Raw genomic sequence first — 230,686 nt, 5'->3', positions numbered from 1 at the left:
CGTGGCAAGGGCAGTTTTATGCCAAACATCGGCGCGCACAATACGGCGGCATTAAATACATCGCTGTGATGTTTGAGATACAGCGTGCCAATGGCACTGCCCATCGAGTGTCCAAGCAGAAATAACTGCGAATGTGCTGCCGGTTTTACGACCTTATCAACGAACAGTCCTAGATGATCAACATAACGGCTGAAACGGTCGATATGACCTTTGTGTGGATTCACGGTTAATCGGCTCGAAAGTCCCTGGCCGATATGATCCAAGGCATAGACGCTATAACCTTGTTGGTAGAGATCATAAAGGGTTTCCTGGTATTTGAGATAGCTCTCCACCCTGCCGTTACTGACCACTATGGCTTTGTTCGATTGTGGATGACGGATAAAACAGTATGCAAGTGACAGATGGTCTTCAACCGGCAGTCGCGCTTGAGTCACCTGTTGCCAGAACGTGGGTAAATCATGTTTATCAGTAAAATGGTTCTGGTTCATGCGCTTGCAAACTTCCCTGAATTAGAACAGTTTTTCAGCTTTAGTTTATCAGAGCTGATGTGATTCGGGATATCTGCTGTTTGAGGTTTTACTGGCTGGCACTACTGCATGCTAGAATAGGCTGCACTTTACCTATACTCATAACAATAAGGCTGTGCATATGATTGACTATTCCATTCCCTTGGTGGATTTACACCGCCATCTTGACGGCAATATCCGCATCGAAACTATCTGGCAATTAGCCCAGCAGCATAGCATTCGTTTACCCGTAACCTCTGCGGCAGCCTTAAGGTCAGTTGTTCAGGTACAGGGAACGGAAGCAAATCTGCTGGCCTTTCTCAGCAAACTGGATTGGATGGTGGCGGTCTTGGCCGACTTGGATGCGGTTAAGCGTGTCGCGTTTGAAAACGTGGCGGATATCGCCGCTTCAGGACTGGATTACGCCGAGTTACGCTTCAGCCCTTATTACATGGCACAATCACATGGATTACCACTGCAGGGGGTGGTCGAGGCCGTGCTTGATGGTATTCGTGACGGGATAAAACAGTATCCAGTGGCGATTAAGCTGATTGGGATTATGTCGCGCTCTTATGGTGAGGCTTGTTGTTTGCAGGAGTTAAATGCATTACTTGCCTGTGCTGATGGCATAGTGGCCATTGATTTGGCTGGCGATGAGTTAGGATTTCCTGGGGAACTGTTTACTGGGCATTTTAAGCGAGTTCGGGATGCCGGATTACAGATTACCGTGCATGCAGGCGAAGCGGCTGGCCCGGAAAGCATCTGGCAGGCGATTAAGGAGCTTGGTGCCAAACGCATCGGTCATGGTGTCAAGGCAGTTTCAGATCCCACGCTAATGGCATATCTTGCTGAGAATCGAATCGGTATCGAGTCGTGCCCTACGAGCAATTTGCAGACATCGACAGTGGCATCTTATGCTGGACATCCAATACGTGCATTTATTGAGTCAGGGATCTGTGTGGGACTGAATACTGATGATCCGGGGGTAAGTGGCATCGATATTCAGCACGAATACCAAGTTGCCAGTACGGCAATAGGCTTGAGTCCTGAGCAGTTACGACAGATTCAGCTGAATGGCATCGAGATGGCATTCTTGTCTGATAGCGAACGTCGCGCGTTATATGAAAGTAAAAAAACAAAAGCCGGCTAATTGCCGGCTTTTGCAATAACGGGGGGTTAAATTACCCGAGAGAACTGCTGCTGACGTGCTTTTTCACGGAAATATACGTCAAAGCAGATACAGATGTTACGGATCAACAGGCGGCCAGTAGGGCTTACCTCAATTTTACGATCTTCGACTGTCACCAGTTTATCGTCGATAAAGGTCTGTAACAGCTTCAGGTCTTCGGCAAAGTACTCTTCAAACTGAATACCCAGCTGTTGTTCCATCTTTGCCATATCCAGTTCGAAATGGCAGATAAGCTGTTTGATCACCGCGCGGCGGATTTCGTCATCGTGGTTCAGTTTGCAACCTTTCCACAAGGCATGGCCAGTAGCTTCAATGGCTTCGTAGTAAGGGTGGATATCTTTTTGGTTCTGCGCATAGCAATCGCCAATCTGGCTGATTGACGATACCCCAAGACCTAACAAATCGCATTCCGGTTGGGTAGTGTAACCCTGGAAGTTACGGTGCAGGCGACCTTCACGCTGCAATTTTGCTAACTCATCGTCTGGTTTGGCAAAATGATCCATCCCGATGTACTGGTAACCTGCACCAGTTAATGTCTCGATGGTGTACTGCAGAATTTCCAACTTCTGTTGCGGTGTCGGCAGATTCTCTTCTTTGATTTTTCGTTGCGCGGCAAAACGCGCAGGCAGATGCGCATAGTTGAACACAGACAAACGATCAGGCGAAAGCTCCAGAATTTTGCTAATGGTCTGGGCGAACGTTTCTGGTGTTTGATAGGGCAAGCCGTAGATCAGATCCACGTTAGTAGAAACAAAGCCCATGGCTTTGGCCTTATTGATCAGGTCAAAGATAAACTGCTCGTCCTGCTCTCGGTTAACTGCTACCTGCACGTCTTTATTGAAGTCTTGCACCCCGATAGAGATACGGTTAAATCCCGCTTCTTTCAGTGTATCCAACATTGATAGTTCAATTTCACGTGGATCTACTTCGATCGAAAACTCACCTTCATCGGCAAAATCAAAGTTAGCTTTCAGCAGTGAAGTCAGACGCAGAATTTGCTCTGGTGACAGGAAAGTCGGGGTGCCGCCACCCCAATGCATTTGGGTGACTTTGTAGTGCTTGAACAGTGGCGCACGAGTAATGATCTCTTTTTCCAAGTACTCAATATACTGATCAGCCTTGTGCTGATGACGCGTCACTATCTTGTTACAACCACAGTAGTAGCAAAGTTTGGCGCAGAATGGGACGTGCACATACAGCGACAGATGTTCACCTTTGCTGTTGGCAATCGCCGACAGTAAATCGCCTTCAGTGAATGATTCATCAAACTCCAGCGCAGTGGGATAAGAAGTGTAACGTGGGCCGCTGTAGTTGTACTTCTCGATCATCGACTGATCCCAACTGATGTGTGTGGGCTGCTTCAAGGCGAGTCCTCCGACAGTAATTTAGCAATGGACGAAGTATGCGGCTTTATTGGTCTAATAACCTTGATCAAGGTTGAAAAAAAACAATCAGCCAACAGGAAAGTAGCGAATATCCATGAAAAAGACGGCCATGTCTGCCGCCTTTTCTAGGTTTTGTGCACCGACTCACGCCGCGCCATGACGGCTTTGGAAACTTTATCAATATTATTGGCTTGGCGCTATCAATGCGTCACGGGTTCAAATTGTGCCAGCCGCTTCGCCTCCAGCAGGATGGAGTCCTGTAATGCGGCTTCTGATTTCAGCCGTTGTAAGTCTAGGCGCATGCGCTCCTGTTTTTGTAACTGCGCTCTGGCATCTCGAATCGGATGGCTTTTTATCACTGCAAAGTGCTGATATAAAGCTGGAAACTCACCCTCTACTCGCGCCGTTAGCGAAAGCAATTCGAACAGTTTCGCTATGCGATAAACGCCCTCAGAGATTTCACAACGATCTTCTGTCATTGCGGCGGCAATATAACGAATATCGCCCAGCAGCTCTTGCCGCTTTTGTTCCAACGCCTGTTGCTGTGCATGTAACGCGGCTTTATTGGCGGCGGTCTGCTTTTTCAGGCGCAGCAATAACATGGTGGCGTACATACTCAAACCGGCGACAATCAACATGCCGATGACTATCAGCGTTATCTCCAAAACGGCTCCCGCTTACTCTTTCTGATACTGTTGTAGTTGTTCCAGCCCAGCGTCAAATTTTTCCAGTAGCGCATCATCGCTGTCACTGTGGTCAGTGACTGGTTCATCCAGATCTTCAATGCCCAATTTCTGCATCAAGGTTTCGATTTTTGCCAGTTGTTTGTCCAGCCACAGCTGATCCTCGGCAGACAGATCTCGACCTTCTTCCAACATGTCCAGCAGTTGATTCAATCGTGGATCTTCTTCCAGTTGCAGCAGTTTTTGCTCATCGGTTAATTTCACCTTGGCAGCTTTAGACTGAGCAGACTCTGACGCTATTTGGCCAAGAGCTACCGGCTTTTTACTGCCAATGCGGGGATCTTTAGCTGTTTTTGAGCCTCCGGCGCTGGCACTGCCTGCTGGATTTTGACGGCTACCGGCTTTGTTACCGGAATCCTGTTTCTTACGCGCAAGTACACGCTCGGACTTTTTGGTTCTGGGAGCATGTTTTGGGGCGGCGTCGCCGGCCTTACGCGATTTCTTCATTCGGGTCATATCGTTCTCGACGGTAAACTTAATGCTTTTAGCCGGGATGCACATTGACGCGGTTAGTCATGTGTCACCGGGGCGCGTGTTATAGCAAATTATGATGCTTTTTGCATCAGAACAAAGTCCCCTTGTGCAAATATTAATTGCAGACAGCTATGCTTGGCCAAATATGCAAATGTTTGCGGCTGATAAAAGCTGACGTGTGTCGGGTTGTTTTTGTAATGCCATTTGGAAAATACAGCTACTGACTGCAAAAGCGGTGTGGAGATCGCCAGCCAGCCGCCGGGCTTTAACGCCTGTACTATTATCTGCCATTCTTTGGCAGGCAGGTGAAAATGCTCAAATACGCGATAGCAACTGATAAAGTCATATTGCTGATGTAACAACTGATGTTCAGGTGCGAAAAAAGGGTCATATTGGTGTAACCGATGCCCGGCCAGCGCCAATGGTTGAAGCAGTTGCGGGGCTAATACTCGACCAAAATTCAACCCTTCTAAGCTATTTGATTGCAGAGATTGCAGTTGTAGTAATAAGGTTTCAATAAAATGCGCCAGCTGCTTCTGTTTACTCTCGTGGCGCGAGCTGCCATAGCGCTGTTTTTCGGCATTTGGTAACAAGTAACTACTCGGATTAGCAAACACCAGGGCACAAGTCTGACACAAAAAAAAGTGACGGCGGCGATCCTCAAAGACCGGAATGATATTGTCATGACGGCAAAGTGGGCAGTGCTGCATCAGATAAGTACGCTGAAGATAAGATGTTGAGATTATGCCATAAAAAAGCGGCAGTATGCCTGCCGCTCAATAATGGTGTCCAACACCTGATTCATTGATCAGCCATCCTTGCTGCATCAAACGACTCTCCCGGTCAAATTCCCTGCTTTTTATGCCGCTTCCTGCGTGTCATTGTTGGTGGTCAAAGACCTTTCTGGGGGTGAGGCGGTCGCCGCACTCATCTTTGCTGATGTGTGATTGCGGGCACATCAACAAAATCGTCAATCCATAACGCCAAGCCGACCATCCATGTCGAAAATACAGAACTAACCTCGCGCCAATATTGATTATTTTTTTAGGTTATCGGTCTGAGTGTTTGTATTCGCTGCACATTAAAGACAAATACGTGATCCCTGTCAAGCTGTTTATGTTTACGTAAACGTCAATTATGGTGTTTGTTGTTCAGATCATTAATGCGGCAGTTGCGCCATATATTGGGCAAGCGCTTGAATGTCGTCATCGGTGAGCTTACTGCAAGTATCCTGCATCATGCCTTGGTAGTCGTCTTTGCGTTTACCGCTGCGAAAGGCTTGTAACTGTGCACTCAGGTAGTCTTGGTGTTGCCCGGCGATAGCTGGAAATCCCGCAGCCGCCATACCTTTCCCATCAGCACCATGGCAAGCAGCGCAAGCCGCAATATCACGCGAGAGGTCGCCCCCTAGAAAAAGCTTTTTACCTTCGCGATTTACCTTAATCACCGCAGATACCGCACTCGGCTCCTGGCGCGCGTAATATTCAGATAGCTCATTAATTTCGGCGTCAGACAGTGTTGCGGCCATAGCACTCATTACTGGGTTTTGACGCCCGGTTTGATGATCATTGGTTGCTGCCGCTCGAAATGCTTGCAATTGCCGTTTTAGATATAAGGCTCGTTGACCTGCCAGGGATGGGTATTCACTGATAGTACTGTTACCCTCGGCACCATGACAGCTAGCACAAATTGCGGCTTTGGCTGGCATGGATGCCGCTGTAGCTGATGAAATGGAGGCTACCATTAAAACTGACGCATAAAAGCTAGGATGTATTTTCATAATAACCAAAAGTTAGTTACCACAGATTGACGGCAGTTAGCCGTTGACATGGTAATATGACACAACTAAGGGGTTATTTTACACAAATCTGATTATCGCACAGCACATGCAGTTGTTGCGGTAACTTTAATCAATGTTTATGGAGTTGCCAATTGACGACTACCCGTATCAATTTTCACAAAACGCGCTTTCTGATCAGTGCGCCGGATATTGCCCATTTAGAGCAACATCTGGCGGAAGTATCAGGTATTGAGATTGCCTTTGCCGGACGTTCTAATGCCGGGAAATCCAGCGCGTTAAATGCATTGACTGAGCAAAAAAGTCTGGCCAGAACCAGTAAAACACCTGGTAGAACGCAGTTAATTAACGTGTTTGCTGTAGACGAATGGCGTCGCCTGGTCGACTTACCTGGTTATGGTTTTGCTCAGGTACCTCAGGCGATGAAGATAAAATGGCAGCAAGCATTAGCTGAATACCTGCAGCACCGAGAATGTCTTGGTGGTGTGGTGGTGTTGATGGATATTCGCCATCCGCTAAAAGACCTGGATCGACAAATGGTCGAGTGGTCAGTTGCCAGTGAACTGCCAGTTTTAGTGTTGCTGACTAAGGCAGATAAGTTAACGCAGAGTGCGCGTATGAAAACCGTTAATGACGTGCGCAAAGCATTAGAGGAGTTGAAGGGCGAAGTGATTGTTGAGCCTTTCTCTGCTTTGAAAGGCACTGGCAAAGAGAAAGTCTTGTCTATTCTTGATAATTGGTGTCATCCGCAATGGCTGGTGGATGGCATTGCTGCTGCGCAACCGACTGAATAACCCCTCAGTATTTACCTCAAAAAAAAGCCGAGGATCATCAGGATCTTCGGCTCAATACCTTTAGCTCTTTTGGGGAGAAGCTAAATTTTCAACAAGACTCAAGTCCCATCAAATTTGGGGTCTGATGGCGACGTTTTGCAGAATAGCGCAGAATAGCTTCAAATTAAAGTAATTACTCTAATTTATCCATAAAAAAATGGCCCCGGCAATCGCTTGCCGGGGCGCCAGATTTGGCATCACTTAAATGTGAAATAAAGGTCTGAAAGATAGAACATCTTAACCTCTGTACCCTACGCGCTGAATACTATCTTATTAGACGTAAATTTGAAAACAGTTTTTTTAAAAACGTATAAATATTGCTTGATTGATCACATATGGTGCATTGATTTGCTTGTTTTGTTATATCTTATTGTTTTAAAACAAAATAGCTTTAATTGTTACGCGTTGTAAGACTGATTCGAGCTGAATTTTATGTCTAATTAACATAAAGTTATGCACTATATTGTGGCAAAAAAGATAAAAAAGCTGCCTGATGGCAGCTTTTTCGGTAGCAGATAGTAGAGAAGACGCTCCACTCAAACAATCAATGGGCCTGTTCCCAGCTATCACCAATACCTGCTTCAGCAAGCAGTGGTACGTGCAAATCTGCCGCTGCCGCCATCAGTTCACACACCTTAAGTTTGAGTGTTTCGGCTTTTGTTTCATCTACTTCAAAGACCAGTTCATCGTGAACTTGCATGATCATGGTGATATCGTCACTGGCTTCCCGTTCAATCCACTCAGCAATGCTGATCATCGCTTTCTTGATAATATCGGCGGCCGTGCCCTGCATCGGTGCGTTGATCGCGGCCCGTTCTGCCGCCTGGCGTCGCATGGCGTTACGATCACGAATCTCTGGCAGGTACAATCGACGGCCAAACAGGGTGGAGACATAACCTTGCTCAGCTGCCAGTGCTCGGGTTTGTTCCATATATTTCAGCACCCCTGGATAGCGCTTAAAGTAAATATCGATATAGCTTTGGGCTTCATTGCGCGGAATATCCAGTTGCCGAGATAGACCAAAGGCCGACATGCCGTAAATCAGACCAAAATTCACAGCCTTGGCACGGCGTCGTTGTTCGGATGTGACGGTTTCAAAGGCAACATCAAATACTTCTGCGGCTGTGGCCCGATGAATATCTTTGCCTTCGGCAAAGGCTTTCAGCAGCCCTGCATCCTCTGACAGATGTGCCATGATCCGCAGTTCAATTTGTGAGTAGTCGGCAGCGAGGATTTTGCGGCCAGTCGGCGCAATAAACGCCTGACGGATCTTGCGGCCTTCTTCGGTTCGCACCGGAATATTCTGCAAGTTAGGATCACTCGATGACAAGCGACCGGTAGCGGCATTAGCCTGATGGTAACTGGTGTGTACTCTGCCGGTTTTGCCATTCACCATTAACGGTAATTTATCAGTATAAGTACTCTTCAGTTTGGTCAGGCTGCGATGTTCCAGAATAATTTTGGGGAGCGGATAGTCAAGCGCGAGTTCCACCAACACTTCTTCCGCAGTCGAAGGCGCTCCTTTAGGCGTTTTTTTGATGACCGGGTAGCCCAGTTTTTCAAAAAATAACTCTTGTAGCTGCTTGGGGGAACCTAGGTTAAATTGCTCACCGGCAATCTCATACGCCTTCAGTTCTAATTGATCGATTTTGCGGGCGAGTTCATCACTTTGTTGTGACAGCAGCATGGTATCGATCAGTACGCCGTTACGTTCGATTTGTGACAACACTGGGATCAACGGCAGTTCGAGTTCGTTGAATACTTGCGGCAGACCTTGCTCTTTCTCCAGTCTCGGCCACAAATGCTGGTGCAGTCGCAGCGTAATATCTGCGTCTTCGGCAGCGTAAGGCGCGGCAATATCTAATGGAATCTGATTAAATGTCAGCTGTTTAGCGCCCTTACCGGCGATATCTTCAAAACTGATACACTTATAGCCGAGATATTTCAGTGCCAGGCCATCCATATCGTGACGGGAAGCGACAGAATTGAACACGTAGGATTCCAGCATGGTATCAAACTGAATGCCTTGCAGCTTGATACCGGCATTGGCCAGAATGCTCATGTCATATTTGAGATTCTGACCGACTTTGCGGATTTGAGGATTTTCCAGCAACGGCTTTAATTGGGATAACACATAATCTTTGGTGAGCTGTGTTGGTGCCCCGTCATAATCGTGGGCAACTGGCAGATAAGCTGCTTCCCCGGCATTGACGGCAAAAGAAAGACCGACTAGCTCGGCATCCATGTAATTAAGACTGGTGGTTTCGGTGTCTATGGCCATCAAAGGGGCCTGCGTGAGCTTTTCCAACCAGCGAGCCAATGCGGCTTCTGTGAGAATCGTTTCGTAGTTGGCTTCAATCTCTACGGGTTCTGGTGCCTGTGGCGCAACAGTGGCAGCCGCACCGATACTGGTGAGCTCTCGCTGTGGATGTGGCAAACGATTTTCCAGGACTTCCCCCAGCCAACGTTTGAATTCCATTTCTCCGTAGAGTTTTATCAGTGCATCGCGGTCGGGTGCTTCAATGTTCAGTTGCTGCCAGTCCAGCTCTAATTCACAGTCAGTTTTGATGGTGGCCAGTTGATAGGATAGCTCCAATATCGCCGCGTTTTCACTGATTTTGGCGGCCATGGACTTGGCACCACGAAACGCCATGGTAGTGACACACTCAGGTTCTGCCAGGAGGTGTGACACGCTGCCGGCTCCTTGCAGCATTGCCAGGGCGGTTTTTTCTCCCACACCAGGTAATCCCGGAATGTTATCGGCTTTGTCACCCATCAAGGCCAGCAAATCGATAATCTTGTCTGGGCCCACGCCAAATTTTTCGCAGACTTCGGCGGGGCCCATAATGGTGTCGGTCATGGTGTTGATAAGAGTAATATTGTCATCGACCAGCTGCGCCATATCCTTGTCGCCTGTACTGATCAGAATGGCGCGTCCAGCTTTACTCGCTCTTAATGCCAATGTCCCAATTACATCATCGGCTTCGACTCCTGATTCACATATCAGCGGCAAACCTAAGGCTTTAATAATCTGGTGCAGCGGTGCAATCTGACTGCGAAGATCATCCGGCATCGGTGGACGATGAGCTTTGTACTGTTCATACATTGCATTGCGGAATGTCGGTCCTTTGGCATCAAACACTACTGCCATTTGCTGCGGTTGGAATTTACTGAGCAGACTACGCAACATATTGACCACGCCATAGACGGCACCGGTGGCTTCACCCTTAGAATTGGTCAGATGTGGAGGTGCATAATAGGCTCGATAGAGATAAGAAGATCCATCCACAAGGATCAAGGGATTTTCAGCAATTTTTGGCATAGTGGCTTAGTATTGTCTGCATTGAAAAGGCTTTTTAGCATGCCACAACAGCGGATTTTCAGCCACGACAAATTGACTCGCATCCTGTGGATAAGTCTGTGAGTTAAAAAGTTGACAAAATAACTGCAAGATTTGGAGTGAACAGATCTCGTTATCTAATATTATGATTTTTAATGTTATTTTTAATTGTTGTGAACTGGATTCTGTTTTGTGTAAATCTTCCCGGTTGTGGATTTCTAAAATTCCCTTTCCAGATTTACGACGGAGACGGACGGTTGTCTGTACTCGCTGGAATAGAAGAAATAAATTAGCATGATTTTTGAGCGGATCAACATCTGTATAACCTTTTATTAAACATAAATGACATAAGAGGGAATTTTTAATGAAAAAAATCGCGGTACTGTTGAGTGGTTGTGGTGTATTTGATGGTAGTGAAATTCATGAGGCGGTACTGACGTTACTGGCGTTGTCAAAAGCCGGAGCCCAATACCAATGTTTTGCGCCGGATATTTCACAGCTGCACGTGGTGAATCACCTGACGGGGAATGTTGCTGCTGGTGAACAGCGTAATGTGTTGGTAGAGGCCGCTCGTATTGCCCGTGGTGATATATTGCCGACGACGGCATTGCAGGTATCAGAGTTTGATGGCTTGGTGATCCCAGGCGGCTTCGGCGCGGCTAAAAATTTATGCAATTTTGCGGTGGCTGGCGCTGCCACGGAAGTTGCGCCGGAAGTGAGCGACTTTATTCAACAATTTATCGCTGCAAATAAGGTGGTTGGGTTTATCTGTATTGCCCCGGTAATGATCCCTAAACTTTATGATAAAGGGGCTAAGGGCACCATTGGTAATGATGCTGCCACTGCCAGTGCTTTTTGTGCGATGGGCGGCGAGCATGTAAATACGCCGGTGACGGATATTGTTGTCGATAGTGCGCGCAAAATTGTCAGTACTCCCGCCTATATGCTGGCTGGATCAATCGCTGAAGCCAATTCAGGCATTGAAAAGCTGGTGGCGAAAGTGCTGGAGTTAGCATAACCCCTACATCGATAAAAAGCCGTTCCTACAGAACGGCTTTCCTTGGGCTTAGCCAATTCGCCTTAATTGGTTTTTGTTGCGGATTTCTTTTGCGTTTTCGCCTGGTCTTTCTTGGTCTGTTGCCACGCCTGATAAATCGCAAAATGCGGCTGATCTTTCAGGATGAACTGGTGCGGATCTGCTTGAATCCGTGTGGCGGAACCGACGTTAAGACTTCCCTGACCTCCTGGCATGGCAACGGTATAGAGTTTTCCGTCCACCGCGACTTCCACCGGCATCGGAAATGCTGATTTAGTGCGCAGCCATTGCAGTTGTAATTCGGCCCCGTGACGCGTCACGGCCAATGCCGGCAGTTGTGCCTGATAAAGATAATTATCAAAAAACCAGTGCATGTCACTACCACTGATCCGTGTGACGATATCAATGAATTCCCGGGTGCTGCTATAACGCGGCTTAAATTTTCCTGGCTGTGGTTCAGCGGTACCATAGACTAATTCACGAACCGCCTGGAAAAACTTGTCGTCTCCCAGATAGTGTCGCAGCGTGTGTAACACTAAAGCGCCTTTGTTGTAGATATCTTGTCCTGGGCCGCGTTCCGGATCGTAAACCGATTCTTCGGTTTGTGACTGACCCGATACGACCGGTGCCTTGTTGGTTATCTTGGCGCGGATCTGATACAACTGCGCATCATAGGCCATATCGCCCCACAGATATTGTGCATAAAGAGGTTGCATGTAGGTCCCAAAACCTTCATGGATCCAGAAGTCATCCCAATTTTTATTGGTGACCTGATTACCGAACCACTCATGGGCCAATTCATGCTGCAGTAGACCATCATAACCAAAAATGTTTTTGGCATAACCGTTACCATAAGCATTGATTGTTTGATGTTCCATGCCGAGATATGGCGTGTGCACCACGCCCATTTTTTCGTTACTAAAGGGATAAGGCCCTATCATCTGTTCGAAAAAGTCCAGCTGCTGCGGAAATTCTGCAAAGAGCTCTCGGGCTTGCTTTTCTTCACCTTTAAGATACCAAAAATCCATTGGATAACTGTTACCGAAGCGACTGTGATAGGTGGCTTCCAGCTTTTCATACGGGGCAATATTAAGGGCAATGGCATAAGTATTGGGTTGTGTAACCAGCCAATGATAAGTGCGCCAGCCGTCTGTTTCAGTCATGCCTTTGAATATGCCATTTGACGGCGCGACCAGCGGTGCTGGCACGGTGATAAATAACTCAGCCGTTTCGGGTTCGCCGGTAGGTTGATCAATACAAGGCCAGAACAGGTCACATCCTTCACCTTCAACTGCTGTGCCAATCCAAGGTTGACCATCAGCGGTTTTGGCCCAGACAAAACCGCCATCCCATGGCGCATGCTTGGCGACATGGGGTTTACCGGCGTAATCGATAGTGACGCTAAAGGTGCTTCCCTGCGTGACTGGCTGTGGCAACCGGATCTGCAGCCGCCCATCAGGGTTGTGCCATTCGCGGTTGGGGAGGGCTTGCTGATTAACTCGTATCTGGCTAATGGTGAGTTTGGGATCAAGGTCGACGGACATCGCGGATATTGCCGCTTTGGCTGTAAAGGTTAATACCGCATGACCACTAATCCGCTGGCTGTCGGGAAACACTTGCCAGTGTAATTCCGCTTTGGTGAAGTGTAATGCTTTCTGTCCAGCGGGCATGATGCCGCCAGATTCTTTAGTAATGGCACTAAGTGCGTTTTTAAGTGGCTTCTCAGCATGTTGGGCACAGCCCATGGTCAACAGCGCTAATAGGCAAATGAGATTTTTCATACGACTAATCGGTCAGAAACAAAGTCTTAACATTACCCAGTAATAGGTGGTTTACCAAGAGCATGATGCGCAGATGTTGACACTGGGATGCACAAACCCAGCAAAGATAAGGGGTTGTGTGACAACAAAATTTGTAAGTGAATACAACAGGCTGAGATGAGATTACTTACGACTGTCCAGCCAACCTTGCGCCATCCCGACGGCTAATCCAGCCAAATGGGCACCGTTGGCAATATTCAGACCAAACATTCCGGTAAAGCCAAATGCGAGCCATAACAGCATAAACCCAACCACTGCCGGTTGTACGGTGATCCCGGCAGCCGGTTTTAAGCGTCCCATCAACCAGCAATATCCCAAGAGTCCATAGACCACGCCGGAAAGTCCCCCAAAATCAGGGCCCGAAACAAAATATTGCACCAGGTTGGGTAATGTTCCGGCCACCAACAACAGTAATAATAACGGCGCACTGCCAATGCGCGTTTCAATGCGGCCCCCCAGCACCCACCACCACATCAGATTAAATACGATGTGCAAAGCTGAAAAATGTAACAGACTCGGGGTAAACAACCGCCAGACTTGTGCGGGGGTGGCATTAGCCGAACTGCCAAAAAAGCCGAGGGCATTGAATACTGTTTCATCTCCGCCGAGATTCATAATGGCGAAGATAACAATGCAGGAAAACATTACCAGCAGTGTTATGGGTCCTGCACCGGTAATAAATTGACTGAATAGCTGGAGTGAAGGCGCGCCGTAGTCCGGAGCCTGACGGTTGTCACCGTGTTCCCAGGAGGCTTGGCGATATTTATTATCACCGGGGTTGTGGATGAAATCGAAAAAGGCTTTGCGGGCGGCCTCGGCGTGTTGTGGTTGTTCAACACAGATGGCAACACCTCGTTCCAGATGAACTAACTGGCATTCAATGCCCTGTCCGCGCAGATAGTCAATCAGCGCCAATGCTGCGCGTTCATTTGGAAGTCGGCCAATTTCTATCATTAGTCGTACCAAGGCCAGGCAGCAAAACCACCTTCCAGACTATAAACATCATCAAAACCTTGCTGATGCAAATATTCGGCAGCACTTTGGCTGCTGATGCCGTGATAGCAAACGACAACCAAGGGCTTTTCCATATCGGCCTGTGCCATAAACGTTGCCAGATTGTCATTACCAAGCCGGATAGCACCGGGAATGTGGCCTTTTTCAAAACTGCCAGCATCGCGGATGTCGACGATTTGCACATCTGCCTGTTGCTGCATCTGTTTTAATTTGGTGGCAGAGATTATTTGGAAAGCACTCATGTACGACCTGAAGTTATAAGTGAGAGATATTCCACATTTTGCATCAGGGCACTGCTTCAGTACAGTGCCCTGTCAAAAGATTAGTCCCAGTTAAGGATCACTTTGCCAGACTGTCCTGAACGCATGGCATCAAACCCTTGTTGGAAGTCATCAATGGCAAAGCGGTGCGTGATCACTGGCGAAATGTCCAGACCCGATTGGATCAGACTGGCCATTTTATACCAGGTTTCAAACATTTCGCGACCGTAGATCCCTTTGATCACCAAGCCCTTGAAGATCACTTTGCTCCAGTCAATGGCCATCTGGCCGCCAGGAATACCGAGCATGGCGATTTTGCCGCCGTGGTTCATCGTGTCGAGCATGGCATGGAACGCTGATGGCACCCCGGACATCTCCAATCCCACGTCAAAGCCTTCCGTCATCTTCAGCTCTTGCATTACCTGCTTCAGATCCTGTTTGGCGACGTTTACCGCACGAGTTGCCCCCATTTTACGGGCCAGTTCCAGACGGTAGTCATTTACATCAGTGATAACCACATGACGAGCCCCTACGTGTTTACAGATAGCGACCGCCATAATGCCGATAGGACCGGCACCGGTGATCAGTACGTCTTCACCAACTAAATCAAATGACAGCGCGGTATGTACCGCATTACCAAAGGGGTCAAAAATAGATGCCAGCTCATCGCTGATATCATCCGGAATTCTGAAGGCGTTAAATGCTGGGATCACCAGATATTCGGCAAAGCAACCTTCTCGGTTGACGCCGACACCAAATGTATTACGGCACAGGTGGGTCCGACCGGCGCGACAATTGCGGCAGTGACCACAGGTGATGTGACCTTCGCCAGACACCCGGTCACCAATTTTAAAACCACGCACTTCGTCACCGACACCAACCACTTCACCGACATACTCATGACCGACTACCATGGGAACCGGAATGGTTTTTTGTGACCATTCATCCCAGTTGTAGATATGGACATCCGTGCCGCAGATGGCAGTTTTGCGGATTTTGATCAGCAGGTCGTTGGGCCCCATTGTCGGTTCCGCCACATCGACCATCCAGATACCCTGTTCGGGTTTGAGTTTACTGAGAGCTTTCATCATATTTTCCTGAAAATTATCAGATAACGCCCAGCTGTTTACCGATGCGGGTAAAGGCTTCAATGGCTTTATCCAGTTGTGCTTTGGTATGCGCGGCCGACATTTGGGTTCGGATGCGTGCCTGGTCCTTCGGAACTACCGGGAATGAGAAACCAATAACGTAAATATTTTCCTTAAGCAGGGCGTCAGCAAAATCGCTGGCCAGTTTAGCATCGCCTAACATCACTGGAATGATGGCGTGGTCAGCGCCTGCCAGCGTAAAGCCTGCGGCGGTCATTTTTTCACGGAAATAGCGACTGTTTTCCCAAACGGCGTTACGCAGATCATCGCCATTCTCTAGCAGTTCCAGCACCTTGATTGAGGCGCTAACGATTGCCGGGGCCAGAGAATTGGAAAACAGGTAAGGGCGTGAACGTTGGCGTAACCAGTCAATCACTTCTTTTTTGGCGGCAGTGTAGCCACCGGAGGCCCCGCCAAGTGCTTTGCCGAGTGTGCCAGTGATGATATCAACTCTGCCCATCACACCGCAGTATTCGTGAGTGCCGCGGCCATGCGCGCCAATAAAGCCGACGGCATGAGAGTCATCGACCATTACCAGTGCCCCGTACTTATCGGCTAAGTCACAGATGCCTTTCAGGTTGGCGATTACCCCGTCCATTGAGAACACACCGTCAGTGGCGATCAGAATATGGCGAGCATTGGCGGCTTTGGCGGCTTGAAGTTGCTGCTCCAGATCGGCCATATCATTGTTGGCGTAACGGAAGCGCATGGCTTTACACAGACGCACACCATCAATGATGGAGGCATGGTTCAACGCATCAGAGATAATTGCATCTTCAGCGCCTAACAGCGTTTCAAACAAACCGCCGTTCGCATCAAAGCAAGAAGAGTAAAGGATGGTATCTTCCATGCCCAGAAACGCGGAAATTTTGGCTTCCAACTGTTTATGAATGTCTTGGGTCCCGCAGATAAAACGCACGGAAGCCATGCCGAAGCCATGCTCTTCCATGCCTTGTTGGGCTGCTTTGATCAACTGAGGATGGTTGGCTAACCCCAGATAGTTGTTGGCGCAGAAGTTGATCACTTCGTGCTCACCAACGCGAATTGCGGTTTGCTGCGGGGAGACAATCACCCGCTCATTTTTGTACAGACCTTCGGCTTTAGTGTCAGCCAGTTGTTGCTGAATTTGGGCGTAGAAAGAGGAAGATGCCACCTGAAGTCTCCTTGATTTGGTTATTCTGACTCGTGGAGTGGCGGCATTTTAACCCTAAAGCAAACCGCTCTACAGTGATTTTTCGCTGTGCTGGCGTGGCATTAGCCATATTCAGTCAGACTCCTGATTTTCATCAAAAAATCTGAGGACGTTGTTATGCCCAGTCTCACGAGTATTCGCTGCAAGTGTAATGGGTTATTGCCAGTTTTGCAGTGTTACAGCGGTTTCTTGGCCAGCCCCGCATAGTGGTGTTCGAGACGGATAAATGTTTCTGTTGAGCTGGCAGTGGCATAACCACGAAAGATCATCAGTACGCGCAGAACACCTTCGTACAATGCCGCCTTGGTGATCCCGGTGCTGTCAGATTGTGTCAGCTGATAACTGATCCAGAAGCTCACTATCATACGGATTGTGTCCGCCAGTTTGGCGATTTTGTCCGCGTCGATACTCAGAAAGCCATCGTGACATAATTGGGTTAACAACTTGGTGGCGTGGGCTTGTACGCGGACTTGTACCTTCAGATACCGTTGCTTTAGCAGCTCATCCCGACCGAGGATATCCACCAGATTGGCGTACATAAACCGGAATTGCCACATGGTGTAGAAAATTGCATCGAAGTAACTTATCAGCAACTCCACATTGAGCTGCTGTTGATCATAAGGCTGAAAGGCTGATTCCAGGTGGGTTTCGTACAGGGTAAAAATGCTGCGAATGATGTCTTCTTTATTACGGAAGTGGTAATAGAGATTGCCTGGGCTCATGCCGAGGTGGGCGGCAATATGGTTAGTGGTAGTACTGCGCTCGCCATTTTCGTTGAATAACTGCAGGCTAGCCTGGATGATTCGGTCACGAGTTTTCATAGTGTTCCTTGGTAAACACACGTCCTGGTTATTGCAGCCCCAGCGACTATGTTAACATTCTCCTTATTGTGGTTGAACCTTTTGATAATTGCCTGATGAATCTGCGTTATTACTCTATATTGTTATACCTGCTCACGCCCTTGCTACTGCTATATCTGGTAGTCCGGGCCATAAAAAGCGCCGATTATCGGGGACGTTGGGGTGAGCGTTTTGGTCTGGGAAAAATTCGCCAGTGTGATGTGCTGATCCACAGCGTTTCTATGGGCGAGACGTTGGCGGCATTACCGCTGATCAGAGCGATACAACAACAACGACCTGATTTGACCCTCATGGTGACCACTACCAGTCCAACCGGTTCTCGGGAAGTATTGAAAGCCTTAGGCGACAGTGTGCAACATCAATATCTGCCATTTGATCTGCCGTGGTGTGTGCGGCGTTTTCTAAAGCATCTGCAACCACAACTGTTGATTATTATGGAAACCGAACTGTGGCCAAATCTATTGCAACAAGCCAAAAAGCAAGGTGCCAAACTGCTACTAGCCAATGCCCGCTTATCCGCTAAGTCAGCAGCGAACTACCATAAGTGGCGAAAACTCAGCGGGCCGATGTTGCAGTCGCTCGACAATATCGCGGTGCAAACGGCGGTGGAAGCACAACGCTTTGCGGACTTAGGGGTGGCGCTGAATAAACTGCATGTCTGCGGCAGCCTTAAATTTGATCTGCAATTGGATGAAAGCAAGCTCGCCAGTGCGCGGGCGCAACGCCAGCTATGGGGCCGACAGTCGTCACCGGTGTGGATTGCTGGCAGTGTGCACCCGGGAGAATTTGCGGCGATGCTGGCGTGTCATAAGTTGTTATTGCAACAATCGCCAGATGCTTTGCTGATCATGGTGCCGCGCCATCCCGAACAATTTGATAATGCCGCGGAAACGATCCAACGCAGTGGTTTACGTTTTGTGCGTCGCAGTGTCAGTCGCGACCTCGCGGCGGATACCCAAGTGCTGCTGGGCGATACCATGGGGGAATTATTGGCTTTGTACAGTTGTGCTGATATTGCGTTCATCGGCGGCACGCTGATCAATAATGGTGGTCATAATCCACTGGAGCCCGCCGCGTTAGGATTACCAGTATTTGAAGGGCCCAATCATTGGGATTTTAAAGAGATCAGTGAAATGCTGGTGGCCGCAGGCGCGATGCAGCTTGTCGAAAATGCATCACAACTGGCCGCCGCAATACAGCCGTTATGGGCGGAACCTGCTCGTTGGCAACATGCCAGCCGTGCCAGTTTATCTGTGGTCGCGGCTAACAAAGGCGCGTTGCAGCGTCAAACCTCATTGGTACTGCAACAGTTGGCGACAATCAAGCCAGCGGGTTAACGCGGTTATATCCTGCCATTAACCATTGCCAGCATTGCGCATTAAATGCCAGTGCTGGCTGCTTGCCTTGTTCTTTATTGAACGAGCGCAACAATCTGTCCAGATTCGCTTGCTGCCAGTTTTTCGAAGGAATTTTTTCACTGCCACGATCAAAATCAATCAGATAGAACTGGTTGCCACTTAGCAGAATATTCTTGGCGTTAAGATCGGCGTGGTATACACCGCAACGGTGAAATTCTGCAATCTGGGCACCAAGCTGTTGCCATTGCGAGTCAAGCATGGGGGCTTGAGCGAGTATTGCGACCAAATCCTGCGCTCCCGCAATGCGTTCAATCAGAATGTCGGCGCGATACCACAGACCAAAGCGTTCCACATTGGCCGCGACGGGTCTGGGTACCGGCAAACCCTGCAAATACAGCTTTTCTAGAAGCGCCAGCTCTGCCACTGCACGGGTGCGGTTGGAACCGGTAAACAGATAGGCATCTTTGCTGAATTTTTCCATTAGACCGCCACGCCAGTAATGGCGCAGCACCCACTGTTGCTGGTCATATTGCACAAACCAGGTGATGTAACGGCCGGTGGATGAGCCCGTGATCGCCTGGCGTTGCCGCCAGAACGTTTCGCGGAACCATTCCGGGGTGATATCCGAAGGCGTTGTCTTCGTGGTAGCGATACAACCGTTGGCGGTTTTTATCAGTTGCATGGGAAATCTAATGTGTAAGCATGGAACCTGTGGCCATTCTACATTAAGATCCGGGGCTTGCATCCCATTACCGGCATTTGTTCCGATGAGTTTTGATCCCCGCCAAATCCGTTCACTGTGTTTATTGCGTTTATCTGCGATTGGCGATGTTTGCCATGCGGTTGCCATGGTGCAGGCGATCCAGCGGCAATATCCGGCGCTAGCGATCACTTGGGTGATTGGTAAGGTGGAGTATCAGCTGCTTAAACATTTGCCGGGAATTGAGTTTGTCGTGTTTGATAAATCCCAAGGTTGGCGAAGTTATCGGGTACTCAAACATGCATTTCACGGCCGCCGTTTTGACGTACTGCTACATATGCAGGTGGCATTGCGCGCCACTATTGCCTCTTTGATGATCCCGGCCAAAGTGCGTATCGGTTTTGATCGAGCACGGGCTAAAGAAGGCCAGTGGTTAGTCACTAATGAACACGTGGCGCCATTGGCAACGCCGCATGTACTAGATGGCTTCATGGGATTTGCTGCCAAGTTAGGGGTAACAGATCTAGCGCCGCGCTGGCAGATCCCAGTGCCAGTTGTAGCTACTGAATTTGCCCAGCAACAGATGGGCACGCAGCGCTGGTTGGTGATCTGCCCGGCTGCCAGTAAAGCCGAACGCAATTGGCTACCAGAACGCTACGCGGCTCTGGCAGAACATGCCGCGGCAAAGGGGTTTAATATCATGTTGTGTGGTGGCCCTGCCGCCATGGAACAGCAACTGGCCGTTGATATCATCAACGCGTGTCAGTGTAAGATCAGCAACCTCGTTGGAAAAACCAGTTTGGTTCAGATGCTGGCAATCTTACGTCAGGCATCATTGGTGGTGGCTCCGGATACCGGGCCAACCCATATGGCGGTCACTCAGGGAACGCCGGTGATTGGCTTATATGCTCATTCTAATCCCGGCCGGACGGGGCCTTATTTATGGCGCCAATATGTGGTTAGCGTCTATGACCAAGTGATTGCGGAGCAACATCCGGATAAACCGGTACGTTGGGGAACTCGCGCCAAAGGTGAACACCTGATGGAACGCATATCGGTTGCGGCAGTACAGGAAGTTTTTGATCAGGTGATAGCAGAACAGCACCTGTAATTATCAATGGAAGCATATATGGCAGAGCCGTCCCGTCAGGACCTGAAATTTTTATTTATCCCGGTGTCTTCTGCTGAAGGCATCGGCGAGTATATGCGCTCACTGATATTAGCCGATGCCGTCGTTAGCCGTTGGCCTCAGGCGCAGATCCATTTTATTTTAAATCGTGATGCGCCTTATGCCGCGAATTGTCCTTATGCGGCTGACTTATTGGATGAGACACCAACCAAGCGCGTTGCTGCGGTTAATCGTATCATTTCAGATTATCGACCAGATGTGGCGATTTTCGACGCTTCTGGCCGCCGCACACAGTTGCAACATGCTCAGGATTGTGGCGCCAAAGTGGTGTTTATTAGTCAGCATCGCCGCAAACGCAGCCGTGGTCTGAAATGGAAGCGTATCTGCGCCACGGATAGTCATTTAGTGGTGCAACCACACTTCTTTATCGGTGATATCAGCTGGCTTGAGCGTTTCAAACTCTGGTTATTACACAAGTCGGAGCCGCTGGTGATCGGGCCGGTTTTTTGTCCACCTGATGAGGCCCGGCAAACCGCATTACTACAACAGTACCAACTGCAGTCGGACGCTTTTTGGCTGTTTAACGCCGGTTCCGGAGGTCATCGCGTTGATGGCATCTTGGTGGCTGATGCATTTGCCAAGGCGGCGGCGGCGATGTATCAGCAAACAGGTATGACCTGTATCGTCGTATATGGCCCCAATTACCCGCAGGCATTGCCTCAGTTACCAGGGGTTATCGGTATCGCGGCAATCAATAACACCGATTTCATCAGTCTACTGAGTGCCGCAAAGGGCGCGGTACTCGCAGGTGGCGACACCTTGTTGCAGGCGTTGGCGTTACATGTCCCGACATTGGCGGTATCGGTGTCGAAAGATCAGTTTGCCAGGGTGGATAGTTGTGTACGACAGCAGCTGTGTCTGAAGGCGGATTTTAATGCCGCCGCTTTGGTTGAGGCCTCGCGCCAGTTGCAGGAACCTGAGACGATTAACCGACTCAAACAGCAGATGGCGTCACAAGGGTTGAGTAACGGACTTGACGCCGCCATCGCCCAAATTGAAGCTTTACTCTGAATAGATATCGGGCAGCCATCCTGCACCAGAATCGAGAGGTGATATAACACAATGGCCGTAATCGACAAGGCATTACTACTGAAAGCCCAAAAACTGTTGGTCATGTCTCCCTTTGCGTTAGGCGACTTTCTGTATATCAAAACCTTTCTGGAAGCGGTAAAGCAACAATACCCGCATCTGCAACTCGATATCTGGTTGGATGATGATCGCAACGATAAGCAAGTGTGGCGGTTAGCGCGTAGCCACATTATGCAGCAATGGATTGAAGCTGAGCCTGCCTTCGGTAAAGCGTGGGGATGTTGTGCATCGGTGTCTGAACAACAACGACAGATCTACGCTGCAACTGAAGCGGCTTACGATATTGTTGTGACCATCCCCGGTTCTATTGGTAGACATTACATTGATATTGCGAGAAATATTGCTCCGGCTGCATATTTGGTTTGTGGTGTCAGTAAATCTCGTTGGGCCAAATGGTTTGGTTTCTGGTATTACCAGCAGGCAGATGCAGTGTTTGAACACGATATCAGCCAACTTGCCAGTGATCATCATATTACAGATCGTTACTATCAATGGGCGCATAGCATTTTTGGGATAGTGTTGGAAAAGCCACATTTCCTCCCGAAACTTACGCCCGACAAGCACTTTATTGAGGATGCTAAAACTTGGATTCGTGTGCATTTCATAGGTCAGCACGGACCACTTTTTTTTCTCAATCACCTATCGACTAATCATCGTCGCGATTGGCAGTTATCGCAGTTATTTGCATTAATAATACGTCTGGAGCAACGGCAACCTGGACGTTATATCATTAATATTACAAGTGAACATTTTGATTCAATGCAGCAGCAGATAGCGACCCTGCCCTCACAATTACAGCAGCGAATTGCGCTATTTACGGTAAAAGGGCATTTTTATGAATTACCTGCATTAATTGCTCAATGCCATCTGGTAATAACCGTAGAAACTGCGATCATGCATTTTGCCACGGAAGCCCATATCCCGTTGGTGGCAATGATGCGGCAGAAAAAGCCTTATTGGGCACCGTTGCAAAGTGCTACATCCCGAGTACTGTTCGCGAATCGAGGAAAAGGGTATGTTTGTGACATTACTGTCGATGAGGTATATGACAGTTGCGACAATGTGCTAAAACACTTGGATTCAGCCACACAATCTGGGACGTGATAACAATAACTAGCTAAGGGCTATAATGGTCTACTTTGATGTGCTTCATCCCTATTACTTACCTCAATACTTGCCGGTAATGGATGAATTAAAAAAACGCCAGCAAAACGTTGGTTTCGTATTCTATCGTAATACAGAGCAATTACTGGTCGCGGAATCTCTAGTGGAGCGCTATCAGCTAGCTGTCACCTGGGTCAATGATCATAAACAGGCGCTGGCTTTCTACTTAACAGCCGGGGCTGACTGGATCATCTTCGGTAACTCCTGTGATTATCTATCGCAATTAAAGGGTGTAAGTCAAACTGCATTGATGCAACATGGGATTGGCCCCAAAGCTTGCTATTATGAGGTCTCTGATTCTGATTTTGATGTGCGATTTGTGGAAGGTCAGCACAGATTACAACGATTACAGGCGCTCTATCCTCAGAAAAAGTTCGTTGATACTGGTTACGCCAAATTGGATCCTATTATTCAGCGCCGGGAGTCAGGAATTGATCTGGCAGCGGTAGGCTTGGATCCTAGAAAGCCAACTCTGTTGTACTCACCAACATTTTATCCCAGCACCATTGAAAATATGGCGCGAGACTGGCCAAAAGATTTTAGTGAATACAATATCCTGTTAAAACCGCACTATTTTTCGCTGACTAAACCCAATTATCAAAAGCAAAAAAAGCTACTCGAATATTGGTCCGGTTTTAATAACGTTTACCTGGCACCAGTGGCGCAGACAAATCTATTGCCATTTATGGTATCAGCCGATGTGTTAGTGAGTGATGCTTCATCTGCCTTATTTGAATTTGCTGCATTGGATAAGCCTGTCGTTTGGTGTGACTTCTACCATTTGCGCTGGACCTATCGAGGTGTATTTAAATTCCGTTTTAATCGCAGGATGGACTCGGATCTGTACCGTTATGCTGATATCGCTGCACATGCGAAAAACTATTCAACACTGAAAGCCGTCGTTGATCAACAATTGCAGAACCCACGTTCATATGCTGTGGCTCGATCACGTTATACTGAAGAGCTCGCCGGCAAAGTAGATGGCAGATGTAGCCAACGAATTGTTGATTATCTTTATCCTCGGGATCTGTGATGCGAATTATTACTTTCGGTACTTTTGATATGTTTCATATCGGCCATCTAAATATTATTGAGCGGGCCCGCGCTTTGGGTGACTATCTGATTGTTGGGGTTTCAGCTGATCAGCTGAATTTTAAGAAGAAAAACCGATTTCCGATCTGTCGTCAAGAAGACAGATTAAAGATCATCCGCGCGTTGAAGGCTGTCGACGAAGTGTTTATTGAGGAGTCTTTGGAACAAAAAGCTGATTATATTAAACAATTTAGGGCAGATTGTTTGGTGATGGGAGATGACTGGCGCGGACGATTCGATCATTTTCAGGATATTTGTGACGTGATTTATTTACCGCGGACCCCCTCTATTTCGACTACAGAACTGATTGAAGTGGTTCGTAGCCAACAATTCTGATCGGAAAATAAAAGAATTGATTGCAAGAGCAATTTCGCACAAACGCATCGCTATTGTGATTGATTCGCTTTCCGGCGGCGGTGCCGAAAAGGTGATGCTGACCTTGGCAAAGGGACTGCAAGCCCGGGGACATGAACCACATCTGCTGGTGTTGGAACCTGCGGTTGAACATGAAGTCCCGGTGGATATTCCGTTGCACTTTTGCTTCGGTGCCAATGAACACAATCTGGACAGTTTTTGGCGCCTCAACGGCACCGTGGCCAAGCTTAAAAATTTCCTGACACAATTACAGCAGAACATTGGACGTTTTGATCTGTTTCTGTCCAACCTGCATCAGACCAATTTGTTGATGACACGTACAGGCGTATCGCCCTTGTACTGTGTGGTGCATAACTCAATGGACGAGGAGTTGAAACGTCAGCGTAAACTCGGGCCTATCGCCTGGTTGGAGATGTGGCGGGCACAGAAAGCACTGAATGGTCAGCATCTTATCGCCGTGTCTGAAGGTGTCGCTGACGAGTTACGCCAGTCAACACGGATCATGCCGGCTTCAGTGACCACCATTTATAATCCGTTTGCGCTGGCGGAGATCCGCGCGCAAGCTGAGCTTATTCCCGAAGATTTGCCCAAAGGTGATTATCTGATCCACGTTGGGCGTTTTGCGCGGCAGAAACGTCACGATGTACTGTTTGCCGCGTTAAAGCAGATGCAACATAACCTTCCGTTAATCTTGTTGTGCAGTAATCGTAAAAAAGCGCAGAAAGCCATAACTAAACTTGGATTGCAGCAGCGAGTGATTGTCGCGGGCTTCCAACAAAATCCGTTTCCGTGGATCAAGCATGCCCGCGCTTTGGTTCTGAGTTCTGATTATGAAGGATTTGGCAATGTACTGCTGGAAGCCCTTGCCTTGGGAACTCCGGCCATTAGCACTGCCTGTCCTCACGGACCAACAGAGATTTTGACGGGCAATCTGGCACAATGGCTGGTACCCCGGCGAGATCCGGTGGCATTAGCGAAAAAACTGGATCAACTGCTTGATAGCAAGCCAGATGTGACCGATGCGGAGATCCTCTCCAAGGTGAATTTGGACACCATAGTACAGCAGTATCTGGCGCTCACTGCGGACGAATAACTGTTAACCATCCTACAGCGGATGGTTGTGCATGAGACTAACAGTTGTGGCAGAATAGCGCACCAAAGAGCGGATAAACCAACAGCGATACAGAACGTTATCGCGAGATTTATCTTCGGTGCAGTGGAGGAGCAATGCATACCAGAGCCATCTATCCCGGAACGTTTGATCCCGTCACCAATGGTCATACCGATCTGATCGAGCGCGCGGCAGCGTTGTTCCCGTCACTCGTCATTGCGGTGGCCGCTAATCCCTCGAAACAGCCACGATTTTCGCTGCAACAACGCGTTGATATGTTGCAAACCGTGACGGCGCATCTGCCCAACGTTGAAGTGGTGGGATTTAGTGGATTGCTGGTGGATTTTGCCAAACAGCAACAGGCGAGCGTGTTGGTGCGCGGGTTACGGGCAGTGTCTGACTTTGAATATGAGTTTCAGCTGGCCAGCATGAATCGACGCCTTTTCCCGGGATTGGAGAGTGTGTTTCTAACACCATCCGAAGAAAACTCTTTTATCTCATCGACATTGGTGAAAGAGGTGGCGCTACATGGCGGCGATATCAGCCAGTTTGTCCATCCTGAAGTCGCGAAAGCACTGGTGCAAGTATTTAAAAAACAAGGAAGTAATTGATGCAACATAAGTGGTTTAAATCGATATTGGGCGTTTGCGCGTTACTGTGCAGCGCCTTGGTGAGCGCCGCGCCTTGGGTCGACACCAGTGATGTTTACCTGCGTGCCGACGTTCAGTCGCTGGCTGATGCCGGGGTGATTACCGTGCCGGTGAATACCTATCCGCTGATGTGGGCTGGTATTGGGGCTGATTTGGCCAAAGTTGAACCCGAGAAACTCACCGCTGCGCAGCAACAGGCGTATGCGCGCGTTAATTATTATTACCAGCAGGCCATCAGTAATGAAGGCAACAGCAAAATCAAAGCTTCGCTGGCAACTGATAGTGCTCGTTTTCAGCATTTCGGCTCTGACTACCGGGAAAAAGGCGAACTTACTGCATCGCATGATTATGTCGGTCAGCGGTTTGCCTACAAGTTGTCAGTTACCGGTGCGTTGGATCCGGAAGATGATAAAGCGTTACGCCTGGATGATTCCTATTTTGCCGCCATTCTGGGCAACTGGGTGGTAACGATGGGGAGTGTACCGCAGTGGTGGGGGCCTGGATTTGACACCGATCTCATCAAAAGTACCAATGCCAGACCTATGCCATCACTGATGCTGAGTCGCAATGATGCCCATGGTTTCGAAACGCCCTGGTTGTCCTGGATCGGTCCCTGGACTCTGACTACTGGCTTCAGCTGGGAAAATGATGACCGCGCCGTTGAGGACACTGCGTTATGGAATTTCCGCGGTACGTTGAGACCGCTGCGTCAATTAGAGATCGGCTTCTCCTGGACCACGCAGATCTGTGGACAGGGACAGGACTGCGGTCTTGGCACCTTCTGGGATACGATTTCGGGCAATACCGTTTGTTCTGATGGTTCTACGACTTGTGACCCATCGCTGGAGAGCAAGATAGGGAACCAGATGGCCGGTTACGATATCCGCTACGCTGACAACTGGTTCGGTGTGCCGGTGGGGCTGTATTTGGAGAAAACTTGCGAAGATTCCAGTGGCCCTTCCCCTTGGCAGTTAGCAGACTGTGCCAAGTTATATGGTGCTGATACCCGCTTTAACTTCAATCAGCAGCAGTACAAACTGTTTCTGGAATACTCGAACACTTTGGTGGCCTGTGGTACCGACCCCAATGCGTTTAACTGTTTTTATGAACACGGCACCTATCTCAGCGGTTCCCGCTACTATCGCCGTAGTTTAGGTTCTACTTACGATAGTGATGCGAAAGTGTATGTGCTTGGGTTAATTGGCCAATATACCAATAGCCGTGGTATCCAGGCATATTTGCGTTATGCCAAGCTGAATGATGATGGTAAGAACCGAGATAACGGTTGGGTACCGATGTCCCCCAAAGAAGATTTACTGATGTTAGAACTCAGTTATCGTATGCCTGCTTTCAATGGCATGGTAACCCTCGGAGGCACAGCTGCACGTTCGCAGTTTGAAACGCGTAGCAATGACACCAATAGCAGCCTGTTTGGTAGCTACGAGTATCGTTTCTAACGCCATTATTTCGTGATAAAAAACGCCAGCGTATGCTGGCGTTTTTGTGTGCTCACAGACCGAAGATCACTTTTTCACTGCGTAGCATGCGCGTCAGTGCCAGCGCCAGTATTGTCGCTATCAACAGTGTTAGCCCTGAAGCGGCACCCAGTTCCAACCAGGGAATGGCTTTGCCCTTTATGACTTCCATTAATGCTTGTTGCTGCCCGGAAACGGGTAACCATTTCAATACTTCCGGGGCAATGTTGTAGCTGGCGCTCATGGCCAGTGCCAAGGGAATGAACATTACCATGGTCAGGTAAGACTGGGCTTCCTTGAAGGTTTTTGCCATAAAGGATACAAACAGTTGCAAACTGGCGGCTAACATGGCCACCGGCAAACCGACCACCAGCATCAATGCCATAAACGATGGACTGATAGTGATACTAAATCCCAATTCCGGCCACGGCACCATCGGGTAAGCGAAATGCGAAATCAACAGAATAAGCACAAGTCCCAGCATCGCGAAAACTGTCACCGCTAATAGTTTGGACAGCACCAGTTGTCCGGTGGTGATCGGATGACTCAGTAACAGTCCGAGTGAGTTGCGCTCACGCTCCCCGGCGCTGGTATCGATTGCCAGATTCATGCCGGAAATAAATACCGAATACAGCATCGTAAACAGTGCTATTCCCAGGATCATGCCGCCTTTTGAATCTGGCGTGGCCTGGTCATGCAGCTCAACTGTCAACGGTTGCAGCACCCGCGGGTCAATCCCGCGTGCAATCAGCCGCAGACTGCCCATCTCTGCCGAATACGCCTGCAGCGCTTTTTGTAAGCGCCGGATAGATTCCTGCATTTTTTCATCAGAATTGTCGGCGATAACGGTAACCTCAGCGCTTTGGCCCCGGGCCATGTTAGCCGGGTAGTCCTCACTGATTTCCAGCACTAATTTGTCGGCTTTTTTACCAGTTTCGTTATTGATGCCTTGTTGTCCCAAATAACGCACCAAGTCCGGCGCTTTGTCGGCATTGATCATTTTTACCGGGAGATCATCCGGACTAGACAGCTGGTTGATCAACACGATAAACAGGCCACACATCAATAATGGCGTGCCAATCGCATAGTAAAGTCCGGCTAACACCGAGCGTTTGTCGCGACTGGCATCTATCAGCTCTTTTCGCAGTAACGTAATGACCTTAGCAATCATGCCGCAATCCCCTCATCTGTGCCTATCAGTTGAATAAAGGCTTCTTCTAGTGAAGATTGCCCCGTCTGCTCACACAGTTGCTGCGGACTGCCGATGGCAGCCACTCTGCCGTTCGCCATAACAATAACCCGGTCACATAAGGCTGCGACTTCCTGCATCACATGACTGGAAAACAGTACACAGTGACCTTGCCGCTTCAACTCCAGCAACAGTTCCCGTAACACCCGGGTGCTCATGACGTCCAGTCCGCGGGTCGGTTCGTCAAGGATGATATTGGTCGGCTGGTGGACGATGGCTTGTGCCAGCGCGGTTTTCATTCGTTGCCCTTGCGAGAAGCCTTTGCAGCGACGATCGGCAATATCTTCCATTCGCAGTTTACTCAGCACCTGGGCGGTGGCTGCGCTCGCCGCGCGTTTGTTCATGCCGCTGAGTCGGGCGAAATAGCTGATATATTCCCTTGGTGTCAGCCGCTCATATAAGCCAAAAGGATCGGGAAACAACCCTAATTGTTGCTTGGCGGCAACGGGTTGCTTCGCAACATCAATACCGTCGATTTCGGCAAAGCCTGCATCGGGTTTTAGTAGGCCGAAAATTGTGCGCAAACAGGTAGTTTTCCCTGCACCATTAGGACCGAGCAGCCCGGTAATCATGCCGTTCTCCGCCTGGAAGCTCAGTTGGTCCAGCGCCTGTACGTTGCCGATACGTTTGCTGATATTACTGACATTGATCATTGCAAGCCCTCCGGCATCGCTTCAACCGTGCTGGCATTTAGGTAGAAACTGCGGCGCACATCTTTTTTCAGACACTTGCCATCAATCTGGTTTATCGAACCGGTTTCCACCAGTTTGGCGATTAGGTCGCCGGCACAGGATTGTGCCGCCACATTATGAGTTGCATAGGGCGAGACCAAATGTTTGGCTTGAGTGAGCTTTGTCATCGCCATTTCCGCCCACGCCGGTGGTGTTGCCGGGTCCTTCTCGCCGGAAAGTAACAGTGTTGGAATATTGCTAGCGATAGGGGTGCCAAACTCTTTTGGCGCCGGCGGGATCTGCCAGATGGGGCAGCTCTTATCAATGCTTTGCAGCATCACTTTACCGACAACGCTCTGCTCGGCTTGTTGGCGTTGTGCTGTGGTCAGGCGTGGCCAGTCTTCGCCACAGACCACCGCTGCATGCATCCCCATGGCTAAATCGATTGCACCACTTTGCAATGATAATAATCCCAACAGGGGTTGGTAATTTTTGCGATAGGCTTGATGGATGGCAAACGGAATTAACGCTCTGATGGACGGTGAATAAAGCGCCAATCGTAGCGCCCCCAACAATTTATCGCGGGTCAGAGTCAACAACGCTGTTTCTCCCGTCACCGGATGGTGGATCTTTTCCATCACCGGATATTGGTGCAGCGACTCACTGAGTTCCTGCAACTCCTGGCGCAGTTTGGGGAACGTCTTGCCGCACAAGGCATCTTGTTCACAATCACTAATGACAAGTGTTTGTGCTCTGGCAATGGCACTGCCGATGGCTAACACGCTTTGCTGCATCGGCACAACACCGTCTAGTGTGACGGTACTGAGCGCCTGCGGATAGTCGCGCATATATAGCTGTGCCATGCGAGTGCCATACGACACCCCATAGAGGTGCAATTTCTGATACCCCAAATGATGGCGTACCGTCTCAAAATCTTGCAGTGCCTGTTCGCTGCCGTACTGGGTAATATCGGCGTGGCTTTGCAGTTGCTGTTTACATTTACGGGTTTCAGCCGCAATATCCACCGCTTCATCATCATGTGCCAGCATCTCGGTCAGATTGTCACTGTCACAGGCCAGCGGGTTAGATTGGCCTGTGCCACGCTGATCAATCAGCAGAATATCGCGATGCTGGTGGACTTTGCTGAGCATACGCTCAAATCCTGCGGCATTATCAATCGCCGATTGCCCTGGGCCACCGGCAATCCCTAAAACTGCTTCCTGTGGTGCCAGATTTTTTATCGCCGGGATCACCACATAATGAATGGCAATTTTACGGCCATCGGGCTTGTTGGGATTTTCGGCTACTTCAACGCTGCCACAGCGCAAGCGGTCAGATAAGCCGTTGACATAACAGCTGTCTGACGATGGTTTTGGTACCTTATCCGTGGCGGTTTGCGCTGATACCGTGCCGCTATAGACCATCGTCAGGCCCCATAGCGGTACGAGCCAGCGAGCATAACTCAGTTTCATGCTGATTTCCTTTTAGCCATTGGTGGCGATGTCTATCGGTTGGGCCAACACATTTCAACCAAACGAATGTCGGTCATGATAACAGTGCCACAGATTTTGGAACAACAGTGCTTACCTTTGATTATCAAAGGTAAATTTTATGTTAACTAACGCCTTTGCAGTCACTGCTGCGGGTGCTACTGTGGTAACAAATCCGGTGCATATCCGCGCCACGGTACGTGTATTAAGCTGCCACCTAGCGGTGTTATAGCAAGCTGTTGCACGACGTTTGAATGGCGAACTCAGATCTTGCCCCGTTTCTTCTGGCATAAAATCTGCTATTTCTTATAGTTATCCAGACTATATATCAACGCAATTATGCTATTTAGTTGATTATAAAAAGGAAGATTTAATTAGCGTCAGCACCATTTTAAAGCATTGATAAACCGCACCGTCTAAACTAATGCACCATAATGATGCGGTGTTCGGTAATAATTACGAGGGGCGATTTTGTTATGGATAGACTTATAAAAAATTATGATTCCGGTGGCTTTTTTGACGAGCTTATCGATCAAACCGGAACCCCGCGCCCTCCCGCCAAACAGTTACTAAAGTACCTAGATTCCCTTTCCGCGGATGAATTGGAAAAACGACGAGTTACCGCGGAAGCTACCATCCAGGAGATGGGCATCAGTTTTACCGTCTATACCGAGGAAGGTAATATTGACCGCGCCTGGCCGTTCGACATTATCCCGCGCACGATTGAAGCCAAAGATTGGGCGGTTACCGAAGCCGGCTTGAAACAGCGACTTACCGCCCTTAACCGCTTCATTGATGATCTGTACCACGATCAAAACTGTATCAAAGACGGCATCATTCCCGAACATATCATTACGGAATCAAAAAACTTCCGGCCGGAATGTGTCGGAGTCTCGCCGGCGTATGGGGTCTGGGCGCACATTTGTGGTACTGATTTGGTGCGTGATGCTGACGGCAAATTTTATGTTTTGGAAGATAACCTGCGGGTGCCGTCCGGGGTTTCGTATATGCTGGAAAACCGCGCTATCACCAAGCGGGTGTTACCAGAACTGTTCGAAAACGATGATATCCAACCGATAGGTTCCTATCCTTCACAGCTGTTCGATACCTTGGCAGCGCTGTCGCCTCGTAAGGTCGCACGACCAGAAATCGTAGTGTTGACGCCAGGCATTTATAACTCCGCCTATTTCGAACATGCGTTTCTGGCTCAGCAGATGGGCGTCGAGCTGGTGGAAGGCTCCGATCTGTTTGTCGACCGCGATGATTGTGTCTACATGAAAACTATCTATGGGCCGGAACGGGTCGATGTAATTTACCGGCGCATTGATGATCTGTTTATTGATCCAGAAGCCTTTAATCCCGAGTCCGTTTTGGGCGTGCCCGGGCTGATGCGTGCGTGGAAAGCCGGACATGTGGCGTTGGCCAATGCGCCAGGTGCCGGGGTGGCGGACGACAAAGTGGTCTATGCCTATGTGCCTGAATTGATCCGTTATTACCTCAACGAGGAGCCAATTCTGCCCAATGTGGAAACCTTCCTGTGTGAGCGTGATGATGAACGCGAATATGTACTGGCAAACCTGGACAAGTTGGTGGTGAAACCCGCCAACGAATCGGGTGGCTATGGCATGCTAGTGGGCCCGCATTCCACTAAAAAAGAGCAACAAACCTTTGCGGAACTGATCAAAGCCAATCCGCGTAACTATATCGCACAGCCGACACTCAAACTGTCAACGGCACCGACGTTAATCGGCAAAGATGTGCTGGAGCCGCGCCACTTGGATCTGCGGCCATTTATTCTGCAAAGCAAAGACACCTATGTCACTACCGGCGGTTTAACGCGGGTAGCGATGCGCAAAGGTTCACTGGTCGTCAATTCCTCTCAGGGCGGCGGCAGTAAAGACACTTGGATTGTTGAGACAAAAGGAGACTGAGCATGTTGTCACGGGTTGCCGAGCGCCTTTACTGGAGTGCGCGTTATCTGGAGCGAGTGGAAAATATTGCCCGATTGGTCAGTGTCTATGATGACCTCATGTATGACTTGCCGCGAGACATTGCCGTGTCTTGGTACAATCTGGTGGAAATTAATGGCGGGGTGGAGCAGTTTGAACAGCGCTACAAAGTGAAGGATGAGCACAATGTTGTGAAATTCATGCTGGCAGATGACACCAATCCTGGCTCATTGCTGTCGTCGCTGAAAATGGTGCGGGAAAATATCCGTACCACCCGCGATGTGGTACCCGGGGAGATGTGGGAGCTGATCAATGAGCTTGACCTATACGCGCACCACGACATCAAGCAAGGGATCAACCGTTCCGAGCGTCACGCCTATCTCAACACCATTATTGAAGGTTGTCAGAAGATTATCGGTCTGCTGACCGGAACCATGGACCGTCATGCTGGCTGGCATTTCATTATGATGGGGCGCTTTCTGGAACGGGCCGATATGAATACTCGAATTCTGGATGCGGCTAACTTTCAGATGCTGCATTCGCAGGAAGAGGAAGAAGTACGGTTGGGACAAGTGGTCTGGTCCAAAGTCCTCAAATCACAAAGTGCTTATCTGAGTTTTCGTCGCACCATGCGCTGCTCGATTACCGGGGCGTCAGTGGTAACCTTCATGCTGACCGATCCCTGTTTCCCACGGTCACAGCGTTATTGTCTGGAGCAAATTAAAATTGCCGCGGCAGCGTTACCCCGTTTCGGCATCATTGCGGCTAATGTCGACAAGTTGCTGCAAAATACTCAAGGGGTGGAACAATCCGAGGCGCTCAACCAGCAGTTCAGTGAATATCTCAATGAGGTGCAGTTGGGGATGATCGCCTTGCATCACCAGATCACTGAGAACTGGTTCCACTTTCGCCAAGAGGATGCCGCATGACCATTCGCATTGCCATCCAACATACCACCACTTATGAGTTCGATCAGGACATCAATGTGTCGCCGCACTTGTTGCGGCTGCGGCCTGCGCCCCATTCACGTACCCATATTCACGGCTACTCGCTGAAAGTTACCCCTGAACAGCACTTCATCAACTGGCAACAGGATCCATTTGGCAACTGGCAGGCGCGCTTGGTGTTCCCGGAAAAGATGCGCAAACTGGAATTTGCCGTGGAAGTGATTGCCGACATGACGGTCATCAATCCCTTCGACTTCTTTATTGAAGAGTACGCCGAGACCTATCCGTTTACTTACGATCCGCTGCTACGGGAAGAGCTGGCACCATACCTAAAAACCGTTGAAGATTGTCCGGAACTGGATGCCTGGATGGCAACCATTGATGGCAAGGACAAGCCTATCGTCGGTTTTCTGGTAGAGCTTAATAGCCGCTTATCGCAGCACATTGGCTATGGCATTCGCCTCGAAGCGGGTATCCAGACGTGTCAGGAAACGCTGACCCTGAAAAAGGGCTCTTGTCGTGACACCGCCTGGCTACTAGTACAAATTCTACGGCGATTGGGATTAGCGGCGCGCTTTGCTTCTGGTTATCTGGTGCAACTGGTCGCTGACGTGAAAGCTTTGGATGGTCCTTCCGGCACCGATCATGACTTTACCGACCTGCATGCCTGGTGCGAAGTGTATCTGCCCGGCGCCGGTTGGGTTGGACTCGATCCCACCAGTGGTTTGTTAGCCGGTGAAGGTCATATTCCGCTGGCCTGTACAGCGGAGCCAATTTCTGCGGCCCCTATTACCGGCTATACCGACAAGTGTGAAGTGAAGTTCAGTTATACCAATGTGGTGACCCGTATTCACGAAGATCCGCGAGTCACCAAGCCCTATTCTGATGATGTTTGGGAAAACATTAAGGCATTGGGGCGGGCGGTGGATGATGAACTACAGCAAGGGGATGTTCGCCTGACCATGGGGGGGGAGCCGACCTTTGTTTCCATCGACGATATGGATTCAGCGCAATGGAACACCGCGGCGCTGGGGGCTGATAAATTGCGCCTTGCCAAAGACCTACTGCTGCGGATGAAAGCCAAATTTGGTGCAAACGGGCTGCTGCATTATGGTCAGGGGAAGTGGTATCCCGGTGAAGAACTCCCGCGTTGGGCACTCGGTTGTTTTTGGCGTACCGACGGTGAAGCGTTGTGGCACGATCCACAATGGCTGGCGCGGGTTGATAAAAATTATGGTTTTGGCGAAGCCGAGGCCCGACGTTTTGGCAAAGCCTTATGTACTGAATTGGGGCTTTCCGCGAAATATCTGCAACCAGCATTTGAAGACACCCTTTACTATCTTTGGCTGGAGCGTAATCTGCCAGACGAAGTCAACCCGCGTAAGGCCAATCTGAAAGATGATTTGGAGCGACGGCGCTTAGCAAAGCTGTTGACACGTGGTCTGGAAAATCCTACCGGTTTTGTGCTGCCTGTAATGTTTGACGGTTATCAGTGGCAGAGCAGCCATTGGCCGTTGCGAGCGGAGGTGATTACCTTGATCCCTGGCGATAGCCCCCTGGGGTTCCGCTTGCCGCTCAGTTCACTGCCACCGATGACCGAAGAGGAACTGGACACCGAACGCGACCCGTTTGAGCCACGTGATCCCTTGCCTAATTATGATGTTGGTGTCGACAGTCCAAGCATCGCCGCACAACAGACCGGCCAACCGCCACAACCGCCGCTGAAAATTGTTAAACCCGTGGTGCGCACCGCCATTTGTCTGGAAGTGCGTGACGGACGATTGCATCTGTTTCTGCCACCGCAGAACTATCTCGAACACTATGTGGCATTGATCAATGCCATCGAAGCTGTGGCGACCCAGTTGAAGTTACCTGTGGTCATCGAAGGTTATGAACCACCGAAAGACTACCGGTTGCAGAAGTTTCTGATCACCCCTGATCCGGGCGTGATTGAGGTCAATATCCACCCGGCCACCAGTTGGGATGCGTTGGTACATAATACTGAAACCCTGTACGAGCAGGCGTATCTGTCCCGTTTAGGCACCGAAAAATTTATGTTGGATGGGCGTCATACCGGGACGGGGGGCGGTAATCACGTCACCTTAGGTGGGCTGACACCGGCAGACAGTCCAATGTTACGTCGGCCAGATCTACTGCGCAGCCTGGTAACCTACTGGCAGCACCATCCGGGATTGTCCTATCTGTTTTCCGGCATGTTTATCGGCCCTACCAGTCAGGCTCCCAGGGTTGATGAAGGCCGTGAAGAATCGCTGTACGAGCTGGAAATTGCTTTTGCCAACATGCCGGACGGTTTTGTCGCGCAGCCATGGCTGGTTGACCGCCTGATGCGCAACCTGCTGGTGGATATTACCGGCAATACCCATCGCTCCGAATTCTGCATCGATAAGCTGTATGCTGCGGGTTCGGCGAGTGGTCGCCAGGGATTATTGGAATTCCGTGGGTTTGAGATGCCACCGCATGCACGAATGTCACTGGTGCAGATGTTGTTACTGCGCTGCCTGGTGGCACGTTTCTGGAAGAAACCCTACAAGAAGCCGTTGATCCGCTGGGGCACCGAGCTGCATGACCGGTTTATGATGCCGTACTACGTATGGCAGGACATCAAATCGGTGGTCGATGATCTGCAATGCCACGGCTATCCATTCAAATTGGAATGGCTGGCACCGTTCGAAGAGTTCCGTTTTCCCCATTATGGTCGTCAGCAACTGGATGATATTCAGTTGGAGCTGCGTTGGGCGATTGAACCCTGGCACGTACTTGGCGAAGAGGTAACACACTCCGGCACTGCCCGTTATGTGGATTCGTCCGTTGAGCGGTTACAGGTGCGACTGAGCGGTATGACCGATGGACGACATATTCTTACGTGTAATGGTCGTCGGGTGCCACTGAGTCCTACCGGTACCAAAGGCGAAATGCTAGGTGCGGTACGTTATCGCGCCTGGTCACCACCATCAGCATTGCATCCCACTTTGGGCGTCGATGCCCCGTTAGTATTTGATTTGATTGACAGTTGGAATGGCATGTCGATTGGCGGCTGCACCTATTACGTCAGTCATCCGGGCGGTCGTAACTTCGAAACCGTACCGGTCAACAGTAACGAAGCGGAAGCTCGTCGCGTTAACCGCTTCCAGGAACAGGGCTTTACTCAGGGACCGTTGATGCCGCCGCCTGAATTTAATGCGATGCGTCATTTTTATGTGAATGAACAGGTACCTAGGCCGATGGCTCCCCCCGTGGAGGAAATCAGTCATGAATACCCCCATACATTAGATCTCAGAAAGAAAGTATACTATGCGCCAATTTTGCCGGAGTAACCTGTTAACAAATGAGTTCGCCCTTAGCCAACCCTTCGGCACCGGAACATCCACCGGTGCCGAATGTGCCTTATACCAAGCCCGATGGCGCTTTTGATGAAGCCTTTGATGAAGGGCGGGCGCCCCGTGCCCATTGGCAACAGCTGTTGGAGCACATTGGCCGTCTAGGTGCCGATGGCATGGATGATCGTTATCGGCGAGCACAGCGCATCCTGCGGGATGACGGTGCAACCTACGATCTGAACAATGACCCGCTGTCACCGAGTGTTTGGTCGCTGGACATCATCCCCAATGTGATCGCCAGTGATGAATGGGCGGCGATAGAACAAGGTTTAGCACAGCGCTCCGAACTTTTTGAACTGATCTACCGCGATTTATATGGCGAGCAACGTTTGCTGAAGCAGGGCATTGTGCCGTCAGAAATCGTGTTTGCTGATCCCGGGTTCCTGCGGCAGTGTCATGGTATGCGGCTTCCAGGCGTGAAAGCGCTAATACTGCATGCGGTGGATTTGGTGCGCGGCGCTAATGGTCAGTTTGTGGCGATTGGCGATCGTACCCAATCCCCGAGCGGCAGTGGCTACGCGCTTGAAAATCGTACGGTGGTGTCGCGGGTGATGCCGGGATTATTCCGCGATAGTAATGTGTTGCGCCTGTCGGCGTTCTTTCAAACGCTGCGGCAGACGCTGGCAGATTTAGTTAGTCACAAAACTGATACGCCACGCATTGTGGTGCTGACACCGGGTGCCTATAGCAGCACCTACTTTGAACATGCCTATCTTGCCAATTATCTTGGGTATCCGTTGGTGCAAGGAGGCGACCTTACGGTTCGTAACGGCAAGGTATGGATGAAATCACTTAACGGCCTGTCGCCGGTAGATGTTATTTTGCGGCGGCTGGATGATTCTTTCTGCGATCAGGCAGAGTTACGTGCTGATTCTATGCTCGGTGTTCCCGGGCTGCTGGAAGTGGCGCGTAATGGCAATGTGGTATTAGCCAACCCGTTGGGCAGTGGTGTGCTCGAAGCGCCAGGCTTGCTGGCCTTTTTGCCGGATATTTGCCAGTTCCTGATGGGACAGCCATTACAACTGCCTTCTGTGCGTACCTGGTGGTGCGGTAATCCGCAGGATTATGACTACGTCATCAATCATCTTGATCAACTGATCATCAAGCCGACCTATCGTAGTTTTGGTAGTAAAAGTATTTATGGCCATAGTCTGAATGCTAAAGCCAGAGCCGAAACGCTGAAAATGCTGGCAAAAAATCCGGCGGGCTATGTCGCGCAGTGTTATATCCCCGGCTCACAAGCGCCAATCTGGCACGGCCAACAACTGGATGGCCGACCAGGGATTTTGCGCACCTTTACCGTCGCCGGAAAAGATGGCTATAGCGTGATGCCGGGTGGTCTTAGCCGGGTGGCTGAGTCTACTTCAGAAGTGATTGTGACGAAGCTGTCAGGCTCTCGCAGCAAGGATACCTGGATCCTCAGTGACCGTCCCGAAAGTGTTGAACAGTCCACTGTGGCGGCTTTTCCTCGTGATGAAGCACAGGTCACCAATCTCCCTAGTCGCGTTATTGAAAACCTGTTCTGGTTTGGCCGTTATGCCGAGCGCGCCGAGATTAGCCTGCGCTTGATGCGCACCATCTTTAAACAGTTAAATGGCGTCGAGCCTCTACCGTCTGAAACCCGTGATCTTCTGTTGCAGGCGATGTCGCAAGTCACGGGTTGTTTGCCTGGCTTTACCGACAGCGAAGAGTTACTGGAAAATCCGAATGATGAACTGGCAGCCTTGGTGATCGATCATGAGCGTACCGGCTCAATCAAAGCCAACCTGCAAGCGATGCTGGCCTGCGGTGAACAGGTCAAAGAGATGTTATCGGCCGATACCCGGATTATTCTCAACGAGCTGCGTGACCACATTCATGAAGTCGACCGCACCTATAAACACGGTTTGCCATCGGTGCCGGAAGAATCGCTCGACAGCCTGGTAACGACCCTGCTGGCGCTTTCGGGGTTAAATAACGAAAGCATGTTGCGCGGTATGGACTGGATGTTTCAGGAAATCGGCCGGCGTACTGAGCGGGCACTATTAACAGCAACATTGCTGAAAGCGACGTTGGGCAAACCTTTGCCCACTATCCAACAGCAGTTGATCTTGGAATCGCTGTTGTTGAGTGTCGAGGCGCTGATCTCGTTCCGTCGGCGTTATCGTACGGGTACCCGCATTGAATTCGGGCTGGATCTGTTAATGATAGATCTGACTAACCCGCGCTCGTTGGTATATCAGGTCAATCAGTTACGTAAATATCTCAATGAGTTGCCGCGCAGCGAAAGTCTGACATCGGCATTGTCGCCGGAAAATCGATTGATCATAAAATCGATGAACGATATTCAGTTGGCGGATTTAACCCAACTGGCGCATGTGGATCGCCGCACTCGCAGTCGGCACAATCTGGAACAGTTGATGAGTCAAATCATTCAACAATTAGAACAGTTTACGTCATTACTTAGCGATAAATATTTTGATCATACGGCGGGACCACAACAGCTGATCAAAGCGAAATGGAAGGTGGGATTATGAGATATCAAGTCCGGCATCTAACCGAGTACCATTACGCTGCGCCCGTTACGCTCTGCTACAACATGACCCATCTGTTGCCGCGTGATACCCAAAAGCAACACTGCCTGAGTCGGCGAATTAAGGTGACGCCAACGCCGATATACCAAAGCGCGGGTGAAGATTATTTTGGTAATGAAACTTTTTATTTCTCGATTCAGGAAGCCCATAAAAAACTCCTTATCGAAGTGGAGAGTGTGTTTGATATCGATGAACAGGATTTGCCTAATCAGCTGAGCCTGCAGGTGCCGACCTGCGGTGAACTCAGACAGATGTTGGCGCAGGCCGATACTCCGGAATTACGGATGGTGAAGGAGTATCTGCTGGATTCCACTCATATTCATCGTTCTGCCAAACTGGCAGCGTATGCGGCGGATACCTTTGCCGACAGTGTCTCGGTATTGCAGGCAGCGCTGGATTTCACCCATAAAATTTTCCAGGAATTTACCTTTGATGCCACCGCGACCAGTATCAGTACCCCAGCAGAACAGGTACTGAAAGAACGCCGCGGTGTGTGCCAGGATTTTGCACATTTCGCCATTTCCTGTATTCGCTCAGTGGGCTTACCGGCGCGTTATATCAGCGGTTATCTGGAAACCTTGCCACCACCTGGCCAGGAAAAGTTGGTCGGTGCCGATGCTTCTCATGCCTGGTTTGCCATCTTTGTGCCGGAATTGGGGTGGGTGGAGTTTGACCCCACCAATGACCTGATGCCCAATGGTCAACACATCATTACTGCCTGGGGCCGTGATTACGCCGATGTATCGCCGTTACAGGGAGTGATCTTTGATGGCGGCGACAGTCAGACGCTGAAAGTCTCGGTTGACGTACAGCGGCTGTAATCTGCTTTTCTTGACTGTAATGCAAAGCTGCCATGGGACGATAGTCTGATATTGCAGCAAAAGTGTTTATGCTTATCTTGCGCTTGAGTTAAAATGGCAAAAGCGAAACAGCTGTAAGCTAAAAGGTAAGTTACAACATGTCTCTTGAGCAGTATCAGATTATCAAGTTGCTTGACCAGCAGGTACAGGAGCAACAGGATAAGATCGCCTTGGAAGGCTTTGAAACAGCAGCCCCATGGGATAAAGTCAGTTGGAATCAATTCAAAAATATCACTGATCAACTGGCGGCAGCACTGATTGACAGCGGTCTGGAAGTGCAAGACCGTGTGGCTATTTTGTCTAACAACTGTCCACAGTGGACCTGTATCGATATCGCCACCATCAAAGCGCGTGGGGTATTGGTACCCATTTATCCCACCTCTACCTTAGAACAAGCGGCTTATATTATTCGCGACGCCGGGGCCAAGGTTTTGTGTGTGGCCGACGATGAGCAATATCACCTCGCCTGCAAGTTGCAGCAGCTGTGTCCTACCTTGCAACAGCTGATTGTGTTCAACAACGACGTTGAGCTGAAGTCCTTCAGTCATTTCCATCTGGACAAGATGATCAGCGAAGAAGCTGGTCAACCACATCCTGAGTTGGAACAGCGCTTGGCCCAGAGTCAGCTGGATGATTTGATGACGCTGATCTACACCTCGGGGACGACCGGCGATCCCAAAGGCGTAATGCTGGATCAGCGTAATATTGCCTCGGCAATGCGTCAGCACCACCAGCGGGTGCCGTTTAATCGTGGTGATGTGTCACTGGTATTTTTGCCATTAAGCCATGTCTATGAGCGCGGTTGGAGCTTTTATGTGATGAGCCGCGGTGGGCGCAATGTCTATCTGTCCGATACACATCGCGTTAAAGAAGCATTGACCGCCGTCAAGCCGCATACCGTTTGTGTGGTGCCAAGATTCCTTGAAAAAGTTTACAGCGCGGTACAGGACAAACTTTCTAAGGCGCCAGCATCAAAACGGCAATTATTTGCGTGGGCGATGGCGGTGGGTCAGCGCCAGTTTGAGGCTTCTCAAGGGCGAGCTAAAGGCAGTTTATGGTTGAAACTGCAGTGGTTACTGGCGAGCCGCTTGGTATATGGCAAACTGCATCAGGCATTGGGTGGCAATATTAAATATATGCCGTGTGGTGGCGCAGCGCTGGATCCGCATGTCAGTGCCTTCTTTGCGGCCATTAATGTTCCGTTGCTCGTGGGCTACGGCATGACCGAAACCACGGCTACTGTTGCTTGCTGTAGTCCGGATAACCGGGTCCCTGGCGCCAATGGTAAGCCGCTGGATGAAGTGGAAGTGCGGTTGGGCGATGACAACGAAATCCTGGTGCGTGGTGATACCGTGATGCGCGGGTATTTCAATCGGCCACAGGAAACCGCTGAAGTACTGAAAGACGGCTGGCTGAAAACCGGCGATGTCGGGCAATTGGATGCTAATGGTAATCTGTTTATTACCGATCGTCTTAAAGAGCTGATGAAGACCTCTAACGGCAAATATATTGCGCCGCAGCGGGTCGAGGGCAAAGTCGGCTGTTGTCCTTTCATTGAACAGGTGGCGATTGTTGCCGATGCCCGTAATTACGTAACAGCGTTGATTGTCCCGGCGTTTGAAGCGCTGGAAGCCTGGGCTAAACAGAAAGGACTCAGCTATGAGTCTCCCGTGGAATTGATCCGTCATTCCCAGGTATTGGCGCACTTTGATGAGCGCCTGAAACAGTTGCAGCAAGGGCTGGCTGGATTTGAGCAGATTAAAAAGTTCACTCTGTTACCAGAGGCCTTTTCTATGGAAGCCGGGCTGATTACGCCAACCCTGAAACTGCGGCGTAAAATGATCTACCATAAATATGCTAATGAGATTAATGCCATGTATGGCCATTAATTACTGATTTAATTTAAAAAAGGCTGCTTTGCAGCCTTTTTTACTAGGCCATTTTTAGGGCGCAATACCATCCCGCTCTGTTCGACGTAATCTAAGTACGAAGTAGTCGCAGCGGCTAAAGCGTATCGCCGTGATCTCTATGGTGCTATGAATTACAGGGTTGCGGTGTACGTTTCGGCAGTTTTAGACGCGGCAACAGCAAGCCGGCAATTACCACGGCAATCCCCAAGAGCTGCAGTTGTGTCACCGGTTGCCCCATCAAAAAGGCGGTGAGCACAGCAAAGACCGGCACAAAGTTGAAAAATAGCGATGCTGTGGCTGAGCCTAAATGGCGTACCCCATTAATCCACAACAGATAGCCAGCAACCGTGCCAAAAATAGCCACATAGAGAACTTCACTGATCACTACGGTTGAGGCTCGGGTAAGCTCAGTTAGGGGCTTAACCTCGGGGTTGAACATGATCATGGTGCCAATCACCAGCGCGCCACAGATCATCCCAATGAGTGTATAAGGGATGACGGCTAGCCAACGGCTGATACCTTGGCTGAAATAGGTGTATAGGCTCCAGGCTAACATGCCACAGAAAATCATCTGGTCACCCTGGTTCAGGTGCGTGTGCGCAAGGCTGGCCAAGTTGCCGTTAGTGATCACCAGCAGGACGCCAGTGAGACAGATTAGTAAACTCATTACCTGAGCAAACGTCGGCAAACGCCGCAGGGCGATACAGGTAATTAGCGACGTGGTTAACGGGCTTAATGCCATAATCAATGAACCATTAGTGGCGTTGGTAAGGGTTAATCCGGTAAATAAGCCAATATTAAGGCCGCCAATACCGATAGCGCTGACAATAACCACCCAGCTCCATTGCATGACAGTCAAGTTGGGTTTACTGCTGCGGCTAAATTGCAGGTAAATGGCCAGACAAATTGCCGCTAATATAAAACGCCATAGCACTAGCGTCAGCGCATGCACCTCATTCAATGCATGCTTGCCGATGGGAAAACAGCTTCCCCAAAAGAACGCACATAAAATCAAGAGCGCAACCGCCTTGAATACTGAGTCTGACCTCATCGCCTACTCCAAATGACTTGTGAAAACCGTCAGGCTAGTGTATTGATTTCATTAATTGGATAAATAGGCAAAATTAAGACTTAAAATTCCAAAAATGAAATCTAACTATTCACTGGATGATTTACGTTGTTTTTGCACTGTCGCGCGTCTGGGCAGTTTTACGGCGGCTGCCGAGCAACTTTCCATACCGTTATCCACGCTCAGTCGCCGTATTCGTCAGCTCGAAACCGACTTGCAACTGCGACTGCTTAACCGAGATGCTCATCGCGTGGTACTGACCAGCACTGGAGCACAGTATTATCAACGCTGCAGTGCTTTATTCGAGGAGTTGCTGGATATTGACGAAGATCTGCATCGGGATAAACATCGTCCCAGCGGCAAGATTCGGGTATCGGCACCTATCAATTCTGGCTCTTACTTTTTACGCGGCATTTTTTATGATTTTCTGCAGCGTTATCCCGAGATCCAGCTGGATCTTCACTTCTCCAACTCGCTGATTGATATTGAAGCTGAAGGCATGGATGTGGTGTTTCGTGTTGGCAGCCCCATAGTCGAAAATTGGATTGCCAGACCGCTGAAACATCTACGTTTTATCTTATGTGCGCCAATTTCTTACGATATCAGCACTATTACCACGCCAGAGAAACTCTGTGGTCACCCGATCATTTTGTGTCGACCGATGATCCCGTGGCACCTGCAACATCAAACCACTGGGCAAGAATTTGATTACCATCCGCAAAAGCTGGTGCGTTTAGAGGTTGATGAAGTTGGCCTATTAACTTATGCCGTGAAAACCGGACTAGGTATTGGCTATATCCCCGATTACTTTGCCATGCCAATGATTGCTGCAGGAGAGATACAACACGTTTTACCCGATTGGCATGGCAAGGTGCGCACACTGATGATGTTATATCGCGACCGTAATAATCTACCGCTGCGGGTCAGGATGTTTGTCGAATATGTGCTGCAGTGCTTTGCGACAATGGCGGATTGATCCCGTTCGCCCAAAGGGAGTTGGACGTTTGAGCGAAATCTATCTCTTATCGTAGTTACATGTGTTGAGTTTGCGGCAATAGACTGCATTGTGCGATGGCTTGCTGCGCCATTATGCCATTTTGCGCAGCATCATTAGCACCGATGAGTCGTCATGCTGGTCATTGGCTGGATTTCAGCAAGGCCTTTGGCAACAGCATAAACTGACCGCCGAAGCCACTACGACCTTGGTCCACTATGACTATAAAACAGAAAAGAGTCAGTATATTAGCGATCACCTACGTAAGATCCTCTGGGAATATGCAGTAGCTCCTTGAGTTTTTTGCTAAATCCAAAATTACTCTCTATTTTTTGTTAATAGCATTAGAAGAGTTGTTTACCAGTTGTTAAATAGTGCTAAGGTGGAGAGTCGGCAATTGCCGCAAATTGAACAAGGAACACCATAATGAAACTGATAAGAAAAATGGGCGTTATTGGGGCTATCGCTGCGGTGTGTGTCAGTTCTGCAGTCTGGGCAGCGCCCAAGTTCATCAATATTCTCACCGGTGGTACCAGTGGCGTTTATTATCCACTGGGGGTGGCTCTGTCACAGATCTATGGCAATCATATTGAGGGGTCGAAAACTTCCGTCCAGGCCACCAAGGCCTCCGTGGAAAACCTGAATCTGTTGCAAGCGGGCCGCGGTGAACTGGCGTTTTCCATCGGTGATTCGGTGGCCGCCGCCTGGAAAGGCGATGAAGAAGCGGGGTTTAAAAAGCCGCTGGATAAACTGCGTCTGTTAGCCGCGATTTATCCTAACTATATTCAGATCGTCGCTAATAAAGATGCTGGCATTAAGAGTCTGGCGGATCTGAAAGGTAAACGCGTGTCTGTGGGGGCTCCGAAGTCTGGTACCGAACTGAATGCGCGCGCCATTTTTGCCGCAGCAGGATTGACCTATGATGATTTAGGAAAAGTGGAATTCCTGCCTTACGCGGAATCGGTAGAGCTGATTAAAAATCGCCAATTGGATGCTACCTTGCAGTCCTCTGGATTAGGTATGGCCGCATTGCGTGATCTGGCGGCGACTATGCCCGTTAACTTTGTACCGATCCCAGCAGATGTTATTGCAAAAACCGGTAATGCTGCATTTCAGGCGGGTGTAATCCCTGCCGGCACTTATGATGGCCAGGATACTGATGTGCCAACTATTGCGATTCAAAACTTGTTGGTCACAACTTCTGCAGTATCTGATGATGTAGCTTATCAAATGGCCAAGTTGTTGTTTGAAAATCTTGAAAACCTGGGTAACGCTCATGCCGCGGCTAAGGCGATTACTCTGGATAAAGCGACTAACACTCCGATCCCGATTCATCCTGGTGCTGAACGCTATTACAAAGAAGTCGGCTTACTGAAATAGGCCGCAACACTCCCCGGTTTAACCGGGGAGTGTCTCACTGTAGTTTGAAGTAGCGAGGCACATAATATGACTGAATCCCATGAGGGTTTAGAAGCAGCCACCACAGAGTGGCCGAAAGCGTTATTTACGGTTGCGTTGCTGTTTTCAGCGTTTCAGCTGATCACGGCGGCGTTTCACCCAGTTTCTACCCAAGTTCTGCGTGCAGTACACGTAGGCTTTTTGCTGCTGATTGTTTACATCACTTACCCTACATTCAAAGGCCATAAGCTCTGGGCTCCATTAGGTTGGTTGCTGGGGCTGGCCGGTATGTCAACCGCCGCTTATCAATGGATTTTTGAAGCTGACCTGATCCAACGTTCGGGCGAGCTGACCCATATGGACATGTTCATGGGGCTGATGCTGATCGCGTTGGTATTTGATGCTGCCCGTCGCGTGATGGGACCGGCGTTGCCATTTATTTGTACCTTGTTTCTGGCCTATGGCTTGTTAGGTCAGTATCTGCCCGGTGAGTTCATGCACCGCGGTTATGGCCTGGACCAGATCGTTAACCAATTATCATTTGGTACGGAAGGGTTTTATGGTACTCCGACCTATGTATCGGCGACCTATATCTTCCTGTTTATTCTGTTCGGGGCTTTTCTTGAACAAGCGGGCATGATCCGTTTGTTTACCGATTTTGCGATGGGGCTGTTCGGTCACAAATTGGGTGGCCCAGCCAAAGTTTCGGTGGTGTCCTCCGCGTTGATGGGCACGATTACCGGTTCTGGTGTGGCTAACGTTGTGACCACCGGCCAGTTCACCATTCCATTGATGAAGCGTTTTGGCTATCGCAGCGCCTTTGCCGGTGGCGTAGAGGCAACCTCCAGTATGGGCAGCCAGATCATGCCGCCGATCATGGGCGCGGTGGCTTTCATTATGGCGGAGACGATTAACGTTCCCTTTATCGAGATCGCTAAAGCCGCGTTAGTTCCCGCAATACTATATTTCGGTTCCGTGTTCTGGATGGTGCATCTGGAAGCGAAACGCGCCGGTTTGCACGGCTTACCCAAAGAGGAATGTCCCAATCCCTGGAAGGCCGTCAGCCAACGTTGGTATCTGCTGTTCCCGCTAGCAGTGCTGATTTATCTGCTATTCGCTGGGCGCACACCGCTGTTTTCTGGAACCGTCGGCTTATCGTTGACTGCAATCGTCATTCTCGGATCTGCGATAGCCATGCAGGTATCATCCAAATGGCTGCGCGTTGCATTCTGGGTGGCACTAGGGCTGATGTGTGCCGGTTTCTTCCGCATGGGTATTGGCGTGGTGTTTGGCGTTATCGGTGCGCTGGTGGTGGTCTGCTGGTTTGTCAAAGGTGGCCGCGACACGCTGCGTATTTGTGTGCATGCACTGGTTGATGGCGCGCGCCACGCGGTACCGGTGGGGATCGCCTGTGTGCTGGTTGGGGTAATTATCGGTATCGTGTCATTGACCGGTGTCGCTTCAACGGTTGCCGGATACATTCTCGCGGTAGGACAAAGTAATCTGTTCTTGTCACTGGTACTGACCATGATTACCTGTCTGGTGTTGGGAATGGGGATCCCATCGATTCCAAACTACATCATTACCAGTTCGATTGCCGCGCCCGCACTCCTCGATTTGGGGGTGCCGCTAATCGTTTCCCACATGTTTGTGTTTTACTTCGGCATTATGTCGGATCTAACGCCGCCAGTTGCGTTGGCATGTTTTGCCGCCGCGCCAATTGCCAAAGAAAAAGGGCTGAAGATCAGTTTGTGGGCTATCCGTATTGCCATTGCTGGTTTCATCATCCCTTATATGTCAGTGTATTCACCGGCATTGATGCTCCAAAGTGACAGTATTACTGCCATTATTTATGTCGTGTTCAAGGCCATGTTAGCGATTGGGTTATGGGGCGCGGTGTTTACCGGTTATCTGTTGCGCCCATTGAAATGGTGGGAGCGGCTGTGGGGCTTTATTGCTGGCGGTAGCTTGATCCTGGCAACGCCGATGAGTGATGAACTTGGCTTTGCGCTGGTGGCATTGTTCTTATTGCAACACTGGTGGTTTAGTCGCCGTGCGGCCTTGAGGAGTGCCAGCTGATGTTGGGATTGTGTCTGGGGTTGGCAGGTCAGCTGTGGGCGACCGTGCCTCAGCCAACATTTACCCTTGGCTGGTGGCACACGGTGGAGAAGATCCGCTGGGAAGAAGACTATCAGCTGACCCCAGAAGGCTTATTGCTGACTGAAGCCCGCGTTAAAGGCACTGGTGCTGGCATGGAGATCCCTGCTGGTGCCGTGTTTCGCGATGACAGTTGGCATTACCATGAAAAGCGGCCAGCGATTCCCTTGTTAAAACTTGGGCGTGCGCCAGAAGGCGGCGATTATGACATCTGCTTTAATGGGCAATGTTTGCCGATGAGTCATTGGATTGGCAAACCAAACCATCAAACAGAGTCCGTCGAACTCTGGCCCTGTGATACCTCCACCAAGGCTAACCCTGACAAATAATCAGTGCTGGGCGGTGGTTTCTACACCATCGCTTGGTTCCTGGTTTTTCGCGGTTTGTTGCTGTTGCTGGGCCTCTTGCTTATACGCCAGGGCATCCGCGGGCACTTTACTGACTTTGCCGGTACTCAGCCAGGTCTTGAGCCGGTTAGCATCGGCAATATGAGTGTATTTGCCAAAGGCATCCAATACCACAAATGCGACCTGGCGTCCGGCCATTTCGGTCAGCATCACCAGACAATGGCCCGCTTCATCGGTATAGCCAGTTTTGGTCAGATGGATCTTCCAGCCTTTTTTATTCACTAACGGGTTGGTGTTGTAAAACGCCAGGCTGTAGCTGGGCTTGTGAAAAGTCACACTGCGATTTTTAGCACTGCTCAGTTGTCCCATGATGGGATAGGTTTGCGTTGCTTTGAGTAATTTGACCAGATCGCTGGCGCTTGAGACATTAAGACGTGAAAGACCGGTGGGTTCTACAAAATGGCTATGGCGCATACCAAGGGTTTTGGCCTTGTTATTCATCGCCTTGATAAACGCCGGAAAGCCGCCGGGATAATGATGTGCCAGTGTTGCTGCGGCGCGATTTTCTGAAGACATTAACGCTAATGCAATGGCTTCTTTGCGAAGCAGGGTGCTGCCAATACGCAAACGTGAGACCACATTATCCATGCTTGGTACATCGCTGACATTGACATCGATGCGTTCATTCAACGGCTGCTTCGCATCCAGGACGACTAACACGGTCAATAGCTTGCTGACCGAGGCGATAGGTCTGGCGACATCCTCATGTTCTGCGTAAAGCACTTCGCCACTCTTCATATCTACCAGCATGGCACTGGCAGATGCCAGCGGTTGATACGTCTTAGGAATCGCTTTGGCGACGGATAAGGCCGGTGTCAGCCACAGCAGGCAGCAGAGCAGCGTCAGAACTTTCGGACATTTGAGCATGGTTACAGGGCAATCAGATGAAAACGTTTGCCCAAGTGTAATTAAATGCCCATCAGTCGCAAGTACTGTGACCGATTATTGTTGCAGCCGCTGTAAAATTGCGCGCAAATCTGCTGGTATTGCGGTCTTTTGGCCTTGATTGAAATCGAACATTACCGCGACGGAACTGCCCGTGGTGGTAATGCACTGTTGTTGGGTGCTGAATACCTCGTAATGCAGAGTGAATCTGTCCTCACCAATATGACTGTTACTAATTCCGACCAATAACGTGTCGGGGTAAACCACCGGCTTTCGGTAATTGGCGTGATTTTCACTAATGACCGGTCCAATGCCGCATTTATACATCTCGGTCAGCGGGAATTCACGGTTGAAAAACTCGATTCTTGCGTCTTCAAAATAGCGAAAATAAGCCACGTTATTCACATGTTGCAGGGCGTCCATATCGCCCCAGGTGACTTTGATATAACAGGCATCAGGGTAACGCTGCTTGAAATTATCCATAATGAAACGCTCGTTTGAATTTTGGCTCAGCATAGCAATCGCTATCGTCTTGCTCAAGTATTAAACAGCGCTAAAAATAAAAACGGCGAAGCCTAGCTCCGCCGTTCCAGCAGAAAAGTATGTGTAGTTACTCGAGTGATAGTTCGTTAAAACTGTGGATCTGCCGGTAATCGCCCGTCTTCACCGCATCACTGCGCACCATTTGACAGATCTGCATGCCCGCAGCCGCAGCGGCTTTCAATTCACCTAACAGGTCTGAAACAAATAACACTTGCTTGGGCGCTAAACTGATGGTGTTAAGAATATTGCTGTAGGCCTGCTTATCGAGCTTACTGCCGGTGCGGGTGTCGAAATGCCCGTTGAAAAGTTCAGTCAGATCGCCGCCATCACTGTGGCTAAATAACAGCTTCTGCGCTTCTACTGAGGCAGAGGAAAAACTGTAAACGCGTAATCCTTGGGTGTGGTACTGCTGAATCGCTTCAATAAAGTCGGGGTAGATGTGACCGGTAAAATCATTCTGGGCATAACCCTCCTTCCAGATCAGCCCTTGTAGTGTCTTTAATGGTGTGGCTTTACGGTCTTCTTTGACCCAACTCTGCAATATTTGCGCAACGCGGGGAAGGTCCGCATCCGCCTCCAGGGCGATATCGCGAGTATCACTGACGCAGGCATCGACCAGAAAATTATCTTGGTGGTGTTCCAGAAATGTCGGCAGAGCCTTAACGGAATAGGGGAACAGCACATCCTGGATAAAATTAAGATCAGTGGTGGTGCCGGCCGTATCTACAATAATTGCTCTGATACCCATGAGATTATTACTCCCTGAAACTCCATGTTTGCAGTAGCAGATACTAATCTTTATTGTAAGTGCTGACCAGTCTGGAGGCTAACGGCCAGGGTTTATTCCACTTCGCTGTGCCAACAACTCAGTTTACGTTCAGCCTGAGCTGATAAAACCTTAAATGGGCTATTCGACATACCGTCACTAATATCTGTAACGCCTGTGGTATGCAGGCGCTCATCTATATCACACGCAGAGAGCTGCGTCTGAGCCTGCCACAGGAGGGCAAAGACAGTGAACTATCAACTGAAGATCAACGGTCAAATCATGCAGGCAGACGTGGCACAGGATACGCCACTGCTGTGGGTGCTACGCGATACGTTAAAGCTAAAAGGCACCAAGTTTGGTTGTGGAGTCGCGCAGTGTGGTGCCTGTACGGTGCATCTGGACGGCAAACCGGTTCGGAGCTGTGTCACGCCAATCTCGGCAGTGGCGGGCCGAGAAATCACGACCATAGAAGGCATCGCGGCCACCGATATCGGTCAGCGGGTACAGCAGGCCTGGAAAATCCTTGATGTGCCACAATGTGGTTATTGTCAGGCGGGGCAGATGATGTCGGCGGTATCACTCCTCAAACAATTTCCGCAACCAACAGCGATGCAGATTGCTCAAGGGATGAAGGGGAACCTGTGTCGCTGTGCCACTTATCATCGCATCCAGCAGGCAATTCAGCACGCTGCTGCAACCCCAACCAGGGAGAAAAGTTAATATGGCGATGCAGCATCATGACTTAGGGTTATCTCAAGCGGACGTTACCGGTGAATGGTCGCGGCGGGCATTTCTCAAAGCGAGCGCGGTTGCTGGTGGAGGCTTGTTACTGGGGTTATATCTGCCGAAAGCATTTGCCGTTAGCGGTAACGATGACAGCTGGACACTGAATGCCTATGTCCGTATCAGTGCTGATGGCAGTATTCGTATTATGTCGGTGGCACCGGAAATCGGCCAGGGCATCAAAACTTCATTGCCGATGGTGATTGCGGATGAACTGGATGTGGACTGGACGCAAGTACAAGTGGAGCAGGCGCCGGTGATGCCCGAAGTCTACGGGCGGCAGTCCGCGGGCGGCAGTCGCAGTACCCCGGTACATTTTGATGAGCATCGTCGCATTGGCGCTGCGACCCGACAGTTACTGTTAACCGCAGCCGCAGCGCAGTGGCAGGTTGCTGTAGCTGAATGCACTACGGCTCATGGTCAGGTCATTCATGCGAGCAGTGGACGGACTCTTGGCTATGGTGCTCTGGCTGCCGCTGCGGCTCAGTTGCCGGCGCCGACATTAGCCTCGGTTACCGTGAAAGCCGATGACCAGTTGCACCTTATCGGCCAGTTCACCAGCGGTGTGGATAACGAGGCCATTGTTCACGGTAAACCACTGTTTGGCATTGATATTGAAGTCCCGGGCATGTTGTATGCTGTGTATCAGAAGTGCCCGGTGTTTGGTGGCACCGTAAAAAAGGCCAACCTAGCGGAGATTGAAAAACTACCAGGTGTGCGTCAGGTTTTGGTGGTGCCCGGAAATCAAGACTTTTATGGTCTGGATGGTGGCGTTGCCATTGTTGCTGACAGCTGGTGGCAAGCGCAAAAAGCGCGACAGCAGCTGCAAGTTGAATGGCATGACAGTGAGGCGGCGGGACAAAGTAATCACGGATTTGATCAACAAGCTACAGTGTTGCAAGCACATCCCCCATTGCAAATTCTGCGGCAGGATGGCGATATTGACGCCGCATTTACCAGTGCGGCCAAAGTGCTGGAAGCGGCTTATTACTATCCTTTTGTCGCGCATGGTCAGTTGGAGCCGATGAACTGCACCGCACAGTGGCACAATGGCAAACTGACGCTGTTGGCTCCAACCCAAAACCCCGTCAGCGGTCAAAAGCAGGTGGCCAAAGTGCTGGGGTTAAAAGAACAGGACATTACTATCCATGTGGTTCGTTCCGGTGGCGGCTTTGGCCGACGTTTGTTCAATGACTATATGGCGGAAGTGGCCTGGATTTCCCGGGAAGCCAAGGCCCCGGTTAAACTGCTGTGGTCCAGAGAAGATGATTTCCAGCATGATTTCTACCGGCCGGCGGGATATCACAACTTCAAGCTGGCGCTAGATGGGCAAGGTAAACTGGTAGCGTTCAAGGATCATTTTCTGACCTTCGGTGAAAATGGTCAGCCCTTTTTGGCAGCCCAGATGAGTCGCGATATCTTTCCTGCCGGTTTCATCCCCAACTTACAATATGGCGCATCACTGATCCCGGCGCATATTCCAACCGGTTGGTTGCGAGCCCCTGGCAGTAATGCATTGGCCTGGGTGTTTCAGAGTATGCTGGATGAAGCGGCGCATGCGACTGGACAGGACCCGCTGGCGTTTCAGTTAGCACTGCTTGCCAATCCCCAGAGTAGCAGTGGCAGTTTCAATCCTCAGCGCATGACGGCGGTACTTAACGTTGTTGCTGAGCGCAGCGGTTGGGGTAACAAAGTCGCTGCAGGTCATGGTTTGGGGATTGCCTGTTATTACAGTCACGCCGGTTATTTTGCTGAGGTCGTCGAGGCCAGTGTCATTGATGGGAAATTACAGATCCATAAAGTCTGGGCAGTCGGTGATGTCGGCAAATATATCGTTAATCCCAGCGGTGCCATGCATCAGGTGCAGGGTTCAATTCTGGACGGATTATCACAAGCTTTGTACCAGGAAGTGCCCATTGATAACGGCGCCAAACTGGTGAACTATCACCAGCACCAAATGCTGACCATGGCGGAAGTACCTGAGGTCGATGTCGAATTTTTGAAAACCGATTACCCAACCACCGGCCTGGGCGAACCAGCATTACCCCCGGTGATCCCGGCACTGTGTAATGCGATTTTTGCTGCCAGCGGCAAACGCATCCGGCGGTTACCGATCAAAGATCAGTTACTCAGTTGATAGTGATAATTGTAGAGAAGAAGCCTCCTTTCGGGGGCCTCTTCATGTTGACCAGCTCATGGCTAAGATTTTTGAGGGTTATTATTAATCAACTTTTGCCATTATTTCGCCAGCGACGGTACTATAACGTATTGCGCAAGAGGCCTTGGATAATCAGATGACCCACTCGATATCGGCTAGTCAAAAGCAAAAGGGCTTTACCGGTACACAGGTGTTGCTAATGATGCTCGCTGCGGTAGTGATCACTGCAGGCGTGAGCTTTCTAGTGATTCGCACCTATATTTTCCCTCAGCCGTTTAGCCCCGTCACATTGAACGACAAAGAAACGCAAAAGCTGGATAAAAAGCTGCAGCAACTGGGCTGGCAGAGCGATTCCGGTGCACGTAGACAAGCGAGTTCAGCGAATGACTTAACGCCGGAGCCCTATCGTGAGTCTGACGCTAATCGACAGGTCACCTTGAGTGAAAAGGAAGTGAATTCTATCATTGCGCGCAGCCCAGATTTTGCGCAACGGGTGGCAATAGATTTTTCAGATAATCTCGCCAGTGCCAAGATCCTGATACCCATTCCTCGGGATTTTCCGATCATGGCCGGTGAAATCTTACGGGTAAATGCGGGACTGGATATCCATCTGGATAAAAACCGTCGACCAGTCGTGGCGTTGGTTGGGGTCAGTTTAATGGGGGTTCCGATCCCCAATGCTTGGCTGGGAAATATGAAAAATGTCAATTTGGTCAGTGAATTTGGCGACCGTGGTTTCTGGAATACTTTTGCTGATGGTGTGGATGATATTCAGATCCACGATGGAGAGTTGTATATCAAACTGCGTAAATAGCCAAAGACGCTTGTCAGGCCAACAAAAACGCCAGCGCTAAATGTCTGGCATTTTTTGGTTATTGGCGATGTTACTTTTTCGGCCGGAATGGCTTTATCACCGCTTCATCACATTCCAGGTACGGACCTTCCATCAGGTCAATGCAGTAGGGGATTGCTGGAAACACAGCATCCAGACACTCACGGATGGATTTAGGTTTGCCCGGTAAATTCACAATCAGGGTATCAGCTCTTAAGCCCGCTGTTTGGCGTGACAGAATTGCTGTGGGTACATATTGCAATGACACCTGACGCATCAGTTCACCAAAACCTGGCATCATGCGATCACATACGGCTTCGGTGGCTTCCGGTGTGACATCACGTTTTGCCGGGCCTGTACCGCCAGTGGTCACAATCAGACTACAGTTATCTTCGTCAGCCAAGCGTATCAGCGTTGCTTCAATCAGGTCCTGTTCATCAGGGATCACTTCGTAAACAGGTTCCCATTCACTGATCAGATATTGATTGAGGGTATCGATAATGGCTTTGCCGGAAAGATCTTCATAGATACCGGCGCTAGCACGATCACTCACGGTGACAATGCCGATTTTGGCTTTTCCCATGTAAAAACTCCCTAAAGAAACATGGCGACATGGACAGTGCCTGTCAACGGTCTAACCATACCATATCAGGGCACTAAACGTCTGGCTTGCCAGTAGTGGCGGTGCCAATACTCATTATTAATCGAAGAAATGGTAACGCCTTGACTGGTAGAGGCATGCATAAATTCGCCATTTCCGAGATAGATCCCTACATGGCGTCGAAGGCGGCCGGTCTTAAAAAACAGCAGATCGCCGCTGCGCAGCTGGGCTCGGGTAACGGCAAATCCCAACTCTGCTTGTTCTTCAACCGTGCGCGGTAACGACATGTCGAGTAATTGCTGGTAGGTCACACTGACAAACCCTGAGCAATCAATGCCTTTGTGACTGTCACCGCCCAGTCGGTAAGGCACACCTTGCCATTGTTGCAACACCGTTTTGAAGTCACTTGGTGTCAGCGATTTAGGTGCTGGCACCGCTGCAGGTTGACTAGGTTGTGAAGGCGCAGAGCTACAACCGCTTAATATCAGCAGCAGCCATAATAGCAGTGTTCCGGTAAGTGCCTTCATATGTTCCCCAGCAAGGTATTAGCGGCATTCTGCCGAAGAGCTATCGGGCTTGCAACCTCAGATGCTCGCGGACGTAAAAAAGGCAGCGATTGCTGCCTTTTGGATACTCTTCATTCACAACTCGTTATCTCATTGTAACGAATTCTTCAGCGCCGGTGGGATGAATGGCGACCACCGCATCAAAATCGGCTTTGGTAGCCCCCATTTTAATGGCCACACCGAAGCCTTGCAGTATTTCGTCCATACCAAAGCCGATACCATGTATGCCGACAACTTTTTCCTCAGGGCCAACGCAGACCAGTTTCATCTTGCATGGCTGACGATGAGATGTCACTGCGGTATACATGGAGGTAAAGCTGGAGGTATAAACCTTGACCTTATCTTCACCAAAGCGTGCTTTGGCTTCCGGCTCAGTTAATCCCATGGTGCCGATAGGTGGATGGCTGAACACAACGGTTGGGATATTGGCGTAATCCATCTTGGCTTGGGGCATGTTACCGAACAGGCGTTCAGCCAACAGTCTTCCGGCTTTGACAGCAACGGGTGTCAGTTCCACACCGCCAGCCATAATGTCGCCTACACAATAAACCCCTTTGGCGGTAGTATTCTGCCAGCCATCGGTAATGATGTAGCCATGCGCATCGCGCTCAACACCGGTGTGTTCCAGACCGATATTGCCGGTGTTTGGAAAACGACCTACCGCCCAGATTAAGCAGTCCACCTCATATTGTTCGCCGTTTTCTAACCGCAGCGTCAGGCTGCCATCGTCGTTTTTAGTGACCGCTTGCGGAATGCTGTCGGTATGTAAGGTGGGGCCGTCCGCCTGCATTGCTTCGATCAAGGTGTCAGATAACATCGGATCAAAGTTACGCAGCGGGGCGTGTTTGCGAACAAACAAATGGGTTTCACTGCCCAATGCATGCAGCACTCCGGCAATTTCAACGGCAATGTAGCCGGCACCTACCACCGCAACACGTTTTGGTTGCTGGCGCAGCGCGAAAAAGCCATCGGAATCTATGCCATATTCCGCCCCAGGGATCTGCGGTATGGTCGGTCGGCCACCGGTAGCGATCAGAATGTGATCAGCGCTGTACTGTTCGCCGTTAACTTCTAGCGTGTGGTTATCGATAAATTTGCCGTAACCTTGTACCAAGGTCACTTTATTGTTGGCCAGACCTCGTTCATAAGCGCCGTGAATACGCTCAATGTAAGCTTCACGACTGTTGACCAAGGTATTCCAGTCAAAGCGATTAATACTGACGTCAAAGCCATAGTCGGCGGCATAAAGTTTCATGGCTTCTGCAACATGGGCACCATACCACATCACCTTTTTGGGAACACAGCCCACATTGACACAGGTTCCGCCAAGGTGTTGCGCTTCAATCAGTAACACCTTCGCCCCGCGCATCGCCGCACGATTGGCTGAAGCGATGCCACCACTGCCAGCTCCGAGGCAGATATAGTCAAAATGTTGGGCCATGTGGATACTCCCGTGTAATGGCAGATTCAGAGACAAACAGCCGCTATGGTTGCCTGCCGATCAGACCGCCATTGTAGGGAGATTTATGGGGACTGACCAGCGCTGTACAACCGGGTTAAGGTCGACATCGGGAAAGATCGGCACTGGAAGGGCCGCCACTGTCACACTTTAGACAGGACCACTGCCGACGATAATCGTTAAGCTCAGCCTGCAAATAACTGTCGATGTGACTCCCTTTTTGCAATCGGCTGTTGAGATCGGCCATGCGACTAGCCAACCAGCGGCAACTGGCATCGTTAGCAATCGCGCGTTGCTTACTGCGCGGTTGTTTGCTTGACGTTTGACTGTCACTGATGTTGAGCACCTGTGTGACGGCTTCGCTGGCGTGATATTCCAGCGCTGCCTGGAAATGCTCAGGTATAGAAAGGGGCTTGCCGTCTGCACCCACTGCGCGGTTTTCAGGGAGCTTGGTCTGGTTGTTGAGCTTGGTAGCACCCGCGGTTGGCATGGTAGAAAACGCAAAGATGACACTCAATACAATGGCAGGACGAAACATTTCCTTATCCTCATCTGCTGTCGTTCCTTCGACAGCCAAAGTGTAGCGGTGATAAGGCATTGTCGCCAATGCAAGTCATTAGAAGCGGTAACTGAGTTGGATCCCGGCAAAGGTCTGGTTGAGCTCATCAATGCAATCTTCTTCCTGCTCCTGCCGTTCAATATCACCCTGACCAATACTGTGACTGATTTGCAGTGCTAGGTTAACCTGGGACGACAGATCGTATGCTGCTTCAACCCCAAACTGAAAGTTGTTGCGACCATCATGATGTAGTGACGCGAATCCTAAATCCCAGCCTTGCAGGATATAAGGAGAGATGGTCAGGTCGGTGAAAGGTTGCCAATGACCGGTGAGACTGAACTCGACAAAAGCTCCATGTGCCTCGGTAGCATAGGTGTAGGCCAGATTAGGTGTGAGCCACGCTATCGCATTGTAAGAAAGTTCAGCCGCAAGCTCGTTATCACTGCAACGGTCATCGCCAAAAAATTCCAAACGTTTATAACCGGTGGCTAAGGAGAAATCATTGGGTAATTCGAACTGGTACATAAAACCCATATTCAGTTCGATAAAGTTAGTGCTATCACCGATGCCTTGTCGTTCATACCACAACCAGGCACCATCAGTATGATCAATACCGCTCCAGAAGACGCCACCTTGTGGCAGATTGTTGCGTCCTTCCGAGACGTAATGGCTATCCCAATCCATGTAAACCGTCGTATCGCTGGCGTCACTGGCAAACACATGGCAAGTTGTCAGTAGCGTTAAAGCAGCTATCAGGCGTTTCATCGTCGAGACCTTCTTCTATTAACGAGTGTCTGTTTTTTTTGCCTCATTCTACAAATACAATTATTACTGTAAATGATAACTAGTCGTATTTATGATCGTAAACGCATTAATGCGATTGGATGGTCAATAATGCAACAGATTGTGATATGGCTCAGCGACGTTAGCGTTGTTCCCTGTTAAGTGGTCAGGTAATTAAGTGAATTTGGCTTGATAAAGCACAGCAGAGGCCTTATCTATAGAGGCATTGCTTTGTGTAATTTTCACTAAGGACTGATAATGACCAACCCTTTACTGCAAGCTAATGAATTACCGCCGTTTTCCAGTATCAAGCCGGAACATATTCAGCCAGCGGTAGAACACGCTATCGCTAAGTGCCGCAGTAAAATTGACGAGGTGCTGGCCAGTAGTGGTCCTTATACTTGGGACAATCTTGTTGCACCGTTAGAGCAAGTGGATGATGAACTGAGCCAGATATGGTCACCGATTTCCCACATGAATGCGGTGGTCAGCAACGAAACTTGGCGTGCGGCGCATGATGCCTGTCTGCCACTGTTGTCAGAATATGGCACTTATGTTGGTCAGCATCAGGGACTCTATGAAGCCTATAAATCGCTACATGAGGCCGATGCATTTGAGACACTAACGCAAGCACAGAAAACGGTAATTGAACATAGTCTGCGCGACTTTGAATTATCTGGTATTGGTTTGGAAGCTGAGCAAAAGGCGCGTTATGGCGAGATTGTAAAGCGCATGTCAGAGCTCACCAGTAAGTTTTCCAACCAGTTGCTGGATGCCACCCATGCCTGGCATAAATTGATCACCGATGAAGCTGAACTTGCAGGATTGCCCGAGTCGGCCAAAGATGCTGCCAAAGCCATGGCGGAAGCCAAAGAGCAACAGGGCTGGTTGTTTACATTGGATTATCCGTCCTATCTGCCGGTGATGATGTACAGCGACAATCGCGCGTTACCGGAAGAATGTTATCGTGCTTTTGTTACCCGCGCCTCTGACCAGGGGCCCAACGCCGGTAAGTTTGATAATGGTCCGTTGATGAACGAAATTCTGGGACTGCGTTATGAACTGGCGCAGTTGTTGGGTTTTGATACCTTTGCCGAAAAATCGCTGGCGACCAAAATGGCCGAATCACCGGCTCAGGTGATTGAGTTTTTGAACGAGCTGGCACTGCGCTCTAAACCGCAGGCCAAGGCCGAACTGGCAGAGTTGCAGGAGTTTGCCAAAACGCACTACGGCGTCACTGAACTGGCAGCTTGGGATCTCAGCTACTATGCCGAGAAACTGAAACAACATAAATACGAAATATCGCAAGAACAGCTGCGTCCTTATTTCCCGGAAGATCGGGTATTACATGGACTGTTTTATACTGTCAAACGTTTGTATGGCATGGATGTACAGGAGCAAACGGGTTTTGACAGCTGGCATAAGGATGTACGCTTTTTCAAGTTGATTGATGAAACGGGCGAGCATCGTGGCAGCTTTTACCTCGACTTGTATGCCCGTGAAGGTAAACGCGGTGGTGCCTGGATGGATGACTGCCGAGGCCGTCGCATGACCAGTCATGGGCTGCAACGACCCGTGGCTTACCTTACCTGTAATTTTAACCGTCCGGTGGGAGATAAACCGGCGTTGTTTACACATGATGAAGTGACCACCCTGTTCCACGAATTTGGCCACGGTATTCATCATATGCTCACGAAGGTTGATGTTGGTGGGGTGGCCGGGATCAATGGCGTGCCTTGGGATGCCGTGGAGTTACCAAGCCAGTTTATGGAAAACTGGTGCTGGTCAGCAGAAGCGTTGGGCGAGATCTCGGGTCATTACCAAACCGGTGAACCACTGCCCAAAGCGATGCTGGACAAGATGCTGGCCGCCAAGAATTTCCAGTCCGGCATGATGATGATGCGGCAGTTGGAGTTTGCGCTGTTCGATTTCCGTTTGCATCATGAATATGATCCGGCCAAGGGCGCTCATATTCAGGAAATGCTCGATGAAGTGCGGCGTCAGGTTGCCGTGATGATCCCGCCAGAATTTAACCGTTTCCAGCATGGCTTTTCCCATATATTTGCTGGTGGTTATGCAGCCGGATATTACAGCTATAAATGGGCCGAAGTGCTATCAGCCGACGCGTTTTCCCGTTTTGAAGAGGACGGGGTGTTCAACGAACAGACTGGGCGCGATTTTCTGCACAACATTCTGGAAAAAGGCGGTTCAGAAGACCCTATGGCACTGTTCGTGCGTTTCCGCGGTCGCGAACCTACGATTGATGCATTGTTGCGTCATTCCGGAATCGCTGCCTAAGTAACGCCAGGCGTTTACTCAATGGAAGGCGCCTGATGGCGCCTTTCGTGTTTTAGTTAATGCTTGTTGACTGGTATGACCTCTGCTAGCCTGAGAGCAATCGAGTTGATAGAGCCAAGTTGATGAATCTGTATTTCCGGATGTTCTGGCTATTGTTCTGGCGCATGCGCCGTGCGCGTACGATTGATTTTCTGGATGTCTCCCGCCTGGAGTTTCGGGCGTGGCCCACTGATTGTGATATTAACCTGCACCTCACTAATGCGCGGTATCCCGCGCTAATGGATTTAGCTCGTACCTACATGCTTAGCGAAATGGGTTTATTAAAGCCGTTTTTACAACGGAAATGGTTGCCAGTTGTCAACGCATCAGAATTCACATTTATTCGTGATATCAAACCATTACATAAATTTAATATCGATACCCGGTTGCTTGGCTGGGACGACAAGTATTTTTATATTGAACAGCGGTTTGTCAGCCAGCGAGGATTACATGCGATAGCCAACGTCAGAGGCTTATTCGTTTGCAAAGGCCGTAAAATTACCACCGCAGAATTGTTACAAGCTGCGGCATTTCAGGGCGAAGCACCAGCGTTAGCAGCAGATGTGCTGGCCTGGAAGCAACTGCTTCAGGCTAAAAAGCAGCAGAACCAGTAACAATATCGGCTTAGCTGGTACGCTGACCAGTTTGCGCTTGCTGTAACGTTTGCTCCACTTCATCTTGCACCAGCATCCACGAGCCGCGTAATTGCGCGTGTAACCAGTAACTGCCTAAGGCAGGAAAATCCAGCAAATTAAAGCGGTCGGGTAACGCCGCCAGACTGGGGATCAGTGCGCAATCGGCCAAAGTAAGACTGTCACTACATAACCAGTGATGTTGTTCTAACTGTTGTTCTATTTTTGTCAGCATCAGCTGAATACGATTTTCCAGCTGGCGTTGTAGGAGGGGTTGTTGCAGCTCTTTGGGTAACCGCCGTTGTTGTTCTAATTGATACAAGGGATAGCTCAAATAGTTATCGATGAGGCGGTCGTAAAGTCGACACTGCAATTGCTGCGCGGGTTCTTCCGGCAATAACCTGGTACCGCCATGAGCCAGTTGATCCAGGTATTCAATGATGATGCTAGATTCGGGTAATGCGGTGCCATCGGCACAGATCAGTAATGGCAGTCGGCAAAGCGGATACTGTTCCGAAAACATGCGACGCTGCAACGGATCATGTAAGTCGGTCACCCGTGGCAAGAAATTAAGCTGTTTTTCAAACATGGCCAGCAGTACTTTTTGCGAGTGGCGTAACAGGGGATAGTAGAAAAGCTCCATGGCGCGACTCCGAAAATTGCGTCACTTTAACTGTAGCGGGTATGAGCTATTTGCCTAGTGAGGCGCGTAAAAAACCTTTAACGTCCGTTCAAACACCGGGATATTCGGTGCGATGACAAATCGCTTTTAGCTGGTGAATCGATCGTTCGCATTTGCGGGTTTATTTGGTAGCCGCTTTTTGCCTAATAGTTGCAGATGATCACGTTCATTAATGGCGATAAATTTGCTTGGTTTGCCAGGATAAACAAAACTATAAGTGAAGCATAATCAGATAATACGACTAGGTTGCGCAGAGCGTTTAGCGCACAGAATTTGTTGTTTACGTAGGGACGCAAGCCATGAATAAACCTGAAGCGTTTGAAGAGATATACGCCCGAGCCAGTGAACGCAAGGGGGGAAATGAACGGCTGGAGAGTCTGCTTCCGGAAGTGCTGAGTCAGGACGAGTTAATGCAGTATTCCGATGCTGAACTGTTGTCAGCCATGAGTAAACAAGTATTCCAGAGTGGGTTTGTCTGGAAAGTGGTGGAGCAAAAATGGCCACAATACCAGAAGGCCTTTTTTGAGTTTGACCCATTGAAAGTATTGATGTTGTCGCCAGAGCAGATCCAGCAGCGTGCTGAAGATCCGGCCCTTATCCGTCATCTGAAAAAAACACAGGCTATCTATGAAAATGCGCTGATGACCCGCGAAATTGCCCAAGAGCACGGCAGTCTGGCGCGCTACATTGCGTTATGGCCGGTGGAGGAGATTACCGGTTTATGGCAGCAGTTAAAGCAGCGGGGTGCCAGACTCGGGGGAAATACCGGTCCCTATTTTTTACGCAGTATCGGCAAGGATACCTTCCTGTTAACGGAAGATGTGAAAGGCTACCTGAAAGCGCACCAGTTGGTGGATGCCAGTTTTACCTCACAAAGCGGGTTGAATGAGGTGCAGGCGGTATTTAACCATTGGCAACAGAGCAGTGGTCGTAGCATGGCGCAGATAAGCCGCATTCTTGCTTGCAGCGTCGGCGACAACCGGCTCTGAGAAAAAAGCAGGAAAGTATCAAAAAATAGTTGCAAATCTAAATGAGAATTATTACTATTAATGTGCGTTCCAAAACTCACCCTTAATGATAAGTTTTGTGGTAATGGCTTTGCATTATGGCGTTCCTGAGTTTGACAGCACGACATTGCTCACACACTCTTTGTGGCCGGGTTAATTACCCGGTCTTTTTTTGCCTTTTTGTCAGGCGCTAGGTGAGATATCGTCCTTTTGGTCAAAGAGCAAGTCAACATTTGGCGGGTTGAAGGGTTCCTTGGCTCGTGCATACAGGCTAATCGTAAAGATGGTGCCTTTGTTTACTGTTGAGCTGACATTGATGGTGCCACCGAGGCGGTTAATAATGCCATAACTCAGCGATAAGCCCAGTCCTGTACCATCTTTACGGGTGGTGTAGAACGGGTCGAAGATACGGCCAATTTGATCGGCAGGAATGCCTCGGCCTTCATCTTCAATCTCTATTTTGGCACCGATGGTCTCGTCCTGAACCACCCAATCATAGGTACGCAGCCAAATCCGTCCTTTGCCGTCCATTGCATGTGCGGCATTCATCACCATATTGATCAATACCTGCAACAGTTGTGGACGATTCACCTCTACCGATTGTGACGCATTTAACTCTGGTAGCAACACCACTTCTTGCTTACCTAGCGAGTGGCGCACCAGCAACTGCATCTCTTCAATAATGGGGGTGAGCTGCTGGATCTCCAATGGGGCGTTGAATTCTCCAGGACGACTGTACTGTAACAGACTGCGTATGATGGTGCTGATCCGACCGACTTGCTGGATAATCAGATCGATTTCTTCTTGCACTGCTGTGGCATTGTCACCCAGTTCATAGCGTAACAATTCCATGTTTCCCAGGATCACTGCCGTTGGGTTGTTAATTTCATGAGCGATGCCCGCAGTTAATTCACCCAACGCCGTCAGTTTTTCGTTAGTGACCAATTGATGGCGGGTTTCATTGAGCAGTTTGACGTTCTGTTGCAGTTCTTCGGTTTTTTCCTGCAGACTGCGCGTACGTTCTTCTACCTTCATCTCCAACTGTTCGGCGGCGGCTTGAATTTGTGCATTGCGATGTTGTAGCAGATCCAGCATGCGATCAAACTGTTCTGCCAGATTCGCCAGCTCGTTGTCTCGATCCAGCCCAAGGGCCCCAATGCGCAGATTACGACCGGATTGTACCGCATTCACCACATGATGAATTCGTTCGATAGGCAGCAATAAACTGTAGGCGCCACGATATACCAGCATGCCGGAGATCAGCAGTACCAGCATCAGAATGGTGCCAAGCTCAATGATATTTAGCAGATAGTTATGGATAAATGGGGCTTCGGAAAAACCACTGTAAATCATTCCAATCCGTTGGCCGCGAATATCCTCCAGCGGTGCATAAGCGGAGATAAACCAGTCGTTATACACAAATGCGCGGTCAATCCACAGCTTACCTTGATCTAAAACCTTCTCTTTAACTTCCTCTGAGACCAAGGTGCCCAGTGCCCGTCCCTCATATTTGTCGCGTCCAGGGCCAATGCTCAAGGGTACGTTAGTGCTGATGCGAATATTGTCGAGGAAGATAGTTACTGTGCCAATCGAGTGTTCCGGTAAGGTCCCTTTGTCATAAACCAGATCCCGGATGTGGTCGACAATGCGGGTATCACCGTTGATCAGGGTGCCACCATCCAGATACCAACTGACATGACCCCGCGCATCTGGCACTGGTAGTAGGCTGCGGCTCAATAATCCATGCGTTTCTTCGGCTTCTTTGGGCGGTTGTGCTCTAGGGGTGGCGATGACCGATATCCGTGCCCGTTGTGCTAATTGGCTATCAATACGGGTAAGATCAGAAACGCCTAGTACCATCAGTCCCGAATAGGCCTGATGGCCGATTATTCTGGGCAACATCTGTCGCAGTTGTGGATCTCCGGCGACATTGTCAATCGTCACCAATCGCAGAAAATCCAGATTGAGCAGCTTTTGTTGCTGTAGCAAAAATTCCCGAATGTTTTGCAGTTGCTGTTCATCCCCGGCTTCTAAGGCTCGAAATCCATTCTGGAATTCATAGGAATGCATCACTCTTTCTAGCTGCTTTTCCTGATGGTCCTGCACTGAAGATAGGGTATTTATTGCAACGGTAAGATCAGCCTTCACCTTCATAAAGAGCTGCTTGCCGGTGTAGCTGATATTCCAGTAGATAGTAATAAATACCAGGCTTACCAGCGTCAGCAGGATAGGCAGCAGCGTCAGGATCAGGATGCGATAACGCACCTTGGCCTGCATTTGACGCCAGGTTACACCAAAGATGCGTTGAAACAGGGACACTTAATCCTCCGCCTCGGGATCGGTATCGAACCATTCTTTATATTTACGGTCGAGCGTCTTACGGGATACACCCAGGACGCGAGCGGCGGCTGATTTATTGCCGTCGTTAGCATCTACCACCGCGGTAACATGGTCACGTTCTACGTCTTTTAAGGTCCAATCTAACGGGTAACCCGTTTGTACCGGCTGCTCCAATTTGGGCAATTCCTTCCAGTATTCTGCTGGTGGCTTCCCTAACAATAAGCAACGTTCAATCATATTGCGTAATTCACGAATATTTCCTGGCCAGGCATATTGTTGCAACTTGAGCAAATCTTCGTGACTCCACACCACTTCGCGCACTCCCAGCTCAGTGCCTAACTGGCGGGTGAAGTGGTGGGTTAACTCCACGACGTCTTCCGGACGATCACGCAATGGTGGGATCACAATATTCAACACGTTGAGCCGGTAAAACAGATCTCGCCGAAACTCGCCAGCTTCAACCTCTTCAGCCAGTTTACGGTTTGTGGCCGCGATCACTCGCACATCAATCGCCACTTCCTTTTCACTGCCAACGGGTCGAATCGATTTCTGTTCGAGTACTCGTAGCAGTGACGTTTGCATTTTGAGTGGCATTTCGCCAATTTCGTCAAGGAAGATGGTGCCGCCGGAGGCAAAACTAAACAGCCCTTCGCGGTTGCCTTTGGCACCGGTAAACGACCCCGCAGTATGGCCAAATAGCTCACTTTCTAGCAACTCTGGCGCAATCGCGCCACAGTTAACTGGCACGAAAGGGCCTTGGCGACCACTAAGCATATGCAATTGTCTGGCGACCAGCTCTTTACCCGTGCCGGATTCGCCCTCAATTAGGATGACCGAGTTAGTGGGGGCAACGCGTTCAATGATGCGCTTCACCTCTTTCATGGCATTGCTATTGCCGATAATTGAGGAGGAATAACCGATGGATACCTCACGCCGTAGCATCAGGTTTTCCCGTTTCAACAAGCGTCGCTCTATACAGCGATCCACCGACTTCATCATCTGATCCAGATGGAATGGCTTAAGGATAAAATCGGAGGCACCTGCCCGCAGTGCCTGAATGGCAACATCCATATCGGCATAGCCAGTCATAAAGATGATGTCAGAACGGCGATCCTGATCATCCAAGGCTTCGCGCCACTCAATACCCGAGCGTCCCGGCAGGCGAATGTCCACAATCAGCAGATCGAAATGGCAGCGACTGCGCAAATTTTCAGCATCTTCAATGCTGGCAGCGGTCTCGACCAACGCGAATTTTTTGGTTAACGCCTTGCTCAGGAAACTGCGCATGCCGGGTTCATCGTCGACAATCAGTACCGATACGGCGGATGGCAGTGGTTTTAATGGTGGATCAATTTGGCTCATAGAATTATTCGGCAAGACATTTTGACTCAGAAGCGTAACATTCTAGCATTGATGTTGCATAAATAGGTCAGTATGGGCCATATAAAAGCCTGTGTGTGACAAATTGTCTGGCTGGTTTTTAATAAGCATGTGATAAAGTTCACATTGCTTGCACAGTTCCGATTGAAAATTGCACAAAGTTGGTGCTGGCATTCTTATTGCTTCAACCGGCAGAAATAAAAATAGAAGGGTTTTTCTCTCAGGATGTGGAGACCTAGTCACTAATGTTCAAGGAGCAATTATGTTGAAACTGAAGCAACTGATGGGGTTTGTTGCTGCTGCAGGGATGCTGTTAAACGTCACTGCGTACGCCCAGGATACAAAAGTTATCAAACTGGCGACCACTACTAGTACCGAAAACTCAGGTTTGCTGGGTTATCTGCTGCCAAAGTTTGAAGCAGACACCGGTTATCAAGTGCAGGTTATTGCAACTGGTACGGGTAAAGCATTGAAACTGGGAACCCAGGGTGATGTGGATCTGGTGATGACCCACGCTCCTAAGGCCGAAGCAAAATTTGTTGAAGATGGTTTCGGTGTAGAGCCACGTGGCATTATGGAAAATGATTTCGTAGTGTTAGGGCCAAAAAATGACCCTGCCAAGATCCTCGCCAGCAAGACCGCTGAAGAAGCCTTCACCAAGATTGCCAAATCCGGCATTCCTTTCATTTCTCGTGGTGATGATTCCGGTACCAACAAAAAAGAAATTCTGATCTGGAAAGCGGCTAACGTGACTCCAGATTTTGCCGGTTACAAGTCTATTGGCCAAGGCATGGGCAAAACTTTGTTGATGGCCAACGAAATGCAGGCTTATACACTGTCTGACCGTGGTACCTATATCGCGTATAAAGGTAAACTGGATCTGCAAGTGGATTTTGATGGCGGCAAGACCTTAGCCAACCCTTACCAGGTTATCCTGATCAATCCTAAGAAATATCCAGATCTGAACCACAAAGGTGCGCGTGCGTTCAGTGACTGGCTGATCAGCGACAAAGGTCAACAGTTGATCAATGGTTTTGAAGTGCAAGGACAGCAGCTGTTTAAAGCCACTTATCACAAATGACAGAAGGCTGGCTAGCCCTGATACAGCAGGCGTTTCGCCTGCTGTTTACGCTGGACCCGGAAGTCTGGTCCATTATTTCTGTTTCCTTCTCCGTGTCGTTCGCGGCACTTCTCATCACGCTGATCCCGTCGCTTGTCCTGGGCTTTACCTTGGCATTTAGCCGCTTTCGTGGCCATTGGATAGTGATCAACTTAGTGCAGACGCTACAGTCAATACCCACTGTGGTCATAGGTTTGTTGGTCTATCTGCTGCTGACCCGCAATGGCACGCTGGGTGATCTGCGCTGGTTATTTACTCAAAAAGGGATGATCTTGGGCCAGATGATGATCTGTGCGCCAGTGCTGATTGCTATGAGTCATGCAGCGTTCACCAGTGTCGATAAGCGCGCCTGGGAAACTTGTCGTACCTTGGGTGCCAGTTGGTTAGGCGCCGTATGGATTATCTGCCGGGAATTGCGAGTACCATTACTGATGGCGATAATCGCGGCATTTTCGCGGATTGTCACTGAAGTGGGCTGTTCGATGATGGTCGGTGGTAACATTGATCACGTTACCCGCAATATTCCCACCGCCATTGCTCTGGAAACCAGTAAAGGTGATTTTGCTCAGGCAATAGCGTTAGGGTTGGTGTTGCTGATCCTGGCTCTGATCCTGAATTTTATGTTGGGTATATTGCGCGGGGCTGCCCAGCCTCGAAGTCATTAGGATGTAATATGTGCAGAATTATCGCCAGTGACATAGCGGTGTACTTTGGTGAACGGTTACTGTTTACCGCGCCGCAATTGTGTTTCAGCAAGCAAGATGTGATCTTTCTGCAAGGGGACAATGGTTCCGGCAAAACCACGCTGATGAAACTGCTCGCCGGATTAATGCCACCCACTCAAGGGCAAATCCGTGCTGAAGACTTTGGCGAAATTTCACGCTGGCGTAAAGATTCTTTGCTGGGCAAAGCGTTGTATTTGCACCAGCATCCCTACCTGTTTGAGGGCAATGTCAGCTACAATCTGAAATTGGCTCAACGCTATAGCGTGTTGTCTGCTGCAGAACAACGGCAACGGATGTCGTCGGCAATTGAACTGGCGCAGTTAGGTGACTTGTTAAAAGCGAATGCAGCGACTCTTTCCGGAGGGGAACGGCAACGACTGGCGTTAGCTCGTGCATGGTTATTAAAACCGGTATTGCTGATGCTCGATGAACCCATTTCCAATATGGATAAGGTGTCACAGCAACTGGTCTTCAGCATGATTGAAGAGCTGAAAAATCAGGGTACCGGACTGTTGCTCAGCAGTCATCAGGACTCTGAGTTAATTCGGTTATGCAATGAGCGCTGGCTGATTGAGTCACAAACAATTACAACTTCCCAATTATTTATTCCGGGTACCCCCGTGGAGTTGAACAGACATCATGTCGCAGCAGATTGAAGCAATAATCCTTGCTGGTGGACTGGCAAGGCGAATGGGTGGTGAAGACAAGGGATTGATTGAGTTATTGGGCAAACCCATGATTGCTCATGTTATTGGCCGACTTAAAGATCAAGTAAATAAGATACGGATCAACGCCAATAAAAATCAGGACAGGTATGCTGAGCTCGGTTTGGACGTCTTTGCCGATCAGCTGGAAGGTTTTCTCGGCCCGTTGGCGGGGATCTACAGTGGTCTGGCTGAATGCCAATCATCGCTGATGCTGGTGGTGCCATGCGATTGTCCGCTGTTACCCTTGGATTTAGTATCCCGCATGCAACAGCAGTTACTGGCCGCAAATGCTGATTTGGCGGTCGCCACTGATGGCGAACGCGATCATTCGGTGGTGATGCTGTTAAAGCCCGAATTACAGCAATCGCTAAAGACGTATCTGGAAACTGGCCAGCGCCGAGTTGAGAGCTGGTATGACGAATTTAACGTGGCCAGAGTATCGTTTGCTGATCAGCCCAACGCCTTTGTCAATGTCAACACGCATGAACAGAAACAGCAGTTGGCTGAGGTGATATCAAAAGCTTAAGAGGTTTATATGAGCACCGTTTTTCATAACCCGCTTCCCATTCCTGTTTTGGGGTTTTGTGCATACAGCGGCACCGGCAAAACCACTTTGCTGAAGCAGCTGATACCCGTACTTAACCAACGTGGACTGCGCTTGGCGGTGCTCAAACATGCCCATCATAATTTCGATGTGGATATTCCTGGCAAAGACAGCTACGAGATGCGCAAAGCCGGTGCCCGGCAGATGCTGGTGGCATCACATGTGCGTTGGGCCTTGATGACAGAAGATCCGCAGGAGTCTGACCCTGACTTAGTGCATCTGCTGCAACAGTTGGAAGCCGATAAAGCTGATCTGGTGTTAGTGGAAGGCTTTAAAAAACTGGCACTGCCCAAAATTGAATTGCATCGCGCAGCATTAGGTAAGCCGTTTATCTATACCGAGGATCCTAACATTCTGGCGGTTGCCTGCTGTGCCGATACCGAGTTGCCAGCACAAATCCCGCGACTGGATATTAACAATATCGCGCAGATTGCGGATTTCGTCTTGCAGTATGCCGCCGAATGGCAGCCCGAAATACCCAAAAGCAAATCGTTGCCTCTGGACGCCTGTGAAACCGGTGATGGTGACAATCTGTCAGTACGTCAGGGGATTGATAACATCCTGGCACAAGTGCAGCCGATTACGGCTGTCGAACCGCTGGCGCTGGATGATAGTGATAACCGTATTCTCGCGCGGGATGCCATCTCCCCGGTTAACGTGCCGCAACAGACCAATTCCGCGATGGATGGCTATGCCTTTGTCTATCAGGAGCCGCTGCCTGAGCGTTTTGTCGTGAAGGGTGAGGTATTAGCCGGTCACAGTTATGACGCTGAGCTACAGCCAGGCGAAGCGGTTCGTATCATGACGGGTGCGCCGCTACCGCGAGGCGCTAATGCGGTGCAGCCGCGGGAACTGGCCGATGAGACCGCTGGTTATGTGAGTTTTTCCGGCAAAATGAAATTGGGTCAGAACGTGCGGCTGGCCGGTGAAGATATCGCCGAAGGCGCAGTTGCCCTGCCCGCGGGCAGTCGGCTCGGAGCTGCAGAACAGGGGCTATTGGCTTCGCTCGGGTTTGCTGAAATTACTGCGGTGCGTCGTCCAGTGGTTGCCGTGTTTTCTTCTGGCGATGAGGTGTGTCAGCCGGGGAGCGAACTGAAACCAAACTGTATTTATGACTCCAACCGCTACACCATTAAGGCAATGGCGAAGCGATTAGGATGCGATGTTATTGATCTGGGCATTATTGAAGATTCTGAAGCCGCGCTTACGGCTGCTCTTGCCGGGGCTGCAGCTAAAGCCGATATGGTGATTAGCTCTGGCGGTGTATCAGTGGGCAACGCCGATTACATCAAAAAAGTGCTGGCGGCGATTGGTGAAATTCACTTCTGGCGTATCAATATGCGCCCGGGGCGCCCATTGGCATTTGGCAAAGTGAACGATGCCCTGTTCTTTGGCTTACCCGGTAATCCGGTGGCGACCATGGTGGTGTTCCTGATGTTTGTGCAACCAGCATTGCGTAAGCTTGCCGGCGAGCAGCATTGGCAGCCGCAATTATTGCCAGCGATTGCAGATGAAACCTTTAAAAGCCGTCAGGGCCGCACTGAATTCAGTCGGGCAATCGCTACCCTGGGTAATGATGGTCAGCTGCATGTGCGGGCTACCGGTTCCCAGGGATCTGGCATGCTCAGTTCAATGGTTAAAGGTAATTGCCTGGCTATCATTGGCGATCAGGATGAGCGAGTTGATGCCGGTCAGCCGCTTTATATTTTGCCGTTTGGCGCGCTGCTGTGAGGTATTGTTATGGGCCTCAGCGATGGTTTTTCTCGTAAAGTTGAATACCTGCGATTATCCGTAACTGACAGATGCGATTTTCGCTGTGTTTATTGCATGGGCGATAATCCCAGATTCTTGCCCAAGCAGCAGGTGTTGTCGCTGGAAGAGATGGCCCATGTCTGTCAGGCTTTTACCGAAATGGGTGTGACCAAAATCCGCTTGACCGGTGGCGAACCGCTGATGCGCCGTGATGTCACGCAGCTGGTTGAACGCTTAAATCAGTTACCTGGATTACGTGAGCTGTCGATGACAACCAACGGCTCGCATCTCACCAAACTGGCGCCCGCATTAAAAGCAGCAGGACTCTCTCGCCTTAACATCAGCCTCGATACGCTTAACCCGGAACGTTTTCAGGAACTGACGCGGATTGGTAAGCTGGAGCGCGTTATCGCTGGAATCGATGCCGCTTTAGATGCCGGGTTTGAGCGGATCAAGGTCAATGCAGTGATCCTCAAACAACGCAATGAAGATGAGATCCTGGCGCTGGTGGAGTTCTGCCGTGGTCGCGGTCTGGACATCGCGTTTATTGAAGAGATGCCGTTGGGCGAAATGGCAGAGCGGCAATCGCCACGTTATATGTCCAGTGATGATGTACAGCAGGCGATTGAGCAACATTATCCATTGACGCTGTCGAATCGGCGCACCGGTGGCCCTTGTCGTTATTTTCAGATGCCTGATAGCGATATCCATATCGGTTTTATCTCCCCTCATAGCCACAATTTCTGTAATGAATGTAACCGGGTACGGTTAACGGCGGATGGGCGGCTGTTATTGTGCCTAGGTAACGAAAACTCGGTGGATTTAAGGCAAGTGGTGCGTGAACATCCGGATGACCTCGAGTTGTTGCAGCAAACCATCGCCGAGTCATTGCAACGCAAGCCGCGTTCCCATCAGTTTGATCAGCCTGACGCGCCGCAAATTTTGCGTTTTATGAACGCCACTGGTGGCTAAGGTATTGTCAGTGCTACACTGACGCCAGGTTTCTCCGGGGTAGCAAATATGGCGTTGTCGCGCAGACAGTGGAATAACATCCTGATCATTGCATCAATCGTAATGGTCGGATTGCTAACACTGTTGGACAAACATACCCGCGATACCCCCAAGGAAACCGTACCGCTGTTTGATGCACAGGCGCAATTGGCGCAGTTACAGTTATCCGGGATGTGGATGGCGCGCAATGCCCGTGGTGAATGGCAATGCGACCCACAGGTGTTGAATTGCCAGCAATGGGTCGATAGCTGGTTACATATTCGCGTATCGCCACTATTAGCCGCGCCAGCACCTGATAATAAGGCCAAGCCACAAGAACTGTTGTTGCAGTTGTCTGACCGCGAAGCCCAGATCTGGCTGTTATTTCCTGAGACGGGCTTGCTGAAATCTGCTGCGGGTAATTGGTATCAGATCCCGCCAAGTTTACGCCCCGCACTGTTACCATTGCTCAATGCTCAGCCCCAATCGCATTAACTCCAAGAGATTGTCTATCTATGCCTGAATTACCTGAAGTTGAGGTTACTCGTCGTGGTATTGAACCCTGGTTAGTGGGGCAGACAGTACGTCGATTAGTGGTTCGTAATGGCAGTTTGCGCTGGCCGGTACCAGAGTTGGCCCAGCAAATTGCGGGTCAAACGATCTGTGCCGTGCGTCGCCGCGCTAAGTACCTGTTACTTGACACTGAAGCGGGAACGGCAATTGTACATTTGGGCATGTCTGGCAGTTTACGCATTCTTACCCGCGCGACGCCACCAGCAAAACACGACCATATCGACCTGGAGCTGGAGAACGGCCGAGTGCTCAGGTTTAATGACCCGCGTCGTTTTGGTGCCTGGCTATGGTGTCAGTTGCCGGAGCAAGCGCATCCGCTGCTGTCTCATCTGGGGCCAGAGCCGCTGACCGATGCCTTCAGCCCTGCTTATCTGCAACAGGCGCTTCGTGGGAAAACGAAAGCCATTAAACAGTGTTTGATGGATAACGCCGTTGTGGTGGGCGTGGGAAATATCTACGCCAATGAAGCCCTGTTCGCTGCGGGTATTCACCCGCAACTGCCTGCGGCAGCCGTTAAACCCGAGCAGTTACTGCTGCTGGTCACCGAGATCAAAGCGATTTTGGCACGAGCCATTGAACAGGGCGGTACCACTCTTAAGGATTTCGTCAACGCTGATGGTAAACCGGGTTATTTTGCACAGAAGTTGCTGGTTTACGGTCGCGGTGGTCAGCCGTGTTTGCATTGTGGTAAGGAATTATCTGAAATTCGTCTCGGTCAACGCAGTACCGTATTTTGCCCTGTGTGTCAGCCCACGGCTCGTAAAACAAATACATCCCTAAAAGCAAGCAAGTCCCTAAAAACTGGTCGCTGAAATCGGTATGGGATATCGCAGCAGCATTAGTGAAGCGACTGTGACGGAGTGTCATTATTATTGTTATATAAGAGATAATGCTAGACATTTCATAGCATTATGTATAGTTACCAGACCAATAAAAGCCGTTAGCCTGAGCGACTCTCCCTGCTGTTATAAGGATGAAGGGTGGCGACCTATTTCAGAGCGTTTGCCCGTCAATAGTATCTATTGTGGTATTACGGCGATTTTGGCGTTATTGGCGGGATACTTGGGGTTTCATGTCACCGGACTGGCGGATACCGTAGCTGCCAAGGCGTTTTGTGAGGTGTTACCGTTACAAATCACCGAGTCCCCACTGCAACAATGGCGTGCTGAAGTCAGTTATTCGAATTGCAACACCGGGCATCCGCATCAGTGGTACAGCTATTTAACATTAATCGACAAAATTTCTGGTAAGCGATATTCGGCGCTGATGGTGGTGAAGGGGCACCACGAACCACTGGCTGTCGACTGGCTGGCTGATGGTCAGCTGCATGTAAGCGGTGTTCCGGCTAATGAGCGGGTACATTTTGAGCAACCGATCATCCGTGAGATTTCATTGGTCTTATCACCACAATAATTTTTTAGATCTGCCATTCAACAACTGTTAAACCAACAAGTTAAACGGTATGTTACGCTAGCATCTGCCGACGGGGGTCGGCACAGTTAGCGGTGTGGAGATTGCAGCTTTGGAAAAAGATATTCGTGTTGTGTTGTCGGACTGGTTGGCGCGGCTAGGTGTTAACAGTGAACCTTCGGGTTGGCTGGCAACATCAATTCTGATCCTGAGCAGTCTGTTGGTCGCGGCTATCGTTTATATCATCATCCGTCGCGGGGTGGTACAAGCGATGAATCTGATGATTGTGCACTCCAAAGCCACCTGGGATGATATCTTTTTGAAGCACCGGGTGTTGGAGAAGTTGTCATTGCTCGCTCCGGCAATAGTGCTCAATTCTTTAGTGCCGCTGGTGCTGACAGAACATCGGTTGGCCAGCGGTCTCATCGACAAGCTGTTGAGTATCTGGCTGGTGGTGGTGATGGTCCGGGCGTTGTATGCGGCGATGGATGCCATCAATGAAGTCGCAGATGTCAAACTGATCAGTCGGCGCCTGCCTATCAAAAGCTTTGTGCAGTTGTTTAAACTGTTCCTGTTTTTCGTCGCGTTGATTGTCAGTATTTCGGTGCTGGCAGATCAGTCACCTATTTATTTCCTCAGCGGCTTGGGTGTCGCCACCGGTTTAGTGATGTTGGTATTCAAGGATACCATCTTAGGGTTTGTGGCGGGGATCCAGCTGGCGGCTAACCGAATGGTCAGTCCGGGGGACTGGATCCAGATGGATAAGTATGGCGCAGATGGTGCTGTAGAAGAGGTATCGCTCATCACCGTTAAAGTGCGTAACTGGGATAAAACCATCACCATGATCCCGGCTTATGCATTGGTTTCGGATGCGTTTCGTAACTGGCGTGGCATGTCGGAATCGGGTGGCCGACGCATCAAACGTGCGTTGAATATTGATATCAATTCCATCCGCTTTCTGACGGAGGCAGACCGCAAGCAACTGGCGAAAATCAACTATCTGAAAGAATACTTGCCGAAAAAAATCAGTGAGCTCGGGCAATCCAACGCCAAGGTATCGGATATGGATATGCCGGTTAATGGCCGCCGGCTGACCAATGTCGGCACTTTTCGCGCCTATCTGGTGGAGTATCTGAAACACCATGACAAGGTGCATCAGGATATGACCCTGATGGTGCGGCAGTTGGCACCAACGACAGAAGGATTACCGCTGGAACTCTATATCTTCACTAATGATACCCGCTGGGTAAATTATGAAGAGATCCAATCCGATATCTTTGACCATATCTTTGCCATTTTACCGCAATTTGATCTGCGGGCATTTCAGGCGCCAACCGGGAATGATATCCGCAGTCTGCGGGGTGTGCCGCTGGCAGACAAATAAGCGTTGGGTAAGCTGTCATGCGCCAGTTAACTGATAGTAGCTTGTTGATTATCTTGAAAAGAGTTACAAGCAACTATGGATAAGGATGGCGCATGACAATTTGGCGAACCTCGTTACTAGGCTGTGGCATTTTATGCCGTTGCATGGCGACAGCGGTGCCTACTGATGACATTATGGCGTTGCTGCCACTTCAAGATGACTTGGAATCTGGGCGATATCAAGGCCCATACGCAGGGATACTGGCCCAATGACAAGGGGCGTTTTGTCTCAGGTAAACGCTGTGTCAGCGGTTGGACGGCGATACTTAGCACCTATCAGCAAAATTACCTCGATAAGAAAACCATGGGATAACTTTGCTTGCAGGTGGGCGCTGTCCACATGCTCAGTCATTATGCGGCGTTAGTTGTCGGACAATAGCCATTGCAACAGCCCAATGCGGCGCCGTCAGGCAAAACCATAATGAACAACGGGTTATTGTCTATGACCACACATCATTACTGCTGAACATCAACGCGAAATGGCAAAGTGGAAACTCTCCTGCCCCAGCACTTTGCCATCGCTGTTATACCGCACCTCATGGAAATGGATCTCCCCCGCATGATTCTGTAATAGTAAGCTGGTGCTGCGAGTCCCATATTGCGGGTGCCGAATAAAAATCGCTGATAATTTCTGTTCCCATTCACTATCAATGCCGGTGTCCGGTAATTGTGCGCTTTCTGCTTCGGTATCATCCTGCATAATGTCTAGCAATGTGGCGTAATCCAAAGGCGCAGCACCGGCAATTTTTTGCTGCAATGCCTGCGTTCCTCGCGCCATCTTCGGCCAGATGTCATCAAGGGCGCCATTGCTGATCGCATGAAAGCCGGGTGTCAGTGGCTGCAGATTCTCACCAAGACTGTTATAGCAATACAAATGGTCAGCATCGCCGTAAAGCAGATTGAAGGGGTTATAGTCTTGTTGGTGCTGCTGTAACCACTGGGGACTGACAGACTGGCTGAGCGCCCGAATGACCAGTTCACCACGGCTACGGCAATTATCGCGGAGCAAATGAGGTGCGCGGATATTGGTGATCGCCGCCAGGGTGCCTTGCCTATTTACGCCTAACCAACTGCCTCCAGCGCTCAGGTCTTTACCCGCCAGTAGTTGCTGCTGTGGCGGCCAGAAATGTGCCGCCTGCGAAGGCCGATGATGGTATTCATCCCGATTAGCACACAGGATTAGTGGATAATCTGGGTGTTGCTGCAATGCGACAAACAGAATACACATCATCAATCTCCATCAACTTATGGTCGCAGCATAGCCTGCCTGACCCCAAAAGCCCTAACTCAGTGATGATGTTCCGCGTGACTGTGGTGGTGTGCAGCGGTATTAGAAAGCTGTAACTGCGGTTTTAGTGCCCGTAAAAATCGTCTCGGTCCCTGGCGTAATAAGCTAATAGCAAACAGGATCGCCAGTAACATTAACGAGATAGTGCTGATCGTTGTTTGCTGAGGTAGCAGCAACTGCCACTGTGGCTGCCAGTAAGTTGCTAATCCTAATATGACAGCTAATACTGCTAACGCCAGCGACTTTTGAAGCAATGACAACACTCGCAGTTGACTGATGCTGAGCAACTGAGCACCACAAAGGCACATCACCAATGCCGGTGAATTCCAACCGCTATAGGCGAGGGTAGCAGCCATGACGGTGCTGCCAAGCGGGCTGAACTGCAATGGAATGAAAACTAGCGCGAGTACAGCAACTTGTACCCAATTGTTGTCTAATGGTACCGAAGGATGGCCGATTAAATTGGCCAATAACAGACTGAGCAGAATCCATGGCGCGCTGCGATCAACACCATAGCTGAAGCCAAATGCCAAAGCGCTGGTGTGTGGCCGCGGCAGTACATCTACTGGCGTTGCTTTAAGCACAGTCAGCAACCCGCCCACTAATAACAGTGACAGCAACTGTAGTCCTGCAAAGGCGGGTCCCAGTAATAGCAGCGTCAATAACAGAACTTCGGGGGCGGCCAGTCGTTGCAGCCATTGCAACAGTGGATTTTGGCTATCAGGTTTCAGATTACATGCATAACGCAGCGCCGCGGCAACGTGGGCCAGTATCAAGGCAGGAGCCAGCATTAATAACCAGTCGACAAGTTGCACAGATTCATGGGCGTGTTCGTGGGCATGTTCACCTGAATCCATCAGCATCAGTACGGTCAGTAACCCTAAACCCAACAAACTTCCGAATCCGGCATACAGTTCGTAATGGCCGTTGCTGTCATTGTCATTACCATGTGGTTGATGCAGCACCACATGCAGAATAGAGCCAGTGACAAAGGCTTGTAGGTAGACGGTATTGTCCAGGCTGAGATGTTGCAGGAGTTGCTCCCCGGCGACATAGCCAACACTGGTTAATAACATCATCAGTACCAGCACGGCCCATGCCCAACGTGCACCGGCATGAGGTTTTAACAACCACCAGATGGCCAATCCTACAGGTAATCGATGCAGGATCACACCAAGTGCCAACAGACTGTAATTGCTGTCCTGCTGTGCCAGCACAATGGCGCCACCATCAGTGACGGTGTGCAGCAACAAACCGGTGATCCCTAAAATCAGCGTAACGTTGTGAGTGAGGTCCGAATAGCGATGGAACAACTTTTCGCTGGCAGAGGGTCCCCAGAGTCCGAGTACCACAAATACCAGTGCCAGCAAACCACCATGCTCCAGCAGTTCTGGCAGAATATGCACCAGTACCAGGCCACCTAAGGAAACGAAGATGAAGCCATCCAGTCCTTTATGCAGGCCGCTACCTGATGATAACCAACGATAAAAGATCGGACCGAGCAAAAGGGCCACGCAGCTGGCAACAAGGTATAACATGGGTACCGTTAATGAAATTGAAAAGCGTTGTAGTATAGCAAGTGTGCTGATAATGAGCAGCAGGTAATTTACTTGCCGCCAGAGAAAAATATCCTGCCAAGAATGCCGAAATTCCGTTAGAAAACCTATACAATATGCCACCTTGTTGAAATCTGCCGGGCTGACAAACCATGGATATTCTGTCTGCTGCCGTGATGTTATTCCTGATTATGGATCCGCTGGGTAACTTGCCAGTTTTTGCTTCGATATTACGGCATATTGATCCGAAAAAGCGCCGCCACGTGCTGGTCCGCGAACTGGTGTTCGCGCTGGTCATCATGTTGATGTTTCTCTATGCGGGTGAGGCTATTCTTAACTTCCTGAATCTACGTTCTGAAAGCGTCAGTATTGCAGGTGGTATTATCTTGTTCCTGATCGCTATTCGCATGATTTTCCCTCAGCCAGGCGGCATTGTTGGCTTGGCGGCTGGTGAAGAGCCGTTTATTGTGCCGATGGCCATTCCGCTGATGGCCGGCCCGTCAATCCTCGCTGCTTTGATCCTGCTGGCGCATACCGACAGCAGTAAGATGCTGGAATGGACCGTGGCTTTGGTCTCTGCTTGGGCAGTTAGTGCATTTATTTTGTTGTTTTATAAAGTATTCAATAAAATACTTGGCGATAAAGGTCTAACCGCCGTTGAGCGTTTGATGGGCATGGTGCTGGTGATGATTTCCGTACAGATGTTCCTTGATGGTATCGCGCGGTATCTCTCTTCAGTCCAATAACCTTGCGAATTTGCCGCGCTGAGCTGGGCCTCGTTAGCCCGGCTTAACTGCCGCTGAACAATTACCCTTTTTTACATCTGAACTGCTTGTCTTCTATTGTTGTCTACAGTTAATGTGATGTTCCTGAGTTGTTATGGGGGTGTTCAGTGATCAGTCGCTATTCTATTCTCGGGCTGCCTGTAGCATTTATGCTGATGGGGGCCAGTGCCTGCCAGTCTTCGCCTCAAGCTGAAAATTCCACGACACCTGCGCCAACGGTCGCGCCAGTGCCATTGACGCCCTGTGGGAGTGGTGCCCCGCACCTTGATCGCGAGAAAATCAAACAGTTGTTATTGGAGCAAGGTGTGCTGACTCCAGAGATGACGCAAGAACAGCAGCAACAGATCCTCAGTGACTATATTCGCAAACGCCAACAAGCTTACAGCAAATGTAAAAAGGAGCCCAAAGCATGAACCGTAGAGATTTGCTCTCCTTTATTAGTGGTATCAGTTTGCTGTTTGCTGGCGGTATCAGCGCTGCTCCAGCCCCACGAGATCCGGCGATTGCCAATCAACAACAGATCCTCTACTGGCTGCAAAAAAGAGGGGAATTGGCGGTTGATGCCTCAGACTTAGCGAAACAACAGGCGCTGGCGTCATACATGGCGGCCGGCAAGTTGACAAAAGAGCAGTTAACCGTTGTCAGCCAGCAACAGCAATTAATGAAAACGGCATTGCTGCGCAGTCAGAGTAGTGGCCTTAGCAGTAAATTGCAGCGGGTATCCGCGGCTGATGCGAGTGTAACTAAAACAGTGAAAGTGTTAGCGGTGTTGATCGATTTTCCTGACTTGCCGTATGACAACAATCGGTTAACGTCTGCCGATACTGACATGTACTACAGCAGTTATCCGGCGTCACACTACAATGATTTGTTGTTCTCAGACGCTGGCTTTAGCGGCCCCTCAGGGCAGAATCTGGAGTCGGCTTACCAATATTACCAAGCCGTGTCCGGCAGCACGTTCTATTTTAGTGGTGCGGTTAAAGGCTGGTTTACCGCTAGCCATGATGCGGCATATTACGGTGCGAATGATCCGGATAATAACGACAGCGACATCCGTGCCACGGATTTAGTGGAAGAGGCCGTGGCCAAGGCCGCCGCGACTATGTCAGCCGATGAGCTGGCACAATATGATGTTGAAGACCCTTACGACCTTGATGGTGATGGTGTCCTCGATGAGCCCGATGGCATTATCGACCACGTGATGGTGTTCCACTCCAGTATTGGTGAGGAGTCTGGTGGCGGGGTGTTAGGCTCTGACGCCATTTGGTCGCACCGCTTCTATGTGCCATCGTCTGGTGGCTATGGTCAGCTGATCCCGGGAACGTCAAAACGCGTGTTTGGCTACACGATTCAGCCAATTGATTCCTCCGTTGGCGTATGTGTGCATGAATTTGGTCATGACCTGGGGTTGCCAGATGAGTATGACACCGGTGCTGTTGAGGATGGCGAGCCGGTAGCCCTGTGGTCCTTGATGTCGAGCGGCAGTTGGACTGGGTCTCCTGGTGGCTCAGCGCCTTCTGGGTTTAGCCCTTATGCCCGTGACTTTTTACAGCAGCGTTATAAAGGTCTGTGGCTGAATCAACAGACTATTGACTACTCAGCGTTGACCGCAGATGGTACCGATGTTGTGCTGAATCAGGCAACAGATGCAAATAATATCAACCAATTGGCGATAACCTTACCGGTTGGCACTGTGGCTATAACCGCACCCTACGCTGGCGCATATCAGTATTATTCAGGTGAGGGAAATAACCTGAATAACGCCATGTCCTTTGATGTGCAGTTGCCAAGCAGTAGCAGTTTGACCCTGACAATGAAAGCTCGCTGGGATACCGAGAAATATTATGATTACGCTCAGGTACTGGTCGACGGTGTGGCAATTGCCGGTAATTACACGCTCAGTAGCAATAGTATCAACAATGCAGCCAACATCATTACGGGCGACTCCTCCACGTTATCGGCGGCTGATAATAATGGCTGGGTAACGCTCTCTTATGATCTGAGTGCCTATGCGGGACTGAACAAGCAGATCAGCCTGGTTTATAAAACCGATGAATCGCTCGGTGGTGAAGGTTTCCAGATAGATAATCTGTTGATTAATAGTGGGTCTAGCAGCGTGTTTTCCGACAACGCGGAGCAGGATAATGCGGCGGTCACTTTAGGTGGCTTTATCCGCACTGGTGACACCCGTCCAGGCAAAGGTCGCAGTTATCTGGTGCAGTTACGTAGTTACAATGGTGTGGACAGCGGCTTGCAGTTGGCAGCTTATGATCCTGGCGTGTTGGTGTGGCTGCGTGATGATGAAGTCAGTGATAACAATGTTTCCGAGCATCCCGGCAAAGTATTCATTGGGGTCGTGGATGCTGACCAACACGTGATAGGCACAGAATCAACGTTAGTGCAGGTTCATGACGCAGCTTTCAGTCTCTACAACCAGAGTTATTACCCTAATGACAGTTATCGGTTAGCAAATAGCTTTTTTGATGACCGGGAGGATTACAGCGGTTCAACAATGCCGCAGGCTGGCATTATCCTACCAGCCCTGGGTGTCACCATTGAAGTGGTGTCGCAGGAACAGGACTCCAGTCAGGCCACCGTTCGTGTCGCGTTGGCTGGAACTAGCCAGTCATCGGCTCTGGCTGCTGGTATCAGTGTTTCTGCACAAAATACCACGGTGAGTTTCAGCGGTAGTGCTAGTGGTGGCACGGCGCCATATAGTTATCTATGGAGTTTTGGAGACGGAAATAACAGTAGTGAACAGAATCCAACGCATACTTACACCTCAGCCGGGACATACACTGTGGCGCTTACGGTGACAGATGCTGCCGCTCAAACGACCACGATTACCAAACAGATCACGCTCAGTTCCACACTAACGGCTGCCTTTAGTAGTAGTACCAGTGGCTTGACCGTGCAGTTTACCAATCAGAGTAGCGGTGGCAGTGGCTCCCTTAGCTACAGCTGGAGTTTTGGTGATGGGAGCAGCAGTACCCTGATGTCTCCGACGCATACCTATAGTGCAGCGGGGAGTTACACGGTCACATTAACCGTTAGCGATAGTAATAATGCCAGCAGCAATGCCAGTACCAGCGTCACCGTTACGGCTCCAGCTTCCAGTACTAGTAGTTCTGGTGGTGGTAGTATGGGTCTCTGGTGTTTGCTAGGATTAGCGTTGACTGCCTTTGGACGGCGTAAGTCATTACTCAGAACAGTGGTGGCAAACGCTTAACCGCTTCCGGTAAAAAGAATTCCGCCACCACTAATGGCTGCTGCCGATAACTAAAGTGTCGGCGGCGGCCCCAGATTTCGGTTACCCCTTCGACTTGCCCGAGGGCACGAGCCAGCTGTTGGATATTACCGGTTGCTGGGGCTAATCCCCATTCCATCATGCCCGCATGACATTGCGAGTTACTGAACAACAACTCACCTAATGGACGGTTACCAAGATGCTGCAATTGCTGTTGAGATAACGTCAGCGGTGCCAGCGTGCGGGCAAATATCCAAGGTCGACCGTCAAGGCATAGTAGCACCTCACGGATCCAAAGTTGCTGGGTGATATCCGGCCATTCTCCCGGTAACGGTGTGAGTTCACGTTCTCCGAGCAATTGCACTTCAAATTGTTCACAGCACTGCTTTAACCGCTGCGTCAGACTACCATCAGCGATGAGCCAGTCTTTCAGTGGGGAAACAGGAAAAGATACTTGGTGATCAACAACCCATTGGATAATATCACCAAAAGGAAAGCTTGAACTGGTCAGATTCATCAGTTAGCCGATACAATAGGTAGACTGACGGAGTCTAGCACGACTGGTGCTCAGGCTAAACCGGGGAACTTGCAGTCGCCAACAGGAGTGATGCCATCCCATGAAAAAATTACTGTTACTCGCATTATTGACGATGATGGGTGCGTGGCTACCAGTGCATGCCGCAGAGACTGAAAAAGAGCAACCTGCAGCGACTGAGGACAACTATGCTTACTACGGTTTCGAGCCGGAAATCGTCACGAACTACATCTCTAACCGCAAGAAATTAGGATTTGTGCGCATCAGTGTTGAGTTGATGGTGAAAAATCCCGATGACCTGTTGGAGATCCAGCATCATGATCCTTTGTTAAGGTCGGCAATTGTCGAAATTCTCGGGAATCAGACTGAGGATAAGGTGAAATCCCTCACCGGCCGCGAAGAGATCCGTAAAGAATGTTTTGACACCGTCAACCGCTTGCTGCAGCAAGAAACCGGCAAGGAGTTGGTGGTCAACCTGTTGTTTACCAGCTATCTCTACGACTGATCGCCGTTAATGATACCAACGAAATCGCCAGTATTGCGGCGGGATAAGGGATTGCATCCGCGCAATCGTCATCGGCAAGGATATGATTTTGTCGCGCTGGCTAAGCAATACCCGCCGTTGAAATCACACTTGCTGACTACTGCTTACGGCCAGCTATCGATCAATTTCAGCCAACCTCAGGCGGTTAAAGCACTGAATGCCGCCTTGCTCAAACAACATTATGGCATTGTTGGCTGGGATATTCCGGCCGGTTATTTGTGTCCGCCGGTGCCTGGTCGCGAAGACTATTTGCATCATTTGGCCGATCTGTTAGCCGATGGCCACAAAATTCCCCAAGGGCAACAGACCGTAGGGTTGGATATTGGCACAGGGGCTAACGGTATTTACCCGTTACTCGGCAGCGCCATTTATGGCTGGCAATTTGTTGGCAGCGATATTGATGCGCAGGCGCTACAACATCTGCAACACATCATCGACCGTAATTCCCAAGCGGCCAAGTTGATAAGGTTGCGTCATCAGCCGCAGTCGCAGCATATTTTCGACGCGGTCATTCAGTCAGAAGACCACTTTGATTTCACCATGTGTAACCCGCCTTTTCACCGCTCGGCGGCGGAGGCTAGACAAGGTAGCCAACGCAAGCTCCACAACCTTGCTACCAATCGTGGTGAAAAAGTGCCGCATAAGGTGTCGCTGAATTTTGGTGGTCAAGCAAACGAATTGTGGTGTGACGGTGGTGAAGCCGGATTTTTACGGCGGATGATTGCCGAAAGTCAGCACTATGCTGCACAGGTCTTGTGGTTTACCTCGTTGATTTCCAAGTCTGAAAATTTGCCATTATGCTATAAATTGCTTGAGCAACAGCAGGTGGCAACTGTGAAAACATTGCCGATGACGCAAGGTAATAAGCAGACACGCATACTGGCCTGGAGCTACCTGAACGATAAAGCCCGTCAGCAGTGGCGACGGAGCAAACCCCGTCCTGACTGATAAAAAAGCCCGCGGTTGCGGGCTTTTTTAATCTGATCAGTGTTACTGCGGACTCCACAATAACTGACCACAGTCGGTCAGATCATAGCCGCCCAGCATCGCTGCCATCTGCCTGGCCGCTGCGCCAGACAACGACTTGAATAGCTGCTGTAATTGACGGCGGAAATAGATGCCCTGTGGCATCACGAAATCAAAGGATTCGGTTACCAGTGGCACAAAGCCTAAACCACTTTCCATTGCGACCGCCTGACAACCAAAACCGATGTCGGCATCCCCACGTGCCAGATAGCCTGCTAATTCGCGTTCGCTATAGGCCGTCAGCACTATGTTCAAATCCTTGATACTGCCGCCGCGTTTCAATAGCCAGTGTTCAAGATGTTGTTGGCTGCCAGCTCCACCCTGACGATTAACCCAGCGCCACGGCAGGTCAATGACTTTATCCTCTTCCTGACACAGATGATGCAGTTCCGGGCGGACGATCAGCCCCTGTTGCCGGTTATAGCCGTGCACCATAATCCACTGCTGATGATTCGGATAGCCTTTCAACAAGGCGGTATGGCGCACATTCCGTTCTTCAGCGCTGCCCCAATGCAGGGTACAAACATCTGCATAGCCTTTAGATAAAAGCTCCAGTCCCAACCGCGAACCCGTAGCGCTGTAACTGATCAGCTCCCGACTGCCGACTTCTGCCATCAACCGGGCCACTTGCATTGATAACAGTGGATCGTCGCTGCCGGTGATCAGCAGTCGGTCAGATAACATGCCGCTATGGCAGGAATCCATCAGCCAGCGGTCGATCAGGATTTTGGGGAATAGCCATTTGCCAGTGATTTTGGTGGCTGGCAGCATCCGGTCATTGGCCATGGCGTAGACTTTTTTCTCATTGAGATCGAGATATTCAGCTACCTGCTTGGCACTCATGTATACCAGTTCACTGGGTTCGGTCATTGCTACTCCTGCGAAACCTTAAGGTTAACGGCTTGGGGTTCATCAAAGTCGATATTGTCAGCGCCATGATATACCAAAAAATGCCGTCCCTTGGCACGTGCAATCATAGTGATCCCAAGCTTTTGTGCTAACTCTAACCCCATTTGGGTTACGCCACTGCGGGACAGCAATACTGGAATGCCCATTTTGGCGACTTTAATAACCATTTCTGAGGTCAATCGGCCAGTGGTATAGAAAATCATATTGCCACCACCTTGTTGTTGCAGCCACATCTCGCCTGCCAAGGTATCGACTGCATTATGACGGCCGACATCTTCCACGAAGGAGTTAATGACATCACCTTCACACAAGCCACAACCGTGCACTGCGCCGGCATTTTTGTAGGTGTCGTTATACTGGCTGATATTGCGTAACAGGCTATAGATCATGCTTTGCTTTAAGTGGGGTTGCGGCAAGCTGATATCGTCCAGCCCCTCCATAAATCCACCAAACACCGTCCCTTGACCACACCCGGTTGTGACCGTCTTTTCAGCCAGCTTGGCATCCAGATCTGTGGTTTGCTCTTGCGTAATGACCGCGGCAGAGTTGACATCCCAATCGACGATGACAGATTCCAGTTGCTTGATATCTTTGATGAATCCCTGATTTTTCAGGTAACCCAATGCCAATGACTCTGGTCGGGCACCCAAGGTCATCAGCGTGACAATCGGTCGCCAGTTAAGATACACAGTAAGTGGGCGCTCACAAGCCACCGATTTCTGTTGTATTGTGCCAGTTTCATCGACGGCGGTGACATTGATTGTCAGCGGTACTTCGGCGGCGGTTTTTATCAAATGCAATTTGGCTTGGGTCATGATCGGACTCATGCAAAAAATTAAGACTCAGATGATAGCAATAATCATACCCGCTCAGAACCGAACGTATAAATGCGTGATCCACGCCAATGCTCCGTGACTCGGGAGCGTATATTGTGCAAAGTGTCATTCGAGGTGCGACATATTGTCCGTTACCCTGGCCAGAATACTTGACCGCTATCAAAAAATATTTCGATTATGCGTTTGGTTTATTTTTTGCATGAGCCTATCGTTAACCCTGTAACCCGAAAATAATGACTCGGGAGGAAGAATCCTTATGCAGCATACTCAAAGCGTATGGCCCATGTACGTTTCACTGAAAAAGGTGGAAAAGCAAATTGGGCGCTGGTTGTCGGAAAGCTGGGAACTTGATCAAGTGGTGCCCGGTACTCACGAAGCCCCCGCCGGAGCCACCCTGGTGTTACTGGAACTGTTTCTTGATGAACGCGCCAGCTATCGACTGAATCTCGATATGGATAATCCCATGCTCTATGTGGTGTGCGATGAGTTGGAAGATGGCACCTGGGTACCCGCCGCGATTTCAGCAGATCAGAATGTGGCTGCAGGTTGTCTTGAAGGTGATACCCCAGTGCTGAATCTGCCGATGCCCGAAGCGATCGCGTGCTGGATTGAGGCATTTATCTCTGAGCATGGAGAAGTGGAAATCTCTGCTCATCGTCGTAAACATGTGAATCGCCGTAAGGAAGTGGCCGAAGAACAGCGGAGGCATTGATGGCGGAAGAGCGCAGTTTTCTCAGCCGATGGGCCCAGCGCAAACAGCAGGCCCAGCAAGGTACGGATATTCCCGATGAGCCAGAAATTGTGGTGGACGACGAGGTTATTGCATCTTCGGTCACTGCGGAAACCGAGACAGCGATATCGGTGGCAGCACAAAATGTGCCAGCGAGTGCTACCGACACTGACTCGCTGCTGACTGCGGACGATTTACCCGATCCGGATAGCATTGAAATCGGCGGCAGTTTTGCCAGCTTTATGGCAAATAATGTTGATCCCGATGTGAAGAAAAATGCATTGCGTGCATTATGGAAACAGCCGCATTTCAGCGAAATTGATGGCATGATGGAATATGCGCTGGATTACAGTTGTCAGCCGACGCTGAGTGCTGAAGTATCCAGCCAGTTGGCCAAAAAGGTCTTTCGTCATTTGCTTGAAAAGACTGAGGATGCGGTAAAGGATACAGTCACCGAACTAGCCGATGCGCCAGCAGTTAACAGTGAAGTATTAACACAACCGCCAGCAGAAGAGCACTTGGCGGACAATTTGGACGAGCGCTTGACGGCAGATAGCCAAAATGCCGCATCTGTAGTGCAAACCTCGGACAAAAGAGTTGTTTGACGTCAGTTTAGCAGTATCCAAATACCATAATTATGGTATGTGAATTGCTGATAGTTTCAATAAATCAGGTTGTGGAAAAGTTTATAAATCAATAAGAAAAGCATAGAGATACTAACAATCACCACAGCCAAATACCTGTTCAGGAACGCAAAGTGAGCAATAGTGTGAGCAACAGCCCCGCCCAGCAAGCGCTGCGGCAGGTGCGTAATGAGGTAAAACAGCAGACTCGTATTCTGCAAAACCTAATCCCGCCCACCGTCAGTTACACCACAGAGGGGAGTGTGTTGGTGATTGGGCCTGAGGATCTTGCCAGACTGGCCGCGGACAAATTGTCCGGTATGGCTGGCAGGGTCATTTTAGCCAATGAGCCGATCACCAGTCAGGATGAAGCCCATCTGGAAAAAGTGATGGCGGCCGCCGAAGATGTAGAAACCTATTACAACAAAATCATGTCTGTAAAAGGGTTTTTGGGGCAGTTTCAGGTCACTGTTGAACATAACGAGGGTGTCGCTGAGTTAAGCAAAATTGCCCTACGCAAGGCGCATTTTGATCTGATTCTCGATTTAAGCCAGACACCACTCATTCAGTTGGAAATGCTGCCCCCTGGCTATTTTTATGTCGGTCAGGATCCCGAAAAACTCGCGCAGGCGTTAGAAGAATTGCCACAGATGGTGGGACAGTTTGATAAGCCGCGTTATGTGAAAATCAATGCGGATATCTGCGCCCATTACCGCAACGGCATCAATGGCTGTAATCGTTGTCTGAATTTCTGTCCTGCGGACGCGATTAAAAGTGTTGACCAGCAGATAGCCGTAGACCCGTACCTGTGTCACGGTGCTGGCAGTTGTAGTAATGCTTGTCCTACCGGGGCACTGACTTACGACCTGCCAACCCCACAAGCCCTGCATTCCTACCTGAATAAGCTGATCAATCGTTTTATCGAGAAATCGGGTACCGCACCGGTGATTCTGTTTCATGATGCAGCGCAAGGTGCAGCATTAATCACCGATGAGCTGCCTGGTGATGTATTGGCGGTAGAGCTTGAGGAAATCACCGTTGCTGGTATGGACCACTGGTTCGCGGCGCTGGCCTGGGGGGCGCGTCAGGTACTGATTTTCAATACCACCGCCACGGCTCCCAGTCTAACCCAGATGTTGCAAGGCGAGCTGCAACTTGCCAATACGCTGTTGCAAGAAATTGGTCAGCCGCAACGTATCTCTTTGATTGGTGAGCAGGATCTTGCAGATCTGTGGCCTATACTTGATAGCAGCTTGAGCTGGCCGGTTATGGTGCCAGCGACATTCGCCGCTGACAGTAAGCGCGCGACATTATTCGCGGCTCTGGATTACCTGAATGACCATGGTAAACAGGCAAAGCAGTTGCTACCTATGAGCAACGTGCCTTATGGCCGGGTTAAGGTGAAGACGGATGACTGTACCTTGTGTATGTCATGTGTTGCGACCTGTCCGACCCAAGCGTTACAGGATGGTGGTGATAAACCGGCACTGTATTTTGTCGAACAGGATTGCGTGCAATGTGGTTTGTGTGAAGCCGCTTGTCCAGAAAAAGTGATCAGTCTGGAACCTGCGATTAACCTAGATAAGGTGAATCGCCAGCAGCGTCAGACATTGAAAGAAGAAGCGCCGTTCGAATGTATTCGTTGCGGCGCGCCATTTGCGACCCAGTCTATGGTGCATCGGATGCTGGAGATGGTCGGAACCCACAGTGCGTTTAGTGCCAATATTGAACGCCTGAAGATGTGTGGTGATTGCCGGGTGAAGGATATGTTTGAAGAGATCCTCAACGACCCAGAAAAGCAACTGAGATAAGAGAGCCGTTATGACCGAAACAACAAAGCAAATATCCGAAAACGATCAACTCAGGGCCGACATTTATCAGCTGCTGGCGGCGTTGCTTAGACGCGAGCCCACTCAGGAGTTGTTGCAGTTTCTTGCTAATTTGGAAGTGGATGCCAACGAAGACAATGATATGACCCGCGCCTGGCTGGCATTAAAACTGGCGGCGGCACAGTTCAAACCAGAACAACTACAGGATGAATATTTCAACCTGTTTATTGGCGTCGGCGCTGGTGAAATTCTGCCTTATGGCAGCTGGTTTATGACCGGCTCGCTGATGGATAAACCGCTGGCATTGTTGCGTCAAGACCTGATGCAACTGGGGTTTGAACGCCAGGAAGATGTAAAAGAGCCGGAAGACCACGTAGCGGCACTGTTTGAAGTGATGAGTGTGTTAATCCTTGAAGCACCATCACATCAGCAACTGGGGTTTTACCGCCGTCACATTGGCAGTTGGATTGTGCGCTTCTTTGACACACTTTCACGTTGTCAGAGTGCTGCTTTTTATGCCGTGGTTGCGCAATTGGGTCGCGCATTTTTTGAAACCGAAATCGCTGAATTTGAACGGCTGGTGTTAAGTACCCCTGTGGTCGATACCTCAGACGTTCAGATCCAGCCTAAAGCCAGTGAAATGGCTTGATTGACAGGTCTGTGATCTAACAGATCATGCGATGTGGGAGTTCGCTCCCACTTACATTAAAACAAGGAGACGCTATGAAGAAGCAAGCTTCCGATATGAGTCGCCGTCAACTGCTGAAAGCATTAGCTATCGGCAGTGCCGCCGGAGCTGTAGCCACTGTGAGTGGTCAAGCAATGGCAGCTGCGCCAGAGGCTTCAACTGAGCCAAAGCCGCAAGACGGGTACCGTGAAACCGAGCATATCCGCAGTTATTACGACACTTTGCGTAGTAAATGATAAAAAGGAGTGTGTGAGATGCGATTAAACCGTACATCCGAACAGGTACCTGTGGCTGAAAAGCCATCGTTGGGCCTGAATCGCCGTCAGTTTCTTAAGTCTGCGGGCTTAGCCACTGGTGGTATTGCCGCTGCGTCCATGCTTGGGGCTGGAATGATGCGCAGGGCTGAGGCAACTGAAGTGCCTCATGATGCACCTACTGAAGTTAAACGTACCATCTGCTCCCACTGTGCTGTAGGTTGTGGTCTTTATGCCGAAGTACAGAATGGCGTGTGGACTGGCCAAGAGCCCGCATTTGACCATCCATTCAACCGTGGCGGTCACTGTGCGAAAGGGGCTTCATTGCGTGAAGTGGCTCATGGCGACAAGCGCAACAAATATCCAATGAAGCTGGAAGGCGGTAAGTGGAAACGTTTGAGCTGGGAACAGGCCATCAACGAGATTGGTGACCAGATGCTAAAAATCCGTGAAGAATCCGGTCCAGATTCCGTATATTTCATGGGTAGCGCTAAGTTCTCTAACGAGCAGTCTTATCTGTACCGCAAACTGGCGGCTATGTGGGGCACTAACAACGTCGACCACTCAGCCCGTATTTGTCACTCTACCACTGTAGCCGGTGTGGCCAACACCTGGGGTTACGGTGCGCAAACCAACTCTTTCAACGACATGCATCACTCCAAGCTGATCCTGTTCGTTGGTTCAAACCCAAGTGAAGCTCACCCGGTTGCTATGCAGCACGTATTGGAAGGGAAAGAGCGCGGCGCCAAAGTTATTGTGGTTGATCCACGTTTCACCCGTACTGCAGCCAAGTCTGATGAGTACGTGCATATCCGTCCCGGCACCGACATTCCTTTCATCTATGGTCTGCTGTATCACATCTTCGAGAATGGCTGGGAAGATAAAGACTTCATTAAATCACGTGTTTACGGTATGGAACGTATCCGTGCAGAAGCCGCCAAGTACACCCCTGAAGAAGTGCAGAATGTTGCTGGCGTTAGCAAAGAGCAGATGTTCCGCGTCGCAAAGATGTTGGCTGAACACAAGCCTGGCACCATCGTTTGGTGTATGGGTGGTACACAGCATCACATCGGTAATGCGAACACCCGTGCTTACTGTATCCTGCAGTTAGCCTTGGGTAACATGGGCATCGTCGGTGGCGGTACCAACATTTTCCGTGGTCACGATAACGTGCAGGGTGCAACTGACTTTGGTCTGCTGTTCGACAACTTGCCAGGTTATTACGGCTTGAGCACTGGTGCCTGGGGACATTGGTCCCGCGTGTGGGACCTGCCAGCTGACTGGGTTGCCAGCCGCTTTGACCAAGGTGAATATCTGGGCCAGAAGCCACAAACTTCTGCCGGTATTCCATGTTCACGTTGGCACGACGGTGTACTGGAAGACAAAACCAAGATTGCACAGAAGGACAATATCCGTCTGGCATTCTTCTGGGGTCAGTCTGTTAACACCGAAACCCGTGGTCGTGAAGTGCGTGAAGCATTGAACAAGATGGATACCGTGGTAGTGGTTGATCCACATCCAACTATGGCCTCTGTTATGCCTGAACGTAAGGATGGCGTGTATATTCTGCCAGCCTGTACTCAGTTTGAGACCTACGGTTCCGTCACTGCTTCCAACCGTTCACTGCAGTGGCGTGACAAAGTGATTGAGCCGCATTTCGAATCGCTGCCTGATCACACCATCATGTATAAACTGGCGAAGAAATGGGGTGTTGAGAAAGAATTCTGTAAACACATCCAGGTCAACAATGACGAGCCGTTGGTTGAAGATGTTACCCGCGAATTTAACCGCGGTATGTGGACCATCGGTTACACAGGTCAGAGTCCAGAACGTCTGAAAGAACATCAGAAAAACTGGGGTACTTTCGACTTTGATTCACTGGAAGCTCCCGGTGGCCCATGTAAAGGCGAAACCTACGGTTTGCCTTGGCCTTGTTGGGGTACTCCAGAGATGAAACATCCTGGTACTCAAATCCTCTATCGTACCGATCGTGAAGTCCGCTTCGGTGGTGGTAACTTCCGTGCCCGTTATGGGGTGGAACACGATGGTGTGAATATCCTGGCTGAAGGTACCTACTCAAAAGGTAGCGAAATCCAGGATGGTTATCCTGAGTTCAGTGACAAGATGCTGAAGCAACTTGGCTGGTGGGATGATCTGACTGCCGAAGAAAAGACTGCGGCTGAAGGCAAAAACTGGAAAACTGACCTGTCTGGTGGTATCCAGCGTGTTGCCATCAAGCATGGTTGTATCCCATTCGGTAACGCCAAGGCCCGTTGTATCGTGTGGAACTTCCCGGATGATATCCCGCTGCACCGCGAACCGCTGTATACACCGCGTCGCGACCTGGTAGCGAAATATCCGACTTATGAAGACCGCATGGTGGCGCGTCTGCCTACCTTGTACAAGTCAATTCAGGAGAAGGATTTCTCTAAAGATTTCCCAATGATCCTGACTTCCGGTCGTCTGGTGGAATACGAAGGCGGCGGTGAAGAAACCCGTTCTAACCCATGGCTGGCTGAATTGCAGCAGGAGATGTTCATTGAAATGAACCCTGGTGATGCTGCTGACCGTGGCGTGCGCAGTGAAGACGATGTTTGGGTACATAGTCCTGAAGGCGCACAGATCAAAGTGAAAGTGATGGTAACTCCTAGGGTACAACCTGGTGAGTGCTTCATGCCTTATCACTTTGCGGGGATCTTCGAAGGTAAGAGTTTGGTAGATAAATATCCTGAAGGCACAGTGCCTTATGTTCAGGGTGAGTCTGCTAACACCGTATTGACTTACGGCTACGACGTGGTGACACAGATGCAGGAAACCAAAACCAGCCTGTGTCAGATCACCAAAGCCTGACCGTACTTGATGAGGAGATAAGCCACTATGGCAGTCATGAAATTCTTATGTGACACCAAGCGCTGCATCGAGTGTAACGGTTGCGTCACAGCCTGTAAAAACGAAAACGACTCCGCTCTCGAGTGGGGTATCCAGCGTCGCCGCGTGGTAACCATCAATGATGGTCAGCCCGGCGAAGCCTCCATCTCAGTTGCTTGTATGCACTGTACCGATGCGCCTTGTATGGCAGTTTGCCCGGCAGACTGTTTCTACCGTACCGAGGAAGGCATTGTACTGCATAACAAAAACACCTGTATCGGTTGCGGCTACTGCTTCTATGCTTGTCCTTTCGGGGCGCCTCAGTTCCCGAAAAAGACCGCATTTGGCAGTCGCGGTAAAATGGACAAATGTACTTTCTGTGCGGGCGGTCCGGAAGAGAACTTCTCCGAGCGTGAACACAAATTGTACGGTGCCAACCGTATTGCAGAAGGCAAGTTGCCTATGTGTGCCGAGCTTTGTTCAACCAAAGCGTTGCTCGCCGGTGATGCCCAAGTGGTATCCGGTATTTACCGTGAGCGTATGGCCCGCCGTGGCGCCAGCCCTGATGTGATCTGGGGATATAACCCCAAGACTGGTGTGATCAACTAAGAGTGAACCGGGACGGAGAAATCCGTCCTGGCGAGGAGTGACTATGGTAATCAAATCACTGCGTAGCCTGTTCGCTCTGATGTTGTTGGTCTGTGGTATGGGGCTGTCAGCGACAGCTTTTGCCGCCGATGAACAGTCCAGTCAGCAGCAGGCAACTGCGCAAACCAGCGAAGCCGATCTTTGGCGTGCGGTGCGAGCCGGTGATACCGGAACCACCACTGCCAAAGGGGTGGAGCGGGGCGTGTTGATTAATGTGACCGGGGAGCAGGGACGGGAGATCCGCAATAAATACGTGACACCCGTAATGGGTTTTGCTGTTGTTGGCGTATTTGGTGCGTTTCTGCTGTTTTACTTTGTGAACGGTCCAGCGCGGTTGAATGATGGCTTTTCCGGCAAGATGGTATTTCGCTGGAGTAAAGCGGATCTCATTCTCCACTGGTGTGTGGCAATTAGCTGTCTGACCCTGATTTTCACTGGTCTCAATATTATGCTGGGTAAGCATGTGTTGCAGCCAATGGTTGGGGAAGGCAGCGGTATCTGGGCATCACTGATCTACGGCTCTAAAACTATCCATGATTGGGTGGGACCATTCTTTATCGTCTGTTGGGCGATATTGGTGGTGAAATGGATGCCACATCAAATGCTCAAGGGCTACGATTTCAAGTGGTTCCTGACCGTTGGTGGTTATTTCAACGTCGGCCCGCTCAAGGGCAAGCATGCCGATTCCGGTTTTGCTAACGCCGGTGAAAAAGCCTGGTTCTGGACGCTGGCAATCTTCGGGTTGTTCATCGCCATTTCCGGGGTAATGATGGTATTGCCTGGCTTGGATCTGCCACGTGAAGCCTCTATGGCAGCGTTGCTGGTTCACGGTATCAGCGCAATCCTGATCATTGCCTTCACCATCGTGCATATCTGGATGGCTACTGTCCTCAGTGAGGGTGGTATGGAATGTATGGTTTCTGGTTATTGTGATGAAAACTGGGCTATGCAGCACCACAACCTGTGGTATGACGAAATCAAAGCTAATGGCACGCTGAAATATCGCGAATAATTGCAATTTGCTATATAAAACACCCCGGCTTGCCGGGGTGTTTTTTTTCATCTGCTGGGCTGTAGTTAAGCTACAACTGATTAACAAATTGCAGGTGTAATCCCTTAAAAATGTAAGGATTTAAATCTGCATAAAACATGATGTAGTTAACGCTTTTTGTGACCCTAAGCGCCACGGTCACAGCAATACTGCGCCAGATCAATATCTGTATTTCTTTGTTCTCTTATATTCCCCGAGCCTAATGATAATCCCCTATTCAATTGATTGAATTTTGGTCAAATTTGGTCGGCTTTGTGAATGATTCGTTAATTCTCAAATGCCGCATTTCCCTCGTATCTCGCATGGATGAACCAACCCAGGAGTAACAAAGTGAAAGAGCAGAAGCCCGATCTGCAACGCAGATCCCTGCTGAAAGCCCTGACCATAGGCACAGCTGCCGGCGTAGCCGTTGCTGCCTCCCAGGTCTCTGTGGCACAGGCAAATGAAAGCACTGATAACGCTACCACCCATCAGGATGGCTATCGTGAAACAGCGCATATCCGTAATTATTACAATAGCCTGCGTTAACCCAGGAGAAATTAAGCGATGAAGTTAACTCGCACTTCCACCGTCGCCGCTAAGGCCGACACACCAACACTGGGGATTAGTCGTCGTCAGTTTATGAAAAGCGCTGGTATCGCCACCGGCGGTATTGCAGCTGCGTCATTCCTTGGTACCGGCATGATGCGCCGCGCAGAAGCCAAAGAAGTTCCACATGATGCGCCTATTGAAGTAAAACGCACCATCTGTAGCGCTTGCGCCGTAGGTTGTGGTTTATACGCTGAAGTACAAAACGGTGTATGGACTGGTCAGGAACCCGCATTCGATCACCCATTTAACCAAGGCGGCCACTGCGCTAAAGGTGCAGCACTGCGTGAGCACGGTCATGGGGAAAAACGCGTTAAATATCCAATGAAGCTGGTAGACGGCAAGTGGAAACGTATCTCTTGGGAAACCGCCATTGAAGAAGTCGGCGACCAGATGCTGAAGATCCGCAACGAGTCAGGTCCAGATTCTTTGTATTTCATGGGGAGCGCCAAGTTCTCTAACGAAGGCTGCTACATGTACCGTAAATTTGCGGCCATGTGGGGGACTAACAACGTCGATCATTCAGCCCGTATTTGTCACTCTACCACTGTAGCCGGTGTTGCTAACACTTGGGGTTACGGTGCGCAAACCAACTCATTCAACGACATCCAGAATACCAAAGCGATTTTCTTCATCGGTTCAAACCCGGCTGAAGCACATCCTGTGGCAATGCAACATATTCTGCTGGCGAAAGAACGTAACAACGCCAAGATCATCGTGATTGATCCTCGTTTCTCTCGTACTGCAGCACACGCAGATCTGCATGTGAATATTCGTCCAGGTACTGATATTCCATTCATCTACGGCATGTTGTGGCACATTTTTGAAAACGGCTGGGAAGATAAAACCTTCATCGAACAGCGCGTATTCGCCATGGATGAAATCCGTAAAGAAGCCAAGAAGTTCCCACCTGCTGAAGTGGCTAACATCTGTGGTATCAGCGAAGACTCGCTGTATAAAACAGCCAAACTGTTTGCTGATAACCGTCCAGGTACTGTGGTCTGGTGTATGGGGGGGACTCAACACCACATCGGTAACGCCAACACCCGCGCATACTGCATCCTGCAGTTAGCACTTGGTAACATGGGTAAACAAGGTGGCGGTACTAACATTTTCCGTGGCCACGATAACGTGCAGGGTGCGACTGACCTTGGTCTGCTGTTCGATACCTTACCGGGTTACTATGGTCTGACTACCGGCGCCTGGAAACACTGGTCTCACGTATGGGATCTGGATTTCGACTGGGTTAAAGGCCGCTTCGATAACGGTGAATACCTTGATCGCGTCCCCATGAACACTCCGGGGATCCCATGTTCTCGTTGGCATGATGGTGTGCTGGAAGGCAAAGCTAAACTGGCACAACGCGACAACATCCGTATGGCATTCTTCTGGGGACAATCCGTCAACACTGAAACTCGTCAACGTGATGTGCGTGATGCATTAGACAAGATGGATACCATCGTCGTCGTTGACCCAACACCAACCATGGCCGGTGTTATGCACCGCCGTAAAAACGGTGTTTACCTGTTACCAGCTTGTACCCAATTTGAATCTCGTGGTTCGCTGTCTAACTCAGGCCGTTCAATACAATGGCGTGAACAGGTCATTGAACCGCTGTTTGAATCCAAAAATGACTTGGAAATCATGTACCTGTTGTCTAAGAAATTAGGCTTTGACAAAGAGTACACCAAGCGTATGCAACTGGATGAAAAAGGCATTCCATTAGTGGAAGACGTGACCCGCGAAATTAACCGCGGCATGTGGACCATTGGTATGAGTGGCCAAAGCCCAGAGCGTATCAAAGCGCACACCCAGAACTGGGGCACTTTCAGCACTAAGACCCTTGAAGCCGAAGGCGGCCCATGCAAAGGCGAAACTTACGGTTTGCCTTGGCCATGTTGGGGCGCACCAGAGCAGAAACATCCTGGTACGCAAATTCTGTACAACACAAGCAAACATGTGTTGCAGGGTGGTGGTAACTTCCGTGCCCGTTACGGCGTGGAATACCAGGGCCACAACATTCTGGCCGAAGGTTCTTACTCCTTGGGTTCAGAAATTCAGGATGGTTACCCTGAATTCTCCGACAAGCTGCTGAAGCAACTTGGCTGGTGGGATGATCTGACTGCTGAAGAAAAAGCCGAAGCCGAAGGCAAAAACTGGAAGACTGACTTGTCTGGCGGTATCCAGCGTGTGGCGATGAAACATGGTTGTATCCCATTTGGTAACGCGAAGGCCCGTTGTATTGTGTGGACCTTCCCTGACCAAGTGCCAGTACACCGCGAACCGCTGTACACACCACGTCGTGATCTGGTTGCAAAATACCCAACTTATGACGACATGCAGGTACATCGCCTACCCACACTGTACAAGTCAATCCAGCAACAGGATATGACTGGCAAATACCCACTGGCACTGACTTCTGGTCGTTTGGTGGAATACGAAGGTGGTGGTGAAGAATCCCGTGGTAACCCATGGTTGGCTGAACTGCAACAGCAGATGTACGTGGAAATTAACCCTGCTGACGCTGCTGATCGTAGCATTCGCAACGGTGACAAAGTATGGCTGGAAGGCGCTGAAGGCGGCCGTGTGCTGGTACAGGCCATGGTTACTCCGCGTGTTAAACAGGGGGTTACCTGGATGCCATACCATTTTGCCGGTGTCATGCATGGTGAAAGTCTGGAAGCGAACTATCCGGAAGGTACTGCACCGTATGTGCTGGGCGAATCTGCCAACACTGCGCTGACCTACGGTTATGACCCTGTGACCCAGATGCAGGAGACCAAAGCGTCCCTGTGCCAAATCGTCAAAGCTTGATTGCAGCGTAAGTGAGGAGAATTGCCACTATGGCTACCATGAAATTTTTGTGTGATACCAAACGCTGCATCGAATGTAACGGCTGTGTCACCGCTTGTAAAAACGAAAACGACTCCGCGCTTGAGTGGGGTATTCAACGTCGCCGTGTAGTGACTCTGCACGATGGTCAACCCGGCGAAGCTTCTATCTCTGTTGCCTGTATGCATTGTTCTGATGCGCCATGCATGGCTGTGTGCCCGGCAGATTGCTTCTATCGCACCGAAAATGGTGTGGTGCTGCATAACAAAGACAAGTGTATTGGTTGTGGTTACTGCTTGTACGCTTGTCCGTTCGGTGCGCCACAGTTCCCGAAAAAAGGCGCATTTGCTGCTCGTGGCAAAATGGATAAATGTACTTTCTGCTCTGGCGGCCCAGAAGAGAACTTCTCTGAAGCTGAACGTCAGAAGTACGGTTCTAACCGTATTGCAGAAGGCAAGCTGCCAATGTGTGCTGAATTGTGTGCGACCAAGGCGCTGCTCGCCGGTGATGCCGAAGTGGTTTCCGGTATCTACCGTGAGCGTGTGGCCTATCGTGGCGCTGACAACTCAGCCTGGAAGTAAGCCGTCCGTACAGAGATAACCGACCTACTCCTTGTGGGTCGGTGAGAGAGGTTTTTAATGAACAAATGGTTCAAACAACTGGGTTTAGCCGCTGCGCTGCTGTTTAGCACAGTGAGCTTTGCCGCTGAGACCCCGGCCCCTGCAGCACAACCAGAAGCGGTAGTGGCTGCGGTGCAGGCTCAGCAATCGGAGTATTCACAGCTGTGGACCGAACTTAAAAACGGCGCTACCGGGTATACCACCTCCCAGAGCCAGTTTCATAACCAGCCGATCAATAGCTATGATCTGCGGGTACTGGAATTGCGCAGTGGCTGGTTGGCTCCAGGTCTGATGCTGGCACTGTTCGGCATGATCATCATTTTTGCCCTGTTTATCATGGTTAACGGTATTTCCAAACTGCACCATGGTTTCTCCGGCAAGATGGTCCATCGCTGGTCAAAACTGGATATCTCTATCCACTGGTTAGGGGCGATTCCTTGCCTGACCTTGATCCTCACAGGCTTAACTCTGCTGGCAGGTCGTTTTTTCCTGCAGCCGGTGGTGAGTGAAGGATTCTGGGCTGGCGTGGTGTATTTTGCCAAGCAAGTACACAACGTTATGGCGATCCCGTTCATGTTCGGCTGGTTGCTGATGACCCTGATGTGGGCGAAAAACCAGATGCCGAAGATGTATGACCTGAAATGGTTCCTAGTGGTGGGTGGTTACATCAACTTCGGACCCTTCAAAGGTAAACATCCGGATTCTGGCTTTGCTAACGCCGGTGAAAAGATGTGGTTCTGGACCTTCGCCTTGTTTGGTCTGGTGATCTCTGCTTCTGGTATGTTGCTGCTGTTCCCGAACCTGTTCGAGCCCAGCCGCACCCTGAGCCTGATCTCCCTGATCCTGCACGCGATCAGCGCTATCATCATTTGCGCGTTCTCTATCGTGCACATCTTCATGGCGACTGTGATGTCAGAAGGTGGTATGGAATGTATGATTTCCGGCTACTGCGATGAGAACTGGGCGACCCAGCATCACAACCTGTGGTTCGATGAAATCAAGGCTAACGGCTCATTGAAATACCGCGAATCCTGATTTTCAATCTGAATTAAGCCGCGTATCACACGCGGCTTTTTTTATGCCACACACCTAGCAGATTTGACCTTAATGGTTGACATTTATTCGTAATAGCTAAAACATGACAACCTTAACAAAACCGGGCGACCATAGCTGATAGGTGATGCTAACTTCTAGCCAGTTCACGTTTTGCAAAAGACTTAGGATGTACCCTGCAAACTCGAAACGCTGCCTTGGATAGTCACTAACTAGTTGTGGTATTTAAGGATTATGTAACCCAGACAGGAACCGTTATGTCATCTGTTATCCAAACTCTCGATCAACAACTGGTATCAAGCTACCAATCCAATATCACAGTACCTAACTGGATGCTGCGGGCGATGGAAGGGGTGATGCACTACTACGTTGATAAGAATCTGAGACTGGATACTATCTCCGCCGATATCATGCCGGCGCCGGTAGAGGGCAAAAAGTACATGCTGTACGCCCATGTGCCGTTCTGTCATACCCTGTGCTCATACTGCACTTTCCACCGTTTCCTGTTTAAGGAAGACAAAGCCCGTCGCTATTTTGTGGCGTTGCGTAAAGAGATGGAAATGGTCAAAGCCTTGGGTTATGACTTTGAGTCCATGTATATCGGTGGCGGTACCACCACGGTGCTGGAAGATGAACTGGCGCGCACCATTGAGCACGCCAAGACGCTGTTCCCGTCCATTAAGGAAGTTTCCTGCGAATCCGATCCACAACATCTGGATAGCCCTGGTTTCAAACAGTTGAAAGGGCTGGTGGACCGCATGTCCATCGGCGTACAGAGTTTTAATGACGATATTCTGCGGATGACCGAACGTCTGGAAAAATTCGGTTCAGGTCAGGAAACTTTCGATAAGATCATGGCCGCCAAAGAGCTGTTCCCGATCATCAACGTTGACCTGATCTTTGGCTTCCGCGGGCAGACTGATGAAGTGATCCAGCATGATCTGGATATGGCGTCCCGTCTTGACCCACGGCAGATCACCACTTATCCGCTGATGGTCACTCACCAGACGCGCAAGAGTGTAAAAGCCACGCTGGCTGCTCCGCATGCCGACATGGCGAACCAGTACCGGATGATCCTCAATACCCTGGTCGGTCAATATAATCAGCTCTCAGCCTGGGCCTTCGGTAAAGCCAACAACGAAGGCTTTGACGAATACGTGATTGATTATGATGAATATCTTGGCGTGGGTTCCGGTTCCTTCAGTTTCCTCAATGACACCCTGTACGTGAATACCTTCTCGCTGCGTAATTACGAAGAACGGATCAAGAACGGCAAAATGGGTGTTGAGCAGCAAAAGAATTACAGCCAAAAAGATGTGATGCAGTATCGCTTCCTGTTGGGGATGTTTTCTGGCCGTCTGTCGCGTAAATACTTCCGTGACACCTTTGGCGTTAACCTGGATACCGCGCTGCTGAAAGAGATGACCTCAATGAAATTGATTGGTGCGTTGAAGAATGATCCCGAAAATCCAGAAGAGCTGATCGTCACCGACAACGGCAAGATGATGGGGCTGTTGATGATGAAAGAATTCTACTCTGGCATGGATAACGTACGGGCACAGCTGCGTAAACCACTGAAACCTTGTGATATGTAACGATTTTTAAGACGCCGTCTGGCGTTGGGGGCGTAAGCCGGAAGGAGGGAGTAAAGCGTTGCTTTGCTCCCTTTTTTGTGGGTTGCAGATTGTATTGGGCAATCTGTAATTGTGGGCAGCTATACCAAGCCGCCGCTTGGTTAGTTCGGTACCGCTGCGCGATGGCAACCTGCGGTTGCTAGAGCTGAGGCTAACGCCTTGCAAACTTCGTTTGCAAAAGATGTATGGCTGCGCCATACCAAGCTGCGCTTGACAACGTCGTGAGCTTTCGTGCTCACACTGCGAGCCTAGACTAGGCTGGCGCTTTGCAAGCTATCGCTTGCCAACGTCGTGGAACTACTCGTTCCACACCTGAGCCAAGGGGCGATGCTCGTCCCTCGCCCCTTGGAACCCCGACGACGCCCCACGTCGCGAAACGCTTCGGCGCTTTTGGTTTGTCATTTTCGCAAATCGCCGCCAACTCGGAATCCATTCCTCGGCCCGGCTTCTTCGACATCCTGTCTCGATTGCTCAATGCCGGCCCAACGCACCTACGCTGCGCCGAAGGGGAATTGGTGTTGTCTGAGTGTTGCAAGCCAATTTTGGGACAGAAGCTTGTTAGAATCTTCGCTCTAATTAGTACTTTTTGGGATAAAAAATTCTATTGATTAACGCTCAAGCTGTGGGGCCTTCGCGAAGCGAAGCGGAGGTCCCACACGAGCGCCTTGTTATACCTATATTTGCTTGAGGTCATTTCTCATTTGCTCTCTGAGCTCAGCTGCTTTTGCCTTGGCAATCTCACCAAACTGCTGGAGTTGTGCCATGTTGCTATTAGCCAAATCTTGGTCGTTGGTTATGGTGATTTTGACTAAATCAGACATCATTTTCCCGGATGCCTCGAACAAGGCCGAGTATATTCCTTTGATTTCATCAAGTAGCGTTGCTACTTGATCACTTGCTGTGAGCCTAAGACTGTTTGTTTCTGATTCGATAACGCCAAGCTCTTGCATTCCATCTCTGGTGATTTTTGAAATTTTCTCGGAGAACTCAATAGTAGCTACTGTCGCCGCTGCCTCATCACCTCTTGACGAGGCCTCTAAATACGATGACATGAACTCATTCATGATGGGCATAAAGACATCGTGATAATCTGTTTGATGGCGATTATGAATAGCATCAATATGCCGAAAGTACGCCTCATATTGGGAGGCCTTCATTTCAAATACTTTCTTTCTTCGCTCCAGATCTAGGTCGAAGGACTGCTTCATGCCTATAAGCTCTTTTTCATGGCGTTTTTTATTGAAGTAAACGAAACCCAACCATAACGCATTAACCAAGCCAAATGCCCATGCAAAGTATTCTGGTTTTTCTGATATTACTTTGAAGATTTCTTCCATGCTCTGAATCTCGGTTTAGGTATAACGCCTTTGTAATGGGTACGTGTTGTTTGCGCGTCCCAGCCAACAACTTGTTGGGCGAACTTAACAAACTTGTTACATGCTTTCACCGTAACTTAGCTCCACATTTCCCACAATAATGGGGCGATATTTGGACTCCTGGTCGTCCTAATGCTCTTGGAACAGCATTGCACTTAGGACACCTATACCATTTGTAGAATCCCGTAATACAAATAGCCAATCCAACGAAAAATGGAATCGCTGGATTGATATAAGTATCTGCAAAGTAATTGATTGCGATAACCCCACCGAAGATAACAAAAGCAACCAACACAGCTATGGTCACCTTTCTTTCTCTATTAGCAAACTCGTTTATTATTCTTAAATCTTCCATGGTCAACTAGGCATATAATGCCCCGCTAAACAGTGAGCGTTAGCGAGTCCGGTGGAGGCCACGCTTTTGGGGGGGCGCAACGAATTTGAGTGGCTTGTTAGAAGTGGACTTACGCACGGGACACCAGTTCTATTTTTTCGTTTTCTAAAGAGATTTGTTCGTAATGAACTAGGCCACCAATATCGGTATCAATCATTACCCCCGTCTGAAGGCAACCCCATCGCTCTCTTGGATAATCAGCGGAGTATCTATCTCCATCAATATCCGCTACAACTAGTCCCTTGTACATCCCACTAATCAGGACGTTGTCACCGACTTCTATCTGCGTTCCATCCATGTATTTCATAGTAACTTCTAACGCCATTACTAATGGGCGCATAAACGCTTGGCTGAATCGCCACAGTTAATCTAACCACTTTGCTGCATTACTAAAATTTGGTCAATGCCCTGATGCTAGAGTTGTGCAAACGTCAGGCCGATAAAACGTTTTGGCAAAAGGTTGTTATTCCGAAAATGCAGACAATGCCATTTCCCCTTCGGTGTTGCTGAGGATGTTGCTGAAAAATGGTGTGGGTGAGGCTTGGATGCCGAAGCTCGAAGGTTGAGCAGGATGCGAATCCTGAGTGTAGCCATTTTCAGCATAAAGCCGAAGAGTTGTCAGCGACGTTGGGCGTCCTCGGGGGTTATAAGGGCAAATACTCATCTGCGATGAGTGAGCTTATGAGCGTGAGCCAAGGATGGCGAGCAGGTCGTTAGACAAGGATGTCGTTCGAAGGACGAGCATTGCCCCCTTGGCCACAGTGTGAGCGCGTTAGCTCACAACGTTAATGCATCCATGCAAACCCCCACCGCAGGTGCTGCCGACTGGCGAGATAAACTTGAATCTGATCGTAATCGCCCATACTGAGATAAGTACGCCGCATTCGTAAAATCACATGTTGAGTGATTGATAAAATTAGCACCATTCAGGAGATCTGCATGTCGAGTCAGTTTCACTTTTATCAGCCCAAGCAAGATCATGGCTTGGCGTATAATCCGCTGAAATCGATTGTTGCGCCGCGGCCGATTGGCTGGATCTCCAGTTGTAATGCTGATGGTGTGGCGAACCTGGCGCCTTATAGTTTTTTCAATATGTTTGCGGATGTGCCACCGATTATTGGCTTTTGTAGTTCGGGTTGGAAAGACAGTGTGGCCAATATTGAGCAAACCGGTGAGTTTTGCTGGAATCTCGCCACTAAGCCGTTGGCGGCGCAGATGAATATCAGTTGTGCTGGCGTTGCTAGCGAGGTGGATGAGTTTCAATTAGCGGGCTTGGTAAAGGCGCCGTCGCAGTTGGTGAAGGTGCCGCGGGTGGCGGCAAGTCCGGCATCGTTTGAATGTAGGCTGACACAATTGATCCGGCTGCAAACGGCGGCGAAACAGCCGATGGACAATTGGCTAGTGCTGGGTGAAGTCGTGGGTGTACATATCGATAAGCGTTTTATCAAAGATGGCATTTATCAAACCATTGCGGCTGAGCCGATCTTGCGTGCGGGTGGTCCGGCGAGCTATTTTGGTATTAGTGCCGCGACCGAATTTGAGATGGCGCGGCCGTCAGTTACTGAGTAGAAAAGCGGAGGTCATTGTGGCATCAGGTTGGGCACAAGATGGGGCTGAGCAACAACAGATCGACAGCACTGTTGAAGATGCGCTCGCCCGGGTGCGCGGTGAGCTTCCCAAGGGCGAAAGTCTGACTGAATGCGAAGAGTGCGGCGACACGATCCCAGAGGCGCGACGTGTGGCGATTCCGGGTGTGCGCTTGTGCGTGAATTGTCAGGCAGCGCAAGACAAACAACGTCAGGCCTTTGCGGGGTATAATCGTCGGGGTTCCAAAGACAGTCAGTTACGCTGAAGTTGTTCTCGTAAATAAGCCGGACAAATGCCCGGCTTTTTACATCTGCTCTGTTACTTGTTCAGTTTTACTGGCCCATTAATATCGTCAAAGTGCACATCGCCAGAGCCCGCGCTCTCGATATTCAGCCCCAGAGTGTGGCGCACATCAATGTCGCCGGAACCATCATCAATGGTGACAGTGCCTTGGACATTTTTAACGGTCATACCACCAGAGCCATCATCAATCCGAATATCGCCAGCGACATTACGGATGTTGATGTCACCAGAACCATCATCCAGGCGAATTTTACCGCTGATGTTTGCCAGCAACACACTGCCTGAGCCGTCCTCGATATCGAGGTTATGGCCGCCGCGAATGGTGAGATCGCCGGAACCATCAACGACTGTTACATCGGCGGTCATATCGCGGATCTCCAATTGTCCGGAACCATCGGTGATATCAAGCGCGATAGCGGCCGGGACGGTAACCCGCAAGTTAATATGGGGCGAGTTACGATGGATGCTGAAGTGACTATCGAACTTGGCGACTAACACGGCTTGCGTGCCATGCTGTTCGAGTGTCAGTTTGGCGTGGTTATCCGGATACTCATAAACATCGGCATCCACGGTAATCTGTTGTTGTCCGGCAACACCGACAATCACCAGATCCCCGGCACCCGTATCGGCTTTTAACTGCTGAATATCGGTAGCGTTGAGTTGCAACGTCCGGTGACCGAAATTCAACGGTTCACTTGGTGCGCCATTAACATAAAACACGCAGCCGGTAAGTGGCAGCATGCAGGCTATTGCCAGCAGTGTTGAGCGGATAAACATATCAGTCAGTCCTTGTTATCGGGCGGAATAACCATAGACGTTACCCCGCGATGAAATTCTCGGTTCAGACATAGCAGATGTTGTGCCAAAATTATTTACGATTAAAATCATATAGATAATACTAAGTGTGGGTAGGCATCAAGAACTGCTTAGCGGTTTTAACCGATGAACGGTGAAATTGACTAACTGGTGCTACAGCATAAAAAGCATGACAGCGCTTATTCATATGGCTGCATCTAGCTTGGTGAAAAATTGTGCTCTATGATGATGCTGAAACTACACTCATTACTGATAACGCCGTAGCTACACCATCGGAAAATTACGTGTCGGGCATACTGTTAACAAGGAGCGTCTACAGCATGAAAAGGCCAGTGTATAAGAATCTTCAACTTCTGCGGTTGCATTGGCGACGCGGCACACTGACCTATCTACTGGCATTGCTGATTATTGGGGTCTTAGCACTGTTGTCGCATTATTTAGTGCAAAGCATCGTCAACCAGCAGGAAGCCAGCGCCAGAGTGGTAAACCTAGCGGGGCGGCAGCGCATGTTATCGCAACGTATTACGCTGTTCGCCGGGCAGTTATTAGCGGAAAAACGTAATCAATCCATCACGCTCTATCCGGGAGAATATCTCGACGCTATTGCCACCATGAAAAAAGTCCATCAGGGCTTGATGCATGGGTCTCTGTCGCTGGAAATTCCCGCGCCGGAATCCGCCGCCATACATAAAATCTTTACCAGCCCGCCGATTAATCTCGACCAACGACTACAGGCTTTTTTTCAGTTAGCTGACAGTATCGTCGACGAATCATTGCCGCTGACTGCGCGGCAGCAAGCCTATCAGGCGTTAAGCACAATGGCGCGTTATGACATTCTTAACGCGTTGGATGCGCTGGTACTGCAATTTCAGAAAGACAGTGAAGCGGCCATTGCCAAATTACAGCAGTACAACCGACTTTCGTTAATGGGTATGTTGTTAACGCTGTTACTGGAGGCGTTGTTTATCTTTCGCCCGCTGCTGTTGTCACTCTATCGTCGCGAAAAGCAGTACCTGCTGCTGCTTAGAAAGATGGATGCTGAAATTGCCCATCGGGTCAGTTTTCAAACCTTTAATGATCCCTTGACTGGCTTACCCAATCGCATCTCCATGCTCGAAAAAATTCAGACCTGTATAATGTTGGCGCAGCAGAATGGCAGCTCACTGGTTGTGATTTCGGTGGGTTTAGACCGCTTTAAAGACATCAATAATAGCCTGGGTCACGATAAGGGCGATGAGCTGCTGATCGGGATCGGCGAGCGATTGCAAGGATTGGTTCAGCAGTATCACGGGTTTCTCGGGCGCATAACCGGTGATGAATTTGCCATTGTCCTCGACCAACGCAAAGAAAATCTGGAGTTAGTGCAGCTGATGCGACAACTGCTGCAATCTATTGCGGAACCGTTTGAGGGGGAAAGCTTTTGCATACATGTGACCGCATCACTGGGATTGGCATGTTATGCAGATGATGGTGCCAATGCCCGTAGTTTACTGATGCATGCCAATCAGGCGATGCGGATTGCCAAAGATGAAGGCGGCAGTTGTTTCCGTTTCTTCCAGCCCATTATGACGTCGAAGATGACACGACGGATCAAGTTGGATCAGGAACTGCGCTTAGCGATGAGTGACTGTGCACAGCTGATGTTGTTTTATCAACCCAAAGTGGACTTACGCGATGGTCGCATTGCCGGCGTTGAAGCCCTATTGCGCTGGCACCACCCGCAACAGGGCATGATTTCTCCGGCAGAGTTTATTCCGATAGCGGAAGACTCGGGATTAATCGTGGAGTTAGGTGACTGGGTACTGGTGCGCGCATTTGAACAGATGTCATGGTGGCAACAACAAGGGTTTACGGTCGATGTTGCCATCAACATCTCGGCCAAGCAGTTGCTGCGACGTAATATCAGCGAACGAGTGCTGTCGTTAACGCAGCAGTTAGACGTCGATCCACGACATGTGCAGCTAGAAATTACCGAAAACAACCTCATGGACAATATGAGCCGTATTTTGCCGCAGCTTCAGGCTTTGCAGCAGCATGGGTTTACGCTGGCCATTGATGACTTTGGCACCGGGCATTCCAGCCTGTCGCGTTTACGCGATTTACCGGTGAAAGTACTGAAAATAGATCGCTCCTTCGTCATAAACGCGCTACGCGACCAAAAGGATGAACAACTGGTGGAGGCGATTATTGGGATTGGTCATACCCTCAATCGCACGATTATTGCCGAAGGGATTGAAACACCTGAACAGATGGCACTGCTGCAACAGCTCGGTTGCGAAGAGGGACAGGGCTTTTTATTTGCTAAACCGATGTCGGCTGAGCAGTTGGAAGCATTGCTGCATAAAGGAAGGATTGATCTGAGCAGTAAAGAGGAGATGGCCTGATGTTCGGGGGCTTAGCTCGCAGACATCCGCCAGTTAAGCAGATAAAAAGCCAACAAACTGAGCGCTACTGCACTCAACATGTGCCTGACAACGTAAGCAATCACTACGGCAATAATTGCTCCCCAAAGGTAAGGATTGTCTGGCAGCGGTCGCAAAGTACCATGATCTACCAAGATGACCGGGGCACAGATAGCGATAAGCAAACAGGGGGCAGAGTAAGATAACGCCTCACGCACCAGTTTCGGGATCCGCAGCGGCAGTTTGGGTTCCAGAAACAGATAGCGATTGAAAAAGACAATAACGGCCAGCGTCAGAAGTAACAGCCAACTCATACTGATTCCTCCGCGGGCTTAGGCAACCAATGGGCGACAGTGACGGCGAAGGCCATGCCACCGATACCGGCAATGACGATAGCGCCTTCAACTTGGGCTAGCGTTAATACCGCAGACAGCAGTAGCGAAAAAAGCCCCCCGGCCAATGTACTGAGGTTTTTGATCATGGGCACCACGATGGTGATAAAGGTTGCGATGATGGAGAAATCCAAATGATATTTCGCCAGATCGGGAACTGACGCCGCGAGCCAGATGCCGACACCACTCACCAGTACCCAAAACAGATAGAACGTCAGTCCCGCCCCAATCAGATAACTTACAGTCAGCGCTTGCTCGCGCACTTTCGGCACGCTGAGCGCAAACAGTTCATCGGTCAACAGAAAGCCGATGGGTAATCGGTATTTGAGTTTTAGTTGGGTGACAAACTCACGCAGCGTTAACCCATAAATGAAGTGCTGTGATGTCAGGAAAAAGATAGTGATAATAATGCTGAATACGTTGGCTCCGGAAATCAGCATACTCAAGGTGACCAGTTGCGCCGCCCCGGCAAAAATGATGGCTGACATTCCCAGGCTCTGCCACACGTCCAATCCTGATTGAATCGCCATCGAACCTGCCAGAATTCCCCATGGCAATACCGCCAGACACAGTGGAATGATATCAATAGCCCCCTTTATCAACTGCGCCCGCTGGCCTTTGAGGCTGTGTGCTGAAGGATGGTTGTTGTGACTACTGATGTTGTTCATGTGGTGTCGGCATGGATGGCAAACTGGGACTGTGGCAAGTCGTTAACATAGCTGAGCAGCGTTATAGCATGAACACGCCACATAGCGCAGCATTTTCAATAAGCTAGATAGCCGCGATGATGGGGATAACAAGGTCTTGATGGGGCTTGCCGGTGTCACATGAAATAATATATTGATGAAATATTTTGGATGAATATCGCTTATTTTGGTTCTGGCTAATTTAAATAATTAAATACATATCAATATGTTAATGTGTTTACTTATGTGCTGCGGTCAATTTTTTAATACAAAAAATATCGTGACACTGCTGCCGCCAAAAGCGGCCGATTGACACCGTTGATGCCGGTGGAATAATGCGCGCATTTTCACTCCTTGCCTCTCCGGTTTCCTCCGCATGTCCATCTATACCCGGCCTGTGCTGTTGCTGCTTAGTGGCTTATTGTTACTGACATTAGCGATTGCCGTGTTGAACACTCTGGTGCCGTTATGGCTGGCCCATGAAAGCTTACCGACCTGGCAAGTGGGTATGGTGAGTTCCTCCTATTTTGCCGGTAACTTGCTCGGCACATTGATTGCCGGACGATTTATCAGTCGTTACGGATTTAATCGCAGTTATTATGTGGCAACCCTGATGTTTGCGCTCGGCTGCGCCGGTCTCGGGTTAATGGTGGGTTTTTACAGCTGGTTTATCTGGCGATTTATTGCCGGTGTTGGCTGTGCCATGATCTGGGTTGTCGTCGAAAGCGCTTTGATGTGCAGTGGTACCTCAACTAGTCGGGGCCGTTTATTGGCGGCCTATATGATGGTGTACTATTTCGGCACGGTTGCCGGACAGTTACTGCTGACCAAATTACCAACGACACTGATGAGTGTGTTGCCGTGGGCGCTGGTGTTAGTGCTGAGTTCGGTACTACCTCTGTTGTTTACCCGCATTGTCAATGCCCAGGAGCCGAGTCAACCGGCGCCGAAAGTGTGGTCGATGCTGAAGTTACGTCAGGCACGACTGGGCGTTCACGGTTGTTTGATTTCCGGGGTGGTACTGGGGTCGCTCTATGGCTTGATGCCGTTATATCTCAATCATCAAGGGATGTCTGATGCCAGTGTCGGCTTCTGGATGGCGTTGCTGGTGAGCGCAGGGATTTTAGGTCAGTGGCCGGTGGGGCGACTGGCAGATCGCTATGGCCGGCTGATGTTGTTGCGAGTGCAGGTGTTCGTGGTGATTCTGGGGTCATTAGCCATGCTGGTACATGCAGCACTGACCCCCGCCCTGTTTATCCTCGGTGCGGCGGGTTTTACTTTGTACCCGGTAGCGATGGCCTGGGCCTGTGAAAAAGTGCCTCATCAACAGTTAGTCTCGATGAATCAGGCATTATTGCTGTCCTACACCACCGGCAGTCTTTTTGGGCCGTCATTGATCGCGCTGCTGATGCAGCAGTATTCCGATGGCTTATTGTTCCTGACCATGGCCGGGGTCTCGTTCCTCTACCTGTTAATGTTGCTGAGAAAGCCCGGGCAACATGCCAACCCAGTGGCTCATGCCTGATCTCGGCTGACCCCAACATGCCGCTGGTAACGATGCGGACGTGCGATGCACTTCTGTTTGTCAGCGGCTTTTATTCTGGCGCCATGTCAGCAGTATTTGCCTGAACGCCGTAGCCTGTTCAGATAGCGACCAGCCTGGAACGACCGGGCTGGGGCTATTGAGTGATACGCTCAAGGGGTATAGATTTGGTCGAGAATTTTGGCCAGACGCACGGCACCTTTTTCAATCTGCTGTTCAATCAATGGGCCGTATTGCTCAACATAAGGTTGCCCCAGGATCTCATGTGGCTGATACCCAGCATAGATCTCGCGGGTCAGCGCCAATGACTCATCGCCCCACTGTTCAGGCGTACCGCTGGCATCGTCCTTGTTGGCGAGTTTTGCCAAGTGATCGCCAAAGTCTTTCCAGTCATCGCCTACCATGTGTTCAATGATGCCAAAGTCAAAAACACCATGCAGATTTGCCGGTTCACCAAAGAAAGTGACTTGTGTTTTATTGCCACCCCAGTCGTCGGCATAGCTGACGTGTAGCGGCTGATGCAGATCCCCGACAAAATGGGCCAGGAAAAACAGTGCCTGCCAGTTTTGTGGATCTTGCTGCAGTTTTGCTTCCTGTTCGGCAATGGCACTGAGCACACACCCTTTATTGCAATCGGCATCGTGCAGGGTGGTTTCGCTGCGACTGACATTGATGTAATGCAGGTGTTTTGACCAGTCCCATTGGTGGTCTTTTTTGATGTCATCAGCCCAGGTGCAGGCTTCGGCAAAGGAATGGTAAGTCCCTTGTTTTGCCGCAATAGCATCCAATGCTTTTTGGGTGGTTGCTGAAGTCAGGTCGTAGGCCGCTTCACAAAAGGCTTTGTGACCGGTAAAGCCCCAGGCATGTACCTGACTGGACAGTACTAACAACAAAAAGCCGCAATAACGAGACATAAGTGGTGGTTCTCCTAAAGCGCGATTAGGCTGAATCGCAAAGGGTAAAGACGATGCCACGAACCCACAGTTACAACCTGGTGTTTAAGATCGGGCAGCTGTGATTTTGTAACTCTTCTGCTGAAGCGTTATTCGCCGCGAACCAGTTGGCCTTAATTGCCATCAGCACCAATTTGCCATTCGGCAGATTGGCAAGTGCCAGACCATAGTGACCCATATTGTCATTGGCATCCGGCAGTTCCCGAGCAAGCCGGATAAAGGCGCTTTCATCATGCAGTTGCTGGTCACTGAGTTCTCGTAACCAATAATCGTTGGGGCCCAGCTCGTGTTGTTGCCAATGGTCGTTGAGCGAGGGGGTTAACACGTCCAGCTGCTGTCTTACATCTTGCCGTAAGCAGGAAATATGGATATGCAGTTGATTCTGGGTACGACCATATTCGGAGTTAATCGCCAGCGACAGTGCGCTATCCGGCACCTGTTGATGGTGCTGCGCCATAATTGCTTTTGCTAACTGGCGTTGCTCCCAAGCGATGGCAAAAAAGTTAGGGGTATTGCGCTGTAGCAACTCTGGACTTTCAATACCGGAGATGTGCTCAACCGGCATCAACAGGTATTGCAGAATGCCGTTGCGATCTTTTAACGTGACATACCCGAGCGATTCATTGACTTCACTGCACGGGGCTGGCTTACCATGCTCTTCCATGTCTGGCACGCAGCGTTCACTGATCAGTTGCCATAACGCATTTGGGTTGTGAGCGGGAGTCTGCCAGAAATAAGCAGCAACGGCGGCAGCAACGACAATCAGTGCAGCAACTAACAGTAAAAGATTTCGGGCGCTTTTGGTCATTCAATAATACCGGTTAACAACAGTTTGAGGCGACAACTTGGCCGATTATTGTAACGGGCATTACTGAAAAGAAAACAGCTTATCTGCGGATATAGCCAAACAAAAAAAGGCTGCCATTACAGCAGCCTGATGATTATTGATGGTGCTTAACGGCCGAAGGCCAGTTCCGGATGGATCACCAGGGCCCGATAAGAGGCTTGTTGTGAGGTGGTCGCGGTCATATCCAGTTCCACTTCCACCTGCTGGCTGCCGTATTTGACTTCGACGAGTTTGGGTTCGGTCAGTTCCTGTTCCAGCAACTTACCGGTGGCAAAAAACACCATCATGGTGTCGGTATCCGGCTGATAGCGGATGATAGACGTTACCGGACTGTACCAGTCATAACCTTTGTCTTTACCGAACTCCCATTTTTGCTGCACGGTGAGTTTCTGTTCGTCGATCTTGTATTCGACCGCACGGCTATATTTCTGATTGGCAAATAGCGGTTGTTCAAGATGGCGGCCATCGCCATTATCAAACAGTGTTAATGTGCCTTTTTGTGGGACCAGATAAGCCGCGTGCTGCGCATAACCAAAGTCAAAATTGCTGTTGTCACACAAGCCGTTTTCGTCGCAGTCCAGCTGATGGCCTTTGGCATCCACCGGTGTCAGCAGTTTACTGGCCAGTTTTTCATTCCAACCTTTGCGGGGCGCCAGAATCCATTTCACCTGTTTATCGCGACCAATCTTGAATACGCCTTGATGCCGGAGTGAAATAATGATGGCGTCATCGTGCGGATCATATTCCACCGAGTTTACATGCGCCCAGTTGCGACCGGTTCCGACGCCCATATGATCGCCAAACGGCGCGTCCGGCTCCAACTTGGCATCCTTCGCTTTGAGGTCGACACTGAGACACACCGCCCGTGGATCTAACGCTGACATCAAGGCATCGCGTAGGGGATCGAGAATTTGGTTGAGATCCCAAACATCGACTAATCGGCCATCGGCATCGACTTCGAGGATCTGATCGCGCACCGTATCCACAACTTTCCCATCGGGACGATGATAATCTTTTTTGGCGGCTCTCAGCAGGAAATGACCATTAGGTAAGGCCTTCATGTCATGCGACATATCGATGTAGCCCCGAGGTAACCAGCGCTGAAAGACCATGCGTCCCATTAGGTCCATGCGGTAGTAACGTTGTCCTTGCAGAAAAACCACATCACCGTTGGCGAGCTGATGCACACCCATAAGAATGCCGCGCTTGGCAATGTCATTCTGATCGTGAATTTTGTAGGGATCTAGGTACCAGCGCACTTCACCTTGAGTATCGGTAATAAATTCAATAGGCCAGCGATCCCACTCTAGCGCACCGCCATTAGCCCAACGAATAGATTCTGAGTGCTGGTCGGCAATCAGGTGGTTGATCCAATACAGACGTTGTTTAAAGCCTTTGGCAACAGTAACGGGTTTTACGGTCGGATATGCTGACACCGCATTGTCAACACTGACCCCTAGCAAAGGCTGGGTGAAGATCCGGTAAGTTTCATCGACCTGTTTACCGTCCAAGGTGTAACGCAGTTCCACTTGGTTCTGGTAATTGGCATACAGACCGAAGACCGGCACCCCATCGTAAGTCAGCAGTTGGGTGTGGCCGACGTTGTAACTGATATCGACGCCCTCTTTGCCCTTACCCTTGACGGTCACCCGCACATCGGTGGGCATATGACCGGCGAGCCCAATAATAGCGGTCAGCGGTGCATAACCATAAGGATTAATGGTCACCAAGCCTAACTGCCCCTGTGATGGGCGGCTGATATTTAATACTGAGGCTGAAGCTTGGGGGACGATCCCAGGAACTGCCGTGATAGTCAGTGACAACATGAGAACGCTGAAAATTGAGCGGCGCATCCTTTCTCTCCATAGCGGTTGTGGAAAAGTCACCAGACTGCAGCCTGGTGAGCCGTTTGGGTAGCGAAAGGATCACAAAACGGAGATAGAAGTCTTTATTCGCGGTTTGATAGCCATGGATTTAGCTCAGACTCAGGCTGATAGTGGCTTTTAAGCCGTGGGCTTGATTAGCCGCTAACGTCAGGCTGCCACCATAAGCCGTTGCCAATGAGTGGGTGATTGCCAGACCCAGGCCGACATTGGAACCTTCGGTGTCTCGGGCCTCATTAAGCCGGGCAAAAGGTTTAACGACTTCCTGCAACTTATCGGCGGGAATACCAACACCATTATCGCTGACACAGATCGTAAGATTGTCAGCATCCCGCAGCGCAGACAGGGCGATTTGGGCATCGTTGCCAGCATACTGAATCGCATTGTTGAGGAGATTTTCAGTCATACGCCGCACGCTTAGTGGCGGAATGTTACCGGTTAGGCCATCTTGCGCCTGATAGTGGATTGCCACACCTTTTTCATCATATTCATCGACGATGGTCTGCAACAAGCTGTCAATGTTGGTCATCTGCCGCGCTTCTTTTTCCGCATCATTTTTGGCGAAGCGCATGGTCGCAGTCAGCATGCTGTCCATGGTGTTGATGGTGCGCAACAGCTGTTGTTTGTCTTCTCCCTCTTCAATAAATTCCACTCGCAACCGCAGGCTGGTGAGGGGAGTTCGTAAGTCGTGGGAAATCGCCGCCAGCAGTTTGGTTCGTTCGCTAATGTAATCAGTGACCTGATGTTGCATATCGTTGAATGCGTCGATGGTTGGCATTAGGTCACGGGGGCCGTCATTGCTGACTTCATGGACCTGCTTGTTGCGGGCAAAGGCTTGTGCCGCCTGACCCAGTTCGCTAATCGGTTTGAGTGCGCGGCGGACAATGAATAGTGATATCAACACCGTTAGCAACATGACACTGGCGAGCGCAATCAACACGCTGGTGGACCAATGGGTGATATCGTTTTCAATACCGGAAGAAAAGTTAAGCCACTTGCCGGAGCTCAGTTTCACTGAACCGTCAACAGTGGCGCTGTAATTCAGCCTTACACCCCGACCATAGCGTGGTTCGCGTCGGCTCTGGTTGCCGCCCATCATGCCATTCATCGTGGAATCGTTGTCCATCATCGAGCGATGCATGGCGTTCATGTCCCGCGATGACAGATCCATCAGCGGGCGTTCTGCTTGTGAGACCAGCGCAATATGTGCCTCCTGAATACCGGCGGCGTTAAGACGTTGCAGCAGTCGCTGTGCCATATCGCTGGAATTTTGCTGACTTTCTACCCGCGGTTTATCGGTAAGTGATAACTGCAGATCAGAACTGCTGCTGGCTTTTAAAATAGAGTCATGCAGAGCGTCTGAGGTTTGTTCAAGGGTATCAGCAATGGAAATGACGCGTTGTAACGCCCCCGATACCGACAGTTGGCTCAGGCGCTGTGATTTGTCATACGACAGCAGAAACAAGGTCAGGCAAAAACTCACGGCAAAGCCAATCAGGATCACCAAACCGATTTGGTGAATAAGCTTCTGCCGTTGATACCAGTTAACCATGTGTCACCTCGCAGCTAAATTGGTAGCCGCCGCCCCAGATGGTTTTAATTAATTTGGGTTGTTTCGGGTCTTGTTCAATTTTCTTGCGTAATCGGCTGATCAAGGTGTCTATCGCACGATCATACACATCCGCTCCACGTCCCTGCACCAGCTTCAACAAATCCTCGCGGCTTAAGACAACATTCGGGTGCGATAGAAATGCCAGCAGCATAGTGAATTCGGTGGAGGTCAGTGCCACTAGCGCATCCGCCGGATCTTTGAGTTCGCGAGTGGTGGTGTTGAGCTGCCAATGGTCAAAAATGTAGAGACTAGGGCTTGCGGTTGCCAGCTCTTCCACATTAGGAATCGCAAAATGGCGCCGCAACACCGATTTTATGCGGGCTAACAGTTCCCGAGGATTGAATGGTTTTGGCACGTAATCGTCAGCACCAACTTCGAGGCCGACAATCCGGTCAATTTCTTCACCTAATGCCGTCAGCATGATGATGGGGATATTACTCTCCGCGCGGATTTCCCGGCAAAGCGTGACGCCGTCTTTACCCGGTAACATCAGATCCAGAATGAGCAGGTCAAAACGTTGCGCTGACATCTGTTTGTACATATCAACACCATCGGCAGCCGTCACTACGCGCAAGCCATGTTGTTGCAGGAAACGCTGTAGTAAGTCACGGATATCTTTGTGATCATCAACCACTAGTATCTGATAAGCCCGTTCCATTTCAACCTCTTAGCTACCTCTTTCAGTCATTACTATATACAGATTATGGCGAAAAGTGTGGCAAAGTTTGTCAGTTCTCCGGATTGTCACCATTTGTCAGAAACGAAAGGATTTGCGACACACATTACTGGTGGGTTCTTGCTGTAATACAACCGTACACAGTAATAGGAGAATCAATATGAAAACCTTATTTAGCGCTGCTTTGATTGTAACTGCCCTGACCGTATCAGCTGGCGCTTATGCGCACTGGGGTAACATGGGCGATGGCAATATGGGATATGGCAACGGCATGATGAATGGCAACTACCAGACCATGCAAGGTATGCATCGCGATCCGCAGGCCATGCAGCAACGGCACCAAATGATGCGCAATAATCCACAGGCGCGTCAGCAGTGGATGCAGCAGATGCAGGCAAACGGTGGCCGAGGTCAACATTTCGCCATGCATGGAAATCATCGCCGAGGCGAAGGCTTTGCGATGCGCGGTAGTTGTGGCGGGAATCCAGGCGTAATGGGCAAAGGTATGGGATGGCACGCTCAGCCAGATAAAGCACCCGCTCCCGCCCCCAAAGCCGCAAAATAAGATACCGTGGTCCAACAAAAAAAGCAGGTGTTATCTCCTGCTTTTTTGTTGTGGCATCATTCAGCGAGTTACCAAGCCAATTCTAATATCTGCCGGCTAACTGCAGGGGTAATAGTCTGATGCTCGCCGAGCTTAGTCATGTGGTGGGCTTCCAGTGCTGCGATGATGTCGTTGATGTCCGCCTTGGCCGCATCATAGTCCCGTAACCGGGTTTTAATGCCAAGACTTTCAAAGAATTCGCGAGTTTTGCTAATCGCGGCGTCAATCCGTTCATCTTCGCTACCTTCCGTGATATGCCACACGCGCTCACCATATTGCAGCAGTTTGGTACGCTTTTGTTCGCGGCAGACTTGCCACAGGGATGGCATAACGATCGCCAGTGTTTGGGCATGGTCGATGCCGAAACGTGCGGTGAGTTCATGACCAATCATATGGGTTGCCCAGTCCTGAGGAACACCAGTGCCAATCAGCCCATTGAGGGCATTGGTCGCAGCCCATACCAGGTTGGCGCGGGCGTTATAATCTTCAGGGTTAGCAACAGTTACTGCGCCAACTTCGATTAATGTCTGCAAAATGCCTTCGGCAAAGCGGTCCTGAATGCGGGCGTCTGCAGCATAAGTGACATACTGTTCGCAGACATGCACAAATGCATCAACCACCCCATTGGCGACCTGGATTTTCGGCAAAGTGAAGGTAAGGCTTGGATCCAGTACCGAAAATTGTGGATAACACTGCGGATGATGCACGCCAAATTTACCTTTCGGGTGACTGACCACGGCAAAGGCATTCATTTCAGAACCGGTGGCAGGCAGGGTTGCGACGGTGGCTAATGGCAGGATTTTGCTGCTGTCGACCGCCGCTGTCCCGTTCCACAATAAGGTGGCAGTATCACCCTCAAAGTGAGTTGCTAAGGCAACAAATTTGGTGCCATCCATGACCGAGCCACCGCCAACCGCCAGCAGAAAGTCGATATGCTCGGCTTTGGCGATGACAGCGGCTTTCATCAGAGTTTCATAGCGTGGGTTGGCTTCAATCCCGCCAAATTCGACGACGTGACGATTGCCCAATGCCTTTGTTACTGCGTCAAGCGTGCCAAATTTTTTCACGCTGCCACCACCATATAACACCAGTACCCGTGCCTGCTGTGGTACCAGTTTATCGATTTCGGCAAGGCGATCTTTGCCGAAAACAATATGGGTTGGGTTGCGATAATCAAAATTGAACATGGAAAGTTCTCCATTTTGCAGATGCGAATTTTACAGGGGGCCATGGTAATCCTTTGTGTGAGAATCGCCATACCCATTGCTGGTCAATTTATGCCTATTCCTATCATGAGCTGTCATCTATGATGAATTTAGTGCTTAAATAATGCTTAATTCTGTCGCAGTTCTTCTGAGAAGGAAAATTGATGTCTGACATTGCACGACTAATGGCGGCGCTGGCACCTAAGGCGGGAACCTTCCCAACAGTGTTGCCTGGGATCCGTATCTTTCGCACTGATAGTTACCAAAGCCGTCGTCCGATGTGCTATTGGCAAGGAATAATGATCGTGGGACAGGGATGTAAGCGGTTATACCTTGAAGACAAAATTCTGGAGTATAACGCGCAGAAGCCGCTGGTGATGACCGTCCCGATGCCGGTGGAGTGTGAGACCTTTGCTTCCGCGGCAGAGCCCACGTTGGTGATGATAGTGGATATTGACCCGCAACTGTTGAGTCGGGTGATCCATCAGCTCAGCCAGTACCATAATCTACCGGTAACGTTGGAACTCAGCCGTCAGCCCGGACTGTTTTTGGCGCAAAACAATGAACTGCTGGAATGTTGTATCGAACGACTGTTGCACACCTTGCAATCGCCACTCGAGGCTTGTGTGTTAGGCGAAGGCATAGTGCAGGAGTTGTTATTCCGGATTTTACTGACAGAAGATGCGGCACCTTTATATGCGTTGGCGTCGGCACATAGCCGTTTAGCACGCATTGATAAAGCATTGCAGTTTATCCACCGACATTACAGTGACACGGTCGAGGTGGAACAGTTAGCGGCATTGGTGAATATGAGCAGCTCAGCGTTTCATCGCTGTTTTCGTGAAGTCACTTCCTCTTCACCAATCCAGTACCTGAAAAAGTTACGCTTAAACCGGGCGCGAGAGCTGCTGTTGCAAGGGGTTAAAGTGAAGCAGGCGGCAACTGGCGTGGGCTATGAGAGTGCTGCCCAGTTCAGTCGTGAGTTCAAACGTTACTTTAATCAGAGCCCCGGTAGCTGTGCTAAAACGTTGGAAGCATGGCAGTAGCAATCGCGTAGCATACGTGAATGCCGCTGGCGTTTTAGTGGCTCGGTTCAGAACGTTGAGGGTCACTATGGATAACGCAGCCGAACACAAACAGCTCCACCATCCCTCTTGAATTAACCTGGTTGTCAGATGTACGATAAATTTGCCAGTAACATAATGATAAATAACATTATTCAATGCTAAGTCTTCAGATTTAAACAACATCTCACTGCACTTGCTAAAAACCATGCCAAGACCTAAAAATCCTATACTATTAACCGTACTTTTTATCAGGTTAATATCCAAGAAATAGCTAATATTAATAGTAGGACAGTCGTTTGCTAGGGACGTGGTGGAGCGAATTATGGCAACAATTGTCAGTGATTAATGCGGAGGCGTTGTATGTGCGGCATCAGGTCGTTCAGCGTAGCAGCGTTGATGTTACTGGGGATCTTAGGTTCAGGATTAGCTCAATCTGAAATCGTACGTTGGAATGCCGTCGTCGGTGTACAGGCGGAAGAGGATTCTCCCAATCTGGTCGTCGGCGAGTTCTTTCCCAGCCCTAACTGGTTTTGGGTTGAAGACGGCAAAGTGATGTTTAATTTGGATAGCGGGGAGGTGGATATCCAGTTCAAATACTTGTCTTGGGCTTCTAATAATCCTTCAGCTCAAAGTCCGATAGGGGCGCCTTTAGGCACTTATCCTATCCTGCGTCGGGGCCGGTTTGTGTGCGATGCCCGCGGACAGTATGGTGAGCCGGTCACGGTATCTACAGAGACGTTTTCTCTGGATAACACCGGCTCTGCCAATTACCACGGTCAGGTTGAGGTACAACAGATTTGCCGAGACTACCCAGATCAAATCGCGTTTGTGGTTACCGGGGCCAACAGCTTCCGGTATTTTGCTTTTGGTGCAGGGCAGCTAGTGCTGGCCGCCCATTAAACAGCGGTTGATGTACGACTGCGTTATCGGTGACTCATTTAACTTGAAACCCCGTCTGAACTGTCGGGGTTTTTATGTGTTATTGCCTAGTGCCATCAATCTCATGGTTTAAAGGGTATTTTTCGACCCGTTTCCGACAGCTACCAAGGAACAGCCTCAGCAAGCTGAGGCATTAGAGGTTGTTGAATGAGCATTAGCTTTTGGCGCTATTGCCCAGATACTGTCTGCTGGCCCGTGGTAGGCGCGCTGGCAAGTGAGACGCGCACTATATGAACAGCCAAATGCAAATAACAAGGCCACTAACTCCACCATGAGGTTAGAGAGTGTCTGTGGTGCCCAGATCCCAAGGGTGGGAAAGCATGTGGCGGCAATAGCCGTCAGTGGCATGGCAACACAGGCGAGTGCTGTTAGTCTGAGCAGATGAATGGCGGCTCTCGCTGCTCCCCGCCAGAAGCTGTATATGACCGCAGCGAAGAAACACAGGTAGTAACTCCATAGATAAGCGTAATTACTGTTGTCTACCCAGGCATGGAGCCATTTTGCTGCCAACAGGGTCATGGCGACTGATGCCACCGAACCCAGACAGCAGCCGACAGTGGTTGCCGCCATCAAGCGTACTGTTCGTGGCTGTTGTGGGAGCGTTGTTCCTTTTTGTTGTTGGCGCCGTTTTTCCAACCATAGCAGATTGCCGCTGTAAAACAGCATGGCCCCGCTAAGCCCCATAAAAAAATACAACCAGCGTCCAGGCATACCGCCAAAGCTGCCAAAATGCAGACCAAAGCATACTGAGACTACCCGTCCCCAAAGTCCGGTTTCACCCGGCGTGAAGGTGCTGAATTGTGGCTGCAGTGAATAGGGTTGCAGCGACAAAAAGTCGGCGATGGGGCCACGCATCAGTGCGGCTTCGTTATACATTTCGATTCTCACGGCGGGCCGGGGCGAGTCGAGCCCCATAAACGTCAGTGATTGCGCTTGATAGCCGGGAGCATGACGATTGGCAGTCGCGATAATGTCACTGAGGAGGGGTAAATGTGAGATGTCTAATGGCTGCTTTAATGGCGCGACACGGTTGAACACCGGGCGTTCACCATAAACAAATTCGCCTAGCGCATCGTAAAACACATCATGAAATGCAAACACAACGACGGTGATGGCGATGACGATGTGAAAGGGTAAGGCGGTAATCCCCAGCAAATTATGTGTGTCCAGCCAGAAGCGACTGGCTCCTTTTTTCTGACGCAGCGCGAATAGATTTTTCACTAATGTCGGGAGCAAGAAAATCACGCCTGACACTAACGCCATAAAATACAGTATCGAGGCGATGCCCATCACCAGCACTCCAAGCTGTTCATGGCCAACATCACCTGGGATCCCTGCGGTACGATGTAATTGATCGATCAATGTCCCGAGCTGACTGGGCTGCACTTTTTGCGTCAGCAGCTTGCCCTGTTCATCCAACGTTGCTTGCCATTGTTGTGCATCTAAATTGAGTTCACGACCGCCACCAGATTGGTACCAGGTCAGTGGGGCATATTTGTCATCATCGAGATGCAGCGTAAAGCCTTTACCGATCTCTGGGTGTTGGGCTAGTGCTTTTTGTAGCAGGGTATCGACTTGTGTCACCGGAATCTGCGGCAAAATATCAGTGGGGGGTGAAGCCCAGGCTGATAATTGTGGTTTGAACATGGTTAACGCGCCGGCAAAGAAGCAGATGAACAGCAGTATGCCAGCGGTTATCCCGGTCCAGAGATGTACCTTCTGATAGATCCGGAGAACGTCACTGCGGATTTGCATGGTTTTTACCTCAGCAGAATTAGCAGGCCCCAGGCCAGCAGATTTACACTACCGAGCCAAAGCAATGCTCGACGCCATGAATGGAAAAAATACACAAAGCTGAGAATGCTCAGCCAGATGGGCGCTAGTAGCCACATATTGACCTGATATTTATCTTTGGCCGCAATGCCCCCAGGGCCAAACCAGGCGAATAATCCCACTAACGCTAAGGCGAATGTGAAGCCTAACAGCAATCCGCAGAGTGTTTTCCCGGTCCAATCGGGACGAATTTTGCCATGCTCATTCATTTCAGCGGACTCTCACGCAGTAAGCTGACAAACGGTGCCATACCTAAGCATGTCCCTAAGAGCATCAGCCACAGAAAGAAGGCAGCGGTTGTACTTAGCAAAAGATTCCAGCCGAGCAGCGTTGTCAGTAACAGCATATAGGCTAGGTAGCGATAAGGTGCCTTTGCCAACGGTTCGCTGAGTAATGCCTGTTGTTTACTGCTCAGGTAAAGCAATAGCGTTGCGAGCAGCATCATTAATATGAGCGCGCTAAACCCCATATAATTTCCTTAACTGGCACGCCTTGGTTGCCAGAAAATCATCACAATGCGCGCTAACGTAGCACATTAACTGTAGTTATTAAATGATATTTATTATCATTTTCATTAGTGGATGTAGAAGTGTGAAATCAAACGGATTTATCCACCAGAACACTGTGTTGGCGGGACAAAATGACTCGACGTCAGCGCATTGAATATTGCTAAAACAGCATAGCGTTTTTAGGACGGTAGATTACCAGCGACTATCATTTTCACAGGGGATGCCATCACCATCGCCATCCATTTTGACGTTGGGACAATTGTGGAGGAAAAATTCTGCTTCGGCGCGTGAGTGCATCTGCGAGCAATACTGGCGACCATCACATTTAAATTGGGTTGCTGCGGGAATGCGATCTCCATAAGCGGGCAATTTGCTGGCTTCGTCAATCACGGTTTGCTTCCATTGCGGCGATTGAGTGACAAACACTTTGTTGCCTTCAAACCGTTGCCATACCATCCAGCAGGCGTAGGCAAATACCACATAAAATAACAGTCGTTTCACCAATTCTCTCCCTGTAAAAGTGACGGTCGTTACAAACTACAGATTATCACCTATTGAAAAATAGCCAATGGATCTCACAAAAGGTTTTCCTGCGAAAAATCCTTGGGTATGCTGCACCCCTTATGACCAAGGAGAATCGTGATGATGCAAACCGCATTAGTACTGGAAGGCGGCGGCCTGCGGGCAATTTATACTGCCGGGGTGCTGGATACCTTTCTGGACGCGGGGTTGACATTTCCCTATCTGGTAGGGGTGTCTGCCGGGGCCATTTATCCGGCCTCATATGTGTCACGCCAGCTCGGTCGGAACTTGCAAATTCAACAAAGCTATTTGACGGACAAACGTTATATGGGGTTGCGGCACTGGCTGAAAACCGGCAATTACATCAATGTTGATTTTAGCTATCGGCAAATGGCTAACAAGCTAATCCCTTTTGATTTCAATACGTTTCTCAATAGTGGCGCTGAATTTCGCGTGGGGGCATTTAATTGTCTGACGGGCAATACCGACTTTTTTGGCATGGCCGATTTCTCGGACCATGAGCAGTTTCTGGATGTGCTGATTGCCTCTTCCAGTTTGCCGTTTGTGTCATCGCCAATGTGGATTAACGGGACACCGTATCTAGATGGTGGTATTGCTGCGCCCATTCCTATGGCGCAGGCGCGTAAAGATGGTTTCAGTAAGCAAGTCGTGATCCTGACTCAGGATGCTGCCTATCGCAAATCCGCCTTTAAACCGGCCTGGTTGGCGCGCAAAATTTATCGACGCTATCCGGCGGTGGTCGCTGCGTTGTTACAGCGGCATCAACGTTATAACCAGGCGTTGGATGCGTTACAACAACAGGTCATTGAGGGAAATGCTTTGGTGATCCAACCGCAGGCACCGTTGGGGTTGTCGCGTTTGGAGCGTAATGTCAGCAAAGTCAGTGCGGTGTATCAACTGGGAAGAAAAGACGGCACCGAGCAATTGGCAAGGGTACACGCATTCTTGCAATTATCGTCGCAGTAACTGTTAGCACAGGGGAACATTATGGCCAATATCTTGCTGGTGGCGAATCTGAATTGTGATCGTCTGCTGTTGCTTAACAAAGCGCTGCGAACCGGTGGTCGCTTTCATTATCAGGATGGTGGTCGCCGTTTGGGTGGTGGCGGCGCCAATACTGGTATCGGGCTGGAATGGGCGGGCCATAAAGTCGCACTGGTTAGCCAATTGGGCCGTGATGAATTAGGGGATTGGGTGCTGGCGGAAGCGGGCATGCAAGGCTTGGATTGCCGACGCGTACAGCGGCATGAAGGCAGTACCAGCGAGATCCTGCTAGTGATGACCCCGGATGGTGAACGCACCATCATTCGCCCAGAACGCCCGAGATTCCAACTGGCAGCACCGCCGCGCTGGTCAGAATGGGATGCGTTGTACCTCAATACCTCTGCCGAAGGTGCCGTAAGTTGGGCGCTGACCGCTTTACCGCAGACACTCGTGGTAGCTCAACTCGCTAAAGATGATCGGTCTCGGCCATGTCATGTGTTGTTGTCGTCGCACTCTGATATGCATGAACGCACAACGCTTCCTCCTTGGGAATTTGCACAGCAGATTGCCGGTGAGGCGCTTCGCTATTTTATTGTGACAGAAGGTGAACAGGGCGCGCGTTTATATCGTGTTGACGGTGAGTTACAGGTGCCCGCTGTCATGGCTAACGTTGTCGATACTACCGGTGCTGGCGATGTTTACGCAGCGGGGCTGATTCATGGTTTATTGTCAGGGTTGGCAATTGAACAGGCCATGCAGGAAGCGGCAATTTGGGGCGCTTATGCGGTGGCATCAGAAACTTCGGTGCCAGGGGTAGCATTACAACAGTACCTACAAGGGGCCATTTAGTTGATGTCATAAAAACACTATATAGGCGTCATGTCGTTGTCATGGTTAACCCCTAGCATTTACCACGAGTTAGATAAGGCAGTTTTCTGCAGACTCTCCCTTCCTTCTTCGATGTTTGTGGTTTTTGGCCCCGCTGTTAGCGGGGCTTTATTTTTGTCATTCGGCTGTCATCTGGATTTGACATGATGGTGTTACAACCTCGTGGTCAATTGCTGCGAACGCTTGCTCATTGGCTATTTACTCCTTCCGCCCTGTTCCCCAACGGGGCATTTTTTTAAGTAAGTCCTGTGCACTACACAATCAGTGACTCATCTGTTGCTTCTGTGATAAAACAATTACTTAGTTAAGGTCATTTTTCAAGGTTCTCTCATGTCTGCGTCTCTGTCTTTGCCATCACATCAATTGTGCGGTTTATATGCGAGTGACAATCTGCTGTTTCGTGAAGGTTTGCCTAGTGGCATCGACAGCAAACAGTCGCAGCCCTTGTTACAGGTCTCTTTCTTCGGGGTGTTGCACGACGCGCAAGCTGACGGCAAAAATCATGGCGGTGCTGAACGCGTGCTGCACCATTTTCCGTTGGAACATTATCAGGTTTACCAGCAACAGCAATTGATGGCGTCGAAGCGCACTGCGCCAGCGATGGGGGAAAATATTTCGTCTTTGGGGATCACTGAGCATCATCTGCATATCGGCGATATCGTGGCGTTAGGTGATGTGTTATTGCAGGTAACGCAACCCCGCGCGCCCTGTTTTAAGCTCAATGTGCAGTTTGGTCATCTTGGCTTTTCACTGGCCATGCAAGAAACCGCCATGTGCGGTTGGTTTTATCGGGTATTGCAAGAAGGGACGATCAAATTAGACGATCAGTTGATTTTGCGTGAACGGCACTCGGATATCAGCCTCGCGGAGTCGATGGCACTGTATTTTGCTCCACAATATGATGCTGCGGCCTATGAAAAGCTGTTAACCGCCACCGGCTTAGCGAGTGACTGGCAGCAAAATCTGCAACAGCGCTTGGCTAACGGTAAGATTGAAGACTGGCAAAAACGCCTACACGGCCCTGCACAATTTCAGGCTTTACAAGGAAGGTAATTATGTACAATTCACCATTACCAAAACAGGAACGGGACATGGGAATGCTAGTGCATTTAGCCACGTTTGCCGGGTACCTGATCCCCTTTGGTAATCTCCTTGGGCCGCTCATTGTGTGGTTGATGAAACGCGAAGATTCCGCATTTGTTGATGCCTGCGGGCGCAACACCCTCAACTTTCAAATCAGCATGTTGATTTATTACGCCATTGCCATCGTGCTGGCGTTTGTGCTGATAGGCTTTTTTCTGATCGGCTTGCTGGTTTTACTGAATGTGATTTTCACTATTGTTGCCGCCATTAAAGCCAGCGAAGGCAAGGTGTTTAAATATCCATTGGCGATTGGCTTTTTGTAAGCAGGGCGTTTATCGCTGATGTGGTGATTGCGCTTGCTGCTGCAACAACTTCTGCCGGTACTCCAACAATGCAAATACGCCAAAAATAAACGCTTTTACATAGTCGGCTTTGGCGAGTGGCAAGGCCTGATTGAACAGGGTGTAAAAGATCAGCGTTTGCAACCCATGCATCATGGTCGTCACTCCCAACAGAATGTTAAGGATGATGGCGATATTGCCGGCAAATGGGTGCAGCAGATTAAATACCATCAACAACCACGCTAGCGCGGTGATGCTTTTGCCAAACAGGATGGTAGCACGCATCAGTTAGCCTCCTGCTGGTAACAATACAGCCGATAACTGACCTGTCCGGCTTGCTTTTCTTTCAGCGGTTGCCATTGTGGTGGCAGTGGTAACCCGTGCAGCTCTGCTTCAACTTCGACATAAATCAATGCCCCATCATTAAGCCAGCCGTGCTGTTGCAGTAGCGCAATAGCCTGTGCTGCCAGACCTTTGCGAAATGGCGGGTCGATGAATACGATATCAAACCGCTTGTCTGCCGGACGATTCAATAGCTGTAGCGAATCGCCAATGATCACTTCGGCGTTATCGCATTTCAGTGTGGCTAAATTGGTCTGCAGCTGTTCGGCCGCACTGCGCTGTAGTTCGTGGATCCGGGCAAACGCTGCGTAACGCGACAGGGCTTCCAGCGACAATGCGCCGCTGCCAGCAAAACAGTCCAGCACATTAGCGCCGGTCAGGTAGCCACTCAACCAATTGAATAGCGTTTCTCTGACACGGTCGGTTGTGGGCCGTAAACCTTCCAGATCCTTAATCGGCAGTCTGCGAGAACGCCATTGTCCCGCGATAATTCTTACCTGACCGCTGCCCGGACGATTTTTGGTCATTGTGCCCCCGTGATGTTGCCGACAGAAATAAAGTGGTAAACTGTCCCGATTATTTAAATTCCCTTCATAATGCAGTGCGTTAACCGCCAATGAAGGCTTGGAAGGGAACTAAAAGCGTCGCTATTCTATAACAAAGTTATCGTTGAAGGCGAAAAGCCAATGCTGCGATAAGTCTGCGACCACTAAACAGTGGCCTAAGAGGCTCCTGAAACTTCCCACCCAAGAGATTGAGCACAGAATACTGATGGCAAAAAAAGGTTTATTTTCCTGGTTCCGTAAAGATGCACCTGTTGAGGACGCCACAGCGGAATCGCCTGCTACCGATGTTGAAAACATTGCAACCGGAGCCGAGTCTGCTGAAGAGGACGTCTCTGCTATTGAGACACCAGATCGCGCGGCAGCAAGCACTGAAAGTCTTGAGACAGATACCGTAGCACCCGAGAGCGAAGCGGCCGTCGCCGCGGACACTGCAGCTTCCGCTATTGCTGAAGCATTCCAGGGCGCTGCAGATGAGGTCGTGACTGAGGACGTTACACCATCAGCAGAGGAAGCTGTCGCAGAAAGCGTTAGCGTTGAAGTTCAGCCAGAGCCTCAGGAAAAGCCGCATAAAGAGGGGCTGTTTGCCCGCCTGAAACGCGGTCTGATGCGTACCAGTGAGAACATCGGTAGTGGTTTTATCGGTTTGTTCCGCGGTAAGAAAATTGATGATGAGTTGTTTGAAGAGCTAGAAGAACAACTGCTGATCGCTGATGTTGGCGTGGAAACTACCACCAAGCTCATCAATAGCCTGACTGAACATGCTAATCGCAAGCAACTCAAGGATGCAGAAGCGCTGTATGCCTTGATGCAACAGGAGATGCTGGCAACACTGGAACCGGTAAGTAAACCGTTAGTGCCGGAAAATGCCGCTGGCCCGTTTGTGATCTTGATGGTCGGCGTTAACGGGGTCGGTAAAACCACCACTATCGGTAAATTGGCCAAGCAATATCAGCGCGAGGGCAAATCGGTCATGCTGGCGGCAGGAGATACCTTCCGCGCGGCAGCGGTGGAGCAGCTCCAGGTATGGGGACAGCGTAATAATATTCCCGTCATTGCACAGCACACCGGAGCTGATAGCGCATCGGTATTATTTGATGCACTGCAAGCGGCTAAATCCCGTAAAGTGGATGTATTGATCGCCGATACTGCGGGGCGTTTGCAGAATAAGGCACACCTGATGGATGAGCTGAAAAAAGTGGTGCGGGTGATGAAAAAGCTCGATGAAGACGCTCCGCATGAAGTGATGCTAACCCTTGATGCCAGCACCGGCCAGAATGCGATCAGTCAGGCACAATTGTTCCATGAAGCCGTGGGGGTCTCCGGTATCACAATCAGCAAGCTGGACGGCACTGCTAAAGGCGGAGTGATCTTTGCTATCGCTGATAAATTTGGTATTCCTATCCGTTACATAGGTGTGGGTGAGCAGATTGATGATCTGCGGACTTTTAATGCCAAAGACTTTATCGATGCCCTGTTCAGTCAGGAGAAAGCGGATAGTTAAATATGATTCGATTTGAGCAGGTCAGTAAAATCTACCCTGGTGGCCAGAAAGCGCTGACGGAAGTGAATTTTCATCTGCAGCGGGGTGAAATGGCGTTTCTTACCGGCCATTCCGGTGCGGGTAAGAGTACCCTGCTCAAATTGATCACGGTGATTGAGCGCGCTAGTGCTGGTAAGGTCTATATCAACGGGCATGACATTGCCCACATCAAGCGTCAGCATGTGCCTTATTTACGTCGGCAAATCGGTATGATTTTCCAGAACCATCATCTCCTGATGGATCGCAGTGTATTCGATAATGTGGCACTGCCATTGGTGATTGAAGGTTTTACGTTGGGCGAAATCCGCAAGCGTGTGGCCGGGGCGCTGGATATGGTCGGACTTTATGGAAAGGATAAACATAATCCGATCATGCTCTCCGGCGGCGAACAACAGCGCGTGGGCATCGCTCGTGCGATTGTGAACAAGCCGGCGTTATTGTTGGCCGATGAACCCACCGGCAACCTAGATCCCAAACTGTCGATGGACATCCTGCGGTTATTCGAAACCTTTAACGATGCCGGTACCAGTGTGCTGATTGCGACGCACGACCTTGGGCTCATCGCGCGCATGAAATACCGTACCCTGACCTTGCGACAGGGGCGGATGATCGGTGGTGAAGCCGATATTGTCGAACCCTTGAGCTGATTAGGAGTTGCTATGTCCCCGTCGTCATTGACCCGCTCCAAATTACCGCTATCTGGTCGCATCGTGATGTTTTTTATTCGGCATATTCAGCATGCTACTGCCAGTATCGGCGAATTGTGGCGAACCCCCATGTCATCGTTAATGACCATGGCGGTTCTCGGGGTCAGCTTGAGCTTGCCCGCGGCCTTGCAGGTGTTAGTAAAGAATGCCGAGAATATTACGCATTCCTGGAATAGTGCAGCGCAGATTTCCCTGTTTATTGATGGTGCCCGTTCTGAGCAGAGTATTCAGAGTCTGATTGCTCGTATCAAGGTCTATCCCGAAATCAGTGATATTAAATATATTAGTCGCGAACAAGCTTTAGCCGAGTTTCAGCAACAATCTGGGTTTGGTGACGCCTTATCTTATCTTGATGAAAACCCGTTGCCTGCGGTGGTCACTGTCACGCCTACCAGTAAATACTCAACACCGGCGGGTGCCCGGGAATTACTGAATAAATTAGAGCAGGAGCCTGAAGTTAGCTTTGGCCGCTTAGATATTGAATGGCTGGAGAAACTGCAAGCGCTGGTAAAAGTGTTAGAGCGTACGGTAATCGGACTGGCGGCGTTATTGATCCTCGCCGTGGTGCTGGTTATCGGCAATACCATCCGTCTGGCGATCATGAACCGGCGCAGCGAGATCGAAGTGATGAAGCTGGTGGGGGCGACAGAAGCTTTTATTCAACGCCCTTTTTTATACACCGGGATATGGTACGGTGTCGTTGGCGGAGTTCTCGCCTGGCTTCTGATTAATCTATTGGTCTGGTTTCTATCGGGGGCCTTGAACACCTTTATGGGGCTGTATGGTAGTAATCTGCAGTTACAAAATCTTAGTTTTACTGAACTGTTGCAGATGGTGTTTGCCGCATCATTTTTGGGGTGGTTAGGCTCCTATTTATCGGTGCGACAGCACTTGCGCGCCATTGAACCCAGCTGATTCCAAGTGAACTAATTGGGGCTTGCATTGTCATATTTGTGGAGCAAAAATAACACTCCGCACAGTGTGAGTGTTGACATATAATGTCAATTAATCGATAGTGCATGAGTTCGACTGAAATTCCTCAATTGAACTAGTGGTAATAAACACGGGAGCGTGAATGACTGATCAAACGCAATCAATGGCACTGATGGTCCCTCAGGGCAGCAGTAGCCTCGAAGCCTATATTCATTCAGTAAACAGCATGTCAATGCTGGACGCTGAACAAGAGTATGCGCTGGCTAAGCGTTTGCAGGAAACAGGTGACCTGCAGGCGGCTAAGCAGCTTATTATGTCGCACCTGCGTTTTGTGGTGCATATTGCACGTGGTTATGCCGGCTATGGCCTGCCACAGGCAGATTTGATTCAGGAAGGCAACATTGGTCTGATGAAAGCGGTAAAACGCTTCGACCCCGACGTCGGTGTGCGTCTGGTTTCCTTTGCCGTGCACTGGATCAAAGCTGAAATTCACGAATATGTATTGAAAAACTGGCGTATCGTTAAAGTCGCCACCACCAAAGCTCAGCGTAAACTGTTCTTTAACCTGCGTAAGGCTAAGCAACGTCTTGGCTGGTTCAGTGATGAAGAAGTTTCTATGGTTGCTGATAGCTTGGGTGTCTCCAAAGCGGATGTCACTGAAATGGAATCACGCATGTCAGCGCAGGATGCTGCGTTTGATATGAGCAGTGATAGCGATGATGACCATGATTTTGCCCCAGCGTTATATCTGGAAGACCACTCTTCTGATGTCGCAGAACAGGTGGAAAATGATAACTGGGAAGCTCGTTCTCAGGCGCGACTGCTGGCAGCAATTAAAACGCTGGATGAACGTAGTCAGCATATTTTGAAAGCGCGCTGGTTGGATGACGATAAAACCACTCTGCAAGATTTGGCGGATCAGTATCAGGTCTCAGCAGAACGTATTCGTCAATTGGAAAAGAACGCCATGAACAAACTTAAGGCGTGTATGGAAGCTTAAAACGAATTGCCAAAAAAGCCTGCTTCAACAGCAGGCTTTTTTATGGTGATCGCGCTATCACTGAGCCGGGGTAGTCGTGACTTTGGCAATAATCTGGCGTCGCTGCACTTTAAGCCCCTGCTGCTCGTCAACCGGCCAAAGGTAATATTGTCTGGGACGTTTGAAGGCGGCGATATGCTGACTCAGAAAACGTTTTATCTCTTCCGCATCAGGTAACTGGCCGCTGCGAGTTTTGACCACCGCGGCAGGCAGTGAGCCAAACTTGGCATCGGTCATCGGAAATACCACCGCTTCTATGATATCTGAATGCAGTTTTAACGCAGTTTCCACTTCCTCAGGTTGAATATTTTCCCCGCCACAAATGAACATGTTATCGGCACGTCCCTGAATGTGCAGTAAACCAGTTGCATCCCAGTAGCCTAAATCTTTACTGCAAAACCAGCCGTCAGCATCAGTCGCTTTGTCGACAGTGCCATCGTCCTGCAGATAACCCAGAAACAGTGTCTCACCTTTCACCCAAATGACACCATCGCGGATCGTCAGTTCGCGTTTAGGTAATAGTTTGCCACTGCTGCCATCGCTACGCGCTGGACCGGTAGTAATTTGCGAGCCCATCTCTGTCATGCCGTAACTGGTCAGCACTTGCATATCCATCGACTGCATCCGATCTAACAACGACTGGCTGATAGCCCCGCCACCTAACAGTAAATATTTGATCAACACCAAGCTGGTCGGGGCTTCATCCAACAACTGTTGTAGTTGAGTGGCAACCAGTGACAGATGGCTGATGGGATCGCGTTTTAGTTGTTGCGCCAGGGTTAAGTCGTTATCGGGAATGATGACCGTTGCAGCAGCTAACGCACAGCGATTGATTATGGCAAGCCCGCCGATATGGAACATCGGTAACGATGCCAGCCAGCCATCACTGACCTGTAAGGTAATTAGACGCAGACTCCCCTCGGCGTTGGCGATGTGGCCTCTCAAGCTGTGCAGTGCTGCTTTAGGAACACCGCTTGACCCGGAGGTAAGGATAATATTCACCGGCATGTCTATGGAGATTTCTGGCACATTGTAGCTTTTGGCCAGAGTAAAATCGGGCTGCAACCTGTGTCGCTGTTGCCACAGTTGCTCACGTGTGTCGTCTGGGCACCAAAGATAATGGATAGCAAAACGCTGGAGTAACGCGGATAACTGACTGTCGGGAAATTTGGGTGACAATGGACAAAACACCCATCCATGATCGACACATACCCAGTAGAGTTTCAGCATTTCGGCACAATTGCTGGCAATACAGGCGAGCCTGTCTCCGGGCTGCATCCCTTGTTCCAATAGTTGCTCACCCAAGGCTAATACCTGTTGGCTCAGGCTTCGGTAACTGGTGCCTCTGCCTTTGGCTATCAGCGCAATCGCCGTTGGGCTTTGCAGGGCACTTTGATGCAAGGGGGATAACATAGTAATGATTACTTCCCGACCGTCAGCACAGGTGTCAGTGCTTCAAACTGCAGACAGTTTTTGTGTTGGTCACCAATGATGAGATCTTTGCTAAACGGTGACAGGGTGTCGGCACCGGGCGTCTCATTAGGGGTCAGTGCCGCGGCGACCCGACACAGATCGCGAATACCTAATGACGCTTCCAGAGATGAGCTGAGCACACACCGCACACCAAGGGCATTGGCTTCCTCAATCAGCGCTTGTAAGCGGCTCAGTGTACCCAACAACATGGGCTTAATTACTAACGCGCGTAGGCCGAATTCAAAGGCATCTGTTGCGACTTTAAAATCCGGCGTCTTCGCTAATGTTTCATCTAGCGCGAAAGGAATACCGGTACTGGCAAATAACGCCCGGTTATTCTGCCAGATGCGGCAAGGCTCTTCGAAATACTCAATGGCAGCCTTCGGCAGACAACTGCAGAAGTGTTCGGCTTCGTCCTTTTCAAATCCCTGATTGGCGTCGAGTCGTAGCTTTAACTCGGGCCGTAACTCTAACACCGCATAAATCAGTGCCAACTCTTCAGCTAACGATGTTTGCGCTACCTTAATCTTTACCCGTTGAATGTTGGCTGGTAGTGCAGCAATACGTTGTTTGGTAAGTGCGAGCGGCTCCCCTTCTTTGGGGACTAATAAGGGGATAGGTTGGAACTCCGGAAAATGTACCGGCAACTGTCCCTTTATTTTGGCATCCAGCAGACTGAGTCCCCATGCCAGCGAGGGTAAAGGCGTCAGTTCGCTCGCCTGAATAAGATCATGGCCACCTTCGACAACCGACTGTAACAACACCTGTGCATCGTTAATGACATCTTCAATCGATTCTCGGCTGAAGCCGTTAATCGGGCTGCCATCACGATCGATACCGCTCAATGGGGCAATTTCGACGAAATGCTGCTGATCGCCTACGGTTGCTTTGAGCACCAGGCCCTGACGCAGCTCGATACGCTGCTTACCGACAGGTAACGCAGCTTCCAATGGAATGTGGTAGCGGGCGAGCGCAAAGGAATCGGCAATCATGGTTTAACCTCCGCAGATATACCCAAGGCGGTTAACAGGGCCGCCAGAAATAGTTGTGGATTAGCCTGATGGCTATTGTGCCCCGCGGCCATTATTGCATGGCAATTCATCGCGACTTTACTGTGCCAGTTGTTGGCAAGTACAGCAAACTTGTGGTCCTGCTGCCCGTAGTAATAGTGTACCGGGCAAGTGAGCATTGCTGGCACTCGATGTAAATCCTGTTGCCAGGCTAACGAGGTGGCACGGTACATAGATAATAATCCGTTAGCTGCGTGGCGACTACGGCGTTGGATCAGCGCTTCTCTGGCAGCGTCAGACAGCTCTGCAAACACCGGTTGTTGATACCATAATGCCAGAAATTGTTGTATTGGAAGTTGGGCCAATCGTGATGCCCACTGTGCGTCGTTATAAGCGCGTTGTTGTTTTTCAGCAGTGGTTAGCAGTCCTGGATGACAGGACTCCAAATGCAGACTTAACAGGCGTTGTGGTGCGGCTTGCGCCACATGCAGTGCGATGCGGCCACCCAGAGAATAGCCCAACAGATGGAACTGATTAATCTCAAGGTGATCGAGGGTCTGTAGTAACAACGACACGGTTTCGTTAAAACCCGGTTCAGGTAGCAACTGCTCAGCGCTGCCCCCGTGCCCGGGTAAATCAATGGCAACACAATAAAAATGTTGGCTTAAGCGCGGCAGTAATGGTGCCCAGTCGTCACCCGTACCTAAAAAGCCGTGTAATAGCACCAGACAAGGCAAATGGCGCGCGCCTGAACTTTGATAAGCCAGCATCAACGTTGCCTCACCCATTGGGCCATTTGGGCTATCTGCTCGCTGGCCTGTGTCTGACTTACCCGCACTTCAATCACCGAAGCACCATCATATGCTAAGGCGTCTTGATAAGCTTCATTGAAGGATTGCAGGTCTTCGACCCGATTGTAGGGCAAGCCAAACATGGCACTGCCATAACCGAATTCCAAACCATGCTCCAGGCGATAATAGCGCTGGCGGATTTGTTGATCTGGTACCGGCAGAATATTGAAAATGCTGCCGCCATCGTTATTGATTATCACGATGACCAGCGGCCACCGAGCTTGGCGTGCCAGTGCCAGTGAGTTGAGATCATGTAACGCTGAGATGTCACCAATTATCAGGGTCGTTGGACGATGGCTATGGGCCGCGACGCCACAACAGGTTGCCAGCAATCCATCAATACCGGACGCACCACGATTGGTATACGTCAGCGCCGGCTCTGTGGTCACTGGAGCAAACATATCGTAGAGCCGTACCGGCAAACTATTTCCGATAAATAACTGCTGCTGACCCGGTTGGGTCTTGGCAATTGCTCTTACCACTTGTGCTTCACCAAACGGACCGTCATCAATCTGTTGCTGAAACAACTGATGCAGTTGGTCGTTGGCGGCAATCAGCTCAAGCGCCCAATTAGCCGCTGATGACCGCGGCCAATTAAGCGAGGCAAACTCACTTAGTGGTGCTAACCAGACTGCTTTGGCCTTATGACTAGGGTCCAGTCGCTGTTGTTGCGGTAACACTTGCCAGTAACTTTGCCAATCTTGTTGTTCCAGATAGGCAATTAACCGCTTTGACAGTAAACGCCCACCAAAAACTAAGACACGGTCGGCACGTTCCAGCAACGCCTTAGCTTTGGGATGGTGTAACAGTTGGTCAATGTTGCCGATTGCCGCAGGATGCTGTCGCAGTTGTGACTGAGCATCGGTCAGTAGCGGCCAGCCAAGTTTGGCAGCCAGTTCGACCAGCTTTGCCGGTTGTTCAGCGGGGTCGAGAGTCCCGGCAACAATAACGCCTTGTCCATGTACAAAACGGCTCAATGCATCATGGGGGGGCAGTTGTTTGGCGGCATTACTGCTGTAGCAGCTATAGGGATTGGCATGATGCTGCCAACGCTGCAGTGGCAACAGATAATGGGTAAGTTCTTGCGCCATCGGTGCTTGTAGCTCTTGCGGATACAAGGGCTCACGGAACATACAGTTAATATGTACAGGCCCCCGCTGATTGCTGATCGCTTCATCTAATAGGGTCAACAACACTTGCGGTGCTATTGATAAATCAGGTGTTGGCAGGTTCACCGGAATGGCATATTGCCCGTAAATTCCAGGCTGTTGAATAGCCTGGTTAGCACCACAAGCTATCAATTCGGGTGGCCGATCGCCTGAAAGCACCACTAACGGCACATTGGTCAACCAGGCTTCAACAATCGCCGGGAACAGGTTGGCAACAGCGGTGCCTGACGTGGTAATGATGGCAACAGGCGCGCGACTAGCCTTGGCCAATCCCATGGCATAAAAACCTAGGCCCCGTTCATCAAAATGCAGATGTTGCTGAAGCTTATGCTGTTTGGCAGCGGCAAGTGTTAATGGAGTAGAACGGGAGCCCGGAGCCATACACAGATGTTGCACTCCTAGTCTCGCCAGTTCTTCCAGAATGAGTTCGCCCCAAAGTAGATTCAGTTCGGCGTGTTGATTTTTTTGCATAAACAGACACCCATGCGTGGATGACTGCTAGTGTAACCTGTTTGTCTCACCCTATGTATGTGCAGATAGTTAAAAAACGTATCAACTCATTACACTAACGCCAAGGTCACTTCTCTGACCTTGTCTTTGAGCCACACTAAGTCGCTATCATCACTATCCAACGGTGTCACCATTTCGACAGTTTTGGGTAACGCCACACTCGCCATGCGCATGGTTTCCGATTCAGCAAGTTTACAGCCATGCAAACTTGGAATATCTGTCAACATATCGTAAATGGCTTTATAGGGGACTAAACATACGGCCTGACTTTCCTCCAGATAGTTGAACAGTGAAGACACACTGCTGATACTGATCTCAATGTCTAATGGCAGTTCATTACGGTGGCACCAGTCTTCAAATGGGCAGGTTGAATGGGGATTGCAACCTAAGTCAGTTTTAACAAACGGATATTTTGCAATTGTTTCGAGTGAGATCTCCTGTTGCAGTAACGGATGTTTACTGCTGCAGATCAGAAAAACTTCTTCAAGTTGTTTTACTGATTCAATCTCATATTCACCCTCAAGAAGTTTAATCGCGTCCTGATGATTACCACAGCATACGCCCATGGTAATTTCACCATCCTGTATGCCCTGCAAGGTGCTGCTGTTCCACGGCACGATATTGAGATGAAATTGTTTATCTTCATTTCTAATCGATTGCATTAACGCTTTGGGATACAGATAAGTCACTAATCCGGGAACGGCAACTTCAAACCAACGTTCACTATTTTTATGATCATCGGCGAGATTATTAAACCCATGCGCATTTTCTACGATTTCTTTTGCGATGGGATATATCCGCTTGGCATATTCATTTGGGATTAGCCCATATTTTTTTCTAAAAAATAATTCGTTGCCAAAAATAGTTCTGACGTTTCTTAAGCAACGGCTAATTTTTGATTGTGGAATATTAAGAATTTTTGAGACATGGGTGGCAGATTTATTTTCACATAATCCAACAATGATCATTAAACTCAGCATGTCGAGTTTTTCAAAATCAATGTGTTTCATTGTTAGTACTCCTTTTATGGAAATTCCTATTGCATTTAAGATTAATAAAAAAAATGAAAAATAGAAAATTTAAAAGACGCCTTGCGTCACATTTAAAAATGTATTTTACTTAGATTTTATAACTCGAGAATTTCAGCCTATTTTCATATTTCGTATTTTGCAATTTTCACATTGAGATATCTCTTTTATTGTAACTAAATTTACTATTATTCATTTCTGTAAAACCGTAATCAAATTAACCTCTTAAATATGGCATTTGCCAATTATTTGCATTTTTTAGTGTGATCGTCATCACGAATGTGCTTGGGTTTTCTGCCAATAATTTAATTGCGAAATAATCGTTAATTAAAATAAAACGTGATTGTTGGAGGTTAATATGAGCACCGCATCTGTCTATCTCAGTTATGCGTTTATCTACTTTGTATTGTTTATCGCAGTGCCTTTTATTGCGGTTACATTCGTGATGACTTGTATTAAGTTTTTCAAGTCAGAAGGTGCAGCACCAATACATGCCAAAATTAAAGACCGTCTGTTTGACAATGAAAGTCTCGGCTTTCTTAAGTCACTGAAGAGTTTAACTAAAGGTGAATATGAAATCTGTAGTCATGTTCCGTTGGAATCAGTGATTGAAGTGGCTGCAGACGAAGCTGAACCTCATGGATATCTGGACTATGTGCTGGTTGACCAGAATTCATCAGAAATCAAAATGGTGATTTCTGACTTCAGCGATAAGTCCAGTGCGGAAATTAAGCCACTGCTTCAGAAACTCAATATCAGATTGATCGATATGAAGCGTGATTGCCCAATGGATAAACAGCATCTGATGCAGGCCCTGGCTGCCTGAAGTGTACAGTCGATGTCGGTGGCAATCTCACCATGACGGATTGCCACCCTTTCTTCTAAAAAATAATAAATAATCAGGTAAAAATTATGTTCAGGAATACTTGGCGCACAGTGCTCGGTGTTGCCACATTGGTATGCCTGTTGGGTTACGGCACAGCCGGCACCGCCAATGCAGAAACATCTACCGCGCTGAAAATCAATGATGGCCCCTGCCTAAAATGCCACAAGCGCAATGGCACAATGCTGGGGGTTCACGGACAGGACAAAATGCATCTTAAATGCGAGACCTGTCATGGTGAACAGGGTGTCCACCCTCGCAAACCCAATGATATCCGGGTATTTACTCCGGATCCCGAGATCTCCCCTAAAGAGCAGAATAAAACCTGTCTCAGATGTCACCGGCCTGAAAAACTGGCTGCTGGCGAGTGGACTCACAACGTCCACGCCGACAAGGTCAGTTGTGCTGCTTGCCACAAACTGCACCCGGCGGAAGATCCAATGACCAAAATGACCGGCTCACAACACAGTCAGTTGTGCCGTCAATGTCATGCGAAGTAGGGGGTGCGTGATGGATAAGTCAAAAAGACAATTTTTACAGGGCAGCGGCGCTGTTATTGCCGGCATCTCCCTCTATGTGTTGACCAATGGCGAAGTTGCCGGTGAGCAAGCAAAGAGTGCCGTCAAATATGCCATGCTGCATGATGAAAACAAGTGCATCGGTTGTAATGCTTGTGCCGATAACTGCCGCAAGGTGAACAATGTTCCCGAAGGTGTCGCGCGCCTGGAGATTATCCGGACCGGCCCATTTGGGGAATATCCCAACCAGTACTACCACTTTACCCGTAAGTCCTGCGAACAATGTGATGACTCACCTTGTGTGCATGTATGCCCTACTGGCGCTGCCTTTAAGGATGAGAAAACTGGCATTGTCAGTGTGAACTCCTGGAAGTGTGTCGGCTGTCAGTATTGCTTGGCGGCCTGCCCCTACCATATTCGCTTTATCAATCCGGTGACCAAAGCCGCCGATAAATGTGATTTTTGCCGGGAAACTCAGCTGAAGGAAGGTAAGCAACCCGCATGTGTTGAAGCTTGCCCAACTAAAGCGCTGGTATTTGGCGATTTGAATGATCCTAATTCAGAAATCGTCAAGGCGCTGGAGGAAAATCCGGTTTATCGCAACAAGAGAGATTTGGGAACCCATCCCAAGTTGTTCCGTATTCAAGCTAAGCAGGGAGGGATAAATGTATGAGCCCTTTCCATTTTGAACACTTGATTTGGCATTGGCCAATCGCCTTTTATCTGTTTTTTGCCGGGGTATCAGGCGGCGCGATGTTTTTCGCCGTGCTGTTGAAAAACTTTACCTTACGCGGCGAGCCGGCATATAAGTCTGGATTTGTGCAAGCTGCCTGTATTGTGGCACCTGTCACGGTGATGGCGGGTTTGGGTATTCTGGTAACCGACCTGACCAAACCATTACATTTCTGGAAGATTATGGTGTTCTACAACCTGACATCAGTAATGTCCATTGGCGTAATTATCCTGTGTATCTACATGGTCTTCATGTTCCTGTGGATTGCACTGGTGTTCCGTCCGGTGATTGATGAATGGTGCCGTGTTCGCTTCCCTTGGGTGCTTAAACTCAGCGCACTGCTGGGGCGCAATGAACCTACCATCACCGGTTTACTGGTAATTCTGGCGCTGGCACTCGGAGCCTATACCGGCTTCCTGTTATCAGCCTTGCCAGGCTATCCGATGTTGAAAAACCCGGTGTTGCCAATTTTGTTCCTGTTGTCAGCGTTGTCTTCGGGTGCCGCAGCTTCTCTGCTCGGTGGCGTGTTGATGCGCGGCAACCCGGATGGTCGCGAAGTAAAACTGATCCATAAGATCGAAATACCCTTGATCATGGTAGAGATGGTGGCAATTTTCACCTTCTTTGTTGGGCTGGTATTGACCGGCGGTCAGAGCAAGGTTGCCGCGGCAAATGCGGTTGGCTTTGGCTTCTGGGGCGTGGTGTTCTGGGTGGGCATTTTGCTGGTCGGGTTATCCGTGCCGCTGGCAATGAACCTGTTCATGACCGCCACTGCAAAGCGTCGCTTCGCCTATGTGGCGGGTACCGCCACCTGTAGTTTGATTGGGGTGATTCTGTTACGTCACTTCATCCTGTATGCAGGCCAGATGACAATCGCTTAATGAAATTTGTGTGAGCTAAAACAATAACAAGTTAGGTAAAAGCTGCATCCAGGTTCAGGCAGTTATGTATGCCGTAAAACAGGGAGGTAATTGGGCAGGACGCCATTTTGCTATTTATCCACACATTACCCGAACCTCCACGGGTTTTGCCACCTGTTGAGCACGCAGGTGGCTTTTTGTTGCCTTGATTCCGTTATCGACATCGGAAATTTGACGATAGCAGGCGGGGACTACGCTTTGTTAGTGCTCCCCGTTTTTATATGTTGAGATGCCTGAACCCCGGGATGACGGATGCTATCAATAAGATTTTGCTGAATTTTTAGCAGCACCTTACGAAAGAGCTGGATCTCAGCATCATCAATATCGATCCATGCCGGCTCCCAGATCTCATTCACTACAGCACCGATAATCTTGAGCTTTTCAGTGGCGGCTGGGGTTACAAATAATCCATTTACCCGATGGTCGTTCTCAGGCTTACGCCGCTCCAATAACCCCATCTCTTCTAGTTGATCAACGATGCGACCTAGCTTGGCTGGCTGCATCATCATCCTATCTGCCAGCTCCACTTGTCTTATCCCTGGTAACAATTCCGTGTGTTTGAGGACATCGGCCTGAGTCAGACTAAGGCCCGCGATATTGTCATGAACTTGAAAGGCAATACTTAACATACTAAGTATATCCGTCATGATAAATCCGAATTTTTCTTGCATTATCAACACTCTTAACAGGGAAAATTCTACTTCTAATTTTACATTTGCTTACATAATTTGTCATTAATACAGCCATCACTTTTCTTCACGAAAACGACAATGTGTAGCGTTGGCGAATTAATTCTCAATTAGCGTGATATTTTTACCGATAATTTAAACAGGTATATTTATTATATCTTTATTAAATCCTAAATAGTTTAGCGTTAAATACATTTCCGTCATAACCTGATATTTCCAATAATAGTTTTAGTTGTGATGGATAAAACACCTATCACTATTACGCACTAGTACGGATGTAAATTGTTCATAAATACAAATAACACTCGAGTTAAATAGTCGTTATTTGTGCACATTCATAAATGCGTTGACTTAATAAAAATCCGATCTAATGCAATAAAGATATTCTAAAATTAGAAAAACATAATGTTTAAATATTAATTATTTTTTATGTCTTTATATGACTGTTTTTAATTGTTCCTTAAATGTGATTTTTATCGGAAATTTAATAATCATTTTTACAGTAACTTGACCATAACCTATTTTGATTAAACAATATCTAATGTAGATATGCACATAATCCATTGTTTTATAAATATTTATTATTTTTCAATTGGTCGATAAGTGTGAACATTGTCATGTTGTGTAGCTTATTAAAGCTTTAGTCACATTTTAAAGATACGTAAGTAATAATTTCAAATATAGATGTAGAATTTTATTGAGGCTGATTTATAGCTTCTGCATTTAAATCTTAAATAGTCCGCTTCATAACAAAAGGTGCTTTTAAATGTCCCGTATTGTTTATACAGCAATTCTGGGGGCGGGGGTCTTTTTATCCCTAATAAACCCAGTAAAAGCGACACCGTGGGATAATTTGAGTAGTGAGCAACTGGAACAGCAACTACAAGCGAAGTTTGCTGAAGGCAATTATTCCCCTAAGGGGGCTGATTCTTGTCTGATGTGCCATAAAAAGGACACGAAAGTCATGGCGCTGTTCGACTCAATTCACGGTCATCTCGATAATAGCCAATCGCCGATGGCGGGGCTGCAGTGTGAAGCCTGCCATGGTCCCCTCGGCCAACATAATCGCGGCGGCAAGGAGCCCATGATCGATTTTAGCCCGGACAGCAAACTGTCAGCTGACAGCCAGAACAGTGTGTGTCTCGGGTGCCACAAACAGGCCAAAACTCAGGAATGGCACAGCAGTGTCCATAATCTTGAAGGGGTCACCTGTGTCTCTTGCCATCAAATTCATACCGCCAGTGACCCGGTACTCGACCGTAAGCAGGTAAATGAAGTTTGTAGCAAGTGTCATAGCCAGGAAAAGGCGGATATGTCCAAGCGTTCTTCCCATCCGCTGAAGTGGAATGAGATGACCTGTGTCGACTGTCATAACCCGCATGGCTCCGCCAATGACAACGCGTTGAAGCAAGCCACTGTGAATGACACGTGCTACAGCTGTCATGCCGACAAGCGTGGGCCATTCCTGTGGGAACATGCCCCAGTAACGGAAGATTGCACCAGTTGCCACAATCCTCACGGCAGTGTTAACGACAATCTGTTGAAACAGAAAGCCCCGCAACTGTGTCAGCAGTGTCACGTGGATGACGGACATGCCAGTCGTGTTGTCAGCCAGCCCGGCGTGGATGCGTTTGGTGGGGGGCGTAGCTGTCTGAACTGCCACAGTCAAATCCATGGTTCTAATCACCCCGCCGGCAGCAATTTCAGCCGCTAACAAGGAGATAGGTTATGACAATGAAATTTAATCTTATCACCCTTGGTCTGATGGCGGCGGCAGGACAGGTAGCTGCGGCAGATTTTGGGGTCATGAATGCCAATACCAGCAAAGTGAATACTGCCGATTACCAGTGCCAGCGCTGCGTCACCGCCACCGGCTTAAGCGGCGAAGTGAGTGTCAGCACCGGTTGGAAAAGTGGTGATGACATTCGTAGCGGTAATGCCCTCGGAAAAGAGGACAGTGGCTGGCTTGGGGCACTGAGCGGCGAGTTCAACTATCGCGACGGTCATGGCTATCAGGCCAGTGCCGAGGCGGACAATCTGGGACTGGACAGCAGCAGTGCTCACTTGCAAGCCAGTAAACAGGGAGTATTTAACGCGACCGTTGATTACCGATTGTTACGGCATTCACAAGTCAGTGGCGAAAGTCCGGTGTGGTACAGCGATAATCTGCTGCAACCTTCCGCCACCGAAACCCGATATCCGAAGCTGTTTACCGAAAGGGAGCAGGTCGGTGCCGGTCTGACACTTTATTACCAGGATTACAGCGCGTTTGTAGCGTTCAATCACGAAGCGAAGACCGGTAATCAGGCGGGCAGCCTTATTGCTGCCAATGGCGTGCTGAATTTTGCCAATCCTATTGATAACAGCACTGACACCGTCTTGGGTGGCCTGAGCGCTACGGGTGATAACTGGTTCAGCCGCTTGCAGTATAACGGTAGTTTCTTCCGCAATGATATTGGCAATCTGTCGCTGCCTTATAGCGAGGATGTCTATGCTGCCACACCAGACAATGATGCCCATCAGGTGTCATTTGATGGACAGTATCTGCTGGGGCGTACCGTGGTTAATGGTCATCTGGCCGCTGGTCGGTTAATCCAGGATGCCGACCTGATCCAGATGGAAGGCAATCCCCTGGTGAATTGGGACGGTGAAGTCGATACCCGCGATGCCCGCTTGTCGGTTAGCAGCCTGCTGACTGCCAAATGGCGCGTCAATGGCCAGTTCAGTTACAGCGATCGGGATAATCAAGGCAGTGTTGCCGAGTTCGCTCAGCTGGAATGGGACAATGTTAACGGCGCTTTCAAAGCCAACGTGCCACTGGATATTACCCGTCAAAGTCTGAAGCTGCAGAGCAGTTATCGCGTTAACAGCGATTGGCGTCTGAGCGGGCAATATCAGCACAAGCAAACTGAACGCAACTATCTGGAGCGGGAAGAAAACCGTGAGGATAACCTGTGGGCGCGGCTGAACGTTAAACCGCTGGATAACATGCAACTCGGCATCAAGGCACTTTATGAAAGCCGTGATGGTTCTCAGTACGATGCTTCTCGCATCACCGCTCCGGATGAAAATCCACTGCTGCGTAAATATTACCTGGCAGATCGCGAGCGCTATGGTGCAGAACTGACGTTCAATCATACGCCGTTGTCCTGGCTGACACTGGACATCAGTCTGCGTTATGCCAAAGACGATTATCAGCACACGGATATCGGCTTGTCTGCCTCAGAAGATTACCGCTATGACGCCAACCTGTCGCTTGACCCCACCGCCGATGTGCATTTGTACGCGTTGGCGAGTCAGCAATGGATCAACTCCGACATGGCGGGCTCCACCAACTTTGCGACAGCCGATTGGCAAGGGCGGATAGAAGATCGCTTCATCAATCTTGGTGCTGGGTTCAGCTACCGCTGGTCAAGCCAACTGACAGTGGGTGGTGACTACCTGTTTGCGAACTCCGAAAGCAACACGGCTATCGATAGCAGTGATTACGGCGACTATTACGACTTCAGCCACAGTCTGGAGCTGTATGGCCGTTATGCCCTGAGTCAACAGATGGGGCTCAAGCTGAGCTACCGCTATGAACGTTACTACGACACCGATGATGCACAGGTGGCGGTGGATGCCATCACTGGCCTCACCACTCTTGGCAAACTGGATCATAACTATAACGCGCACCTGCTGATGCTGAGCTTCAGCTACAAGCTGCCTTAAGAAAGAGGTTCAAATAATGGAACGCAGAAGTTTTTTAAAAATGAGCGCAGCGCTGAGTGCTGCCGCAACTGTCTCTGGCTGTAACTCCAGCTCAAAAGATGTGGAAGAAGTTGCGCCGTCAACACCCGCTACCGAAGAAACCATCAACTGGTCTGCCTGTTTGGTGAACTGTGGTTCAAACTGCCCGATAAAGGTGTTCAGTAAAGACGGCGTGATTACCCGCATTGAGACTGACCATGAAACTGACGATGTCTATGGTGTTAACCATCAAGCCCGAGCTTGTTTACGTGGCCGTTCATTAAGACAGCGTAACTATGCGGTTGACCGTCTCAGAACCCCAATGAAGCGGGTCGGCACCCGTGGCGATGCGCAATTTGTGGCGATCTCTTGGGAACAAGCCTATTCCGAAATCGGCGCCAAGTTAAAATCCATTAAGGAAACCTACGGGCCTGAAGCTATCTATATGCACTATGGTACTGGTGCCTATTATGGTTTCGCCAGTAACACTGCGACCTGGGGTCGCCTGCTGAACCTGAATGGTGGCGCTGTGCATTACCATTGGGACTATTCTTGGGCACAAGTTTATGCCGCATGTATGGCAACTTATGGTGACCAGTGGGCCAGTATCGGCGGCAGCTCATTATCTGAAATTGCGAACTCAGATCTGTTCGTCGGCTTTGGTTTTAACCCCAATGAAATTCGTATGAGCGGCAGCGGTGAGGGTTATGATTTTATTAATTCTCTCGCACAAAACACTAAAGATATCAAAGTGTACATGGTCGAGCCGCGTTACACCGATTCCATGCGGGGTAATGAAAACAAATGGTTAGCAGTAAGACCCGGCACCGATGCTGCCTTGGTTGAAGCAGTGATTTACCAGATGATCAACTCTGGCTGGGTAGATCAGAATGCTAAGTCATTCTTAGATACTTACGTCGTGGGTTATGATCGCGCTTCGCTGGAAAAAGCCAAAGCCGCTGTGACACTCAGCAGTGATAGCTTTATCGCCAGTCATGCCGCCTATATCAATCCCGATGACAACTACCATGACTACATCATGGGTCAGGGCATTTACGCCGCACAAGGTGCTCGCACTCCTACTTGGGCTGCGGCAATTTGCGGTATCCCAGAAGCCACCATTATCCAACTGGCTGATGATATTATGGCCGCTGAATCACCTTATATCTCTGCGGGAGCGGGTATCAGTCGTCATGCTAACGGCGATCAGGCGACTCGCGCTGTTTACACCCTCGCCATCATGACCGGTAAAATTGGTCGCTCTGGTGTGAATAGTGGTGCAATGCCGACCAGTTACAGCTTTAGTGTGGCCTCAATGCCAACACTGGAAGATCTGAGTGAAGTCAAAGTCTCAATCCCAGTGTTTACTTGGAGTGACGCCATTGTCAGAGGCAAGGACTTTACCGGAAGAACCGATTGCGTGCGTTACAAAACCAGTGGTTCAAACGAGCTGTCCGACAACAACGATGCTGCGTTAGGTACCAACTTCAAAGCCGTTATCAACTGTGCCGGCAACGCGTTGATCAACCAGCATGCCCAGAGCAACCACACTGCTGAAATTCTGAAAGATGAAAGCCTGTGTGAATTGATAGTGGTTTGTGATTGCTGGATGACGCCATCAGCCAAATTCGCCGACTATCTGTTACCAGATACTACCTGGTTGGAATCTGACGATTATGCTAATGATAGTTATGCCGCCGGTCAGATGGCGTACGCGACCTTCATGAGCACCTCATTGGAGCCACTGGGGGATTCCAAGTCGATGTACGACATTTGTGCGGGCATTGCAGCGTCCTGGGGTAAAGAAGCTGACTTTACCGAAGGGAAAACGGGTCAGGAATGGTGCGAAGAGTTATATGCACAGACCAAAGCCAATAACCCAGATGTGGATATGCCAAGCACTTACGCCGAAGCACAGCAGACCGGCGTCTTTAGAAAGTACATGCCTTCATCTGTGATCGCGCTGAAAAGCTTTGTTGATGCGCCAGACAGCAATCCGCTACCAACCGTATCTGGCAAGATAGAAATTTACTCTCTGTCACTTGCCAGAAAAGCGGCGACCTGGGAAATCACTGCTGGCGATAAGATCACTCCGTTGCCGCAATACGTCGTCACTTGGGATGGCTATGAAGATGATGCTACCAAGGCAGCATATCCCTTCCAGCTATGCGGTTATCACACTAAAGGTCGTGTGCACTCCAGTTATCACAACGTCGCTTGGTTGCGTGAAGCGGTTGAGGATGCATTATGGATGAATCCATTAGATGCAACTGCCAATGGCTTTACTGATGGTGAGAGCGTCTATGTTTATAACGATCGAGGTACCATCCAAGTCAATCTGAAAGTCACTCCACGGGTTACTCCTGGGGTCGTATCGTTAGGTCAGGGTGCCTGGTATAAGCCAAGCCCAGATGGAAAAGTCGGTCCGTCCGGACATGTCGTCGATATTGGGGGTTGTATCAATACTCTGACGAAATTCCATCCAACCCCTATCACTAAGGGAAATCCGCAACATACCAACCGTGTTCAGATTGTAAAGGCTTGAGGAGTAAAGAAAAATGACAGCAGAAGTACAACTTGGATTCTACTTTGACAGTAGTAAATGTACCGGATGCAAGACTTGTCACGTCGCCTGTAAAGACCGAATGGTTGGCAACTTGCGCTCCGCAGATGATGTCGCTAACGCCGGTGTTGCCAGCTTACCTGGCATGCTCTGGCGCCGTGTGTATGAATACGGCGGTGGTACCTGGAATAAAAATGCTGATGGCAGTTATGAGCAGAACGTTTTTGCTTATTACATGTCCATCGGCTGTAACCACTGTGCTCATCCTGTTTGTGTGAAAGCTTGCCCTACTGGCGCTATGCATAAACGCCAGGACAACGGTCTAGTGTTAGTTGAGGAGTCATTGTGCATTGGTTGTGAGAGCTGCTCTCGCGCATGTCCATACGATGCGCCGCAGATCGATACTGAGCGCAAAGTCATGACCAAGTGCGATGGCTGCCAGGATCGACTGGCGGCAGGTAAAAAGCCTATTTGTGTTGAATCCTGCCCATTACGTGCCTTGGATTTTGATACCTTAGAAAATCTCAAGGCAAAATATGGCGAGGGCGATGCCCACATTGCACCGTTACCCTCACAGTCCATTACCACCCCTAGTTTGATATTGAAAGCCAATATCCATGGACAACCGTCAGGAAGCGGCGCAGGTTCAGTGCTGAACACGCCAGAAGTCTAACTGATCCAAGACGGGCGAGCGTTTTCGCCCGTCTTCTAACTAGCGGGGTGAAACATGCAGTTAAATATTTCCTCTGACACCTATGCAACTTGGGGGGCATTAGCTAACGTCCTGGGATATTTGTTACATCAATATCCAGAAAGGGAATTAATTGACGATTTTAAGGAACAGCAGTTAGCGCTCACATGGCCAATTCTGGCTTCATCAAGCGACGAGAGACAGGCGTTGGAAGCGCTCGCACATGCGTTAGCCGACTGGGATAGTAGCGAAGAGCAGTTAGTAAAATTAAAACTGGATTTTGGCCGCCTATTCTTTGGACCCGGTGAACCGATAGCGGCGCCGTGGGGCTCGATCTATTTGTGCGAATCCCAGATTTTATTTGATCGTTCTACCGCCAAACTGACACAATTTTATGCAAAACACGCGATCCAGGTTGATTGCCAAAAGCATGAACCGGTAGATCATATTGGTCTGATTATGGTCACACTTGCCTACCTTTTTGAACAACTGGCAAGGAATTCTGAAGATGAATTTAAGCAAAGTGCAGCTATAGAACTGTTACAGGAACACCTGTTACCTTGGGGGGGGCGCTGCCTGAGTTTGGCGGAGCAGCATGCCAATACTGCCTTCTATCGAGCAATAGCCCATCTGGCGCAAGTATATTTGCGCACACTTGCTGAAGCGCTGGGTGTGCTTGTTGTTCAACGTAAGCTGTATCGATAACCATGACAGTCATTTCCTCGGTGGGTCAACAATGGCATAAGGCGCAACTGGCAGAGAAACTCAGTGGCAGGTTGCAGACTGAATCGATAATACGGCAACTGCTCACCGGTGCGACGTCGCTCGATACTGTGTCTAATCTGGTAGTAGCGCTAGCCAGTTCTGAACAAGAGCTTGATGCCGAAGCGTGGCATGACGGGGTAATGGTGGCGCTGTTCTTCAGCGCCTATCGACTATTGTTTGTCAAAGCCACTCAACAGCAGCTCAGTCAGGGTGAGGAGTTGATTATCAGTATCGGCAGCCGGCTGAGCCAGTGTGTGTCTGCAGAAATGCTGGATGCCGGACAGCAACAGCAACTGACATTGATGCAGCAACTGTCACAACAGCTAGTCACGTTGCGAAACCAGCGGCGTAGCCAGCATCGCAATATGTGTTAGTGTCAGTCATTCATTCTGGGCGATTGTTGATCCACTCGCTCATCACGACATGGGTTTTGATTTTGCAGATGGCCGGATGAGACTCAATAGCCTCGCGAATTTCATGCAGTCGTTGCATTGACGGGGTTTTAACGTAAACCAGTAAATCCATGTCGCCAGAAATGCCATGACAAGTCACTACTTCTGGAATGGCTTGAAACAGATGGGCGATGTCAGCACAGGTACGGCGCTGATGTTGAATTTCAAAATAGGCACTCACCCCGGCTTTTTGCGACTCACTGAGCAGTATCTGATAGCCGCGAATAATGCCATTCTGTTCCAGTTTTTTCAGACGTTCTGACACGGCACTGCGCGACAGGCTGATCTCCTCCGCAATGGTGGATACGCTTTTGCGCGCGTTTTGCCGTAGGGCACTAATAATCGCCTGATCAAATTTATCCATTGCGTCTATCCTGTGAAACTACTGATTTTTTGTCGTGTCGCCGTCATTCCGTCGGCAAAAACGGCATTTATTGTGGTGCATTGGCACAGATTGTTTGTGATGAAATCACTATACTGCTGGTATACCCACAGGCATTAATTTATCAGATGAATTCGACTTCAGGAACTATAGGACGCTGGCAAGGGGCGGGGCTGATGGCAACGACTTTGCTGGGGACTGGCGTGTTTATTCTGCCGCAAATGACCGTCAAAATGGCGGGACATGGTGCGCTGCTGGCTTGGGCGTTACTGACGCTGGCAATCATTCCTATCACGGTGGTTTTTGCTCAATTGGGCGCACAGTTTCCGCATGCGGCCGGTCCCGCGTTTTTTGTGGAAAAAGCGTTTGGCCGGCTATTAGGTCGCGCAGTGGGCTTGAGCTTTTTGCTGATTGTGCCCATTGGTGCCCCCGCAGCGATTATGATGACCTTCCAATTCTTTCAGGCGATGGTGCCCATCACCGGGTGGGGGCAGCTCGCGTGTGAGCTGATGGTGTTGTTAGTGTTATTGGGGCTGAACCTGCGAGGCATTCAGGTATCGGCTAAAGCACAGTTCACGCTGACACTTTGCATCGTCGTCGTCGTGGTGCTGATGTTTGGCAGCGGCGTCGGTCATGCCGCCCAATTCCAGCGGCCGGAAGCGGCACAGAATACCAACGGTGTACTGCAAGCCATGGGAATCGCGTTCTGGAGCTTTTTGGGGGTTGAGGCCATGACGCATCTCACTGCTGATTTTCGTAATCCTGCGAAAGACTTTATCCCGGCGATGATGATCGGCACCTTACTGGTGGGGACCATATATTTGGCCTGTACCTGGTTGTTGTTACTGGTGCAATCTGATGCGCCATTAGCGATGATGGGGGCGTTCGACACCTTGTTTGGCGGGCATGGCGTCCAAGTGATTGGTGTCCTTGGGATCGCCAGTGGTTTAGCCACTACCAATGTCTATGCCGCAAGTGTGGCGCGCTTACTCAGCAGTTTCAGTGAGCAGGGCATTACTCCCCGCTGGTTTGCCCCTCGTAATCAGTTTCAGGTTCCGGTGCGTGCGCTGGTTATGATGCTATCGTTGATGGCGCTGGTGTTGCTGGCGAATTTCCTGACTGATACCCGTCTGGATCAGCTAATCTCTTGGGCAAATGGTGTGTTTGTGATCATCTACTTGCTGTCAATGTTGGCGGCGGTGAGATTACTGAGCAAACGCTATCGGCCATGGGCAGTGCTCAGCGCGGTGATGTGTTTGATACTTGGTGTGGCATTGGCGAGTGCGATGTTTTACGCCATGGTGCTGATGCTGGTGTTGCTGCCATTGTTGTGGCTGCAGCTGAAGTTGCGTCGGCCAACCCTGCCGCCGATGGCTGCTTCCTGAGTGGTTCAAAACTCATCCAGGCTCTGCTAGTGGTGATGTATGAATATTAAGGATTGGAATGGCGGCAATAGTCGCCTCCATATCTGAGAAAATCGTTATCACACCGTTAGAGGACTAGTGCCCCGGGTTTTCAATCGCGCGATTTCGTAACTGGATCAGCTCCGAGTGTTTCAGATACAACAGATCAGCACTGCGGCGGATGATCTGGTCTTCATAACGACACAGTTCGCCATCAGCATAGGCAAGTTGCCACATCGATAGGACTAACTGCTGCTTTTGCTCCAAGCTGAAATTTTCGTTGATGATTGAGGTAAACTGAAACAGTGAGGTCGCGTTATTGCGGTTGCGTTTAGCCTCTTCCAATAGCGTACTGCAATCGGTGGCGCTGATCCCCAGATTCTGCTCTAGCACCTCTGGCAATAAGCGCGCCTCGGCGCCATCCAGTTTTTCATCGGCATATACCACTTCCAACAACATGCAGGCGGCGGCCAGATTGATACTGTGCGCTTGTTGTTGCGGATCAGGGATATCCTGAAACTCTTTCAGAAACTGTTTTAGTTTGGCGATCATTCTGTTACTTCCATACTTGCTACCGGTAACTCATTAGAATGAACTGAGGCGCGTGAGTTCCCTTACAACAATGACCCCAGTCCTTGTGTCAGCAGTGATGCAGTGCTATCACCACCACTACTCTGCAGATAATTTTTCAGAATTTCTGCCATTGGTGCGACCAAATCCTTGGAAATGCCCAACTTCGAAAATGCATCATAAACCATCGCACTTCCTTGCAGGGAAGTCCCAAGACTCCCGGCTTTTGATAACAAACCGGTCATCCCTGAACTGCTATCTGTGGTTGGCACGGCAGACATCAAGCTACTGGCATTGGGGATCGCGTCAGTGATCTGCGAGAACTGCGACGTCCCCAGATTGGACTGCGCCAATGTCAGCAAACTGCCGAGACCACCTTCGGCCTGGGTTTGATTAAGGTTAAGTTGCGACATGACGCTGTCTACCAGACCGGTGCTTTGGGTGGCAGTGGTAGTGGTTGGCGTAGTGGTGGCGGTGGTGGCAACGGCTTGCTGTGCCTGAGTTTTCAGATTATCCAGCAGACCTGCATGTACCGGCAGTGCGAGCACCAATGCCGTCGCAGCTAAAAGAGGGCCTTTCATAAATGATTCCTTGATTACGTGACAATGGTAATTATTCTAAGCACATCGTTGCCGTTGATGCACGGCTTTTCGGTCCTTAAAAGCCGCAGCAAGCGCCATTTCTGCGGTGCATTAGCCACCAATTTTCGGTATCCTACGCTCACAATCTCCCTTTATTACTGTCGCTGTTGAGAACGTTACATGCCTTTTTCAGCCATTCTTTCTGAAGCGTTTTATTTTTTCCGTAATCATCTGTTGCAGTTGGCCGCATTGACGTTGCCGATACTGATGGTGCAAGTAGGCATTCAGTTATGGTTGGGCGCGGAGTTTGCGGCGATGGATCCCAAAGCGCCGCAAATTGGCGTACCGCACATTCTGGCAACCTTGTTACTGTTTTTAGTCTTTTCGTTGTTAATCGCGTCATTAACGCTGTTTATGGAACTGCGCACCGAAGGCTATCAGCCGAGTGTTTTTGCAGTGTTGAAAAATAGTCTGCCATTTTTGCCGTGGTTGATGGTAGCTGGTGTGTTTTCCGGTATGGCCATCGCCGCGCCGGTGGTGTTGCTTTCAGCGTTAGGCCCTCTCGGTGTTATTGGTCTGGGCATCAGTTTGTATCTGTTTGCCCGCCTGTCTTATGTCAATTTTATGGTGGTGGTGGAGCGACTGTCACCATTGCAGGCAATTAAGGCCAGTTTTGTTTTTAGCCAAGGGGTGACTGGCAGAACCTTACTGGTGCTGTTGCTATATTTTCCATTGGTGGTAGTAGGCAGCCTGATTTCGTCAACGGTAGAGCAAGCCCCGATGGTGTTGCGGCTGGTGGTGGAAAGTATCACCGGTTTTATCAGCCTCTATGTCAATGTGGCACTGTTCCGTCTGTACCGGGTCAGTCGTCAACCAGCCTAAATTACAGGAGCCAGAGTGAACGATATCGAGTTCGTCGCCGGTGTCTCGGAAACTCTGGCAGAAGAATACCGCAAGGCTAAACGGTATGTGGATGAGGTCCCAACCCAGTCGTTGTTACATGTCCGCAGTTTTGCGCATCGCCTGACGACGCTATTGGCGGCGCAGGCGCAGGTGACTTTTGAGGGCCCCAATCTTTATGACCATATTGAACAGCTGAACCAGCAGCGGCTGATAGATGTGCGAATAACCCGCGCGTTGCACCGCATCCGGGCGGATGGTAACCGCGGTGCCCACCCTGAAAAATATCACCTGGAACAAGCGCAGCTGCAACAGCTGGCACGCAAGGCTATTCGTGATTTATTAAAGCTGGTGGAATTAGTCTATCCATTGCTACGACGCCAGGATGCGCCGGCTTATCAGTTTGATGAGTTTGATGCCATGGGCGGGCGTGAACTGTGTTTCCGCGCGGTCATGGAGGATGACAGCGAAGCGCAGTATTTACTGGGAATGTCGTTTAAAAGTCAGGCATTAATGGCGCGGCAGCAGGAACAGGCATTACAGCCTGAGGAAAATGCGCCCAAACAGCAGGCAACCCCCTATCTTGCCAAGGCGGCTTACTGGTTTTCGCAGGCGGCAGCACACGATTCTCGGGCTAAGTTTGAACATGGTGTTGCCTTGTTACATGGTTATGTGGGCGCAGCGGATGTTGTGGCCGGACAACAGCTGATTCGAGACGCTGCAGAAGCCGGTGTTGTCGATGCCATGGCGCTGCTGGGATATTTCTATTTAGTGGGCAGTGGTGATATCACGGCGGATATCGCGCAGGCCGAAAAATACCTGACGGCGGCTGCGGCACAGGAACACGCTGAAGCGATGGCAAATCTTGGCGTGCTTTACTATCAGCAGGGTGATTTAGCCGCGGCGTATCACAACATTGCTCAGGCCGCAAAAAGTGGCTATCCCCATGCGCAATACCATTTGTCGTTGATGCTGGCGCGCGGTGAAGGTTGTCAGCAGGATCTGAGTGCCAGTGAACAATGGCTGGCTGAAGCGGCGGAACAAGGGCAGTTAGATGCCATGCTCGCTAGGGCTCAACATATGCTGAATCAGGAACAGGCGTTTGGCAGTGATATGTCTCAAGCAGAAAGCTACTTAAGACAAGTTATTCGTTATGGTCACAGCGTGCCCGCGATGATCGAACTGGCGATTGCGCTGACGGACGGCAGTCTTGGTCGGATTGATGTTGTGGAAGCCGCCGCTTGGCTGAAATTAGCGCGTGGTCGAGCGAATGAGCATGAACAACAAGTGCTGCAGCCGTTGTGGCAATCTCTGGCACAACAAGTCGCGCGGGTGTTGGCGCTGAGTAAAGATAAAGCGGAACAACGTTCACTGCGGCGCGCGCAAGAGCTATTAGCCGATCAATCCTGATGTTCTAACACTCGGCCTTTGGGCTGCCAAGCGACGGTACTATCACGGCTAACATGGGGATCACAGTCGTAGATATCGCGTTTATTTCCATGAAATCGTGACTGCTGCATTTTTGCAAATTGGCGTTTTAGGTATTGCCGGCCAAACAAACTCAGCGCAAACAGTAGCGCCGCACCGAGCAGTAATAACACCGGCAATATTACCAGCGTCAGACAAAATACCAACACACTCAATAGGGTGCCGATGATGGCGCTGATGGTAGGTTTCTGCTGCCAGTAAAAAGGACGGAACATGGCGACTCCTGCAATATCAGTTGCCGGCTCAAGCGGGCCGCGGCGACCAATAACGTGTGGTAATGATTTAGATAACCTCCGGGATTATGTCCAGCAACATCTTAAGGGCGGCTTAAAATGTGTGGACGATTTCTGCTTTTTTGAAGTGACAACGCTTAAAAGTTCAGCGATGTAATCCCGCGGCTGTGTAGAGATTCGTCAAACAGTTGGCTGCCGCTAAGAAAAACCACTGAAATCCCACCTCGATCACGGCTTTTCAACGGCCAGAACTTTCTAATTAGCGGGCACCACAACGAGATCTGGTGTGTCAGAGCTGCCAGCACATTGCTTTGCAGGGGAGCTGTGCAGGAATTTCCTGAAGCTGGCAGCTTTCTGTCTCCCCCTGACTTGTCGCAACAAATTGAGATTAGGCGATATGCTTTTGGAAATGCGCCAAGGCAAACTGTTGTGGGTGCAGCGGATAGCCAAAGAAGAATCCCTGAGCTTTACCCTCGCCCATGCCTTGTAAGGCAACTTTCTGCTGTTCAGTTTCAATCCCTTCGACGACATAAGACAGTTCTAGCGCCTGACTGAGCTGCACAATGGCATGACACAGTTTGCGCCCGCGAAGGTTTTCCAGTTGACCGGCAAATTCTTTATCGATTTTCAGACCATCAATTGGCATGTTACCCAGGCGGCTCAACGAGGAGAAACCGGTGCCAAAGTCGTCAATGGTTACCTTCAAGCCCATATTGTGCAGTTTTTCCAAGGTTTTCCGGGCCTGTTGCGGATAGTTCAACAGTGCCGATTCAGTGATCTCCAGTGCCAGCGCTTGCGGCGGTAATCCGGAATTTTTCAGTGTCATTTTGACTTGTTTGACAAAGTCCAGATGCTCCAGCTGCATCGGTGACACATTCACTGAAATGGTGAACTCGGGGTAATCCATTTTGCGCCAATGCGCCGCTTGTTGGCAGGCTTGTTCCAGCACCCAGTTACCCACAGTGACAATCAGACCGGTTTCTTCCAGCAATGGCACAAAATCCGCGGCTTCAAGTAACTCGTGCGATGTCTTCTGCCAGCGTAACAGTGCTTCTGCACCCTGTAGCTGATTATCTTTCAGTTGCACAATGGGCTGATAATAAATACTGAACTGCCCCAGGCTCATGGCATGGCGCAGATCATTAAGCAGCTTCAGGCGGTGCTCAGCGGCATCACTCATGCTCTTGTCATAAAACATGATGTGATCGCTACTGCGTTTGGCACAGTACATCGCGGTGTCAGCCTGACTCAGAAGTTGCGAAGCGGTGAGGGTGTCACCCTCAAACAGGCTGATACCAATACTGGTACCCAGATAGAATTTCTGGCCTTCAAGTTCGAACGGCGTATCAAACAGCTTCGCTATCTGTTCGGCAAACCAACGTATCTCCTGCCGATTCTGGCATTCCGTCAGGATCAGGGTGAATTCATCGCCGCCCATCCGCGCGATATCGGCCATCTCAATGCAACAGGCCTCTAAGCGGGCGGCGACCAGTTGCAAAATGCGATCTCCCATCGAATGACCAAAGCAATCATTTACATGCTTAAAGCCATTAAGATCAAGGAACATCAATGCACATAAACGTTCAGGATCCGCACGTTTATGATTGTATTCCAACGCCTCATTCAGCAGCTTCTTCATATGCCGGCGATTTGGCAGGCCAGTCAGTACATCGTACATGGCCTGTTCAGTCAGACGGCTTTCGAGGCGTTTTCGATCACTGATATCACTGAAAATGGTCACCATATAAGGCTTTCCATCGGCCATGATACGGCGACTGCTCTGCCATGCTGGGAATTGCTGACCATCGGCTTTCAGCTTAAACATTTCGCCCTGCCAAAAATCACGTTCTTGCAAGGCGGTGGCACATTCTTGCTGATGAATATCGTCGGCGACTTCCAGCACCCTTAATGATTTGCCCAGCAATTGCCCTGAGCTATAGCCCGATAAACGGCATAAGGCTTTGTTAACAGCCAGCACGATATTTTGGCTGTCAGTAATCGCGACAGCTTCCGCGCTTTCTTCGAGAATGCCAGACAGCACGCTGCGAGGTATGGCGGCAAACTCATCGTTGCGGCTTTGTCGTGGTTGACTGCGACGGTCGAGATGCTGAAAACGTACCAGCACCATCGACTCACCCTCTGAGTGCACGGGGTATAGATAAAGTCGGGTGGGTAATTCCTTGCCATCGCGACTCAGGTGCAACCATTCCTGCATTTGTGGCTTGTCACCAGCCATTTCAAACAGGCGTCTGGCTTGTTCGATACTGCTTTGACCATTCAGCTGTAATCTTGGGGCAAAGTCGTATAATGCTGCCCCGAGGATTTCGGTACGAACACAGGAAAAATAATCCAGCGCCGCTTGGTTTGCGGCGACGATGACGGCCTTTTGGAATAGCGCGAGCGGCGTGTCGTGTGGTTGTTTTTGCCAGATTTTCAACTGTGGCAACAACGAGGCATCCGTTTGCAGTTGCGCCAATTTTCTTGTCCAATCGATCATCCGCGATGCTCCACTTTTGTCCCTTGATAAAGGGGACATCCGATATGCCGCTTGTCTATTTTCTGGGTAGCAAAAAATAAACAGTTTCAGCTCATTCCACAATCAAATTTTTGATTTATTGCAAAAAAGATCATTATTAATCATTTAATAACAGAAATGTGTGATTATGATGGTGAGATGTGAACTTGTTCGGAGATTAAGCATGAAAAAAAGAATGCCGGTACTGCTATTGGCAATGATTGCGCCGTTACAAGCAGCAGAATTAAGTCAGGTCGGCGCCAAAGTTGCAGAAAAGGCCGATAAGATTCAGCAACAGACAGAATCGATAGAGTTACAGAAGGCTCGTGCCGCCGCCGCAGAAACCTCTGCGCGCGAGCAGGCAGTTTTGTCTCAGCAGCAGAAGGAGCCTTGGGAACAGATAGAACGTGCGAAGGCGCAGCAACAGTTTAGTGAGCGTGGGCAGCGGGAAGCTAAATATCTGCAAGAAGCCAAGGAGGCGGCGGCCAAGGAACATAAGATGGATACCCCCAAGATGAAGCTGATCAAACAGAAATCCGTGGAGGACTGAACTGTGAATGGCTATTTACACGCTTGTTTACAAAATGTACTGTTCTGAAACAGCTGTTTACTTGCGTTGCTGATGTTGTGCCGACAACATACCTGAGAATGTTTACCTCAGGAGCACACCATGAAGCGTCAGCTCACCGCTATGTTGTTGTCACTGGGCCTGTTGGGCACGGCCACAGCACAAGCGACCACCGCCAAGGATATTCAGAGTTTTACTCTGCCTAATGGCATGAAAATCATGGTGTTGGAGGATTCCTCAATCCCCAATGCCAATATGTATCTGTTCTGGAAAGTCGGGTCGCGTAATGAGCGTCCCGGTATTACCGGCATTTCCCATTTCTTTGAACATATGATGTTCAATGGTTCCAAGCTTTATGGTCCCAAGCTGTTCGATCGCACCATGGAAGCCGCCGGTGGTGCTAACAATGCCTATACCACTGAAAATGTTACTGTTTATACCGACTGGTTCCCATCAAATGCGTTAGAAACCATCTTTAAGCTGGAAGCGGACCGCATCGCTAATTTGGATATCGATCCGAAAATGGTGGCTAGCGAACGTGGCGTAGTCGCTTCCGAGCGCACCACCGGATTGGAAAATTCTAATTGGCAGGCGCTGCAAGGCCCGCTCAAAGGCGTGGCATTTTTAGCGCACCCTTATAGCTGGCCTGTCATCGGGCATGAATCTGATATTGCCGCCTGGACTCAGCAGGATCTGGTGCAGTACCACAAAACCTATTATGCACCTAACAACGCAGTCGTCGTGATTGCAGGTGATGTCACGCTGGCCTCCGTCAAACAGCTGGCAAATGAGTATTTTGCGCCGATCCCCGCGCAACAGCCGCCAGCCGCGATAAAAACCGTTGAGCCACCACAACAAGGTGAGCGGCGGATTTTTGTGAAAAAGGCCTCCGTGAGTACTCCCAACATCATGCTGGCCTACCATGTGCCCGCCAGCAGTGACAAAGACTACTATGCGCTGGATTTATTGACGTCAATGCTCAGCGATGGCAACAGTTCCCGTCTTTATCGCGGACTCGTGGACCAACAGTTGGCCTTGGACGTGGAAACTTACATGCCGATGGCGTTTGATCCGAATCTGCTTTACGTGATGGCGGTGGCGGCCCCTGGTGTAACAGCAACGAAACTGGAGCAGGCACTGATCGAGCAGATGAATAATGTGGCCCGTCACGGTGTTAGCCAGCAGGAGCTCGATAAAGCAAGAAACCTCAAACTGATGGATTTTTATCGCACCATGGAAACCATCAACGGTAAAGCTAACACTATCGGCACCTATGAGCTGTTTTTCGGCAGTTATCAGAAACTGTTTGATGCCCCGGCAGCCTACAACCAGGTGGCATTGGCAGATATTCAACGGGTCGCGCAAACCTATCTCAGTCGGGCCAACCGTACTGTTGGGATCTTGGCAGCAACAGAGGACGCGGATAAATGATCAATAAATACGTCACAACACCGCTAACACTGTTAGCCGCGGCGACGCTGATATTGGCGGGGTGTCAGTCACTATCCCCGTCCACCACTGAGACGAAAACTTCCACAGTGACCGTGAGTCAGGATACTGGCAAGTTTGTGCTGCCTGCTTATGAGACCATCACTTTAGCTAACGGTCTGACCTTAATGTTGATGCCGCAACATGAGGTGCCACTGATCACGGTTAATGCAGTCGTTAGGGCCGGCAGTGTGGATGATAGTATTGGCGGCATTGCCAGTATGACCGCTGATTCGCTGCTATTGGGCGCTGGTTCCCGCAATAAACAGCAGTTAGAGCAACAAGTAGATTTCCTCGGGGCTAGCCTTAACACCCAGAGTAGTCGTGACGGCAGTTATCTCAGTGCTGATTTTATGGCGAAAGATATGGATACCATGCTGGGGCTGGTCGCAGATGTCATGTGCCATCCTCAGTTTGCGCCGCAAGAGTTCGCTAAACTCAAACAACGCAATATGGCAGCGCTGGAACAGGCAAAAGAGAGTCCAAAGTCAGTCATCAACCGTTATTTCAGTAAATTGGTTTTTGCCAATCATCCCTATGGTAATGCCACCTCCGGCGACCGTGATTCGCTGGCAAAGTTGACCCTCTCCGATGTGAAAGCGTTTTATCAGCAGTTTTATCAACCAGGAAACATCGCAATCAGTGTTGTAGGCGACTTTGAGCCGTCACCGATGAAAGCCAAACTGCAACAACTGTTTGGTGCGTGGCCGGGGCATACGTTAGCACCTCAGCCAGACTTGGCGAAGGGCTTACCAACGCTGACCCAGTCACGAGTCTTACTGGTGGATAAGCCCGATGCGATAGAAACAACTTTTCTCATCGGTGGTAGGGGCATTGCCCGCGACAACCCGGATTATGTCGGTCTGTCGGTGGTAAACACCATTCTAGGCGGGCGCTTCACCTCCTGGCTGAATGATGAACTGCGAGTGAATTCCGGGCTGACCTATGGTGCCCGTTCTGGCTTTGTGAGTTTTCGCGATGCCGGTCTGTTTGAAATCAGCACCTTTACCAAAGTCGCTTCCACTGAGCAGGCAATTGATCTGGCATTGAAGACTTACCAACGCTTGTGGGAACCGGGGATTGATGATACGACGTTGGCCTCTGCCAAGGCCTATGTGAAAGGGCAGTTCCCACCACGGTATGAGACAAATGGCGACTTGGCTGGTTTGCTCTCCGATATGTACATCTATGGCTTTGATGCGTCCTATATCAATGCATTTCAAGCACGCGTAGATAGTCTGACAGTGGCTGATACCAAACGGCTGATTGACCGTTATTTCCCTAAAGACAAGCTGCAGTTTGTGCTGATTGGTAATGCGGCGAAGATAGCGCCAATTGTGGCCAAGTATGGTCCGGTTAAGCAGTTGGATATCAAAGCGGTGGGCTTTGGTGGCTGATTGATTAACGCATTAAAAATGCCGGCCATGTGTCGGCATTTTTATTTTTGCCCTCGTCAGAAAAAATCTCGTTCCATCGCATCGAGTTGTTGCTCGGCCTCGTCATCTTCCACCTCGTCCAGCAAGTCACGCAGATAATAGACATTGCTGTGTAATAGAAACAGTGCATCGGTTTGGGGGCCGTTACCGGCGCGCATATCCAACACTTTTTGGCGGAAATGCTGCCAGAGCGGATTATGGCTCTGGTCTTGTTCTATGTGCGCCAAAATACGACTCAACATTGCTTCGCCGATCGCCATGCGATCGCCTTTGACATTTTCAGACTGATAACGTTGGATAACGCCGGCCATAACAGTTCTCCCATCGTAAACTGGCATCAGTTTAACGAAGGCGCCCGAGGGTTGTCTGTCAGCCAGCTGACACCCTGTTACAGCGATGCGATTTGCAGCAATCGCTGGCGGTCGCATAACTGCAATTGGCCGCGCTGCAGCTTTTTGACAATGCCATCGCGTTGCAATTCTGAAAGTAATGTCGATAACGTTTGCCGCGAGGTACCAATCATCTGCGCCATCTGTTCGGTATTCAATTGTAGCTCCAACCGGACAGGGTCTGCGGTATTTGCGGGTGCCTGCCCCAGCAAAAAGCACGCTAAGCGGGCGCGCACGTCCCGAAACGCCAAGTTTTCAATGGTATCAATACAGCCGGAAAGTGTTTGTGAAAGTACACGGGTGACGGCGCCGTTTAACGCCGGATGTTTGCCGACCCGTGCTGAAAAGGTGCGCAGATCGCATAGCGCTACGCAACTGTCATCCAACGCATCCACAAATGCGCGCGTATGACTGCTATAAATATCGCCGGCTTGCAATAGGGTGAGCGTCAGCAACTTATCGCCATAGCTCAGGTAGACTCGCAGCCGACCGCGCTGCAGATAGAAGATTTGATCATTCGCATCCTGCGGGAAACTGAGAATTTCACCGGCGCGCAATTGGCGGCTCCGGCAATTATCAAACAGCTGTGTCAGCGTGGTGTGATCGAATGAGTCGTGCGGCGAATGTAACTTCATGAGTGGCTTCCATGATGACGTTCATAGAGGGCTGTCAGCAATTACAGTGCCACCGATAAAACAATATAAAACAATATAAAACAATAAATTAACTGCTGGCAATGGCGGCGGTTGTCTGTTTTCTCACAGTACCACCGTCATCTCTCAGACAAATCATGTCGCAGCGACAGGCAACACTTCGCACAGGTTCAGTTGTACGCCGTTATGTACCAGAAATAATGTGTCGTCCCAAAAGCTTAGGCTGGCTTGCCGTTTATTAATGTCTCCCAGATTTTGCAGCGGCGTGAGGCTAATCTGATGGCAACTGCTACTGTTGCCAACCGCGTAACAATCAAAATGACTTTTCCCTTTAGGCTGTAACCATAGCCAATGGTGATCTTCACTGAAACGGGCTTTGCCAGCAGGTAGTTGTTGCAGATTGGCTTGTAATAGTAGTTCGCGCCTTTGTCCGGCGCCTAACAGTTTAGACAGCGAGCCCAATAATGTATTAGGCAGCGCATATTGGTAAGGAATGAGGAGATTTGCTGCCGGGCTTTGCTGTTTACCGCTGAGTTGTGGACTGCAAAGACACCAGATGGTGTCATCACTAACCGCTAATGCGATTAGCTCAGGTGCGGCTTGGTGGAACTCGGCTAATTGCAGAATCTCGGCATCATTCATCTCTTTGTAGCGATTGACGATATGACTGTTGCCATCTTCATTGACAAACAGCCAGGAAATCGCGCGGCCACTGCGATTATTGGCACCACTCATTCGCAATAACAGTTGCCGTTCGTCGAGCGGCACTATCTGTAACGGGGTGAATTGATATTGTTGACCGTGAAGCTGCTGCTGCAACACTTCACTATTATGTAATGGATAAAATTCCGCTTCCTGTTCTGCAATACTTGGCCAAAACCATAAACCGCTTTTACCAAGTAACGCCAGCCCATCGCCCCAACGGCAAAATGTCTGGCTACCATCGTATTCAGCCAATGGCAGTGATAGCCGTAACTGTAAATCAGCGGCCTGGCGAAACTGTAACACGGGTTGACTGGACTGCTGATCCCACAACCTTAGCACGAGGATCTCGCGGTTGAAGAAGGCAACGGCCTCGCAGCTATAATCACCTGGGAAATTCAGTTGATGTTGGGTATGGATGCGGCTTTTTAGTTTGCCCATTCCGCTTATTCCTGAACAAGAAGCCTTGTAATCAGTACCTTACCAAAAAGCTGCAAGCCGGAGAAGCTTTAACGGGCTCCACCGTAATCTTGTTGGCGCCAGGCCTCATAACTGATAATGGCGACGGCATTCGACAGGTTCAGACTACGACTGCTGGCAACCATCGGAATACGAATGCGCTGCTCAGGTGGTAAGGATTCAATAATCGATAGTGGCAGCCCGCGCGTTTCCGGACCAAACAACAGTACATCGTCTGGCTGATAATGGGCTTCTGAATGGGGGCGACTCCCTTTAGTGGTACAGGCAAAAATGCGTTTACCGGCCATCGCTTGTTTAAAGGCATCGAAGTTGGGATAGCGTTGTACCGAGGTCAGATCTCGATAATCGAGTCCGGCACGACGCAGTTTCTTTTCTTCCAAGTCGAAGCCCAACGGTTCGATGAGATGTAGCTGACTGCCGTTATTGGCACACAAACGAATAATATTACCGGTATTAGGAGCGATTTCCGGTTCGTACAACGCAATATGAAACATGATAAAAGGTCGACTGCCTAAAGAACCCGGGGATTATAAAAGTAATTACCGGCGGTGACCACGCGAAGTTACCTCAGGCCGGTAACACCACCGTGACTTCTAAGCCACCCGTTTCGCGATTGCGGGCAGAAATTGAACCGTGGTGCGCCGAAATTGCCGCCTCAGTAATGGCTAGTCCCAGGCCCCAGCCACCCGTTTCACGTTCGCGCGCTGACTGCGGCCGGTAAAAGGGCTTAAAGATGGCTTGAAGTTCTTTTTCCTCAATACCCGGACCATCATCTGCCACCACGATAATCACCTCGTTTTTCTCGCGCCGGGCGCATAAGGTGATCTCTGACTCACTGTAACGAATGGCATTGCGCAACAGATTCTCAATAGCGCGGGATAGTGGCTTCGGATATTGCGGCAGTGTCAGTTCATCCGGGATCTTGATGATGATATTTTTGCCTTGTTGTGCGGCTTCAAATTCCGCATCGTCTAACACCTGACTCAATGATTCCGCGAGATCGACGTTAACCTTATTCTCTTGATGCGCCTTGAGTTTGGCGCGTGATAGCTCCAGCAGTTCGGCGATCATTTTTTCCAGCTGGTCAGCCTCATAAGCAATGCGTTCCGTTTCTTCTACGGCTAATCCTTTCTTGCGGGTTAACGCCAGTGCCAGTTGCAGTCGGGTGAGCGGGGTTCTCAACTCATGGGAGATATCGCTGATCAGTCGTTGCTGACTGTTCACCATTATCTCAATGGCATCCGCCATGCTGTTAAATGCGATACCTAGCTCACCGATTTCATCGTGTCGGCGCGAGGTGGCATCATCAACGCGGTTGGTCAGATCGCCATGGGCCAAGGCGATAGCACTGAGTTTCAGCGACTGCAGTGGCTTGCCAAGGTGCCATGCCAGCAAACCACAGAGGATACCGGACAACAAAATTGCCAGTGACAATGTCAGCAATTTATGGTCAATAAAAAAGAAAAACCAGGGAACCCGATGCGGTCCTGGCAGTCCGCCATACAGACGGTATTCGCTGTTGTTGACATGGATGTGCAACGGGCCAAAGAACATCTCATCACGAAAGCTGTAGGACTTTGGCTCTGGACTGTCGATAGCCGCAATCATCAACAAGTTGTTGCGAATATTTGGCGGCAGCTTAGGGTTGTTGACCAATTGTCCCTGCGCATCAAAGATAAACAGATGAAATGGCTGGTCTTCTCTGCGCGGATGGTCGGGGGCGCCAAGTTCTGGCCGATCATTCGGCTTTGGAAATTTCAGTTCCCGAATTATCGCTTTGTCTTCCGGGGTCTCTCCAAAATGTTCTGCTAAGTGATGGAGTTCCGGATCCGGCGAAACTAACACCTTTATGCCATTCAACAGCGCTGGATTGTTGCTAATCTTATCGGCCATCCGTTGCAGCACATTCAAGATAGGCGGCGGTACATCACTCGCTTCGTGATATTGCTGTAACAGCGGAATGGCGCCAACCGCCAAAATAATCAAACTGCTGCACAGCCAGAAGCCTAGCAACAGTTTGATAAAGAGACGGTTGGGTAAAAAAAATGCCGACATTAAGGGATCCAGATATAACCTTTGCCGCGAATTGTTTTTACCCGTGGACGTCCATCAGGCCGCTCGGGCAGTTTCTTTCGCAGATTCGACAGGTGCATATCCAGACTACGATCAAACGGCATCAGCTTCTTGCCTAGGACTCGTTCGCTTAATTCGTCTTTGCTGATCAGATCCCCGGCTTGCTGTGCTAAGGCGAACAGTAGCCCGAACTCTGTGCCGGTAAGCATCAGCAACTGGTCATTACAGTAGGCTTCCTGGCGGGTAGGATCTAACTTAATGTCGCCCATGCTGACTTCACTGCTTTGGTGCATCTCTTGCGGCGGTGTATTTGAGCGGCGGATAATCGCGCGGATCCTGGCGACCAATTCTCTATCATTAAATGGCTTAGGTAGGTAATCATCGGCACCACGTTCCAGGCCAATCACACGATCAATTTCATCGCCACGAGCAGTAAGCATTAACACCGGGGTTTGCTTTTTGGTGCGCAGTTCCTGCAACACTGCAAAGCCACCCAATTTGGGGAGCATGACGTCCAACAAGATAATATCGAAGTCTTCTGCCAGTGCTTTATTCAATCCCGTTTGGCCATCATATGCCATGGTCAGCTCAAAGCCTTCCAGCTCCAGCAGTTGCCCTAACAATTCCGCCAGGGCTAAATCATCATCTACCAATAAAATCCGGCTCATAGGATTTTTGTGCTCCCGCCATCAAACACTATACTGCTGTGCAGTATACCGATTTGTGAGTCAATTGTAGTCATCCAGTGTAAGCATAGGTAAAGAGCCGCCTATAATTGGGGTATTTGGGCTTTTTACAGTGATTTACCCTTCGTTTATCCACGATTACTATATAGTTTATAGAATATAAGGTGTCTGATATGGAAACACTTTGCAACCAGAGGGTCTGAGCAATGGTTAACAATTTCAAAACGGGTATGTTGGTGCTGGCGACAGTATCAGGTATCTGGGCGACCACCGCATTCGCCGCTGATACCGATAAAGCTAAAGATGCGCCTCCACCACCTGCTGCGCCAGCCTGCCAGTGTCCTAAGCATATGGGCATGGGGCCAGGTATGATGCAGGGTCAAGGTATGGGGCCTGGACCAGGCATGATGCAGGGGCCGGGTATGGGGCCTGGCATGCACGGTGGCTTCAGTCATGGTATGGGTGGCGGCTGGGATCATATGGGCTTTATGATGCTGCATCAGCTGGAGTTGACTGACGCCCAACAGACCGCAATCAAAAAGCTGTTTGACGCACAGCGCGATAGCATGAAAGCTGAGCGTAGCGCGCATCGCAAAGCCATGCAGGAATTGATGACGGCCACTAAATTTGATGAATCCAAGGCTAAGAAACTGATTGAACAGCAGCAACAGTTACGAACTGAGCGGCAGTTGCAACGGATGAAGTTGCATAATCAGATCTATAACCTGCTGACCGATGAGCAGAAAACTAAGCTCAAGAGTGAGATGGAAAAAATGCCGATGTGGAACGCAGACCAGGATGACTGAAATCTGTTAACATAGGTTCAACTTTTGTGAGTTGTTTGAGCCTGTTAGATGACACGAAGTTCTCATTATGCGTTTTGGGTCAAGTTAGCAAGCCGTGCTGCAATTGCCACGGCTTCAACGCTGATCGTCATTAAGTTACTGGCCTGGCTGTGGTCTGGTTCGGCCAGTATGCTAGCGTCTGTTACTGATTCTATCGCCGATGTAATGGCATCGGTGGTCAATTTTATCGCTATTCGCTACGCGCTGATCCCTGCTGATCATGACCACCGATATGGTCATGGTAAGGCGGAGCATCTGGCAACACTCGCGCAGTCAGCCTTTATCATGGGGAGTGCGTTCTTACTGCTATTACATGGTGGTGGCCGACTGACCGCTCCTGAACCACTGCAGCATGCCACCGTAGGTATTGTCGTTTCTGTTATCGCGATTGTGCTGACATTGGCGTTGGTTATCGTGCAGAAAAAAGCCTTGGATGCGACTGCCAGCAGTGTTGTGGAAGCGGATTCGCTGCACTATAAATCAGATCTATTTTTAAACGCTGCGGTGTTACTGGCATTGGTGCTGGCGCAGTATGGCTGGTGGTGGGCGGATGGCCTATTTGCCGTATTGATTGCACTGTACATCGGTCATCAGTCCTGGGGATTGGGTTACCGTTCGGTTCAAGCCTTGTTGGATCGGGAGCTTAACGAAGAAACTCGCCAGCAGATTACCGACATAGCTTGTCAGGACCAACGGGTCAAAGGGGTTCACGATTTACGTACTCGCCAGTCCGGACAAACGGTGTTTATTCAGCTACATCTGGAACTGGATGGCGCCTTGTCACTCCATGACGCACATGAAATCGCGGTAGCTGCAGAAAATCGTATTCTAGAGCAGTTCCCGAGTGCAGAAGTGATTATCCATCAAGATCCCGATGACGTAGTGGAAGAGCGCGCGGATCTGAGCGTAATCGATTTTTGAAGCAATAAAGGACGCTACGGCGTCCTTTACTTATTCGTGCGTTGACGCTTTTGGCTAAAGTCAGGGGATATTTACGTCATGGATCTTAGCAAGTCATGTCATCTTTGAGTCCGCTGCATCATTCCATCATACTGAGAGACTTTCGTAGTCTCACCAATGCGATATAGAACAATATGGCGCCAATGATGCTGATGATCAATATGTCTGGCCACAGCATGGCGAACCCGGCACCCCGATATAAAATAGCTTGTGACAAAGAAACAAAATAGGTTGTTGGTGCCAGTCGCATTACCCATTGCACGGGCGCTGCCATATTCTCAAACGGCGTCATGGCACCCGAAAGTATCTGCAAAGGCAGTAATACCAAGAACATCAATAATCCAAATTGTGGCATGGAGCGGGCAACCGAGCCCAAAAAAATACCCATAGCGGTGGCAGCAAAGACATTCAGGGCGACTATCGCAAAAAATAACAGCAGCGAGCCAGCGATGGGCACGCCCAATACCCCTTGAACCACCGCTATCAGTGAAAAGCCTGAAGCCAGCATGACGATTAACGCCATTGCCCAAACTTTACTCAGCATAATTTCCAATGGTGTCACCGGCATCACCAGCAGATGTTCAAGCGTACCGTGTTCCCGTTCTCGGATCAGCGCTGCTCCGGCCAGAATAATCGCCAGCATGGTGATGTTGCTGACCAGTTCCATCACCGAGGCAAACCAAACGCTGTTCAGTTCGGGATTAAAGCGGGCGTGCAGCACCAACTCCACTGGCATGATGCTATCGTGACGAAATCGTTGCCGATACTCCGTAACTTCTGCGGTGATAATCGCTTGGATATAGCCACTACCGGTAAAGGCCTGACTCATGCGGGTCGCATCCACATTCAATTGTACCGTCACGTTGTGCCCGGCTAACACATCGCGCTCAAAGCCTGTCGGAATATGTAAAGCGAATGTATCCATTCCTGCATCCATGCGTTGATCCATTTGCGCCAGCGTAATCGCGATTGGAGGCAAGAAATACGGTGGGTAGAAGGCGTCAATGAGTTGCCGGGAGAGTGGCGAGTTATCGTCATCCACCACGGCGATAGCCGCTTTGTTCAGTGTCTCCGGCATCGATTTGCCTTCGATATATACGGAAAAAGTGAAGGAAACAATGATCAGAAACAGCATGATGGGATCACGCAAAATACATCGCAGTTCTTTTACCCCTAAATGGAAGATATGACGGCCGCTTATCCTGTCCATGGTCAGCGCTCCTGTTTCCTGAGTCGCGCCACCGTAATCACGATTAGGATCGGAAAGGCCAAAATCAAAGGGATAAAGGCGCTGTGCAAATCGGTAAAATTGAGTCCTTTGGAAAAGGTGCCGCGCGCAATCATGACAAAATAAGTGGTCGGATAAATATCACCAATAAGCCGACCTATCCCTTGAAGGGCGGTGACTGGCTCGATCAATCCTGAGAATTGTACGGCGGGTAACATGGTGACGATCGCCGTGCCAAAGATGGCTGCGACCTGACTGTTTACGAAGGTCGATACCAGCAGGCCTAGAGCCGTCGCCGCCAAGATATAAAACACCGCTGCGAATGCCAACGTCAGCACGCTGCCGGAGATTGGTACCTGGAAAAAAAATAACGCCAGTAGCACCAGTAATACAAAGCTCAGGATGGATAACGCAACATAAGGCAGTTGTTTACCTAATAGAAATTCTAGCCGAGTGACGGGGGTGACATAGAAATTGATGATGGAGCCTAACTCCTTTTCCCTGACAATCGACAGCGCACTGAGCATGGCCGGGATCATCATCAGCAAAATAGGGATCATTGCCGGTACCATGGCTGGCAAGCTTTCTACATCTGGGTTATAGCGAAAACGTGTCTCAATATTCAGTAGTGGCGCTATCGCGTGCTTGCCATAAATTTCGCGGGTACGGGTTGTCAGCCACTGATAGTGCATGCCTTGTACATAACCTCTGAGCGTCTCTGCTCGTTGCGGCATACTGCCATCAATCCAGGCACCAATTTCTACCTGATTTCCCTTGGCTAAGTCGCGGGCGAAACCACTGGGGATCACCATCGCCAGACTGATCTCTCCCGCTTGCATACGGGCGTCCAGTTCCGCATAACTTTGGATGGGAGGGCGCGCATCGAAGAACCGAGAGCCTGAAAGTTCTAAAACATAATTGCGACTGGTGTTGCTCTGATCCTGATCCCACACAGCAAACCTGAGGTTTTGTACGTCCATGTTCAAGCCGTAACTGAGCACCAGCAGCAATAAGGCACTGCCGAAAACCGCTAGTGCCAAACGTATTGGGTCTCGCAGTAGCTCCAGTGTTTCTCGATGCGTATAACTCATTAAACGACGTAAGCTGAATAAAGCGGCGCCAGTAGGCCGCCTTGTGTGCCGGGTGTTGTTTGCCGAGGGGGTTGGATTGGGTAGTTGTTGATTCTGGCCTTCAGCGTCCTGAAGATAGTCAATAAATGCTTGCTCAAGTGACTGCGCGTGTTTCCCTTCCACGATGGCGCTTGGTGTGTCGCTGACAAGCACTTTCCCGGCATGCATCAGTGACACCCGATCACATCGCGCGGCTTCATTAATAAAATGAGTGGAGATAAAAATGGTCACGTTTTCTTCGTGAGCCAATCTCTCTAAGATTTGCCAAAAATCGTCACGCGTTAGCGGGTCGGCTCCAGAGGTTGGCTCATCGAGGATCAGGACTTCTGGTTGATGGATCATTGCCACCGCCAACGATAAGCGCTGGCGTTCACCTAATGGTAAGGCGCCAGGTAAGCTACCCAAGCGCTTTTGTAACGCAAACTTGCTGGCAATCTGCTGAACCCTATGGTTAATCTGCGATGCTGCAATACCGTAAAGATGTGCATGAAGTTCAAGATTTTGTTTAACACTGAGCTCGCTATATAACGAGAATGATTGCGTAACATATCCCACTCTGCGTCGAGTCTCGAGATCATCTGGGTCCACCGGATGACCAAAGAGCTGCGCTTCGCCAGCGCTTTTCGAGAGCAGCCCTGTCAACATTTTCATGGTCGTTGTCTTGCCACAGCCGTTGGAACCGAGAAAGCCAAAGATTTCCCCGCGGCGAATGGAAAAACTGACATTATCAACTGCGGTAAAGTGGCCAAAGCGCTTGGTTAATCCACGTGCTTCTATGGCGATATCAGCATCAGCAGCGACATGGTGGGGGATTGTCGTGACCGGTTTGCCAATAGGCGTTGAGGTGGGGCGGACTAGCTGTATAAAGGCTTGTTCCAATGTGTGGCTTTGGGTACGACTGAGTAATGCCTGAGGTGTGCCACTGGCTAATATCTGTCCATGATTCATCGCCACTAACTGATCAAATCGAGCCGCTTCTTCCATATAGGAGGTGGCAACTAACACGGCCATGTTTGGCTGTTGCTGGCGGAATCGGGCGATTAATTCCCAAAATTGGCGTCGAGATAAAGGATCGATACCCGTGGTGGGTTCATCAAGGATTAATAAATCTGGATCATGTATCAATGCACAACACAATCCCAGTTTCTGTTTCATTCCCCCGGATAACTTGTTCGCCGCGCGATCTTTAAAAGCTGCCAGGCTGGTGGCATTTAAGAGTTCGGTGATGCGGTGTTCACGTGTTTCTTGGGGAAGACCGAATAAACGACCGAAGAAGTCGATATTCTCAAATACCGAGAGTGACTCGTATAAATTTTTGCCCAGCCCCTGAGGCATGTAGGCGATATCGGGGCATACTCGCTGTCGATGCTTGGCATCTGACATATCGCCCCCGAGCACTTCAATACTGCCATGCTGGATCACTCTTGCACCGGAAATTAGCGACAACAAACTGGATTTGCCGACGCCATCAGGACCAATCAGCCCCGTCATCGTGCCAGCATTAAGCGTCAGCGTAATCTGCTTAAGGGCGTCAGTCTTGAGGTATTGCAAACTCACGTCCTGTAATTTGACTATTGTGGAATCCGCTATTGGTGGTGCCATAGCGCTTACCTGACCAGATTCTGTTGTAATCGAGAAGGCCAGGGTTGGTCTTCTGCAATACGCAGACAGGCTTCACCGGGTAAACCGGTTTTCACTTGCTTGATATGTTTGACCAGTAGTGCCGGCGCAATTTTAGCCCGAATCCGGAACATCAATTTTTCGCGTTCATTGTCAGTTTCAACTGTCTTAGGGGTAAATTGCGCAACATCGGCGATGAACGATATGTGTGCGGGGATGACATATGTTGGTGCCGCATCTAAAACCAGACGCGCTTCCGTACCAATTGCCAGCCGTCCGGCATAAGCTGTTGGCAAGAAAAACGTCATAAAGACATCGGTGACATCCACCAGATTGAGAATGCTGCCGCCAGCACCAATCACTTCTCCTGGCCGCGACACAATATACTGAATGCGGCCATTGACCGGTGCTTTAAGGTCACTGTCGTCAATGTCAACTTGGATGCGGGTGATTCCGGCTTGAGCAGCAGCCACTGAGGACTTGGCACTGTCGATTTGGGCATACGCTGTAGCAATCGCTGCTGCAGTTGCTGCCACCTGAGCCGTCGCCGCATTTAACGCCGCTTTAGCGCTATCAACCGCCGCCTTAGCATCATCAACAGATTGTGCTGAAGTGTGACCTGATGTGGCTAACTGAATAATTCTTTTGCTTCTTTTCTCCGCCAGGGTGAGTTCTGTTTGTCGCAGGTTTACAACCGCTAACGCTGACTTTCTTTCACTTTCACGTAAGGCCAACTGGCTTTCTGCGGTGATAACGGATTCTGCTGCTTGTTTTAACAGGGCTTCTGCCTGTAATCGCTCCGCTTGAAGTGCCTTCGTGTCCATTTGTGCGAGCACTTGTCCCGCCACCACAAATTGACCCTCGTTAACTAAAATGGTGGCTAATCTCCCGGGGCTTTTTGCGGATACATCGATCTCTACGGCTTCGATTCTGCCATTGCGGCAGATAACCGTCTCATCCGTGGCGGCTTGTTTAAAGTAAAACCACACTGCAGCAGTCAATATTAGCGACAGTAAGACGGTAAGTAACCCAAGCCATTTACGTTGGCGGAGAAGGTCCATAACCCTTTCCCTAGTCCGATAGGATCACCCAGTGGAAATGAACAACTGCACTCGTTTAAACCTTAGATAATGTGGTGCGGTTTTGCCATTTCATGGCGTTAGTTTCACATTAAATATCAACTTGAATTATCCGCCCGCGGAGGTTCTTAAGTGGTGTTATGCCACCCTGGTATTGGTGGCAGGATGCTGCGGAAGAAACTGCTTAGAAATAAAGGGATGAGGAGGGGACTTCGCCAAAGACGCTGATGCGGTGATCTGATAGCGGCTACATGTGCCAGCATGACAGATCACCACCATCGTTGTTAATCCATCGAAAGCTCTTTCAATTTTCGTGTCAGGGTATTGCGACCCCAGCCGAGACGTTTGGCGGCTTCCTGTTTGTGTCCCTGCGTGTGCTCTAGCGCGGTTTCCAACAAAATCCGCTCAAACGCCGGTTGGATTTCGGTCAGAAGATCATTTTCACCTTGTGATAAGCGCTGATCCAGCCATAAACGTAAGGCTGTTTGCCAATCGTGTGAATTGCTGGAACCACTGGTTTGTGTCACTGGTTCTTTAAACAGTTCATGGGGTAAATCCTGTGGCAGGATCTCTTGCCCAGATGCCATAACGGTGAGCCAGCGGCAGGTATTCTCCAATTGCCTAACGTTACCTGGCCACGGGAGTTGTTGCAGTTTCGCCGAGGTTTCTTTGGTGAGAATTTTGGCTTCAACCCCAATCTCTTTGGCCGCTTGTGCCAGGAAATGCCGCGCCAGTTGCGGAATATCTTCGCGTCGCTGCGATAGTGGTGGCAGATGAATACGAATAACGTTCAGACGGTGGAATAAGTCTTCACGGAACTGGCCTTTTTGCACCAGAGATTCTAGATCCTGATGGGTTGCGGCAATGATACGTACATCTACGCGGACTGGGGAATGCCCGCCCACGCGGTAGAATTGTCCGTCAGCCAATACCCGCAGCAGTCGGGTTTGCACATCCAGCGGCATATCGCCGATTTCATCAAGAAATAAGGTGCCACCATTTGCCTGTTCAAAGCGCCCCTGGCGTACGTTAGCCGCACCGGTAAACGCCCCTTTTTCATGGCCGAATAGTTCAGACTCAATCAATTCTTTGGGAATGGCCGCCATGTTCAGTGCAATAAAAGATTGATCGCGGCGCGGACTGTGTTTGTGCAGTGCTCCGGCAACCAGCTCCTTACCGGTTCCGGATTGGCCGTTGATGAGGACGCTGATAGATGAACGAGACAAACGGCCAATCGCCCGGAACACCTCCTGCATGGCCGGTGCTTCGCCGATGATTTCAGGCGTATTGAGTTGGGATTCAACCGGCACCGGAGAATGCTCAGTGGCATGCGTTATCGCTCTCTCCACCAGCGTAATGGCTTCGTCAATATCGAACGGCTTTGGCAGATATTCAAACGCACCGGCCTGATAGGCGCTGACGGCGCTATCCAGGTCGGAATGTGCGGTCATGATGATGACTGGAATATGCGGATAGTGCACATTAATGCGTTCCAGCAATGTCAGGCCGTCAGTCCCCGGCATGCGAATATCAGAGACAATGACGCGAGGCTGTGAAATCTGCAATGCATCCCACAGTGATTCGGCGGCAGCAAAGCTGGCGCAACTAATTTTGGCACCACGCAGTGCACGCTCCAGTACCCAACGGATGGAGCTATCATCATCGAGGATCCATACTTGTTCGCTCATATTGCTCCCTGTTTTGCAGATCTTATAAGTTGTCCTGATCCAAATTAATTGGCAGGGTCAGGCTGAATTCTGTGTGGCCAGGTGCTGAATTACAGTCGATACGGCCACCATGTAAACGGGCAATGTTATGGGCAATCGATAGCCCCAGGCCATTGCCATCCTTACGTCCTGTCACCATGGGATAGAACAGCGTATCGACAAGCTCCGGCTTAATCCCTGGGCCGTTATCAATAATCGACAGTATCAGCGCCAGTTTATGACGCTGGGTGCCGATGGTGACCTGATGCGCGGTGCGGGTACGGATCATAATATCCCCCGCCTTTTGCTGCTCCAGCGCCTGAATGGCATTTTGTACGATGTTGAGGATGGCCTGTTGCAGCTGATCCTCATCCATCGGCAGATCTGGAATGGAGGGGTCGTAATCCTGGCGCAAACGGATATTCGGTGGCAGCGTGACACTCACCAGATTCAGCACCTTCTGAATCACCATATGAATATTTAACACCCGGTGCTGCGAAGGTTTCTGAGGTCCTAGCAGCCTATCCACCAAGCTACGCAAGCGATCTGCCTGCTCAATAATTAAGGTTGTAAACTCTCGCAGATGCTCATCGCTGAGTTCTCTGGACAGTAACTGGGCAGCCCCACGCAGTCCCCCTAAGGGATTTTTGATTTCATGGGCCAGATTGCGCACCAAAAACTGGGCAGCCTGTTGCTGTGCATCCAATGTCAGTTGTTGATGAATACGCCGTTGCTGGTCGACTTGCCTTAGCTCCAGCAGGCTGAATGCCGTCTGCTCAGTATCATGCTCAATCGGTACCAATGTCAGATCAACCGTATGGTGTTGCCCATCCAAGGTCACTAATTGGATGGTATTCACCGTCAATCCTTGCGCTGCGACTACTGCACCTTTAAGGACCTTGGCGTCAATAGCCAACGTATGGAGCCAGTCGACCAGCGGTTGCTCTTTCAGTTTATGACTGGAGACTCCCAGCAATTGCTCCGCAGCAGCATTGGCATACGCAGGGCGGAGTTCGCCGTCGATAACCAAAACTGCAGTCACCAGATGATTTAGCAGTAGATTTGTGTCCATCGGCATTATTCCAGATTGATTGCACCATTATAGTGCGCCATTCTGGTGCAAGCCGCAAGATAGTGCCGACAATCTACATAAACAGAACAATATAGCTAACTATATGATACAACATAGTTATCCATTGACCCGTTTAGCACTCGGCGCCGGAATTGCGGGTTTAATTAGCCCAGCTTGGTGCAGAAAAATGGTTATTTCTGAGCTGGATGCAAGGACTTTGCCGTTTTGCTGTTCGACCTTTAGTTGAAGCTTATGTTCGCCGCGATCGATATTTTTGAGTTGAAACACTGGGCTCGCCTGGGCATCGCTGGTGGCTACCCCATCAATAAAGAGTTGCAGATAATGGCCTGATGCCAGCTCAGGCTGCACGTTACCGGTCACGGTGAAGTCTCCGGCATTATCCCGGATAGTTGCTTCATGGTGCGGCGATACAATGCTGACCTGATATAGCGCTTTTTGTTCGGCAGAGGTGGTTGGCTCTTCGTTGCTGATGGCGTTGACTGGTGTCATGGTGACTTGGTTGCCGGTGTTATCCGGCAACTTCACTTGCTGCGCGTTAGCATGTGGCTGATCACTAAAATGGATATTACCGTCCTTGTCTATCCATTTATAGACAGTAGCCTGAGCTGTCACTGACAGCAGACAGAGTAACATCAGCAAGACGCGCATAACCTGTTCCTTTCGTTGGTTATTATCTGTTAAGACTAGCGTGTTGCGGCGTCATTGCCCAGCGAAATCATATCCGCAACGTGTATCGCAATCAGTGATGCTCGATGGTTGACGACAACTGAAATGGTCGTTGCCAATATAACCAGGCATAAAGTTGCGACAAATCCTGCGCTAGCCACAGATGCACATCATCACTGGTCAGTAATGGTTGTTCAATCACACACCATTGCGGTTTGTAACGGCTGCGGAATAATGGCAACCATGATTGCAGTTGGTTACATGCCTGCTGCAGCTGCGGATGTTGCCCCTGTCTGGCGAGCACTACCAGCGTGCAGTGCAACGTCAGGCCCAGCCACAGGAAACTCTGCCAATCTTGCAGTTCTCTGGCGGAGTTATTGGGTTCAAGCTTCATATAACTGATCTCAAGACTCAATTGCCTTAATGCCGCATGTGCCTGCCAACGTAATGCCAGATCCGATTTACCCTCTGCAATGCTTTGCAACCAGCGCTGTTCCAGTTCGATGAAGTGGCACACATAATTGTCAAGCCAGCGCTTGGTCCAGCTTGGAATGAACAGATACATCGCCAGTACTGCCAGAATCACACCGGTCAACGTATCCAGCGCCCGATAAAAGGCAATATAGGGTTCGGCTGGCAGCAGCAAGGTGATGGCAAAAATCATCATCACGGTTATCCAAAACACATGAATTTCGTAGCGAGCCTTGTAGTAGGTGGCGAACGCAAGAAACAGCGTGATACAGGTGGCCGGTTCCAGCCAGGCACCAGTGCCGAAATACCAGACCATCGCCAGTGCTAATATCGACCCCAGGATTGTGCCATAGGCTCGCCCCCAGATCCGTAACTGCAATTGTCCCAGGGGCGCTGTCATCATTACGATAAATGCTGTCAGTGTCACCCAATACCCCTGTTGAAATGGCAATAACGCCACCACTAACTGGCAACACATTAAGGTGAACAGAATGCGCAAGCCATGGTGCCATTCACGCGAACCTTTTTGCAGCGCTTTGCGCCATTGGCTGCGGATACTGTCGGCATCTGATGGCCAGATAAGTTTAAGCAGGGTGCGCCAGTTTTCTGATAACGGATCATTGGCGAGTATCGCTGCGGTAATCTGCTGTTCAATAGCGGTGAGCGTCGGATGTTGGCCGTTGCCTTGTGGTAAATCAGGTAATGGCGCACCCTGTTCCACTATTGCGTTGAAATTAACGGCAAAGTCTGTGATATAGCATTGCAGCGCATCGGCGTTGGCTTCAGAGCTTTCCTGTTGCCGAATTCGACCAATTTCTTCCATTGCTTCAATCAGTTGCATCCGTGAACGCAGACCTTTAGCAATCTTTAACACTGCACTGTTATCGGGCATTTCCTGTAACCAGTGCGCCAGCACGGCGATGGCTTCATCCAGTTGCTCACGTAACGCCAGACGTTTACCTACGTTGGCAGCATCGGAATAGCCCAAAATAGTGCACCAATTTACAAATTGTGTAGAGACTTTGGCGAGGAGTTGCTCTCCTTGGCGAATGGATAGCCAGGGGCCTGCGATTACTGCGCTAAGCATGGCACTCCAGCTGCCAAAAGCACTGGAAAGCAACACCATTACCCAAGGGGTGTCACTTTCCAGCAGATGCATGGCGCAAATCAACGAGAATCCGGCATTGTAGGTGAGTAGCTGAATGTATTTTCGTTGATTGGAGCTAAGTCCATACAGCAGACCAATCAGCATTAACACGGCGATACCGAGCAGCGGTTCAATCAGGCTCAGTAATGCTAGCGCGCTGCTGATACAACATAATAATGCCGACAGACTCAGTAATATGGTGCGTTTGGGGTAAGCAAGGTTTCGTCCTTGCACGCCAACCAACCAAGCACAAATCAAGGCGTTAACGCCGCTGGCGGTATCGCCAACGGCAGAAAATAAAAGTAAGCCTGCCATCATTGGCAGGCCAATACGTAACCCTTCTGGCAAATCTGAACGATCAGGTAGCCAGTGCAGCGTAAGCTTTAATAACTTGGAAAACATCGGGATTGGCAATGGATAGTTAAACTAACGCTTATTTTAATCGATTCCCGCTATAGATTTCAGCGGCTAGCAGCAGATATTTCTGCGATTGCTCAAATAAACATACCGCCAAAGGCTTCAATACGTTGCGGCATGATCCATGCCGCACTGTCTGACGGCAATAATGCAGTGGCCGCATCGATACCTGCAGGTAATCCTGCGCGCCCCAACGCGGTTTGCAAAGCGACATAGCGATTCATTTCCGGGTTATCGCGCATCGCTCCAACACTAAAGTCCGTTTCAATCGCGCCGGGAGCCAACACCTTCACGCGGATTTTTCTCGGTCCCAGTCTCTGTTGGCTCAATACCGCGAATTGGAGGAGCTGCTTTGGCGACGAGAAAGCGAATTAAGTGGCTGCATTCGTGTCGACATGCCGCAAGGTTTTTACCAGACAGCAGCTATTCCCGGCATTACAGCACTTTATGGAACAGCATCCTCAGCTGACGCTGGAAAGCAGCGGTACTGACCGCAAAGTGGATATTGTCGTGAAGGCTTGGATGCGTTGATGCGGGTCGGCAAATTGGAGCAGGATGGCATAGTGGCTAAAAAATTGGCTATCTGCAACGCTATGGCACACCTTATACGCTAAAGGCGTTAGCACGGCACCTGTTGGTGCAGTATGTCACGCTGTTTGGTAATCCGGGAGGCCTTGAATATCTGGACGGCGAAACGTTATAGATATTGCCGATGCCGACACGGCTCTTTGTCAATAACCGTGATGCTGATGTCGCTGCTTGTCGAGGCCACTTAGAAATCATTCAGTCGCCGCTACTCGGTCTCAATCACTATTTAAAAACCGGGGGAATTGACGCAGATATTACCGGATATAACGGTGCCGAGTATGCCCATATATCTGTTATACCCATATCCTCGTCATCTGGCGCAACGGTTAAGGTTGCTCAGTGACAGGCTGATACAACTGCTCTCAGAACGGGAAGGGATAGTGTTGAACGGATAACCGTTAGATGGCATCTAAAATAAGTGCCCCGGGATAAACCCGGGGCTTTATTTTTATACTCCGATGGCTTGACTCATCGGGTTGATTGCAGAGCAATAGCTTACAGGCTGTAGTACAGTTCGAACTCAAGTGGGTGAACTGTGCGGTTGATTTTCTCAGCTTCTGCAGTTTTCAGTGCGATGTATGAATCGATGAAGTCATCAGAGAATACGCCGCCTTTAGTCAAGAACTCACGGTCAGCATCCAGTGCTGCCAGCGCAATATCCAGAGACTCAGCCACTTGTGGGATTGCAGCAGCTTCTTCAGCTGGCAGATCGTACAAGTCTTTGTCCATGGCATCGCCAGGGTGGATCTTGTTCTGGATACCGTCCAGACCAGCCATCATCAGTGCAGAGAACGCCAGATATGGGTTAGCCATTGGATCTGGGAAGCGAGTCTCAATACGACGAGCTTTGGGTGATGGAACTACCGGAATACGGATTGAAGCACTGCGGTTACGTGCTGAGTAAGCCAGCATGACTGGAGCTTCGAAGTGAGGAACCAGACGTTTGTAAGAGTTGGTGCTTGGGTTGGTGAAGGCGTTCAGCGCGCGAGCGTGCTTGATGATACCACCGATGTAGTACAAACAGGTTTCAGACAGACCCGCATACTTGTCACCCGCAAACAGGTTCACACCGTCTTTAGACAGTGACTGGTGCACGTGCATACCTGAACCGTTATCGCCCATGATAGGTTTAGGCATAAAGGTCGCAGTTTTGCCGTAAGCATGCGCCATGTTGTGCACAACATACTTCAGGGTCAGAATTTCGTCTGCTTTAGCCGTCAGAGTGTTAAATCGGGTAGCAATCTCGTTCTGGCCAGCAGTGGCCACTTCGTGGTGGTGAGCTTCAACCACTTGACCCATCTCTTCCAATACCAGACAGGTCGCACTGCGCCAATCCTGTGATGAATCCACTGGTGGCACTGGGAAGTAACCGCCTTTAACGGTAGGACGGTGGCCAGTGTTGCCATCTTCGTATTCGTTAGCAGAACTCCAAGCAGCTTCTTTTGCACCAACTTTGTAGAAGTTGCCTGACATGTCAGAGCCGAAGCGTACATCGTCAAATACAAAGAATTCTGGTTCTGGGCCAATCAGCACTGTGTCAGCAATACCAGTAGACTTCAGATACTCTTCTGCTTTCTTAGCGATAGAACGTGGGTCACGCTCATAGCCTTGCATAGTGGCTGGTTCGAGGATGTCACAACGGATGATTGCGGTGGTTTCTTCGAAGAAAGGATCCAGCACGAAAGTGTTTACGTCTGGCATCAGCACCATGTCTGATTCGTTGATGCCTTTCCAACCTGCAATTGAAGAGCCGTCAAACATTTTACCGTCTTCAAAAAAGTCGGCATCTACCTGGTGTGCAGGCACAGATACGTGTTGTTCTTTACCTTTGGTATCGCAAAAACGCAGATCAACAAATTTTACTTCCAACTCTTGGAGTTGTTTCAGTACCGATTCAACTGACATTCTAAAGCCTCCGGATAGGGTATAGATTCGGCCCTTTGTTTACTTGGTGTAAGTTTAACGACTGGCGTATCTTCAATTTTAAGGCTTTTGAGCAGCCAAAATCGTGCCAGCTTTTTAACACGCTGAAATCAAAGGGCATGTTCGAATATTGGGCGAATAATACAGTCGGTAACGCACAATAGTGGTGCGGAAACGCTATTTTTTGGTGCAATCCATGCTCTAAAATGCTGTTTTAGAGATGTTGAATTTTACGTAAAGCTGGCCACTTATACTGTTATTTCCCTCGGCTAGATTAGAGCGCAATGACCGGTAAATCAACCGTTATCGCACTGTTGTAAAAATCTTAAAATTTCACGGTCGCGCTGTCTAAATCAATGTTTTTATGGATGGTGCCAGCTGACTCTGTGGCTGTATTCGACGACTCAAAAGTGTGATTTCGTTGAGATAAAATAGTGTGTCATGGCTGGCAGAAATCACACGATTAAACATCGTTCAAAATCTGTCCATAAAACCTGTGATCAAGTTAACATTGCCCCAAGTTGGTGATGTGAGTGCTCCGTAAAAATCGTCGAATCGTTTTACCTCAGTTGACCCACGGCATTGTCTGACTGCGACAACGTGAGGCAATTGTATAAATTAATATCAATGACACCTTGCTCAGTGTATAATCGCCGCCTTTTCGCAAGAATTAACGCGTCCGGCGGTGACAAATTCTGCCGCTGGCATGCAGTCCCCGATGCAAACATAGGCTTCACAAGTAAAATGTCGAGTTCACTCAATAAATTAAGAAACATCGCGATTATCGCGCATGTTGACCATGGCAAGACCACTCTGGTGGACAAGCTGCTGTCTCAATCAGGTACATTAGCCTCCCGCGGTGAAGCGGTTGAGCGTGTGATGGACTCAAACGATCTGGAAAAGGAACGTGGTATCACCATTTTGGCGAAGAATACCGCGATTCGCTGGCAGGACTATCGTATCAACATCGTTGATACCCCCGGGCACGCTGACTTCGGTGGTGAAGTAGAACGCGTGTTGTCGATGGTAGACTCAGTATTGCTGCTGGTCGACGCCGTAGATGGCCCGATGCCTCAGACTCGCTTTGTGACAAAGAAGGCATTTGCTCAGGGATTGAAACCTATTGTGGTTATCAACAAAATCGACCGCCCAGGTGCGCGCCCTGATTGGGTGATTGACCAGGTGTTCGACTTGTTTGTGAACTTAGGTGCGACCGATGAGCAATTGGACTTCCCAATTGTTTATACCTCTGCACTGAACGGTTACGCATCTCTGGATCCAGAAACTCATAGCGATGACATGACCCCTTTATTCCAGACCATCATCGACAAAGTATCACCTCCTGATGCAGACGATGAAGGCCCATTCCAGATGCAGATCTCTCAGCTGGATTACAGCTCATACGTTGGGGTTATTGGTGTTGGTCGCATCAAACGCGGTAGCGTTAAAACCAACCAGCAGGTGACTGTGATTGGTGCGGATGGCAAAACCCGTAATGGTAAGGTCGGTCAAGTATTAGGTTATCTTGGTCTGGATCGTAACGAAGTTGCTGAAGCGGATGCTGGTGACATCGTAGCGATTACCGGTTTGGGCGAGCTGAAGATTTCTGACACTGTGTGCGCCACTAATAATGTGGAAGCATTACCAGCGTTGAGTGTTGACGAACCCACCATGACCATGACTTTCCAGGTAAACACTTCACCGTTTGCTGGTAAAGAAGGTAAGTTCATCACTTCTCGTAATATTCTTGAACGTCTGCAGACTGAACTGGTGCATAACGTAGCGCTGCGCGTAGAAGAAACTGACAGCCCGGATCGTTTCAAGGTCTCTGGTCGCGGTGAACTCCACCTGTCTATCCTGATCGAAAACATGCGTCGTGAAGGTTATGAGTTAGCTGTTTCTCGTCCAGAAGTGATCCTTAAAGAGATCGATGGCGTAAAATGCGAGCCTTATGAACAGCTGACCGTGGACGTAGAAGAGCAGCATCAAGGTGCCGTGATTGAAAAGCTGGGTATCCGTAAAGCAGATATGAAGGATATGCAGCCAGACGGTAAAGGTCGCGTGCGTATCGACTTTATGATCCCTAGCCGTGGGTTGATTGGTTTCCAGACTGACTTCATGACTTCTACTTCCGGCACTGGTCTGCTGTATCATTCATTTGATCACTACGGTCCATATAAGGAAGGGGATATCGGCCAGCGTGCTAACGGGGTATTGATCTCCAACGCTACCGGTAAAGCGCTAACTTACTCTCTGTTCTATCTACAGGAACGTGGTCGTCTGTTTATTGGCCATGCTGCAGAAATTTATGAAGGCCAGATTGTGGGTATCCATAGTCGTTCTAACGACCTGACAGTGAACTGTCTGAAAGGCAAGCAGCTGACCAACATTCGTGCATCAGGTACTGACGAAGCTCAGACCCTGACACCACCGATTGTAATGACGCTGGAGCAGGCACTGGAATTTATCGACGATGATGAATTAGTGGAAGTGACGCCTAAGAGCATTCGTTTGCGTAAGAAGTATCTGACCGAGATGGATCGCAAACGCGCCTATCGTCAGAGCTAATGGCAATCTGTTTTTTAAGACCCCGGTTTTCCGGGGTTTTTTATTGCCGTAACCCCCACGATGTTTGGCTTGCTAAAAGTTTCAAAAGATTCATAAGTGGCCTAAAAGTAAAGCTTGTCTGGTAATTGGCCGCTAGAAGTTACCATCCGGTAAATATTTTTCTTCTACGGCTAATTAATGAAAACAACCCTAAAAACCCGACTATTGTTATCGAGCCTTTCGGCAGTTGCTATCACCTGTGCAATTTTAATCGTGTTTTCAATCAACATGTTGCAGTCTCGTGCTGCGCTGCAAACCAATGAAAATATTCGCATATTAGCCAATACTTTTGCCAACTTAGTCGGCAATGATCTGTTCCAAAAACGTGAAGCTGTCACCAGTTTGGCGCATACCATCGAGCAGTATCCTGCTGATACTCCAGTCGAAGACTATCGTTTGCTTATCAACCATACTTTTAAGTCACAAGGCTTTATTTTGAGTATGTATGGTGATGCCCAAGGCAACATGGTGCGGCAAGATCCAACCTGGGATGCCCGTGCAAAAGCGAAAGGATATGATCCACGTAAACGTAGTTGGTATACCGAGGGTGCCGCCATCAACGGTCTATCAATGTCGGCACCTTACGTAAGTGATACTACCGGTGACTTTGTGGTGACTTTGGCCTACCCCGTAAAAAACAACGATGGTAGTTTACGTGGTATGGCAGGCTCGAATATCAACGTGTCACAAATTGCACAAAAAGTGCGGAATCTGAAAGTGCCTGGCAACGGTTACACCATTATGGTGGAAAATAACGCGCACATTATTAGCCATCCTAGTGAAGCATTAAACAACAAGTTTCTCAGCGTAATTTCTCCCGAGTTAACCGCCCAATGGCTGGCTCAAGCGGATGCACAAGCTCAGCTGACAGATATGGAATTGGACGGAGCGCGTAAACTGGTATTTGCGGTCGCAGTACCCAATACCGATTGGTCGATGGTATTCGTGATGGATCGTGCCACCATTATGGCGACCTATGTGGAACTGCGTTATTGGATGATTGGCATTGGCGTTGGTGTGCTGTTGCTTCTCTCGGTTGTGCTCACTTGGATATTCCGTCAGCAGTTTGCCGATCTGTTGCGTTTGAATGAGGCGCTGGCTGACATCGCCGACGGTGATGGTGACCTTACGGTTCGTATTAATGCGCGCCATGAGCATGATGAAATCGGCCAGTTGGCCAATGCTTTCAACCGTTTTGTGGCGAAGTTACACGATATTATTTCGCAAGTGGAGCGTGTTTCAAACTCACTAGGAAATCAGTCACAAACGGCGAGTGCTGCGGTGCATCAAAATCGACAACAGATTAATCAACAACAAGATGAAGTCACCATGGTGGCAACCGCGGTGACGGAAATGGCATCGGCCACTGAGGAAATTGCCAGCAATGCTGAACTAGCAGCGAATACCGCGCACGAAGCCGTATCATTAGCCGCAGAGGGTGAGCAAGCGGTAGCACAGAGCCGTGGGTCAATACAGGGGCTGGCGCAAGAAGTGGCAGCCACTGGTGCGATTATTGAAGAGCTCAATAGCCATGCGCAGCATATTAACGGCATTTTGGCGACCATCCGTGGCGTGGCTGAACAGACTAACTTACTGGCGTTGAATGCGGCGATTGAAGCTGCCCGTGCCGGTGAACATGGCCGCGGTTTTGCGGTGGTGGCAGATGAAGTTAGGGTATTATCGCAGCGCACTCACGGCTCAACGCAAGAGATCCAAGAGATGATTGAAACGCTGCAAGCCACAACGGCTAACGCAGTAATGGCAACGGAAGCTAGTTTGCAAAAAGCAGATGCCAGCGTTGCAGATGCTGAAGCCGCAAGTGAGCGATTAGGGCAGATCAACCGTGCCATAGAAAATATTTCTGATATGGCACGCCAAATAGCCGCTGCGGCTGAGGAACAAACCTCGGTAACCGCAGAAATTAACCGCAATACCGAGTCTATTCGCGAGGTGTCGTTGACTTTGTCGAGCGAAATGGAGCAGTCAGCACAGCAAGCATCGGCGCTGGAGAAACTGGCTGTCGAACTGAAAACTCAGGTGCATCGTTTCAAGTTTTAATTACTGAGCAAGAACGGCTGGTAAATATCACTGCCGGCCGTTTCTGGTTTATGGCTCAGTCTTGATGATGGGTCATTAGCGCCTTGCTGTGGGTTAGGCCATTGTCAATTTGCTTGCGATCCGATTTACCACATTGGCTCACGTTGGCTTCGCTTTCGGTCTCTTCGCGGTTTGCTGCATATCTAGTAAATTTATTAGGCACAGTGCGTTAAACTGGTAAGGACTAAGTCACTTAGCTTCCTGAATATGGCTGGTGTGATATCGAGCAATATTTCAGCTTTGAAACAGCGCGTTGCAATTTTCTGCCCTATTTTGTGCTGGTACTGACTTAACCAAGATAGTTTGGGAAGTGGATCTCTACACTTTGTTACACCTAATCCTGCAATCTCCACTTCCCTCAGCCAAGATAGCAATTAGTGTCCGATATGATCAGCAACTTGCAATAGCTGCATCCGAATCGCATCCGGTATCTGACTGTCCCAATAGCCGAAGAGCCAAGCCACTAATGGCAGGAAGAACATAATCGCCAGTACCCCAAGCATCAGACTGCGTGCCGATAACATATGGTTGCCGGGCAGACCAAAACCGAGCGCTGCCTTTTTCGGACAAGCAGCAACACAGCGCATACAGGCTTGGCATTCATCACTGCGCACCGTGGTTTTGGTATGAACAATGATATTGGCCGGACAGGCGCGTGTGCACTTGTCACATTTCATGCCTTTATCAATCAAGCACTCTTGCTGGTTACGGCGAATTTTCAGCGGACTGAAGAAACTCAGTATCCCCAGAATGGCACCATAAGGGCATAAGTAGCGACAAAATCCCTGACGACGCCATGACGCAATCATCAGGATCAACGCAAAACAACACAGTGTGACCAGTCCGGGCGTCAGGAAAAACAGTGCCATCTTGAGGTCGGCGATACGGTGGTAATTGCCTTGCAAATAACCCGGAATCCCCATTGCTGGCATGCCTACGACCAGATAGATAAAACCAGCCAACAGCAGATATTTCAACATCCGCAATGGCCAGTCCAGCCATCTAGGTGGCATCAGCTCTTCTTTGATAACACGTTTGCGCAGTTTATACAGATATTCCCCTGCGAGCCCAATGGGACAGGCCCAACCACAGAAGGCGCGCTTGCACAGCAGCCCTGTTAGTAACACGATGCCTAACATTACCGCCGCCGCAGGATGGTTCTGATCCCATAATCCCAACGAGACGATACCTTTTACTTCAATAGCACCGGCAATCGGCAAAAAGGCATCCACCACGTTGGGACGGGCAACCCAAGGGTCGGCTATGCCGGCTTTTAGCATCAGGCTATTCACCGTATATTGGATGGCGACAATCAATAGTGACAGGACAATTAAGTTCTGACAGCCTGCCCGTAAGTCATTGATACGCAAATCACCTTTGGCAAAGGCAGGTTTACGCCATTGGAGTAGGGCTAAACCGGCAATTGCAATGGCAGTACCGACCAATAATGTCAGGCTGGCACTTATCACTAAGGCTAATAACAAGGAAATGGTGGCGGCGATAGCGCCAAAGCGTTTACCAGCCCACCACAACTGAGTGGCACCGTATAATAATGCCAACATCAAGGTAAGGGATTCGGTAATAGTCATGTGATGTTCCACATCAAATAGTTTGTGTGTATTGTGAAAGCCGAAGTCTGAAATAGTTGTATTTCACTTGCGTGAATTGTGCGCCAGATCCAACAAACACCCTGGGCTTGCCAAAATTCGTGTGGTTGCTCACACAGATGTATAGTCCAGAGAACGCTAAAATTAAGTATCTAATATCTGGCCATAATCCAGTTAGACAATGGTATTTCGCTATTCCAGTTGATATTGAATCATGTAAAAATAATGTAAAATTTTAGGGCGTGTGCTGATGCGGAGTGATGGGCGATTCAAGAGCCGAGTGGTTTGGGGTCTAGTGGCCCTGCTCTACTTTGCAGCCACCTATGAGATAGTGGAATATCTCCAGCATAGTTACAGCCGAGATATTGCAGATGACCGCGCCGATGATCTGTCACGACAACTCGCATTGGTACGATATCGTCTGGAAGCATCAGTCACGTCAGAGATCTTTGAGGCCAATGCACTAGCGGCCTATATTGCCGTCAGTCCGCAATCTTCAGCCCATCAATGGTTACCATTAGCTGAAAATATCCGGCGCAAGGCTCACCATATTCGCAATATTGGGGTGGCTCCGAATGATGTCATCAGTTTTGTTTATCCACGGCAAGGCAATGAGAAAGCCTTAGGACTGGACTTTCGCCTGCATCCGGAGCAATGGCGCACCGTAGAAATCGCCAAAAATAACGGCAAGATTTTTGTCGCTGGCCCATTAACCCTGGTGCAGGGCGGGGAAGCGATCATCGCCCGCATCCCTATTTTCTCTGACCCTCCGAACAATAAAAACTATTGGGGAGTGTGCAGTGTTGCACTCGACTGGAACCGGTTATTGCACGATGCCGGTAGCGATTCGTTTCCTGATGATGTGGAACTGGCGATACGGGGTGTGGACGGTCAGGGTGAACTAGGCGCAGTATTCTATGGTGATCCTCAGGTATTTACGCAGCCACTGCGTACCGAAACCGTGAACTTGGTGAGCGGCACCTGGCAATTAGCCATTAAAGAGATCGCGCATGACTCGTTAGAAATCTGGTTCAAAAGCAATCTGGTACGGTTGTTGGGTTACACCTTGTCGGTGGTTCTGTTTATTAGCGTTATCTTGTTGCTGAACACCTATCGTAATGCTCACCGCTATTCGTACGAAGATGTGTTAACCAAAATTGGTAACCGTCGCCGCGCTATGCAGATGCTGCAAAAGCTCCACAAACATGGTAGTCACTTTTGTATTTTCAACATAGATCTGAATAATTTCAAACAGATAAATGATAATTTTGGACATGTGGCCGGTGACGCGCTGCTGGTGGAGATTGCGCGACGGTTAGAGAGTGTCTTGCGTGGCAGTGATCTGGTTGCCCGTATCGGCGGTGATGAATTTTTAGTGATCCTGCCGCGTATTTCGGCGATTGAGAACATTCAGGCGGTACAGGATAAGATTCATGCCGAAGTTTGCGTGCCGACGTTTGTTTGGCACGGCATTACCTTACCGATACAGCTAAGTATGGGGTATGCCTGTTTTCCGGAAGCGGCACAGACAATTGAAGATCTGTTGCACAACGCTGACCGAGCCATGTATGCCGATAAACAGCGGTGCCGTGAACAAGAGGTGGGATAACATCCACCCCTCGATTCACTGTGTGGTTAAGGTTCCATGTGAGCGATGAATTTATTGGATTCATCAATCGAACGGTTCATCTCTTTAATCAGTGACGAAATATCAGTTTGCAAACTGGTGAATTCGCCTTTAACTGACGCGATGGTTTGCGCATTGAGATTGTGCTTCAAGTACAACATGTTGTCTTTCATGGCGGTGAGTACCGGTGCCATTTTGCTTTCTGCCCGGCGCATGCTTTTCAGCATCTGTTGGTACGAGCGCTGTGTCTGATTTAATTTGCTTTGGCTTTTCTGTCGCAGGCTGGATTTACTGATTTCACCAATTTCTTGCTGCCATTCATCAAAGAGCGCTTCAGCAACACTTTCAACTTTATCAATCCTGTCGCTCACCCGTTCAGCCGCAGACTGTGCGGATTCATATTCATCTTTCGCGTTGTTATACGCTTGTTCCAGATCGCCGCCATCATGGTGCAGTAATGCCTGCATCTCCTCGAGCGCAGAGCTGAACTGCTTTTGCGCATCCTGTTGTGACTCCTGCGCATCTTTGACGCGATCGACCATAATGTCGCGCTTGTGATAGCCAATTTTTTCCATAGCCCCATAGTAGGCCGATTGGCAACCGCCCAGCATTAACGCCAGACACATCAGCGTCGAGCTCACTAATATTTTCATTGGATTATCCTTTCCATCCTTCATGCACGGTATCTGGCTGCATCCACAATGCTCCAGAGATGGGCAATAGCACCAATAATGGGGGGCACGACCAGCCACCATAAGGCATATCCGACAACGGTTATGACAAAAAATAGCAGTGCCGCCAGAATACGACCTTGGATCAGCTGTCCTAACCCCGGGAAAAAGACATTTACCAGCGCTGCGATGACATTGCCGGTAGATCCTTGTTGTGACATTCGATATCTCCTTGGTTTCCGGCAAAAATTGCAGGGCGCTTTTTCTGTCGGGATTTTGTAATCTGTTTGTTATTGTACGAAGATATTGGCATAAGTCATCCAACAATCATGATTACTGTGAATTCTCAGTTCAGTCTGCAACGTGCAGGCGCCATCACTCATAGCATCTGGTGCTACATCAAGCATGTAAAAAGCCGGGTATTGAATGATCAGATTAATATCCGTGCGGGTCATTTGGCCTACGTTACTCTGCTGTCGCTGGTGCCGATGGTGGCCGTGACCATGTCAATGTTATCGGCCTTTCCTGTGTTTAAAGGGGTTCGCAAAGAGATCGAGAATTTTATTTATCAGAATTTTCTGCCCGCAGCTGGTGATACGGTACAGGTGTATATCAACCAATTTGTCGGTAACGCCTCTAAAGGCACCGCCATTGGTATTGCGGCATTAATGGTCGTGGCAATTATGCTGATCTCGGCGATTGATAAAGCACTCAACTATATCTGGGGGAATCGTACAAAGCGGCCGTTGGTGCTGTCGTTTTCTATGTACTGGATGATCCTGACGCTAGGGCCAATTCTTATCAGTGCTAGCCTGGCAGCCACTTCCTATGTGGTATCGCTCAAGATCTTTAATGAAGCCGATACCTATGGGGTGGGGGCTTTTTTCGTCGCGCGCTTACCCTTTCTCTTTTCGGTGGCGACCTTTTTGCTGCTGTATACCGTGGTGCCTAATCAGAAGGTGCACTTGCTACATGCGTTATTGGGCGCTGTGGTTGCGGCACTGCTATTTGAAGCGGGCAAGAAAGGTTTTGCATTTTACGTGACACATTTCCCGACCTATGAAGCCATTTATGGTGCCCTGGCAACCATTCCGATTCTGTTTTTGTGGGTGTATCTGTCCTGGATGATCGTGCTGCTGGGGGCCGAAATTACCGCATCTTTGCCCGAATATCTGGATGAGCTACAGCAGGTGGCTGACGCTGAGTGTGATAGGTCATCAAATGAGCAGGATTGAGCCGTTATCCCGGCAGTGGCTGGATGTCGGCGATGGGCATCTATTACATCTGGTAGAGTACGGCAAGCCGCAGGGGATCCCGTTATTGTTTTTACATGGTGGCCCTGGCGCTGGATGCCATATCAGCGATTTGGAGTTGTTTGATCTCCAGCGGTTTCGCGTACTGTTGTTAGATCAACGCGGTGCCGGTAAGTCACAGCCGTCAGGCAGACTGGTACATAACGATGTGTTGAGTCTGCTGACAGATATTGAACGGTTAAGGCAATGGCTAGGGCTGGAGCGCTGGTGTCTCGCCGGGGGATCATTTGGGGCGACGCTAGGGTTGATATATTCTGGTTTGTGTCCGCAACGGGTGCTCGGGCAATGTTATTGGGGCATATTTGTGCCATCGGCGGCGGGTCGCAGTTGGCTTTATGGCAGTCAGGGAGCCGCAAAGCGGTTTCCGGTTGATTACCGCGGTTGGCGGGATGCGGTATCAGCAAACGATGAGGATACGTTGTTACAGGCATTTGCGCAGGCACTGCAACGCAGTGAACTCAAGACGGTGGCGGCGTGGTGCCATTGGGAACGAACGCTGGCGCATCCCTGGACCCTGTTGCCGACTGAATATTCTCTGGCCGACCGAAGCTGCGCATTAATTGAAAATCACTTTGCCCGTCATCATTACTTTGATGCTTACGTCTTGTTAAAAGCCACCATGGATAGCTGGCCGACCCACACCTGGTTGTTGCAAGGTGAGCAGGATTGGGTATGTCCGCCATTTCTGTTAAAGCAAATGCTGGCCGAGCAAACGCAGCCCACCGCATTGCAGCTCGTGGCTGGTGGACACCATTCCTTGATGGAACCACGGATGCAGCAGGCGGTAATTGCAGCGGTTCGGGAAATGGCTGACAATGTCGCGCAATTAGCCAATACAGGAGTGATAGCGTGATAGCGCTTATTCAGCGAGTCCGTGAAGCCAGTGTCACAGTAGAACAGCAAGTGACGGGCAGTATCGGCAGTGGGTTACTGGTTTTACTTGGTGTCGAGCATCAGGATGATGAAGCTACTGTGGCGAAATTAGCCCACAAAGTAATGCACTATCGGGTGTTCAGTGATGAGCAGGGCAAGATGAACCTCAACGTCTCGCAAGTCGGTGGCAGTTTGTTAGTGGTGTCGCAGTTTACCTTGGCCGCTGATACTAGTCGCGGCTTACGCCCTAGCTTTTCAAGTGCCGCAGTTCCCGCGAGAGCCGATGAACTCTACCAAGCTTTTATCGATTATTGCCGCAATGCGGGCATGACAGTGGCGACTGGCAGATTTGCCGCCGATATGCAGGTGGCGCTGATCAATGATGGCCCAGTGACTTTCAGTCTCAAAGTCTGAGCCTTCATGAGCCGCGGTTAAAGTATAACCGTTCTAAAAAATAGCAAGTAATCTCAAATTTTATCCGCTTTTTATTCAATTTATCCGTGTATAGACTGGCGCTATTAATTTAGGGAAAGCCCCTGAATAGTTATCCAAATATAGCGGAGTGAATTATGAGCAAGGTTTTAGTATTGAAGTCCAGCATTCTCGGTGGTTATTCACAGTCAAGTCTGCTACTGGACTATTTGGCTGCTTCATGGAAAGAAAAAGGCGCGGCTATCCAGGTGCGCGATCTGGCCGCAGAGCAACTGCCGGTACTGGATGGTGAGTTGGCGGGTGGCCTGCGTGGCGGGGATAATCTGAATGCCCGTCAACAAGAAGTGTTAGCGCTGTCTGACAAACTGGTTAAAGAAATTAAGGACAACGATACTCTGGTGATCGCTGCGCCTATGTATAACTTTACTGTGCCGGTGCAGCTGAAAACCTGGATTGACCTGGTTGCCCGTGCTGGTGTGACTTTCCGTTATACTGCGACTGGTGCTGAAGGTCTGCTGACAGGTAAACGTGCAGTTATCGTGACTACCCGTGGTGGTATTCATAAGGGTTCTGCTGTGGATTACGTAGTACCGTTCCTGAAGACTTTCCTTGGCTTTATCGGTATCACTAATGTTGACGTGGTGTATGCTGAAGCACTGAATATGGGCGATGAAGCTCATGATAAAGGTATTGCTGAAGCGAAAGCTGCTATCGATCAACTGTCAGTGTAATGCTTAAGAGGTAACCTGCTGTTTAACTAAAACTGTAGTGGCACCCATTACGGACATTAAAACAAGCCCCGGTATCCTGGGGCTTGTTTTTTCAAGCGGCGGGTTGGTTATACAGCAGATCCTGTAACGAGCCACCATTGACGGCACAGTCAAAACCATTCGCACGTAAGATGTCGCAGCCCATCTGTGCCCGGATGCCTGCGGCGCAATACAATACTAATGGTCGCTGTTTGTTAGGCTGTTGCTTAATCCAGCTGTCGAGTTGGTTGAGGGGGACATTGGTCGCCTGTGGCAGATGAGCTTGTGCAAATTCATCAGGGGAGCGGACATCCAATACTTGTGCGCCTTGCTTGATCAATTCCCAACAGCTATTACCGCCCACGGCGCCGGACCAACGAGAAAGTGCTGACTGCGACATAGAAATTCCCTTAACCATTAGATTAATAAGATTAATCTAATGGTTAAGGGAGTACAAGCGGTATAAACAATCGTCAACGCTAACTCGATGATTCTGACCAGCGGCGGAAAATCAGCGATGTGTTAATGCCACCAAAAGCAAAGTTATTACTCATCACTATATCCGTCTGCAACGCGCGTCCATTATCGCGGATGTAATCCAGCGCCGCGCAGTCATCGGCTGGATGTTCAAGGTTTAACGTGGGCGCAAACCAGCCATCGCGCATCATCATAATGCTCCACCAGGCTTCCAGTGCCCCACATGCGCCGAGAGTGTGGCCGGTATAACTCTTTAACGACGATATGGGTACTTGGCTGCCAAAGACAGCATAGGTGGCCTGACTTTCGGCGGCATCACCGCGATCCGTGGCAGTGCCGTGGGCATTTACATAGCCAATTTGCTGCGGTGTTACTCCGGCATCTTCCAAGGCTAAACGAATCGCACCTTCCATCGTGATTGCATTCGGCTGGGTGATATGCGCGCCATCGGCATTGGTGCCAAACCCGATGACTTCAGCATATATCCGGGCCCCACGCGCCTGGGCATGTTGTAACTCTTCTAGTACCAAGGTCCCGGCTCCTTCGCCGATCACCAAGCCATCGCGGTCGCGATCGAACGGTCTTGGCGTCAGTTGTGGGGTATCGTTGCGGGTGCTGGTGGCAAATAGCGTATCGAACACCACGGCTTCGCTGGCGCAGAGTTCTTCGGCACCGCCGGCCAGCATCAACACCTGGCGACCATATTTAATCGCTTCATAAGCATAACCTATGCCTTGGCTACCAGAGGTGCAGGCACTGCTGGTGGTAATGGTACGGCCCTGCAAACCGAAAAATACTCCCACGTTGACAGCGGTGGTGTGGCCCATCATGCGGATATAGCTGGTTGCATCAATACCACTCATATCACCGTGTTTGAGCATGTCACCAAAGCCGATGATAGCGGTTGGGCTTCCGGCAGATGAGCCATACGCAATACCCATGGCCCCGGAGCTGATGACAGGATCGTCCAGTAACTCTGCATCAGCTAACGCCAGTTCACTGGCGCGGGTCGCCATCAGGGATACCCGTCCCATTGAGCGAATTTTTTTGCGGGAATAGTGTGCTGGCACTGCAAAATCGTTGACCGGCGCCGCCAGGCGGGTATTCAGACCTTGAAATCGATCCCAGTCATCCATGCGCTGCACGGCATTATGCCCACTCTGCAGTCGCGTTTTAATCGTCGGCCAGTCCTGCCCCAGCGATGAAATGCCGGCCATGCCGGTGATGACAACGCGTTTACTCATAACATGCCACCATTGACTGAAATGACCTGGCGGGTGATATAGGCTGCTTCATCTGACATTAGAAAGTTCGCCAGCCCGGCAATCTCTTCCGGTTTACCCAGGCGGCGCAGTGGTACCAGTTGTTGCACCAGTTCGTCACTGAAATTGTCCACCATTTCGGTGTCGATGATGCCGGGAGCGATACAGTTGACGGTGATTTTGCGCTTGGCGACTTCCAGTGCCAGCGCTTTGGTGGCACCCATTATTCCAGCCTTGGAGGCGCTGTAATTCACTTGACCACGATTGCCTGCCAAACCGGAAACGGAGGACAGGGTAATGATTCGACCACCGTTACGGGCCTGGATCATCGGCATCAGCAGCGGCTGGAGCACGTTATAAAAACCATCGAGATTGGTATGGATAACACCATCCCATTCCGCATCGGTCATCGCAGGGAAAGCGGTATCGCGGGCGATTCCAGCGTTGAGTATCGCGCCATAATAGGCACCGTGAGTGGCAATATCGGTTTCTATAGCGCTGCGGCAGGCCGCTCTGTCAGCCACATCAAACTGTAATTGGCTTACCTGCACTCCAATTTCAGTTAATGCTTGCGCAGTAGCGTTGGCCGCCTGTTGGTTACTGTGAAAATGCAGCGCTATATCGTAGCCAGATTGTGCCAGACGTAAAGCCATCGCTTTACCAATACCGCGACTGGCACCTGTCACTAAAATTCGCTTACTCATGTAGGATCTCCCACAGATACTTCGGCACCGCCTGCTACATAGGCCGCGGTGTCCCGGGGTTGGAATACATTCACATTGGCACTGGCGATGGTCTCGCCCTGATGCAATATTTCACAATCAAAAACGGCCAGACCGCTAGCTTCCTGATAAAGCCGTCGTACTGCCGTCTGATATTGTTTGCCAGGCAAAAATCCGGCGCAATGCAGTTGTAACTTGCGACTCCCGAGCAGAAATCCTACCCGTATCGGTTCACCGCAACGTTCGGCTTCAACTCCGGCTAGTGCGGCAATACTTTGTGCCATATATTCAATGCCCACGTAATTGGGTACCCGTCCGAGGACCGGATCAAAAAACGGACTGTGTTCACTGATACTGACACTGGTCAGCAGATAGTTGTCACTATGCTGTTCAATGTGATCGATCAGGATCATCGGTGGCCGGTGGGCCAGAAAATCGGCAATATTCCGCTGCCGTAAATGTTCACTCATGCAGGTTTCCGCGACTCAAAATCAGGCTGGCATTACTGCCGCCAAAAGCAAAAGAGTTACTCATAAGGTGTTGTAGCCGAGCTGTATCCCCCTTTTTCACCAGTGGCAATGGCAATAACTTTGCATCAATTTCCCCATCCCACAGGTGCGGCGGCAGTAACTGTGCACTATTGTAGTGGGACAGTAACAGCCAACAAAAAGCGGTTTCAATGGCACCTGCAGCTCCCAAGGTATGACCGACCAGCGGTTTTGTAGAGCTACAAGGTGGAATCGCATCAGCCCCAAAAACACGGTTCATCGCCAGCGCCTCCATGGCGTCATTTTTTGCTGTGGCAGTACCATGCAGATTCACATAATCGATATCTGCCGCAGTTAACCCCGCCTGGCTCAGTGCCGCCTGCATCGCCGCGATAGCACCGCGCCCTTGCGGGTGTGGTGCGGAAATATGATAGGCGTCGGATGATTCGCCGCAGCCACCCAATAGAATCTCCCCGTCACCACGTTCCAGGGTAAATACTGCCGCGCCCTCACCAATATTAATGCCGTGACGGTTACGACTGCAGGGATTGCAGCGCGAATTGTCGATAGACTCTAGGGCGTCAAACCCGTTGAGTGTCAGTTGGCTGAGACTATCAACACCGCCGACGATCACCAAATCGCAAAGGCCACTGAGTAATAATCGCCGACCACTGGCAAACACCTTGGCGCTGGAGGAACAAGCGGTGGATACCGTGTAAGCCGGGCCTTGCAAATCAAGGAGTTGTTGCAGAAACTCCGCGGGGCTGCCTAACTCCTGCTGTCCGTAATGATAATCTTTCGGAAACCGCCCGTGCTGCTGGTAGTAAGCCAGCGCCTGTTCCCCGTTTGCAATGCCAGAGGTACTGGTGCCGAGCACTATACCGATGCGATCCGCACCATAATGCTTGACTGCCGCGGTAATTACATCTCGCAGCGGTTGCACCGCTTGTAACAGCAGTGCGTTGTTTCTGCAAGAAAATTTTGCCAAGGCAGGCGGTAATGATGGCAGCGGCATTGCTACTTCACCAACAATCGCCGGGCGATCAAATAACCAGCCGTCGCGTCGCACCATTGCTGAAGCATCGCCAGTCACTAACGCTTGCAGTATTGTGCTGGGGTCATGGCCGAGTGGCGTACAAAATCCAGCGTGTCTGATGGTTATTGGCATCTTATTCCTGCGCTGTTTACATCGGCTTGATCGTTAACCGGAGGTTCGCATCCGGCAGTTCAACCGCTACCGGACTCTGCCAGCCCGGCGTCTGTTCATAGTGTATGCTTGCGAGCATTTTGCCGTTGAGGGTTAGTTCACGGCAATAGCCTTGTTGACACCGGAAATCCCGGATGTTGGCTTCAGGGATTGCTTGCTGCACCATGGCGGCTGGCCAGTATACCAACTGTTGCACTGCCATCAGGTAGTCACCGCGGAAGTTGCTCGCGAGCAATACACTGTGTTCGCTGTTCAGTGTATTGCCATCAAAGCTTAGGGTAAACAGTGATTGCCCGAGCGGTGCCAACCCCACCATGATTTCGTTCTCGGGTGCGAATTGTAGTTGCAACAGTAATTCCTGGGCCTTGCCATTGTGTTCAAAGCGTACCTGTTGGGCGATATCGGCAGGTAGGGGGGTTACGTGTTGCTGCCATGGCAATGGTGCCAGACAATAATTGGCCGTTGCAGCCAGTGGCACACACGTTTGCTGCCAGCGGTGGCTGCTTTGGCAACCACTGATGATCCCTAGCAACAGCATGCAAACTATCGAGCGCATTCGGAGGGCTCCGCGGCGTCGCTGATATTCAGTAAGGCCAGCAATAAAGTAAACAGAATGCCGAGTGTCAGTGTCTGACCGAAAGCGGCAATCGCATGGGTGCTGCTAAATCCCAGCAAGCCAAACGCCAACAGGGTGGACGCGGCAGATAATAATACCGCCAGCATCACTGCCGCCGGGTGGCGTCCGGCACTGGCAAAGAACAGGCTATAATCTACGCCGATGCCAAATACCAGCAACAGCGCCAATGTGTGAAACAAGGTGAGACCCGCGCCGAACCAGCCCAGTGTCGCCAACGTTAGCAATGCGGCCATCACTGGCACCAGGGCGGTCGCCAGACCATGGCGCCGGCCGTAACGCCAGACGAACAACACCGCCGCCAAGGCTAATGAGATACCCAGCAGCCATAAGGTTAGTTGGCGGAAATGCGCCATAACGGCAGAGATATCTGCGACCTTATCAACCAGGGTTACCCCGGAAACCGTTTCGCTGATGGTTTTCACCGCACTCAGATCCTTGATCCCACCCAATAGCACAATGCCGCCGTATTGCGAGTGACTTGCATCCGGCGGCAGCCATAACTGTGCCAATCCGCTCTTTTGTGCCGCGGCGGTGGTTAACCATTGCTGGATGGTGAGCGGGTTAGCTGCTGCTGCATGGTATTGTTGCAGTAACGCCGGTGCGAGGGCTTCATCCAGTCCTAAGTATTGCAGTAGCGCAGGCAACTGTTGATAAATTAGGCCCTGTAACTGGTAGTTGCGTTGTTGCTGTTGCTCGCTGGGAACAAAGTGTGACAGTGACACGAAATTGCCCAATTGGTGCTGATGCTGCAGCGCTTCCAGTTTAGGTGTCAGTTGTTCGAGTCGTTGCAGTAATTGCTGTGCGTTATCGGCGGCGACTAACAGAAACTGATTGTCGGTGCCACCACTTAGCAATTGCCGCAACTGCTGTTCCTCCGCCGTCACACTGGCCTGACTTTGCTGCAGATTACGGATATCGTCATCGTGATGCAGGCGCAACAACCCGGTGAGCAGCAGTATTAACATCAAACTCAACAACCCGCGCCTGCGCCGAAACTGTTGGCGAATGGCAAGGTAACAGTGATGGGCCAACTGCAGTTGTCGCTGACCTTCTGGCAACGGGCTGGCCGCCAGCGCTGGGTAGGCCAGTAGTAGCGTCAGCCAGGTAAATATCAGCCCGGTAGCGCAGAAGACGGCTACTTGCTGCATGCCAGGGAATGGTGTTAATCCCAATGCCAGATAGGCGATGACACTCGATGCCAGCGCCAAGGTCAGCGTTGGCGCAATCTGCCGTAGACTTTGCTGGACTGTGGTTTGCGGCGATTGCAGCCGTTCACAATAGAAATGGAAGCTGTAATCGATGGCTATGCCCACCAAACTGGTGCCGAACACCAGTGTCAGCAGATGTAGGCCATTAAAGCACCACAAGGTCACTGCCAGCGCCACCACAAAACTGCTGCCCAGCGTCAGCAGTGCCACTGTTAACGGTTTTAGTGAACGAAACCCCAGCAGCACCAGCAGCACTACACCCGCCAGCGAAATACTGCCAATTATCCCGATTTGTGCCTTGGCACTGGTAGTGGCGGCAGCGGCATGAAATAGTGCGCCAGCTTTCAGCACCGAAACTTCCGCCGGTAAGCTGGATAACGCCTGCTGCAGCGCCTGCAATTGCTGCTGTTGTGCCAGCGGACTGAACGCACTGCCACGGGCCTTGGCAATTACGATGGCCGCTGTCTGCTTGCCGCTGGTGGTCAGCAAGATGCCATCTTGTTGTTGTAGTTGCTGACCATCAGCGAGCTGTTGTAGCCAACTGGGAAACAGCAGTAACGGATCCTGTTGCAGTAATTCACTGTTGGCGCTGCTAAAGGGACTGTAAAGCTGTTGTTGTACCGACTGTAATAGTGGCTGTAACTGCTGCTGTTGCAACAGCTGCTGTTGACTTTTTGTCAGCAGCCGCAGGCGATACGGGAAATAAAAATGGCCAAGTGCTTGCAGACTCGCGTCATCACCACTGCGGACCTGAGTAAACGCGGCAAACTGTTGCAATTGCGCCATCAGTTGGTGCGTTGCAGCGATTGCTTGTGCGCGCGAATCGGCCAGGACAGCTAAATAGATTTGTTCGCCAAACTGCCGTTCTACCTGTGTTAGCGCTGCTTGAGTTAACGGCGCTTCCTGCACTTTCGGCAATAACGCCAGAATGTCGGTTTCGATATGGGCCCCGCGCTGCCATTGCCATAAACCGCTGGCTGCAATGGCTACCAGCAGTATCAGCCAGATAACAAGTCCCTGTCGTGGCGTTAACCGGGGCGCCGGCATCAGTTAGCGGTCCCGCTGGGTATAAACAGTTGCTGCTCGGCGCTACTGAGCGGGCCGGTATGGATCTGGCTGAAACGAATATCGCTGAGATCACCGTGTTGCCCCAGCATCAGCAGTTGCTGCGGCTGCGCTTCCCCACTGAGAATCAGCCGTGGTAATACAGTTTTGAGCTGGCTATTTTTGGCAATTAATCCCAGTTGCCAGGATGATTGCTGTTGCAGGTAGAGCGCGAAGTGCTGTTGCAGGTATTCGATATTCCCCGCCAATAAGGCCTGCATCAGTTTTGGCAACAAGCTTGCCAGCGCGTTGGGGGCGTCACTGGTCTGCTGCACACTCAGTTGGCCTTGGCTGTCTATCTGGAGCAGTTGCTGCTGTTTTAGTATCAAGGTCGTGGCAAAGGGCTGTTGCTGCTGCCACAACATGCCTTCGTTAGGTGCAAAAATAAAGCGACCACTGCTATAGAGCGGTTGCTTTAATACCCGCAACCAACGTGTCTGCTGAAAACTGCCACGACTGCTATCGCCAAGTGCCAGTCGCTGCTGTAGTTGTTGCAGCTGCTCGCTGCTGGCTTCGGTAGCAAACAGACGGTCATAATCGCTGGGCTGTGGACGATTGTCTGCCATTACCGGATGGCACAACAGTAACAATAGTATGCCAAACAGATACCTCATTGTGCCTCCAAAAACGGTTGTAGCCGCTGACGAAATACCGCAGGAGTTTCAAAACACAACTCCTTGGTCTGCATATTGACTGCGGCCTGAATGGTGTAGCCCTTGGTCAGTCGTTCACCACTGCCAGCGTCGAAAATCTGGTATTGGATTTTCAGGCGGTTTTCCCATTCTACCAGCCCTGCGACCACGCGGATTTTCTGCTCAAAGGTGGAGGATTTCACATATTTGAGCTGCACATCGACAATTGGCCAACCATAGCCAGAACTCAGCATCTGCCGGTAACCATAATCGATTTTATCCAGCAGCTTACAGCGGGCGACTTCAAAGTAACGCAGGTAGTTGCCATGCCAGGTGATGCCCATCGAGTCGACATCGAAAAAGGGAATTTCCAGCTCCACTTCGGCAGTTACAACGGCTTTCATCAGCAGACCTCCCAAAAACCTTGCTGAATTTTCAATAGCGTATCACGCAATGTGGCTTCCAAAGGCCGATCTTCTTGCAGCAGTGGTAACTGTTGTGTCAGCTGTGCCAGGGTTTTCGCCAGTGACGGAGTCAGGCTCTCAGGAGACAGTTGCTGTTGGCGGATGCGCAGACGAATGCCTTGGCTCATCGCCAACAGCGTGGCCGCGGCGACCTGCTCGGTCAATTCCAGTACCCGCAAACAATCGCGGGCGGCAATGGTGCCCATGCTCACTTTATCCTGGTTGTGGCATTCGGTTGAGCGCGAAAACACACTGGCTGGCATCGTCAGTTTCAATGCTTCGGCGGTCCAGGCAGAACAACCAATTTGGACTGCCTTAAAACCATGATTAATGCTGCGGCGGTCAGTGTCGCAACCAGAAAGATTGGCAGGTAGACCATTGTTAAATTTAGGGTCCATCACCAGTGCCATCTGCCGGTCCAGCAGATCTGCGAGGTTCGCCACCGCATTTTTCATGGCGTCCATCGCAAATGCAATGTGGCCACCATAAAAGTGACCACCGTGCAACACATGTTCGCCGTCACCATCCACAATCGGGTTGTCATTGGCACTGTTGAGCTCGTTTTCAATAAACTGCCGCATGAAGGGCAACGCATCCGCCAAGACCCCGATAATGTGGGGGGCACAACGGATGGAGTAACGGTCCTGCAGCCGTTCAGAATTACGCGGATGTTGCTGGTGGTTAAGATCCTCACGGATCCAAGCTGCCACCTGATTTTGGCCGGGATGTGGCTTTACGGAAAATAGCAACTCATCGAAATGGTTGCTGTTGCCTTGCAGCGTCAAGGAGGTCATGGCGGTGATGCGGGCACATAAGCGTTGCAGATATTGCGCACGCTGATATGCCAGACACGCCAGCGCAGTCATCACCGCCGTGCCATTCATCAACGCTAATCCCTCTTTCGGGCGCAACGCCAATGGCTGAAGTTGTCGCTCTCCATACACCTCGGCAGTGTCGCGGATGTTGTCCTGATAATAGACCTGCCGCTCCCCCACCAATACCGCAGCCAGATAGGACAGCGGCGTCAAATCGCCACTGGCACCCACTGAGCCCTCTTCCGGGATCAGCGGAATGATGTCCTGATTCAGCAACAGCGCGATACGCTCAAGCAGTGCGTAACTGACGCCAGATTTGCCGCGGGCGAGAGAGTTAAGCCGGCAGGCCAGTATCGCCCGCGCTGGCACTTTATCGAAATGACGTCCAAGGCCACAACCGTGAAAACGGCTGAGATGCAGCGGCAGTTCTGGCACCAGCTCGGGCGCAATAGCAACGGTACAGGAATCGCCGTAGCCGGTGGTCACGCCGTAAATCACTCCATCCTGGGCTAACAGCTTGTCGATGAAGCGTGCGCCGCGTTCAATATATTCACGGTAATCGTGGCTGTCATCCAGCACTACCGGTGCGCCGTTGGCAACGGCCACTATCTGTTCCAGCGACAATACGTTATGGCCAAAGGCAATCGCCTGGGTCATGGCTGCTCCTTGCGTGTCGCGCTGTCATCTCTGCGCCAGAAATCGTAAAAATTAAACCATTGCAATGGCACCTGACGAGCCATCACCTCCAGCCGCTGGGCATAGAGCTGGGCGGCCTGTTGTAACCGTTGCTGACGTTGTGCTCTGGGGCCGTTTAGTGGCGCGCTAAAGGGCTGTAATGACACGTGATAACGCCGCTGTTGGCGCACACAAAACATGGTGTAGACCGGACAATCCAGCATGCCAGCCAGAATAAACGGCCCTTGTGGCAATGCGGCTTCTGCCCCAAGAAATGGCACATAACACACCCGGCCCATGCTGTGGCGTGAGGTGCGATCAGCGGCAATCACTACCAGCTCCCCAGCATCAATTTTGTCCTGCAATAACATTGCCGTGGCCGGACTCAGTTCTGCGACTTGCAGCAAATGTAACTGGCTATCCGGATTTAATTGCTTGATGACCTCGTTAAAATTTTCCGCATGATTGGTCATCACCATCACATTAACTTTAATCTGGCGCTGGTGGATAGAGATGGCTCGGCATAATTCAATATTGCCAATATGCGATACCAGCAGCACCGCCCCGCGGCCACTGGCTAACTGTGTTGCCAGCGCTTGTTTATCTGGGAAGTCGACTTGATCGAGGGTAATGCGATCGCACCAGGCATCGATTCTGTCTAATGCGGCGTTACCGAAGCTGAAAAAGTGGCGCAGGCTATCGCGCCAGTCGGTCGGTTGGTGCAAATCGGGGTGTTGCGGCTCCAATTGTTGCACGCGCCGCAGAAATTGCTGCGAGGCTGCCCGTGCACTGCGTCCGGTGGCAAAAAAGTAAGTGATAACCGGATACATCACCAGCCGCGCCAGCCAGTGGCCCCCAAGACGATAACAAGCCACCAGAATTTTCAACCCTAACAGGCTACCGCGCTCGCGGATACTGGACCAGTGGCGCGTGTCTTGCATTTTCTTGGGGCCAAATGCTTGCGCGGTGATTTTGCGTCTAAGCATGCCGAAGAATAATCGACTGTGCATTTTACTGATGCGCCAATTATCGGCCCAACCCTGAAAATGACTAACGCCGTCTGGCGGGTAAATCACTTTGGTCGGCAAATGCAGGGTGGGGGTGCCGCGCCAGTACAGTCGTACCATAATTTCGGTATCGAAATCCATGCGCTCACCGACCGGCTCACAGCGTAACAGCGCTTCACAAGCTGCCAATGGATAGACGCGATAGCCACACATGGAATCGCGGATACTCAGACTCAGGGTTTCCAGCCACACCCAGAAATGGGTGATATAGCGGCCATAGAGCCGGGCTTTGGGTACACTAGCGTCGTATTGTGGTAGCCCGCTGATCAGCGCCTGAGGATTTTGCTGTGCCAGCGCCAGCATCTGTGGAATATCGTCCAGATCATGCTGACCATCAGCATCCACCTGCAGTGCATGCGAATAGCCTTGTTCCCAGGCGGTACGCAGGCCACTGACCACCGCGGCACCTTTGCCGCGGTTATAAGGATGAGTCAACAAGGTGACCCAGTCATGATGTTGTGCGGCTAACTGCTGCAATAGATAACGGGTAGTGTCATTGCTGCCGTCATCTACCAGAAAGCAGTGTATCCCCAGCGGCTTTAATTTTTGCAGCGTCTGGGCGATGTAATTGCTGTGGTTGTAGTTGGGGATCACCAGTGCAGGTTTCATGTGACCTCCGGTGTGGCAAAGGCGATGCGCCCAGACGCAAAACGTTGCTCGCCAGCGCTGAAACTGAACTGCAATTTACGCTTTTCGACCAGGTGGCGGATGCAGAGAGAAACCTGCATGCCCGGTTGGATCAACTGCTGGAATTTCAGCACCTCCAACTGCGCTACGGCTGTTTGATAGCCAAACTGCTGGCAACCGAAACGGACCGCCCAATCCAACTGTACGACGCCCGGCAGCACCGGGTATGCGGGGAAATGGCCGGCAAAAGCAGGGTAGTCCACCGGGATTTGCAGTTGCCAGTGGGCTTCATTGCCCTCAATCTGATGCGCCACCACTGGCGGCAATAACGATTTAATCATGATCAAATAGCTGCACTATTTCCTGCTTCAGCAACTTACCCTGAGCATTCATTGGCATAGTGTCCGGGTAGCGCCAGCGGCGGGGCAAGGTGACACGCTCAAACTGACTCAGTAGATGAGCTTTCAGGCCATTATTAATACTGAGTTTACCTTCGATGGCCAGTTGCTGTTTGCCATATGCCGATAATTCCACTACCGCCCCTAACTGCTGCCGCTGGGCTTCCAGCAATAACAGGTGGCTCTGCTGTACCCAGGGGTGACTATTCAACAGCCCTTCCATCTGGGTCAGTGATAATCGCTTTTCTTCGATTTTCACAATGCGGTCAAGCCGTCCCTCCAGCCGGAACAGTTCTTTGTCCAGCAGCGTGATTTTGTCTTCACAGCGCAAAACCTGGTTGTCTTCCAGATACGGCGATTGCAGTAGCAGGGCGTTGTCTTCTGGATCAATGTTCAGCACCATGGGAGCAAATGCGCGCCAAGGGGTATCGGCACTATGCTGACGGCGATAACCAATACCGCCGGTTTCGGTGCTGCCATACACTTCGATGGGCAAACTGCCATAGCACTGCCGAATGCCTTGTGCCGCTTCCAGTGATAGGGGGCCGCCGGAGCTGAAAATCAGACTGGGGGTGTGGATTTGCCGCTCAAATCCTAGCGCTTCTGGCAACCGCGATAGCTGCGCCGGGCTGCTGATCAGGCACAACTTAGGAAACAGCGCTGTGTAGTAACTTAAGGTTTCCGGATATTCCACCAGATCCGACAGAAATGGCCGACTGGCTGCCAATGGCCACAGAATTTTAAATAACAGGCCGTAGATATGCTGGTGGCTGACGGTGGCAATCACACTGCAGTGTGGCAGATGTTTAGCGAACGTTTGCTCCAGTACGGTCACTTCAGCGTCCAATTGCCGCAACGTTTTGCGTACCGCCTTGGGGTAGCCGCTGGAGCCGGAAGTGAACAATATCAGTTCACCAAAATCGCAATCGGGGGGGAGCTTTGGCCAAGGCGCGAGTGGCTGACTGAGTTCTTTTTTCAGCGCAATATATTGTTTGCCTTCACACAAAGGCTGATCGGCCAATACCGCATCAAATTCATGGGTGAGTTCACTGAGCGTGCCCGGCTGGGTATTGGCGGGCAGGATTAGCTGCTTGCCTGCCAGCAGCGCGGCACAGAGGCCGACAGCGAACTGGTCACTGCTATCACAGGCCAGCAGCCAGCGTTGCTCGCTACTGGTGACCAGTCGTTTATGCAGATGATGTACCTGAGTGGCAAACAGCCCGCCAGTCACAATATCGTGATGGTTGAAACTGATCAGTTGTTGTCCGGATGGACCCTGGCTCAACCAGGATTTCAATAACTCTGTCATAACCGTCTCTTACGATCTTGTCAGCCAAAAGTGGCGGTATAGCCATTCACTGCCGGCCAGTAGGCCAATCAGCAGGTAGGCAATGAGTCCGTTGTATAAGGTCCAGGTAGCTAAACTGGTATACAGCGCAGTGTAAGTTGCCATGGAACCATTGATGACAAACAGTAAACACCACAGCCCGGTCACTTTACGTAAATATGGCCGCGCGGCGTCTGGCAATTGTGGTTCGGTGATCTTTGCCAGCCGCTCTACCATGCTGGGCCCCTTCAGCAATGAACTGCCAAACAGCCCTAACATGCACAGATTCATCACTATCGGGTAGTAAAGCAGCCAGTGCTGCTGCCTTGCGACAAAACTGCCCAGCGCCAATAACAGGCCGAATAACACCGGCAATGCCAGTAAACGTAGCGGCTGCTTTTGTGTCACTAAGCGCATCAACAACAGCAACGCTAACAGCGGCGCCAGCAGGTTTCCGGGCAGATAATTGAGCCCCAGGTAAACTGCCAGCGGGTAGCCCAGCAACAGAATAAAGGTCACTGCCTGGGCCAGTTTACCCATCAATCATTGACCAACTGCTGAATAGCATTCACCACATCATCGACAGTCCGAACCGCTTTAAAGGCTTCGGGCTGAATTTTTTTGCCGGTGATCTGCTGCAGTTTTATCACTAAATCTACGGCGTCAATGCTGTCTAAATCCAGATCTTGATACAGCGATGCTTCCGGGGTGATATCTGCCGCGTCTATTTCGAATTCATCTTCCAGAATACGGCTCAGCATCTGCAGGATCTGTTCACGGTTTTGCATTGCCATCTCCTACGACCGCTGTGATTCAATGAACTTGGCTAATGTCGCGACACTGTAAAAATGATCGCGAGTCGCTTCAGAATTGGCTTCGATTTTGACATCAAACTGCTTTTTAATCGCCAGTCCCAGTTCCAGTGCGTCAATCGAATCCAGTCCCAAGCCCTCACCGAACAATGGTGCATCAGTCTCGATATCTGCGACGCTAACATCTTCCAGATCCAGACTATCAATAATCAATTGCTTGATTTCGTCATGTAAGCTCATAGTTTCCATCTAATTGTTGTCGGTAATAAATTTCCAGCTCATGAGTGAGCCGGCGAGCCTGTTTGGCACTGCTATCCTCAACAGCGGTTACTGTCTCAATATGTTCGCCAACCTGCACTTGAATATGCATGGTCCTGCGAGGAATTTCATACCAGGGATCCTGTTTGGTCAAGCCGGCATTACTGACTTTGAGGACTACAGGCAACAGTTCTGCATGACAGCGCAGTGCAATATTGGCCGCGCCGCGAGCAAAGTCGTTAATCACTTCACCTTTGACGGTACGGGTACCTTCCGGAAAAATAATCAGATTGGTACCTCGATTTAATACTTCACGACAATCGGCCAGCAGCAACTCTGCGCCACGATTGGGAATATAGCCCGCCGCAGAGACCACTCCACGCATAAATGGGTTGCGCCAGAGCCCCTGTTTAACAATACAGCCAGCATTGGGCATCAGGCTGATCAGCACCACTACGTCAATTAAGGTTGGGTGGTTAGCAATCACGACCATCCCCTTAGCTTGTTGTAATTGTTGACAATAGTGACTATCAAGACGAATGACGCGTGCCCAGGTTAACATTCTGACAAAGACGCGGAACATCAGATGAACTGCCTTCTGAACGCGTTGAATACGCGCATTGGCATCTCCAGGCCAATATTTGAGCAGCGGGAGTAGCGTAAACGAGCTGATTAGCCCGCCAACACCAAAGGCAATATAGCAACTCATACCGGCCAACCAGCGTGGCAGATAACCCAGCCCCTTGGAAGTGTCTAGCATGCTCCCTCCCGAGGTCGTAATTGCCAGTACATACCTGCAAGTTGTCCCGCTGTTGCTCTGCATGTCGCAAGACTTTGCAGCAGTTGGCCATAACACAAAGATGATGTGTCTTGATGGTGAGTGTCCAGTGTCAGGGAGGCGATCCCAGCACAAGTCTCGGGAGCCAGCACCAATGCTAACGCTAATGGATACTCAGGTTCATTGACAAAGTCTTGATAGACTTGCGGCACCGGGTCGTCGCCAAAGACTAGCAATACCGGCTTCGAGTCTTCTACAAGTAAGGTCCAGGTTTCGACCAGTGCCTGGCTTAAGGTATTGCGGCCTGCCGCAATAGACGTAGATGGAGCCTGATCTTGCGTGAGAATACCAAAGACACCACTGGCGGTGTTATGCACGGACTGGCTGAACCCCATGGGTGACAAGGGTTGTTGTTGCAGCATTTCTTCCAGCAGCGTTATGGTGCGATGGAGTTCTCCGTGGCGTGAGGCAAACACTGAGCGGCAATCGGGCTGCGGTTGCGCCATAAAGGCAGCCTCTAGCATCATTTTCGTCAGCCTGCTGAACCGGCGCTTTTGCATGGAGGGCACTTGCTGCAATGGCGGCACAGCAGTATGCACCGGCGTAGCACCATTGGCCTGTTGCCACTGCTGCCAGTCCTGACGTTGTTGATAGTCGGGAGACCAGGCTCCCCAACTGAGAATGCTGAACGTTAGTTGCACTGTGCTGTCTCTGAACTGCCTGCCAAAATCCCCAGGAATGTTGAACAGCTCCTTTGGTTCCGGCAAGAACTCATCCTGTGTTGAATTCAGTATAAGCGGGTATTTTACATTGATTGACAGAGACTGCAGAAGCCATTTGTTAACAGAAGCTTCTGCAGTTAACAAAAAAGCCCATGCAGTAACATGGGCTTTTCGCATTATTGAGGCAACAGTGTTTGGAGTTGTCGCAATACTTTCTTGATTTTACGCGTGTTATCCGGGCCCATACGGATCAACAATTTTTGGGCATTGGGCAATGCTTCGAGCTTAGGGTCAACGAACTTGTAGTTGACGCTGATGGAATACAGTTCGATGGGCTCGTCCACTATTGGGGTGCCCAATAGCACTTTCATCGCCTGATGTAACCGCTGATTGAAGGTCATATTGGGGTAACCTAATTCGGCAAATGCCTGTTCCAATAACGGTGACATCTGCTTATAGGTGGCCAGTAACTGGTTATCATCAAGACCGCTGAGAAAATCCGCGTAGACGTCGTATCTATGGTAGCTGTCAGGATCAAGGTACGTCTTGTTAGTGATGTCTGATACGGTAAATTTTTGGGTGGGCGCTTTCATTGGACTGGTTTTACGTGCCAATTCACCCTGCGCCAGATTATCTACAAAGACCACGAACTGGCGCACCATGTCACTGTCATTCAGTAATGGATTGATATTCATGCCATCGGCCATTTGTACCACTTTATCGTGCACAAACTTATCGCTATCAGCAAGTGCTGGCAGTTGCTCGGCAGCTGGTTTGGCTGCCTCTTCTTGTGCTTGCGGCGCTGCCGCAGTAGGTTGTGGCTGAGCTTCCGGTTCAGGTACCGGCGCGTCTGTTTGTAGTGGCTGTTCTGGTGCGGTATCTGGCAGACTGACCGCAGCTTGCTCTTCACTCTGCTGCGGCGTTTCTGTGGCACTTTCATCTTTGGTCAAGTAATACCAGCCGCCTCCAGCGAGGACGATGACCAGCAGCGCTAACACCCAGATTACACCGTTGCCACCGGATGCCTGCTTCCCAGGAGCAATTCTATCTTCTTCATTGACTTGCATAGGATTTCCTTTCTTCACAAACAGTGAGGAGCGCCCCCTCATTCTGCCAATATTGTGGTGATTGTCCACCAAACTGCCCCTGGTTGGCAGGGATTATTATGTTTCATAATTCGTTGCCGAACATTGTGCGGCAAATTGTTTTAATGTTGGCTGAACAAATGTTTATTTTTTGATCAAGCTTGAACATATTGTTGTCGATCTCCTAACCAGCGCTGGATAATGCCATCAACGTTTTCTGGTGCTTGTTGCATCAAGTGCTGCGCCAGTTTTTGAATGTGTGGAATTAATGCCTGGTCTCGTACCAAGTCGGCCACTTTCATCTCTGCCAGCCCAGTCTGGCGGGTGCCCAATACTTCTCCTGGACCACGTATTTCCAAATCCTGCTGTGCAATGACAAAACCGTCGTTACTTTGCCTGAGCACACCTAGACGCTTGGTTGCTGTCTGCGACAGTGGTGGCTGGTACATCAATACACAGTGACTGGCCACCGCGCCGCGTCCCACCCGGCCACGCAGCTGATGTAACTGCGCCAGTCCCAAGCGCTCAGGGTTTTCGATAATCATCAGGCTGGCGTTGGGCACATCAACGCCTACTTCTATGACAGTGGTTGCCACCAACAGATTCAATTCACCCTGTTTAAAACGGTCCATTACCTGTTGTTTTTCGCTACTTTTCATTCGACCGTGGACCAGACCGATATGTAGATTGGGCAACGCGGCTTTTAATTCTTCCCAGGTATCTTCTGCGGCCTGGCACTGTAGCACTTCCGATTCTTCAATTAAGGTACAGACCCAATATGCCTGACGGCCATCGTCCAACGTGGCGCGCCGCACTCGCTCGATCACTTCCTGTCGGCGGTGGTTGCTGATCGCCACCGTGGTCACCGGCGTTCTGCCTGGGGGAAGTTCATCAATAATCGAGGTATCTAAATCCGCATAAGCAGTCATCGCCAGCGTTCTTGGGATCGGGGTGGCGGTCATGATCAGCTGATGTGGGTAATAACCCTGCATTGCCCCTTTTTCCCGCAGCCCAAGGCGCTGGTGTACGCCAAACCGATGTTGTTCATCGATAATGATCAACGCCAGCTTGTGAAACTGTACCTGTTCCTGAAAGATAGCATGTGTGCCGATGACCATCTGTGCGCTGCCGTCGGCAATCTCCTGCAACGATTGCTCGCGGAGCTTGCCTTTAAGTTTTCCGGCCAGCCAGCCGACTTTTAGTCCCAATGACGTAAACCAATTGCTGAAATTAAGGGCGTGCTGCTCTGCCAACAACTCGGTTGGTGCCATCATTGCCACCTGATAGCCGTTTTCAATCGCCTGTAATGCTGCCATTGCCGCAACCAGCGTTTTACCTGAGCCCACATCGCCTTGCACCAGACGCATCATTGGCTGCGGTTTTTCGATATCACGGTTGATATCGGCTACAACGCGTTGCTGCGCGCTGGTGGGGTGAAATGGCAAACGCTTTAAAAATGGCCTAAGTAACTGTCCGGTCGCTGGCAACGACACCGCTTTATCCTGATTACTGCGCTGCCTTAGTTTCAACATGCTCAGGTTATGCGCCAGCAACTCTTCTTGTACCAGCCGTTGCTGCGCGGGATGTTGTCCTTGCATGAGGCGATAGATATCCACGTCGGCGGGCGGCCGGTGTAGCAGCCGTACCGCTGCTGCCAGACTCAGTTGATTGGGGCGCAGGGTTTCGGGGATCAGTTCCTGCAGTCCGCCCTCTTGTAACAACGCCAATGCCTGGCTGCTGAGCTTGATCCAGCTGGCTTGCTTCAGTCCTTCAGTGGTGGGGTAAATGGGGGTCAGACTTTCATTGAGGGCTGGTGGCTCTCCGGTCGCAAAGATTTTGTACTCGGGATGAATGATTTCTGCATGGTGACTGCCATGGCGTATCTCACCGTAAGCACGGATCATCAGCCCTTGTTGCATGGCGTTGCGTTGGGCCGCAGAAAAGTTGAAAAAGCGCAACGTCATCGTGCCGCTGGCATCGCGAACATTGCAGGTCAGCATGCGCTTACGGCCATTGATAATCTGGCTGGATTGGATTTCTGCTTCTATGGTGCCATAGTCGCCGGGATGTAGCTCGGCGATGGCATAGATACGGGTACGGTCTTCATAGCGCAGCGGCAGGTGGAACAGCAGATCCTGTACTGTGTGAATTCCCAGCTTTTCCAGCTTGCCGGCCATTTTGGCCGCAATGCCTTTGAGCTCGGTGATGGGAATAAGATCCAGTCTCTGCAAAACGTTAGCACCGGATTACTGTGAATTTATACATATATTATCAAAGATTACCCCTTTGACAATGTACTTATTTTCGCCAGCCACGACAAATACTAGTTGTTGTTGCCATTAGGCTGATGCGTGGCTCACCAGCCATGCCATATAACCCAGATATGCGAGCAAGAGCAGCATGCCATCACGGCGGCCAATGCGGTAACCGCGGTGCGCCAATGGCAGCAATACCACTGCCAGCGCCAGCATTACGCCAAAGTCCAGAATACTGAAGCCGGCCGCGCTAATCGGATGTACCAATGCGGTGATCCCCAGGATCCCCAGCAGGTTGAATAGGTTAGACCCGACCACATTACCAATGGCAATGTCACTTTGTCCTTTCATGGCTGCAACCATCGAGGTAACCAGTTCCGGCATACTGGTACCGATAGCGATGATTGTCAGACCGATCACGGCTTCGCTAATATCAAACGCACGGGCCAGATCTACCGCGCCGTTAACAAACAATACGCCACCGCCGACCAGGCATGCGATGCCAATAACAATAAGTAATATGGATAACAGCGGATTACGAGGTCCGGCTTCAAATTCTTCAGTGTCATCTGCGCCCGCGCTGTAATAGCTGTGCACCAGATAGGCCAGCAGCAAGAGTGACAATATTAAGCCATCGACTAGCCCGAGCAATCCATCAAGTAGCAGTAACCACACCAGTAGCGAGGCCCCAATCATCAGGGGAATGTCGCGGCGAACCATCTGAGATTGTACACCTACAGGCCGAATAAGTGCGGTTAGTCCTAGGATCAGACCGATGTTGGCAATGTTGGAGCCGATCACATTTCCCAAGGCAATGCCGGGACTGCCGGCCATTGCGGATTTAACACTGACCGCCAATTCAGGGGCACTGGTGCCGAAGGCGACGATGGTCAGGCCAATCACTAGCGGAGTAACGCCCAAGCGTAAGGCAATGGCACTGGCACCACGAACCAATGCCTCTGCTCCGAAAGTAAGGATCAGAAAACCACCGAGAATTGACAAAAAAATCAGCATGTTTATTACAGCTCACGAGTTGATTTGGCGAATGGCGCTGGAGTGTCAGCATAAGGAGTTTGCTTGGCAAAGCAAGGAATATTCGACAGAATATGTCAAAAAGACCCCGGCAAACGCCGGGATCGTGCGGATTGTCATGCTTTAAATTTCATCTTCCCAAACCACCACCGCACCGCGGACTTTCTCTGCCTTTGCGGTATAGCGCTGTTCCAGTACATGCCGTTTGATTTTTAGTGTCGGTGTTAACACGTCGTTTTCAATCGTCCAGGGTTCAGTAACCACAATCAATGCATCGACTGTTTCGTGGGATTCCAGATTCGGATTGATTGCATCAAGTGTGGTTTTAAGGGAGCTACGCACCTCTTCCCGTGGCTGCAGCATGGCTCCTTCAGACAGTTGTATCAAGGCGACCGGGTGCGGGAGTCCTGAGCCGATGACACACAGCAATTCTACGTGCGGGTCTTGTGCCAGCTTGCGCTCAATCGGCACTGGAGCGACGTATTTGCCTTTGGCGGTTTTGAAATTATCTTTCACCCTGCCGGTGATACTGACGCAGCCATCTTTATCGATTTCGCAGAGATCGCCGGTGCGGAAATAGCCCTCTTCGTCAAAGGCAGCAGCTGTTGCTTCTGGTGCTTTATAGTATTCCCGCATCAGCCCCGGACTTTTCACTAATAACTCACCGTCGGCGGAGCGTTTGATTTGACAGCCAACAATTGGCTTCCCAACGGTCCCGATTTTGCTGGCATCAAATGGATGATTAATAATGGAATACGCACAGTTTTCGGTCATGCCCCAGGCTTCGCAGATGTCCAGCCCGATACTGTGATACCAGTGCACTAATGAAGGTGGGATCGGGGCGGAACCTGAGCCCAACAGTCGTGACTTACCAAGGCCCAGACCTTGGTGGATCTTGCGCTTCACCAGCCAGTTCAATAGCGGAATTTTCAGCAGCAGATTGAGTTTTCTGAAACTGCCGACTTTATCGATAATGTTTTTCTGGAACAGGGTCCACAGCCGCGGCACTGAGAAAAATACTGTGGGTTGCATGCGTTGTACGTCGGCGACAAAGGTTTCTAGGCTTTCCACAAAAGCGACCGGACAGCCGGCATAAAACGATGATCCCTCAATCGCGACCCGCTCCGTAATATGGGCCAGTGGCAAGTAGGAAAGCAGGCGATCTTCCTGTGAGGCTTTTAAGTCTCGCACGACGGCATTGCAGGTCCAACTGTAACTGGCAAATGTCTGTACCGCGCCCTTAGGCTTACCGGTAGAGCCGGAAGTATAGATAAGTGTCATTATTTGCTCGGCGGCCGGTAGCGGCGCATCCACCAATGGCTGCCCCATATTCAATAACTGCAGCCATTGGTATTGTGCGGGCATCGTTTCATACGGTAATGCCAAGCGTAATAGCTCTCCGCCGACGCCGGCTTCCTGATCTGCCCAGTGATCCAATTTGCCGACAAATATGGCTTTGCAACCACTGTGCTCCAAAATATAACGGATAGTATCGGCATTGGCTGTGGGGTAGATAGGTACACTAATGTAGCCACCATGCATCAGCGCTAAGTCAGTGATAAACCACTCGGCACAGTTTTTTGATAGCAGTGCTATTTTCTCTCCTGGCTCATAACCCAGATGGCGTAACGCCCCTGCTAGACGTTGTGCTGTTTGTTGCACCTGGCGCCAACTGTAATCACGGAATTGCCCTTTGATGGGTTGACGCAGATATACGGCATCGCCCTGAACCTCTGCCCATTGATTGAGCATTTCCACTGGACTTTTATAAGAAGCTGACATGGGTTTTCCCCTTAAGTTAACCATTCGCTACTTGCCCCAAAACCAGCAGCATTATGTCGAAACTCTCTGTTTTCTAAAAATATAAAACACTTGTTTGATTATGGCGGGCAATTAACCGAGGTGCAAATCCGATGAGATCTCTGCCTGATTTCCTAAGTTGCTTTTATGTGGTCGCCCTCGGGGTTTTGGTTGTCGAATTCCGCTAATTTAGCGCACGAATATCACAACAATTATGAGCACATCAATGGAACTGAAATTTATAAAATTAACGGCTTGTGTGGGGATGGCAATGTTATTGGGGGCGTGTTCAGCAACCACATCACTGACAGCGATGCAGCCTGACACGACAATTTATATCAAGGATGCCAAAGGGCAGGATGCACCACGCACAGAGACGTTGGCAACCACCAGTTTTGGGCATTATGAGTTTAAGGCGATTCAACCGGGACAGCAGCCTTTTTATGGCGTGTTACCCCTAAAATTTAACGGCGGATATTTGGCAACCGATATCATCTTGTTCGCCCCGGCAGCGTTCTTTAATTTGCGAGAAGTGTTCCCTTATTATCAGTTTGATGTCGCAAAACAATGCCTGCGGTATCGCAAATCCGAACAGGATAATTGGGTGGAATATGTACCTACCGCCGCTGAGAAACAACGCGCCGAAACCTGGTTTAAGCAATCAGGTATTACGCCAGTAACCGTAACCGCGAAAGACAATCAGTAAGCGGATGATTGAAATTAAAAAAGGCGCTGTATAGCGCCTTTTTTAAGTCGAATGATATGCGTTAAAGCTCGACCACGCCGTCCATTTCTACCTGAGCGCCTTTCGGCAGTTGTTTAACGCCGATGGCTGCGCGGGCAGGGTACGGTTGCTGGAAGTAACGTCCCATCACTTCATTGACCTTGGCGAAGTGACCTAAATCAACCATGTAGATATTGAGTTTGACAATATCGGCCAACTCACCACCCGCCGCCTGGCATACGGCTTTGAGGTTTTCAAATACTTGAACTACCTGCGCTTCAAATTCGTCACCGGCAAGTTCCATGGTGGCAGGAACTAAGGGGATCTGTCCGGAAAGATAAACGGTAGAACCTACTTTCACTGCTTGGGAATAGGTGCCGATAGCTGCTGGTGCCTTATCGGTGGCAATAATCTCTTTCTCAGCCATAACGCTTGGTGACTCCTTGTGGTTAACGGTTTCGGGAAATACGCAGCACTTCTGGCAATACCCGGATGCGGCGCATCACGTTGGCCAGATGCACACGATCGCGCACGGAAATACGCAGATGGATCAGATAAACCCGGCCATCGCGCTCTTCGGTGCTGATATTGCTGATATTGGAACCTTCTGCGGCAATAATGTTCGTGATTTTTGCCAATGCACCTTGATGGTTAACGATTTCAATGCGCACATTGGCCTGGAATTCAGTACCGTCAACCGCGTCCCATTGTACGGGAATATATTTGTCCGGTTCGCTCTGGTAGCCACGAATATTGGCGCAGTTTTCCATGTGAACCACCAGCCCCTTACCAGGGCTGACATAGGCGATGACCGCATCGCCCGGGATCGGACGACAGCAGTTGGCAAATGACACTAGCATGCCTTCAGAACCGCGAATTGGCATCAGGTTACTGTCATCATCTGCTTTACGAGAATCGACAGAATCCCCCTTGAGTCGTTGTGCTATCACCAGGCTCATGGCGTTGCCGAGGCCAATTTCTGTCAACAACTCATCAAAATCTTTATGTTTGGTATCGGTAACGACTTTATTGATCTGTTCCTGGCTGAACTGCTCCAGTTTACTGTCACCCAGCGCATGGTTCAGCAGCCGTTTACCGAGCGCAATGGCTTCGTCTTTTTTAAGATTCTTCAACACCTGACGGATTTTGGAGCGTGCTTTGCCGGTCACGACAAAGTTCAGCCATGCAGCGTTAGGTTTGGCACCTTTGGCGGTGATGATTTCGACGGTCTGCCCGGATAACAGCGGTTGGCTTAGCGGGTAGGACATGCGGTTCACTTTGGCGCCAACACAGGTGTTACCGACATCGGTGTGGACTTCATAGGCGAAGTCAACCGGCGTTGCCCCCACTGGCAGCTCCAGAATTCGCCCTTCGGGTGTGAAAACGTAGATTTCGTCTGGGAACAGTTCAGTTTTAACGTTCTCGACAAATTCAAAGGATGACGAAGCACTTTGCTGCAGTTCTAACAGGCTCTGCATCCATTTGCGTGCTCGCAGCTGGGTGGTGGTGCCACTGGTCCCCGGTGCTGCCGCACTTTGGCCACTCTTGTACATCCAGTGCGCGGCTACCCCTTTATCTGCCATCTGATCCATATCTTCAGTACGGATCTGGATCTCCACTGGCACGCCGTGTGGACCAATGAGCGACGTATGCAGTGACTGGTAGCCGTTAGCCTTAGGAATCGCAATATAGTCTTTGAAACGTAGAGGCCGTGGTTTGTATAAGCCATGCATGACCCCCAGCACCCGATAACAGGTATCAACACTGTCAACGATGATGCGGAAGGCATAGATATCCATTACTTCCTGGAATTGCAGCTCTTTGCTGCGCATCTTGTTATAAATGGAGTAAAGGTTTTTTTCGCGGCCTTTCACTTTGCCGTGAATGCCAGTGTCTTCCAGGCGCGTGTGGATAGCGTTTTCTATCCCTTGGATCAGCTCTTTACGGTTTCCACGCGCCGCGCGTACAACTTCCTTTAACACCCGGTAACGCATCGGGTAATAAGCCTGAAACCCCAGATCTTCCAATTCGGTCTTGATATTGTGAATACCGAGACGGTTGGCAATCGGTGCGTAAATTTCCAGGGTTTCACGAGCAATGCGTCGGCGTTTGTCTGGTCGTAAAGCGCCAAGCGTGCGCATGTTGTGCGTGCGGTCGGCCAGTTTGATCAGGATGACCCGGATATCTTGGGTCATGGCCATCATCATTTTGCGGAAGTTTTCAGCCTGAGCTTCTTTTTTGTCGCGGAATTTGATTTTGTCGAGTTTGGACACCCCTTCCACCAGTTCGGCAACAGACTCGCCAAACATGTTGGTGAGATCTTGGTGGGTGACATGGGTGTCTTCAATCGTGTCGTGCAGCAGGGCTGCCATCAGCGTCTCATGATCGAGACGCATATCGGCAAGAATATGTGCAACCGCTACCGGATGCGTGATGTAGGGTTCACCACTGGTGCGCATTTGCCCTTCATGGGCATCGCGCGCCACCTGATAAGCCTGTTTGAGTAATTCTACCTGCTCCGGCTCCAGATAAGCGGCCGCGGCTTCCCTGAGACCTTCAAACAGATACAAGTGGTGATACTCCTACTATCAAATCGCCTTACAGCGACTGGTGGCCTTCAGCAATCGCAGCCACGGCAGCAATTTCAGCTGCTTCGCGTTCACGCACACTCTGGCGCTCATCGGCTTCCAGAGTTTGAGCGTTCACCAGACCCTGTTCGATTTCGCGCAGGGCGATTACGGTTGGCTTGTCATTTTCTTCTTCCACCAGGGGATCTTTACCCTGAACGGCGATCTGACGGGCGCGACGGGCCGCAACCATAATCATGTCAAAACGGTTGCCGATCTGCTTTACGGCGTCTTCTACAGTTACGCGAGCCATGTGTTGGAACTCCAGTGTGTTCAGTGAAAAAATGACGCAAAAGTGTACACGAAGGCAGTTAATCTGCCAACAGACCTTTAAGCATATCACTGTGGGTGTTGATTTGACTAGCTTGAGTCAGCCGTTGGCTGCGGATTATTGCCCGCAGATCCCCAAGCGCCTGCTCAAATTGGTCGTTAACGATAATAAAGTCGTACTCGTTATAGTGCGACATTTCAGAAACCGCTTTCTCCATCCGGGACGCGATCACTTCTGCTGAGTCCTGTCCCCGGCCTTTCAGACGCTGCTCTAGCGCTTCACGGGACGGCGGCAGAATAAAAATACCGACAGCTTCTGGCATCTGTTGCTTAATTTGCTGCGCCCCTTGCCAGTCAATGTCGAGAAAAACATCGATGCCGTCTGCCAATGCTTGTTCAATCACCCGGCGAGAGGTGCCGTAATAGTTACCAAAGACTTCGGCCCATTCCAGAAATGCGTTTTCGGTAATGAGCGTTTTAAATTCATCGACGGACACAAAGTAATAATGCTGTCCGTGAGATTCGCCAGGGCGAGGCTTGCGGGTGGTATGTGACACAGACACCTGCATGTCTTTGGGCGTATCAGCCAGCAACGCGGCAATCAGTGAGGATTTCCCTGCACCACTGGGGGCCGATACAATAAAAAGATTTCCACGGGCACTCATAATTTATATCCGGATAGCGTCTTTTGTGGGTGATTGACGGAAAAATAGGGGCGACATTATAAGACTGTGGTGAAAGGCTTACCAGTGCCACTGACATTTGAGTGTAAATTCGTTAGTCTGTCATCACATTATTGTAGTGCAGCAACCGGGCTATAAAAGAGGACATCGTGCTGTTTAAATCGCTTATCTGTCTCCGCGGATGTGACCTTGGCTGGCGACATCTTCTGATCAGTGGGGCAGCTTATTTATCGTTGATGTTGCTATGGTTACTTTTCGGTAGCCGTTACTTTATCTGGTTGCCAGGAATGCTGTTATTGCTGTTGGTTCTGGCGACTTCTGTGCGGCGCATGCGCGATGCTGGCAGGCCTTTATTGATCGCGGCGGTGGCGATTTTACCCTGGTTACTCGTGCTGGCGGCGCTGTCGACTGAAGGTGTCGATATTTATTTCAACATTGGTTTAGGCCTTGCGGTATTACTGCATTTGGGCTTGGCATTTATTCCCGCCGTGGCCGGTTCGGGCGCAATAAATCGGCGTGAGTATCTGCAAGGATATGCTGGGCCCGTTGATCTATCGCCTAAAACCCGGGGAAGGCGAGTCGAGCCGACCATCGGCGCAACTGCTGCTGTGGCAACCGTGACCACAACCACAATAACGGAACCCTATGGACAAACGTTTCAGACCCATGATGATGTCGCCCTGGAACCTCAGATAGTTAATGAGGCTGTCGCTGCTGATACCAATATGCCAGAGGATTCATCGTGGCAGGAACCTTCGCCACCCGGCTCGTTATCGGCAATGCTGTCGGGTTGGCAACAAATAGTCCGTGATTTATTGCAACCAGCCTGGCAGTACCGCAAGGCGCTCAGCGCATTTGCGGCCGTGTCGGTTTGTATAATGATGGCGCTGGTGTGGTGGTTCAGTCCATCTGCTGCGCCGAAGGTGGATGCTCCGCTCCAAGCCATGGATACAGCACAGCCAAGTGTCAAGCGGCAGACGGTGAAACTGCCGGATCATTTCAGCTTGTCACTGGAGCAGGATAATTTATATCTCTCCTGGCTGGGTGACACGCTTAAACCAGGCGTTATTTGGGACTTGGCATCCGCGACAGGCGACCAACGCTGCGCCGCATTGCAGTTTAATGATGGCAGCCAGTTTCGACCGCTTAAGGTGAGTATTATTAATGGCAACGGTTTAGTGGAAGCCGCTTTTAGTCCACTGGATACTAAAGCGTTGATCAACGATATCGCAATGCGCGGTAGTATTAAACTTTGCGGCTATGATTTTAGCCTCAAAGGCAGTCAGGCAGCGCTGCAAGCAGACAATGCCTTTAGCCAGTATCTGAAATAAGGAATCGGACTTGTCACCCGCAGCAAATATCAAAACTGATAGGCTGATCCGTGAGGCGGTGTTACCCCACTATTTTGACGAAAAGGCGATCTCACCGCTTGTCATAACGCCACTGGGCAATGGCCATATCAATGGAACTTGGTTAGTCGATGATGGCGGCTCAGCACTGGTGTTGCAGTGCATTAACACGATTGTTTTTCCTCAACCGTGGCAGCTGATAGCCAATTCCACTGTTATTGCGCAGCATTTGGCGGATAAACATGATCAGGGCAGTTATCCACTCACTTATACCCGGCCATTGCCCACCCGCGACAATCATTTAGCCGTGGATTTGGGGGAACAGGGCTTCTGGCGCGCGATCAGCTATATCCCGGATAGTTGCAGCATTGAACAGCTGACAAATGTCACCCAAGCGGAACAGCTCGCGCAAGCCTTTGGGCAGTTTGTCGGCGCACTTGCAGACATTGATGCTCACCAGTTGGCGGAGGTGATCCCCGGCTTTAGATCGCTCGCGGGACGATTACAGGCGTTACAGCAAGCCGCCACGGCTGATCGGTTGCAGCGTTTACGCAGTTGCCTTAACTGGTATGAATTGGCGTTGTCGCAACAGTCGTTGCTCAAGGAGTTAGCCGACATTGAGCCACTATTGCCCCTGCGTGTTTGTCATAATGACACTAAAATCAATAACTTGCTTTTTTCACAAGGGCTGCAGTTGCCGGTGGCGGTAGTTGACCTGGATACCTGTATGCCGGGCTACTTGATGTATGACTTTGGCGATATGGTGCGCAGCTGTTGTGCTGCGGTGGCTGAAGACAACACGGCATTGGCGTCGGTACAGGTGTTGCCAGACTACTTCGCGGCGCTTACGCGAGGCTGGCAACGCGCGCTCGGACAGATCATGACCGCTGCTGAACGTGAGAGCTTATGGTTAGGCGTGCGGGTGGTGACCCTGATGCTCGCGGTAAGATTCCTGACGGACTATCTGGATGGCGATAATTATTTTCGGGTCGAGCATCCACAGCACAATTTGCAGCGGGCCGCGAATCAGTTCACCCTCTATCAACGACTGTTGGCGCAGGAATCAGAACTAATTGCCTCCCTGAGCAATTTATAATCTGGTATTGCTATTTCGCTTACTCCATAATCGCTCAATAATGCAACTATCCGCAGCACAAGGATATTGTGACTATGGCCGTCACCTCGTCGGCAGCCACGTCTCAAGTTAAGCGGGACCCCCGCAATAGCTGGTTACGGCTGACACTTAAACGTTCGCAACAGGAAGCGTTGGCCTCATCAGCCATGACGGCGACCAGTGACAATTTTTTTAACGCGTTTGCCATCTCTTTAGGTGCCAGCTTGTCGCAGATGGGCTGGGTTACGGGGCTGCCACAGCTGTTTGGTGCCATCAGCCAATTGTTATCAGTATGGCTCGCCAGCCACTTCCCACGTCGTCACTTTATTGTGTTTTGTGCAGCGCTGCAGGCGGTGGGGGTGTTAGCCATGGGCTTATTGGCCGCCCTCGCTGGTGAGCATGCTGTCTGGTTATTTATCCTGCTGGCAATGTTGTACCAGGGCTTTCTTAATCTTATTCAGCCCCATTGGCGGGCCTGGATGGGGGCAATTGTACCCGCCAGACGCCGTGGCACCTTTTTCGCGGCGCGCACCCGCTTAACCCAGATAGCGTCACTAACCGTTTTCCTGCTTGGCGGGACGGTGCTGAATTTGACGGATTCCTTCAGCATGGCCTGGCTGGGATTTTCGTTATTATTTGCCGCCGTTGCCTTAGGACGTTTCGTGTCTGCCTGGCTACTGTGGAAAATGCACGACCCAGAACCTACCATTCCGCATACTCCGGGACTGTTTATACAGACACTGCATCAATTCAGCGAAGCCTGGAAAGACAAGGTATTTCGGCAATACAGTCTGTTTGTAGCTGGAATGCAGTCGATGGTGGCCATTTCGGCACCATTTTTTGCGGTGTACATGCTGGAAACATTGCACTTTAACTATTTGCAGTTTGTGATGAGCAGTGTCGCCTCAATTTTAACCCAGTTTATCACCCTGAGATTTTGGGGGCGTTTCAGCGATCTCTATGGTAACCGGTTGGTGATGATCATTACGTCATGCATGATCCCCACATTGCCATTGGTGTGGTTATTCTCTGATAACTTCTATTACATTTTGCTGATCCAGGCTTATTCGGGTATCTCCTGGAGTGGCTTTACATTAAGTACGGCCAACTATCTCTATGATATCCGTCCATTTCGTTCCGACTTTGCTTGCTACGCGGCATTACAGGCGGCACTGAGTGCCGGGTTGGTTTTTGTGGGGGCGCTGTGTGGTGGTGTGGTTGCCAGTCACGCTGCTGATTTCCTGACTTGGAGCGGTTGGCAACTCGCCAGCCCTATCTTTGTAGTGTTTTTGGTGTCTACCGTGTTACGTGCGTTAGTGGCCTTATGGTTTATTCCGCGCTCAGTGGAGCCCAAAGTGCGCCCACGTCCCCAACTGCTGCAACTGGTGTTCCGCATCCGAGGCTTTAATGCAATCTCTGGGGTCGCGTTGGATTGGCTGACGGTAGCGAAACGACGGCGCGATGAGTAGCGGTTGAGGTGCCATCGATGGTCCTCGGTATTTTTGAATGATCCTAATTGGTTTCGCTTTTTAAACTTTATTTATGCAATTCTACTGAATAAAAATAAGATATTCAGCCGCAATTCTTGATTAAGTAAGCCAGCTTGGTACGCTAGACAAAATTCACCTGGAGTTAACAATATGACTTTTGCCGAGGCGACCTCTGCCTTTGCTAACTATGCATGGGGCCCCCATATGCTGTTTTTGCTGGTGGGCGGCGGTCTGTTTTTCTTGTTGTATTCCGGCTTCGTACCATTTCGTTATTTGAAACACGCGATTGATATCGTCCGTGGCAAATATAATGAGCCTAATGCTGATGGCTACATCTCTCATGCTGGGGCATTGTCCAGTGCGATGGCTGGAACTGTCGGGATGGGCAATATTGGCGGTGTGGCCTTAGCCATCGCTGCGGGGGGGCCAGGCGCAATTTTCTGGATGTGGGTCAGTGCACTCGTCGGAATGGCGACCAAGTTTTTTACCTGCACCTTGGCGATTATGTATCGTGGTAAAGACGATACCAGCCATGTTCAGGGCGGCCCTATGTACATTGTGACGCAAGGTCTGGGCGCAAAATGGAAGCCGCTGGCGATTTTCTTCGCCGTCGTAGGGCTGGTGGGGAATGCACCGTTATTCAACGGTAACCAACTGGTGCAAATCCTCAAGGAGCAGCTGTTTCAGGTGCATGACAGTACTACCACTAGCGGCGCGCAGTTTTGGCTGGAGCTGGGTATTGGGATCTGTGTCATGCTGCTGGTCGCTAGTGTGGTATTGGGAGGCATCACCCGTATTGCAGCAGTCGCGACCCGCTTAGTGCCGACCATGATTTTGCTTTATGTCGGCTGTGCGCTGTTTGTACTCATCAGCCACCTCGGGGAAATCCCGCACTATTTTGCGATGATTATTGAAGATGCATTTTCGGTCAATTCGATCGCGGGCGGGTTACTCGGTACCATGCTGATCGGGGTAAAACGCGCGGCTTTTTCCAATGAAGCGGGTATCGGAACTGAAGTGATGGCTCACGGCAGCGCCAGAACCGCTGACCCGATTAAAGAGGGGCTGGTGGCAATGTTGGGTCCGGCGATTGATACCTTACTGGTGTGTACTGCAACGGCGTTAATCATTCTTATTTCTGGTGTCTGGCAATATAGCGGCATGGACGGCATTAGTTTATCCAGTGCTGCATTCGCCACCACCATCCCTGGAATTGGTCCTTACCTGTTGATGTTGTGCGTGTTCTTTTTCTCTATCACCACCATTATCACTCAAGCGTTTTACGGCAGTCAGTGCTTTCGCTTTTTGTTTGGCAGCCGTTATGTGAATTTATACCTGTATCTGTTTCTGGGAGCCATTTTGTTCGCAGCGACTACCAGTCTCGATAACGTGGTCAATATCATTGATGGGTGTTATGCATTGATGGCAATCCCCACCATGTTGTCAGCCATCCTGTTAGCGCCACGGGTTAAGGCGGCGGCACGAGACTATTTTGCACGGCTTGCGGCGTCTAAAGAGGCTGAGACTGAGATTGAAGTTGAAAGTTGATAACGCGCAGACGTTGGCAATTAATGACCTATATTGCGACTTCTGCCTTTGGCGGCATAAGATCAGCAACGCTTTATGGAGTTCATTGTTGCTGAGGAGAAACTATGTCTAGCCCTAAACACCCGGATTATGATTGGGTATTGTTTGATGCCGATGACACGCTGTTCAATTTTGATGCGCCGCGCGGGCTACGACTGATGTTTTCCCAATATGGCGTGGATTTTGGCCCGGCGGAATTTGCCGATTATTCTGCCGCGAATATTCCGTTGTGGCAGGCTTATCAAGCACGGCAAATCGATGCGGAAACATTGCAGCGCCAGCGCTTTGCCTGTTGGGGACAACGGCTTGGTGTTGCGCCGCTGCTGTTAAACCAGCAGTATCTGCTGGCGATGGCCGAAATCTGTGAAATGTTGCCGGGTGCGGCAGAGCTGCTTGCTTGCCTGCGCGGTCATGCAAAGTTGGGCATTATCACCAATGGTTTTTCAGCGTTGCAACGGATTCGTCTGGAAAAAGTCGGGCTCACAGAGTTGATCGATGTGTTGGTGATTTCTGAAGAAGTGGGCGCTCCCAAGCCGGAAAAGGCCATTTTCGAGCACGCATTGGCGCAGATGGATAATCCGCAACGAAGCCGAGTGCTGATGGTGGGGGATAATCCCCATACGGATGTGCTTGGCGGTCTTAATGCTGGCTTACATACTTGCTGGCTCAATAGTCTGGGCGCTCCGAGACCTGAAGGAATAATCCCTCATTTTGAGGTCAATTCGTTGCCTGAGTTGCAACAACTGCTGTGTCTGGCAGCGTAACGTCTAGATTTAAGACAACAAAAAAGCGCCAACTAGGCGCTTTTTTAATGATAACGTTAGCCGTTATTTACTACCACCAGACATCTGCTCTGCAGTGTATTCCATCTTCTGATGGTTTTTACCCATTGCTGCCGCAACTTCTGGTGGCATGTAGTTTTCGTCGTGCTTTGCCAGCACTTCAGTCGCTTCCAATTTTCCTGGAGCAACTAACACACCTTGCGCGACTACACCCTGGCCTTCACGGAACAGATCTGGCAGCAGGTCATCATACGTCACTGTTACCTGTCCGCCATTGGCATCATGTACTGCAAAACTGACATTAAGGCTTTGAGGATCCCGGACGACTGAACCTTCAGTCACCATGCCACCGATGCGGATACGATCACCAATTTCTGGTCTGACACCGGTGTCTACTTTCCCGTTGAGAATTTCAGACGGAGTGTAGAACAGGTTGAGGTTAGAATTCAGCGCATACAACAGCAATGAGGCTACTGCTGCTACACCGCCCACCAGCGCACTGGCCAGTACTAATCTTTTTTTGCGTCTTGAGTTCACTGTCTGTTACTCCGATGTTGCGCCAGGCGTTCTTCACGCTTGACCTTTGCTGCAATCTCTTTCAATACTCGATTTTTACGAGTAAGACAAAAACCAATCAATATGGCTAACGCGCCATAAGCGACACCATAAGCCAACCACACATAGAAGGCATAACCGCCCATGTGGATAAATTCTGTTACTGAATGGAATTGTGCTTGCATCATTTGACTCCTTCAGCTTGTGCCAGTTCCCGAACCCAAGGGCGCATACCGTTGCGTGCGAGGATTTCTGCGCGGAAGCGAATCAGACTCAGTGCGCCGATCATGACACCAAAGCCTAAGATGTTGATGACCAATGGCACCAGCATATCAGGTGGCATAGCGGTTTTGCCGGTCATCTTGATCGAACCTTGATGCAAAGAATTCCACCAATCCACGGAATACTTAATTATAGGAATATTAATTACACCTACGATGGCTAAAATGCCAGCAGCACGTGCGGCTAATACTTTATCTTCGAACGAAGCGTAGAGCGAGATCACACCTAGATACAGGAACAGCAGCACTAGCTCTGAAGTCAGACGTGCATCCCATACCCACCAGGTGCCCCACATCGGCTTGCCCCAAGTTGAACCAGTGATCAGCGCAATAAACGTGATGACCGCACCAACTGGTGCAATGGATGCCGCCATCCAGTCAGCCAGTTTGATTTGCCAAACTAGGCCAACAAACGCCGCAATTGCCATACCGATATAGGCACTCATAGACATTGAGGCGGCAGGCACATGCACAAAGATAATGCGGTAACTGTCACCCTGTTGATAGTCAGTAGGTGAAAAGACCATGCCCCAGATAGTGCCTGTCAGTAGCATCAGGGTCGCAAGAATCGATAACCAGGGAATAAATTTCCCGGCCAATTGGTATGCCCTCTGGGGCTCAGCGTAAGGATGTAACCATTTCCACATATCAGTTTGTACTCACACGTAATGAGGCGCCGATGGCAAATGGCGCCAGAACCAGGGAACCGACCAGCAATGCGGCAATAATTGCCAGCTGACCGTCATAGGGTTGTTTAGTTGCGGCAAACTCGATTGCGCCTGTCGCGAAAATCAGTACTGGGATGTATAACGGTAAAATTAACAAACTTAACAAAACCCCGCCTTTACGCAGTCCCACCGTCAGCGCTACACCAATCGCACCAAGTAAACTCAGCACGGGGGTTCCCAGAAGTAACGTCTCGATAAGTGCGGGGTAGGCACTCGCATCCATATGTAATAGCACTGCCAGCAGTGGGGCCACAATAATCAATGGCACACCAGTCAGCAACCAGTGGGCCAATACTTTAGACAGCACCAATAGCTGCAGTGGCTGCGGGCTTAACAACATCTGCTCAAGACTACCATCTGCGAAATCAGCCTTGAACAGTCGTTCCAGTGACAACATAGATGCCAATAACGCAGCAACCCAGATAATTCCTGGGGCTACCCGACTGAGAATTTTGGCTTCAGAGCCGATACCTAATGGAAACAGGGTAACGACGATGATGAAAAACAACAGCGGATTGAAAATGTCGCCACGATGACGCACGGCAATCTTCAGATCGCGTTGGAGCAGGGTAAAAAATGCTTGGGTATAACTGATTCCTCTGTTCATTTCATTCCCTATACAAAGCGATAATCCAAACGAATTTTACGTAATCTGTCGTCGGAGATAATGCCCATATCCTGGTGTGTTGTGAGGATCACGCTGCCACCATTATTGGCGTGAGCGATAAATAACTCCTCAAGTTCGGCAACCCCTTTCTTGTCAATAGCGGTGAAAGGTTCGTCCAGAATCCAGATTTTGCAGGCAGTGTGCCATAGACGAGCAAGCGCAGTGCGGCGATGTTGTCCGGCGGACAGGTGACCTGCCAAGGCATCTTCGAACCCGGTGAGGTTAACCTTTGCCAGTATTGCTCTTGAATCGACCTGAGCGTAGCCATTGATCCTTAAGTTGAAGTTAAGGTTTTCTTCGGCGGTCAGCTCGCTTTTGACACCGGCAAGATGTCCCAAATACAGGAGATCTTCGTTAAATTCGTCACGACAACGGACAATCGGTTCTCCCTGAAACAGCACATCACCGCCATAAGGACGGGACAGGCCGGCAAGGATCCGTAACAGGCTGGTTTTTCCTGCGCCGTTGGGGCCTTCAATCTGAACAATATCGCCACTGTTGATCTCAAAGCTGAGGTCATCAAACAGAATCCGTTCTTCACGGATGCAAGTGAGGTGGCTTGCCGACAGTAATGCTGGGTTGGTTTGTGCTGTCACTTAGCCCTCGATAAACATGCACTTCTAGAACTGCAAAGATCCTAACATAAAGCTACAAATGGGTTTACAACTGCTTTTGACTAAGTGTCAGCAATTTGATGCGCTTCCAATAAAAAGGATCTTTTGGGAACTTTTTCATAAGTGGATAATATATTAGTGATTTACAAAACTTTATCTGTTAAGCAATTTTAAGATGAGAGTTAGGTCACAAAAAGATGTGTTTAAGCACACTTTGATGTAGGCTGATGCGGTGTTGAATAACAAGTCTATCGTATTACTAAGGTAGCTATTTTCTCATAAGTCATTGCTTTAGGAACGAAGTGTATGAAAAAGATATATACCCTTGCCGCGATTGCCACGCTGGCGTTTGCAGCGAATGCCTCTGCTCAAGACGAAGGTGAAGCGGTTTACAACAAGTCTTGCATGTTTTGTCATGCCAGTGGCGTCGGTGGTGCACCTCGTGCGCATCAGGATGCGGCCTGGAAATCGTTGATGGATAAGGGCATGGATGCGCTGTTGAAGAGTGTTAAGGACGGTAAGGGCAACATGCCAGCAGGCGGGATGTGCAGCAGTTGTTCTGATGACGAATTCAAAAAAGCCATTGCATTTATGGCGCAGAAAAAGTAACTAAATTCGAGTCCGAGTAATAAAAAACCGGCAATGAATGCCGGTTTTTTTATTGTCAGCCCAAAACCACCTACTTCAGTAGGTGGTTATCATTCATGAAAGGGCTTTGCCCGTATATCTACTCATGCTAAATGCTTCCTCGATT

At 50.0% G+C, this 230,686-nt stretch carries 216 protein-coding genes and 1 pseudogene (1 of these 217 cut by a window edge); 106 read left to right on the top strand and 111 right to left on the bottom strand.

Annotated elements, in window-relative coordinates; genetic code table 11:
• On the bottom strand, window positions 1-488 hold the 5' portion of the coding sequence (locus PY479_RS04355) for an alpha/beta fold hydrolase (RefSeq protein ID WP_275482997.1). It extends 478 nt beyond the left edge of the window; only the first 488 of its 966 coding nucleotides appear in the window; the start codon lies at window positions 486-488; its stop codon lies off the left edge, out of view.
• 160 nt (window positions 489-648) lie between these two features.
• Here PY479_RS04355 and add point away from each other — a divergent pair, with 160 nt between their 5' ends.
• Window positions 649-1,656 (top strand): adenosine deaminase, encoded by a 1,008-nt coding sequence (gene add / locus PY479_RS04350; RefSeq protein ID WP_275482996.1) that lies wholly within the window; start codon window positions 649-651, stop codon window positions 1,654-1,656.
• A 26-nt stretch (window positions 1,657-1,682) separates the two neighbouring features.
• Here the strand turns inward: add and hemN are convergent, their stop codons facing one another.
• From hemN to PY479_RS04325, 5 genes are all read right to left on the bottom strand, one after another.
• On the bottom strand, window positions 1,683-3,059 hold the full coding sequence (gene hemN / locus PY479_RS04345; protein WP_212594906.1) for an oxygen-independent coproporphyrinogen III oxidase: 1,377 nt from the start codon (window positions 3,057-3,059) through the stop codon (window positions 1,683-1,685).
• 221 nt (window positions 3,060-3,280) lie between these two features.
• Window positions 3,281-3,745, bottom strand: a complete 465-nt coding sequence (locus PY479_RS04340) for a DUF2489 domain-containing protein (RefSeq protein WP_275482995.1) — start codon at window positions 3,743-3,745, stop codon at window positions 3,281-3,283.
• A gap of 12 nt (window positions 3,746-3,757) precedes the next feature.
• Window positions 3,758-4,279 carry a Der GTPase-activating protein YihI gene (gene yihI / locus PY479_RS04335; protein ID WP_275482994.1) on the bottom strand — a complete coding sequence of 174 codons (522 nt, stop codon included), beginning with the start codon at window positions 4,277-4,279 and terminating at the stop codon, window positions 3,758-3,760.
• Window positions 4,280-4,368: 89 nt separating this feature from the next.
• Window positions 4,369-5,007, bottom strand: a complete 639-nt coding sequence (locus tag PY479_RS04330; RefSeq protein WP_343377247.1) for a methyltransferase domain-containing protein — start codon at window positions 5,005-5,007, stop codon at window positions 4,369-4,371.
• Between the two features lie 449 nt (window positions 5,008-5,456).
• Window positions 5,457-6,005, bottom strand: coding sequence for a c-type cytochrome (locus PY479_RS04325; protein ID WP_275482992.1), 549 nt, complete (start codon window positions 6,003-6,005; stop codon window positions 5,457-5,459).
• 224 nt (window positions 6,006-6,229) lie between these two features.
• Here PY479_RS04325 and yihA point away from each other — a divergent pair, with 224 nt between their 5' ends.
• A complete protein-coding gene (gene yihA / locus PY479_RS04320) occupies window positions 6,230-6,889 on the top strand; it encodes a ribosome biogenesis GTP-binding protein YihA/YsxC (RefSeq protein WP_212594901.1) in 660 nt (219 codons plus the stop codon).
• 583 nt (window positions 6,890-7,472) lie between these two features.
• On the opposite strand, the gene polA is transcribed toward yihA, so the two are convergent.
• Complete coding sequence (gene polA, locus PY479_RS04315; protein WP_275482991.1) at window positions 7,473-10,250, bottom strand: DNA polymerase I; 2,778 nt, start codon at window positions 10,248-10,250, stop codon at window positions 7,473-7,475.
• Between the two features lie 382 nt (window positions 10,251-10,632).
• Here polA and elbB point away from each other — a divergent pair, with 382 nt between their 5' ends.
• Entirely contained in the window at window positions 10,633-11,286 is a 654-nt protein-coding gene (gene elbB / locus PY479_RS04310; protein WP_212594899.1) for an isoprenoid biosynthesis glyoxalase ElbB, read from the top strand.
• A 62-nt stretch (window positions 11,287-11,348) separates the two neighbouring features.
• Here the strand turns inward: elbB and PY479_RS04305 are convergent, their stop codons facing one another.
• From PY479_RS04305 to PY479_RS04280, 6 genes are all read right to left on the bottom strand, one after another.
• Window positions 11,349-13,085 (bottom strand): M1 family metallopeptidase, encoded by a 1,737-nt coding sequence (locus PY479_RS04305; protein ID WP_275482990.1) that lies wholly within the window; start codon window positions 13,083-13,085, stop codon window positions 11,349-11,351.
• A gap of 162 nt (window positions 13,086-13,247) precedes the next feature.
• On the bottom strand, window positions 13,248-14,078 hold the full coding sequence (gene glpG / locus PY479_RS04300; RefSeq protein WP_275482989.1) for a rhomboid family intramembrane serine protease GlpG: 831 nt from the start codon (window positions 14,076-14,078) through the stop codon (window positions 13,248-13,250).
• The gene (gene glpE / locus PY479_RS04295; RefSeq protein WP_212594896.1) at window positions 14,078-14,380 is read right to left on the bottom strand and encodes a thiosulfate sulfurtransferase GlpE; all 303 of its coding nucleotides are present in this window, start codon (window positions 14,378-14,380) and stop codon (window positions 14,078-14,080) included. Before glpE ends, glpG begins: the two co-directional genes overlap by 1 nt.
• Window positions 14,381-14,460: 80 nt before the next feature.
• Window positions 14,461-15,486, bottom strand: a complete 1,026-nt coding sequence (tdh, locus tag PY479_RS04290; protein WP_212596713.1) for an L-threonine 3-dehydrogenase — start codon at window positions 15,484-15,486, stop codon at window positions 14,461-14,463.
• A gap of 19 nt (window positions 15,487-15,505) precedes the next feature.
• A complete protein-coding gene (locus PY479_RS04285; RefSeq protein ID WP_275482988.1) occupies window positions 15,506-16,699 on the bottom strand; it encodes a glycine C-acetyltransferase in 1,194 nt (397 codons plus the stop codon).
• A 215-nt stretch (window positions 16,700-16,914) separates the two neighbouring features.
• Entirely contained in the window at window positions 16,915-17,559 is a 645-nt protein-coding gene (locus tag PY479_RS04280) for a TetR/AcrR family transcriptional regulator (RefSeq protein ID WP_275482987.1), read from the bottom strand.
• A 95-nt stretch (window positions 17,560-17,654) separates the two neighbouring features.
• On the opposite strand from PY479_RS04280, the gene waaA reads away from it, so the two are divergent.
• Window positions 17,655-18,935 (top strand): lipid IV(A) 3-deoxy-D-manno-octulosonic acid transferase, encoded by a 1,281-nt coding sequence (gene waaA / locus PY479_RS04275; RefSeq protein WP_275482986.1) that lies wholly within the window; start codon window positions 17,655-17,657, stop codon window positions 18,933-18,935.
• On the opposite strand, the gene PY479_RS04270 is transcribed toward waaA, so the two are convergent.
• Entirely contained in the window at window positions 18,919-19,650 is a 732-nt protein-coding gene (locus tag PY479_RS04270) for a 3-deoxy-D-manno-octulosonic acid kinase (protein ID WP_275483006.1), read from the bottom strand. The two genes, waaA and PY479_RS04270, sit on opposite strands and share 17 nt — an antisense overlap.
• A 73-nt stretch (window positions 19,651-19,723) precedes the next feature.
• Between PY479_RS04270 and PY479_RS04265 the strand changes: the two genes are divergently transcribed.
• The 8 genes from PY479_RS04265 (at window position 19,724) to PY479_RS04230 (ending at window position 27,783) form a co-directional block, all read left to right on the top strand.
• Window positions 19,724-20,767 (top strand): glycosyltransferase family 9 protein, encoded by a 1,044-nt coding sequence (locus PY479_RS04265; RefSeq protein WP_212594892.1) that lies wholly within the window; start codon window positions 19,724-19,726, stop codon window positions 20,765-20,767.
• 18 nt (window positions 20,768-20,785) lie between these two features.
• The gene (locus tag PY479_RS04260) at window positions 20,786-21,856 is read left to right on the top strand and encodes a hypothetical protein (protein WP_275482985.1); all 1,071 of its coding nucleotides are present in this window, start codon (window positions 20,786-20,788) and stop codon (window positions 21,854-21,856) included.
• A gap of 51 nt (window positions 21,857-21,907) precedes the next feature.
• Window positions 21,908-23,038 carry a glycosyltransferase family 9 protein gene (locus PY479_RS04255; RefSeq protein WP_275482984.1) on the top strand — a complete coding sequence of 377 codons (1,131 nt, stop codon included), beginning with the start codon at window positions 21,908-21,910 and terminating at the stop codon, window positions 23,036-23,038.
• Between the two features lie 25 nt (window positions 23,039-23,063).
• A complete protein-coding gene (locus PY479_RS04250) occupies window positions 23,064-24,131 on the top strand; it encodes a CDP-glycerol glycerophosphotransferase family protein (protein WP_275482983.1) in 1,068 nt (355 codons plus the stop codon).
• Window positions 24,128-24,526 carry an adenylyltransferase/cytidyltransferase family protein gene (locus PY479_RS04245; RefSeq protein ID WP_275482982.1) on the top strand — a complete coding sequence of 133 codons (399 nt, stop codon included), beginning with the start codon at window positions 24,128-24,130 and terminating at the stop codon, window positions 24,524-24,526. The genes PY479_RS04250 and PY479_RS04245 overlap by 4 nt, the downstream gene beginning before the upstream one ends.
• Window positions 24,527-24,542: 16 nt before the next feature.
• Window positions 24,543-25,658 (top strand): glycosyltransferase, encoded by a 1,116-nt coding sequence (locus PY479_RS04240; protein ID WP_275482981.1) that lies wholly within the window; start codon window positions 24,543-24,545, stop codon window positions 25,656-25,658.
• Between the two features lie 134 nt (window positions 25,659-25,792).
• The gene (coaD, locus tag PY479_RS04235; protein ID WP_212594888.1) at window positions 25,793-26,287 is read left to right on the top strand and encodes a pantetheine-phosphate adenylyltransferase; all 495 of its coding nucleotides are present in this window, start codon (window positions 25,793-25,795) and stop codon (window positions 26,285-26,287) included.
• The gene (locus PY479_RS04230; RefSeq protein WP_275482980.1) at window positions 26,287-27,783 is read left to right on the top strand and encodes a capsule assembly Wzi family protein; all 1,497 of its coding nucleotides are present in this window, start codon (window positions 26,287-26,289) and stop codon (window positions 27,781-27,783) included. The genes coaD and PY479_RS04230 overlap by 1 nt, the downstream gene beginning before the upstream one ends.
• 52 nt (window positions 27,784-27,835) lie before the next feature.
• On the opposite strand, the gene PY479_RS04225 is transcribed toward PY479_RS04230, so the two are convergent.
• The 3 genes from PY479_RS04225 to PY479_RS04215 are packed head-to-tail and all read right to left on the bottom strand — an operon-like array spanning window position 27,836 to window position 31,193.
• Entirely contained in the window at window positions 27,836-28,969 is a 1,134-nt protein-coding gene (locus PY479_RS04225; protein WP_275483005.1) for an ABC transporter permease, read from the bottom strand.
• Entirely contained in the window at window positions 28,969-29,703 is a 735-nt protein-coding gene (locus tag PY479_RS04220; RefSeq protein WP_275482979.1) for an ATP-binding cassette domain-containing protein, read from the bottom strand. The genes PY479_RS04225 and PY479_RS04220 overlap by 1 nt, the downstream gene beginning before the upstream one ends.
• A complete protein-coding gene (locus PY479_RS04215) occupies window positions 29,700-31,193 on the bottom strand; it encodes an alpha/beta fold hydrolase (RefSeq protein WP_275482978.1) in 1,494 nt (497 codons plus the stop codon). Before PY479_RS04215 ends, PY479_RS04220 begins: the two co-directional genes overlap by 4 nt.
• A gap of 494 nt (window positions 31,194-31,687) precedes the next feature.
• On the opposite strand from PY479_RS04215, the gene PY479_RS04210 reads away from it, so the two are divergent.
• The 6 genes from PY479_RS04210 to PY479_RS04185 all read left to right on the top strand — a co-directional run bounded on the left by PY479_RS04210 (window position 31,688) and on the right by PY479_RS04185 (window position 42,827).
• Window positions 31,688-33,142, top strand: coding sequence for a circularly permuted type 2 ATP-grasp protein (locus PY479_RS04210; RefSeq protein ID WP_212594884.1), 1,455 nt, complete (start codon window positions 31,688-31,690; stop codon window positions 33,140-33,142).
• Window positions 33,143-33,144: 2 nt separating this feature from the next.
• Window positions 33,145-34,089, top strand: coding sequence for an alpha-E domain-containing protein (locus tag PY479_RS04205; RefSeq protein ID WP_212594883.1), 945 nt, complete (start codon window positions 33,145-33,147; stop codon window positions 34,087-34,089).
• The gene (locus PY479_RS04200) at window positions 34,086-37,442 is read left to right on the top strand and encodes a transglutaminase family protein (RefSeq protein WP_275482977.1); all 3,357 of its coding nucleotides are present in this window, start codon (window positions 34,086-34,088) and stop codon (window positions 37,440-37,442) included. Before PY479_RS04205 ends, PY479_RS04200 begins: the two co-directional genes overlap by 4 nt.
• Before the next feature lie 11 nt (window positions 37,443-37,453).
• Complete coding sequence (locus tag PY479_RS04195; RefSeq protein ID WP_275482976.1) at window positions 37,454-40,021, top strand: circularly permuted type 2 ATP-grasp protein; 2,568 nt, start codon at window positions 37,454-37,456, stop codon at window positions 40,019-40,021.
• The gene (locus PY479_RS04190; protein WP_275482975.1) at window positions 40,018-40,899 is read left to right on the top strand and encodes a transglutaminase family protein; all 882 of its coding nucleotides are present in this window, start codon (window positions 40,018-40,020) and stop codon (window positions 40,897-40,899) included. The genes PY479_RS04195 and PY479_RS04190 overlap by 4 nt, the downstream gene beginning before the upstream one ends.
• 137 nt (window positions 40,900-41,036) lie before the next feature.
• Window positions 41,037-42,827: a long-chain fatty acid--CoA ligase gene (locus PY479_RS04185; RefSeq protein WP_212594879.1), complete on the top strand. Its 1,791-nt coding sequence runs from the start codon at window positions 41,037-41,039 to the stop codon at window positions 42,825-42,827.
• 145 nt (window positions 42,828-42,972) lie between these two features.
• On the opposite strand, the gene PY479_RS04180 is transcribed toward PY479_RS04185, so the two are convergent.
• A complete protein-coding gene (locus PY479_RS04180; protein WP_275482974.1) occupies window positions 42,973-43,899 on the bottom strand; it encodes a DMT family transporter in 927 nt (308 codons plus the stop codon).
• A 94-nt stretch (window positions 43,900-43,993) separates the two neighbouring features.
• Here PY479_RS04180 and PY479_RS04175 point away from each other — a divergent pair, with 94 nt between their 5' ends.
• The 4 genes from PY479_RS04175 to PY479_RS04160 all read left to right on the top strand — a co-directional run bounded on the left by PY479_RS04175 (window position 43,994) and on the right by PY479_RS04160 (window position 48,795).
• Window positions 43,994-44,893 (top strand): LysR family transcriptional regulator, encoded by a 900-nt coding sequence (locus tag PY479_RS04175; RefSeq protein ID WP_275482973.1) that lies wholly within the window; start codon window positions 43,994-43,996, stop codon window positions 44,891-44,893.
• A 444-nt stretch (window positions 44,894-45,337) separates the two neighbouring features.
• On the top strand, window positions 45,338-46,291 hold the full coding sequence (locus PY479_RS04170; RefSeq protein WP_275482972.1) for a TAXI family TRAP transporter solute-binding subunit: 954 nt from the start codon (window positions 45,338-45,340) through the stop codon (window positions 46,289-46,291).
• A 66-nt stretch (window positions 46,292-46,357) separates the two neighbouring features.
• Entirely contained in the window at window positions 46,358-48,388 is a 2,031-nt protein-coding gene (locus PY479_RS04165) for a TRAP transporter permease (protein ID WP_275482971.1), read from the top strand.
• Entirely contained in the window at window positions 48,388-48,795 is a 408-nt protein-coding gene (locus tag PY479_RS04160; RefSeq protein ID WP_212594874.1) for a DUF1850 domain-containing protein, read from the top strand. The genes PY479_RS04165 and PY479_RS04160 overlap by 1 nt, the downstream gene beginning before the upstream one ends.
• On the opposite strand, the gene pbpG is transcribed toward PY479_RS04160, so the two are convergent.
• The 3 genes from pbpG to mtnC form a co-directional block, all read right to left on the bottom strand.
• Window positions 48,796-49,740, bottom strand: a complete 945-nt coding sequence (pbpG, locus tag PY479_RS04155; protein ID WP_275482970.1) for a D-alanyl-D-alanine endopeptidase — start codon at window positions 49,738-49,740, stop codon at window positions 48,796-48,798.
• Between the two features lie 75 nt (window positions 49,741-49,815).
• Entirely contained in the window at window positions 49,816-50,241 is a 426-nt protein-coding gene (locus PY479_RS04150) for a thioesterase family protein (protein WP_275482969.1), read from the bottom strand.
• A gap of 127 nt (window positions 50,242-50,368) precedes the next feature.
• Window positions 50,369-51,049, bottom strand: a complete 681-nt coding sequence (gene mtnC / locus PY479_RS04145; RefSeq protein ID WP_275482968.1) for an acireductone synthase — start codon at window positions 51,047-51,049, stop codon at window positions 50,369-50,371.
• A gap of 267 nt (window positions 51,050-51,316) precedes the next feature.
• On the opposite strand from mtnC, the gene PY479_RS04140 reads away from it, so the two are divergent.
• From PY479_RS04140 to PY479_RS04130, 3 genes are all read left to right on the top strand, one after another.
• A complete protein-coding gene (locus PY479_RS04140) occupies window positions 51,317-51,790 on the top strand; it encodes a (2Fe-2S)-binding protein (RefSeq protein WP_275482967.1) in 474 nt (157 codons plus the stop codon).
• A gap of 1 nt (window position 51,791) precedes the next feature.
• Window positions 51,792-53,990 carry a molybdopterin cofactor-binding domain-containing protein gene (locus tag PY479_RS04135; RefSeq protein WP_275482966.1) on the top strand — a complete coding sequence of 733 codons (2,199 nt, stop codon included), beginning with the start codon at window positions 51,792-51,794 and terminating at the stop codon, window positions 53,988-53,990.
• A 157-nt stretch (window positions 53,991-54,147) separates the two neighbouring features.
• Window positions 54,148-54,825 (top strand): arginine N-succinyltransferase, encoded by a 678-nt coding sequence (locus PY479_RS04130; protein ID WP_275482965.1) that lies wholly within the window; start codon window positions 54,148-54,150, stop codon window positions 54,823-54,825.
• Between the two features lie 70 nt (window positions 54,826-54,895).
• On the opposite strand, the gene mog is transcribed toward PY479_RS04130, so the two are convergent.
• The 5 genes from mog to PY479_RS04105 form a co-directional block, all read right to left on the bottom strand.
• Entirely contained in the window at window positions 54,896-55,426 is a 531-nt protein-coding gene (gene mog / locus PY479_RS04125) for a molybdopterin adenylyltransferase (RefSeq protein ID WP_212594868.1), read from the bottom strand.
• 65 nt (window positions 55,427-55,491) lie between these two features.
• A complete protein-coding gene (locus tag PY479_RS04120) occupies window positions 55,492-55,971 on the bottom strand; it encodes an NlpC/P60 family protein (RefSeq protein WP_212594867.1) in 480 nt (159 codons plus the stop codon).
• A gap of 124 nt (window positions 55,972-56,095) precedes the next feature.
• Window positions 56,096-57,451 (bottom strand): glutathione-disulfide reductase, encoded by a 1,356-nt coding sequence (gene gorA / locus PY479_RS04115; RefSeq protein WP_275482964.1) that lies wholly within the window; start codon window positions 57,449-57,451, stop codon window positions 56,096-56,098.
• Between the two features lie 115 nt (window positions 57,452-57,566).
• Window positions 57,567-58,007 (bottom strand): hypothetical protein, encoded by a 441-nt coding sequence (locus PY479_RS04110; protein ID WP_275482963.1) that lies wholly within the window; start codon window positions 58,005-58,007, stop codon window positions 57,567-57,569.
• A 78-nt stretch (window positions 58,008-58,085) separates the two neighbouring features.
• Complete coding sequence (locus tag PY479_RS04105; RefSeq protein WP_275482962.1) at window positions 58,086-58,793, bottom strand: hypothetical protein; 708 nt, start codon at window positions 58,791-58,793, stop codon at window positions 58,086-58,088.
• Between the two features lie 276 nt (window positions 58,794-59,069).
• Between PY479_RS04105 and prlC the strand changes: the two genes are divergently transcribed.
• Window positions 59,070-61,109, top strand: a complete 2,040-nt coding sequence (prlC, locus tag PY479_RS04100) for an oligopeptidase A (RefSeq protein ID WP_275482961.1) — start codon at window positions 59,070-59,072, stop codon at window positions 61,107-61,109.
• Window positions 61,110-61,231: 122 nt separating this feature from the next.
• Window positions 61,232-61,762 carry a thioesterase family protein gene (locus PY479_RS04095; protein WP_275482960.1) on the top strand — a complete coding sequence of 177 codons (531 nt, stop codon included), beginning with the start codon at window positions 61,232-61,234 and terminating at the stop codon, window positions 61,760-61,762.
• Between the two features lie 10 nt (window positions 61,763-61,772).
• Here PY479_RS04095 and PY479_RS04090 read toward each other — a convergent pair whose 3' ends face one another.
• Window positions 61,773-62,423, bottom strand: a complete 651-nt coding sequence (locus tag PY479_RS04090; RefSeq protein ID WP_212594861.1) for a glutathione S-transferase family protein — start codon at window positions 62,421-62,423, stop codon at window positions 61,773-61,775.
• Between the two features lie 338 nt (window positions 62,424-62,761).
• Here PY479_RS04090 and PY479_RS04085 point away from each other — a divergent pair, with 338 nt between their 5' ends.
• Window positions 62,762-63,451 carry a DNA-3-methyladenine glycosylase I gene (locus tag PY479_RS04085; RefSeq protein ID WP_212594860.1) on the top strand — a complete coding sequence of 230 codons (690 nt, stop codon included), beginning with the start codon at window positions 62,762-62,764 and terminating at the stop codon, window positions 63,449-63,451.
• A gap of 201 nt (window positions 63,452-63,652) precedes the next feature.
• Here the strand turns inward: PY479_RS04085 and PY479_RS04080 are convergent, their stop codons facing one another.
• On the bottom strand, window positions 63,653-65,746 hold the full coding sequence (locus PY479_RS04080) for a HAMP domain-containing sensor histidine kinase (RefSeq protein WP_275483004.1): 2,094 nt from the start codon (window positions 65,744-65,746) through the stop codon (window positions 63,653-63,655).
• 42 nt (window positions 65,747-65,788) lie between these two features.
• On the bottom strand, window positions 65,789-67,171 hold the full coding sequence (locus PY479_RS04075) for a sigma-54 dependent transcriptional regulator (protein WP_212594859.1): 1,383 nt from the start codon (window positions 67,169-67,171) through the stop codon (window positions 65,789-65,791).
• A 280-nt stretch (window positions 67,172-67,451) separates the two neighbouring features.
• Here PY479_RS04075 and PY479_RS04070 point away from each other — a divergent pair, with 280 nt between their 5' ends.
• The 11 genes from PY479_RS04070 (at window position 67,452) to PY479_RS04020 (ending at window position 76,805) form a co-directional block, all read left to right on the top strand.
• On the top strand, window positions 67,452-68,270 hold the full coding sequence (locus PY479_RS04070) for a substrate-binding domain-containing protein (RefSeq protein WP_275482959.1): 819 nt from the start codon (window positions 67,452-67,454) through the stop codon (window positions 68,268-68,270).
• Window positions 68,267-68,974: an ABC transporter permease gene (locus PY479_RS04065; protein WP_212594857.1), complete on the top strand. Its 708-nt coding sequence runs from the start codon at window positions 68,267-68,269 to the stop codon at window positions 68,972-68,974. The genes PY479_RS04070 and PY479_RS04065 overlap by 4 nt, the downstream gene beginning before the upstream one ends.
• A gap of 8 nt (window positions 68,975-68,982) precedes the next feature.
• A complete protein-coding gene (locus tag PY479_RS04060) occupies window positions 68,983-69,690 on the top strand; it encodes an energy-coupling factor ABC transporter ATP-binding protein (RefSeq protein WP_275482958.1) in 708 nt (235 codons plus the stop codon).
• Entirely contained in the window at window positions 69,674-70,267 is a 594-nt protein-coding gene (mobA, locus tag PY479_RS04055; protein WP_275482957.1) for a molybdenum cofactor guanylyltransferase MobA, read from the top strand. Before PY479_RS04060 ends, mobA begins: the two co-directional genes overlap by 17 nt.
• Window positions 70,268-70,276: 9 nt before the next feature.
• Complete coding sequence (locus PY479_RS04050; RefSeq protein ID WP_212594854.1) at window positions 70,277-72,076, top strand: bifunctional molybdopterin-guanine dinucleotide biosynthesis adaptor protein MobB/molybdopterin molybdotransferase MoeA; 1,800 nt, start codon at window positions 70,277-70,279, stop codon at window positions 72,074-72,076.
• Window positions 72,077-72,085: 9 nt separating this feature from the next.
• Window positions 72,086-73,069, top strand: a complete 984-nt coding sequence (gene moaA, locus PY479_RS04045) for a GTP 3',8-cyclase MoaA (protein WP_212594853.1) — start codon at window positions 72,086-72,088, stop codon at window positions 73,067-73,069.
• A 48-nt stretch (window positions 73,070-73,117) separates the two neighbouring features.
• Window positions 73,118-73,582 (top strand): hypothetical protein, encoded by a 465-nt coding sequence (locus PY479_RS04040; RefSeq protein WP_212594852.1) that lies wholly within the window; start codon window positions 73,118-73,120, stop codon window positions 73,580-73,582.
• Window positions 73,583-73,602: 20 nt separating this feature from the next.
• Window positions 73,603-74,472 carry a bifunctional DNA-formamidopyrimidine glycosylase/DNA-(apurinic or apyrimidinic site) lyase gene (mutM, locus tag PY479_RS04035; RefSeq protein WP_212594851.1) on the top strand — a complete coding sequence of 290 codons (870 nt, stop codon included), beginning with the start codon at window positions 73,603-73,605 and terminating at the stop codon, window positions 74,470-74,472.
• Window positions 74,473-74,662: 190 nt separating this feature from the next.
• Window positions 74,663-75,073 (top strand): hypothetical protein, encoded by a 411-nt coding sequence (locus PY479_RS04030; protein WP_275482956.1) that lies wholly within the window; start codon window positions 74,663-74,665, stop codon window positions 75,071-75,073.
• Window positions 75,074-75,182: 109 nt separating this feature from the next.
• Complete coding sequence (locus tag PY479_RS04025) at window positions 75,183-76,454, top strand: mechanosensitive ion channel domain-containing protein (RefSeq protein WP_212594849.1); 1,272 nt, start codon at window positions 75,183-75,185, stop codon at window positions 76,452-76,454.
• Between the two features lie 165 nt (window positions 76,455-76,619).
• Complete coding sequence (locus tag PY479_RS04020) at window positions 76,620-76,805, top strand: hypothetical protein (protein ID WP_275482955.1); 186 nt, start codon at window positions 76,620-76,622, stop codon at window positions 76,803-76,805.
• A 156-nt stretch (window positions 76,806-76,961) separates the two neighbouring features.
• Here the strand turns inward: PY479_RS04020 and PY479_RS04015 are convergent, their stop codons facing one another.
• Window positions 76,962-77,720 (bottom strand): NRDE family protein, encoded by a 759-nt coding sequence (locus PY479_RS04015; RefSeq protein ID WP_275483003.1) that lies wholly within the window; start codon window positions 77,718-77,720, stop codon window positions 76,962-76,964.
• A gap of 59 nt (window positions 77,721-77,779) precedes the next feature.
• Window positions 77,780-79,318 carry a metal transporter gene (locus PY479_RS04010; protein WP_275482954.1) on the bottom strand — a complete coding sequence of 513 codons (1,539 nt, stop codon included), beginning with the start codon at window positions 79,316-79,318 and terminating at the stop codon, window positions 77,780-77,782.
• A gap of 170 nt (window positions 79,319-79,488) precedes the next feature.
• Here PY479_RS04010 and PY479_RS04005 point away from each other — a divergent pair, with 170 nt between their 5' ends.
• The 3 genes from PY479_RS04005 (at window position 79,489) to PY479_RS03995 (ending at window position 83,350) form a co-directional block, all read left to right on the top strand.
• On the top strand, window positions 79,489-80,082 hold the full coding sequence (locus PY479_RS04005) for a YhgN family NAAT transporter (RefSeq protein WP_212594847.1): 594 nt from the start codon (window positions 79,489-79,491) through the stop codon (window positions 80,080-80,082).
• A gap of 146 nt (window positions 80,083-80,228) precedes the next feature.
• Window positions 80,229-80,534, top strand: a complete 306-nt coding sequence (locus PY479_RS04000; protein ID WP_212594846.1) for a hypothetical protein — start codon at window positions 80,229-80,231, stop codon at window positions 80,532-80,534.
• The gene (locus tag PY479_RS03995) at window positions 80,531-83,350 is read left to right on the top strand and encodes an immune inhibitor A domain-containing protein (RefSeq protein WP_275482953.1); all 2,820 of its coding nucleotides are present in this window, start codon (window positions 80,531-80,533) and stop codon (window positions 83,348-83,350) included. Before PY479_RS04000 ends, PY479_RS03995 begins: the two co-directional genes overlap by 4 nt.
• Here the strand turns inward: PY479_RS03995 and PY479_RS03990 are convergent.
• Complete coding sequence (locus tag PY479_RS03990) at window positions 83,325-83,885, bottom strand: chorismate lyase (protein ID WP_275482952.1); 561 nt, start codon at window positions 83,883-83,885, stop codon at window positions 83,325-83,327. The two genes, PY479_RS03995 and PY479_RS03990, sit on opposite strands and share 26 nt — an antisense overlap.
• A gap of 100 nt (window positions 83,886-83,985) precedes the next feature.
• Between PY479_RS03990 and PY479_RS03985 the strand changes: the two genes are divergently transcribed.
• Window positions 83,986-84,408 (top strand): flagellar basal body-associated protein FliL, encoded by a 423-nt coding sequence (locus PY479_RS03985; protein ID WP_212594843.1) that lies wholly within the window; start codon window positions 83,986-83,988, stop codon window positions 84,406-84,408.
• Window positions 84,409-84,417: 9 nt separating this feature from the next.
• Window positions 84,418-85,395, top strand: a complete 978-nt coding sequence (rlmF, locus tag PY479_RS03980) for a 23S rRNA (adenine(1618)-N(6))-methyltransferase RlmF (RefSeq protein WP_212594842.1) — start codon at window positions 84,418-84,420, stop codon at window positions 85,393-85,395.
• A 42-nt stretch (window positions 85,396-85,437) separates the two neighbouring features.
• Here rlmF and PY479_RS03975 read toward each other — a convergent pair whose 3' ends face one another.
• Together PY479_RS03975 and PY479_RS03970 are read right to left on the bottom strand one after the other, a co-directional pair.
• On the bottom strand, window positions 85,438-86,343 hold the full coding sequence (locus PY479_RS03975) for a helix-turn-helix transcriptional regulator (protein ID WP_212594841.1): 906 nt from the start codon (window positions 86,341-86,343) through the stop codon (window positions 85,438-85,440).
• A 2-nt stretch (window positions 86,344-86,345) separates the two neighbouring features.
• Window positions 86,346-87,197, bottom strand: coding sequence for a formate dehydrogenase accessory sulfurtransferase FdhD (locus PY479_RS03970; protein WP_275482951.1), 852 nt, complete (start codon window positions 87,195-87,197; stop codon window positions 86,346-86,348).
• Between the two features lie 277 nt (window positions 87,198-87,474).
• On the opposite strand from PY479_RS03970, the gene PY479_RS03965 reads away from it, so the two are divergent.
• From PY479_RS03965 to PY479_RS03905, 13 genes are all read left to right on the top strand, one after another.
• Window positions 87,475-87,930, top strand: coding sequence for a DUF3305 domain-containing protein (locus PY479_RS03965; RefSeq protein ID WP_212594839.1), 456 nt, complete (start codon window positions 87,475-87,477; stop codon window positions 87,928-87,930).
• A complete protein-coding gene (locus PY479_RS03960) occupies window positions 87,930-88,553 on the top strand; it encodes a DUF3306 domain-containing protein (protein WP_275482950.1) in 624 nt (207 codons plus the stop codon). Before PY479_RS03965 ends, PY479_RS03960 begins: the two co-directional genes overlap by 1 nt.
• A gap of 164 nt (window positions 88,554-88,717) precedes the next feature.
• Window positions 88,718-90,382: a 4Fe-4S binding protein gene (locus PY479_RS03955; RefSeq protein ID WP_212596706.1), complete on the top strand. Its 1,665-nt coding sequence runs from the start codon at window positions 88,718-88,720 to the stop codon at window positions 90,380-90,382.
• Window positions 90,383-90,392: 10 nt separating this feature from the next.
• Window positions 90,393-91,049 carry a molecular chaperone TorD family protein gene (locus PY479_RS03950; protein ID WP_212594837.1) on the top strand — a complete coding sequence of 219 codons (657 nt, stop codon included), beginning with the start codon at window positions 90,393-90,395 and terminating at the stop codon, window positions 91,047-91,049.
• Between the two features lie 74 nt (window positions 91,050-91,123).
• Complete coding sequence (locus tag PY479_RS03945) at window positions 91,124-91,324, top strand: twin-arginine translocation signal domain-containing protein (RefSeq protein WP_212594836.1); 201 nt, start codon at window positions 91,124-91,126, stop codon at window positions 91,322-91,324.
• Between the two features lie 18 nt (window positions 91,325-91,342).
• Window positions 91,343-94,192 carry a molybdopterin-dependent oxidoreductase gene (locus PY479_RS03940; RefSeq protein ID WP_212594835.1) on the top strand — a complete coding sequence of 950 codons (2,850 nt, stop codon included), beginning with the start codon at window positions 91,343-91,345 and terminating at the stop codon, window positions 94,190-94,192.
• A 27-nt stretch (window positions 94,193-94,219) separates the two neighbouring features.
• Window positions 94,220-94,819, top strand: a complete 600-nt coding sequence (gene fdh3B / locus PY479_RS03935; RefSeq protein WP_212594834.1) for a formate dehydrogenase FDH3 subunit beta — start codon at window positions 94,220-94,222, stop codon at window positions 94,817-94,819.
• Between the two features lie 43 nt (window positions 94,820-94,862).
• The gene (locus PY479_RS03930; protein ID WP_212594833.1) at window positions 94,863-95,870 is read left to right on the top strand and encodes a formate dehydrogenase subunit gamma; all 1,008 of its coding nucleotides are present in this window, start codon (window positions 94,863-94,865) and stop codon (window positions 95,868-95,870) included.
• A gap of 369 nt (window positions 95,871-96,239) precedes the next feature.
• Window positions 96,240-96,437 carry a twin-arginine translocation signal domain-containing protein gene (locus PY479_RS03925; RefSeq protein WP_212594832.1) on the top strand — a complete coding sequence of 66 codons (198 nt, stop codon included), beginning with the start codon at window positions 96,240-96,242 and terminating at the stop codon, window positions 96,435-96,437.
• A gap of 18 nt (window positions 96,438-96,455) precedes the next feature.
• Window positions 96,456-99,311, top strand: coding sequence for a formate dehydrogenase subunit alpha (locus PY479_RS03920; RefSeq protein ID WP_212594831.1), 2,856 nt, complete (start codon window positions 96,456-96,458; stop codon window positions 99,309-99,311).
• A 29-nt stretch (window positions 99,312-99,340) separates the two neighbouring features.
• Window positions 99,341-99,910 (top strand): formate dehydrogenase FDH3 subunit beta, encoded by a 570-nt coding sequence (gene fdh3B / locus PY479_RS03915; RefSeq protein WP_212594830.1) that lies wholly within the window; start codon window positions 99,341-99,343, stop codon window positions 99,908-99,910.
• Between the two features lie 57 nt (window positions 99,911-99,967).
• Window positions 99,968-100,984, top strand: a complete 1,017-nt coding sequence (locus tag PY479_RS03910) for a formate dehydrogenase subunit gamma (RefSeq protein ID WP_212594829.1) — start codon at window positions 99,968-99,970, stop codon at window positions 100,982-100,984.
• Window positions 100,985-101,259: 275 nt separating this feature from the next.
• Entirely contained in the window at window positions 101,260-102,597 is a 1,338-nt protein-coding gene (locus PY479_RS03905; RefSeq protein ID WP_212594828.1) for a coproporphyrinogen III oxidase family protein, read from the top strand.
• Window positions 102,598-103,310: 713 nt separating this feature from the next.
• On the opposite strand, the gene PY479_RS03900 is transcribed toward PY479_RS03905, so the two are convergent.
• Both PY479_RS03900 and PY479_RS03895 read right to left on the bottom strand, forming a co-directional pair.
• Complete coding sequence (locus PY479_RS03900; RefSeq protein ID WP_275482949.1) at window positions 103,311-103,973, bottom strand: hypothetical protein; 663 nt, start codon at window positions 103,971-103,973, stop codon at window positions 103,311-103,313.
• A gap of 503 nt (window positions 103,974-104,476) precedes the next feature.
• Window positions 104,477-104,713 carry a hypothetical protein gene (locus tag PY479_RS03895; protein ID WP_275482948.1) on the bottom strand — a complete coding sequence of 79 codons (237 nt, stop codon included), beginning with the start codon at window positions 104,711-104,713 and terminating at the stop codon, window positions 104,477-104,479.
• A gap of 632 nt (window positions 104,714-105,345) precedes the next feature.
• Between PY479_RS03895 and PY479_RS03890 the strand changes: the two genes are divergently transcribed.
• Both PY479_RS03890 and PY479_RS03885 read left to right on the top strand, forming a co-directional pair.
• Window positions 105,346-105,975, top strand: a complete 630-nt coding sequence (locus PY479_RS03890) for a flavin reductase family protein (protein WP_275482946.1) — start codon at window positions 105,346-105,348, stop codon at window positions 105,973-105,975.
• Between the two features lie 16 nt (window positions 105,976-105,991).
• Window positions 105,992-106,258 (top strand): DksA/TraR family C4-type zinc finger protein, encoded by a 267-nt coding sequence (locus PY479_RS03885; protein WP_212594825.1) that lies wholly within the window; start codon window positions 105,992-105,994, stop codon window positions 106,256-106,258.
• Between the two features lie 53 nt (window positions 106,259-106,311).
• On the opposite strand, the gene PY479_RS03880 is transcribed toward PY479_RS03885, so the two are convergent.
• The gene (locus tag PY479_RS03880) at window positions 106,312-107,073 is read right to left on the bottom strand and encodes a DUF4097 family beta strand repeat-containing protein (protein WP_275482945.1); all 762 of its coding nucleotides are present in this window, start codon (window positions 107,071-107,073) and stop codon (window positions 106,312-106,314) included.
• A gap of 359 nt (window positions 107,074-107,432) precedes the next feature.
• On the opposite strand from PY479_RS03880, the gene PY479_RS03875 reads away from it, so the two are divergent.
• The gene (locus PY479_RS03875; protein WP_275482944.1) at window positions 107,433-109,496 is read left to right on the top strand and encodes an EAL domain-containing protein; all 2,064 of its coding nucleotides are present in this window, start codon (window positions 107,433-107,435) and stop codon (window positions 109,494-109,496) included.
• 11 nt (window positions 109,497-109,507) lie between these two features.
• Here PY479_RS03875 and PY479_RS03870 read toward each other — a convergent pair whose 3' ends face one another.
• Together PY479_RS03870 and PY479_RS03865 are read right to left on the bottom strand one after the other, a co-directional pair.
• On the bottom strand, window positions 109,508-109,828 hold the full coding sequence (locus PY479_RS03870) for an AzlD domain-containing protein (protein WP_275482943.1): 321 nt from the start codon (window positions 109,826-109,828) through the stop codon (window positions 109,508-109,510).
• Window positions 109,825-110,574, bottom strand: coding sequence for an AzlC family ABC transporter permease (locus tag PY479_RS03865; protein WP_275482942.1), 750 nt, complete (start codon window positions 110,572-110,574; stop codon window positions 109,825-109,827). Before PY479_RS03865 ends, PY479_RS03870 begins: the two co-directional genes overlap by 4 nt.
• 394 nt (window positions 110,575-110,968) lie before the next feature.
• On the opposite strand from PY479_RS03865, the gene PY479_RS03860 reads away from it, so the two are divergent.
• A complete protein-coding gene (locus PY479_RS03860; protein ID WP_212594820.1) occupies window positions 110,969-112,117 on the top strand; it encodes an MFS transporter in 1,149 nt (382 codons plus the stop codon).
• A gap of 170 nt (window positions 112,118-112,287) precedes the next feature.
• Here the strand turns inward: PY479_RS03860 and PY479_RS03855 are convergent, their stop codons facing one another.
• The 5 genes from PY479_RS03855 to PY479_RS03835 all read right to left on the bottom strand — a co-directional run bounded on the left by PY479_RS03855 (window position 112,288) and on the right by PY479_RS03835 (window position 118,088).
• Window positions 112,288-113,049 carry a S1/P1 nuclease gene (locus PY479_RS03855; RefSeq protein WP_275482941.1) on the bottom strand — a complete coding sequence of 254 codons (762 nt, stop codon included), beginning with the start codon at window positions 113,047-113,049 and terminating at the stop codon, window positions 112,288-112,290.
• A gap of 70 nt (window positions 113,050-113,119) precedes the next feature.
• Window positions 113,120-113,896: a CDP-diacylglycerol diphosphatase gene (locus PY479_RS03850; RefSeq protein WP_275482940.1), complete on the bottom strand. Its 777-nt coding sequence runs from the start codon at window positions 113,894-113,896 to the stop codon at window positions 113,120-113,122.
• A gap of 146 nt (window positions 113,897-114,042) precedes the next feature.
• On the bottom strand, window positions 114,043-115,788 hold the full coding sequence (locus PY479_RS03845) for an aryl-sulfate sulfotransferase (RefSeq protein WP_275482939.1): 1,746 nt from the start codon (window positions 115,786-115,788) through the stop codon (window positions 114,043-114,045).
• A gap of 121 nt (window positions 115,789-115,909) precedes the next feature.
• Complete coding sequence (locus PY479_RS03840) at window positions 115,910-117,370, bottom strand: ATP-binding protein (RefSeq protein ID WP_275482938.1); 1,461 nt, start codon at window positions 117,368-117,370, stop codon at window positions 115,910-115,912.
• Complete coding sequence (locus PY479_RS03835) at window positions 117,363-118,088, bottom strand: response regulator (RefSeq protein WP_212594816.1); 726 nt, start codon at window positions 118,086-118,088, stop codon at window positions 117,363-117,365. Before PY479_RS03835 ends, PY479_RS03840 begins: the two co-directional genes overlap by 8 nt.
• 178 nt (window positions 118,089-118,266) lie before the next feature.
• Here PY479_RS03835 and PY479_RS03830 point away from each other — a divergent pair, with 178 nt between their 5' ends.
• On the top strand, window positions 118,267-118,671 hold the full coding sequence (locus PY479_RS03830; protein ID WP_212594815.1) for a hypothetical protein: 405 nt from the start codon (window positions 118,267-118,269) through the stop codon (window positions 118,669-118,671).
• Window positions 118,672-118,739: 68 nt separating this feature from the next.
• Here PY479_RS03830 and PY479_RS03825 read toward each other — a convergent pair whose 3' ends face one another.
• Entirely contained in the window at window positions 118,740-119,897 is a 1,158-nt protein-coding gene (locus PY479_RS03825; protein ID WP_275482937.1) for an iron-containing alcohol dehydrogenase, read from the bottom strand.
• 182 nt (window positions 119,898-120,079) lie between these two features.
• Here PY479_RS03825 and PY479_RS03820 point away from each other — a divergent pair, with 182 nt between their 5' ends.
• Window positions 120,080-120,961 carry an AraC family transcriptional regulator gene (locus PY479_RS03820; RefSeq protein WP_275482935.1) on the top strand — a complete coding sequence of 294 codons (882 nt, stop codon included), beginning with the start codon at window positions 120,080-120,082 and terminating at the stop codon, window positions 120,959-120,961.
• A gap of 381 nt (window positions 120,962-121,342) precedes the next feature.
• Window positions 121,343-121,882 carry a hypothetical protein gene (locus PY479_RS03815; RefSeq protein WP_212594813.1) on the top strand — a complete coding sequence of 180 codons (540 nt, stop codon included), beginning with the start codon at window positions 121,343-121,345 and terminating at the stop codon, window positions 121,880-121,882.
• A 156-nt stretch (window positions 121,883-122,038) separates the two neighbouring features.
• On the opposite strand, the gene PY479_RS03810 is transcribed toward PY479_RS03815, so the two are convergent.
• The 4 genes and pseudogenes from PY479_RS03810 to PY479_RS03795 form a co-directional block, all read right to left on the bottom strand.
• Window positions 122,039-123,676: a PepSY-associated TM helix domain-containing protein gene (locus PY479_RS03810; RefSeq protein WP_275482934.1), complete on the bottom strand. Its 1,638-nt coding sequence runs from the start codon at window positions 123,674-123,676 to the stop codon at window positions 122,039-122,041.
• Between the two features lie 5 nt (window positions 123,677-123,681).
• Window positions 123,682-123,963 carry a hypothetical protein gene (locus PY479_RS03805; RefSeq protein WP_212594811.1) on the bottom strand — a complete coding sequence of 94 codons (282 nt, stop codon included), beginning with the start codon at window positions 123,961-123,963 and terminating at the stop codon, window positions 123,682-123,684.
• A complete protein-coding gene (locus tag PY479_RS03800) occupies window positions 123,960-124,223 on the bottom strand; it encodes a hypothetical protein (protein ID WP_212594810.1) in 264 nt (87 codons plus the stop codon). Before PY479_RS03800 ends, PY479_RS03805 begins: the two co-directional genes overlap by 4 nt.
• Before the next feature lie 232 nt (window positions 124,224-124,455).
• Window positions 124,456-124,599, bottom strand: a pseudogene (locus PY479_RS03795) (excalibur calcium-binding domain-containing protein); the annotation flags it as partial.
• A gap of 306 nt (window positions 124,600-124,905) precedes the next feature.
• Here PY479_RS03795 and PY479_RS03790 point away from each other — a divergent pair.
• The 4 genes from PY479_RS03790 to PY479_RS03775 all read left to right on the top strand — a co-directional run bounded on the left by PY479_RS03790 (window position 124,906) and on the right by PY479_RS03775 (window position 128,084).
• Window positions 124,906-125,772 (top strand): patatin family protein, encoded by an 867-nt coding sequence (locus PY479_RS03790; RefSeq protein WP_275482933.1) that lies wholly within the window; start codon window positions 124,906-124,908, stop codon window positions 125,770-125,772.
• Window positions 125,773-125,793: 21 nt separating this feature from the next.
• Entirely contained in the window at window positions 125,794-126,639 is an 846-nt protein-coding gene (locus PY479_RS03785) for a PfkB family carbohydrate kinase (protein WP_275482931.1), read from the top strand.
• 369 nt (window positions 126,640-127,008) lie between these two features.
• Window positions 127,009-127,731, top strand: a complete 723-nt coding sequence (locus PY479_RS03780; protein WP_275482930.1) for an MOSC domain-containing protein — start codon at window positions 127,009-127,011, stop codon at window positions 127,729-127,731.
• A gap of 2 nt (window positions 127,732-127,733) precedes the next feature.
• Window positions 127,734-128,084 carry a DUF4870 domain-containing protein gene (locus PY479_RS03775; RefSeq protein WP_275482929.1) on the top strand — a complete coding sequence of 117 codons (351 nt, stop codon included), beginning with the start codon at window positions 127,734-127,736 and terminating at the stop codon, window positions 128,082-128,084.
• Between the two features lie 9 nt (window positions 128,085-128,093).
• On the opposite strand, the gene PY479_RS03770 is transcribed toward PY479_RS03775, so the two are convergent.
• Complete coding sequence (locus PY479_RS03770; protein ID WP_212594805.1) at window positions 128,094-128,387, bottom strand: DUF1145 domain-containing protein; 294 nt, start codon at window positions 128,385-128,387, stop codon at window positions 128,094-128,096.
• Complete coding sequence (gene rsmD / locus PY479_RS03765; protein WP_275482928.1) at window positions 128,387-128,971, bottom strand: 16S rRNA (guanine(966)-N(2))-methyltransferase RsmD; 585 nt, start codon at window positions 128,969-128,971, stop codon at window positions 128,387-128,389. The genes PY479_RS03770 and rsmD overlap by 1 nt, the downstream gene beginning before the upstream one ends.
• Before the next feature lie 244 nt (window positions 128,972-129,215).
• Here rsmD and ftsY point away from each other — a divergent pair, with 244 nt between their 5' ends.
• The 4 genes from ftsY to rpoH all read left to right on the top strand — a co-directional run bounded on the left by ftsY (window position 129,216) and on the right by rpoH (window position 133,190).
• Window positions 129,216-130,511 (top strand): signal recognition particle-docking protein FtsY, encoded by a 1,296-nt coding sequence (ftsY, locus tag PY479_RS03760; RefSeq protein ID WP_275482927.1) that lies wholly within the window; start codon window positions 129,216-129,218, stop codon window positions 130,509-130,511.
• A 2-nt stretch (window positions 130,512-130,513) separates the two neighbouring features.
• A complete protein-coding gene (gene ftsE, locus PY479_RS03755) occupies window positions 130,514-131,197 on the top strand; it encodes a cell division ATP-binding protein FtsE (RefSeq protein WP_212594802.1) in 684 nt (227 codons plus the stop codon).
• Between the two features lie 12 nt (window positions 131,198-131,209).
• A complete protein-coding gene (ftsX, locus tag PY479_RS03750; RefSeq protein WP_212594801.1) occupies window positions 131,210-132,172 on the top strand; it encodes a permease-like cell division protein FtsX in 963 nt (320 codons plus the stop codon).
• Window positions 132,173-132,332: 160 nt separating this feature from the next.
• On the top strand, window positions 132,333-133,190 hold the full coding sequence (gene rpoH, locus PY479_RS03745) for an RNA polymerase sigma factor RpoH (RefSeq protein WP_212594800.1): 858 nt from the start codon (window positions 132,333-132,335) through the stop codon (window positions 133,188-133,190).
• Window positions 133,191-133,247: 57 nt separating this feature from the next.
• Here the strand turns inward: rpoH and menE are convergent, their stop codons facing one another.
• The 5 genes from menE to PY479_RS03720 all read right to left on the bottom strand — a co-directional run bounded on the left by menE (window position 133,248) and on the right by PY479_RS03720 (window position 139,252).
• Window positions 133,248-134,642: an o-succinylbenzoate--CoA ligase gene (gene menE / locus PY479_RS03740; protein WP_275482926.1), complete on the bottom strand. Its 1,395-nt coding sequence runs from the start codon at window positions 134,640-134,642 to the stop codon at window positions 133,248-133,250.
• A gap of 8 nt (window positions 134,643-134,650) precedes the next feature.
• Window positions 134,651-135,694 (bottom strand): o-succinylbenzoate synthase, encoded by a 1,044-nt coding sequence (gene menC / locus PY479_RS03735; RefSeq protein WP_275482925.1) that lies wholly within the window; start codon window positions 135,692-135,694, stop codon window positions 134,651-134,653.
• A complete protein-coding gene (gene menH, locus PY479_RS03730; RefSeq protein WP_275482924.1) occupies window positions 135,691-136,482 on the bottom strand; it encodes a 2-succinyl-6-hydroxy-2,4-cyclohexadiene-1-carboxylate synthase in 792 nt (263 codons plus the stop codon). The genes menC and menH overlap by 4 nt, the downstream gene beginning before the upstream one ends.
• Entirely contained in the window at window positions 136,482-138,203 is a 1,722-nt protein-coding gene (gene menD, locus PY479_RS03725) for a 2-succinyl-5-enolpyruvyl-6-hydroxy-3-cyclohexene-1-carboxylic-acid synthase (RefSeq protein ID WP_212594796.1), read from the bottom strand. Before menD ends, menH begins: the two co-directional genes overlap by 1 nt.
• Window positions 138,204-138,292: 89 nt before the next feature.
• Window positions 138,293-139,252, bottom strand: a complete 960-nt coding sequence (locus tag PY479_RS03720; RefSeq protein WP_212594795.1) for a LysR family transcriptional regulator — start codon at window positions 139,250-139,252, stop codon at window positions 138,293-138,295.
• A 376-nt stretch (window positions 139,253-139,628) separates the two neighbouring features.
• Between PY479_RS03720 and PY479_RS03715 the strand changes: the two genes are divergently transcribed.
• From PY479_RS03715 to nrfD, 4 genes are all read left to right on the top strand, one after another.
• Window positions 139,629-140,096 carry a hypothetical protein gene (locus PY479_RS03715; RefSeq protein WP_212594794.1) on the top strand — a complete coding sequence of 156 codons (468 nt, stop codon included), beginning with the start codon at window positions 139,629-139,631 and terminating at the stop codon, window positions 140,094-140,096.
• Window positions 140,097-140,182: 86 nt separating this feature from the next.
• On the top strand, window positions 140,183-140,653 hold the full coding sequence (locus tag PY479_RS03710) for a multiheme c-type cytochrome (protein WP_212594793.1): 471 nt from the start codon (window positions 140,183-140,185) through the stop codon (window positions 140,651-140,653).
• A gap of 10 nt (window positions 140,654-140,663) precedes the next feature.
• Window positions 140,664-141,344 (top strand): 4Fe-4S dicluster domain-containing protein, encoded by a 681-nt coding sequence (locus tag PY479_RS03705; RefSeq protein WP_275482923.1) that lies wholly within the window; start codon window positions 140,664-140,666, stop codon window positions 141,342-141,344.
• Window positions 141,341-142,285 (top strand): NrfD/PsrC family molybdoenzyme membrane anchor subunit, encoded by a 945-nt coding sequence (nrfD, locus tag PY479_RS03700; RefSeq protein WP_212594791.1) that lies wholly within the window; start codon window positions 141,341-141,343, stop codon window positions 142,283-142,285. The genes PY479_RS03705 and nrfD overlap by 4 nt, the downstream gene beginning before the upstream one ends.
• Window positions 142,286-142,515: 230 nt before the next feature.
• Here the strand turns inward: nrfD and PY479_RS03695 are convergent, their stop codons facing one another.
• Window positions 142,516-142,971, bottom strand: coding sequence for a MarR family winged helix-turn-helix transcriptional regulator (locus PY479_RS03695; RefSeq protein WP_275482922.1), 456 nt, complete (start codon window positions 142,969-142,971; stop codon window positions 142,516-142,518).
• A gap of 808 nt (window positions 142,972-143,779) precedes the next feature.
• Here PY479_RS03695 and PY479_RS03690 point away from each other — a divergent pair.
• Genes PY479_RS03690 through PY479_RS03665 form a run of 6 tightly spaced genes read left to right on the top strand, consistent with a single transcriptional unit; the run spans window position 143,780 to window position 151,135 of the window.
• On the top strand, window positions 143,780-144,727 hold the full coding sequence (locus PY479_RS03690; RefSeq protein WP_275482921.1) for a DmsE family decaheme c-type cytochrome: 948 nt from the start codon (window positions 143,780-143,782) through the stop codon (window positions 144,725-144,727).
• A gap of 14 nt (window positions 144,728-144,741) precedes the next feature.
• Window positions 144,742-146,724: an MtrB/PioB family decaheme-associated outer membrane protein gene (locus PY479_RS03685; protein ID WP_275482920.1), complete on the top strand. Its 1,983-nt coding sequence runs from the start codon at window positions 144,742-144,744 to the stop codon at window positions 146,722-146,724.
• 16 nt (window positions 146,725-146,740) lie between these two features.
• Window positions 146,741-149,287 carry a DMSO/selenate family reductase complex A subunit gene (locus PY479_RS03680; protein WP_275482919.1) on the top strand — a complete coding sequence of 849 codons (2,547 nt, stop codon included), beginning with the start codon at window positions 146,741-146,743 and terminating at the stop codon, window positions 149,285-149,287.
• A 13-nt stretch (window positions 149,288-149,300) separates the two neighbouring features.
• On the top strand, window positions 149,301-149,978 hold the full coding sequence (locus tag PY479_RS03675; RefSeq protein WP_275482918.1) for a DMSO/selenate family reductase complex B subunit: 678 nt from the start codon (window positions 149,301-149,303) through the stop codon (window positions 149,976-149,978).
• Window positions 149,979-150,032: 54 nt separating this feature from the next.
• Window positions 150,033-150,701, top strand: a complete 669-nt coding sequence (locus PY479_RS03670) for a molecular chaperone TorD family protein (protein WP_275482917.1) — start codon at window positions 150,033-150,035, stop codon at window positions 150,699-150,701.
• Between the two features lie 2 nt (window positions 150,702-150,703).
• Window positions 150,704-151,135 (top strand): hypothetical protein, encoded by a 432-nt coding sequence (locus PY479_RS03665; protein ID WP_275482916.1) that lies wholly within the window; start codon window positions 150,704-150,706, stop codon window positions 151,133-151,135.
• 10 nt (window positions 151,136-151,145) lie between these two features.
• On the opposite strand, the gene PY479_RS03660 is transcribed toward PY479_RS03665, so the two are convergent.
• A complete protein-coding gene (locus PY479_RS03660) occupies window positions 151,146-151,577 on the bottom strand; it encodes an Lrp/AsnC family transcriptional regulator (protein ID WP_212594788.1) in 432 nt (143 codons plus the stop codon).
• A 146-nt stretch (window positions 151,578-151,723) separates the two neighbouring features.
• Here PY479_RS03660 and yjeH point away from each other — a divergent pair, with 146 nt between their 5' ends.
• Window positions 151,724-152,980 (top strand): L-methionine/branched-chain amino acid transporter, encoded by a 1,257-nt coding sequence (gene yjeH / locus PY479_RS03655; RefSeq protein ID WP_275483002.1) that lies wholly within the window; start codon window positions 151,724-151,726, stop codon window positions 152,978-152,980.
• A gap of 114 nt (window positions 152,981-153,094) precedes the next feature.
• On the opposite strand, the gene PY479_RS03650 is transcribed toward yjeH, so the two are convergent.
• Together PY479_RS03650 and PY479_RS03645 are read right to left on the bottom strand one after the other, a co-directional pair.
• Window positions 153,095-153,550: a TerB family tellurite resistance protein gene (locus tag PY479_RS03650; protein ID WP_212594787.1), complete on the bottom strand. Its 456-nt coding sequence runs from the start codon at window positions 153,548-153,550 to the stop codon at window positions 153,095-153,097.
• A 62-nt stretch (window positions 153,551-153,612) separates the two neighbouring features.
• Window positions 153,613-154,149, bottom strand: coding sequence for a DUF2780 domain-containing protein (locus PY479_RS03645; protein WP_275482915.1), 537 nt, complete (start codon window positions 154,147-154,149; stop codon window positions 153,613-153,615).
• Between the two features lie 180 nt (window positions 154,150-154,329).
• On the opposite strand from PY479_RS03645, the gene PY479_RS03640 reads away from it, so the two are divergent.
• Both PY479_RS03640 and PY479_RS03635 read left to right on the top strand, forming a co-directional pair.
• Window positions 154,330-155,031: a hypothetical protein gene (locus PY479_RS03640; RefSeq protein WP_275482914.1), complete on the top strand. Its 702-nt coding sequence runs from the start codon at window positions 154,330-154,332 to the stop codon at window positions 155,029-155,031.
• Window positions 155,032-155,046: 15 nt separating this feature from the next.
• On the top strand, window positions 155,047-156,459 hold the full coding sequence (locus PY479_RS03635; RefSeq protein ID WP_275482913.1) for a DUF4145 domain-containing protein: 1,413 nt from the start codon (window positions 155,047-155,049) through the stop codon (window positions 156,457-156,459).
• On the opposite strand, the gene PY479_RS03630 is transcribed toward PY479_RS03635, so the two are convergent.
• Both PY479_RS03630 and PY479_RS03625 read right to left on the bottom strand, forming a co-directional pair.
• The gene (locus tag PY479_RS03630; protein ID WP_212594784.1) at window positions 156,450-156,752 is read right to left on the bottom strand and encodes a hypothetical protein; all 303 of its coding nucleotides are present in this window, start codon (window positions 156,750-156,752) and stop codon (window positions 156,450-156,452) included. The genes PY479_RS03635 and PY479_RS03630 overlap by 10 nt on opposite strands.
• 406 nt (window positions 156,753-157,158) lie before the next feature.
• Window positions 157,159-159,267 carry an EAL domain-containing protein gene (locus PY479_RS03625; RefSeq protein WP_275482912.1) on the bottom strand — a complete coding sequence of 703 codons (2,109 nt, stop codon included), beginning with the start codon at window positions 159,265-159,267 and terminating at the stop codon, window positions 157,159-157,161.
• Between the two features lie 202 nt (window positions 159,268-159,469).
• On the opposite strand from PY479_RS03625, the gene PY479_RS03620 reads away from it, so the two are divergent.
• The 3 genes from PY479_RS03620 to PY479_RS03610 all read left to right on the top strand — a co-directional run bounded on the left by PY479_RS03620 (window position 159,470) and on the right by PY479_RS03610 (window position 162,738).
• Window positions 159,470-159,835 (top strand): hypothetical protein, encoded by a 366-nt coding sequence (locus PY479_RS03620; RefSeq protein WP_275482911.1) that lies wholly within the window; start codon window positions 159,470-159,472, stop codon window positions 159,833-159,835.
• A gap of 120 nt (window positions 159,836-159,955) precedes the next feature.
• Window positions 159,956-161,284 (top strand): pitrilysin family protein, encoded by a 1,329-nt coding sequence (locus tag PY479_RS03615; protein ID WP_275482910.1) that lies wholly within the window; start codon window positions 159,956-159,958, stop codon window positions 161,282-161,284.
• Window positions 161,281-162,738: a pitrilysin family protein gene (locus PY479_RS03610; RefSeq protein ID WP_275482909.1), complete on the top strand. Its 1,458-nt coding sequence runs from the start codon at window positions 161,281-161,283 to the stop codon at window positions 162,736-162,738. Before PY479_RS03615 ends, PY479_RS03610 begins: the two co-directional genes overlap by 4 nt.
• Window positions 162,739-162,794: 56 nt before the next feature.
• Here the strand turns inward: PY479_RS03610 and cowN are convergent, their stop codons facing one another.
• From cowN to PY479_RS03580, 6 genes are all read right to left on the bottom strand, one after another.
• Window positions 162,795-163,088: a N(2)-fixation sustaining protein CowN gene (gene cowN / locus PY479_RS03605; RefSeq protein ID WP_275482908.1), complete on the bottom strand. Its 294-nt coding sequence runs from the start codon at window positions 163,086-163,088 to the stop codon at window positions 162,795-162,797.
• 77 nt (window positions 163,089-163,165) lie between these two features.
• Window positions 163,166-163,801 carry a Crp/Fnr family transcriptional regulator gene (locus tag PY479_RS03600; protein WP_275482907.1) on the bottom strand — a complete coding sequence of 212 codons (636 nt, stop codon included), beginning with the start codon at window positions 163,799-163,801 and terminating at the stop codon, window positions 163,166-163,168.
• A 153-nt stretch (window positions 163,802-163,954) separates the two neighbouring features.
• Complete coding sequence (locus PY479_RS03595; RefSeq protein ID WP_275482906.1) at window positions 163,955-164,962, bottom strand: hypothetical protein; 1,008 nt, start codon at window positions 164,960-164,962, stop codon at window positions 163,955-163,957.
• Window positions 164,963-165,030: 68 nt separating this feature from the next.
• Window positions 165,031-165,495 carry a tRNA (cytidine(34)-2'-O)-methyltransferase gene (locus PY479_RS03590; RefSeq protein WP_212594777.1) on the bottom strand — a complete coding sequence of 155 codons (465 nt, stop codon included), beginning with the start codon at window positions 165,493-165,495 and terminating at the stop codon, window positions 165,031-165,033.
• Between the two features lie 73 nt (window positions 165,496-165,568).
• Window positions 165,569-167,056, bottom strand: a complete 1,488-nt coding sequence (locus PY479_RS03585; RefSeq protein WP_212594776.1) for an ATP-binding protein — start codon at window positions 167,054-167,056, stop codon at window positions 165,569-165,571.
• Window positions 167,056-167,742, bottom strand: coding sequence for a response regulator (locus PY479_RS03580; protein WP_212594775.1), 687 nt, complete (start codon window positions 167,740-167,742; stop codon window positions 167,056-167,058). The genes PY479_RS03585 and PY479_RS03580 overlap by 1 nt, the downstream gene beginning before the upstream one ends.
• Window positions 167,743-167,966: 224 nt before the next feature.
• Between PY479_RS03580 and PY479_RS03575 the strand changes: the two genes are divergently transcribed.
• Both PY479_RS03575 and PY479_RS03570 read left to right on the top strand, forming a co-directional pair.
• Complete coding sequence (locus tag PY479_RS03575; protein WP_275482905.1) at window positions 167,967-168,566, top strand: Spy/CpxP family protein refolding chaperone; 600 nt, start codon at window positions 167,967-167,969, stop codon at window positions 168,564-168,566.
• A gap of 48 nt (window positions 168,567-168,614) precedes the next feature.
• Window positions 168,615-169,526: a cation diffusion facilitator family transporter gene (locus PY479_RS03570; RefSeq protein ID WP_212594773.1), complete on the top strand. Its 912-nt coding sequence runs from the start codon at window positions 168,615-168,617 to the stop codon at window positions 169,524-169,526.
• 118 nt (window positions 169,527-169,644) lie between these two features.
• Here PY479_RS03570 and PY479_RS03565 read toward each other — a convergent pair whose 3' ends face one another.
• From PY479_RS03565 to PY479_RS03530, 8 genes are all read right to left on the bottom strand, one after another.
• Window positions 169,645-170,775: an ABC transporter permease gene (locus PY479_RS03565; RefSeq protein ID WP_275482904.1), complete on the bottom strand. Its 1,131-nt coding sequence runs from the start codon at window positions 170,773-170,775 to the stop codon at window positions 169,645-169,647.
• A 2-nt stretch (window positions 170,776-170,777) separates the two neighbouring features.
• Window positions 170,778-173,525, bottom strand: coding sequence for a ribosome-associated ATPase/putative transporter RbbA (gene rbbA, locus PY479_RS03560; protein WP_275482903.1), 2,748 nt, complete (start codon window positions 173,523-173,525; stop codon window positions 170,778-170,780).
• A 5-nt stretch (window positions 173,526-173,530) separates the two neighbouring features.
• Window positions 173,531-174,604, bottom strand: a complete 1,074-nt coding sequence (locus PY479_RS03555) for an HlyD family efflux transporter periplasmic adaptor subunit (RefSeq protein ID WP_275482902.1) — start codon at window positions 174,602-174,604, stop codon at window positions 173,531-173,533.
• 302 nt (window positions 174,605-174,906) lie between these two features.
• A complete protein-coding gene (glnG, locus tag PY479_RS03550) occupies window positions 174,907-176,310 on the bottom strand; it encodes a nitrogen regulation protein NR(I) (RefSeq protein WP_212594768.1) in 1,404 nt (467 codons plus the stop codon).
• A gap of 22 nt (window positions 176,311-176,332) precedes the next feature.
• Window positions 176,333-177,400, bottom strand: a complete 1,068-nt coding sequence (gene glnL, locus PY479_RS03545; RefSeq protein ID WP_212594767.1) for a nitrogen regulation protein NR(II) — start codon at window positions 177,398-177,400, stop codon at window positions 176,333-176,335.
• Window positions 177,401-177,517: 117 nt separating this feature from the next.
• The gene (locus tag PY479_RS03540; protein WP_275482901.1) at window positions 177,518-178,069 is read right to left on the bottom strand and encodes a DUF4124 domain-containing protein; all 552 of its coding nucleotides are present in this window, start codon (window positions 178,067-178,069) and stop codon (window positions 177,518-177,520) included.
• A gap of 91 nt (window positions 178,070-178,160) precedes the next feature.
• Window positions 178,161-180,107, bottom strand: a complete 1,947-nt coding sequence (locus PY479_RS03535; RefSeq protein ID WP_275482900.1) for an FUSC family protein — start codon at window positions 180,105-180,107, stop codon at window positions 178,161-178,163.
• Between the two features lie 92 nt (window positions 180,108-180,199).
• On the bottom strand, window positions 180,200-180,451 hold the full coding sequence (locus PY479_RS03530; protein WP_275482899.1) for an SDR family oxidoreductase: 252 nt from the start codon (window positions 180,449-180,451) through the stop codon (window positions 180,200-180,202).
• Window positions 180,452-180,497: 46 nt separating this feature from the next.
• Here PY479_RS03530 and PY479_RS03525 point away from each other — a divergent pair, with 46 nt between their 5' ends.
• Window positions 180,498-180,653, top strand: a complete 156-nt coding sequence (locus PY479_RS03525; protein ID WP_275482898.1) for a hypothetical protein — start codon at window positions 180,498-180,500, stop codon at window positions 180,651-180,653.
• Window positions 180,654-180,834: 181 nt separating this feature from the next.
• Window positions 180,835-181,053, top strand: coding sequence for a hypothetical protein (locus tag PY479_RS03520; protein ID WP_275482897.1), 219 nt, complete (start codon window positions 180,835-180,837; stop codon window positions 181,051-181,053).
• Between the two features lie 152 nt (window positions 181,054-181,205).
• Here PY479_RS03520 and glnA read toward each other — a convergent pair whose 3' ends face one another.
• Window positions 181,206-182,615 carry a glutamate--ammonia ligase gene (gene glnA / locus PY479_RS03515; protein ID WP_275482896.1) on the bottom strand — a complete coding sequence of 470 codons (1,410 nt, stop codon included), beginning with the start codon at window positions 182,613-182,615 and terminating at the stop codon, window positions 181,206-181,208.
• A gap of 762 nt (window positions 182,616-183,377) precedes the next feature.
• Between glnA and typA the strand changes: the two genes are divergently transcribed.
• The gene (gene typA / locus PY479_RS03510) at window positions 183,378-185,201 is read left to right on the top strand and encodes a translational GTPase TypA (RefSeq protein ID WP_212594760.1); all 1,824 of its coding nucleotides are present in this window, start codon (window positions 183,378-183,380) and stop codon (window positions 185,199-185,201) included.
• Between the two features lie 177 nt (window positions 185,202-185,378).
• Entirely contained in the window at window positions 185,379-187,298 is a 1,920-nt protein-coding gene (locus PY479_RS03505; protein ID WP_275482895.1) for a methyl-accepting chemotaxis protein, read from the top strand.
• 413 nt (window positions 187,299-187,711) lie between these two features.
• Here the strand turns inward: PY479_RS03505 and PY479_RS03500 are convergent, their stop codons facing one another.
• Window positions 187,712-188,926: a 4Fe-4S binding protein gene (locus PY479_RS03500; protein ID WP_275482894.1), complete on the bottom strand. Its 1,215-nt coding sequence runs from the start codon at window positions 188,924-188,926 to the stop codon at window positions 187,712-187,714.
• 313 nt (window positions 188,927-189,239) lie between these two features.
• Here PY479_RS03500 and PY479_RS03495 point away from each other — a divergent pair, with 313 nt between their 5' ends.
• Window positions 189,240-190,553: a diguanylate cyclase gene (locus tag PY479_RS03495; RefSeq protein ID WP_275482893.1), complete on the top strand. Its 1,314-nt coding sequence runs from the start codon at window positions 189,240-189,242 to the stop codon at window positions 190,551-190,553.
• A 26-nt stretch (window positions 190,554-190,579) separates the two neighbouring features.
• Here the strand turns inward: PY479_RS03495 and PY479_RS03490 are convergent, their stop codons facing one another.
• Both PY479_RS03490 and PY479_RS03485 read right to left on the bottom strand, forming a co-directional pair.
• Window positions 190,580-191,224: a DUF2959 domain-containing protein gene (locus tag PY479_RS03490; RefSeq protein WP_212594757.1), complete on the bottom strand. Its 645-nt coding sequence runs from the start codon at window positions 191,222-191,224 to the stop codon at window positions 190,580-190,582.
• Window positions 191,225-191,244: 20 nt separating this feature from the next.
• On the bottom strand, window positions 191,245-191,463 hold the full coding sequence (locus PY479_RS03485; protein ID WP_212594756.1) for a hypothetical protein: 219 nt from the start codon (window positions 191,461-191,463) through the stop codon (window positions 191,245-191,247).
• Window positions 191,464-191,571: 108 nt separating this feature from the next.
• On the opposite strand from PY479_RS03485, the gene PY479_RS03480 reads away from it, so the two are divergent.
• From PY479_RS03480 to PY479_RS03465, 4 genes are all read left to right on the top strand, one after another.
• Entirely contained in the window at window positions 191,572-192,477 is a 906-nt protein-coding gene (locus PY479_RS03480) for a virulence factor BrkB family protein (protein WP_212594755.1), read from the top strand.
• Entirely contained in the window at window positions 192,464-193,408 is a 945-nt protein-coding gene (locus PY479_RS03475) for an alpha/beta fold hydrolase (protein WP_212594754.1), read from the top strand. The genes PY479_RS03480 and PY479_RS03475 overlap by 14 nt, the downstream gene beginning before the upstream one ends.
• Window positions 193,405-193,842, top strand: coding sequence for a D-aminoacyl-tRNA deacylase (gene dtd, locus PY479_RS03470; protein ID WP_212594753.1), 438 nt, complete (start codon window positions 193,405-193,407; stop codon window positions 193,840-193,842). The genes PY479_RS03475 and dtd overlap by 4 nt, the downstream gene beginning before the upstream one ends.
• Window positions 193,843-193,997: 155 nt before the next feature.
• Window positions 193,998-194,591, top strand: a complete 594-nt coding sequence (locus tag PY479_RS03465; RefSeq protein WP_212594752.1) for an FMN-dependent NADH-azoreductase — start codon at window positions 193,998-194,000, stop codon at window positions 194,589-194,591.
• Between the two features lie 91 nt (window positions 194,592-194,682).
• Here the strand turns inward: PY479_RS03465 and PY479_RS03460 are convergent, their stop codons facing one another.
• The 22 genes from PY479_RS03460 to PY479_RS03355 form a co-directional block, all read right to left on the bottom strand.
• Window positions 194,683-195,009: a rhodanese-like domain-containing protein gene (locus PY479_RS03460; RefSeq protein ID WP_275482891.1), complete on the bottom strand. Its 327-nt coding sequence runs from the start codon at window positions 195,007-195,009 to the stop codon at window positions 194,683-194,685.
• 79 nt (window positions 195,010-195,088) lie between these two features.
• Window positions 195,089-196,330 (bottom strand): beta-ketoacyl-ACP synthase, encoded by a 1,242-nt coding sequence (locus PY479_RS03455; RefSeq protein ID WP_212594750.1) that lies wholly within the window; start codon window positions 196,328-196,330, stop codon window positions 195,089-195,091.
• Window positions 196,327-197,052 carry a 3-ketoacyl-ACP reductase FabG2 gene (locus PY479_RS03450; protein WP_275482890.1) on the bottom strand — a complete coding sequence of 242 codons (726 nt, stop codon included), beginning with the start codon at window positions 197,050-197,052 and terminating at the stop codon, window positions 196,327-196,329. The genes PY479_RS03455 and PY479_RS03450 overlap by 4 nt, the downstream gene beginning before the upstream one ends.
• A complete protein-coding gene (locus PY479_RS03445) occupies window positions 197,049-197,540 on the bottom strand; it encodes a hotdog family protein (RefSeq protein ID WP_275482889.1) in 492 nt (163 codons plus the stop codon). The genes PY479_RS03450 and PY479_RS03445 overlap by 4 nt, the downstream gene beginning before the upstream one ends.
• Window positions 197,533-198,726, bottom strand: a complete 1,194-nt coding sequence (locus PY479_RS03440) for a beta-ketoacyl-[acyl-carrier-protein] synthase family protein (RefSeq protein WP_275482888.1) — start codon at window positions 198,724-198,726, stop codon at window positions 197,533-197,535. The genes PY479_RS03445 and PY479_RS03440 overlap by 8 nt, the downstream gene beginning before the upstream one ends.
• Before the next feature lie 16 nt (window positions 198,727-198,742).
• A complete protein-coding gene (locus tag PY479_RS03435) occupies window positions 198,743-199,321 on the bottom strand; it encodes a DUF3261 domain-containing protein (protein ID WP_275482887.1) in 579 nt (192 codons plus the stop codon).
• Complete coding sequence (locus PY479_RS03430) at window positions 199,309-201,657, bottom strand: MMPL family transporter (RefSeq protein WP_275482886.1); 2,349 nt, start codon at window positions 201,655-201,657, stop codon at window positions 199,309-199,311. The genes PY479_RS03435 and PY479_RS03430 overlap by 13 nt, the downstream gene beginning before the upstream one ends.
• A complete protein-coding gene (locus PY479_RS03425; protein ID WP_275482885.1) occupies window positions 201,657-202,328 on the bottom strand; it encodes a LolA-related protein in 672 nt (223 codons plus the stop codon). The genes PY479_RS03430 and PY479_RS03425 overlap by 1 nt, the downstream gene beginning before the upstream one ends.
• Entirely contained in the window at window positions 202,325-202,750 is a 426-nt protein-coding gene (locus tag PY479_RS03420) for an acyl-CoA thioesterase (RefSeq protein ID WP_212594743.1), read from the bottom strand. The genes PY479_RS03425 and PY479_RS03420 overlap by 4 nt, the downstream gene beginning before the upstream one ends.
• Window positions 202,750-204,282: an aromatic amino acid ammonia-lyase gene (locus PY479_RS03415; protein WP_275482884.1), complete on the bottom strand. Its 1,533-nt coding sequence runs from the start codon at window positions 204,280-204,282 to the stop codon at window positions 202,750-202,752. Before PY479_RS03415 ends, PY479_RS03420 begins: the two co-directional genes overlap by 1 nt.
• Window positions 204,279-205,976 (bottom strand): glycosyltransferase family 2 protein, encoded by a 1,698-nt coding sequence (locus PY479_RS03410; protein WP_275482883.1) that lies wholly within the window; start codon window positions 205,974-205,976, stop codon window positions 204,279-204,281. The genes PY479_RS03415 and PY479_RS03410 overlap by 4 nt, the downstream gene beginning before the upstream one ends.
• Entirely contained in the window at window positions 205,973-206,335 is a 363-nt protein-coding gene (locus PY479_RS03405; RefSeq protein ID WP_275482882.1) for a thioester dehydrase, read from the bottom strand. The genes PY479_RS03410 and PY479_RS03405 overlap by 4 nt, the downstream gene beginning before the upstream one ends.
• Window positions 206,328-207,701, bottom strand: coding sequence for an AMP-binding protein (locus tag PY479_RS03400; protein ID WP_275482881.1), 1,374 nt, complete (start codon window positions 207,699-207,701; stop codon window positions 206,328-206,330). The genes PY479_RS03405 and PY479_RS03400 overlap by 8 nt, the downstream gene beginning before the upstream one ends.
• A 9-nt stretch (window positions 207,702-207,710) precedes the next feature.
• Window positions 207,711-208,259 carry a hypothetical protein gene (locus PY479_RS03395; RefSeq protein ID WP_275482880.1) on the bottom strand — a complete coding sequence of 183 codons (549 nt, stop codon included), beginning with the start codon at window positions 208,257-208,259 and terminating at the stop codon, window positions 207,711-207,713.
• On the bottom strand, window positions 208,259-208,507 hold the full coding sequence (locus PY479_RS03390; RefSeq protein WP_212594737.1) for an acyl carrier protein: 249 nt from the start codon (window positions 208,505-208,507) through the stop codon (window positions 208,259-208,261). The genes PY479_RS03395 and PY479_RS03390 overlap by 1 nt, the downstream gene beginning before the upstream one ends.
• A gap of 9 nt (window positions 208,508-208,516) precedes the next feature.
• Window positions 208,517-208,771, bottom strand: a complete 255-nt coding sequence (locus tag PY479_RS03385; RefSeq protein ID WP_212594736.1) for a phosphopantetheine-binding protein — start codon at window positions 208,769-208,771, stop codon at window positions 208,517-208,519.
• Window positions 208,758-209,549, bottom strand: coding sequence for a lysophospholipid acyltransferase family protein (locus tag PY479_RS03380; protein ID WP_275482879.1), 792 nt, complete (start codon window positions 209,547-209,549; stop codon window positions 208,758-208,760). The genes PY479_RS03385 and PY479_RS03380 overlap by 14 nt, the downstream gene beginning before the upstream one ends.
• Window positions 209,543-210,268 (bottom strand): beta-ketoacyl synthase chain length factor, encoded by a 726-nt coding sequence (locus tag PY479_RS03375; RefSeq protein WP_275483001.1) that lies wholly within the window; start codon window positions 210,266-210,268, stop codon window positions 209,543-209,545. Before PY479_RS03375 ends, PY479_RS03380 begins: the two co-directional genes overlap by 7 nt.
• A gap of 197 nt (window positions 210,269-210,465) precedes the next feature.
• Complete coding sequence (locus tag PY479_RS03370) at window positions 210,466-211,356, bottom strand: DUF3014 domain-containing protein (protein ID WP_275482878.1); 891 nt, start codon at window positions 211,354-211,356, stop codon at window positions 210,466-210,468.
• Window positions 211,357-211,529: 173 nt separating this feature from the next.
• Window positions 211,530-213,605, bottom strand: a complete 2,076-nt coding sequence (recG, locus tag PY479_RS03365) for an ATP-dependent DNA helicase RecG (protein WP_275482877.1) — start codon at window positions 213,603-213,605, stop codon at window positions 211,530-211,532.
• Between the two features lie 108 nt (window positions 213,606-213,713).
• Window positions 213,714-214,643: a calcium/sodium antiporter gene (locus PY479_RS03360; RefSeq protein ID WP_212594732.1), complete on the bottom strand. Its 930-nt coding sequence runs from the start codon at window positions 214,641-214,643 to the stop codon at window positions 213,714-213,716.
• A 141-nt stretch (window positions 214,644-214,784) separates the two neighbouring features.
• Window positions 214,785-216,443 (bottom strand): AMP-binding protein, encoded by a 1,659-nt coding sequence (locus PY479_RS03355; RefSeq protein WP_275482876.1) that lies wholly within the window; start codon window positions 216,441-216,443, stop codon window positions 214,785-214,787.
• A 244-nt stretch (window positions 216,444-216,687) separates the two neighbouring features.
• On the opposite strand from PY479_RS03355, the gene PY479_RS03350 reads away from it, so the two are divergent.
• Complete coding sequence (locus tag PY479_RS03350) at window positions 216,688-217,167, top strand: hypothetical protein (protein ID WP_275482875.1); 480 nt, start codon at window positions 216,688-216,690, stop codon at window positions 217,165-217,167.
• A 61-nt stretch (window positions 217,168-217,228) separates the two neighbouring features.
• Here the strand turns inward: PY479_RS03350 and PY479_RS03345 are convergent, their stop codons facing one another.
• The 4 genes from PY479_RS03345 to gmk are packed head-to-tail and all read right to left on the bottom strand — an operon-like array spanning window position 217,229 to window position 220,747.
• The gene (locus PY479_RS03345; RefSeq protein WP_212594729.1) at window positions 217,229-217,612 is read right to left on the bottom strand and encodes a RidA family protein; all 384 of its coding nucleotides are present in this window, start codon (window positions 217,610-217,612) and stop codon (window positions 217,229-217,231) included.
• Between the two features lie 22 nt (window positions 217,613-217,634).
• Window positions 217,635-219,755 carry a bifunctional GTP diphosphokinase/guanosine-3',5'-bis pyrophosphate 3'-pyrophosphohydrolase gene (gene spoT, locus PY479_RS03340; protein WP_212594728.1) on the bottom strand — a complete coding sequence of 707 codons (2,121 nt, stop codon included), beginning with the start codon at window positions 219,753-219,755 and terminating at the stop codon, window positions 217,635-217,637.
• 28 nt (window positions 219,756-219,783) lie between these two features.
• Entirely contained in the window at window positions 219,784-220,065 is a 282-nt protein-coding gene (gene rpoZ / locus PY479_RS03335; RefSeq protein WP_133040421.1) for a DNA-directed RNA polymerase subunit omega, read from the bottom strand.
• Window positions 220,066-220,123: 58 nt separating this feature from the next.
• Window positions 220,124-220,747: a guanylate kinase gene (gene gmk / locus PY479_RS03330; RefSeq protein WP_275482874.1), complete on the bottom strand. Its 624-nt coding sequence runs from the start codon at window positions 220,745-220,747 to the stop codon at window positions 220,124-220,126.
• A 167-nt stretch (window positions 220,748-220,914) separates the two neighbouring features.
• On the opposite strand from gmk, the gene PY479_RS03325 reads away from it, so the two are divergent.
• From PY479_RS03325 to yjjG, 5 genes are all read left to right on the top strand, one after another.
• Entirely contained in the window at window positions 220,915-222,096 is a 1,182-nt protein-coding gene (locus tag PY479_RS03325; protein WP_275482873.1) for a hypothetical protein, read from the top strand.
• Between the two features lie 10 nt (window positions 222,097-222,106).
• Entirely contained in the window at window positions 222,107-223,210 is a 1,104-nt protein-coding gene (locus PY479_RS03320) for an aminoglycoside phosphotransferase family protein (RefSeq protein WP_275482872.1), read from the top strand.
• A 74-nt stretch (window positions 223,211-223,284) separates the two neighbouring features.
• Window positions 223,285-224,697 carry an MFS transporter gene (locus tag PY479_RS03315; protein WP_275482871.1) on the top strand — a complete coding sequence of 471 codons (1,413 nt, stop codon included), beginning with the start codon at window positions 223,285-223,287 and terminating at the stop codon, window positions 224,695-224,697.
• 171 nt (window positions 224,698-224,868) lie between these two features.
• Window positions 224,869-226,266 carry an amino acid carrier protein gene (locus PY479_RS03310; RefSeq protein WP_275482870.1) on the top strand — a complete coding sequence of 466 codons (1,398 nt, stop codon included), beginning with the start codon at window positions 224,869-224,871 and terminating at the stop codon, window positions 226,264-226,266.
• A gap of 104 nt (window positions 226,267-226,370) precedes the next feature.
• On the top strand, window positions 226,371-227,069 hold the full coding sequence (gene yjjG, locus PY479_RS03305) for a pyrimidine 5'-nucleotidase (protein WP_212594723.1): 699 nt from the start codon (window positions 226,371-226,373) through the stop codon (window positions 227,067-227,069).
• Window positions 227,070-227,132: 63 nt separating this feature from the next.
• On the opposite strand, the gene ccmE is transcribed toward yjjG, so the two are convergent.
• The 5 genes from ccmE to ccmA are packed head-to-tail and all read right to left on the bottom strand — an operon-like array spanning window position 227,133 to window position 229,914.
• Window positions 227,133-227,624, bottom strand: a complete 492-nt coding sequence (gene ccmE, locus PY479_RS03300; RefSeq protein WP_212594722.1) for a cytochrome c maturation protein CcmE — start codon at window positions 227,622-227,624, stop codon at window positions 227,133-227,135.
• Window positions 227,621-227,830, bottom strand: a complete 210-nt coding sequence (gene ccmD, locus PY479_RS03295; RefSeq protein WP_228730371.1) for a heme exporter protein CcmD — start codon at window positions 227,828-227,830, stop codon at window positions 227,621-227,623. Before ccmD ends, ccmE begins: the two co-directional genes overlap by 4 nt.
• A complete protein-coding gene (locus PY479_RS03290; protein WP_212594721.1) occupies window positions 227,827-228,570 on the bottom strand; it encodes a heme ABC transporter permease in 744 nt (247 codons plus the stop codon). Before PY479_RS03290 ends, ccmD begins: the two co-directional genes overlap by 4 nt.
• A 1-nt stretch (window position 228,571) precedes the next feature.
• Window positions 228,572-229,258, bottom strand: coding sequence for a heme exporter protein CcmB (gene ccmB, locus PY479_RS03285; RefSeq protein WP_212594720.1), 687 nt, complete (start codon window positions 229,256-229,258; stop codon window positions 228,572-228,574).
• A gap of 8 nt (window positions 229,259-229,266) precedes the next feature.
• Window positions 229,267-229,914: a cytochrome c biogenesis heme-transporting ATPase CcmA gene (gene ccmA, locus PY479_RS03280; protein ID WP_212594719.1), complete on the bottom strand. Its 648-nt coding sequence runs from the start codon at window positions 229,912-229,914 to the stop codon at window positions 229,267-229,269.
• Window positions 229,915-230,238: 324 nt separating this feature from the next.
• On the opposite strand from ccmA, the gene PY479_RS03275 reads away from it, so the two are divergent.
• Entirely contained in the window at window positions 230,239-230,541 is a 303-nt protein-coding gene (locus PY479_RS03275; RefSeq protein ID WP_212594718.1) for a c-type cytochrome, read from the top strand.
• Window positions 230,542-230,686 lie beyond the last annotated feature (145 nt).

Source organism: Shewanella sp. A32 (assembly GCF_029167175.1).
Taxonomy (GTDB): Bacteria; Pseudomonadota; Gammaproteobacteria; order Enterobacterales; family Shewanellaceae; genus Shewanella; species Shewanella yunxiaonensis.
This window is presented reverse-complemented; position numbering and strand designations above follow the sequence as displayed.

Coding starts and splice junctions, on each gene's coding strand:
- PY479_RS04165 (WP_275482971.1), top strand. CDS start 46,358: ATGACTGAATCCCATGAGGGTTTAGAAGCAGCCACCACAGAGTGGCCG.
- glnA (WP_275482896.1), bottom strand. CDS start 182,615: ATGTCAGTTGAATCGGTACTGAAACAACTCCAAGAGTTGGAAGTAAAA.
- PY479_RS04080 (WP_275483004.1), bottom strand. CDS start 65,746: ATGCAGGCCAAGGTGCGTTATCGCATCCTGATCCTGACGCTGCTGCCT.
- PY479_RS03385 (WP_212594736.1), bottom strand. CDS start 208,771: ATGAGCTTACATGACGAAATCAAGCAATTGATTATTGATAGTCTGGAT.
- PY479_RS04075 (WP_212594859.1), bottom strand. CDS start 67,171: ATGAGCCAAATTGATCCACCATTAAAACCACTGCCATCCGCCGTATCG.
- gmk (WP_275482874.1), bottom strand. CDS start 220,747: ATGAGTGCCCGTGGAAATCTTTTTATTGTATCGGCCCCCAGTGGTGCA.
- PY479_RS03430 (WP_275482886.1), bottom strand. CDS start 201,657: ATGCCGGCGCCCCGGTTAACGCCACGACAGGGACTTGTTATCTGGCTG.
- PY479_RS03945 (WP_212594836.1), top strand. CDS start 91,124: ATGAAGAAGCAAGCTTCCGATATGAGTCGCCGTCAACTGCTGAAAGCA.
- PY479_RS03650 (WP_212594787.1), bottom strand. CDS start 153,550: ATGATCGCCAAACTAAAACAGTTTCTGAAAGAGTTTCAGGATATCCCT.
- PY479_RS03845 (WP_275482939.1), bottom strand. CDS start 115,788: ATGCGCCGCTCAATTTTCAGCGTTCTCATGTTGTCACTGACTATCACG.
- PY479_RS03480 (WP_212594755.1), top strand. CDS start 191,572: ATGATTACTGTGAATTCTCAGTTCAGTCTGCAACGTGCAGGCGCCATC.
- glnG (WP_212594768.1), bottom strand. CDS start 176,310: ATGAGCGAACAAGTATGGATCCTCGATGATGATAGCTCCATCCGTTGG.
- PY479_RS04260 (WP_275482985.1), top strand. CDS start 20,786: ATGGCAGAGCCGTCCCGTCAGGACCTGAAATTTTTATTTATCCCGGTG.
- PY479_RS03975 (WP_212594841.1), bottom strand. CDS start 86,343: ATGACCGAACCCAGTGAACTGGTATACATGAGTGCCAAGCAGGTAGCT.
- PY479_RS03345 (WP_212594729.1), bottom strand. CDS start 217,612: ATGGCTGAGAAAGAGATTATTGCCACCGATAAGGCACCAGCAGCTATC.
- PY479_RS04005 (WP_212594847.1), top strand. CDS start 79,489: ATGGATATTCTGTCTGCTGCCGTGATGTTATTCCTGATTATGGATCCG.
- PY479_RS03860 (WP_212594820.1), top strand. CDS start 110,969: ATGTCCATCTATACCCGGCCTGTGCTGTTGCTGCTTAGTGGCTTATTG.
- PY479_RS04060 (WP_275482958.1), top strand. CDS start 68,983: ATGTGCAGAATTATCGCCAGTGACATAGCGGTGTACTTTGGTGAACGG.
- PY479_RS03610 (WP_275482909.1), top strand. CDS start 161,281: ATGATCAATAAATACGTCACAACACCGCTAACACTGTTAGCCGCGGCG.
- PY479_RS03875 (WP_275482944.1), top strand. CDS start 107,433: ATGAAAAGGCCAGTGTATAAGAATCTTCAACTTCTGCGGTTGCATTGG.
- rpoZ (WP_133040421.1), bottom strand. CDS start 220,065: ATGGCTCGCGTAACTGTAGAAGACGCCGTAAAGCAGATCGGCAACCGT.
- PY479_RS03310 (WP_275482870.1), top strand. CDS start 224,869: ATGACTTTTGCCGAGGCGACCTCTGCCTTTGCTAACTATGCATGGGGC.
- PY479_RS04010 (WP_275482954.1), bottom strand. CDS start 79,318: ATGTTATACCTTGTTGCCAGCTGCGTGGCCCTTTTGCTCGGTCCGATC.
- PY479_RS03595 (WP_275482906.1), bottom strand. CDS start 164,962: ATGGGCAAACTAAAAAGCCGCATCCATACCCAACATCAACTGAATTTC.
- PY479_RS03820 (WP_275482935.1), top strand. CDS start 120,080: ATGTCTGACATTGCACGACTAATGGCGGCGCTGGCACCTAAGGCGGGA.
- rlmF (WP_212594842.1), top strand. CDS start 84,418: ATGATACCAACGAAATCGCCAGTATTGCGGCGGGATAAGGGATTGCAT.
- ccmD (WP_228730371.1), bottom strand. CDS start 227,830: ATGATGCAAGCACAATTCCATTCAGTAACAGAATTTATCCACATGGGC.
- PY479_RS03865 (WP_275482942.1), bottom strand. CDS start 110,574: ATGAACAACATCAGTAGTCACAACAACCATCCTTCAGCACACAGCCTC.
- ftsE (WP_212594802.1), top strand. CDS start 130,514: ATGATTCGATTTGAGCAGGTCAGTAAAATCTACCCTGGTGGCCAGAAA.
- PY479_RS03500 (WP_275482894.1), bottom strand. CDS start 188,926: ATGACTATTACCGAATCCCTTACCTTGATGTTGGCATTATTATACGGT.
- PY479_RS03825 (WP_275482937.1), bottom strand. CDS start 119,897: ATGTTCAATTTTGATTATCGCAACCCAACCCATATTGTTTTCGGCAAA.
- PY479_RS04215 (WP_275482978.1), bottom strand. CDS start 31,193: ATGAAACTGAGTTATGCTCGCTGGCTCGTACCGCTATGGGGCCTGACG.
- PY479_RS03600 (WP_275482907.1), bottom strand. CDS start 163,801: ATGAAGTTACATTCGCCGCACGACTCATTCGATCACACCACGCTGACA.
- PY479_RS03475 (WP_212594754.1), top strand. CDS start 192,464: ATGAGCAGGATTGAGCCGTTATCCCGGCAGTGGCTGGATGTCGGCGAT.
- PY479_RS04110 (WP_275482963.1), bottom strand. CDS start 58,007: ATGTTTCGTCCTGCCATTGTATTGAGTGTCATCTTTGCGTTTTCTACC.
- menH (WP_275482924.1), bottom strand. CDS start 136,482: ATGCTGGCTTATCAAAGTTCAGGCGCGCGCCATTTGCCTTGTCTGGTG.
- PY479_RS03620 (WP_275482911.1), top strand. CDS start 159,470: ATGAAAAAAAGAATGCCGGTACTGCTATTGGCAATGATTGCGCCGTTA.
- fdh3B (WP_212594834.1), top strand. CDS start 94,220: ATGGCAGTCATGAAATTCTTATGTGACACCAAGCGCTGCATCGAGTGT.
- PY479_RS03895 (WP_275482948.1), bottom strand. CDS start 104,713: ATGAAATACATGGATGGAACGCAGATAGAAGTCGGTGACAACGTCCTG.
- PY479_RS03800 (WP_212594810.1), bottom strand. CDS start 124,223: ATGGGGTTTAGCGCGCTCATATTAATGATGCTGCTCGCAACGCTATTG.
- PY479_RS03445 (WP_275482889.1), bottom strand. CDS start 197,540: ATGAGTGAACATTTACGGCAGCGGAATATTGCCGATTTTCTGGCCCAC.
- PY479_RS04065 (WP_212594857.1), top strand. CDS start 68,267: ATGACAGAAGGCTGGCTAGCCCTGATACAGCAGGCGTTTCGCCTGCTG.
- menC (WP_275482925.1), bottom strand. CDS start 135,694: ATGATTGCCGATTCCTTTGCGCTCGCCCGCTACCACATTCCATTGGAA.
- PY479_RS03815 (WP_212594813.1), top strand. CDS start 121,343: ATGTGCGGCATCAGGTCGTTCAGCGTAGCAGCGTTGATGTTACTGGGG.
- PY479_RS03625 (WP_275482912.1), bottom strand. CDS start 159,267: ATGATCGATTGGACAAGAAAATTGGCGCAACTGCAAACGGATGCCTCG.
- PY479_RS03405 (WP_275482882.1), bottom strand. CDS start 206,335: ATGATTAAATCGTTATTGCCGCCAGTGGTGGCGCATCAGATTGAGGGC.
- PY479_RS04050 (WP_212594854.1), top strand. CDS start 70,277: ATGAGCACCGTTTTTCATAACCCGCTTCCCATTCCTGTTTTGGGGTTT.
- PY479_RS03425 (WP_275482885.1), bottom strand. CDS start 202,328: ATGAGGTATCTGTTTGGCATACTATTGTTACTGTTGTGCCATCCGGTA.
- PY479_RS04280 (WP_275482987.1), bottom strand. CDS start 17,559: ATGAAAACTCGTGACCGAATCATCCAGGCTAGCCTGCAGTTATTCAAC.
- tdh (WP_212596713.1), bottom strand. CDS start 15,486: ATGAAAGCTCTCAGTAAACTCAAACCCGAACAGGGTATCTGGATGGTC.
- PY479_RS03940 (WP_212594835.1), top strand. CDS start 91,343: ATGCGATTAAACCGTACATCCGAACAGGTACCTGTGGCTGAAAAGCCA.
- elbB (WP_212594899.1), top strand. CDS start 10,633: ATGAAAAAAATCGCGGTACTGTTGAGTGGTTGTGGTGTATTTGATGGT.
- PY479_RS03780 (WP_275482930.1), top strand. CDS start 127,009: ATGTCTGCGTCTCTGTCTTTGCCATCACATCAATTGTGCGGTTTATAT.
- waaA (WP_275482986.1), top strand. CDS start 17,655: ATGAATCTGCGTTATTACTCTATATTGTTATACCTGCTCACGCCCTTG.
- prlC (WP_275482961.1), top strand. CDS start 59,070: ATGACCAACCCTTTACTGCAAGCTAATGAATTACCGCCGTTTTCCAGT.
- PY479_RS03995 (WP_275482953.1), top strand. CDS start 80,531: ATGAACCGTAGAGATTTGCTCTCCTTTATTAGTGGTATCAGTTTGCTG.
- PY479_RS03435 (WP_275482887.1), bottom strand. CDS start 199,321: ATGCGCTCGATAGTTTGCATGCTGTTGCTAGGGATCATCAGTGGTTGC.
- PY479_RS03505 (WP_275482895.1), top strand. CDS start 185,379: ATGAAAACAACCCTAAAAACCCGACTATTGTTATCGAGCCTTTCGGCA.
- PY479_RS03670 (WP_275482917.1), top strand. CDS start 150,033: ATGCAGTTAAATATTTCCTCTGACACCTATGCAACTTGGGGGGCATTA.
- PY479_RS03360 (WP_212594732.1), bottom strand. CDS start 214,643: ATGCTGATTTTTTTGTCAATTCTCGGTGGTTTTCTGATCCTTACTTTC.
- PY479_RS03690 (WP_275482921.1), top strand. CDS start 143,780: ATGTCCCGTATTGTTTATACAGCAATTCTGGGGGCGGGGGTCTTTTTA.
- PY479_RS03870 (WP_275482943.1), bottom strand. CDS start 109,828: ATGAGTTGGCTGTTACTTCTGACGCTGGCCGTTATTGTCTTTTTCAAT.
- ftsX (WP_212594801.1), top strand. CDS start 131,210: ATGTCCCCGTCGTCATTGACCCGCTCCAAATTACCGCTATCTGGTCGC.
- PY479_RS03645 (WP_275482915.1), bottom strand. CDS start 154,149: ATGAAAGGCCCTCTTTTAGCTGCGACGGCATTGGTGCTCGCACTGCCG.
- PY479_RS03880 (WP_275482945.1), bottom strand. CDS start 107,073: ATGTTTATCCGCTCAACACTGCTGGCAATAGCCTGCATGCTGCCACTT.
- PY479_RS03970 (WP_275482951.1), bottom strand. CDS start 87,197: ATGACCCAAGCCAAATTGCATTTGATAAAAACCGCCGCCGAAGTACCG.
- PY479_RS03665 (WP_275482916.1), top strand. CDS start 150,704: ATGACAGTCATTTCCTCGGTGGGTCAACAATGGCATAAGGCGCAACTG.
- PY479_RS03785 (WP_275482931.1), top strand. CDS start 125,794: ATGGCCAATATCTTGCTGGTGGCGAATCTGAATTGTGATCGTCTGCTG.
- PY479_RS03890 (WP_275482946.1), top strand. CDS start 105,346: ATGTCGAGTCAGTTTCACTTTTATCAGCCCAAGCAAGATCATGGCTTG.
- mtnC (WP_275482968.1), bottom strand. CDS start 51,049: ATGGGTATCAGAGCAATTATTGTAGATACGGCCGGCACCACCACTGAT.
- PY479_RS03840 (WP_275482938.1), bottom strand. CDS start 117,370: ATGGTTAACTGGTATCAACGGCAGAAGCTTATTCACCAAATCGGTTTG.
- PY479_RS04305 (WP_275482990.1), bottom strand. CDS start 13,085: ATGAAAAATCTCATTTGCCTATTAGCGCTGTTGACCATGGGCTGTGCC.
- menE (WP_275482926.1), bottom strand. CDS start 134,642: ATGTTATCCCCCTTGCATCAAAGTGCCCTGCAAAGCCCAACGGCGATT.
- pbpG (WP_275482970.1), bottom strand. CDS start 49,740: ATGCTCAAATGTCCGAAAGTTCTGACGCTGCTCTGCTGCCTGCTGTGG.
- PY479_RS03930 (WP_212594833.1), top strand. CDS start 94,863: ATGGTAATCAAATCACTGCGTAGCCTGTTCGCTCTGATGTTGTTGGTC.
- PY479_RS03685 (WP_275482920.1), top strand. CDS start 144,742: ATGACAATGAAATTTAATCTTATCACCCTTGGTCTGATGGCGGCGGCA.
- PY479_RS04330 (WP_343377247.1), bottom strand. CDS start 5,007: ATGCAGCACTGCCCACTTTGCCGTCATGACAATATCATTCCGGTCTTT.
- yjjG (WP_212594723.1), top strand. CDS start 226,371: ATGTCTAGCCCTAAACACCCGGATTATGATTGGGTATTGTTTGATGCC.
- PY479_RS03275 (WP_212594718.1), top strand. CDS start 230,239: ATGAAAAAGATATATACCCTTGCCGCGATTGCCACGCTGGCGTTTGCA.
- add (WP_275482996.1), top strand. CDS start 649: ATGATTGACTATTCCATTCCCTTGGTGGATTTACACCGCCATCTTGAC.
- PY479_RS04255 (WP_275482984.1), top strand. CDS start 21,908: ATGGCCGTAATCGACAAGGCATTACTACTGAAAGCCCAAAAACTGTTG.
- PY479_RS03400 (WP_275482881.1), bottom strand. CDS start 207,701: ATGACAGAGTTATTGAAATCCTGGTTGAGCCAGGGTCCATCCGGACAA.
- glnL (WP_212594767.1), bottom strand. CDS start 177,400: ATGGACACAAATCTACTGCTAAATCATCTGGTGACTGCAGTTTTGGTT.
- PY479_RS03790 (WP_275482933.1), top strand. CDS start 124,906: ATGATGCAAACCGCATTAGTACTGGAAGGCGGCGGCCTGCGGGCAATT.
- mobA (WP_275482957.1), top strand. CDS start 69,674: ATGTCGCAGCAGATTGAAGCAATAATCCTTGCTGGTGGACTGGCAAGG.
- PY479_RS03455 (WP_212594750.1), bottom strand. CDS start 196,330: ATGAGTAAACGCGTTGTCATCACCGGCATGGCCGGCATTTCATCGCTG.
- yjeH (WP_275483002.1), top strand. CDS start 151,724: ATGAATTCGACTTCAGGAACTATAGGACGCTGGCAAGGGGCGGGGCTG.
- PY479_RS04180 (WP_275482974.1), bottom strand. CDS start 43,899: ATGAGGTCAGACTCAGTATTCAAGGCGGTTGCGCTCTTGATTTTATGT.
- PY479_RS04250 (WP_275482983.1), top strand. CDS start 23,064: ATGGTCTACTTTGATGTGCTTCATCCCTATTACTTACCTCAATACTTG.
- PY479_RS03660 (WP_212594788.1), bottom strand. CDS start 151,577: ATGGATAAATTTGATCAGGCGATTATTAGTGCCCTACGGCAAAACGCG.
- PY479_RS03920 (WP_212594831.1), top strand. CDS start 96,456: ATGAAGTTAACTCGCACTTCCACCGTCGCCGCTAAGGCCGACACACCA.
- PY479_RS04085 (WP_212594860.1), top strand. CDS start 62,762: ATGAATAAACCTGAAGCGTTTGAAGAGATATACGCCCGAGCCAGTGAA.
- typA (WP_212594760.1), top strand. CDS start 183,378: ATGTCGAGTTCACTCAATAAATTAAGAAACATCGCGATTATCGCGCAT.
- mutM (WP_212594851.1), top strand. CDS start 73,603: ATGCCTGAATTACCTGAAGTTGAGGTTACTCGTCGTGGTATTGAACCC.
- PY479_RS04095 (WP_275482960.1), top strand. CDS start 61,232: ATGAATCTGTATTTCCGGATGTTCTGGCTATTGTTCTGGCGCATGCGC.
- PY479_RS03830 (WP_212594815.1), top strand. CDS start 118,267: ATGAAAACCTTATTTAGCGCTGCTTTGATTGTAACTGCCCTGACCGTA.
- PY479_RS04160 (WP_212594874.1), top strand. CDS start 48,388: ATGTTGGGATTGTGTCTGGGGTTGGCAGGTCAGCTGTGGGCGACCGTG.
- rpoH (WP_212594800.1), top strand. CDS start 132,333: ATGACTGATCAAACGCAATCAATGGCACTGATGGTCCCTCAGGGCAGC.
- fdh3B (WP_212594830.1), top strand. CDS start 99,341: ATGGCTACCATGAAATTTTTGTGTGATACCAAACGCTGCATCGAATGT.
- PY479_RS04265 (WP_212594892.1), top strand. CDS start 19,724: ATGAGTTTTGATCCCCGCCAAATCCGTTCACTGTGTTTATTGCGTTTA.
- PY479_RS03450 (WP_275482890.1), bottom strand. CDS start 197,052: ATGAGTAAGCGAATTTTAGTGACAGGTGCCAGTCGCGGTATTGGTAAA.
- PY479_RS03905 (WP_212594828.1), top strand. CDS start 101,260: ATGTCATCTGTTATCCAAACTCTCGATCAACAACTGGTATCAAGCTAC.
- PY479_RS04070 (WP_275482959.1), top strand. CDS start 67,452: ATGTTGAAACTGAAGCAACTGATGGGGTTTGTTGCTGCTGCAGGGATG.
- PY479_RS03390 (WP_212594737.1), bottom strand. CDS start 208,507: ATGCAAAACCGTGAACAGATCCTGCAGATGCTGAGCCGTATTCTGGAA.
- PY479_RS03835 (WP_212594816.1), bottom strand. CDS start 118,088: ATGGAACGGGCTTATCAGATACTAGTGGTTGATGATCACAAAGATATC.
- PY479_RS04185 (WP_212594879.1), top strand. CDS start 41,037: ATGTCTCTTGAGCAGTATCAGATTATCAAGTTGCTTGACCAGCAGGTA.
- rbbA (WP_275482903.1), bottom strand. CDS start 173,525: ATGGCACCACCAATAGCGGATTCCACAATAGTCAAATTACAGGACGTG.
- mog (WP_212594868.1), bottom strand. CDS start 55,426: ATGGGAAAAGCCAAAATCGGCATTGTCACCGTGAGTGATCGTGCTAGC.
- PY479_RS04170 (WP_275482972.1), top strand. CDS start 45,338: ATGAAACTGATAAGAAAAATGGGCGTTATTGGGGCTATCGCTGCGGTG.
- PY479_RS03950 (WP_212594837.1), top strand. CDS start 90,393: ATGACCGAAACAACAAAGCAAATATCCGAAAACGATCAACTCAGGGCC.
- PY479_RS03440 (WP_275482888.1), bottom strand. CDS start 198,726: ATGCCAATAACCATCAGACACGCTGGATTTTGTACGCCACTCGGCCAT.
- PY479_RS04205 (WP_212594883.1), top strand. CDS start 33,145: ATGTTGTCACGGGTTGCCGAGCGCCTTTACTGGAGTGCGCGTTATCTG.
- PY479_RS04230 (WP_275482980.1), top strand. CDS start 26,287: ATGCAACATAAGTGGTTTAAATCGATATTGGGCGTTTGCGCGTTACTG.
- PY479_RS03985 (WP_212594843.1), top strand. CDS start 83,986: ATGAAAAAATTACTGTTACTCGCATTATTGACGATGATGGGTGCGTGG.
- PY479_RS03965 (WP_212594839.1), top strand. CDS start 87,475: ATGCAGCATACTCAAAGCGTATGGCCCATGTACGTTTCACTGAAAAAG.
- PY479_RS04150 (WP_275482969.1), bottom strand. CDS start 50,241: ATGGATAATTTCAAGCAGCGTTACCCTGATGCCTGTTATATCAAAGTC.
- PY479_RS03395 (WP_275482880.1), bottom strand. CDS start 208,259: ATGGGTAAACTGGCCCAGGCAGTGACCTTTATTCTGTTGCTGGGCTAC.
- PY479_RS03415 (WP_275482884.1), bottom strand. CDS start 204,282: ATGACCCAGGCGATTGCCTTTGGCCATAACGTATTGTCGCTGGAACAG.
- PY479_RS03355 (WP_275482876.1), bottom strand. CDS start 216,443: ATGTCAGCTTCTTATAAAAGTCCAGTGGAAATGCTCAATCAATGGGCA.
- PY479_RS03575 (WP_275482905.1), top strand. CDS start 167,967: ATGGTTAACAATTTCAAAACGGGTATGTTGGTGCTGGCGACAGTATCA.
- PY479_RS03910 (WP_212594829.1), top strand. CDS start 99,968: ATGAACAAATGGTTCAAACAACTGGGTTTAGCCGCTGCGCTGCTGTTT.
- PY479_RS03695 (WP_275482922.1), bottom strand. CDS start 142,971: ATGACGGATATACTTAGTATGTTAAGTATTGCCTTTCAAGTTCATGAC.
- PY479_RS03675 (WP_275482918.1), top strand. CDS start 149,301: ATGACAGCAGAAGTACAACTTGGATTCTACTTTGACAGTAGTAAATGT.
- PY479_RS03410 (WP_275482883.1), bottom strand. CDS start 205,976: ATGAAACCTGCACTGGTGATCCCCAACTACAACCACAGCAATTACATC.
- PY479_RS03960 (WP_275482950.1), top strand. CDS start 87,930: ATGGCGGAAGAGCGCAGTTTTCTCAGCCGATGGGCCCAGCGCAAACAG.
- PY479_RS03380 (WP_275482879.1), bottom strand. CDS start 209,549: ATGCTAGACACTTCCAAGGGGCTGGGTTATCTGCCACGCTGGTTGGCC.
- moaA (WP_212594853.1), top strand. CDS start 72,086: ATGGGCCTCAGCGATGGTTTTTCTCGTAAAGTTGAATACCTGCGATTA.
- PY479_RS03555 (WP_275482902.1), bottom strand. CDS start 174,604: ATGGACCTTCTCCGCCAACGTAAATGGCTTGGGTTACTTACCGTCTTA.
- PY479_RS04220 (WP_275482979.1), bottom strand. CDS start 29,703: ATGATCAATGTCAGTAATATCAGCAAACGTATCGGCAACGTACAGGCG.
- PY479_RS03565 (WP_275482904.1), bottom strand. CDS start 170,775: ATGGACAGGATAAGCGGCCGTCATATCTTCCATTTAGGGGTAAAAGAA.
- PY479_RS04195 (WP_275482976.1), top strand. CDS start 37,454: ATGAGTTCGCCCTTAGCCAACCCTTCGGCACCGGAACATCCACCGGTG.
- ccmB (WP_212594720.1), bottom strand. CDS start 229,258: ATGAACAGAGGAATCAGTTATACCCAAGCATTTTTTACCCTGCTCCAA.
- glpG (WP_275482989.1), bottom strand. CDS start 14,078: ATGATAGAAATTGGCCGACTTCCAAATGAACGCGCAGCATTGGCGCTG.
- PY479_RS03900 (WP_275482949.1), bottom strand. CDS start 103,973: ATGGAAGAAATCTTCAAAGTAATATCAGAAAAACCAGAATACTTTGCA.
- PY479_RS03715 (WP_212594794.1), top strand. CDS start 139,629: ATGAGCACCGCATCTGTCTATCTCAGTTATGCGTTTATCTACTTTGTA.
- PY479_RS04190 (WP_275482975.1), top strand. CDS start 40,018: ATGAGATATCAAGTCCGGCATCTAACCGAGTACCATTACGCTGCGCCC.
- PY479_RS03570 (WP_212594773.1), top strand. CDS start 168,615: ATGACACGAAGTTCTCATTATGCGTTTTGGGTCAAGTTAGCAAGCCGT.
- PY479_RS03705 (WP_275482923.1), top strand. CDS start 140,664: ATGGATAAGTCAAAAAGACAATTTTTACAGGGCAGCGGCGCTGTTATT.
- PY479_RS04210 (WP_212594884.1), top strand. CDS start 31,688: ATGGATAGACTTATAAAAAATTATGATTCCGGTGGCTTTTTTGACGAG.
- PY479_RS03615 (WP_275482910.1), top strand. CDS start 159,956: ATGAAGCGTCAGCTCACCGCTATGTTGTTGTCACTGGGCCTGTTGGGC.
- gorA (WP_275482964.1), bottom strand. CDS start 57,451: ATGGCCCAACATTTTGACTATATCTGCCTCGGAGCTGGCAGTGGTGGC.
- PY479_RS03585 (WP_212594776.1), bottom strand. CDS start 167,056: ATGTCGGCATTTTTTTTACCCAACCGTCTCTTTATCAAACTGTTGCTA.
- PY479_RS03775 (WP_275482929.1), top strand. CDS start 127,734: ATGTACAATTCACCATTACCAAAACAGGAACGGGACATGGGAATGCTA.
- cowN (WP_275482908.1), bottom strand. CDS start 163,088: ATGGCCGGCGTTATCCAACGTTATCAGTCTGAAAATGTCAAAGGCGAT.
- PY479_RS03630 (WP_212594784.1), bottom strand. CDS start 156,752: ATGTTCCGTCCTTTTTACTGGCAGCAGAAACCTACCATCAGCGCCATC.
- PY479_RS04015 (WP_275483003.1), bottom strand. CDS start 77,720: ATGTGTATTCTGTTTGTCGCATTGCAGCAACACCCAGATTATCCACTA.
- PY479_RS03490 (WP_212594757.1), bottom strand. CDS start 191,224: ATGAAAATATTAGTGAGCTCGACGCTGATGTGTCTGGCGTTAATGCTG.
- PY479_RS04325 (WP_275482992.1), bottom strand. CDS start 6,005: ATGCCAGCCAAAGCCGCAATTTGTGCTAGCTGTCATGGTGCCGAGGGT.
- PY479_RS03810 (WP_275482934.1), bottom strand. CDS start 123,676: ATGCAAATCCGCAGTGACGTTCTCCGGATCTATCAGAAGGTACATCTC.
- PY479_RS03485 (WP_212594756.1), bottom strand. CDS start 191,463: ATGTCACAACAAGGATCTACCGGCAATGTCATCGCAGCGCTGGTAAAT.
- PY479_RS04020 (WP_275482955.1), top strand. CDS start 76,620: ATGACATTATGGCGTTGCTGCCACTTCAAGATGACTTGGAATCTGGGC.
- coaD (WP_212594888.1), top strand. CDS start 25,793: ATGCATACCAGAGCCATCTATCCCGGAACGTTTGATCCCGTCACCAAT.
- PY479_RS04135 (WP_275482966.1), top strand. CDS start 51,792: ATGGCGATGCAGCATCATGACTTAGGGTTATCTCAAGCGGACGTTACC.
- PY479_RS03850 (WP_275482940.1), bottom strand. CDS start 113,896: ATGACCAAAAGCGCCCGAAATCTTTTACTGTTAGTTGCTGCACTGATT.
- PY479_RS03370 (WP_275482878.1), bottom strand. CDS start 211,356: ATGCAAGTCAATGAAGAAGATAGAATTGCTCCTGGGAAGCAGGCATCC.
- PY479_RS04090 (WP_212594861.1), bottom strand. CDS start 62,423: ATGGAGCTTTTCTACTATCCCCTGTTACGCCACTCGCAAAAAGTACTG.
- PY479_RS03350 (WP_275482875.1), top strand. CDS start 216,688: ATGGAACTGAAATTTATAAAATTAACGGCTTGTGTGGGGATGGCAATG.
- PY479_RS03290 (WP_212594721.1), bottom strand. CDS start 228,570: ATGTGGAAATGGTTACATCCTTACGCTGAGCCCCAGAGGGCATACCAA.
- PY479_RS04105 (WP_275482962.1), bottom strand. CDS start 58,793: ATGAAACGCCTGATAGCTGCTTTAACGCTACTGACAACTTGCCATGTG.
- PY479_RS03640 (WP_275482914.1), top strand. CDS start 154,330: ATGCCTTTTTCAGCCATTCTTTCTGAAGCGTTTTATTTTTTCCGTAAT.
- PY479_RS03855 (WP_275482941.1), bottom strand. CDS start 113,049: ATGTCTCGTTATTGCGGCTTTTTGTTGTTAGTACTGTCCAGTCAGGTA.
- PY479_RS03590 (WP_212594777.1), bottom strand. CDS start 165,495: ATGTTTCATATTGCGTTGTACGAACCGGAAATCGCTCCTAATACCGGT.
- yihI (WP_275482994.1), bottom strand. CDS start 4,279: ATGACCCGAATGAAGAAATCGCGTAAGGCCGGCGACGCCGCCCCAAAA.
- nrfD (WP_212594791.1), top strand. CDS start 141,341: ATGAGCCCTTTCCATTTTGAACACTTGATTTGGCATTGGCCAATCGCC.
- PY479_RS03535 (WP_275482900.1), bottom strand. CDS start 180,107: ATGTTTTCCAAGTTATTAAAGCTTACGCTGCACTGGCTACCTGATCGT.
- PY479_RS03520 (WP_275482897.1), top strand. CDS start 180,835: ATGCCGACACGGCTCTTTGTCAATAACCGTGATGCTGATGTCGCTGCT.
- PY479_RS04120 (WP_212594867.1), bottom strand. CDS start 55,971: ATGAAGGCACTTACCGGAACACTGCTATTATGGCTGCTGCTGATATTA.
- PY479_RS03720 (WP_212594795.1), bottom strand. CDS start 139,252: ATGAAACACATTGATTTTGAAAAACTCGACATGCTGAGTTTAATGATC.
- PY479_RS03710 (WP_212594793.1), top strand. CDS start 140,183: ATGTTCAGGAATACTTGGCGCACAGTGCTCGGTGTTGCCACATTGGTA.
- PY479_RS04175 (WP_275482973.1), top strand. CDS start 43,994: ATGAAATCTAACTATTCACTGGATGATTTACGTTGTTTTTGCACTGTC.
- ftsY (WP_275482927.1), top strand. CDS start 129,216: ATGGCAAAAAAAGGTTTATTTTCCTGGTTCCGTAAAGATGCACCTGTT.
- PY479_RS03680 (WP_275482919.1), top strand. CDS start 146,741: ATGGAACGCAGAAGTTTTTTAAAAATGAGCGCAGCGCTGAGTGCTGCC.
- menD (WP_212594796.1), bottom strand. CDS start 138,203: ATGCAAAAAAATCAACACGCCGAACTGAATCTACTTTGGGGCGAACTC.
- PY479_RS03770 (WP_212594805.1), bottom strand. CDS start 128,387: ATGCGTGCTACCATCCTGTTTGGCAAAAGCATCACCGCGCTAGCGTGG.
- PY479_RS03460 (WP_275482891.1), bottom strand. CDS start 195,009: ATGTCGCAGTCAGCACTTTCTCGTTGGTCCGGCGCCGTGGGCGGTAAT.
- rsmD (WP_275482928.1), bottom strand. CDS start 128,971: ATGACCAAAAATCGTCCGGGCAGCGGTCAGGTAAGAATTATCGCGGGA.
- PY479_RS03580 (WP_212594775.1), bottom strand. CDS start 167,742: ATGAGCCGGATTTTATTGGTAGATGATGATTTAGCCCTGGCGGAATTG.
- PY479_RS04040 (WP_212594852.1), top strand. CDS start 73,118: ATGGCGTTGTCGCGCAGACAGTGGAATAACATCCTGATCATTGCATCA.
- polA (WP_275482991.1), bottom strand. CDS start 10,250: ATGCCAAAAATTGCTGAAAATCCCTTGATCCTTGTGGATGGATCTTCT.
- PY479_RS03990 (WP_275482952.1), bottom strand. CDS start 83,885: ATGAATCTGACCAGTTCAAGCTTTCCTTTTGGTGATATTATCCAATGG.
- PY479_RS03805 (WP_212594811.1), bottom strand. CDS start 123,963: ATGAATGAGCATGGCAAAATTCGTCCCGATTGGACCGGGAAAACACTC.
- PY479_RS03465 (WP_212594752.1), top strand. CDS start 193,998: ATGAGCAAGGTTTTAGTATTGAAGTCCAGCATTCTCGGTGGTTATTCA.
- PY479_RS03420 (WP_212594743.1), bottom strand. CDS start 202,750: ATGAAAGCCGTTGTAACTGCCGAAGTGGAGCTGGAAATTCCCTTTTTC.
- PY479_RS03540 (WP_275482901.1), bottom strand. CDS start 178,069: ATGCGCGTCTTGCTGATGTTACTCTGTCTGCTGTCAGTGACAGCTCAG.
- PY479_RS04130 (WP_275482965.1), top strand. CDS start 54,148: ATGACCCACTCGATATCGGCTAGTCAAAAGCAAAAGGGCTTTACCGGT.
- PY479_RS04200 (WP_275482977.1), top strand. CDS start 34,086: ATGACCATTCGCATTGCCATCCAACATACCACCACTTATGAGTTCGAT.
- PY479_RS03315 (WP_275482871.1), top strand. CDS start 223,285: ATGGCCGTCACCTCGTCGGCAGCCACGTCTCAAGTTAAGCGGGACCCC.
- glpE (WP_212594896.1), bottom strand. CDS start 14,380: ATGAGTGCTTTCCAAATAATCTCTGCCACCAAATTAAAACAGATGCAG.